Annotated in this window: 189 protein-coding genes, 1 tRNA gene and 2 pseudogenes (1 of these 192 cut by a window edge); 77 read left to right on the forward strand and 115 right to left on the reverse strand. The window is 60.7% G+C overall.

Annotated features, from left to right (window positions below):
* The coding region (locus TU73_RS07400; protein ID WP_156421191.1) for an integrase core domain-containing protein at positions 1-479 on the forward strand (479 nt) is incomplete at its 5' end.
* Between the two features lie 422 nt (positions 480-901).
* On the opposite strand, the gene TU73_RS07405 is transcribed toward TU73_RS07400, so the two are convergent.
* From TU73_RS07405 to TU73_RS07415, 3 genes are all read right to left on the reverse strand, one after another.
* Positions 902-1528: a glutathione S-transferase family protein gene (locus TU73_RS07405; protein ID WP_057011652.1), complete on the reverse strand. Its 627-nt coding sequence runs from the start codon at positions 1526-1528 to the stop codon at positions 902-904.
* Between the two features lie 66 nt (positions 1529-1594).
* Complete coding sequence (locus TU73_RS07410) at positions 1595-2290, reverse strand: tRNA (adenine(22)-N(1))-methyltransferase (protein ID WP_057011653.1); 696 nt, start codon at positions 2288-2290, stop codon at positions 1595-1597.
* A 10-nt stretch (positions 2291-2300) separates the two neighbouring features.
* Positions 2301-3014 (reverse strand): FadR/GntR family transcriptional regulator, encoded by a 714-nt coding sequence (locus tag TU73_RS07415; RefSeq protein WP_057011654.1) that lies wholly within the window; start codon positions 3012-3014, stop codon positions 2301-2303.
* Positions 3015-3350: 336 nt separating this feature from the next.
* Here TU73_RS07415 and TU73_RS07420 point away from each other — a divergent pair, with 336 nt between their 5' ends.
* The gene (locus TU73_RS07420) at positions 3351-4712 is read left to right on the forward strand and encodes an MFS transporter (protein WP_057011925.1); all 1362 of its coding nucleotides are present in this window, start codon (positions 3351-3353) and stop codon (positions 4710-4712) included.
* 20 nt (positions 4713-4732) lie between these two features.
* On the forward strand, positions 4733-6058 hold the full coding sequence (gudD, locus tag TU73_RS07425) for a glucarate dehydratase (RefSeq protein ID WP_057011655.1): 1326 nt from the start codon (positions 4733-4735) through the stop codon (positions 6056-6058).
* 196 nt (positions 6059-6254) lie between these two features.
* Here the strand turns inward: gudD and TU73_RS07430 are convergent.
* The 4 genes and pseudogenes from TU73_RS07430 to TU73_RS07445 form a co-directional block, all read right to left on the reverse strand.
* A pseudogene (locus TU73_RS07430) lies at positions 6255-7256 on the reverse strand (chitinase); the annotation flags it as partial.
* Between the two features lie 40 nt (positions 7257-7296).
* The gene (locus TU73_RS07435; protein WP_054921583.1) at positions 7297-7932 is read right to left on the reverse strand and encodes a lytic polysaccharide monooxygenase auxiliary activity family 9 protein; all 636 of its coding nucleotides are present in this window, start codon (positions 7930-7932) and stop codon (positions 7297-7299) included.
* Between the two features lie 323 nt (positions 7933-8255).
* Entirely contained in the window at positions 8256-8600 is a 345-nt protein-coding gene (locus TU73_RS07440) for an addiction module antidote protein (protein WP_231984774.1), read from the reverse strand.
* Between the two features lie 31 nt (positions 8601-8631).
* On the reverse strand, positions 8632-8934 hold the full coding sequence (locus tag TU73_RS07445; protein ID WP_057011658.1) for a type II toxin-antitoxin system RelE/ParE family toxin: 303 nt from the start codon (positions 8932-8934) through the stop codon (positions 8632-8634).
* A gap of 215 nt (positions 8935-9149) precedes the next feature.
* Between TU73_RS07445 and TU73_RS07450 the strand changes: the two genes are divergently transcribed.
* The 4 genes from TU73_RS07450 (at position 9150) to TU73_RS07465 (ending at position 13026) form a co-directional block, all read left to right on the forward strand.
* Complete coding sequence (locus TU73_RS07450; protein ID WP_057011659.1) at positions 9150-9761, forward strand: DapH/DapD/GlmU-related protein; 612 nt, start codon at positions 9150-9152, stop codon at positions 9759-9761.
* A 336-nt stretch (positions 9762-10097) separates the two neighbouring features.
* Positions 10098-10403, forward strand: a complete 306-nt coding sequence (locus TU73_RS07455) for a DUF6124 family protein (protein ID WP_057011660.1) — start codon at positions 10098-10100, stop codon at positions 10401-10403.
* A 176-nt stretch (positions 10404-10579) separates the two neighbouring features.
* The gene (locus TU73_RS07460) at positions 10580-11608 is read left to right on the forward strand and encodes an alpha/beta hydrolase family protein (RefSeq protein ID WP_057011661.1); all 1029 of its coding nucleotides are present in this window, start codon (positions 10580-10582) and stop codon (positions 11606-11608) included.
* A 23-nt stretch (positions 11609-11631) separates the two neighbouring features.
* Positions 11632-13026 carry an aminotransferase-like domain-containing protein gene (locus TU73_RS07465; protein ID WP_057011662.1) on the forward strand — a complete coding sequence of 465 codons (1395 nt, stop codon included), beginning with the start codon at positions 11632-11634 and terminating at the stop codon, positions 13024-13026.
* Here TU73_RS07465 and panB read toward each other — a convergent pair.
* Positions 13014-13829, reverse strand: a complete 816-nt coding sequence (panB, locus tag TU73_RS07470) for a 3-methyl-2-oxobutanoate hydroxymethyltransferase (protein ID WP_057011663.1) — start codon at positions 13827-13829, stop codon at positions 13014-13016. The genes TU73_RS07465 and panB overlap by 13 nt on opposite strands.
* A gap of 153 nt (positions 13830-13982) precedes the next feature.
* Between panB and TU73_RS28130 the strand changes: the two genes are divergently transcribed.
* On the forward strand, positions 13983-14153 hold the full coding sequence (locus tag TU73_RS28130; protein WP_082642558.1) for a DUF2986 domain-containing protein: 171 nt from the start codon (positions 13983-13985) through the stop codon (positions 14151-14153).
* Here the strand turns inward: TU73_RS28130 and TU73_RS07475 are convergent.
* The 5 genes from TU73_RS07475 to TU73_RS07495 all read right to left on the reverse strand — a co-directional run bounded on the left by TU73_RS07475 (position 14125) and on the right by TU73_RS07495 (position 18638).
* Entirely contained in the window at positions 14125-15120 is a 996-nt protein-coding gene (locus TU73_RS07475; protein ID WP_057011664.1) for a GlxA family transcriptional regulator, read from the reverse strand. The genes TU73_RS28130 and TU73_RS07475 overlap by 29 nt on opposite strands.
* Before the next feature lie 4 nt (positions 15121-15124).
* Positions 15125-15667, reverse strand: coding sequence for a cysteine hydrolase family protein (locus tag TU73_RS07480; protein WP_057011665.1), 543 nt, complete (start codon positions 15665-15667; stop codon positions 15125-15127).
* A gap of 90 nt (positions 15668-15757) precedes the next feature.
* The gene (locus TU73_RS07485; RefSeq protein ID WP_057011666.1) at positions 15758-16291 is read right to left on the reverse strand and encodes a GNAT family N-acetyltransferase; all 534 of its coding nucleotides are present in this window, start codon (positions 16289-16291) and stop codon (positions 15758-15760) included.
* The gene (locus TU73_RS07490; RefSeq protein WP_057011667.1) at positions 16281-17492 is read right to left on the reverse strand and encodes a YeeE/YedE family protein; all 1212 of its coding nucleotides are present in this window, start codon (positions 17490-17492) and stop codon (positions 16281-16283) included. Before TU73_RS07490 ends, TU73_RS07485 begins: the two co-directional genes overlap by 11 nt.
* A gap of 528 nt (positions 17493-18020) precedes the next feature.
* On the reverse strand, positions 18021-18638 hold the full coding sequence (locus tag TU73_RS07495; RefSeq protein WP_057011668.1) for a TetR/AcrR family transcriptional regulator: 618 nt from the start codon (positions 18636-18638) through the stop codon (positions 18021-18023).
* 134 nt (positions 18639-18772) lie between these two features.
* On the opposite strand from TU73_RS07495, the gene TU73_RS07500 reads away from it, so the two are divergent.
* The gene (locus tag TU73_RS07500) at positions 18773-19213 is read left to right on the forward strand and encodes a hotdog fold domain-containing protein (protein ID WP_057011669.1); all 441 of its coding nucleotides are present in this window, start codon (positions 18773-18775) and stop codon (positions 19211-19213) included.
* Between the two features lie 12 nt (positions 19214-19225).
* Here TU73_RS07500 and TU73_RS07505 read toward each other — a convergent pair whose 3' ends face one another.
* The gene (locus TU73_RS07505) at positions 19226-20443 is read right to left on the reverse strand and encodes an MFS transporter (protein WP_057011670.1); all 1218 of its coding nucleotides are present in this window, start codon (positions 20441-20443) and stop codon (positions 19226-19228) included.
* 121 nt (positions 20444-20564) lie between these two features.
* Here TU73_RS07505 and TU73_RS07510 point away from each other — a divergent pair, with 121 nt between their 5' ends.
* The gene (locus TU73_RS07510) at positions 20565-21221 is read left to right on the forward strand and encodes a TetR/AcrR family transcriptional regulator (RefSeq protein WP_057011671.1); all 657 of its coding nucleotides are present in this window, start codon (positions 20565-20567) and stop codon (positions 21219-21221) included.
* Between the two features lie 30 nt (positions 21222-21251).
* Here the strand turns inward: TU73_RS07510 and TU73_RS07515 are convergent, their stop codons facing one another.
* From TU73_RS07515 to TU73_RS29470, 3 genes are all read right to left on the reverse strand, one after another.
* Positions 21252-22577 (reverse strand): sensor histidine kinase, encoded by a 1326-nt coding sequence (locus TU73_RS07515; protein WP_057011672.1) that lies wholly within the window; start codon positions 22575-22577, stop codon positions 21252-21254.
* A complete protein-coding gene (locus tag TU73_RS07520; protein WP_057011673.1) occupies positions 22570-23244 on the reverse strand; it encodes a response regulator transcription factor in 675 nt (224 codons plus the stop codon). Before TU73_RS07520 ends, TU73_RS07515 begins: the two co-directional genes overlap by 8 nt.
* A 170-nt stretch (positions 23245-23414) precedes the next feature.
* Positions 23415-23537 (reverse strand): hypothetical protein, encoded by a 123-nt coding sequence (locus tag TU73_RS29470; protein ID WP_269458223.1) that lies wholly within the window; start codon positions 23535-23537, stop codon positions 23415-23417.
* On the opposite strand from TU73_RS29470, the gene TU73_RS07525 reads away from it, so the two are divergent.
* A complete protein-coding gene (locus TU73_RS07525; RefSeq protein ID WP_057011674.1) occupies positions 23536-23817 on the forward strand; it encodes a hypothetical protein in 282 nt (93 codons plus the stop codon). The two genes, TU73_RS29470 and TU73_RS07525, sit on opposite strands and share 2 nt — an antisense overlap.
* A gap of 88 nt (positions 23818-23905) precedes the next feature.
* On the opposite strand, the gene pdxR is transcribed toward TU73_RS07525, so the two are convergent.
* A complete protein-coding gene (gene pdxR, locus TU73_RS07530) occupies positions 23906-25405 on the reverse strand; it encodes a MocR-like pyridoxine biosynthesis transcription factor PdxR (protein WP_057011675.1) in 1500 nt (499 codons plus the stop codon).
* A gap of 95 nt (positions 25406-25500) precedes the next feature.
* On the opposite strand from pdxR, the gene TU73_RS07535 reads away from it, so the two are divergent.
* From TU73_RS07535 to TU73_RS07550, 4 genes are all read left to right on the forward strand, one after another.
* A complete protein-coding gene (locus tag TU73_RS07535) occupies positions 25501-26724 on the forward strand; it encodes a benzoate/H(+) symporter BenE family transporter (RefSeq protein WP_057011676.1) in 1224 nt (407 codons plus the stop codon).
* 370 nt (positions 26725-27094) lie between these two features.
* Complete coding sequence (locus TU73_RS07540; protein ID WP_057011677.1) at positions 27095-27631, forward strand: sigma-70 family RNA polymerase sigma factor; 537 nt, start codon at positions 27095-27097, stop codon at positions 27629-27631.
* The gene (locus TU73_RS07545) at positions 27628-28593 is read left to right on the forward strand and encodes a FecR domain-containing protein (protein ID WP_057011678.1); all 966 of its coding nucleotides are present in this window, start codon (positions 27628-27630) and stop codon (positions 28591-28593) included. The genes TU73_RS07540 and TU73_RS07545 overlap by 4 nt, the downstream gene beginning before the upstream one ends.
* Positions 28594-28683: 90 nt before the next feature.
* Entirely contained in the window at positions 28684-31095 is a 2412-nt protein-coding gene (locus TU73_RS07550) for a TonB-dependent siderophore receptor (protein WP_057011679.1), read from the forward strand.
* A gap of 314 nt (positions 31096-31409) precedes the next feature.
* Here TU73_RS07550 and TU73_RS07555 read toward each other — a convergent pair.
* Positions 31410-31485 (reverse strand) — tRNA-Asn (locus TU73_RS07555).
* Positions 31486-31545: 60 nt separating this feature from the next.
* On the reverse strand, positions 31546-32442 hold the full coding sequence (locus TU73_RS07560; protein WP_057011680.1) for a LysR family transcriptional regulator: 897 nt from the start codon (positions 32440-32442) through the stop codon (positions 31546-31548).
* A 100-nt stretch (positions 32443-32542) separates the two neighbouring features.
* Here TU73_RS07560 and lldD point away from each other — a divergent pair, with 100 nt between their 5' ends.
* On the forward strand, positions 32543-33673 hold the full coding sequence (gene lldD / locus TU73_RS07565) for an FMN-dependent L-lactate dehydrogenase LldD (RefSeq protein WP_057011681.1): 1131 nt from the start codon (positions 32543-32545) through the stop codon (positions 33671-33673).
* A gap of 455 nt (positions 33674-34128) precedes the next feature.
* Complete coding sequence (locus tag TU73_RS07570; RefSeq protein WP_057011682.1) at positions 34129-35055, forward strand: GGDEF domain-containing protein; 927 nt, start codon at positions 34129-34131, stop codon at positions 35053-35055.
* Positions 35056-35076: 21 nt separating this feature from the next.
* Here the strand turns inward: TU73_RS07570 and TU73_RS07575 are convergent, their stop codons facing one another.
* The 6 genes from TU73_RS07575 to TU73_RS07600 all read right to left on the reverse strand — a co-directional run bounded on the left by TU73_RS07575 (position 35077) and on the right by TU73_RS07600 (position 44881).
* Positions 35077-35856 carry an iron-containing redox enzyme family protein gene (locus TU73_RS07575; protein ID WP_414860434.1) on the reverse strand — a complete coding sequence of 260 codons (780 nt, stop codon included), beginning with the start codon at positions 35854-35856 and terminating at the stop codon, positions 35077-35079.
* Between the two features lie 77 nt (positions 35857-35933).
* Positions 35934-38396: an EAL domain-containing protein gene (locus TU73_RS07580; RefSeq protein ID WP_057011684.1), complete on the reverse strand. Its 2463-nt coding sequence runs from the start codon at positions 38394-38396 to the stop codon at positions 35934-35936.
* A gap of 71 nt (positions 38397-38467) precedes the next feature.
* Positions 38468-40270 (reverse strand): ABC transporter ATP-binding protein, encoded by a 1803-nt coding sequence (locus TU73_RS07585; protein ID WP_057011685.1) that lies wholly within the window; start codon positions 40268-40270, stop codon positions 38468-38470.
* Entirely contained in the window at positions 40263-40898 is a 636-nt protein-coding gene (locus tag TU73_RS07590; RefSeq protein WP_057011686.1) for a DsbA family protein, read from the reverse strand. Before TU73_RS07590 ends, TU73_RS07585 begins: the two co-directional genes overlap by 8 nt.
* 3 nt (positions 40899-40901) lie before the next feature.
* Entirely contained in the window at positions 40902-41843 is a 942-nt protein-coding gene (gene trhO / locus TU73_RS07595) for an oxygen-dependent tRNA uridine(34) hydroxylase TrhO (protein WP_057011687.1), read from the reverse strand.
* A 131-nt stretch (positions 41844-41974) separates the two neighbouring features.
* A complete protein-coding gene (locus TU73_RS07600; protein ID WP_082642559.1) occupies positions 41975-44881 on the reverse strand; it encodes an RHS repeat-associated core domain-containing protein in 2907 nt (968 codons plus the stop codon).
* 178 nt (positions 44882-45059) lie between these two features.
* Between TU73_RS07600 and TU73_RS07605 the strand changes: the two genes are divergently transcribed.
* The 3 genes from TU73_RS07605 to TU73_RS07615 are packed head-to-tail and all read left to right on the forward strand — an operon-like array spanning position 45060 to position 57309.
* Positions 45060-47894 (forward strand): Tc toxin subunit A, encoded by a 2835-nt coding sequence (locus TU73_RS07605; protein WP_057011689.1) that lies wholly within the window; start codon positions 45060-45062, stop codon positions 47892-47894.
* Positions 47895-47896: 2 nt separating this feature from the next.
* Complete coding sequence (locus tag TU73_RS07610; RefSeq protein WP_057011690.1) at positions 47897-52738, forward strand: Tc toxin subunit A-related protein; 4842 nt, start codon at positions 47897-47899, stop codon at positions 52736-52738.
* On the forward strand, positions 52735-57309 hold the full coding sequence (locus TU73_RS07615; protein ID WP_057011691.1) for a SpvB/TcaC N-terminal domain-containing protein: 4575 nt from the start codon (positions 52735-52737) through the stop codon (positions 57307-57309). Before TU73_RS07610 ends, TU73_RS07615 begins: the two co-directional genes overlap by 4 nt.
* A 39-nt stretch (positions 57310-57348) precedes the next feature.
* On the opposite strand, the gene TU73_RS07620 is transcribed toward TU73_RS07615, so the two are convergent.
* The 4 genes from TU73_RS07620 to TU73_RS07635 all read right to left on the reverse strand — a co-directional run bounded on the left by TU73_RS07620 (position 57349) and on the right by TU73_RS07635 (position 64193).
* Positions 57349-60336 (reverse strand): RHS repeat-associated core domain-containing protein, encoded by a 2988-nt coding sequence (locus tag TU73_RS07620; RefSeq protein WP_057011692.1) that lies wholly within the window; start codon positions 60334-60336, stop codon positions 57349-57351.
* 139 nt (positions 60337-60475) lie between these two features.
* On the reverse strand, positions 60476-63226 hold the full coding sequence (locus TU73_RS07625; RefSeq protein ID WP_082642560.1) for an RHS repeat-associated core domain-containing protein: 2751 nt from the start codon (positions 63224-63226) through the stop codon (positions 60476-60478).
* A 148-nt stretch (positions 63227-63374) separates the two neighbouring features.
* Positions 63375-63668 (reverse strand): BolA family protein, encoded by a 294-nt coding sequence (locus tag TU73_RS07630; protein ID WP_057011694.1) that lies wholly within the window; start codon positions 63666-63668, stop codon positions 63375-63377.
* A gap of 6 nt (positions 63669-63674) precedes the next feature.
* A complete protein-coding gene (locus tag TU73_RS07635) occupies positions 63675-64193 on the reverse strand; it encodes a DUF2059 domain-containing protein (RefSeq protein WP_003236690.1) in 519 nt (172 codons plus the stop codon).
* Between the two features lie 196 nt (positions 64194-64389).
* Between TU73_RS07635 and TU73_RS07640 the strand changes: the two genes are divergently transcribed.
* Positions 64390-65778: a class II fumarate hydratase gene (locus TU73_RS07640; protein WP_057011695.1), complete on the forward strand. Its 1389-nt coding sequence runs from the start codon at positions 64390-64392 to the stop codon at positions 65776-65778.
* 108 nt (positions 65779-65886) lie between these two features.
* Here the strand turns inward: TU73_RS07640 and TU73_RS07645 are convergent, their stop codons facing one another.
* From TU73_RS07645 to pap, 12 genes are all read right to left on the reverse strand, one after another.
* Positions 65887-66846 (reverse strand): DMT family transporter, encoded by a 960-nt coding sequence (locus TU73_RS07645; protein ID WP_057011696.1) that lies wholly within the window; start codon positions 66844-66846, stop codon positions 65887-65889.
* A gap of 72 nt (positions 66847-66918) precedes the next feature.
* Positions 66919-67890: a fimbrial protein gene (locus tag TU73_RS07650; RefSeq protein WP_082642561.1), complete on the reverse strand. Its 972-nt coding sequence runs from the start codon at positions 67888-67890 to the stop codon at positions 66919-66921.
* 37 nt (positions 67891-67927) lie between these two features.
* Entirely contained in the window at positions 67928-68464 is a 537-nt protein-coding gene (locus TU73_RS07655) for a fimbrial protein (protein WP_057011697.1), read from the reverse strand.
* A gap of 11 nt (positions 68465-68475) precedes the next feature.
* A complete protein-coding gene (locus TU73_RS07660; RefSeq protein ID WP_057011698.1) occupies positions 68476-68955 on the reverse strand; it encodes a fimbrial protein in 480 nt (159 codons plus the stop codon).
* Positions 68956-68980: 25 nt separating this feature from the next.
* Entirely contained in the window at positions 68981-69475 is a 495-nt protein-coding gene (locus TU73_RS07665) for a fimbrial protein (RefSeq protein ID WP_057011699.1), read from the reverse strand.
* A 10-nt stretch (positions 69476-69485) separates the two neighbouring features.
* Entirely contained in the window at positions 69486-70058 is a 573-nt protein-coding gene (locus TU73_RS07670) for a fimbrial protein (RefSeq protein ID WP_057011700.1), read from the reverse strand.
* A gap of 21 nt (positions 70059-70079) precedes the next feature.
* Positions 70080-70829, reverse strand: coding sequence for a fimbria/pilus periplasmic chaperone (locus tag TU73_RS07675; protein WP_057011701.1), 750 nt, complete (start codon positions 70827-70829; stop codon positions 70080-70082).
* Positions 70826-73441 (reverse strand): outer membrane usher protein, encoded by a 2616-nt coding sequence (locus tag TU73_RS07680; RefSeq protein ID WP_082642562.1) that lies wholly within the window; start codon positions 73439-73441, stop codon positions 70826-70828. Before TU73_RS07680 ends, TU73_RS07675 begins: the two co-directional genes overlap by 4 nt.
* A gap of 17 nt (positions 73442-73458) precedes the next feature.
* A complete protein-coding gene (locus tag TU73_RS07685) occupies positions 73459-74019 on the reverse strand; it encodes a fimbrial protein (RefSeq protein ID WP_057011703.1) in 561 nt (186 codons plus the stop codon).
* A 53-nt stretch (positions 74020-74072) separates the two neighbouring features.
* The gene (locus tag TU73_RS07690; RefSeq protein WP_057011704.1) at positions 74073-74582 is read right to left on the reverse strand and encodes a fimbrial protein; all 510 of its coding nucleotides are present in this window, start codon (positions 74580-74582) and stop codon (positions 74073-74075) included.
* A 515-nt stretch (positions 74583-75097) separates the two neighbouring features.
* On the reverse strand, positions 75098-76282 hold the full coding sequence (locus tag TU73_RS07695; RefSeq protein WP_057011705.1) for a thiolase family protein: 1185 nt from the start codon (positions 76280-76282) through the stop codon (positions 75098-75100).
* 982 nt (positions 76283-77264) lie between these two features.
* Positions 77265-78779 carry a polyphosphate:AMP phosphotransferase gene (pap, locus tag TU73_RS07700; protein WP_057011706.1) on the reverse strand — a complete coding sequence of 505 codons (1515 nt, stop codon included), beginning with the start codon at positions 78777-78779 and terminating at the stop codon, positions 77265-77267.
* Between the two features lie 141 nt (positions 78780-78920).
* Between pap and mnmC the strand changes: the two genes are divergently transcribed.
* Positions 78921-80900, forward strand: coding sequence for a bifunctional tRNA (5-methylaminomethyl-2-thiouridine)(34)-methyltransferase MnmC2/FAD-dependent 5-carboxymethylaminomethyl-2-thiouridine(34) oxidoreductase MnmC1 (mnmC, locus tag TU73_RS07705; RefSeq protein ID WP_057011707.1), 1980 nt, complete (start codon positions 78921-78923; stop codon positions 80898-80900).
* Here the strand turns inward: mnmC and TU73_RS07710 are convergent.
* Positions 80897-85735, reverse strand: coding sequence for an NEL-type E3 ubiquitin ligase domain-containing protein (locus TU73_RS07710; protein ID WP_057011708.1), 4839 nt, complete (start codon positions 85733-85735; stop codon positions 80897-80899). The two genes, mnmC and TU73_RS07710, sit on opposite strands and share 4 nt — an antisense overlap.
* Before the next feature lie 306 nt (positions 85736-86041).
* Between TU73_RS07710 and TU73_RS07715 the strand changes: the two genes are divergently transcribed.
* The 4 genes from TU73_RS07715 (at position 86042) to TU73_RS07730 (ending at position 91216) form a co-directional block, all read left to right on the forward strand.
* Positions 86042-87814: an N-acetylglutaminylglutamine amidotransferase gene (locus tag TU73_RS07715; protein ID WP_057011709.1), complete on the forward strand. Its 1773-nt coding sequence runs from the start codon at positions 86042-86044 to the stop codon at positions 87812-87814.
* A 3-nt stretch (positions 87815-87817) separates the two neighbouring features.
* Positions 87818-89563, forward strand: coding sequence for an N-acetylglutaminylglutamine synthetase (gene ngg, locus TU73_RS07720; protein WP_057011710.1), 1746 nt, complete (start codon positions 87818-87820; stop codon positions 89561-89563).
* Between the two features lie 165 nt (positions 89564-89728).
* Positions 89729-90913, forward strand: coding sequence for an osmoprotectant NAGGN system M42 family peptidase (locus TU73_RS07725; RefSeq protein WP_057011711.1), 1185 nt, complete (start codon positions 89729-89731; stop codon positions 90911-90913).
* Positions 90914-90988: 75 nt separating this feature from the next.
* Positions 90989-91216 carry a YheU family protein gene (locus tag TU73_RS07730; protein WP_003172962.1) on the forward strand — a complete coding sequence of 76 codons (228 nt, stop codon included), beginning with the start codon at positions 90989-90991 and terminating at the stop codon, positions 91214-91216.
* Between the two features lie 10 nt (positions 91217-91226).
* On the opposite strand, the gene csrA is transcribed toward TU73_RS07730, so the two are convergent.
* Both csrA and TU73_RS07740 read right to left on the reverse strand, forming a co-directional pair.
* Positions 91227-91430 (reverse strand): carbon storage regulator CsrA, encoded by a 204-nt coding sequence (gene csrA / locus TU73_RS07735; protein WP_057011712.1) that lies wholly within the window; start codon positions 91428-91430, stop codon positions 91227-91229.
* Between the two features lie 127 nt (positions 91431-91557).
* Positions 91558-92373 (reverse strand): SDR family oxidoreductase, encoded by an 816-nt coding sequence (locus TU73_RS07740; protein WP_057011713.1) that lies wholly within the window; start codon positions 92371-92373, stop codon positions 91558-91560.
* A gap of 327 nt (positions 92374-92700) precedes the next feature.
* Between TU73_RS07740 and TU73_RS28140 the strand changes: the two genes are divergently transcribed.
* Complete coding sequence (locus TU73_RS28140; RefSeq protein ID WP_015885095.1) at positions 92701-92853, forward strand: DUF3309 family protein; 153 nt, start codon at positions 92701-92703, stop codon at positions 92851-92853.
* Positions 92854-92923: 70 nt separating this feature from the next.
* Here the strand turns inward: TU73_RS28140 and TU73_RS07745 are convergent, their stop codons facing one another.
* Positions 92924-95011 carry an LTA synthase family protein gene (locus tag TU73_RS07745; protein ID WP_057011714.1) on the reverse strand — a complete coding sequence of 696 codons (2088 nt, stop codon included), beginning with the start codon at positions 95009-95011 and terminating at the stop codon, positions 92924-92926.
* A 718-nt stretch (positions 95012-95729) separates the two neighbouring features.
* Here TU73_RS07745 and TU73_RS28925 point away from each other — a divergent pair.
* From TU73_RS28925 to TU73_RS07780, 8 genes are all read left to right on the forward strand, one after another.
* Complete coding sequence (locus TU73_RS28925) at positions 95730-95906, forward strand: hypothetical protein (RefSeq protein WP_156382953.1); 177 nt, start codon at positions 95730-95732, stop codon at positions 95904-95906.
* Positions 95907-95983: 77 nt separating this feature from the next.
* A complete protein-coding gene (locus tag TU73_RS07750) occupies positions 95984-97201 on the forward strand; it encodes a YcaO-like family protein (protein WP_057011715.1) in 1218 nt (405 codons plus the stop codon).
* Positions 97182-97883 carry a TfuA-like protein gene (locus tag TU73_RS07755; RefSeq protein ID WP_057011716.1) on the forward strand — a complete coding sequence of 234 codons (702 nt, stop codon included), beginning with the start codon at positions 97182-97184 and terminating at the stop codon, positions 97881-97883. The genes TU73_RS07750 and TU73_RS07755 overlap by 20 nt, the downstream gene beginning before the upstream one ends.
* 10 nt (positions 97884-97893) lie before the next feature.
* Complete coding sequence (locus TU73_RS07760) at positions 97894-98628, forward strand: hypothetical protein (RefSeq protein WP_057011717.1); 735 nt, start codon at positions 97894-97896, stop codon at positions 98626-98628.
* Between the two features lie 3 nt (positions 98629-98631).
* Entirely contained in the window at positions 98632-98904 is a 273-nt protein-coding gene (locus TU73_RS07765) for a MoaD/ThiS family protein (RefSeq protein ID WP_057011718.1), read from the forward strand.
* Position 98905: 1 nt separating this feature from the next.
* Entirely contained in the window at positions 98906-100030 is a 1125-nt protein-coding gene (moeB, locus tag TU73_RS07770; RefSeq protein WP_082642564.1) for a HesA/MoeB/ThiF family protein, read from the forward strand.
* Between the two features lie 10 nt (positions 100031-100040).
* Positions 100041-101381, forward strand: coding sequence for an MFS transporter (locus tag TU73_RS07775; RefSeq protein WP_231984772.1), 1341 nt, complete (start codon positions 100041-100043; stop codon positions 101379-101381).
* Between the two features lie 41 nt (positions 101382-101422).
* Positions 101423-102556, forward strand: a complete 1134-nt coding sequence (locus TU73_RS07780) for a spermidine synthase (RefSeq protein ID WP_057011720.1) — start codon at positions 101423-101425, stop codon at positions 102554-102556.
* Positions 102557-102635: 79 nt separating this feature from the next.
* Here TU73_RS07780 and TU73_RS07785 read toward each other — a convergent pair whose 3' ends face one another.
* The 4 genes from TU73_RS07785 to TU73_RS07800 all read right to left on the reverse strand — a co-directional run bounded on the left by TU73_RS07785 (position 102636) and on the right by TU73_RS07800 (position 105915).
* Positions 102636-102827: a PLDc N-terminal domain-containing protein gene (locus TU73_RS07785; protein WP_003172956.1), complete on the reverse strand. Its 192-nt coding sequence runs from the start codon at positions 102825-102827 to the stop codon at positions 102636-102638.
* A 68-nt stretch (positions 102828-102895) separates the two neighbouring features.
* Positions 102896-103426 (reverse strand): hypothetical protein, encoded by a 531-nt coding sequence (locus tag TU73_RS07790; protein WP_057011721.1) that lies wholly within the window; start codon positions 103424-103426, stop codon positions 102896-102898.
* A 40-nt stretch (positions 103427-103466) separates the two neighbouring features.
* Complete coding sequence (locus tag TU73_RS07795; protein WP_057011722.1) at positions 103467-103982, reverse strand: ankyrin repeat domain-containing protein; 516 nt, start codon at positions 103980-103982, stop codon at positions 103467-103469.
* A 106-nt stretch (positions 103983-104088) separates the two neighbouring features.
* Positions 104089-105915: a long-chain-acyl-CoA synthetase gene (locus TU73_RS07800; protein ID WP_057011723.1), complete on the reverse strand. Its 1827-nt coding sequence runs from the start codon at positions 105913-105915 to the stop codon at positions 104089-104091.
* A 407-nt stretch (positions 105916-106322) separates the two neighbouring features.
* On the opposite strand from TU73_RS07800, the gene TU73_RS07805 reads away from it, so the two are divergent.
* Entirely contained in the window at positions 106323-106601 is a 279-nt protein-coding gene (locus tag TU73_RS07805; protein WP_003172952.1) for a DUF3509 domain-containing protein, read from the forward strand.
* 166 nt (positions 106602-106767) lie between these two features.
* Here the strand turns inward: TU73_RS07805 and TU73_RS07810 are convergent, their stop codons facing one another.
* From TU73_RS07810 to aroC, 5 genes are all read right to left on the reverse strand, one after another.
* Positions 106768-109611, reverse strand: a complete 2844-nt coding sequence (locus tag TU73_RS07810; RefSeq protein WP_057011724.1) for an ATP-binding cassette domain-containing protein — start codon at positions 109609-109611, stop codon at positions 106768-106770.
* Positions 109612-109896: 285 nt separating this feature from the next.
* Complete coding sequence (locus TU73_RS07815; protein WP_043047637.1) at positions 109897-110166, reverse strand: response regulator transcription factor; 270 nt, start codon at positions 110164-110166, stop codon at positions 109897-109899.
* A 211-nt stretch (positions 110167-110377) separates the two neighbouring features.
* Positions 110378-110908 (reverse strand): acireductone dioxygenase, encoded by a 531-nt coding sequence (locus TU73_RS07820; protein WP_057011725.1) that lies wholly within the window; start codon positions 110906-110908, stop codon positions 110378-110380.
* Complete coding sequence (locus TU73_RS07825; protein ID WP_057011726.1) at positions 110905-112068, reverse strand: MFS transporter; 1164 nt, start codon at positions 112066-112068, stop codon at positions 110905-110907. Before TU73_RS07825 ends, TU73_RS07820 begins: the two co-directional genes overlap by 4 nt.
* A gap of 43 nt (positions 112069-112111) precedes the next feature.
* Positions 112112-113203 carry a chorismate synthase gene (gene aroC / locus TU73_RS07830; RefSeq protein WP_046071860.1) on the reverse strand — a complete coding sequence of 364 codons (1092 nt, stop codon included), beginning with the start codon at positions 113201-113203 and terminating at the stop codon, positions 112112-112114.
* Positions 113204-113346: 143 nt separating this feature from the next.
* Between aroC and TU73_RS07835 the strand changes: the two genes are divergently transcribed.
* Both TU73_RS07835 and TU73_RS07840 read left to right on the forward strand, forming a co-directional pair.
* Positions 113347-114309 carry an alpha/beta hydrolase gene (locus TU73_RS07835; protein WP_057011727.1) on the forward strand — a complete coding sequence of 321 codons (963 nt, stop codon included), beginning with the start codon at positions 113347-113349 and terminating at the stop codon, positions 114307-114309.
* 99 nt (positions 114310-114408) lie between these two features.
* Positions 114409-115212, forward strand: coding sequence for a hypothetical protein (locus TU73_RS07840; RefSeq protein WP_057011728.1), 804 nt, complete (start codon positions 114409-114411; stop codon positions 115210-115212).
* A gap of 124 nt (positions 115213-115336) precedes the next feature.
* Here the strand turns inward: TU73_RS07840 and prmB are convergent, their stop codons facing one another.
* Positions 115337-116245: a 50S ribosomal protein L3 N(5)-glutamine methyltransferase gene (prmB, locus tag TU73_RS07845; RefSeq protein ID WP_057011729.1), complete on the reverse strand. Its 909-nt coding sequence runs from the start codon at positions 116243-116245 to the stop codon at positions 115337-115339.
* A 241-nt stretch (positions 116246-116486) separates the two neighbouring features.
* Between prmB and TU73_RS07850 the strand changes: the two genes are divergently transcribed.
* From TU73_RS07850 to TU73_RS07870, 5 genes are all read left to right on the forward strand, one after another.
* On the forward strand, positions 116487-117077 hold the full coding sequence (locus TU73_RS07850) for a cysteine hydrolase family protein (protein WP_043051836.1): 591 nt from the start codon (positions 116487-116489) through the stop codon (positions 117075-117077).
* 135 nt (positions 117078-117212) lie between these two features.
* Entirely contained in the window at positions 117213-117533 is a 321-nt protein-coding gene (locus tag TU73_RS07855; RefSeq protein WP_046071855.1) for a hypothetical protein, read from the forward strand.
* 75 nt (positions 117534-117608) lie between these two features.
* On the forward strand, positions 117609-118166 hold the full coding sequence (locus TU73_RS07860) for a Smr/MutS family protein (RefSeq protein WP_057011730.1): 558 nt from the start codon (positions 117609-117611) through the stop codon (positions 118164-118166).
* A gap of 78 nt (positions 118167-118244) precedes the next feature.
* Entirely contained in the window at positions 118245-118790 is a 546-nt protein-coding gene (gene folE / locus TU73_RS07865) for a GTP cyclohydrolase I FolE (protein WP_043051833.1), read from the forward strand.
* Positions 118791-118891: 101 nt separating this feature from the next.
* Positions 118892-119263, forward strand: a complete 372-nt coding sequence (locus TU73_RS07870) for a glutathione S-transferase N-terminal domain-containing protein (RefSeq protein ID WP_020302241.1) — start codon at positions 118892-118894, stop codon at positions 119261-119263.
* A 120-nt stretch (positions 119264-119383) separates the two neighbouring features.
* Here the strand turns inward: TU73_RS07870 and TU73_RS07875 are convergent, their stop codons facing one another.
* Genes TU73_RS07875 through TU73_RS07885 form a run of 3 tightly spaced genes read right to left on the reverse strand, consistent with a single transcriptional unit; the run spans position 119384 to position 122320 of the window.
* Positions 119384-119704, reverse strand: coding sequence for an AtuA-related protein (locus tag TU73_RS07875; protein WP_057011731.1), 321 nt, complete (start codon positions 119702-119704; stop codon positions 119384-119386).
* Positions 119701-121026, reverse strand: a complete 1326-nt coding sequence (locus TU73_RS07880; protein WP_057011732.1) for an acyclic terpene utilization AtuA family protein — start codon at positions 121024-121026, stop codon at positions 119701-119703. The genes TU73_RS07875 and TU73_RS07880 overlap by 4 nt, the downstream gene beginning before the upstream one ends.
* A gap of 1 nt (position 121027) precedes the next feature.
* Positions 121028-122320 (reverse strand): CitMHS family transporter, encoded by a 1293-nt coding sequence (locus tag TU73_RS07885; protein ID WP_057011733.1) that lies wholly within the window; start codon positions 122318-122320, stop codon positions 121028-121030.
* 125 nt (positions 122321-122445) lie between these two features.
* On the opposite strand from TU73_RS07885, the gene TU73_RS07890 reads away from it, so the two are divergent.
* Positions 122446-123342 carry a LysR family transcriptional regulator gene (locus TU73_RS07890; RefSeq protein WP_057011734.1) on the forward strand — a complete coding sequence of 299 codons (897 nt, stop codon included), beginning with the start codon at positions 122446-122448 and terminating at the stop codon, positions 123340-123342.
* 102 nt (positions 123343-123444) lie between these two features.
* Here the strand turns inward: TU73_RS07890 and TU73_RS07895 are convergent, their stop codons facing one another.
* Positions 123445-124047, reverse strand: coding sequence for a glutathione S-transferase family protein (locus TU73_RS07895; protein ID WP_057011735.1), 603 nt, complete (start codon positions 124045-124047; stop codon positions 123445-123447).
* A gap of 290 nt (positions 124048-124337) precedes the next feature.
* Between TU73_RS07895 and TU73_RS07900 the strand changes: the two genes are divergently transcribed.
* Both TU73_RS07900 and TU73_RS07905 read left to right on the forward strand, forming a co-directional pair.
* Positions 124338-125684 (forward strand): NCS2 family permease, encoded by a 1347-nt coding sequence (locus tag TU73_RS07900; protein WP_057011736.1) that lies wholly within the window; start codon positions 124338-124340, stop codon positions 125682-125684.
* Between the two features lie 65 nt (positions 125685-125749).
* A complete protein-coding gene (locus tag TU73_RS07905) occupies positions 125750-126388 on the forward strand; it encodes a LysE family translocator (protein ID WP_057011737.1) in 639 nt (212 codons plus the stop codon).
* Here TU73_RS07905 and TU73_RS07910 read toward each other — a convergent pair.
* Both TU73_RS07910 and uraH read right to left on the reverse strand, forming a co-directional pair.
* Entirely contained in the window at positions 126372-131642 is a 5271-nt protein-coding gene (locus TU73_RS07910; protein ID WP_057011738.1) for a dermonecrotic toxin domain-containing protein, read from the reverse strand. The two genes, TU73_RS07905 and TU73_RS07910, sit on opposite strands and share 17 nt — an antisense overlap.
* A 158-nt stretch (positions 131643-131800) precedes the next feature.
* Entirely contained in the window at positions 131801-132154 is a 354-nt protein-coding gene (gene uraH, locus TU73_RS07915) for a hydroxyisourate hydrolase (RefSeq protein ID WP_057011739.1), read from the reverse strand.
* Positions 132155-132582: 428 nt separating this feature from the next.
* Between uraH and puuE the strand changes: the two genes are divergently transcribed.
* From puuE to TU73_RS07950, 7 genes are all read left to right on the forward strand, one after another.
* Complete coding sequence (puuE, locus tag TU73_RS07920; RefSeq protein ID WP_057011740.1) at positions 132583-133509, forward strand: allantoinase PuuE; 927 nt, start codon at positions 132583-132585, stop codon at positions 133507-133509.
* Positions 133506-134021, forward strand: a complete 516-nt coding sequence (uraD, locus tag TU73_RS07925) for a 2-oxo-4-hydroxy-4-carboxy-5-ureidoimidazoline decarboxylase (RefSeq protein ID WP_057011741.1) — start codon at positions 133506-133508, stop codon at positions 134019-134021. The genes puuE and uraD overlap by 4 nt, the downstream gene beginning before the upstream one ends.
* Before the next feature lie 41 nt (positions 134022-134062).
* Positions 134063-135058, forward strand: a complete 996-nt coding sequence (gene alc, locus TU73_RS07930) for an allantoicase (RefSeq protein ID WP_005789952.1) — start codon at positions 134063-134065, stop codon at positions 135056-135058.
* A gap of 126 nt (positions 135059-135184) precedes the next feature.
* Positions 135185-135688, forward strand: coding sequence for an ureidoglycolate lyase (locus tag TU73_RS07935; protein ID WP_005789953.1), 504 nt, complete (start codon positions 135185-135187; stop codon positions 135686-135688).
* Between the two features lie 51 nt (positions 135689-135739).
* Positions 135740-137023, forward strand: coding sequence for a urate hydroxylase PuuD (locus tag TU73_RS07940; protein WP_057011742.1), 1284 nt, complete (start codon positions 135740-135742; stop codon positions 137021-137023).
* A 195-nt stretch (positions 137024-137218) separates the two neighbouring features.
* Positions 137219-138565 (forward strand): nucleobase:cation symporter-2 family protein, encoded by a 1347-nt coding sequence (locus TU73_RS07945; RefSeq protein WP_057011743.1) that lies wholly within the window; start codon positions 137219-137221, stop codon positions 138563-138565.
* 232 nt (positions 138566-138797) lie between these two features.
* The gene (locus TU73_RS07950) at positions 138798-139583 is read left to right on the forward strand and encodes an outer membrane protein OmpK (protein WP_043049813.1); all 786 of its coding nucleotides are present in this window, start codon (positions 138798-138800) and stop codon (positions 139581-139583) included.
* Between the two features lie 51 nt (positions 139584-139634).
* Here TU73_RS07950 and TU73_RS07955 read toward each other — a convergent pair whose 3' ends face one another.
* Complete coding sequence (locus TU73_RS07955; protein WP_057011744.1) at positions 139635-140783, reverse strand: patatin-like phospholipase family protein; 1149 nt, start codon at positions 140781-140783, stop codon at positions 139635-139637.
* Between the two features lie 30 nt (positions 140784-140813).
* Positions 140814-141749, reverse strand: a complete 936-nt coding sequence (locus tag TU73_RS07960) for a lipid A biosynthesis lauroyl acyltransferase (RefSeq protein WP_043049815.1) — start codon at positions 141747-141749, stop codon at positions 140814-140816.
* A 119-nt stretch (positions 141750-141868) separates the two neighbouring features.
* On the opposite strand from TU73_RS07960, the gene minC reads away from it, so the two are divergent.
* The 8 genes from minC to TU73_RS07995 all read left to right on the forward strand — a co-directional run bounded on the left by minC (position 141869) and on the right by TU73_RS07995 (position 150039).
* Positions 141869-142606 (forward strand): septum site-determining protein MinC, encoded by a 738-nt coding sequence (gene minC / locus TU73_RS07965; protein WP_034117002.1) that lies wholly within the window; start codon positions 141869-141871, stop codon positions 142604-142606.
* 200 nt (positions 142607-142806) lie between these two features.
* Positions 142807-143619 (forward strand): septum site-determining protein MinD, encoded by an 813-nt coding sequence (gene minD, locus TU73_RS07970; protein ID WP_057011745.1) that lies wholly within the window; start codon positions 142807-142809, stop codon positions 143617-143619.
* Between the two features lie 3 nt (positions 143620-143622).
* Positions 143623-143877, forward strand: coding sequence for a cell division topological specificity factor MinE (gene minE / locus TU73_RS07975; protein ID WP_003175252.1), 255 nt, complete (start codon positions 143623-143625; stop codon positions 143875-143877).
* 93 nt (positions 143878-143970) lie between these two features.
* Positions 143971-144606: an RluA family pseudouridine synthase gene (locus TU73_RS07980; protein ID WP_005789965.1), complete on the forward strand. Its 636-nt coding sequence runs from the start codon at positions 143971-143973 to the stop codon at positions 144604-144606.
* A gap of 174 nt (positions 144607-144780) precedes the next feature.
* Complete coding sequence (locus TU73_RS07985) at positions 144781-146070, forward strand: M18 family aminopeptidase (protein WP_005789967.1); 1290 nt, start codon at positions 144781-144783, stop codon at positions 146068-146070.
* A gap of 190 nt (positions 146071-146260) precedes the next feature.
* Positions 146261-146437, forward strand: a complete 177-nt coding sequence (locus TU73_RS29130; protein ID WP_164484829.1) for a hypothetical protein — start codon at positions 146261-146263, stop codon at positions 146435-146437.
* 72 nt (positions 146438-146509) lie between these two features.
* Positions 146510-148675, forward strand: a complete 2166-nt coding sequence (locus TU73_RS07990; protein ID WP_057011746.1) for a mechanosensitive ion channel family protein — start codon at positions 146510-146512, stop codon at positions 148673-148675.
* A gap of 17 nt (positions 148676-148692) precedes the next feature.
* The gene (locus TU73_RS07995; protein WP_057011747.1) at positions 148693-150039 is read left to right on the forward strand and encodes an amidohydrolase; all 1347 of its coding nucleotides are present in this window, start codon (positions 148693-148695) and stop codon (positions 150037-150039) included.
* Between the two features lie 69 nt (positions 150040-150108).
* Here TU73_RS07995 and TU73_RS08000 read toward each other — a convergent pair whose 3' ends face one another.
* The 5 genes from TU73_RS08000 to TU73_RS08020 form a co-directional block, all read right to left on the reverse strand.
* Positions 150109-150333 carry an MbtH family protein gene (locus TU73_RS08000; protein ID WP_056847940.1) on the reverse strand — a complete coding sequence of 75 codons (225 nt, stop codon included), beginning with the start codon at positions 150331-150333 and terminating at the stop codon, positions 150109-150111.
* Between the two features lie 82 nt (positions 150334-150415).
* Entirely contained in the window at positions 150416-151813 is a 1398-nt protein-coding gene (locus TU73_RS08005; RefSeq protein WP_057011748.1) for an aspartate aminotransferase family protein, read from the reverse strand.
* 259 nt (positions 151814-152072) lie between these two features.
* Positions 152073-152846: an N-acetylmuramoyl-L-alanine amidase gene (locus TU73_RS08010; protein WP_057011749.1), complete on the reverse strand. Its 774-nt coding sequence runs from the start codon at positions 152844-152846 to the stop codon at positions 152073-152075.
* Between the two features lie 123 nt (positions 152847-152969).
* Positions 152970-154289 carry a sensor histidine kinase gene (locus TU73_RS08015; protein ID WP_057011750.1) on the reverse strand — a complete coding sequence of 440 codons (1320 nt, stop codon included), beginning with the start codon at positions 154287-154289 and terminating at the stop codon, positions 152970-152972.
* The gene (locus TU73_RS08020) at positions 154289-154969 is read right to left on the reverse strand and encodes a response regulator (RefSeq protein WP_057011751.1); all 681 of its coding nucleotides are present in this window, start codon (positions 154967-154969) and stop codon (positions 154289-154291) included. The genes TU73_RS08015 and TU73_RS08020 overlap by 1 nt, the downstream gene beginning before the upstream one ends.
* A 177-nt stretch (positions 154970-155146) precedes the next feature.
* Here TU73_RS08020 and dsbD point away from each other — a divergent pair, with 177 nt between their 5' ends.
* From dsbD to dsbG, 3 genes are read left to right on the forward strand one after another with little or no spacing between them, the layout of a single operon-like run.
* On the forward strand, positions 155147-156874 hold the full coding sequence (dsbD, locus tag TU73_RS08025) for a protein-disulfide reductase DsbD (RefSeq protein ID WP_057011752.1): 1728 nt from the start codon (positions 155147-155149) through the stop codon (positions 156872-156874).
* A complete protein-coding gene (locus TU73_RS08030; protein ID WP_057011753.1) occupies positions 156874-157719 on the forward strand; it encodes a TlpA disulfide reductase family protein in 846 nt (281 codons plus the stop codon). The genes dsbD and TU73_RS08030 overlap by 1 nt, the downstream gene beginning before the upstream one ends.
* Positions 157695-158456 (forward strand): thiol:disulfide interchange protein DsbG, encoded by a 762-nt coding sequence (gene dsbG / locus TU73_RS08035; protein WP_056786342.1) that lies wholly within the window; start codon positions 157695-157697, stop codon positions 158454-158456. Before TU73_RS08030 ends, dsbG begins: the two co-directional genes overlap by 25 nt.
* 54 nt (positions 158457-158510) lie before the next feature.
* Here the strand turns inward: dsbG and TU73_RS08040 are convergent, their stop codons facing one another.
* On the reverse strand, positions 158511-161270 hold the full coding sequence (locus TU73_RS08040) for a hypothetical protein (RefSeq protein ID WP_057011754.1): 2760 nt from the start codon (positions 161268-161270) through the stop codon (positions 158511-158513).
* A 194-nt stretch (positions 161271-161464) separates the two neighbouring features.
* Between TU73_RS08040 and TU73_RS28150 the strand changes: the two are divergent.
* Positions 161465-161632: pseudogene (locus TU73_RS28150) on the forward strand (thiol:disulfide interchange protein DsbG); the annotation flags it as partial.
* A 97-nt stretch (positions 161633-161729) separates the two neighbouring features.
* Here the strand turns inward: TU73_RS28150 and TU73_RS08045 are convergent.
* The 3 genes from TU73_RS08045 to TU73_RS08055 form a co-directional block, all read right to left on the reverse strand.
* Entirely contained in the window at positions 161730-164429 is a 2700-nt protein-coding gene (locus TU73_RS08045) for a hypothetical protein (protein WP_057011755.1), read from the reverse strand.
* A gap of 147 nt (positions 164430-164576) precedes the next feature.
* Complete coding sequence (locus TU73_RS08050; protein ID WP_057011756.1) at positions 164577-177473, reverse strand: non-ribosomal peptide synthetase; 12897 nt, start codon at positions 177471-177473, stop codon at positions 164577-164579.
* A 66-nt stretch (positions 177474-177539) separates the two neighbouring features.
* The gene (locus TU73_RS08055) at positions 177540-178292 is read right to left on the reverse strand and encodes a thioesterase II family protein (RefSeq protein ID WP_057011757.1); all 753 of its coding nucleotides are present in this window, start codon (positions 178290-178292) and stop codon (positions 177540-177542) included.
* Positions 178293-178593: 301 nt separating this feature from the next.
* On the opposite strand from TU73_RS08055, the gene TU73_RS08060 reads away from it, so the two are divergent.
* Entirely contained in the window at positions 178594-179145 is a 552-nt protein-coding gene (locus tag TU73_RS08060; protein ID WP_043049829.1) for an RNA polymerase factor sigma-70, read from the forward strand.
* A gap of 183 nt (positions 179146-179328) precedes the next feature.
* Here TU73_RS08060 and TU73_RS08065 read toward each other — a convergent pair whose 3' ends face one another.
* Positions 179329-180117: a substrate-binding periplasmic protein gene (locus TU73_RS08065; protein WP_057011758.1), complete on the reverse strand. Its 789-nt coding sequence runs from the start codon at positions 180115-180117 to the stop codon at positions 179329-179331.
* A 93-nt stretch (positions 180118-180210) separates the two neighbouring features.
* Positions 180211-180834: a TetR/AcrR family transcriptional regulator gene (locus tag TU73_RS08070; protein WP_046071823.1), complete on the reverse strand. Its 624-nt coding sequence runs from the start codon at positions 180832-180834 to the stop codon at positions 180211-180213.
* 153 nt (positions 180835-180987) lie between these two features.
* Here TU73_RS08070 and TU73_RS08075 point away from each other — a divergent pair, with 153 nt between their 5' ends.
* The 8 genes from TU73_RS08075 (at position 180988) to ppnP (ending at position 190163) form a co-directional block, all read left to right on the forward strand.
* Positions 180988-182766, forward strand: coding sequence for an acyclic terpene utilization AtuA family protein (locus tag TU73_RS08075; RefSeq protein WP_057011759.1), 1779 nt, complete (start codon positions 180988-180990; stop codon positions 182764-182766).
* A 12-nt stretch (positions 182767-182778) separates the two neighbouring features.
* Positions 182779-183651: an SDR family oxidoreductase gene (locus TU73_RS08080; RefSeq protein ID WP_057011760.1), complete on the forward strand. Its 873-nt coding sequence runs from the start codon at positions 182779-182781 to the stop codon at positions 183649-183651.
* 3 nt (positions 183652-183654) lie between these two features.
* On the forward strand, positions 183655-185271 hold the full coding sequence (gene atuC / locus TU73_RS08085; RefSeq protein ID WP_057011761.1) for a geranyl-CoA carboxylase subunit beta: 1617 nt from the start codon (positions 183655-183657) through the stop codon (positions 185269-185271).
* A 17-nt stretch (positions 185272-185288) separates the two neighbouring features.
* A complete protein-coding gene (atuD, locus tag TU73_RS08090; RefSeq protein ID WP_057011762.1) occupies positions 185289-186446 on the forward strand; it encodes a citronellyl-CoA dehydrogenase in 1158 nt (385 codons plus the stop codon).
* Positions 186443-187204 carry an enoyl-CoA hydratase/isomerase family protein gene (locus tag TU73_RS08095; protein ID WP_057011763.1) on the forward strand — a complete coding sequence of 254 codons (762 nt, stop codon included), beginning with the start codon at positions 186443-186445 and terminating at the stop codon, positions 187202-187204. Before atuD ends, TU73_RS08095 begins: the two co-directional genes overlap by 4 nt.
* A 109-nt stretch (positions 187205-187313) precedes the next feature.
* Entirely contained in the window at positions 187314-189197 is a 1884-nt protein-coding gene (locus tag TU73_RS08100) for an acetyl/propionyl/methylcrotonyl-CoA carboxylase subunit alpha (RefSeq protein WP_057011764.1), read from the forward strand.
* 75 nt (positions 189198-189272) lie between these two features.
* Entirely contained in the window at positions 189273-189815 is a 543-nt protein-coding gene (locus tag TU73_RS08105; protein ID WP_046071816.1) for a 3'-5' exonuclease, read from the forward strand.
* 63 nt (positions 189816-189878) lie between these two features.
* On the forward strand, positions 189879-190163 hold the full coding sequence (gene ppnP, locus TU73_RS08110; protein WP_046071815.1) for a pyrimidine/purine nucleoside phosphorylase: 285 nt from the start codon (positions 189879-189881) through the stop codon (positions 190161-190163).
* A 48-nt stretch (positions 190164-190211) separates the two neighbouring features.
* Here ppnP and TU73_RS08115 read toward each other — a convergent pair whose 3' ends face one another.
* Both TU73_RS08115 and TU73_RS08120 read right to left on the reverse strand, forming a co-directional pair.
* Positions 190212-191015, reverse strand: a complete 804-nt coding sequence (locus tag TU73_RS08115; protein WP_057011765.1) for an MOSC domain-containing protein — start codon at positions 191013-191015, stop codon at positions 190212-190214.
* A gap of 38 nt (positions 191016-191053) precedes the next feature.
* Positions 191054-191989: a chemotaxis protein CheV gene (locus TU73_RS08120; RefSeq protein WP_057011766.1), complete on the reverse strand. Its 936-nt coding sequence runs from the start codon at positions 191987-191989 to the stop codon at positions 191054-191056.
* 535 nt (positions 191990-192524) lie between these two features.
* Between TU73_RS08120 and TU73_RS08125 the strand changes: the two genes are divergently transcribed.
* From TU73_RS08125 to TU73_RS08135, 3 genes are all read left to right on the forward strand, one after another.
* Positions 192525-192971, forward strand: coding sequence for a hypothetical protein (locus TU73_RS08125; protein WP_057011767.1), 447 nt, complete (start codon positions 192525-192527; stop codon positions 192969-192971).
* 253 nt (positions 192972-193224) lie between these two features.
* Positions 193225-194118 carry a sensor histidine kinase gene (locus TU73_RS08130; protein ID WP_057011768.1) on the forward strand — a complete coding sequence of 298 codons (894 nt, stop codon included), beginning with the start codon at positions 193225-193227 and terminating at the stop codon, positions 194116-194118.
* Positions 194115-194774, forward strand: coding sequence for a response regulator transcription factor (locus tag TU73_RS08135; RefSeq protein WP_057011769.1), 660 nt, complete (start codon positions 194115-194117; stop codon positions 194772-194774). The genes TU73_RS08130 and TU73_RS08135 overlap by 4 nt, the downstream gene beginning before the upstream one ends.
* On the opposite strand, the gene yegS is transcribed toward TU73_RS08135, so the two are convergent.
* The 38 genes from yegS to TU73_RS08325 all read right to left on the reverse strand — a co-directional run.
* On the reverse strand, positions 194733-195653 hold the full coding sequence (gene yegS / locus TU73_RS08140) for a lipid kinase YegS (protein WP_057011770.1): 921 nt from the start codon (positions 195651-195653) through the stop codon (positions 194733-194735). The genes TU73_RS08135 and yegS overlap by 42 nt on opposite strands.
* Positions 195654-196428: 775 nt before the next feature.
* On the reverse strand, positions 196429-196821 hold the full coding sequence (locus TU73_RS08145) for a DUF2802 domain-containing protein (RefSeq protein WP_057011771.1): 393 nt from the start codon (positions 196819-196821) through the stop codon (positions 196429-196431).
* Positions 196822-197304 (reverse strand): chemotaxis protein CheW, encoded by a 483-nt coding sequence (locus TU73_RS08150; RefSeq protein WP_005790025.1) that lies wholly within the window; start codon positions 197302-197304, stop codon positions 196822-196824. It abuts the gene before it with no gap.
* A gap of 80 nt (positions 197305-197384) precedes the next feature.
* Complete coding sequence (locus TU73_RS08155) at positions 197385-198176, reverse strand: CheW domain-containing protein (protein WP_057011772.1); 792 nt, start codon at positions 198174-198176, stop codon at positions 197385-197387.
* Positions 198176-198964 (reverse strand): ParA family protein, encoded by a 789-nt coding sequence (locus TU73_RS08160; RefSeq protein WP_057011773.1) that lies wholly within the window; start codon positions 198962-198964, stop codon positions 198176-198178. Before TU73_RS08160 ends, TU73_RS08155 begins: the two co-directional genes overlap by 1 nt.
* A gap of 51 nt (positions 198965-199015) precedes the next feature.
* Positions 199016-199903, reverse strand: coding sequence for a flagellar motor protein MotD (gene motD, locus TU73_RS08165; RefSeq protein WP_057011774.1), 888 nt, complete (start codon positions 199901-199903; stop codon positions 199016-199018).
* Between the two features lie 16 nt (positions 199904-199919).
* Entirely contained in the window at positions 199920-200660 is a 741-nt protein-coding gene (locus TU73_RS08170; protein WP_043051091.1) for a flagellar motor protein, read from the reverse strand.
* Complete coding sequence (locus tag TU73_RS08175) at positions 200660-201790, reverse strand: protein-glutamate methylesterase/protein-glutamine glutaminase (RefSeq protein ID WP_057011775.1); 1131 nt, start codon at positions 201788-201790, stop codon at positions 200660-200662. Before TU73_RS08175 ends, TU73_RS08170 begins: the two co-directional genes overlap by 1 nt.
* Before the next feature lie 48 nt (positions 201791-201838).
* The gene (locus TU73_RS08180) at positions 201839-204058 is read right to left on the reverse strand and encodes a chemotaxis protein CheA (protein ID WP_057011776.1); all 2220 of its coding nucleotides are present in this window, start codon (positions 204056-204058) and stop codon (positions 201839-201841) included.
* A gap of 11 nt (positions 204059-204069) precedes the next feature.
* Entirely contained in the window at positions 204070-204858 is a 789-nt protein-coding gene (locus TU73_RS08185) for a protein phosphatase CheZ (protein ID WP_043049702.1), read from the reverse strand.
* An 18-nt stretch (positions 204859-204876) separates the two neighbouring features.
* Positions 204877-205251 (reverse strand): chemotaxis response regulator CheY, encoded by a 375-nt coding sequence (locus tag TU73_RS08190; protein WP_005790040.1) that lies wholly within the window; start codon positions 205249-205251, stop codon positions 204877-204879.
* A gap of 166 nt (positions 205252-205417) precedes the next feature.
* On the reverse strand, positions 205418-206158 hold the full coding sequence (gene fliA, locus TU73_RS08195) for an RNA polymerase sigma factor FliA (RefSeq protein ID WP_046071802.1): 741 nt from the start codon (positions 206156-206158) through the stop codon (positions 205418-205420).
* The gene (gene fleN / locus TU73_RS08200; protein WP_003192912.1) at positions 206155-206988 is read right to left on the reverse strand and encodes a flagellar synthesis regulator FleN; all 834 of its coding nucleotides are present in this window, start codon (positions 206986-206988) and stop codon (positions 206155-206157) included. Before fleN ends, fliA begins: the two co-directional genes overlap by 4 nt.
* Before the next feature lie 105 nt (positions 206989-207093).
* On the reverse strand, positions 207094-208410 hold the full coding sequence (gene flhF, locus TU73_RS08205; RefSeq protein ID WP_057011777.1) for a flagellar biosynthesis GTPase FlhF: 1317 nt from the start codon (positions 208408-208410) through the stop codon (positions 207094-207096).
* 11 nt (positions 208411-208421) lie between these two features.
* Positions 208422-210536 (reverse strand): flagellar biosynthesis protein FlhA, encoded by a 2115-nt coding sequence (gene flhA, locus TU73_RS08210; RefSeq protein ID WP_057011778.1) that lies wholly within the window; start codon positions 210534-210536, stop codon positions 208422-208424.
* Positions 210537-211153: 617 nt separating this feature from the next.
* Positions 211154-211357, reverse strand: coding sequence for a cold-shock protein (locus TU73_RS08220; protein WP_057011928.1), 204 nt, complete (start codon positions 211355-211357; stop codon positions 211154-211156).
* 369 nt (positions 211358-211726) lie between these two features.
* Entirely contained in the window at positions 211727-211903 is a 177-nt protein-coding gene (locus TU73_RS28930) for a cold-shock protein (RefSeq protein ID WP_156421207.1), read from the reverse strand.
* 100 nt (positions 211904-212003) lie between these two features.
* Positions 212004-213140 carry a flagellar biosynthesis protein FlhB gene (gene flhB / locus TU73_RS08225; protein ID WP_057011780.1) on the reverse strand — a complete coding sequence of 379 codons (1137 nt, stop codon included), beginning with the start codon at positions 213138-213140 and terminating at the stop codon, positions 212004-212006.
* A 3-nt stretch (positions 213141-213143) separates the two neighbouring features.
* On the reverse strand, positions 213144-213929 hold the full coding sequence (gene fliR / locus TU73_RS08230; RefSeq protein ID WP_057011781.1) for a flagellar biosynthetic protein FliR: 786 nt from the start codon (positions 213927-213929) through the stop codon (positions 213144-213146).
* A gap of 4 nt (positions 213930-213933) precedes the next feature.
* Complete coding sequence (gene fliQ / locus TU73_RS08235; protein WP_003175300.1) at positions 213934-214203, reverse strand: flagellar biosynthesis protein FliQ; 270 nt, start codon at positions 214201-214203, stop codon at positions 213934-213936.
* An 18-nt stretch (positions 214204-214221) separates the two neighbouring features.
* Positions 214222-214965, reverse strand: coding sequence for a flagellar type III secretion system pore protein FliP (gene fliP / locus TU73_RS08240; protein WP_043049693.1), 744 nt, complete (start codon positions 214963-214965; stop codon positions 214222-214224).
* Entirely contained in the window at positions 214965-215402 is a 438-nt protein-coding gene (fliO, locus tag TU73_RS08245) for a flagellar biosynthetic protein FliO (protein WP_046071797.1), read from the reverse strand. Before fliO ends, fliP begins: the two co-directional genes overlap by 1 nt.
* 1 nt (position 215403) lies before the next feature.
* Positions 215404-215871 (reverse strand): flagellar motor switch protein FliN, encoded by a 468-nt coding sequence (fliN, locus tag TU73_RS08250; RefSeq protein ID WP_043049691.1) that lies wholly within the window; start codon positions 215869-215871, stop codon positions 215404-215406.
* A gap of 42 nt (positions 215872-215913) precedes the next feature.
* Complete coding sequence (fliM, locus tag TU73_RS08255) at positions 215914-216882, reverse strand: flagellar motor switch protein FliM (protein ID WP_057011782.1); 969 nt, start codon at positions 216880-216882, stop codon at positions 215914-215916.
* 9 nt (positions 216883-216891) lie between these two features.
* On the reverse strand, positions 216892-217395 hold the full coding sequence (gene fliL / locus TU73_RS08260) for a flagellar basal body-associated protein FliL (RefSeq protein WP_043049689.1): 504 nt from the start codon (positions 217393-217395) through the stop codon (positions 216892-216894).
* A gap of 210 nt (positions 217396-217605) precedes the next feature.
* Positions 217606-218913: a flagellar hook-length control protein FliK gene (locus tag TU73_RS08265; protein WP_057011783.1), complete on the reverse strand. Its 1308-nt coding sequence runs from the start codon at positions 218911-218913 to the stop codon at positions 217606-217608.
* An 83-nt stretch (positions 218914-218996) separates the two neighbouring features.
* The gene (locus TU73_RS08270; RefSeq protein ID WP_057011784.1) at positions 218997-219341 is read right to left on the reverse strand and encodes an Hpt domain-containing protein; all 345 of its coding nucleotides are present in this window, start codon (positions 219339-219341) and stop codon (positions 218997-218999) included.
* 30 nt (positions 219342-219371) lie between these two features.
* Positions 219372-221090, reverse strand: coding sequence for a fused response regulator/phosphatase (locus TU73_RS08275; RefSeq protein WP_057011785.1), 1719 nt, complete (start codon positions 221088-221090; stop codon positions 219372-219374).
* Entirely contained in the window at positions 221087-221392 is a 306-nt protein-coding gene (locus TU73_RS08280) for an STAS domain-containing protein (RefSeq protein ID WP_057011786.1), read from the reverse strand. Before TU73_RS08280 ends, TU73_RS08275 begins: the two co-directional genes overlap by 4 nt.
* A 105-nt stretch (positions 221393-221497) precedes the next feature.
* Complete coding sequence (gene fliJ, locus TU73_RS08285) at positions 221498-221947, reverse strand: flagellar export protein FliJ (protein ID WP_043049684.1); 450 nt, start codon at positions 221945-221947, stop codon at positions 221498-221500.
* Between the two features lie 3 nt (positions 221948-221950).
* Entirely contained in the window at positions 221951-223309 is a 1359-nt protein-coding gene (fliI, locus tag TU73_RS08290; RefSeq protein ID WP_043049683.1) for a flagellar protein export ATPase FliI, read from the reverse strand.
* The gene (fliH, locus tag TU73_RS08295) at positions 223299-224063 is read right to left on the reverse strand and encodes a flagellar assembly protein FliH (RefSeq protein WP_057011787.1); all 765 of its coding nucleotides are present in this window, start codon (positions 224061-224063) and stop codon (positions 223299-223301) included. The genes fliI and fliH overlap by 11 nt, the downstream gene beginning before the upstream one ends.
* Positions 224064-224073: 10 nt before the next feature.
* Positions 224074-225090, reverse strand: coding sequence for a flagellar motor switch protein FliG (gene fliG, locus TU73_RS08300; RefSeq protein ID WP_003192957.1), 1017 nt, complete (start codon positions 225088-225090; stop codon positions 224074-224076).
* On the reverse strand, positions 225083-226861 hold the full coding sequence (gene fliF, locus TU73_RS08305; RefSeq protein WP_057011788.1) for a flagellar basal-body MS-ring/collar protein FliF: 1779 nt from the start codon (positions 226859-226861) through the stop codon (positions 225083-225085). The genes fliG and fliF overlap by 8 nt, the downstream gene beginning before the upstream one ends.
* 16 nt (positions 226862-226877) lie before the next feature.
* Complete coding sequence (fliE, locus tag TU73_RS08310; protein ID WP_005790083.1) at positions 226878-227207, reverse strand: flagellar hook-basal body complex protein FliE; 330 nt, start codon at positions 227205-227207, stop codon at positions 226878-226880.
* Positions 227208-227337: 130 nt separating this feature from the next.
* A complete protein-coding gene (locus TU73_RS08315) occupies positions 227338-228714 on the reverse strand; it encodes a sigma-54-dependent transcriptional regulator (protein ID WP_057011789.1) in 1377 nt (458 codons plus the stop codon).
* Between the two features lie 7 nt (positions 228715-228721).
* Positions 228722-229933: a sensor histidine kinase gene (locus tag TU73_RS08320; protein ID WP_057011790.1), complete on the reverse strand. Its 1212-nt coding sequence runs from the start codon at positions 229931-229933 to the stop codon at positions 228722-228724.
* A gap of 110 nt (positions 229934-230043) precedes the next feature.
* Positions 230044-230686, reverse strand: partial view of a sigma-54 dependent transcriptional regulator gene (locus TU73_RS08325; RefSeq protein ID WP_057011791.1) — the final stretch only. 830 nt of this gene lie beyond the right edge of the window; the window shows 643 of its 1473 coding nt (coding positions 831-1473); its start codon lies off the right edge, out of view; it ends in the stop codon at positions 230044-230046.

Here is a 230686-nt window from a genome sequence, read left to right on the forward strand (position 1 = left end):
GCGTGATCAATGAGAAGTGCCTGCGTGAGCCCTTGGTGTTGCACTCTGATAACGGAGCGCCAATGAAATCGGTGACGCTGTTAAGCAAAATGTATGAGCTGGGCATCACGCCTTCTCGCGGTCGTCCCCGCGTGAGCAATGACAACCCGTACTCGGAATCACTGTTTAGGACACTGAAGTACTGCCCGCAATGGCCCTTGGAAGGCTTCGCCAGCTTGGACGCTGCACGGACTTGGGTGAGGGATTTTATGCGGTGGTACAACAGCGAACACCGGCACAGCCGGATCCGCTTCGTCACCCCATCAGAGCGCCATGGAGGGAAAGATCATCAGATCCTGGCACTGCGCCATGAGCTGTATGAGCGGGAGCGCCGGAAAAGACCTGAACGGTGGTCAGGGCAAACACGTAACTGGGAACCGGTAGGAACGGTGTTGCTGAATCCGGATCGGGAACAGCAGACCGAACAAAAAGCGGCATAGCAGAACGGTTGACGCGACAACTACCTTGAAAAACGCCGGGGGCAAGAGCCCTTTGGTTACTTTGGGGCTCTTTTCCAAAGTGACCCGCTGTAAAAGCGGAACCCTAAGTGGCCGTTGCCCAAATAACGGATATGTACTCAGTCTGATCCAACATCCTGGTCGGCTGTCAGGCCGCCATCGGGGGCAAGCCCCCTCCCACATTTGGTTCGCGGTGTATCAGTTAGATAGTTATAAGCTGCCAGGCAGCAAGCTCCCTTGCCAGAGGAGCAGCGGCGTACCAAAGTTGTGTAGATACCCATGCCCCGATAGCGGTGGGTCAGCAACAAAAATGCTGACTGACAGACTGCTATCGGGAGCAAGCCCCCTCCCACATTGGTTCTCTATGGACCAAAAGGTGTGTGCCACCCACCCTTCAAGCCTGGCTATTTGGCGAACGCATATTCCCCGCCCCGCTCGACCGCCTTGCGGTACGCCGGGCGCTCCTGGAGCTTTTTGACCCACGCCGCCAGGTTCGGGTACGTCTGCAATTTGCCCTGGGCCTGGGCCACTTCACCGATAAAGCTCATCTGGATATCCGCGCCGCTGAGCTCGTCACCCACCAGGTACGGGGTCTGCCCCAGCACGTCGTTCAGGTAGCCGAGGTAGTTGGCCAGTTCCGATTCGATCCGCGGATGCAGCGGTGCGCCCGCTTCACCGAGGCGGCCGACGTAGAGGTTGAGCATCAGCGGCAGCATGGCCGAGCCTTCGGCAAAATGCAGCCATTGCACATAGCTGTCGTAGGCGTCGGTGGCCGGGTCGGGTTGCAGTTGGCCGTTGCCGTGGCGGCGGATGAGGTAGTCGATGATCGCGGCGGATTCGATCAGCACACGAGAGCCGTCTTCGATCACCGGGGATTTGCCCAGGGGGTGAATGGCCTTGAGTTCAGGCGGCGCCAGGTTAGTCTTGGCGTCGCGCTGGTAGCGCTTGATGTCGTAGGGCAGGCCCAATTCTTCAAGCGCCCACAGGATACGTTGCGAGCGGGAATTGTTGAGGTGGTGAACAGTGATCATAGCGGGCAACACCTTGGGGGATTTAGGAGAAGACTACAGGGTTGCGGTGAAGTGCCGTGATGTGGCTCAGGCGAGCAACTGATCGATCCACTGCACCTGCTGCACGATCTCCTGCATTTTCTGCTCGGGCACCACCTGCCGCGCCTGTTCAAGGCTGGCCAATGTCTTGCGTTTCTCGCGCAATATACGTTGCCACTTCGCAAGGAATTCCGGGCGACGCGCCTGCATTTGCAACGGGCCGAAGTACAGCTGCTCGGCGGTATAGGTCATCGCCTCGGTGCGTTCGGCGACGATGATTTCGTAGTAGAAGCGGTTTTCCCGCAGCAACTCCTCATGGAGGATCTGGTAGCCGTTGTCCATCAACCATTGGCGCAGCGGCTGCTCGCCGCCATTGGGTTGCAGGATCAGGCGTTCGCGGCCGTTCAGGTGCGCCTTGCCGCTGTCGAGGATGTCGCGGATGGTCTCGCCACCCATGCCGCACAGGCTGATGGCGGTGATCGCGTCGGCCGACTCGATGGCCGCCAAGCCATCGGCCAGGCGCACCGTGATGTGCTGCGCCAGGCCGTTATCGTTCACGGTACGCTGGGCGGCGTGAAAGGGTGTAGCGGCCACTTCCCCCGCAACGGCCGCCGCAATGGCGCCACGACGCATCAAGGCCACCGGCAGGTAGGCGTGGTCCGAGCCGATATCGGCCAGGCGTGCGCCCGCCGGCACATGGGCTGCCACGCGCGCGAGGCGCATGGACAAGGTGTGTTGGTTCAACGGTGGTTCCTTATGATTGCCCGGAAAATCGATCCCGACTGTTGATCAAGTGCAGCACCATCGCTGCCCGTGCAGCGTCCGGGTCCTGGCGCTTGATCGCATTGTAGATCGCCTCATGCTCCAGGTTCGCCAGTTGCCCCAGCTTGGCAAAATCTGCGCCGCCACGTTCGGCGGCCTTGACCTGGGTGCGCGGGATCATCCCACTGCCCAGGTGCAGCATGATGTCGGTAAAAAACCGATTGCCGGTGGCCTCGGCGATCAGTTGGTGAAAGCGCTTGTCTTCCTCCACGCAACTGTCGTTGTTGGCCAACGAGGCTTGATAGTCATCCAGGGCCTGGCGCATGTGGGCCAGTTGCGCGTCGCTCCTGCGCAGCGCGGCCAGGGCCACGGCCTGCACTTCCAGGCCCAGGCGCAATTCGAGCATGTTGCGCACGCTGGCGACCGTGTCCACATGCAGGCGCAAGCCGGGCTGCGTGTGCTGCTCCAGCACAAAAGTGCCGATGCCGTGACGCGTCTCCACCAGCCCCGATGCCTGCAGCTTGGACAGCGCTTCGCGCACCACGGTACGGCTCACCCCGTGCTCACGCACGATGGTGGATTCAGACGGCAGCTTTTCACCCGGCTTGAGTTGCCCCAGCAGGATGCGCTGGGTCAGCGACTCGACCACGCCTTGGGCCAGGTTGGTTGAACGTCTACGCACAGGTGTTGTGCTTTCAATGGGCATTGTTACGGTCCACGGGCTTGGGCTGCAGGGAGCTTATCACTCCGGACGCAAAGGGCACCTCATTGCTGAAAAAACACTGAACTTGTATGACAACGGTACCACCCGCCCTTTTTACCAGCTGTTTCGCTCTTAAAGCCTCGCCCTACCAATCCGCTCTCACCGCAGCGTCAAAACCCATAAAATACTCAGAAATAACCAAAATACGCACCCGAGCCTAGCCCTTATAAACACAAAATCACTGACCCAAGCATTGCGATACCCAGAAAAGCACTTGTATGATGTCTGTCAACAAAACAGCTAACCCGCATAAAAACAATCAGGGGACGTTTTCAAATGGTGAGCCATTCAAGCCCAGCATCCGCCGCACCCGAATGTGATTCGGTACTCGCCCGCGCCGTAAGCAAAGTGAAGCGCCACGTGCTGCCACTGTTCGTCATCATGTTCATCCTCAACTACATCGACCGGGTCAATATCGGCTTCGTGCGTACGCACATGGAGCATGACCTGGGCATCGGCGCGGCGGCCTACGGCTTTGGTGCCGGGTTGTTCTTCATCGGCTACGCGCTGTTCGAAGTGCCGTCCAATATGCTGCTGCAAAAAGTCGGTGCACGTATCTGGCTGACCCGCATCATGTTCACCTGGGGCATCGTCGCCACGCTGATGGCGTTTATCCAGAACGAAACCCACTTCTACATCCTGCGTTTCTTGCTGGGCGTGGCGGAAGCGGGCTTTTTCCCGGGGGTGATCTACTATTTCACCCGCTGGTTGCCCGGTGTGGAGCGTGGTAAAGCCATCGCCATCTTCCTCAGTGGTTCGGCGGTGGCGTCGTTGATCTCCGGGCCGTTGTCGGGGGCGTTGCTGCAGATCGAAGGGCTGGGCCTGCACGGCTGGCAATGGATGTTCGCCATCGAGGGCCTGGCTTCGGTGGCGCTGGGGTTCTTTGTATGGTTCTGGCTCGATTCCAAGCCCCATGATGCCAAGTGGATGACCCGCGAAGAACAGGACGCCCTGGTTGACGCCATCGACCAGGAGCAGCGCGAACGCGAAGCCCTGACCACGGTGAAACCGACCATCGGCAAGCTGCTCAAGGACCGCCAGATCCTGCTGTTCTGCGCCCTGTACTTCTGCATTCAACTGACGATCTACGCCGCGACGTTCTGGCTGCCGAGCATCATCAAGAAAATGGGTGACCTGAGTGATGTGCAGGTCGGGTTCTTCAACTCGATCCCCTGGCTGATTTCGATCATCGCCATGTATGCCTTCGCCGCGCTGTCCGGCAAGTTCAAGTTCCAGCAGGCCTGGGTCGCCGCGGCGTTGCTGATCGCAGCGGCCGGGATGTTCATGTCCACCACCGGTGGGCCGATCTTCGCCTTCGTGGCGATCTGCTTTGCGGCCATCGGCTTCAAGTCCGCGTCGTCGCTGTTCTGGCCGATTCCCCAGGGCTACCTGGATGTGCGCATCGCCGCTGCCGTGATCGCACTGATCAACTCCATCGGCAACCTGGGCGGTTTTGTGGCACCGACCACCTTTGGCTTTCTGGAGCAGACCACCGGCTCAATCCAGGGCGGGCTGTATGGCCTGGCCGGCACCTCGGTGCTCGCGGCCATCCTGGTGTTTTTCGCCAAGACGTCGCCCTTTGTCGTGCAGACCTCACATAGCGCTGCACCCTCAGGCGCCGCCATCAGCAAACCCCTTTGAGCGTATATAAGGACCTTGCCATGAATACCCCTGTAGTCACCCATTTCCAGGTCATCCCGGTCGCCGGCCACGACAGCATGCTGCTGAACCTCAGCGGCGCCCACGGCCCCTACTTCACACGCAATATCGTCATCCTCAAGGACAGCAGCGGCCACACCGGCGTGGGCGAAGTGCCCGGCGGCGAACGTATTCGCCAAACCCTGGAAGACGCCCGCAGCCTGGTGATCGGCCAGCCGATCGGCCAGTACCAGCGCGTCCTCAACCAGATGCGCAGCACCTTTGCATCGAGGGATAGCGCTGGTCGCGGCCTGCAAACCTTTGACCTGCGCATCACCATTCATGCCGTTACCGCCATGGAAGCCGCGCTGCTCGACCTGCTGGGTCAGTTTCTCGAAGTGCCGGTGGCGGCCTTGCTTGGCGAAGGCCAACAACGCGACGCGGTGAAAATGCTCGGCTACCTGTTCTATGTGGGGGATCGCAACGCTACCGACCTGGCCTACCGCAACGAGGCCGACGCCGATGATGAGTGGTTCCGCCTGCGTCACGAAAAAGCCCTGACCAGCGATGCCGTGGTACGCCTGGCCGAAGCGGCCAAGGCCAAATATGGCTTCAACGATTTCAAGCTCAAGGGCGGTGTATTGAGCGGCGATGCAGAAATCGAAGTGGTCACCGCGCTGGCCGAGCGCTTTCCCGATGCGCGCATTACCCTTGATCCCAACGGTGCATGGTCGCTCAAAGAAGCCATCCGCCTGTGCCGCGACCAGCATCATGTGCTGGCCTACGCCGAAGACCCCTGCGGCGCAGAAAACGGCTACTCGGGCCGCGAAGTCATGGCTGAATTCCGCCGCGCCACGGGCCTGAAAACCGCCACCAACATGATCGCCACCGACTGGCGTGAAATGGGCCACGCCATCCAGTTGCAATCAGTGGACATCCCCCTCGCCGACCCGCACTTCTGGACAATGCAGGGCTCGGTGCGCGTCGCGCAAATGTGCAACGACTGGGGCCTGACCTGGGGCTCACATTCCAACAACCACTTCGATATTTCCCTGGCGATGTTTACCCAGGTGGCCGCCGCCGCCCCGGGTGAGATCACCGCCATCGATACCCACTGGATCTGGCAGGACGGCCAGCGCCTGACGCGCGAACCGTTGAAGATTGAAGGGGGTTACGTAAAGGTGCCGGCCAAGCCGGGCCTGGGTGTGGATATCGATATGGACGCCGTAGCCAAGGCCCATGAGCTGTACAAAGGCATGGGCCTTGGAGCGCGGGATGACAGTGTGGCGATGCAGTTCTTGATTCCGGGTTGGGGCTTTGATAACAAGCGGCCTTGCTTGGTGCGGTAAATCGGCTTTATGAACGCTCAGCGCGATTTGAGCGTGACGCAAAAAATCCGATGCCCAAATAGGCATCAGATTTTAGGTAGATCAGAAGCTTAGCTGTTTGACCTCTGGCACGTCTGCCAGAGGTCTCTTTGCGCTACTGCCGATTGGCGACCTCCAGATCCGCCGCATCCTGCTCCAGGCCAGAGAGAGCAGTGCCATTGATCATCGGGCCATAACGGCGGCTGAATTCCCAGTTGTAGGGCACGTGGTCTTTGTTGATCCCGTTGTCCCAATTCACCGACCAGGTCATCAGGCCCTTGATCGACAATCCTTTGTCGTACAAACGCTTGAATGCATGGGTTACGGCTGTTGGGTTGATCACATAACCGGTGGCAGCCGCGTCGACGTTCGCAGGCAGGCCAATGACGAACTTGTCTGCCGGGATCTTGGTAAACCCGCGCGTTCCGCTCACCAGGCTTTCGGTCAGGTAAAACAGGAAGTCCTCTTTCATCGCGTCGTTGTTCTGGGCAATCCAGGCGCCGTTGCCGTTGTTGACCTCCTGCACCCAGATACCGTCGCCACCCTGGTTGTAATACTGCGGGGCGATGAAGTCGTAATAGCCTTCCAGCGCCTGGATGTAACCGACGTATTTGCCGGCTGTGGTGAGGTACGGAAACTCCGGCGCCATGCTGATGATGAAGTGTTTGCCTTGAGCTGCGTAGTGGTCCTTGACCAATTTCAATGCGGCGGGCAGGACAGTCTTGTTGTCGGCGAAATCAATCGCGCTCTGTTCAAGATCGATATCCAGGCCATCAAAGCCATAGGTTTCCACCAGGCGGATAATTTCGTTGGCCAGTGGCTGTTCGTTGCCTTTATGCAGTTCGATGTGTGCATCGGCGCCGCCAAGGGAAATCAGCACCGCCCTGCCCTGGCTGTTCAGCACGCCCACCTGACGACGGAACTCGGCGTCCGACAGGTTGTACGGCTTGAAGGTTGGGATACCGTTGCCCTTCATGAAGGCCACGGCCACCACGTTGTAATCCTTTGGGACATCCGCCAGGCTCATATTGGCGAACTGACCACGCTGGTAGCCGTCGCTCGGGCCGGCAGGCCAGTTGTGCCAGAAGCCCATGAGGATCTTTTTGCCGGCAATGCTCGGCATCAGCGAAGCGGCATCGTTCAGTGGCGATTGCAGTGAGGTAAAGTCGATATTTGACATGTTCTAATCCTTCAGAACCTGTGGGTTTAATGGTGCGGGCTTATTTGAAGTCCACGTCGAATGCTTGATAGAAGGCGTTGCCGGTGTTGGCGACGATCCACATCAATACAATCACGTGCTGGCCCTTTTTGTTGGCCGGCAGTTTCACTTCATGATTGACCTTGGCCTTCAGTTCGCCTGCATGGCTGTAGTACGGCACCTGGGCATAGAAGTCTTCGGCAAACGGCTGGGTTTCCAGTTGTGCGCGGGTGATGCGCTGTTTCGGATCCCAGCCATCCTTGGTGATCAGCCAGCGATAGCCACGGGTGGTGTGCGGCGCGGTGTATGCCCAGGTGACTTTGAAGGTCTGGCCCGGCTCGACATTGAGCAACGGCCAGGTGAAGGCGCGGCCAAGTTTCTTGGCCATTTCCTCGTGGGTGAAGTTGATGCAGTCACGGGCATCGGTCTTGCCGCCGCTGAGAATGAAGCCATCGGCGGGTGGGGTGACGCTGTCACTGTCGGTTTGATAAGGCGCCGGGAACGGACCGGCCGTCAGTGCCGGGAAGTTCTTGCCGCCCTCCATTTCATTGACCTGCCAGGTCTCCAGCAGGCCGAGATCCACGGCGACTGCGCCACGACTGGAAGGGGATGTGACACGACCATGGCGAAGAGGTGTCTGGGTTTGTGGTTTGTTCATGTTATGACTCCATTGATTTGATTAAGAACTCTCCTTTCTTGAAGGAGAGGACCTCAACCTAACGGAGTGGCTTTTTTTTGCCACAGGCCCACTTTTCACTCATTTTCGTTTCATGAGCGCGCCGACCTGCAAATACTGGATATATAACCAGTATCATGGAGAAAACCTTACGCTGCCAGAGGTCGATTTCCTACAAGACCAGGCGCACATCAACACGCCTTCTCTCGTAAATGGCTTTATCCCGTTCGTAAGGGATGGGCGCTCTGTCGACAAAAAGGGACGTATCTATTTTCAATCAAATAAACCGTCCTGTTTTTGGTTCATCAAGTTTTGCCAATGACGACCGTTTTTTTAATTGCGGTCGCGGCAATCGGTTGCACCGTCAGTTCCACCCCTAATGCCAACATCAGCTTCTGGACCGTCTCATATCGCGTCTTTGAGCCGCCTTTCAGGGTTTTATACAGGCTCTCCCGATTCACCCCCGCCGCTTCGGCAACCTTGTTCACACCCTGGGCCTTGGCAACCTCGGCCAGCGCCTTCATAAGGACTTGCGGGTCATGGCACGCCATGCTTTGCGCAAGATAGGCACTGATGGCTTGCGGGCTATCAAGGAAGCGTGAAGCCTCATAGGCGCTGGTGCCGGATGTATCCAGCTCGAGGATCGGCATGTCCTCTGGTTTGAATGTCGACTTACTCATGTCATTGACCTCTCAGGGCATCGAGAACCTCTTTTGCCCGCTTGATTCCTCGTTTCTGGTCGGTTTTATCGCTCCCCCACAACATCAGGTAAGCGGTGATGCCCGTGCGCACAAAGTAAATCCTGTAACCGGGCCCGACAAACACACGCATTTCACTCAAGCCATCGCCTACAGGCTGGCAATCGCCAAAGTTGTTTTCTTCGGCTCGATCCAGGCGGACCAGCACAGCCGTTTTCCCCCAGACATCCTTCATACCGTCGAGCCATGTATCGAACTCAGGCGTCCTGCCGATCGTATTGGTCACAGAGTCACATGTAGCCTACTGGCTACTCCTTGTAGATGCCAGTGAATTTTTAATGGCGGCGCGCACCGCAAGAAAAAATCCTAGTCCAGCCCCCGCGCAGGCAGCCGAGCATTACTATTAGCGCTTGTGTCCCCTGCATCCAGAGCACCTGATCGGGCATCGAGCCGAGGGGCAGCGGGCTCTACCCTCCCACCCCAACATCGGAAGCGCTCTCCATGAAGCTACCTGAGATCAGTACATTCATTGCTCAATGGCCCTCCCTTGGCCTGACGCAGCCTGCCGCCTGGCGGGTGTCTCAAGACTGCGAAAACCAGGTTATGGCCTTACTGTCACGCCTGGGCACGGGCTACCGACGCCACGGAAATTGTGCCATCCACGAAAGCGCCATTGTCGAAGAAGGCGCTGTGCTGAAGGGGCCAATCATCATCGGTGAAGGCTCATTCGTAGCCGCAGGCGCCTATCTGCGTGGCGGCGTTTATCTGGGCAAAAATTGCATCGTGGGCCCAAGCTGCGAACTGAAAAGCACCTTCATGCTTGCCGCGAGCAAGCTGGCGCACTTCAATTTTGTCGGCGACTCGTTGATAGGCGAAGGCGTCAATATTGAAGCCGGGGCGATCATCGCCAATTACCGTAACGAACTGGATGGGGCGGCTATCAAGATTCGCTATGCAGACAATGTGATCGAGACAGGGGTAAACAAATTTGGTGCCTTGGTAGGCGACGGCTGCAAAATCGGCGCGAATGCCGTCATTGCTCCAGGCGCAATGTTAGAGCCAAACAGCCATGTTCCGCGCTTGGGGTTGATTGACCAGTTCGCCTACGAATAGCGACAACCTGTAGACATGTCCTACAGCGCGCTGCACCACCTTGCTCCGTTGCCTACAGTTGCGTCAGAATCCGCCGGCTTGTGCGCTTGGATGGGTGTCTCTAAGGTGGCTCGGTCGCTGACAACTCAGTGATCGGGTTTAGTAGCCCGAGTGACAACATAAAGTGCATGAGCCTCATCGATCAGATGTTCTTGTCTGTGCTTGATGGTGGCTGTGCGCAGGGCGCCCTCGGGCGCGCCGGCTTTGTGTGTTTCCCCGGTCTACTAACCTGCGTACAGCCGCCACCCTTTCGTTTAGTAGCGAAGAGGTGTTGGCCCTAAAACAGGTACAACACACATGTATAAATTCACACCTAACCCTCCAAACGATCCAAACCTCAAGCTTGATCACGCATCCCTTAACAGCCACGCCGAACCACCTCCCTCACCGCTGTTCAGCGTTGCCGACGACGCCAGCAACGAAATGCTCATCGCCAACAGCTACGAAACCTTTTCCTCGGTGACAGCGTTATTGCTTGACCTGTCGGATGAACTGACAGGCAAACAGCGCGATGTCGCGTTGGCGATTCATCAACTGAGTGAATTGGGGGTTTTGTTGGTGGACAAATTGATGGCGAGGGAAAGTGCTTCAACGGTTAGCTAGTCTTGCAGCCATCGGGTAGACCGCCGCGTCGTCATGATCGACTTCACGACGACTCGGCAGCGCCTAGGCGCCGGTCAGGCCCTCGGAGCCTGGCGGGCGCCCTTTCTCTTGGACCCTCTACCTGAACCGGCCGTTTCAGGTCATGCTGCGCCCTCCCTTTCAAGGACGAAAAAAGCATGAAAGCCCGCCTCGCCGCTCTGCTGCTGATGTGCCTGACCGCTCCCGCATTCGCCGCTGACGACCCCATCGGTTTCCAAACCACCACCCTGCCCGACACCCTTAACAACCGCCCGTTGGAAATGGCTGTGTGGTACCCCGCCGCCGCCACTGCCAAACCCAAGCTCATCGCCGACAATGTGGTGTTCATCGGCGTGCTGGCGGTTGCGGATGCGGCGCCGACGCCAGGTAAGCATCCTTTGGTGGTGCTCTCCCACGGCTACGGTGGCAATTGGGGCAAACAGGCGTGGCTGGCCAGTGCATTGGCGCAGCAGGGTTATATCGTGGCGGCGGTCAACCACCCGGGCACTACCAGCCAGGATCGCAGCGCCCAGGCCGCTGCGCAGTTATGGCAGCGGCCCAGGGATCTGAGCCGGGCCATCGATGCGCTGCTGGCGCAGCCCGAGCCATTCGGTGCGGTGGATAACGGCCGGATCGCTCTGGTGGGTCATTCCCTGGGGGGCTGGACGGTGATGGAGACGGCCGGTGCACGTTTTGATCCGGCGCTGTTTGCACGGGACTGCAGCGCCCATCCGACGCTGGTCGCCTGTACCGCCTACCGCGAGATGAACCCTGAAGGCGCTCCGAACGGGAAGGAGCAAGTGGCCGCCGATTTGAGCGACAAACGTGTCAGCGCCGTGGTGTCTTTGGACCTGGGCCTGTCGCGCGGGTTTACCGATGCGAGCCTGGCGGCGCTGCCGGTGCCCGCACTGGTGATCGCCGCCGGCGCGCCATCAGCGGATTTGCCGGCGCAAATGGAATCGGCCGACATGGCCAAGCGGCTGCCAAAAGCCTCGACGCAGTACGTGGAGATCCGCGACGCCAGCCATTTCAGTTTTATGTCCCAATGCAAACCGGGCGCGGCGGCGATCCTCGACGCCGATGTGCCCGGCGATGGCATTATTTGCCAGGACGGCGAGGATGCGCGGCCACGCCCTGTGATTCAGCAGCAGGTGATCACGTTAATCAGCGAGTTCCTGGCACGCTGAACCATTAATCCAGGACCACGGCGATGAATAGCGGCAAATCATCCACCTTCGCTTATCAGGCGGTGTACCGCTACCTCATCGAGTTGATCGAGGCCTGCCCTGCCGACGGCGCACGTAAATTGCCGTCCCTGCGCGAACTGGCCCAGCGCCTGGGCGTGTCGGTGTCGACCACCAAGTACGCCTATGCATTACTCGAAGACGAAGGGCGGATCCAGGCCAGGCCCAAGCTGGGGTATTTCATCAAGCCGAGCCCGGCTCCCGCGCTCTCCCAAAGTTCATCCCCTTTGCTCGACCAGGTCTTCGCCAACGCACGCCAACCCGGCATGCTGGCCCTGAGCAGCGACGCGCCAGCGATGCTGCTGTCGCTGGAGCAGCCTTTGTTGATGCTGGAGCGTGAACTGACCCGGCAGTACCCGCGCTCACTGGCGCCGCTGTATCTGCCAATGGGCGAGCCCGAGTTGCGCGCCGCGTTGGCCGAACGTTACAGCCGCTCCACGGAGCACTACTGGCAGGCCGACCAGGTCTATATCGGCTCGGACCTGCACAGTGTGTTGGAGGTCTCGCTCAATGCCCTGGAACTGGCCGGCACGCTCGCGCTGGTGGAGTCCCCCTGTTCGTGGGCGATCCTGCGGCAATTACAGGCGGCGAAGATCCGCGTGATCGAGATGCCGCTCGGCGCGGATGGACGTTTCGACCTGGACGCTTTGGATGCGCTGCTCAAGCGTGAGCCGATCCGTCTGGCGGTGTTGTCGTCGACGGTGAATATGCCCCAGGGCGGCGTGGTACCGCCACAGGACAAAAAGCAGATCTGCCAGTGGTTAGCCAAGCGCGATATCTGGCTGTTCGAAAACGATACCTACGGCGAGCTGTACTTTGGCCCGCAACCGGAGCGTTATCGTGACTATGCCGACCCGCAGAAACTGCTGGTGTTTTCGACCTTCGACAAAGTCATCGGCTCGGAGGCGCCCTACGGCTATGTGCTGTGTCGCAATGCCGGGGCGCCGTTGCAGCGGCTGTTTCTGGAGCGCGGTTTTCGCCTCTCGCCGATCCGCCAGAAAGCCATTGCCAGGCTGTTCACGACCCAACGTCTCGACGCTCACCTGAAGGCGTTGCGGGCACTGTTGCTGGAGCGCATGACGCAGCTCAAAGCCTTGCTGCACACCCATGGCGATGACCTATGGCGCGTGGTCGCCCCCCACGGTGGCGCAAGCTTTTGGCTGGAGGCCACACGCCCCGTGCAGATGCGCCAAGTGTTCGCGCACTTGCTAAGCCAGCGTGTCGTCATCGCCCCCGGCGAGCTGTTCAGCCAGCAAGGCGCCTGGTCTCATCACCTGCGCCTGAGCTACACACTCGACTGGAGCAAGGACATTGCCCAGGCTGTCAAGCAACTGGCCCAGGCGCTGCGTCAAAGCCCATAGCAGTGCCGGTCTTCGGGAAAACGCCCGTGGCGCACATCGTCGGCAAAACGCTCGCAGGCATCACGAATCACCGCACCGACATCCGCATATTGCTTGACGAAGCGCGGCGTCGCGCCGCCGCCCAGGCCCAGCACGTCCTCGGTAACAAGCACCTGGCCGTCACATGCCGGCGATGCACCGATACCAATCGTGGGTTTGCTTGAGTCCAGGGTGATCTGGCGCGCCACGCCCTCGGCCACGCCCTCCAGCAGCAGGCTGAAAGCACCGGCCTCCAGATTGGCGCGGGCATCTGCCGCAATCACTGCGGCGGTTTCAGGCGTAAGCCCCTGGGCCTTGAACCCACCCATCACATTGACAAACTGCGGCATCAGCCCCACATGGGCCATCACCGGAATACCCCGTGCCACCAGAAACTCGACTGTGCTCGCCAACGCCTGGTTGGCCTCCAACTTGACCGCATCGCAACCGGTACGCGCCAGCACCTGGGCACAATTGCGAAACGCCTGCTCATGGGATTCCTGGTAACTGCCAAACGGCATATCGGCGATCACACAGGCCAAACGGGTACTGTCGACCACCGCCCGGGTGTGGCCGATGATTTCTTCGAGCTGCATGCTCAAGGTCGAGGCGCGGCCATAGCCGACCATGGCGGTGGAGTCACCGATCAGGATGAAGTCGACAATCGGATCGATCAGCTTGGCGATAGCGCTGGAATACGCGGTGAGGGAGACGATTTTCTGCTGGCCCTTCATGGCAACCAGTTGGGGGATGGTGGTGCGTTTAGTGCGGGTATGGATACTCATCGGGGGCTTCCGTTTGCGCTGGATACCCGACCTGATTATTGGTAAAACCCAGCCCCGTTCAATGCACAGATGGCCGCTAAAAAGCGACCCAGGGCCCAGTCACATTTGTTGAAACTGGTATCATCCGCGCCTTTCCCTCTCAGGCACCGCGACATGAACCGCCAGAAAAAACTCCAGCAACTCTTCAAGGCCAAAGCCAAAAAGGCCAGTGCCAAGCTGGCGCCCAAAAGCAAAGATAAATACATCAGCAAGGCCGACCGTTTGAAGCTGGAGACCGAGGCCGATGAAAGCCCTGTCACGTCCCCCGAGACGCCTGCTGAATAAGGCGCACCGCTGAAGGGGTGGCCGCTTCATATTTGCCCCAGATACGCCGTAGATGCCGCGCCGAACCAAAGCCTGCGCGCTCGGCGACAGTTTCTATGGCCAGGTCAGATTCGGTCAGCAATTCGCGGGCCACGGCCAGACGCAGGCGGTGCAGGTAATCCAGCGGGCTGATTCCTACGTGCTCCTGGAACAAGCGCCCCAGGTGGCGGCTGCCGGTACAGGCCAGGGCCGCCATGCGAGTTACGGTCCAGGCCTCACAGGGCGCTGCGGCGATGGCGTCCTGCACCCGATGCACCGCCGGGTGCAGGTGATTACGCCCGGTTATCCAGGGTGACAACTGCGGGTCGCTGCCGCTGCGGCGCAGGTACACCACCATGTCCCGCGCCACGGCACAGGCCAGCCGTGGTCCGGCCAGCTCGGCAACCAGGTGCAGCATCAGGTCGATACCGGCCGTGACACCGGCGCTGCAACTGACCGGGCCATCGGTCACGTACAGGCGGTTTTCCAGCACCCGAGCCTTGGGCGCCATGGCTTGCAAAGTGGCGCACAACGAGTGGTGCGTGGTGCATTGGCGCCCATCGAGCAACCCGGCCCTGGCGGCACTCAATGCGCCGGCGCATACGCACACCAGGCGTTCCGCCGAGGGCGCGAAGACGCTTTGCAGCCATTGGGTCAGGTGGTTGCTGGCCGACTCGAAAGCTTGCTGGTGCGCCTTGTCGACCTTCATCGTGGAACCCACCAATACCACCAGAGTGCCGGGGGCCAGGGTCGGTGGCAGTGGCGCCAACCCTGTCAGTGGCAAGCCGATGGACGTGTGCAGTGACGTCACCGGACTGGCGTACTGCAAGTCGAAATCCACAGCTGCCGGATCATCGACTTGCGCGGCCAGGCGCAGCACTTCGGCAGGCCCTGCCAGGTCGAGCATCAGCACGTTTGGCAATAGCACGAACAGCACCGGCACGCTCATTGACTCACCCCGCCAGGGCCTGGGCGACCGTCACAATGCGCGCGAATCGGTCATCCAGGACCAGCTCCGTGCGTTGGCGAATCTCAGCCGGCGTGTAGACCCGGCCGCTATGCACATGGGTCATCGGGAAGGTCAGCGTCGCCTCGCTGACAAAATCCACCGTAAAGCCGCTGTCCGAAGCCTGCCGCGTGGTGGTCTCGCAGCATTGCTCGGTGCGAATGCCGCTGATGATCAGCGTGGTGACGCCCATCTCCGTCAGGCGAGCAGCCAGTGGCGTACCGGCAAAGGCACTGTGGTAGCGCTTGTGGATCACCAACTGCGGATTGATCGACAACTCGCTCAATGCCCTGACGTTGCCCGATTGCATGGAGAAATGCCCCTGGTCTTCAACATGGAAGACTTGTATCACCGGGATGCCCTGCTGAACACAACCATCAATGAGGGCCTGCTGTTTTTCCAGATAATCGGGCAGGTCATTTTCGGACCAATAGGTTGAATGCCGGAACGAATGCTGGGCGTCGATCACGATCAGGGCTTTACGGCTCATGGGTTGTCCTTGTGGCTTGTATCAGTGGCTGAACGATGCAGCCAGGGTATGGACAACACACTTCGCACGACAGACACGCGACGGACTACTTCAGGACGGATTCGGACATGCTACCGACCAGGCCATGGCGCATCGGCTACCAGGTTCGAAACCATGGGCATACTCATCCGCCAGGAGATTTTCCAGACGCTGATCGGTATAGGGCTCAAAGCCCAGGCGCCGATAGAACGGGGCATTCCACGGTACCTGCAGGAAAGTGGTCAGCGTCACCGCCTGCAGGTGCCGAGCACGTGCATGGCCCATCGCCGTTTCCATCAACTTGCGGCCCCAGCCTTGGCCTTGCAGCGGCTGGGCCACCGACACTTCATGGATATGCAAGTCGTCACCGACAGACTCTGCGCTGAGGAAGCCTTGGGGCTGGCCGTGTTCATCAACCACTACCCAACAGGTCATCAAGGCGATCCATTGCCGATGGCGCTCGACGCTGATCGGCGCGGCATCCGCCAGCCAGCCCAGCCCCTCGATTGCCCGGAACGCTTGGGCGGCAGAGCGCTCGATGGCGGGCAATAGCCCGGCATCCTCCGTGCGCGCCAAGCGAAGGTGGGCGGGCCGCTCAGCACCCACTCAAGGCCACCTGGGGCCGTTCGCCCGCAAAGAAAAACGGGCGCAGACGCACGCCTACGCTGTTGCCGATAAATGCCGCCACCAGCCACACCCAACCATGCAGGCTGCCCGAAGCGATGCCGCTGAAATAGGCGCCGATGTTGCAGCCGTAGGCCAGGCGCGAACCATAACCGAGCATCAGGCCGCCGATCACAGCCGCAATCAACGAGCGCGCCGGAATATTCAGGCTGGGCGCGAAACGCCCGGCCAGGCCAGCAGCCAGCAGCGCGCCGAGAACAATGCCGATATCCATGACGCTGGTAATGTCTTCCCATACCGGCGCGGCCAGCGCCTTGGCATTGCCCGGCATCTGCCAGAACGCCCAACTCGCCACATCCACGCCCAGCCCACTCGCCGCCTTGGCGCCCCACAGCGCGAACGCCGAGGTAATGCCCCACGGCCGCCCGGCCAGGGCCAGGGTGGCGTAGTTGAGCAATGCCAGGCCAATGGCGCCCCACACCAACGGCCAAGGCCCACGCAGGAAGCGCCTCAGGCCTTGGTGCTCGCTGTGCACGCCTTGTTCAAGCTGGCCATGGCGGCGTTTTTCCAGGCGCACCGTGACCAGCGCAATCAACGCAAACAGCGCCAGGCTCAGGACCAACGCCGGCAATACACCGAAACTCTTGACGATGGACACCGCGGGGAACGACGGCAACGCAAACCACCAATCGACATGATGGGTGGCGATCAACGAACCACAGATAAAGAACAGCAGCGTCACCAGCATGCGCGCATTGCCGCCGCCCACGGTGAACAAAGTGCCCGATGCACAGCCGCCGCCCAATTGCATGCCGATCCCGAAGATAAACGCCCCGAACACCACCGACACCCCGGCCGGCGCCACCAGCCCGGCCACCGGCTGGCCGAACAAGGTGCCCGCCCCGAGCGCCGGGAAAAACAGCACCACCGCCACCGCCAGCATCACCATCTGCGCACGCAAGCCAGCGCCACGCCGGTCATTGATAAATACGCGCCAGGCCGAGGTGAAACCGAAGGCGGCGTGGTACAGCGTCAGGCCCAGTGCGGCGCCGACAACCAGCAGCAACACCTGGCGTGCGCCGACCATGTTTTGCAGGAACAGGGCGCCCGCCACCAGGATGACAAAGGCTATCAGTGGCGCGGCAGGCTTGCGTGCAGGCGTCAGGGAAAGGGAGGTGCTCATGGGGATCTCGATTGGTTGGAAGGAGGCCAGTATAGCCCCAGACGGAATTTGATCAGGCGGTGGCATTGCCAAGAGGCTCATCGCCTGAACCTCCGCCTTCGCAGCCTCGCTGAAGCTCGACAGCTCCCACAGGGGATCGGCGGTGTAAGTGGTATATCGCTTTGCAGGGCCATCGCGACAAGCACAACCCTCGACAGCAACACCGCCCAAATGTGGGAGCTGTCGAGCCCCAGCGAGGCTGCGATGGCGGCGGCACAGGCAACCTCTTCATCGCCTGAACCACCGCCTTCGCAGCCTCGCTGAAGCTCGACAGCTCCCACAGGGGATCGGCGGTGTATGTGGATATCGCTTTGCAGGGCCATCGCGACAAGCACAACCCTCGACAGCAACACCGCCCAAATGTGGGAGCTGTCGAGCCCCAGCGAGGCTGCGATGGCGGCGGCACAGGCGACCTCTTCATCGTCTGAACCACCGCTTTCGCAGCCTCGCTGAAGCTCGACAGCTCCCACAGGGGATGAGGAGGATTGACTAACCCAGGCTGATCGACTTCCACGCTGCTTCAGCCAGCAGTTCGCGATATTCAAATGGACTTTTTTTGACCTTCGCCGACAACCACGCACGCGAGTAACTTTCCGCCGCGCCAATGATCAGCGAAGGGATCAGCTCGGCAGGCAAGTGGCTGAAATGCTCCTTGCGCCCTTCCCCGCTCATCCACTCCTTCAACTGTTGGTTACGCTGTTTATTGCGCGCAAGCAGCTCGTCCTTGAACGGGCCGCTGGAGACGGCAAAGCGGCTTTGAAACACGAACCGCGCCCAGTCCGGCTGTGCGCTCACCCATTCCACGTAGCTGTACACCAGCCCGACGACCCCTGCGTGGGCGGTATCCGCCGCTTGCAGGTAGCGATCACGCAAACTGGCCTGGTCTTGCAGCGCAGCGAAGAACAGCGCCGCCACCAAGCCCTCTTTATTGCCGAAGTGGTGATAGATAGCGCCGACGCTGGTATCACAGCGCGCACGGATGGTTTCGATATTGGTCGCTTCGATACCCGCCTCGTTAAAACACGCCAGCGCTTCACGCAGGATGGTGCGCTTGAGGTCGCTGCGCCTGCCGGGAAAGGTGCGCTCTATAAGATCGATGGAGTGCATGGGGGGGACGCCAAATAAAAACAGTTTATAGGTTGAGCGACCGCCAGAGAAAGCTTGGTTGACAGACAAGGAAATAACGGAATATTGTTCCGTTACAGAATATTATTCTGCAAGCCACTTTTGAGGATACTCCTATGAGCCAAGCCCTGAGCATGTTCAATAGCGTCGGCCCCGCCGCATTCAGCAACCTGGCCTGTCAAATGGCCCCCTACTTCAGCACGATCACGCCGCAAATCGCTGAGCTGAAGCCCAACCACGCGGTGGTGACCGTGCCGTTTCGCAAGGAAATCACCAATCACCTGGCCTCGGTGCACGCCATCGCGCTGTGCAACGCCGCTGAACTGGCCGGCGGCATGATGACGGACGCGTCGATCCCCCCTGGCGCACGCTGGATTCCCAAGGGCATGAGCGTGGAATACCTGGCCAAGGCGAAAACCGATATCCGCGCCGTTGCCGACGGCAGCGCCATCGATTGGCAGACCGCGGGGGACAAGATCGTGCCGGTAGAGATCTTCGATGCGGGCGGCATCAAGGTGTTCACCGCCCACATCACCATGAATGTGAAACTCGCTTAAGTACTCGGCCGTTCAGTGCCCCGCCACCGCAGGCCCATTGGCAGACCGCCGTCCCGGCTTGAAACCATGGGCATGCGCCGTCCAGGCGATCAGCAACGCGAGGATGATCAACACCAGCATCGCCCACGGAAACGCGGCCACGCCCCAGCGTTCCAGCAGCACCCCGCCGATCGCGCCACTGCCGGCTATCGCACTGTTCCACGCCACTACGTTCAGTGACAGCGCTACATCCGCGCCGTCACCGGCGGCATCGGCCAGGGCGGTTTGCAGCAAGGTGGCGGCGCCGCCAAAGCTCAGGCCCCATATCGCCACGCCGAGGTAGACCACTGCCGGCTGGCTGCCTAACAGGCCGAACGCCACACAGATCGCCGCAAATGTTCCCAGGCTGGCCAACACGGTTTTGCGCAGCATCGGCTCGACCAAACGCGCCGTCAGCCAGATGCCAGCCAACGCCGCAACGCCGAACACCAGCAGCACCAGGTCGACCCTCTCCGCCAAGCCAGCCCGCGCCACGAATGGCGCGATGTAGGTGTACAGAATGTTGTGGGCCAGCATCCAACTGATGACGACCGCCAGCACCGGGCGCACGCCGGGCGTGGTCAGTACCTTGCCAAGGGATACGCGCTGATGCGCAGGCTGTGGTGGGTAGTCAGGGACCTTCACCAGCACCCACACGATCAGCCCTAGCGTCAGCGCCGACATCAGGCCGAAGGTGGTACGCCAACCCACCAGGCCACCGAGCCAGGTGCCCAGCGGCACGCCCAGTGACAGCGCAATCGGCGTGCCGACCATCGCCAAGGCCAGAGCTTTGCCTTGTTGCTGGGGCGCGACCATGCGCCGCGCATAACCGGCCAGCAGGCTCCAGGCCAACCCTGCCGAAACGCCGGCAAAGAAGCGCGCCACCAGGGTCACGCCATAGTGAGACGACCACGCGGTGATGGAGTTGAACAACAAAAAACCAACGATGGTCAGCAACAGCACATTGCGCCGGCGCCAGCCACGGGTAGCGATGGTCATGGGGATCACCGCCAGCACCGAGCCCAGCGCATAGGCGGTGACCATCTGCCCGGCCATGGACGGCGAAATGCCCAAGCCAGCGCTGATCAAGGGCAACAGCCCGGCCGGCAGGGTTTCGGTGACGATGCAGATGAAACCGGTCATGGCCAGGGCGAGCAACGCGCCGATGGGCAGGCGTTCGGACGACGCCGAGAGGCTGAGAGAGGGTGTCATGGAAAACTCCTTGGCGGACTTAAATACTGATCGATACAAATGTTGCGGGACCTGGCCTCGCATTGTCAACGACTTATGTATCGACTAGTATTTATCTCATCTCCCCAAGAGGATTGCCGTCATGGCGCAAATGGGCCGCCCCCGCAGCTTCGACCGAGAACAGGCCGTTGAACAGGCCATGCACCTGTTCTGGCAGCACGGCTACGACGCCACCTCCCTTGCCCAACTCAAGACGGGCCTGGGTGGCGGGATTTCCGCACCAAGTTTCTACGCCGCGTTCGGTTCCAAGGAAGCACTGTTCGATGAGTGCGTGCAGCGCTACCTGGCAACCTACGCCCAAGTCACCGAATGCCTGTGGGATGAAAGCCTGCCGCCACGCCGGGCCGTCGAGACCGCATTGCGCCAGTCAGCGCGCATGCAATGCGACGATGCCCACCCCAAGGGCTGCATGGTGACACTGGGGGTGATGAGCGCGCCGAGCCCGGAGCATGCGCGGGTGGTGGATGCGCTGACCCAATCCCGGGCGCGAACCCGGGCGGGGATCGTCGCGTGTGTGCAGCGGGCGGTCCAGGCCGGCCAGTTGCCGGACACGCTGAATGTTGAGACGATGGCGACCGTGTTCGATTGCTTCTTGCAGGGCGTGTCGATTCAGGCGCGGGATGACACGCCCCATGAACAGATCGATGCGGCGATCAATCATCTGCTGTTGACCTGGGACATCGCGGCATCTACGGCAGCGCCCATTCCTCACGGCACGCCAGCGCTGTTGCAAAAATGACAGCCGTCAGGACGAACACCATCCCACCGTCTATTTGATGCCCCCTCCCACATTTGCAGCGCTCGGCATCACGCTGGTGAAATCGAGGATGACGGTGAACCGTTGCTGCTCGCGGATCACGGCAATCTGCCAGTTCAGCTTTGCGCACAATTGCCGCATCAACTGCAAACCAAGGCCATAGCCATAGTCGTCGGATTCCTGGCGCGGCTTGACCTCCCTGATGTGATTGGCAATCACCAGCCGAGGGTATTTGAAGCTGATATCTACTGCGCCCTCTTCCGCGTATTGCAGTGCATTGCGCAGGAAGTTGCCGATCACGATGCGGCACGCGGTAGGGGGCAGTCGGCAAGGTTCGTCGTGGATGTCGATGCTCAGCTCGATATCCCGGTTACCGATCAGGTAGCGGTGCTTCTCAATCAGTTCGCCGACCACTTCGCTCAAGTTAACGTCTTCCTCCGGCAGCGATTCGGCGTGCTCGCGACTCATCCACAGTAATGTCTCGGCGATAAGCTGCATATTCAGCACAGAGCGTTCTATACGCTGCAAGGAGGGAGGCAGGACCCCGCCGGATTGCAGGGCCAGCAGTTCTATATTGGCCTTGAGCACCGCCAGGGGCGTTCGCAGTTCATGGCTGGTGTAGCGCAACAGGCGGCCTTCTCGCTGGCTGGCGGCCTGCACTTGTTCAACACTGTTGGCCAGGGCGTCGGCCAGCCGATTGAATTCCTTGAAGTTAAAACCCGGCCGCTCGCTGGCCAGGGCATCAGGATTTTTCAGGGTGCTGGACCATTGGATCAGGCGTCCCAGCGGACGCACCAACCACCACACCAACAACGCGATGATGATCAACGCCGGCACGAATACCGCCAGGCTGATGAGCTTGATGCTTTCCAGTACCTGATCATAGTAGGCGTCGGACAGCGGCGTCTCGACCTCACCCCCAGCTTCCTTATCGTGGTCGATGTCATACATGTAGAGGGTTTTGCCGTCACCCAGGGGCTGTTCGAGAATGATATGAAACGGTGCATCGTCATCATCCGCGTAGAGATCGCCGAAGATATTCACCGCGCCGAAGGACAGGCTCGGCGGTGCATTCAGCAACTCGCGCACGTCCTTCGGCAAAGCCTCCTTGCCGATCACGCTGGTATAGAAGTAATTGTGCGGCGTCGACGTGGCCGGGTTTTGCTTGTAGTGCCTGACAAAATACTGGGCTTCCTCCTCCATCATCGCACTGGCGGTATAGAACAGGCCGCGCACCGTGAATTCAGGCAGCAGCTTGCTGTAGATCACCAACACCACGGCAATCAGCAACAGGAAGCTGCCACTGATCACCCATCTCAAACTCAGGCCGTTACGCATAAGGTTTTACCTGAATACCGACCCCAGGGAGGGTGTGGATCAAGGGCCGACTGAAAGGTTTGTCTACCGCCTTGCGCAGCCGGTGCATGTGCACTTTGAGGGTATTGCTGTCGGGCGGCTCATCGCCCCAGATTTTGCTTTCCAACCGCTCCCGGGGAACAGGCTCGGGACTGGCGCGCATCAAGTGCTCCAGCAAGGCCCAGCAGATGGGTGACAGATGCAATACCTGCCCTGCCCGGCTGACTTTGCGGGTGGTCAGGTCCATGATCAGGTCGTCCACTTGCAGACGGCTGGTCTGGCCGCTGCGCCGCAGGCTCAAGGCGCGAATCCGTGCCACCAGTTCGGCGAGTTCGAACGGCTTGACCAGATAGTCATCGGCTCCTGCGGAAAAACTGGCGAGTTTGTCCGGCAACGCGTCCAGCGAGGTCAGCATCAGGATGGGGGTCTGGATGCCTTGCTGGCGCAACCCTGCGCACACCTGCTGGCCGTCCAGTCGTGGCAGCATGATGTCCAGCAGAATGACGTCGTAGTGCTGGTTGAGCGCCAGGTTAAGCCCTGCCTGGCCATTAGTGGCGTGGTCGCAGACGATGCCGCTGATCTCCAGGTACTCGATGACGGTGATGGCCAGATCCAGGTTGTCCTCGACCAGCAGCAGATGAATATGCACGGAAAAAAACCCTCGGGCAGGTAGTGCGCAGCGGTTTGAAGGATAACGGAAGTCGGGCTGTTTCCCGCGATGTTTACCTGATGTTAACCCCGCGCTGCTTAGGCTAAGGCTCTTCTTATCCAGAGCTCGTCACCGTCATGAACCTGTATTCGATGATCAAAGGGGCGCTGTTAGCCGTGCTTTTCTTCGCGCTGATGGTGGGTATCCTTCCACAGCAAACTCAGTTGGTACGCATGGGCGGCAATGCCTGGTTTCTGGTTGGCCAGAACGTTGAGCAGACAGGGTCGTGTCATGTCGCCCGTGCGTCGTGATGAGACTGGCGCCAGCTATGCCAGCCAGTTGGTCGCCTGCGTGGTGCTGATTGTCTGCGTGGCGGTGTCGATGGGTATCTATATCGCACGCTTGAATGCGCACCTTGATGAGCTGCGCGACCTGTCCTCGGTGTATCTGCCCGACTGCCCTGACGGCCGCGGTGGTTTTATGGTCTATCCCGATGACAGGCGCAGTGGTGACCATTGCTATACCGCGCAGGAGGATGAGTCGATGGATGTCGATGAGGTGCAACGGCTATAAGGCTCGAACCTTGCGCAATGGTTCGATTACATCCTGCCTGCGGTTGGACCACCGCGCACGTTTTAGATACCCAGCACCCTGCGCGGCCCTATGGCTTGCTCAATGCAGTGGCCAGCCGCAGCATGGCGGCTTCGATTTCATGGGCGGTCAAGGATGAATACCCCAATAGCCAACCTTGTTTCTTCTCCTCGCCGGCATACAGCCGACTGAGGCCGGGCAACTGCACGCCTGCGCCGGCAGCTTGGCGGATGGTGTTTTCCTCCGACCAGCCATCGGCCAGCAGGCAGGGCATCTGCAGGCCGCCATGGGGGCACAAGGCTGTGGCAATCCCCTTCAGGTGTTTGCCGATGGCGGTGAGCATGACGGCACGGCGTGCGGCGTAAAGTTTGCGCATGGCCCGGACATGCGCGTGGTAGTGGCCGTCCTCCATGAAGCGCGCCAGGGTCAGTTGCAGGATCTGTGGCGTGTGGCCGTCCATGATGCTTCGCGCATAGGTAAAGGCGCTGACCAGCTCGACAGGCAGCACCATGTAGCCCATCCGCAACCCGGGGTAGAGGGTTTTGCTGAAGGTGCCCAGGTAGATCGTGCGCTGGCAGGGGTCCAGGCCCTGGACGCAGGCGATCGGCGGCCCGTCGTAGTGGAACTCGCTGTCATAGTCATCCTCGATGATCCACTTGCCCTGCTCGGCCGCCCAGTTGATCAGCTCCAACCGGCGCTCCAGCGTTAAGGTGGCGCCGGTGGGGTATTGATGCGAAGGCGTCACATAGACGCAATTGGCACCACTGCGGTCTGCCCGCAGCAGGTCGGTGCGGATGCCCAGCGCATCGACGTCAATGGGCACCACCTGGGTCTCGGCCGCTTCAAAGGCCTTCCTGGCGCCGTAGTAACCTGGGTTTTCCAGCAGGATGGGGTTGCCGGCGTCCACTAACAACTGGGCACACAGGTACAGAGCCTGGCGAGTGCTGCTCAATACCAGAACCTGGTTGGGTGAGCATTTGGCGCCGCGTTCGAGGTTCAGGTAGGTGGCAATCGCCTTGCGCAGAGGCTCGGCGCCTTGCGGGTCGCCATGCAGCAGGACGTTACCCCGGTAGTCCTTCATGGCCTGGCGTTGCAGGCGTTCCCATATATCGACAGGAAAGGTACGGGTTTCCGGCAGCCCTGTGGCAAAGGCCTTGACCGCCTGTTGATCGGTCACGCCACCCGTGTCGAGCATCATCCGGCCGCGCCGGCTCAAGCCCGCCCCGGACGCTGCATCGTTGCGCTGGGTTTCTTGCATTTTCATGCGCCGGCGCGCTGCCCCGCGCAACTCGGTGCCCACCGTCGCGGATACATAGCTGCCCGAACCCTCGCGCCGCACAATGAAGCCATCCCGATGCAGATGCACATAGGCGTTCTCGACCGTGTCGCGGGCAACCCCGAGTGTCTTGGCCAGCACCCGGGTCGCCGGCAACTTCAGGCCCGCGTCAAGGGCCCCCTCCAGGATCAATGCACGCAAGGCGCGCTGGATCCGCTGATGCAGATCCAGCCGCTGAAACTCGGCATCGTTGAGCCGTATCTTCAGTGTTTCGAGCTCGAAGGTTTTCGCCATGCGGTCTGCTCTATATGAATAAATTGGCCGGAATGAACGGGCCAGTTTATTCGTAGACTCTGTGCATCGCCACTTGCAAGGAGCAACGTAAATCCATGCCTTCATCAACATCCCACTCATCTGTTCGCCTCAGCGACCTCATCCCCCCGATTGTGGCCGGCTTGATCTCGGTTATCGTCAACTATGGCGGCACCTTCATTCTGGTGTTCCAGGCCGCCAAGGTCGCTGGGCTGAGCCCTGAGTTGACGGCCTCCTGGGTGTGGTCGGTGTCGATCGGCGTGGGGGTTACCGGGCTGTTTCTCAGTTGGGTTTCCCGCACACCCATCATCACCGCCTGGTCGACACCAGCGGCGGCCTTTCTGGTTGTAGCTCTATCCAGCACCCCCTATGCCGAGGCGGTGGGCGCCTACATGATCTCGGCTGCGGCCTTTGTGCTGCTTGGGTTATCCGGCTATTTCGAAAAAATCATCCGGCTCATCCCGCCGGGCGTGGCCGCCGGGTTGCTCGCCGGCATCCTGCTGCAGTTCGGCATCGGTGCTTTCGGCGGCATGAGCTTAGAGCCCATGCTGGTCGGCTTGCTGATTGTGGCTTACCTCGTGCTCAAACGCCTGAGCGCACGCTACGCGGTTGTGGGCATTCTGGCTTTGGGACTGGCGTTCTTGCTGGTTCAGGGACGGGTCGATTTGTCGGGCCTGGAACTGCAACTGGCGGCGCCTGTGTTCACCCGGCCTGAGTTCTCGCTCAATGCCCTGCTCAGTGTCGCGCTGCCGCTGTTTCTGACCACCCTGACCGGCCAGTACATGCCCGGCATGCTGGTGCTGCGCAACGATGGGTTCAACACCAGTGCCAACCCCATCGTGGGCATCACCGGGCTGGGCTCCTTGCTCATGGCGCCCTTTGGTTCCCACGCGTTCAATATCGCGGCGATCACTGCTGCCATCTGCACCGGCAAGCAAGCCCACGAAGAGCCCTCCAAGCGCTGGATCGCCGGCATTGCGGCGGGTGTTTTCTACATCCTGGTCGGAGTCTTCGGCGTGACCCTCGCGGCGCTGTTCATGGCGTTTCCGGCCACCTTCATCACCACCCTGGCCGGGCTCGCCCTTCTAGGCACTATCGGCGGCAGCCTGGCCGGCGCCATGGCCGATGCCAAGTCACGCGAAGCCTCACTGATTACCTTCCTGGCAGCGGCCGCCAACATCACGTTGTTCGGAATTGGCGGGGCGTTTTGGGGGCTGCTGATTGGGTTGGTGGCGTACGTCGTGCTTAATGGGCGGTTGCCGCGTCGGGAGCCTGCTGCCCGTGAGAACGCTGCTAGCTGATGCACGTCCAGGTTTTTGATTTCTTCCGGCCAGCTTTGGGTTGATGGGCCAAATCCAAGGCAAAAAAAAGCCTGCTTCTCTGCAGGCTTTTTTATCTGGCACGACCTAGACTCAGATTTTAGGCTAAGTAGCTGTTTAAATTGAAATTAAGCTTACTACTTAAAGTTCATACCCCTACCATTACCCTAATGAAACCCGTACCTTTTGCAAGTCAAGCGTTAGACCGCATATAACCCTCCGGCGCGCTGCGCGAACCAAGTTCATTTGAACGAAGGCATAGTTTCGATCCGAAGCACCATTCCCTCTCCCATTGTGGTGTCAACCTTCCCCTATTACTATTGGTAACAATTCCTATTCGTAAGAAATTTCGATGCCTCATCTCCCTGAGTCGGGTGCCCCACCGTATAGCGTTGCCAGCTTGTATGTAGCCCATCACGGCTGGATACAGCGCTGGCTGGCGCGAAAACTCGGCAATGTCAGTGATGCCGCCGAACTCGCTCACGATGTGTTTGTGCGCTTGTTGGGCCACCCGCGTCAGTTCGACAGCGATGTACATGCACGCGCGTACCTAAGCACGCTTTCGCGCAACGTGTGTGTGGATTTCTTTCGGCGCAAGCACGTGGAGCAAGCGTGGCTTGAGGTATTGGCGAGTCGGCCTGAGGAGTGCGCACCGTCTGAAGAACACCGCGCCTTGGTGTTTGAAGCTCTGGTGCATTTGCAGGCAATGCTCGATCGCCTGCCGGTCAAGGTGTCAGAGGCGTTTTGCCTGGCCCAGATCGAAGGTTTGAGCTATCGCGAGATTGCGCTGCGCATTGGCGTGAGCGAGCGCACCGTCACCAAATACATCGGACAGGCCATGTTCCAATGCATGGTACTGGAAGCCGAACTGGACGGAGTGCTGTTATGAGCTCCAACTCTGGCGGCCTCGACCATGCCACTTTGCAACAAGCCGCTGACTGGTTTGCCCGCCTGAGTGCGGAACCCAATGCTTTGCAATTGCATGAGGATTGGCGTCAATGGCATGCCCATAGCGAACTCAATCGCATGGCCTGGAGCTATGTCGCACGCGTTGGGCAGCGTTTTGCACCGTTGCAGGAGGATATCGCGAGGGCCAACCAGACGCTGGAAACCTTGCGCCATTCCCAGCGCTCACGTCGCCAGGTATTGCGCGGCTTGTCGATTTTCATGGGGGGCGCATTACTGGGCTGGGGAAGTTGGCAGCAGCGTTGGCTGCCAGGGAACTGGACCGCCGATTTTCGCACCAGTACCACCCCATTGGGTGAACAGCGTTTGGCCGATGGCACACGCCTTTGGCTTAACAGCGGTACGGCGCTGGATGTGAATTTCAGCGCCGATCAGCGCGAGTTGAAACTTTATAGCGGCGAAATCCTCGTCAGTACCGGCAACGACCCACGGCCGTTCGTGGTGGACACACCGCAGGGTCGTCTACGCCCAATCGGCACTCGTTTTAGCGTGCGAGAACATGATGGACGCACGTTACTCAACGTGTACGAAGGCAGCGTGCAGGTTAGCTGTGGCGACACCCATCAAACTCTCATCGTGCCAGCAGGTCAGGGTGTTAACTTCGACCGCCACAGCCTGTCCGCAACGCAACGTGCCCAGCCCGGGCGCGAAGCGTGGATGAAAGGAGTGTTAATGGCGAACGATATGCGCCTGGGAGATTTTATCGATGAGTTGGCCAGCTATCGCCATGGACATCTGGGGATTGACCCGCAGGTTGCCAACCTGCGGGTGATGGGTATCTTCCCGTTGGAGGACACCGATCAGGTATTGGCCATGCTCGAGCAGGTGCTGCCCGTGCGCATCGAGCGGCGATTTGCCTGGTGGGTCACGGTGGTTGCGCGCTGACATTTTTTCGCTTCCGTGCTTCCGGTTTTGAATTTTCATTCGAATTAGAGAAGGACAACGGCTTAATGCCTCCTTCGACCGGAACTGTTTATGCCCTCATTCCTGCGTAATACACCACAATCCTTGGCGTTGACCATCACCCTGGCCTTGGCCACACCGGCTAGCCTGAGCGTAGTGTCACTTGCGACAGCCGCCGAACGGACAAGCGCGCAGCGTTTCGATCTGCCCGCTGGCGCCCTTGCCGACCAACTCAACCAGCTTGCCGCCCAATCCGGAATCTACCTGGCGGGCAATGCCGCACTGATCGCCGGCAAAACAGGCCCGGCGCTGCACGGTAGCTACACCGTGGACCAGGCACTGCACACCTTACTGGCAGGTAGTGAGTTGACGGTGGTGCAGACCGGCGAGCGACGCTATCAGTTGCAGCCAGGCGCGGGCGGCGCACTTGAGCTGGGTGCAATATCGATTTCCGGCAAGGCGCCTGGCTCTACCACCGAAGGCACAGGCTCTTACACCACGGACTCCTCCAGCAGTTCGACGCGGCTGAATATCCCGCTCAAGGAGACGCCACAATCGATCACTGTGATCACCCAGCAACGCCTTCAGGACCAGCACCTGACCAACCTGACAGATACCCTGGAAGCTGTTTCCGGGATCACCGTCGTACGTGAAGGCCTCGGCGCCGACACCGACAGCTACTACTCGCGCGGTTTCGCCATCAACAATTATGAAATCGATGGTGTGCCCACCTCCTCGCGCCTGGACAACTACACGCAGAACACAGCCATGTACGACCGCATCGAAGTGGTCCGTGGCTCAACCGGCCTTATCAGCGGCATGGGCGACCCGTCCGCGACCATCAACATGATCCGCAAGCGCCCGACCGACGTTGCCCAGGTGAGCATTGGCGGCGAAGCCGGCAGCTGGGACCGTTATGGCGCCAGCGTCGACGTGTCCGGCCCGTTGACCGAGACCGGCAATATCCGCGGCCGCCTGGTGGTGGACTACAAGAACCAGGGCGCCTGGATCGACCGTTACAAGCAGGACAACAACCTGGTCTACGGCATCACTGAATTCGACCTGTCGGACACCCTGCTGCTGACCGTCGGCTTCAGCTACCAGACCCAGCACACCAATCAGCCACCGCGCAGCGGCTTCCCGCTCAAATACAGCGATGGCAGCCTCACCGACTTCAAGCGCTCGTTCAACACCAGCGCCGACTGGTCCTACTACGACCACGAGCAAACCACTTTCTTCACCTCCCTTGAAAAGCAGTTCGAGAACGGCTGGAGTGGCAAGGTCGAGTACAGCCGCAACGAAAACAAATACGACTCCGAAATCGTCTACCTGGCGGGGGATATCGACAAGACCACCGGCCTGGGTGCCTACGTCATGCCCAACAAGTTCAAGGGCAACCCGATCCAGAATGCGGTGGATGCTTACCTTACCGGCCCGTTCCAACTGTTTGGGCGTGAGCACGAGTTGATCACCGGCGTGACCTTGTCGCAAATCCGCAACGAAAACGCACCGGACTACGGCGGCTGGGTTCGTCCCGGCGGCAGCTACGACGGCACCATTGGCGCGATCGGTGACTGGAGCGGCAGTGTCGCCAAGCCGAACTTCGTCAACACCGGTCGCCAGGACTTCGAAGAGAACCAGTACGGGGCCTACCTGACGTCGCGTTTCCACCTCAACGATGACACGACACTGATCCTCGGTGGCCGCGTGGTCGATTGGAAACAGAATGACGAGACGCGCTACTTCTCGGGCGATGTGACGACATCCAATCGTAAGGAAACCGGGGTCACTATCCCGTATGCCGGCTTGGTCTACGACCTGAGCGACAGCTGGTCCGTATACGCCAGCTATACCAAGATCTTTAATCCGCAGTCGTTGCAGACCACCACCGGCTCCTACCTGGACCCACTCGAAGGCACCGGCTACGAAGCCGGGGTCAAGGCCGCATTCAATGAAGGCCGCCTCAACACCAGCCTGGCCCTGTTCAAGGTCGAACAGGACAACCTGGGCATTGCCGATGGCAACAACCTCACCCCGGCTGGCTGGCAAGCCTACACCACCAGCAAGGGCACCACGACCCAAGGCGTGGAATGGGAATTCAACGGCGAACTGGCCGAAGGCTGGCAAGCGGCGGGCGGCTACACCTACAGTGTCTCTACCGACCAAGATGACAAGCGCATCGCGACCCAGATCCCGCGCCACAGCTTCAAGACCTTCACCTCGTACCGCCTGACCGGCCCGCTGGACAAGCTGACCGTAGGCGGCGGCGTCAACTGGCAGAGCAGAACCGGCTTCGACCTCAGCTACTACGAGCAGAAGAGCTACGCGGTCACCAACCTGATGGCGCGCTACGACATCACCAAAAACCTGTCGGCAGCGGTCAACCTGAACAACGTGTTTGACAAGGAGTACTACTCCACCACCAGCGCAGGGGTTTACGGCGCTCCGCGAAACCTCATGACGTCGTTCAAGTACAACTTCTGATCCCCATCGACAGCAACTGGCTTTTTACGACCGGAAGCTGGGGCAGCTCATGATCTGGCCTCCTGAACACCTACGAAGAAGTGGGCGGGTGGAGGCTGCACTGGCTGACGAAACCAGCGCCGCGAATCCCTTTTACGGTGATAAACCGGAGGCGCTTTGCCTCGCGCATAACGAACTGCCCTTTCTCCCAAACTCTACCCTTAAAATGGCGGTGCCTACCGGAATCCGACAGAACGCCAAAACGAAAAAACCCGCCATAAGGCGGGTTTTTCGGGGGTTTCAGAGATTTTGAAAGCCTTCTCTGGAACCTTGTCTGGCTCCACGACCTGGACTCGAACCAGGGACCCAATGATTAACAGTCATTTGCTCTACCAACTGAGCTATCGCGGAATGCGCCGTATGTTACTGATTAAAAAGAAGAAGTCAAGCCTTCCATGACGCTCGTCGCAATTAACTCCCATGACCGTTTGAAAACGCCGGCTCCAGGGCCAAATCCAGCCAGGCCCGCGCCGCAGGCGGTAGGTGGGCACTGGCGCGCCAGGCCAGGGCGATGTGCCAGTCGGTGTGGGGTTCGTCCAGGGGGATCAAGGCGATGCCGGGATGTTGGTGCTTGTGCGCCAGCATGCGTGGCAGGAAGGCGACGCCCAGCCCGGCGGCGACCAGGTCGACGATAAAGTCGATCTGCCCGCTGCGGGCGGTGACTTTGGGGGTCACGCCCTTGCGTTCGCAGGCGCTGAGAATCTTGGCGTTAAGGGCGAAGCCGGCTTCGAACAGGATAAATGGCGAGTCCGCCAGGTCGGTGAAGTCGATGCGCTTGCGACGCGCCAACGGGTGACTGATCGGCAGCACCGCGATCAGGGGTTCGTTGCGTACCGGCTGGTAGTCGAAGCCTTCGTCTACCGGCAACAGCAGGGCCGCGAGGTCGACCTCCCCCGCCTCCAGGCACTCGCGCAGTTTTTTACTGCCGTATTCGGTCAGTTCGATGTCGATGTCCGGGTAACGGCTGCGGTAAGCGGCAAACATGGCGGCAAATAACACGCCGCACCCCACGGGCGGCAGGCCAATGCGTAGCACACCACGCTTGAGGCCGCGCAGGTCATTGATTTCAGCCACCAAGTCGTTGCGTTCGGCGAGTATCACCAGGGCGCGGCGGTAGGCAATTTCACCGGCAGCGGTAAGTTCGTTCTTATGGCCGAGGCGATTAAGCAACGGCGTGCCCAGTTCGTCCTCCAGGGTCTTGACCGCCTTGCTGACGGTGGACTGGGTCAGCGCCACCGTGTCGGCCGCCTGGGAAAAGCCGCCTTGGCGTACCACTTCGACAAACGCACGCAAGGTTCGCAGGTTCATCAGTATTCCTTTTGCGACTGGATAGCAGTGATAAAAGTTGTTTTTATCATGTCACAACTTTGCTTATGGTGTAGCACTTTGCCCTGTGGAGACACCGTAGATGATCATCTCGTCCGCTTCCGACTACCGCGCTGCAGCCAAGCGTAAGTTGCCGCGCTTTCTGTTCGACTACATCGACGGCGGCGCCTATGCCGAGCACACACTGCGCGCCAATAGTTCGGACCTGGCCGAGATCAGCCTGCGCCAGCGCATCCTGCGCAATGTCGACAACCTGAGCCTGAGCACCGAGCTGTTCGGCACTGAACTGGCGATGCCGGTGATCCTCAGCCCGGTGGGCCTGACCGGCATGTATGCGCGGCGCGGGGAAGTGCAAGCGGCCAAGGCGGCGGCCAATAAAAACATCCCTTTCTGCCTGTCGACGGTGTCGGTGTGCTCGATTGAAGAAGTGGCCGCGCAAAGCCCACAGTCGATCTGGTTCCAACTGTATGTGCTCAAGGATCGCGGCTTTATGCGCAACGCGCTGGAGCGGGCGCAGGCAGCTGGGGTAACCACGCTGGTGTTCACTGTCGACATGCCGACACCCGGCGCACGCTACCGCGATGCTCACTCAGGCATGTCCGGCCCATACGCGGCGCAACGGCGCATGTTGCAGGCGATCACCAAGCCGCAATGGGCCTTCGATGTGGGCCTGATGGGGCGCCCCCATGACCTGGGCAATATTTCCACGTATCTGGGCAAGCCCACTCACCTGGAAGATTACATCGGCTGGCTCGCCAATAACTTCGATCCGTCGATCAGCTGGAAAGACCTGGAATGGATCCGCGAGTTCTGGAAAGGTCCGATGATCATCAAGGGCATCCTCGACCCGCAGGATGCCAAGGATGCGGTGAGTTTCGGCGCCGACGGTATCGTGGTCTCCAATCATGGCGGCCGGCAACTCGACGGCGTGCTGTCCACGGCCAAGGCGTTGCCGCCGATTGCCGACGCCGTGGGCGACGACCTGACCGTGCTGGTGGACTCCGGCATTCGCTCCGGGCTCGACGTAGTGCGCATGCTCGCCCTGGGCGCCAAGGCATGCCTGCTGGGGCGTGCCGCCGCCTATGCACTGGCCGCCGAGGGCCAGCACGGGGTGGAAAACCTGCTGGATATCTTCGCCAAGGAAATGCGCGTAGCAATGACCCTGACCGGGGTCACTTCAATCGCACAGATCGATCGCAGCACCCTGGTCTAGCCCTGCCGATCGGCGATACCGCTAGCCTTAATGTATGCCTGAATTTTACTGTGATGGGAGCCGTGCTGTATTTGCGGCTCAATCCAGATTTTTTATTTCGACAAACAACCTGACCCGCAAAAAGAGTAAAACTGAGCAAGCTGTAGCAACTCCAGCTCCAACCAGCCAAATAACTGGCGCCATTGTTTGCCAGACTTTTCTGACCTTAAATACAGTCGATTGATTTATAAGGAGTTTTATTGACTCTATAAACTTGGCACGAATCTCGCTCTAATACTCTTCAAGCAGGTGAGGCGATGACAAGACGTGCGGCAGTGCCCCGGGGTTATAACCCGAGGCAAAGCGGTTTAAACTGTTTCCAATGTTTTACGGTACTGAAGGAACAGTAAGACGCTTGGCGTTCGCCACTCTCATCCAGCCTGTAAGACAGCCAAGTGCTTAGAGGCCATTCGTTTATGAAAACACCCACCCAGACCAACGCAATTGACTTTGACAGTGCCAAATTGCAGCGCCTGGGATTGGGTCAGCCTTCCCTTCGCCCACGTCGCCCTGCAACCCTCACCGAACTTCGCCAGCAATTGAGCCAGCAGCTGCAAACCAGCCTTGAGCCGGAGCGTATCCTCAGTCTGTTCTTTCGCGAAATACAGCGCCTGGTACCACTGGATGCGTTGCAATATCGCCATGCCGCCAGCGACCTGCGCCTGGAGTTCGGCCATCGTGGCCACCATTCGGTGAGCTACACCTTGAGCCACGAGGGCGAGCACTTGGGCGAACTGGTATTGCGCCGTAACCAACGCCTGATCGAAGAGGAGCTGAACCAGCTCGAGGCGCTGTTGGTAACGTTGCTTTACCCGATGCGCAACGCCCTGCTCTACCGCGCCGCCACGCGCAGCGCCCTGCGTGACCCGTTGACCGAAACCGGCAACCGCGTCGCCATGGACCAGACCCTGCAACGTGAAATCGACATGGCCAGGCGGCACCTGCACCCTCTGTCATTGCTGATGCTGGACATCGACCATTTCAAAAAAATCAATGACACCCACGGGCATGCCGCCGGCGACAGTGTGCTGCGCGCCGTGGCCGGGGCGATCAAGCACCAGTTGCGTAACGTCGACATGGTGTTCCGCTTTGGCGGGGAAGAGTTTCTGATCCTGCTGTCCAACACCGGTCGCGAGGCCGCGAGGATGGTCGGCGAGCGCCTGCGCCAGGCGGCACAAGCCCAGGACTATTGGGTGGAGGGCACGCGGATCGAATTGACGGTGAGCCTGGGTTGCTCGACGCTATTGGCGGCCGAGTCGGCTGAAAGCCTGCTGCGCCGGGCAGACAACGCGTTGTACGTGGCCAAGCGCGAAGGCCGTAACCGCTTGGCAATGGCGGGGTAAGCCCCCGCCATCGCACCTACTTCATGCCTCGCTGGCGACGCGCATTGGGCGCTCGCGAACCGCCGGCGCCTTGTCTTGGTCTTTCTGCGCGTTCTCCAGGCGCATGCAGCTTTCCAGGAACAGGTACATGTAGTCATAGCTCTTGCACACCGCCTGGCGCAGCTCTTCCTGGAGCGCCTTGCTCGGGTTGGTCCCGGCCAGGGTGCAGATGATTTCCAGGGCTTCCCACGGGTGGGCATCGTCGTACTGGGCGTGCATCTTGAGCCACTTCATCGCGCGCTTGCGATCTTCCTCAGGGAACGCGGCAGCATACACACCGGTCGAGCAGACCACGGCGGACCATTCCCCAGTCGCCCCCTCGATCGCGTAGTTGGTGGCGGCAATCGCGACGATCAACGGATCGGCCGAACTGGTGTGCCAGCACCAATGGCTCAGTGCGTGCAATTCCGGCGGTACGTCTTGCGCCTGCAGTTCTTCCAGGCTGACGCCGTGGGCACGCGCCCAGTGCACCCAATAGTCGGCATGGTTGAGTTCCACGCGGATATTGCGCATCAGCCAACGTCGTGCCATGTCCTCCCCAGGGTGGCGGGCAAACTTGGTCTTGGTCAGATTCTGCGCCATGTACAAGGCAAACTGTTCGACCACCGGCCAACCACCAATGAGGTAGTGGCGCATGGTCTGGGCGCTGAGGGCGTTGTCACGCATGCGCTGATACAGTTCGTGCTCGACAACCCGGCGCTTGCTCTCGCTACAGGCCTGGATCAATTGCTGCGCCCAGGCGGGGTAACTCGAGGCTTCCATAAGCGGGCCGGTTCTATTGAAGGTGTCGATCACTGTAGGGCTCCTTTTAAGTGTGATTGTACAGACCAGCAAATGTTTCAGCGGAAAGTGCCGGGCGCCTTGAATAACAGTGGCTGCGGTCGCGCAGGTCGACACTGCAAGCTATCAAAGGTAAACAACTGCGGGCGTTCAATCAGGTAGCCCTGAGCGTAATCCACACCGATCTCAAGCAACGCCTGTTCGATCTGGGGTGTTTCAACAAACTCGGCAATCGTGCGCTTACCCATGACGTGGCCGATGTGGTTGATCACTTCGACCATGGCGCGGTTAATCGGGTCGTCCAGCATATCCTTTACGAAACTTCCATCGATCTTCAGGAAGTCTACAGGTAAATGTTTCAAATATGCGAATGAGGACATTCCGGCGCAAAAGTCGTCGAGGGAAAAATAGCAGCCTAAGGCTTTGAGTTCATTAATAAAGCGAATCGCACTACCCAAATTGGCTATAGCACTGGTTTCAGTTATTTCAAAACAAATCATTTCTGGCGGTATGTTGTAAGTGCCGAATTTCTCACGCAAAAAACCGAGAAAATCATCATCGCCAATAGTTATGCCTGACAGATTTATCGCACACATCGCCATGGGCCGGCCCGGACGTTCATTCATGCAACGGGCGATAATCTTGAATACGTTCTCCACCACCCAGCGATCCAGGGAAGTCATCAAGCCGTAGCGTTCGGCCGCGGGGATGAAACTGTCAGGCAGGATGATTCGCCCCGCCTCATCATGCAGGCGCAGGAGAATTTCGATGTGCCCATGGCCGGCTTCGGTCTGGCCCAAAGGCGCAATTTCCTGGGCGTAGAGACAAAAGCGATCGTCTTCAAGGGCCATGTGCAGCCGCTGCACCCAGGCCATCTCCCCAAAGCGCAGGGACAGCTCGGAATCGTCGGCGTGGTAGACCTGCACGCGGTTGCGGCCCTTTTCCTTGGCCATGTAGCAGGCCATGTCCGCAGCGCGCAGCGAGGTTTCCAGGGTGGTCGGGGTTTGCGAGATATGCACCAGGCCGATACTGACGGTGGTCATGAACGGCCGGCCCTTCCACACAAAGTGCAGGTTTTGCACGGTATGACGCAAGCTCTCGGCGATCTTTTCCGCCACCGCCGGCGGGCAGTTCTCCAGCAGGATGCCGAACTCATCGCCGCCCAGGCGCGCCAACGTATCACCCTCACGCAGGTCTGATTGCAACAACGCACAGATGTGGCGGAGTAACTCGTCGCCTGCGGCATGGCCGCAGGTGTCATTGACCAGCTTGAACTGGTCGAGGTCGAGGAACATCAGCGCATGCCGCCCAGTTTGCTGGCGTGCGACGTGTTGCAGCACCTGTTCAAGGCGGAACTCGAATTCGCGACGGTTGGCCAGGCCGGTCAAGGCGTCGTGGGTCGCCTGCCAGGAAAGGTTGGCGATGTACTGGCGCTCCTGGGTCATATCGTGCAGCACCAGCACCGCACCACTGATCTTGCCGGCGCTGCGGATCGGCGCGCCGACCAGAGTGACCGAGACGGTGCTGCCGTCCAGGCGCTGGATCAGCTTGGAATGCTCGCTGCCGCCACTGAGCTGGCCCTTGATGATGTGTTCGATCAGGGTGAAGCCATCGGGCTCGGCGTTTTCATCCAGCAACTTGAACAATGCCGCCAGCGGCAAGCCCTGGGCTTGTCCCGACTTCCAGTGAGTCAACACTTCGGCCGCCGGGTTCATATAGGCAATGGCACCGTCGACGTCAGTGGTAATCACTCCATCGCCAATCGACTCCAAGGTGATCTGCGCGCGCTCCTTCTCCGCTTGCAGGGCATCGGCGAATGCATGGCGCTGGGCCAGCAACTTGTGGGTGCGCAGCAGCGCCAGGATGATCAAGCCAAGGGCGGTGGCCAGGTTGGTGATCAACAACAGCCGCAGGATCATCCGCGAACCTTCGCCCAGGGCATCGCTGAACGCCTTGGCGGCCGGTGTCACCCCCTCGTTGATGGCGATGATGCGCGTCTTCCAGCTATGCACATCATTATCCGTGACCTGATCAGTGCCGATAGCGCGGTGCATCTCCCGGGCCAGTTCATCCAGTTGTTCCAGATAACCATCGCCGACTGTCCACAGTTCAATGGCTTTTTCCAGATAACTGAAATGGCGGAAATTGAGGTACAGCCAGATCAGGCTGGGGACATCATCCGGGTGGTTGCCGCCCTTGAGGATGCCCAGGCGTGCGGCAGCCAGGTCAGGCGTGGCACTGTCCAGGGCGACACGCAACTCATGCCCGCCCTGGGGCACGGCAATGGCCTGTTGGTATTTGAGGTAAGTGGCGTTGTCGCGCCTATCGGCATACAGCGTCAGGTAGTAGATCGCGTCTTTCTGGCCCTTGGACCACAAGCTTTCGCCAGCCACATAGCCACGCACCGCAGAAAGCACGTAGAGACTGCCGCAGCCTAACAATGCCTGGAACAAGACAACGGCGATAAAGGGCCAGACAATACCCAACAACCGTGGCGTTCCGAGAGTCCGCTTTTGCTTCATGAAGTCCCTTGCACATGCACAGCTCAATACGCACGCGAAAATCCGCTTCCGATAGCACAGCCTAAGCTAAATCAACGCACTTGTTGCAAATGTCCGTACAATTTTGCATACAATCCGCCATCGGCGATCAGTTGCTGATGATCGCCGTCCTCGGCGATATGCCCGCCATCGAATACCAGCACTCGGTCAGCCTGCTTCACTGCAGACAGCCGGTGGGCGATGATCAGTGTAGTACGCCCACTGAGAAACCGCGCCAGTGCCTGGTGCAGGTTATATTCGGTGGCCGCATCCAGCGCCGAAGTGGCTTCATCCAGAATCACCACCTTAGGCTCGGCAAGCACCATGCGGGCGATGGCCAGGCGTTGCCTTTGCCCACCAGAAAAGCGCACGCCAGAGCGCCCTACCACGCTGTCCAGGCCCAGGGGCAGTGCCTTGACAGTAGCCTCCAACTGGGCGATTTCCAGTGCCTGCCAGCAGGCTTGGTCGGAACGCGTGCGGCCCATGGTCAGGTTGGCGCGTACGGTGTCATTGAACAACGCCGGGTGTTGCAGCACCACCGCGACGTTCTCGCGAATGGTTTCCAGGCCGATCTCCTGCTGGGTCGCACCGCCAAAACGAATACTGCCCGCCTGCGGCGTGTACAGCCCCAGCAACAGTTGCACCAGGGTACTTTTACCGCCGCCGCTGGCGCCGACAATCGCAACCTTCTCACCCGGTGCGATGTCCAGGTTCAATTGGTCAAGCACCAGGTCTTCGCCGTAGCCGAAGTCGAGGCCACGCACCTCGATGCCAACGGTTTGGCGCCCACTGAACGGATCTGCGCCGCCTGCATATTGCGGTTCATCGGCACGCGCCAACAGCTCGTTGATCCGCGTCAGCGCGCCACCGGCCGCATAGTAGGCGTATTGCAGGTTCAGCAGTTGTTCCACCGGGCCGATCATGAACCACAGGTAGCTGAACACGGCGAGCATCTGACCGATGGACAGGTCGGAAAACAGCACGGTCAGCATGGCCGCCGCACGAAAGATGTCGATACCGAACTGGAACAGCAAACCACTGGCACGACTGGACGCGTCGGTTTTCCATTGGGAATGGATGGCGTAGTCGCGCACTTCCTGGGCACGCTGGCCAAGGCGCCCAAGGAAAAAGCCCTGGCGATTGCCGGCGCGCACTTCCTGGATGGCATCCAGGGTTTCAGTCAGCGCCTGGGTAAAACGCGAAGTACTGTCGTTCTCGAGCTTCTTGAGGTGCTTGACGCGTTTGCCCAACTGCACCGTGGCGTAGATCACCAGCGGGTTGAACAACAGGATCAGCAGCGCCAGTTGCCAATGCATCCACACCAGGATCGCCGACGTGCCGACCAGTGTCAGCATCGCTACCAGAAAACGGCTGAGGGTTTCACCGACGAACTTGTCCAGGGTGTCCAGGTCGGTCACCAGGTGCGTGGTGACCGTTCCGCTGCCCAGGCTTTCGTACTCGCCCAGGGAGATGCGCTTGAGGCGCTCGATCAGGCGCACGCGGATGCGATAGACGATGTCCTTGGCCAAGCGCGCAAACAGGCGCGCCTGCACCACGTTGAACACCAGCGCGCCACAACGCAGGGCCAGGGTCACCAAGAGCATCAGGCCGATATAGCCGGCGGCTTTCTGCCAACCCAGGGGCAATGCGTGGTTCATCACCTTGAGCGCAGCGTCGCCATGGCCAAGCAGCACTTCGTCCACCAGCAACGGCAACAGCAGCGGGATGGGCACGCTGCACAGGGTCGCCAGTACAGCGACGCCGTTGGCGACCCACAGGGATTTCTTGTGACGCAGGGCCAGGCGGCGAATTTCGGCCCAGGTCAGGCGGTCGGCGCGTTGGGGTTGTTCATACACAGGCGGCTCGCTCCAACCAGCGGGCGAGCAATGGCGACAGTTCGGACAGCGGTTGGTAGCCGTTGGTCAGCAAGGCCAGCTGCCCATCGCGCTCGGCCAGCAAGGTAGGGAAGCCAGCGATGCCCAAATCCTGCACCCAGGTAAAATCGGCCGCCGTCGCCGCATGCTGCTCGGCGCGGTCGAAAGCGCCGGCAAACTCGATGCGTGGTATGCCCGCCTGCTCCGCCAGTTCCACCAGCACACTGGCAAGGGTCACGTCGCGGCCCTCGACATAAAATGCACGCTGGATCAGGCCCAGCAACGTCCATGCGCAATCCGGCGCCAGGCTGCGCGCCGTGACGATGGCGCGGCAGGCCGGCTCGGTGTCGTAGACAAAACCGTCGGGCAGCGCACCCTCGCGCTTGAACGGCTGGCCGGTGGCCTCGGTGACGGCCTGCCAGTGCTCCAGGATATAGCGCCGGGTAGTCGGCTCCAGCGCCGCGCCGCTGCCGGTGCGCAAGCCGCCCACCACCAGGTGCACGTCCACGCCGGCCGCCTGGGCCTGCTCAACCAGCGCCTGCGCTACCGGAGCAAAGCCCCAGCACCAGGAACACATCGGGTCCATTACATAGAGCAGGCGCGCAGACATGGCTCAGGCCTCGGAAGGGGTTTGCTTGTAGTTGTAACCAATCGGGTGCGGCATGTTGCGGGCCTTGGCCAGTTCGATCTGTTTCTGGCGGTCGATCGCGCTGCGACGGGTCTTCTCCGGCAGCTTATCCCAGCAATGGGGGCAACTGATGCCGGCCACATAATGTTCGGATGCGCGGTCTTCGATGCTCACCGGCGTGCGACAGGCATGACATTGATCGTAGTCGCCTTCGCTCAAGTCGTGGCGCACGGTCACTCGATTATCGAACACAAAGCAGTCGCCCTGCCATTTGGTTTCTTCCTGGGGCACCTCTTCGAGGTACTTGAGGATACCGCCCTTGAGGTGGTAGACCTCATCGAAGCCTTCGCTGAGCATGTAGCTCGACGCCTTCTCACAGCGGATACCGCCGGTGCAGAACATGGCGACCTTCTTGTGCTTGGCCGGGTCGAAGTTGGCTTTGATGTAGTCGGGAAATTCGCGAAAGCTGGTGGTTTTCGGATCGATTGCGCCTTCAAAGGTGCCGATTGACACTTCATAGTCGTTGCGGGTATCGATCAGCAGCACTTCGGGGTCGCTGATCAGCGCGTTCCAGTCTTTGGGGTCAACATAGGTGCCGACCTTTTTGTTCGGATCGACGCCTTCGACGCCCAGGGTCACGATCTCTTTCTTGAGCTTGACCTTGGTGCGATAGAACGGCTGGTCGTCGCAGTAGGACTCTTTGTGGTCGATGTCGAGCATGCGGGGGTCATTCTTGAGCCAGGCCATCAGGCCATCGATGCCTTCGCGGCTGCCGGAAACGGTGCCGTTGATGCCTTCTTCGGCAATCAGCAAGGTGCCCTTTATGCCGTTGTCGACCATCGCCTGCAGCAGTGGCTCGCGCAGGGCGACGTAATCTTCAAGGGTGACGAACTTGTACAGTGCCGCCACGACGATAGGTTGAGTCATGGGTAATCTCTCCAGGTGGCTACCCTCGTAAGGGGTGAACCGGATGCAAAAAGACGCCGACCAGGCGACGCGGCGCGCATTCTAGCAAAACCATGGCGCCACCGCATCGACACTCAGCCACTGATAGGTTTTCAGCGGTGTGGTTGGCGCACCCCCTCCACTCGGTACCGCTGGCCACCCTGATGGCTGAGCATCAAACGATACGCGCCGCGTCCACGAGCAGCGGCGTAGCCGTGCAAGTCAGCGGACCACAGTTGGTCTATGTGAAGATGCCAATGAACCGCGCCGAAACGCCCTTCGCGCAAGTGGCTGAGAGTAAGGGTAATACTGCGGCGCTCGCGGTCCGATAGTTGGATATCTGCAAGCCTGGCGGTATCGATCACCATCGGCGGGGCGGCGGCTCTCGCTGCCGCCGGCGCCACCAACGGCACCTGCGCCGGAGCTTGCCGAGCGCCGCGTGCGCGACGTGAACCAACCACCTGTGTGGCCCCCCCAACCTCGAACGCACTTGACCCTGCCTGCTGACCACTCGCACCAGCGGATTTAAGCCCAGGCCTTCGCAGCACGATCTCGTTATAGCCCATGCGTCTCAACTCAGGCATCGGGTTACCGCTCCCCTCCAATACGCTTTCGACCGCTCGCTGTTGGTCCATAGGTCCCACGTAGCCAAAGAGGGTCCCCTGGCTTTCATGGAGCCTAAGGAAAATGCCTCCTTCAGCAGGGCGACGCGCATAGGCGAAATTCACCAGCCGCTCTGTTTCTTCGTCACTCAACGACCTCTGCTGCGCCAAATCGATCGCCATCTCCGAAGTATCCCTGGCGAATTGCTCCTCCACTTGTTCCGCTGCACTGGCCACAGCCTCCGGCTGCATTTGCCGATAGGCACTAAGGCGGCTGGCGCCAAAGAGTACGCCTCCCACTAGAGCGCCCACTGAAGCCCCCAAACTCGCATTACCCAACAGCGCTCCCACCCCCATGCCAACCAAAACCAGAAGCAAGATAATTAAAATGCCGCCCTTTATTTGGGTATTTTCCACAGCGGCCGGCTGCAGTCCCATTGAATCAACAAACGTAATCGGGTTGTTAAACGCCATCAGATAAAGATTGAGCTGAGCACCGTCCCCTGCGGGGTCGGGGCTTATCCAGCGCTGTAACCACGGGGCGTAATAGCGAAATCCGTAGTAATACAAACCGCTGCCGTCACGCTCCTTGCCTGAATACCGGCGGGTCTTGTAGCTGCCCTCCACCGCGTTGCGCGACGCCCACCACGCCGTGCCTCCATACGGAAAATAACTCTCCTGGCTCAGTAACTCGGCCTGTTCGCCCAGTTCCAGTCCATGACTCGATTGCTGATCCTTCAGGCAAAAACGCAGGGTTTCATCAGCAGCCCCCTCATCGAGGCCCAGCTCCCATTGCAAGACCTCCACCGTGCAACACGCCACTTCAACGCGCACTACATTCAGCCGGCGCAACGGCCGATGACGCAGTTCCAGGCCTGGCAGGTAATACACACGCGCCGTTTGCCGGCTGCCGGCCACCTGCTGATGAGTGAGCTTGAGCGCACGCTGACCGTCGCCTGCATACACATAAGCCTCCTCATCCGAGGCTCCGCCCTCACGCACAATTGACGTGACCCGGGCCAACTGATTACGCACATTCCACGCCATTGGCACGCCGCGCCCCAGCTGTTGCTGATTGCCGTTGGCATCAAAGCCCTGGGCCAACTCGGTTACCGGATGCTCGTTCGACAATGCCCGATTACTGCCCGTCGCCACCTGCATGTCGCGCGTGTAGCCGACCCCACTGGACGGCACGTGGCGCAGCCGAGTCAGGTTGCCCCCTTCGTCATAGGCATAGTGCTGGGTGTAGTTGCGCCATAAACCGGTATCGGTCGAACCGAACGAAATACGCGCGGGCAGCGCCGGGCCAATAGCGGCGGCGGCACTTTCCCGGCCTGTTGCCTGGGTCAGTTGGTACAGCGAGTCGTACTCATAGCGAGATGAAGCCTGCACTTGCGTGTTGTGGTTCCATTGCGTCGGTTGCGCCTGATCCCGCAGGGCTGAAATATTTCCCACCGGGTCATAGTCGTAATTCAAATCCTGCAGCGGCGCCGCCCGCTCATTTTTGCGGTACGCCATCAGCCGGTGCATACGGCCATCCTCGGCCCGATAGTCAGCCCGGCTGCTCACACCATTGCCCAACAGGGCCGCTTGCACCTGACCGGCGGCATTGTAGTCGTAGCGTTCTATGACGGTCTTGCGCTCACCACTTTTCAAGGTGAGGTGAATGTGTTTCACCTGTCCGCCCAGCCCATAGGCAAAGTGTTGGCCGTTACCCTTGGCGTCGACCTGTTTCAAGGTGCCGCCAAGGGCATCGAACGTCCAGCGTGTGGTGTAACGCGCGCTCTCCAGCTGCTGGTTCTGATCGGCCGGGGCAGGTAACCAGTCAACCTCGCCGGGGGCCTCGCGAAACGCCCGCGTTTGCTGCAGCACCTGGCCGCTGATCCCGTACTTGTCAAACACCTGTGTGCCCGCCGGGTCGGCATGGCGTACCAGACGGCCGCTACGGTTAAGTGCGCGGTCCTCGGGGGTTGACGGCGCATACTCCAGGCGTTCGACACAGCGGGGGTGTGCCTGGTCGGCAGCTTGTTCGAACACCGCCACCGGGCGCTGCATAGCATCGTAGTCGTGGCGCTGATAAGCACCACGCCCGTCCCAGGCATGCACCAGTTGCCCGGAGGGTGCCGACAGCATCAGCCGCATGCCGGCGTCCACATCGTTACGGCGGATCAGCGTACCGGACAGGCTGTACACCGACACCTGGTTCGCCTCGGTTGAGGGTTCGCGCAATTTAAGCGCATGCAGGCGCGGGTCCCACTGCTGCTCCAGCAGGCCGCTGGCCCCATAGACCTGGCGTCTGACACGGGCCGTTGGCGCAACCTTGGGGGTGGCGCGCAGGTAAGCGACGCTGCGTACGGTCAACCCACGGGGGTCGAATGCCGCCAGCGAAGGCGTGTTTCGATGAAGTGAAGCAGACATGCTCAGATGACCTGTATTGCACAATGGTCATCACAGCCTAGGGTCCATGTCCTGGAGGAAGGTGGTATCGGCGTATGGGCGCCGCCAGTGCCTGTAAATACCTATACCTGGCCCCGTGAACCTGCGTGATAGCGTTTTTCATTGCCTGCCGGACCCATCGGCGGGCGTGAAGGAACGTATGAATATGCAAGCCGACAGCAGCTCCTTGCTCGCTCAACTGATTGATCACACAGACCCTCCCGCCCCAGGCCGGGACGATTTCAAAACCGCGCTGCAGCGCCTCAACATTCATTCGGTATTCGACATTGTGCGACTCAGCGAAAAGGCATTCGCAGAGCAACTGGCCACCTGCAACGATGACGATGCCCACGCCGTGTACCTCAAGGCCCAGAGCGCTGCTGCGCAACTGGAAAGACTGTTTCGCGAGCAGCAAGTCTCGTCGAACCACCCTTCCCCGCGCGGCAAGCGCGATGTCGTTGCCGATACCGGCGTCACCTACCAGGCTCTATTCAAGGAAAACTGGGAACAGTTCTGCGCCGGCTCGTCCATTGCGGCGGTCGATTCGCCGGTGGCCTACTTGCGCGCGCTTTATCTGTTCGCCCTGCAACTGGAACAGAATGCCAAGGGGGCAGACGCCGTCAAGCTGTCGGAGCGGCGCGCGGACCTGAAGGCGCTCATGATCGACCAACACAGCGTTGCGGGCCAGGTGCCCATGCTGTCGATCATCAATCAGACCTTGCTGCGCAATATCGCGGGCGACAACAAGAACGAGAACGACACCTACACCCTTCTGAGCAAAACCTGGTACCCATTTTCGCTGCCATATCATGTTCACCACCAGCAGTGCCGGCTGGGCTTGTCGGGCGACAAACCGATGCTGGGCGAGTTGAACTATCGCATCAGTCGCCAGTTGCCCCTGACGGGAGGGACCAACACGTATGGGCAAGTCATAACCCAGAATAATGAGGTTCAATGCCTGTTATCAGGGTTGAGCCCTGAACAACAGACAATGCTCAAAAGTGACTGGGTGACGCAGGATGCTCAAAAGTTTTACCTCAAGTACTTCAACTGGACGGATGCTAAGGAGACGCCGGAAAACATCACTGACTTTCTGCACCATACACAACTGGATGCCGACCAACTTCAAGCGCTGCTGGCACAACAGACACAAGCACCGCGCAAATCGCCTAATTGCACGCAGGACACCAACCTCACTTACGGTGCCTGTTACATCAACGGCATAACTGCTCCCACAGTCGCGATCGAACTGAAAAAAGACGTCCCCGCCAAACTGGCCAACGTGAGCCCCGAACGCTTCGACAGGCTGCAACGGATGATTCGCCTGCAGCGCTGGCTCGGCCTGCCTTTCGCACAATTGGACACGTTGCTGGTCAGCGCCATGCGCTGCGAAGGCGCCAGCAACCCCACGCTGCACATCACCCATAACACCCTTCGGGCGCTGGGGGTCTTTTGCTATCTGAACAAGCGCTACAGCGTGCAAGCCGAAGAGTTTGCCGCCTGGCTCCACCAAATGCCCGTTCATGCCTCGGGCGTGCGCGTGTCATTGTTCGATCAGGTGTTCAACCGCGCAGGTTCCGCTTTGCCGCCCCTGTATCTGGACGGCAAGGCGTTCGACGCAACCACTGCGCAACAACTCTGCGCCGGGCTGGGCCTGCAAGACACCCAGGACTCGCTGCAACTGCTGATCACCGAAAAGCCTGGAACGCGTACGATCGAGACCATCAGCGCACTCTATCGGCAAGCGCGAATTGCCCGTCTGTTCGGCTTGTCGGTCATGGAATGCCAGCAGCTGGCGCAGTTGCTCGGCAAAGCAAACGTGCTCACGCAACTGCGCAACCCAACGCTGCGTCGCAAGCCCAAAGGCGCGACTGACTTTCTCGATGTGCTCATGCATCTGGAATGGGCCAGCCGCTGGCTCAAGGAAAACGGCAACAACCTGGCACTGTTAAGGCATCAGCTATTGCTCGACCAGCAGGTCCAGGACCCAGCCATCGACCTGCTATTGAAAGAGTTCGCGGCCTATGAGCAGGCTTCTAACTCCACAAAGTTGAACCTGCTGACACTGCCTCAACAATCCACTGATGAAGAAAAGCGCTTGCCCGCCATTGACTGGGACGCTCAGGTCCATCAAGTGCTGCAACGTGCGCGCTCAACCACCAGTATTGAAACAGCGCTCGATGAAGTGTTGGCTACCATCGAAATCAGCACAGACTTAAAGCGCAAAGCCGACTTCATCAAACAAACGAGACCAAGGCTGCTGGAGTTTGTGACCACATTGCGTGACGAGCTCTGGCCGCTGTATCTGCGGCTCAAGAAAATCATCCACGCCGTCCCCCATCCGCCAGGCAATGCCAACGGGCAGCCAAAATATGACCATTACAGCAATTTCTTGCGCTTGTACGCGCCTGCGGCCCCACCCCTGCAAACTCTCAGCTATTTGATACTGCTGCTTCCTCACGCCGTCGATGTTCTGCAATTGCCCCTCAGCCGGCATGCGCTTAATCAGTTTTTGATAAACCCGCACTGGCTGGACAGTGCCTATCAAGCGTCTTCGTTACTTGAACTGACCCCACACACCCTCTACCTCATGCAGCAGTTCAAACATTGCATTGACCGCCTGGGCATGACGGAAGGGCAAATTCTCGACTACTTCAAACAAGCCAACACCCCGCCCAGTGGCACGGCACAAAACACCAGTGACGAAACGAACAAGCATCTCGCTCGACTGTGTGGCTGGAGTGCCAACGAAATAGACGTCTTCAGCAGCCAACTGAAACCTCCACGCATTACCTCCATGGATCGCCTGGACTGGCTGCTGCGCTGCCGCCAGGCCAGCACCGCAACCGGCCTGTCGGGCACGCTGCTGATTGCAGCCAGCCAACTTAAAACCGACTCGACGTTCGCTCAATGGAAGGCCGTCGGTGAAGCGCTCACCAGTGCCCATGCATCCCCCATTAACACACTGTCCTCTCCCGGCCTGCTCAAGGACTGATCATGTCTCATTCGATTGAACAACAGCTTAATGAAAACCTGCGCGACGCCATGCTCGCGTACTACCTCACCCATAAAGCGCCTGACGCCCTCAAGAAAAAAATCGTCAATACCGATGACCTTTACGCGTATTGGTTACTCGACGTGCAAGTCAGCCAGGCGGTGCCCACCAGCCCGGTCGCCTGTGCCGTTTCCAGCCTGCAGCAATACATCACCCGTATTCAATTGGGCCTGGAGCCGGGCTATGGAAATCAGGGCATGACCGCGCAACAGAGCACGTATTGGCGCGAACAGTTGCACACCTACCCGCTCTGGAATGCCAGTCAGCAATTGCGCTACCACCCGGCCAACTACCTGGACCCTACGCTACGGCGTGACAAGACCGACAGTTTTCAACAGTTGGAAAACGACCTCAGCCAATACCGAATTCAAGCGGACACCGTCGTCACGGCGGTTCAGAGTTACCTGGCCAGGTTCGAGGAAGCCGCCAACATACGCACGATCAACGGCTATATCGACGCAGACTTGGGCAACCTGTATAGCGGCACCTATTACTTCATCGGTAAATCCAGCTCCGAGAACACCTATTATTGGCGCTCTCTGGACCTGTCCAAGCGCTCCGGCGCGGTGCTTTTTCAGGGCGCCTGGTCAGACTGGAAAAAAATCAACCTGTCGGTTTCCGACGCCACCGCCGAGCGAAGTATCCGACCGGTATATTTCAATAGCCGGCTATTTCTCATTTGGGCCGAGTGCATCAAACCCACCCCGAGCAGTGCGTTTAAACCGGCGCGACGGGATTCGCAGGACAAGGAACAGCAGGCCGATTGGATCAACACCCATTACGTCAAATTCCGGCTCAATTTCTCGTATAAAAAACATGACGGCAGCTGGAGCGCGCCCCAGGCGTGCATTGAGCAATATTGTGCGACCGAAGACGTCAACGCATCGACCTCCGAGCTTCTTAAAAGCATTACGCAAACGGTGGCAATCGTCGATGCCAACAGCACGCCTGTGTTGTTTTTAAGTGTGCTCGCCACCAGCCGCCAAGACCCTAAACAGCAGGATAATTTCATCGGCAAATTTTTCCAGGCCGTGCATATCGACCAGTCGTTCAATATTACTACTGTCGCCGATGGCGGTAGCCCCGAGCGCTACAGTGTGCTGCCCGGTTCAGACGTGGATGAAGAAATAAACCGGCTTCTGGAACCCTTCGATCCGTCCCAGAAGAAGAAAGTGCAGGCCGTACTAAAGGGCGAGACGCAAAGTGCCAACGGGTATTACAGCGAATTGCTGCCTGACAGCGCCCGGCAATTTCTCACGCTCTTCGCTCACAAAAATCAGGAAAACTTGCAGTTCAAAATAGCGCCCACGTCCGAGTACATTTTCACCATAACATCGCAAAAAAACTTCGCAGACAAGGCTCATTGGAACCTTGACAGCCAACAAACAAAAATAAAAAACACCGACGATACTCAGGTTTCTTTTGATTCAAATACCCATGAACTCGTGTTCTCTTCTAGCCTCAGCGGCCGTTTCCAGCACCCGTACACCGTTAAATTAACTAAAGAGGATATAACTATCACGCTGATCACCGATGATGCGCTGGATGACCCGACAAAGACCGATCTTACACTGAGCAAGGGTTCTTCAATTACCGGCGCCTCGGCAGACCTTAAAAGTGGCTTTTACGCACTCTATTTTAGAAATTCGACCACGCATGCGGAGTTTCCCAACGCTGTACATAGTGTTAACAAGTCACTCTTCCCCCATAAGCCAGCCTCAAAAAATCCAAACAAACTCTTGCTTGACGGTAACGTCATCGATAAAAACGCCTTCGTCAGTTTATACACGAGCAAACATTTCGATTTCACCCTTACCCGTTATGGCGTTTTTTCCATGCCAGACAGCAACATACAAGCGCTACATAAACAAAATATTTCGCAGATCAGAATTGCAACAGTGGCCACGCCCCATTTACGCGCTTTTAAACACGTCATCATGAGTGAAAACTTCAAAGAATACCCACTTACCGACACCGTCGATGCCAACTCTCATCGCATCATCAACTTTCAGGACATCGCTCACGAGAGCCTCACCGGATCCAGCCCCGAATTACCTACCGGGCATCAGGTCACGGCGCGCATTCCGGTGACACAGGAGCAACTAAAGTCCGGCATCACCCTGACACATGGGGTGGTGACCCTTGAGCCTGACGAAGACGGCACGAAAATTCTGGGCTATGCATTGAACACTGCAACGGTGGAACTGAAAGCAACTGCTTCTGACTCCACGAACACCCAGCCACTGCCGCCGATGATTAAGCAGCAACTGGCGCCGACAATCAAAAGACTCGAATCGGACAAAATCGGCACCGCCGAATTCATTGACTTTTCCAACAGCTTGGCAACCCTGCCTGCCGGCATGTCCGCCACCCTGCGCATGAATACCTGCTTTGCCGCAAAGCTGGTGCAGGCAGCCAATGTCAGCCTTGAACATCTGTTCTCGTTAACGCCAGAAACATGGGAAGAACCTTCACTCACGTCCGGCGGTGAACCAGAAAAAATTGACTTCAAGGGTGCCAACGGCAAGTACTTCTGGGAGCTGTTCCTGTACGTGCCCTGGCTGATAGCCCATCGCCTGAATCAGGAGCAACAGTATGTCGAAGCGCAAACCTGGCTCAGTTATCTCTTCAACCCGGGACGAGCAGCCGATACCTCCAGCAACCGGCCTGCCTTCTGGGGGTTGGGCGAACTTGTCCGCGAAGGACGGCTGCCCGGTTACACCAGCCACGATCCCCACGAACTGGCGATAAGCACACCCGTGCATTTTCGCAAGGCGATCTACCTGTTTTATCTGGACATCCTGCTCAATCGCGGCGATGCGGACTATCGCCAGCTCACCCCGGACAGCCTGACCCAGGCCAAACTCTGGTACACCCGCGCCCAACACTTGCTTGGCCCACGCCCCAGCGTCATCACCACTGAACCGTGGGCGCAAATCACCCTTGCCAAGTTGGCAACGGACCGCTCTCAAGCCCTGGCAAAACTTGAGCAAACCAACTCGGCAATCGACATCAACCTGCCGGTCAAAGACGATGCACTGGCTTGGCTCACGGACACCGATAATCTGCGCCTGCCTTTCAACGCCGAGCTGGTGGCACGCTGGGACAAGCTCGAAAGCCGTCTGCATAATCTGCGGCACAATCTCGACATCACCGGTAAACCTTTGCGCCTGCCGCTCTACGCAGCCCCGCTGTCGCCTCTCAAACTGTTGGCCGGCCAAGGCAACGGGGCTTTCGGCGCAAGCGGCGCAGCGCCGTTCATCGACGCGCAGGTTGGCCATTATCGCTTCCAGGTCATGTTGGGCCACGCGCTCACAGCCACCGAAGCGGTGATTCAATTCGGCAATACCGTGCTGAGCCTGATTGAACGCAAGGAACAGGCGGAATATCTGGAGTTACAGCAACAACAAGCGTGGGACCTGGCCAATATCGTCGTGACCCAGCAAACCCAGGCGTTGGAGATCGACGGGAAGAACCGCCAGGCACTCGACGCAAGCCGACGCATGATCGAGTCGCGTATGCACTACTACGCACATCTGCTCAGCGAAGGCATCAGCCCCGGCGAATCCCACGCCGGCTTGCTCTACCTGATCAGTGCCGGGTTCGACACCGCCGCTTCCGCCGCCGCCGTAGGGGCAGGCCTCGCGATGGTGGCTCCGAATATCTTCGGTACCAGTGTCGGCGGCTCGCGCTGGGAAGGGCCTTTCTATGCCGCCCAAGCCTTGGCCCAAGGCGTTGCTACGGCGCTGCGTGGCGACGCCGCAGACCTGGATCGTTCCGAGCAATTCAACCGCCGGGCGCAGGAGTGGGCCCATGCCCACGATCAGGCCCGACTCGAACTGGCCCAGGTCGATGCCCAATTACAAGCCTATGCCGAGCAGGAGAAAGCCACGCGCCTGCAATTACGACTGGCCGAAACCTCCCTGGCCCAGGCCTGGTCGAACTATCAATTGCTGGCCAAGCGTTTTTCCAAGGCACAGCTGTATGACTGGCTCAATGCGCAGTTGAGCAAATTCTACTACCAGGTCTATGACCTCAGCCTCTCCCTCTGCCGCAGCGCCCAGGCGTGCTGGCAGTACGAGGTAGCAGACTATGAACGCACGTTTATCCAGCCTGGCGCCTGGAACAACAACTACCGTGGCTACCTGGCGGGTGAAGCCCTGAAGCTGTCGCTGTTGAACATGAATACGGCTTATTTGAACCAGAACGTGCGGGATCTGGAGATCGTCAAAACCATTTCCCTGCGCCACCGCCTCAACGAGTGCGAAATCTCCTCCCCCTCGACCGACACCTCCCAGACGACGCCTTCGGGTACTGAAGACAAGTGGACCCCTCATAAAAAACAGCTGGTCGACAAAGGCACGCTGTGCTTCAAATTGCCCGAAGCCCTGTTTGAAGAGGACTACCCCCGGCACCTCCTGCGACGGATCAAAGGCATCAGCGTATCGTTGCCTGCGACGCTGGGCCCCTATGAAGACATCAAGGCGATACTGACCCAGACCCGCAACGAAATCGTATTGCCCACAGGCGAGCGGCGCATGGATATGCGTGCCCATCAGCAAATCGCACTGTCCACCGGGCTGGACGACAACGGCCTGTTCACCCTCACGTTCGACAGCAACGAGCGTTACTTGCCGTTCGAATACACCGGGGCCATCTCCGACTGGACCCTGGAATTTCCCAACCCAGACCGCCAAAAAGACGTCCTGGAATCCATCAACGATATTGTCATTCACCTGCGCTACACCGCCAGGCCAGCCGCCGCCAGTGGGGGTCAGGCATGAGCGACGACACTCACAACCTGCAGATCAATGCCCCGGCCCTGCCCAAAGGCGGTGCGGCCATCCAGGGCACCGGCAAGGGCTGGGGCGATATCGGCTCCAGTGGTACGGCAAGCTTTGAGATTCCCTTGCCGATTTCTCCCGCGCGCGGCTACGCGCCGGCCCTGTCGCTGACCTACCAAAGCGGCGCCGGTAACGGCCCCTTCGGCCTGGGCTGGGGAGTACACCTGGGCGCCGTCAGCCGACGTACCTCCCATGGCGTGCCGGAGTACACGGCCCACGATGTGCTGGTGGGCCCCGATGCGCAAATCTGGCTACCGGAACGCGACGCCGAGGGGGCGCTCATCAGCCGCCGCCTCTCCTCATTCAATGATGTGCCACTGCCCGGCGCGTATACGGTTACCCGCCACTTCCCCAGGGTCGAGGGCCGCTTCGACCGTATCGAACACTGGCAATCGGCAACCGACACGGCCGGTTTCTGGTTAATACAAAGTGCCGATGGCAGTCAGCACTTTTACGGAAAAACCCCGCTGGCCCGGATTGCCGATCCGGACCACACGCACCATGTGGCGCAGTGGTTGTTGCAGGAAAGCCTGAACGCCCATGGCGAGCACATTTATTATCACTACACCAAAGAAACCGATAACACACGTTACCCCAGGGACTGCCGCGCCCGGCATTACCTGGAAAGTGTCTGCTACGGCAACTTCACGGCCAGGGAGCAGGAGCAGCTTTACCTCTGGCAGACCGAGGATAAACCTGACGTAGGTTGGCACTTTCAATTGCTCTTCGATTACGGCGAGCGCGACCTTGAACTGGATAAGCGACCGACGTTTCAGAACATCCGGAAATGGCCGACACGGCCCGACCCCTTCTCGGATTTCGCCTTCGGCTTCGAGCTACGTACCCTGCGCCGTTGCAGCCAGATCCTGATGTTTCACCACTTCCCCAACGAAGCGCAAATGGGCGCCGACCCGGTGCTGGTCAAACGCCTGCTGCTGGAATACCGTAAATCCAGCCACGTCAGCCTGTTGAGCGCGATCCATGAGCAGGCCTTCGACAACGCGGGCAACAGCGTGAGCCGGCCGCCGCTGGAGTGCGTTTATCAATCGAGCCAGCTCAAGGTCGACCCGAGCCGCTACCAGGCATTCAGTGCATTGCCCAGGCTGCATGACGGCGCTCGTTATCAACTGGTGGACCTGTATGGCGAAGGCCTGCCCGGTGTGTTGTATCGCGCCGACAAAAGTTGGTATTACCGTGAACCGCTGAGGCCGCCACACCCGCAAACCAGCGACGCGGTGAGCTACGGCGCGGCCGTGGAATTGACGCGGGTGCCGGTGGCCGACAGCAACCGGCCCATCCACCAGGCGCTGGCCGATGTGGATGGCGACGGGCGTTTGGACTGGCTGGTGGCCAGGCCCGGAATGAACGGTTTTTTCAGCCTGGACGAACAGCGCAACTGGTCAGCCTATACGCCTTTCGATGCATTTCCGTCGGAGTTCTTCCACCCCCAGGGCATGCTCGCTGACTTGATGGGGGCAGGCCGTCATGACTTTGCCATGATCGGCCCGCGCAGCGTGCGTCTGTATGAAAATCGCCGGGCATTCGGCTTCGCCCCCCCCACCGAGGTGCCGCACACGCCCGACGATGGCTTGCCGATCATTTCCGCCTCGCTCAACGAACTGGTGGCGTTCAGCGATGTACTCGCCACGGGCCAACAGCATCTGGTGCGTATCCGGCATAACGAAGTGAAATGTTGGCCGAATCTGGGTCGAGGCCGTTTTGGCAAGGGGTTTGTATTGGCCACATTGCCGTTGCGTTATCAAACGTTCAACGCGGCGCATGTGTTGCTTGTCGACCTCAATGGCGGCGGCGCGGCAGACTTGCTGTACCTGAGCGCCACTCACCTGAATATTTTCCTCAATAAAGGCGGCAACGGTTTCGAACCACAGGCGATCAAAGTCCCGTGGCCAAAGGGCGTGCAGTATGACGACAGCTGCCAGGTGAGCGTCATCGATGTGCTCGGCCTGGGCTGTCCGAGCCTGATCCTGAGCGCTGCCCACCAGACGCCCATCCACTGGCGCTACGACTTTTTCAGCCAGAAGCCCTGGCTGCTCACGCGCACCTTCAACAACATGGGCGCCCAGGCATTGCTCAAATATCGCAGCAGTGCCCAGGAATGGCTGGACGAAAAACGCGAGCTGCATGCCACGGGCCAGCCTGCGATCAGCCGCTTACCCTTCGCGCTGCTGCTGGTCAGCGAACAGATCCAGCGGGACGAAATTACCCATAACCAATTGACCCAGCGCGTGAGCTATCGCCAGGCCTATTACGACCGCGTGGACCGCGAGTTCCGTGGCTTCGGGCTGTTGCTGCAAACCGACACCGAAAGCCACAAGGACGCCCCTCTCGCACCGGGCTCCAGCGCCCCGGTGCTCAGCAAAACCTGGTTTCATACCGGTCGATTCCTGGACATGCCCACCCTCGGTCACAGCACTCACGACCCCCACGCCAAAGCCCCCGGCCGCACGCTGGTCAGCCGCTACAGGGCGACGGCTCAGGCGCTGCCACTGGATCATCATGACGACTTGATCAGCGAGCCGGCGCCGGCGCTGGCACGCGAAGTGGCCCGGGCACTCAGTGGCATGGTGCTGCGGGTCGAGGTCATGGCGGCTGACCCGGGGCAAGGCGGCGTGCCCTACTCGGTCAAACACCAGCGGTATCTGGTGCGCGAACTGGCGCCGGCCAGTGCCCATACGCCCTACGCCCGCTTGCTGCCATTAGCGCTGGAGTCGATCAGCTATCAATATGAAGGCGTGGCAGACGACCCCGTCTGCCAGCACCAGATCAACCTGCGCTGGGATGCCTATGGTTACCTGGTGCATGGCGTGACCCTGCATTATGCCCGTCGTACCAGCGCCGCCAGCGCGCCGCCCGCCGTGCTGGCGGATGTGCACCAGCAGCGCTGGTGGCGCGATACCCACGACAGCGCACAACAGTTCTTTTACCTGAGCGAAACGCTGGCGCAGCCCATTCACCTGGACGACGCCCAGCCGTGGCGCCTGGCGTTGCCCTACCGCCAACGACACAACGCCCTGGTACTCGGCAAGGCGCCGGTGCCTGGCGGGCTGGACCCTGCGCGTATCGCCTATGAGTTGTGCATCGACACTCGCGACGGACCATTAGCTGCGGGGGCTATGCGCACCCTGAGCGGCTTGTCGGTGCAGCGCTACCGCCAGGCCGGTAGCGTCGGTAAAACCCTGGAGCCCGGCGTCGCCACTGCCCAGGCATTGGTCGACTACCTGGAAACCGCCGAACTGGATGACAAGGCCCTGAGTGTTTACAACGACATACCGGCCATGCCCAACCAACCCACGGTGGACCTGGTGCAAAAGCTCAGCGACAGTGGCTATCACAGCATGGCGATGTTTTTTCTGTTCGATGGCGAGGTGCCGCCCGGGGAAAACCGACTGTGGTCGATTCGCCGCCACTTTCCCCGCTATGGCAAGCCCAGCCAGTTTTATCGGTTGAGGGCGCTGCGGGCCACCGAGGCCCACGGCGAAACGATCCTTCAATATGACAACTACTCGCTGCAAACCCTGCGGGTAAAAACACCCGACGGTTGCTTGACCAAAGCCGAATACGACTATCGACTACTGCTGCCGACAAAAATCGTCGACCCGAACGGCACTGTTCAAGAGGCGCTTTATGACGGCTTTGGGCAGTTGCTCGCCAGCAGTTTTCACGGCCAGGAACAAGGCCTCAGAGTGGGCTTCCCCGACCTGGAAAGCTACCACCCGCGCAAAAATGTAACGCCCGCAATGGCCATCGAAGAGGCGCAAAGCCTGTTGCAAGACATGGCCAGCGCGCACTGCTACACCCCGTTCAGTTGGATGGGCAGCATCGATCCGGCCCTGATCAAGCCCGAGTGGATCACCAAGCGCTATCTGCTGCCCGGCGGGCATATCCGTATGAGCGTGCGAACGCGTCTGAGCAGCGCTCGCCAACCCCTCAGCGCCAGCGAAACACAACTCAAGGCGTTGATCGACACGGCCAGCCGAACGCCGGTACATGGGCTCCTTTTGCAGGCCGACCGCTACCACGGCGATGCCGAGCGACAGGTTCGCATGACCCTGACCTGCTGGGACGGCTTCGGCCGCTCATTGCAGACCAAGCAGAAGACCGAACCCGGCCCGGCCCATGCGGTGGACAACAAGGGCAACCTGCTGGTTGACGAACTGCGGGATGAATCCGGCGCCTTGAAGAAACAGCTGCGCCAAGTGCATGCCGACCCCCGCTGGCGCGTCAGCGAGCGTGTCGAATACAACAACAAGGGCTTGGTCATACGCGTCTATCGCCCTTACTTCGCCAACAGCCACGCCTACGTCAATGATCACTCCATGCGCGAGTTGGGCCACAGCGATCAACAGTTCTACGACCCCCTCGGGCGCCCGACGCGGACACTCACCGCAGGGAGTTTCATGCGGCGTACCACCTATTGGGCCTGGTACACCGTCAATGAGGACGAAAACGACACCTATGAAGAACTGAATTCCCGCCAACCTACTGACTGACGAAGCATGGGCCGCGGCGGCGGCCCATTCATCTTCTCGTCAGCGTCGCGGGGCTGCGCGCCAGCCCGACGCCAAGGTGGTGTACCCGCGCCTGGCAAACGCTACGAAAAAGCCGCGCCATTCGGTCAGTGAAGCAATCACGCCACGGGCCGCCATGACCATCCTGCGAGTGCCCCGACTTTGCGCAGCCTGGGGCAGGCCGGTCAGCGCAACGGCCAATGCCTCGACCCCGGTCGCCGCCCAGTGCGTCCACACCTGATTGAACATTCTGCTCAGCCCGCCGTGCATCAACCCCGCAGGGTCCGGCGTTTGCACGGTCTGCCCATGGGGATCGTTCACGGCCGTCGGGTGGCCGCCACGAATCATCGTGCCCATCGCCGCATCGTAGGCTTCAATTGCGGGTGACACATTGGGTTGCATCAGCGCAGGCACGTCCCCGCCATAAACAGCGTTGGCCACGGTTGCAAGAGCATAGGCCGCCGTCGCTCCGGCGGTGCGCGTGACCCTGCCGCGCAGTGGAGTGCTGCCCCAGGAGACGCCGGTGCCGTGCCCACGCAGGACCTGCTGTGCGAGTTCCCTGGAGAGCGAGCGCACGTGCCCGCCCAACCGCTGAACCGCCACCGGGTCCCAGCTGTGCTCGGCTTGATCACCTATAGAGTCGCCATAAACGGCATACCCCAGACCCGCGACACCTGCAAAGACAGTACCTATATATGGCGCAGATTGCGTCCAGTTACCGGCGATGCCGGTGCTCATATGTGCCGTGGACACTGCATCCAGCGCCGCGACGGTAAGGCGCAGGATCTGGTTGCGCTGCGCCGTCGGCTGGACGGTGCTGAAGACCGCCAGATCCACGCCCGTCGCAATGGCATTGGCGATATAGGTGGATAACCCATCGCGAATCGCGGCCGATGAAGCCGCTTGTATCCTCGCTCGAAAAATGCGTCCCGCATGCGCGAGCCTGCGGCTGATGGAAAGCCTGCGTATTTGTTTGTCGTTGGGCGACTCCAAGGCCGGTGTGCCGGCCAACCCCTGCGCATCGACCCGGGTGACCGGGTTACCGCCAACCATGGCGTACAGATTCAAACCATCGGCATCGCCGCTCGGGTCCGGGCTGACCCAGCGGCATAACCACGGCGCGTAATACCTGAAGCCGTAGTAAGACAGCCCGCTGGCGTCGCGCTCCTTGCCCGAATAACGGATGAACCTGTAACTCGCCTCGCTGGCACTCTTCGCCGCCCACCACGCGGTGCCGCCGTAGGGGTAATAACTTTCCTGGCTGAGCAGTTGCGCCTGCTCGCCCAGTTCCAGGCTGCTGCTGCCCAAGTGGTCCGACAAACCGTAACGGATCTGCACGTCCTGACGCCCTCCCGAAGGGTGGCGATCCCACAGCAGGACGCGCACCGTGGTCGTACCGGCATCGAGGTTGAGTACATTGAGTTGCTCACCCGTTGCGCTGTCATGGCGAATTTCCAGCCCCGGCAAATAGCGCACCTCGGCGGTATGCATCACGCCACGGGCCTGGGAGACCTGGCGTTTGAGAATGCGCTGGCCCGTGGCGTCGTAGGCGTAGCGTTCTTCATCGTCGTTGCCGCCCTCGCGCCGCACCTGGGTGAAGCGCACCAGTTGATTGCGCACATCCCAACCCATCGGGTGGTCGCCTGCCAACGCTTGCAGGTTGCCGTTGCGGTCAAAACCCTGGCCCAACCCCGGTGCGGCCTTGCCATCGGCCTGCGGCAAAAAATGATTGCTGCCTGCGGCCACGCTCATCCGCCGCGTGAAGCCCGTGCCGCTGCTGGGCACATGTTGCAACTCGAGCACATTGCCGGCGGCGTCATAGCTGAACCGCTGGGTGTAGCGACGCCAAACGCTGTCGTCAGTCGAGCCAAACGTCACCCTCGCCGGTAACGCCGGGCCTGCGGTGTTGCCGGCGGTTTCGCGGCCGGTGGCCTTGGTCAGTTGCGATAACGTGTCGTACTCATAGAGGCTGGCCGAACTGATTTGGGTATTGCTGGACCATTGGGTCGGCTGGGCCAGGTCGTCGATCCGCACGACGTTGCCAACGCCGTCATAGTCGTAGCGCAGGTCTTGCAGCGCTGCGCCCGGTTGTGCGGGCAGATGGGCGGTCATTTGCCGCAAGCGCCCATCGAACTCACGGTAGTGCATGGCGCGCACAACGCCGTTGCCGGCGCGTTCGCTGATTATTTGGCCAGCTGCGTTGTAACGGCGCTGGCCCAGCACCTGCGTACGCACGCCGCCCCTGGGCGTTACGAAGATACTCGCCGGTTGGCCGTCAATACCGTAGGTGTAGTCAAAGCGATTGCCCTTGGCGTCTGTGTGATGCAGGCGTTCACCCAGCGCATTGAACCCAATGGTTGTCTGGAACCCGTCGGGCTCCAGGCGCGCCTCGCGTTGGGCATCGGGCTGCGGCCAATCCAACGCGGCACTCGCCTGGCGAAAGCGTCGGGTCTGCTGCGTGACCTCCGCGTGCAGCCCATATACCTCGTGGAACAACGAGCCGCCGCCGTCATCGTGGCGAACCATCCGGCCACAGCGGTTGCGCGCTGCCTCTTCACTCGAAGATGAAGCATAGGCAAGACGCTCGACACACAGCGCTTGCGCGTCATTGGCCGCCTGCTCGAAAACGGCGACCGGGCGCAGATATTGATCGTAGTGATGAGCCTGGTGAGCGCCCCGCCCATCCCATTCCTCCAGTAACTGCCCGGCTTCCCCCATCAGCGTCAGCCGCCAGCCGGCATCCACGCTGTCGGTGCGCAACGCTTGCCCGCCAAGGCTATAAACCGTGCGTTGATTGGGCGCAGTGTCGGGTTGTGAGCGTGACAACTGCAACAAACGTGGGTCCCATTGCTCAGTCATCAAGCCTGTACTGCCAAACACCTGGCGATGAATGCGCACCTGCGCTTGAGCCCCTGCGCTTGAGCGGTGGTAACCGATGTTACGAACAATCAACCCACGCGGGTCGATTGCGGCCAGGGACGGCGTGTTTCGATGGATGGATTCAGACATGACCTCAAGACCTTATTGCTGAATAAGTAGTCCTGAAAGCCTAGGGATGGAGGGTTTGAGAAAGGTGGTGCTGGAGGATGTTTTGTGTGTCCGGGTACTGGCATCGCCTCGACCCGCTCACGCGGGCCGAGCCGTTTGGTCAGCGTGCCACCCGCCCTGACGCCCTGGGACGGCTGGGTTTGTAGCGGCGCCACGCAGACGCGTTTGACTCCCAAGGCGCGTCGACCCGTTGTTGGTTTTGATAGAACGTGACGCGCCCTGCCAGTCGCGATCGATGCCGATAAAGCCAGCGCAGCTCGGAGGCCGTGGCAGATACCCCCTGCTTGCTGACAACGGCTTCTATGTCCAAATTGTCGAGAGCGAAATGGACCACCGCCGCACTTTGCGGGCTAGTCAAGGTTTCCAAAGCGGATTTGCTGCTTCGAATGACGATCTTTTGCTGAATGGCGAATAGGTCTGTGCCAATGTGTTGGCGAGCCGTCGCCTCGAGTGAGTACTTGCCTGCGGCAAGATCACTGACGAACCTCCTCGCGAATTGCTGGTTGCAGGTAGTTGACATACAACCTGAATACTTCAAAACAATGCCCTCGTAAAACGGCCGAACGCCGACCGAAATCTGCTCAATGAGCTCGGCCTTGAGTTCGTTAGCTGTCGCTGGATCATGTGGATCTTGCTCCAAGTCGCTGAATAGCTCCGCATTCAGGTCGCGAAATGTAGAGAAGGCGCGAACGAGAGGCCCCAGCCCGGCAGTCCAGCGCTGCACGTCCGCGCCTGAGAAATAGGCCGCCATCGTATCCCCGCGCCCGCGCAGCTTCGACCAGAAACTCCTGTAGGCATTAACCGTCGCGGACAAGCCAAAGATAATATCCCCTCGACCGGGTTGGAATTGCTCGCCAAAGGTGGTTTGCGTGCCATCGGCATCCCTGAACCCCACGGGATTGCCCCGGGCCATCGCGTACAGGTTCAAGCCGTCCACGTCGCCCATCGGGTCTGGGCTGATCCAACGCTGCAACCACGGCGCGTAATAACGCGCGCCGTAGTAGTACAGGCCCGTGGCATCGCGCTCCTTGTCGGAGTAACGGCGAACCTTGTGGTATTGCCGAGTGATATTGCTGGTTGCCCACCACGCAGTTGCGCCATAAGGATAGTAATGCTCCTGGCTCAACAAGCGAGCCTGCTCGTCCAGCTCCAACGCACAGCTCTGGAGGTGATCCTGAATGCTGAATCGCATTTGTTGGGCCTCCATCTCGCTGGGCTTGCCCGACTCCCATTGCACCACGGTGACTCGCCCACCGCCCGTATCGATGTCCAGCACATTGAAGCGCTGTTCTCTTTGCTTGTGTAGGTGCAGACCTGGAAGGTAATAGGTTGCCTGGATGTAGGGTTTTGCGCGCACTTCACGGCTGCGAACCTTGAGTGCGCGCAGGCCTTGACCGTCATACAAATAACTTTCCACATCAAGGTCACCGCTTTCACGCTGTACCTGGGTGGTGTAGGTCAATTGGTTGCGCACATTCCAGGCCGCCTGCTGGACGCCGTCGAGCAACAGCTGATTGCCATTGGCGTCGAATGCCCCATCCCATTGAACCTGCCGGCCTTGCACGGCAGGCACGGCGCGATTGGTGAGCGCCGCTACGTGCATTTCGCGGGTATAGCCTGTGCCGCTGGAGGGCAGGTGCCGAAGGCGGGTCAGATTACCCGCTTCATCATAGGCATAATGCTGGGTGTAATTGCGCCGGAGCCCCTGATCTGTCGCCCCGAACTGCACCGCTGTCGGCAACGCCCGGCCATCGGCATTGGCGCTGTTTTCCCGGCCGCTGGCCTGGACCAATTGATACAGCGTGTCGTACTGGTATCGATTGACCGCATCAATTTGGCTGTTGCTGTGCCATTGAGTCGGCTGCGCCAGGTCGCTGAGGCTGAGGATATTGCCGACCGGGTCGTACTCATATACCAACCGCTGCAGCGGCGTAGCGGCCTGCCCTTGGCGGTACACATCCAGTTGTTGCAAACGACCGTTCCGTTCGGCGTAACGGGCGACTTTGATGACGTTATTGCCCACCCGTTCGGACACGATTCGGCCACTGGCGTTGTATACCCGCTGATCCACCAATACCTGGCGTTCGCGATTCGTGAAGATCAGCACCATTTCCAGTGGCCAACCCTGTTGCCCATAGCGCCACTGTTGGCGATTGTCCTTGGCGTCAGTCTGCTCCAGCAACGCCCCCAACGCGTCGTAACGCCAGGTGGTGGTATAGGCCTGGTGCTCCGCCTGCAGGTCCTGTGCCTCATCGCTTTGTGGCCAGTCGACCAGTGCGGTATCAGGGCGAAACCGCCTGGTTTGCTTGATGACGCGTTGATCGATCGCGTACGCCTCCACCAGCACAACGCCCGCCGGGTCCGCATGACGAATCAGCCGCCCGCAGCGATTACCGACGGCCTCGGCAGGGATCGCAGACGCGTACGTCATACGCTCGACACAGCGGGGGGACGGCTCCTCTGCGGATTGCTCGAACACCGCCACAGGGCGCTGCAAGCGATCATAGTGAAACGCTTGATGGGCACCGCGCGAGTCCCAGCTGTGCAGGCGCTGTTGCGCTGCCCCGTGCAAGACCAGGCGCCAGCCGGCATCCGCACTCTGGGTACGCACGGCTTCACCGGACAGGCTGTAAAGGTTCGATTGCGCCGCCACCCCGGACGAGCCACGGGCGAACTGACGTGGCTCCCACTGCTCAAGTAAAAACCCACTGGCTCCAAACACCTGACGATTGACCCGCGGCTGTGGGGAATCCGCAAGCGTTGCGCGGTGATACTGCACCGTGCGTACGGCTAACCCGCGAGGGTCAATGGCCGTCAAGGCAGGTGTATTTCGATGAAGAGGGTTAGACATGAATTCATGACCTGTTTTGCACGAAGGTCAAAAAATCCTAGAGGTCCCGGCATTGAGAAGGGGGTATTGAAAGACAGCCTTATGTAACCAGATCCTGACAGCGCCTATCGAGGCCAGCAGGCTTGGCGCCTGCTGGCCTCAAAGGTTTTCAGTGCCCGCCGGCGCAGGTCGGCGAGGCCGGGGCTGCGTCGATCTGCGCCCATTCTTCAGGCGTGTAGGTATGCAGCGCCAACGCATGAAACTCGCTCATCAGGTCACCCAGGGTGGCGTAGACCTTCTGGTGGCGCTTGACGCGGTTAAGTCCCTCGAACTGCCGGCTGACCAGCACGGCCTTGAAGTGGGTCTGCAACCCACGGCTGTGCATGTGGCTCTCATCCAGCACACTCAAGTGGTCCGGGGCCAGGACGGCAAGCGCCGTTTCGATACGCTGTTGCATAGTCATTGCTGCTTACTTCTTCTTGGCCGGTGCGGCGGCTTTTGGCGTCAGCTCGTTGGTCATGTCTTCCAACAGCTTGTTCACCACCGGCACCGCGCTTTCCAGCTTGGCCTGGGTCATCTGGGCCGATTGCTGGGTCAGCTGCGGCATTTTTTCCAGGACTTTCTTGCCCAGTGGCGACTGGTAGAACGCCACCAGGTCCTTGAGCTCGGATTCGCTGAAGTTGGTGGTGTAGAGCTTGACCATGTCCGGTTTCAGCTTCGGCCAGCCGATGGCCTGGTCCAGGGCGGCGTTGGCCTTGGCCTGGTAGCTGTCGAGTACGGACTGTTTGGCGGCAGGCGCCTTGGTCTGCTCGAAACGCTGGGCGAACATTTGTTGCACTTGCATGTACACCGGGGTCCCCAGCTTGTCAGCATGGGCCAGGGTAAGGAAGGCTTCGGCACTGGCGTTGTGGCTGGCGGTATCGGCAAAAACCTGGCCGCTGGCGCAAACCAGAGCAACCGCGGTACAGATGGCACGAAGACGAGTCATCGAGTTTCCTTTTCTAGCAGGCGAGGTAAGACCCCAAGGGCGACCATTCTGCGCCTAAAAAACCTCGCGGCTCAACCCCACCCCTACGCAGGCCCTGGTTTTGCGGGGCGCGATGACACAAATGTGGGTTTAGGGAACCCACGGCGGCCGCCAGGGCCTAAACTGACCAATCACGACTGGATAAGGAGGGTGCCCGATGAGCCGTATCGAAACCGACAGCCTGGGAGAAGTACAGGTCCCTGATGATGCGTATTGGGGCGCGCAAACCCAACGCTCGCTGGTCAACTTCGCGATTGGCGAACAACGCATGCCGCTGGCGGTATTGCATGCCCTGGCCCTGATCAAGAAGGCCGCCGCGCGGGTCAACGACCGCAACGGCGACCTGCCCGCCGATATTGCCCGCCTGATCGAACAGGCTGCCGACGAGGTCCTGGAGGGCCAGCATGACGACCAGTTCCCGCTGGTGGTTTGGCAGACCGGCAGTGGCACCCAGAGCAACATGAACGCCAATGAAGTGATCGCCGGCCGCGCCAACGAACTGGCCGGTAACAACCGGGGCGGCAAGAACCCGGTACACCCCAACGACCACGTCAACCGTTCCCAGAGTTCCAACGACTGCTTCCCTACTGCCATGAGCATTGCCGCAGTGCAGGCGGTGCATCAGCAGTTGCTGCCGGCGATCGCGACCTTGTCCGGTGGCCTGGCGGAGCTGGCTGCACGGCATATGAAGCTGGTCAAGACCGGGCGCACCCACATGATGGACGCCACGCCGATTACCTTCGGCCAGGAACTGTCGGCGTTTATCGCCCAGCTCGATTACGCCGAACGTGCGATCCGCAGCGCCCTTCCCGCGGTGTGCGAGCTGGCTCAGGGCGGCACTGCCGTCGGCACCGGGCTCAATTCGCCCCACGGCTTTGGCGAGGCCATCGCCGCCGAGCTGGCCGCACTGTCGAGCCTGCCGTTTGTCACCGCACCAAACAAGTTCGCCGCCCTCTCCGGCCATGAGCCGCTGGTGACCTTGCACGGCGCGTTGAAAACCCTGGCCGTGGCCCTGATGAAACTCGCCAATGACCTGCGCCTGCTCGGCTCCGGCCCTCGCGCCGGGCTGGCCGAGGTCAAGTTGCCGGCCAACGAACCCGGCAGTTCGATCATGCCCGGCAAGGTCAACCCAACCCAGTGCGAAGCGCTGTCGATGCTGGCCTGCCAGGTACTGGGCAACGACGTGACCATCGGCATCGCTGCCAGCCAAGGGCACTTGCAGCTCAACGTGTACAAGCCGGTGATCATCCACAACCTGCTCGAATCGATCCGCCTGCTGGCCGATGGCTGCAACAACTTCCAGGAACACTGCATCGCCGGCCTGGAGCCTGATGCCGAACAAATGGCCGAACACCTGGAGCGCGGGCTGATGCTGGTGACCGCTCTCAACCCGCATATCGGCTACGACAAGTCTGCGCAGATCGCCAAAAAGGCCTATGCCGAAGGCCTGACACTACGGGAGGCGGCGCTGGAGCTGGGCTACCTCACCGACGCAGAGTTCGACCAGTGGGTACGCCCGGAAAACATGCTGGAAGCCGGGCACTAAAAGCCTTAAATGTGGGAGGGGGCTTGCCCCCGATGGCGGTGGGTCAGCCAGTATCCATTTATCTGAACCACTGCTATCGGGGGCAAGCCCCCTCCCACATTTGGATCTTCATACAACTGACATGCGCACGCGCCGGGCCTTGAGGCCGGCAATCAGCGACGGCGCCAACGCTACCATCGCCGAGCCCGCCACGACTACCAACGCACCGAAATACCCCAGGGCATTGATCTCTTCGGCCTGCACGAAGTTCGGCCACAACCACGCCGCCAACGCCACCGCCACAAAGGTCACCAAGGGCGTCAACGCCAGGGTCGCACTGACCCGCGAGGCTTCCCAATGGGCCAGGGCTTCGGCAAACGCGCCGTACGCCACCAGGGTATTCATGCAGCACGCCAGCAGCAGCCAGCCTTGCAACGGGCTCAGTTGCAGCGCCTCCAACGGGTGCGCCCAGGGCGTCAGCAACAGGGCACAGGAGAGGTAGATCACCATCATCACCTGCAGCGAATTCCACACCGTCAGCAACTGCTTCTGCCCCAGTGCATAGAACACCCAGATGGTGGTGGCGAGCAGGATCGTCAGCACACCGGCGGTGTAGGTGCCCATGGAGGTCAGCAGTTCCACCAGGCGTTGATTGAAGAACAAGCCAAAGCCGACAATCAGCACCACCAGCCCCACGCCCTGCCCCAGGCTGAAGCGCTCCTTGAACACAAACACACTGGCAACCATCAGAAAGATCGGCCCCATCTGCACCACCAACTGCGCCGTGCCCGGGCTGAGCATTTTCAGGCCAACCAGGTACAGCACGTAGTTGCCCACCAAGCCGCACACCGCCATGCCCACCAGCCACCCACCCTTGGGGCCGAGCACTTTACGGCTGGGCAGGCGTTGGGTGGCGGCCAGGTAAACGAACAGGCAAGTGCCCGCTACCATCAGACGAAACCAGGTGACGGTGATCGGGTCCATCACCTGCAACACCTGCTTGAGCTTGATCGGAAGAATGCCCCACAGAAACGCGGTCAGCAGGGTCAGGAAGAAACCGTAGACCCAGCGGCCGGAAGAGATATGCATGAGTGCCCCAAAAACCAGAGGTGGAGGAGCAGGCATTCTAGGGGCATGCGGTGCGCTTTGGGTATAGGTAGGTCACGGCACCCCCATTACCAGCACACCGCTGCCACTGATGGGCCCTGCCGCAGGAATGGATCCGTTGCGCCGCACCAGGGAAAAGGTCACATCGTCCCCGCCTACGCTGTTGGTAATACGGGTAAGGAACGAACCGTTCACCGGCACCGCAGACCCCGCACGCACCATGGCCGTGCCGACGTCGGCATTGGTCATCAGCAGCAGCCGGTTGTCGAACGATGAGCGGGAGCCTTTGTAGGTGATGGTGATCGGCGTACTGATTCCGCCTTGCGGACAGGAGTAGGTGAGCCTGCGATTGCTGACAACGGACGTGGTCAACGGGTCTGTGCCAATGGCGCGCTGGTGTACGTTGCCGAAGTTGATTTCGATCGGGTTGTTATTGTTGATTGTGCAGGTTGACGGGGAGACGGTGAAGTTGTTGTTGGCAATGTAGGTAACTGCCAGTCGCGACGATCCACTGCCCGTATTGTTTGTCTGGGTCATACGTAATAGTCCAAGGTTGTCGCCCATTCGAATGTCGATAGGGTTCCCTGGGTTGTTACGCATCAAAATATAGGGGGTTACATCAATCGGATAACCAACCCTGTTGTCAGGCAGGCTGGCCACCCGGATTCCGATGGGGATTGGGGAGTTTCGGTTTGTCCCATTGATTCGTAAGCCGGTGCCTTCTGAGGTGAACTTGGGTCCCGGCGTCCACGGGGTCCCGGCAGAGTTGCCTGTTGACCAGTAATCTATCCCCCAGGACGGGGTCTGGGGCCCGGGCGTGTATCGGCATTCGAGCCTCGCCCCTTCAAGAAAAATACGGTTCTGGCTGGTATCCAATACGACATTCACGGGCACCTGCAGGTTTATGTCCTGGCCTCCCCCTACAGTCACCCAGCCGCCACCATTCACCCGGCAATCAACAGCGCTTGCCGTCGTAGTAACACCGGTCAGGAGGAGAAGCACCACAGCTCCAGATAGTCGTTTCATCTTGATCTCTCGTCGCTTTGCCCTATCCACACGCTGCTTATGGATAGTCCAAGGTAAAAGTTGAGGTCACCGTGTATGCACCGTGCCCGATGGTCTGATCGCGGATGGCCGTCGGCTCGCCCTTCACATAAGCCTTGAGCTCGATCACGTTGTTGCCGTCACTCAGCACCTGTCTGTCGCTGACGTCATTCAACGGCAAGGGCTTATCGCTCAAGGTTTCGATCCCGATCCCGATGCCTGAAGCACCACTGCCGCCATCGAGCGCAAGCAGACCGGGTAGTTCGTTGTTTTCCCGGCCCCCGAACATGATGGTCACCGAGTTGCCGATGCTGGTGTCACAGTCCTCCAGGTGCAGCCGGAAACGCTTGCCCACGGAACGGGTGTTGATATAGAGGTGCTTGCTGGTCAGGTCCCAGAGCTCCAGCGTGATGGCTTCGTCGCCAGGGCGCAGGGTGCACGCCTCTTCCACCAGGTTGCCCTTGAAACTCAGGTTGTCTGCGGCGAACCCCATGGGCAGCAGGCCGACGGTGAGCAGCAGTAGCAGCCCGCCCTTTTGAAGCCTTTCATATCGCATAGACTCAACTCCTACTCGTATTCAGCCAGCAGCGTGGCAACCGCCGTGAACCGGGCCGGGGGCAGCACCGCACCGGCCTGTTTGACTGGCACCACTTCCAGTGTCGGCGGTGAAGACAGGTTGATATCCAATGGTGTATTCAGAGGGAACGGCAGGCTGTTCTGAAAAACCCGAATGCCCAACGCCGGCACGCTGGTCTGCACCGCCGCAGCGTCGAATGTCGTGGGCGTACCGTTGACGCTCAACTTCAACTCCCAGGGGAGCGTGGCCGGGCCACATCGGATGGTGTAGCCGACCCCCTGGCGGTATCTCACCCCGTCAACGCGCTTGACCCCGACATCGCCAAAATCCACTTCAATCGTGTTGCCCGCATCGATCGTGCAGGGCGGCGGCTCATTCAGCGTTCCGCTGAAGGTCAGGTTGGCCGATGCGCCACTGCAAAGGCCCAGGGAACACAGCAGGAGCAACGCGTGGGGCTGCCTGAAGATCATTGATCGTTCCTCTTAGTCTTGGCCGTCATTGGTAATCGACCACCAGTGTTGCAGTGGCATCGAATGCCCCGCCGGTCAGCTTGCTGCCCACGCGCTTGACGGGCACCGCCTGCACCACGGGAAAATTGGGATGGGTGAAATTCACGCGTGTGTTCAGCGGCCAGTCGGCACCGTTGACGAACAGCTTCACGCCCAGGTCGGCCTTGCGCGTGGCAAGCACGCGGCTGTCGAACGCGGCCCCGGTGCCCTTGAGTTCCAGGGTCAAGGCATTGCTGAACGGCGAACTGCAGGTGACGGTATAGGGCACGCCGCGACGGTAGTTAACCCCGTCCACCCGTGACGTCAGCAGGTCATTGCCAAACGGCACATCCAACGTACCGCCACTGTTGATGACACACGGCGGCGGCGCGATGATCACCGCGCGAATGGTCAGGTTGGTATCGGCCTGCGCCCCCTGGCAAGCCGCCCACAACAGGCTGCCACCGATCAGCGTGGCCCAGGGGCCGGTTGAGTGAGTCATCGTTGTGCCCTTACTCATAATTGAGCCTGAAATCCACCACGGCCCGGAAGGCCCCGCTGGTCAAAGGCGCGGAGGTGCGCGTGGGCTGGACCTTCCAGGTCTGGGTATTGCCGCCCACCGCCAGAAACAGCGGCTCGCCCCTTGAGCCCAACTGCACGTCCCGGCCCAAGGCATCGGTGAGGCGCAGGCCCATTCCGGTAATGCCTTGCACCTGGACCAGACGCGGATCGTCGGCATCGGCAGGTGCGATAAACGCCACCGACAGCACCGGTTGATAGGCGCTCCATGTCAGGTTCCCGGTGCGCTCGCTGCGGATGCTGCCGGCGGTGCGCTGGCAATCTTCGAAGCGCAATTGAAACGCCACGGATGCAGCCTGGTCACCGGGCCGCTGCAACTGGCTGGTCGAGACGGCGCCCAGGTCAACGGTTTGGTTGAGCGAGGTCATCTCCAGGGTGCACGGGCTTTCATGCAGGGTTCCAAGCACATTGAGCATCCCGCTCATACCCTCGATATCCTCGGCGTGCGCCCTGCCCACCAGCACCAGCAACAGCCCGCCCAGGACCTTCATGTTGTTCGACTTCATGACGTTCTCCGGCAGCAGGCGCTACTCATTGCGCGATGAGACCTGGCAAGTGTCGCCACTGCAGGTGAAGGCCAGCAGCGGGCGCCCGCCGTAATCATTCACGTAGGTCAGGTAGGGGGCGGTACCGAGTGCCTTGGCAGTGGGCGCCAGGGTCAGCGAGCCTTTGGGCGGCACCATCAGGGGCTCGAAGCCCGGCACGGTTTTGCCGTCCTTGCTGCTGCGCGCATCCACCAGCGTCACGTAGTAAGGCGTCGGGTTATTGACCTGGTAATGCTCGCCTTTACGGGTGAGGGTGAGCTTCTCCTGCCAGGGGTTGGACAGGTCTTGCTGGCTTGGCTCGATGGCTTGTGGCCGATAGAACAATTTGATGCGGGTCTGCAAGGCGATTTGAAGGGTGTTGGCCTTGTCGCTGCGTGGCGGAATTTCGCGCAGGTTGAAGTAGTACACCGTCTCCCGATCCTGCGGCAGCAACTTGGCTGCCGGCAGCGCCTGAACCTTCACCTGGCTTTGCTTGCCAGGCTCCAGGCGTTGCACCGGCGGCAGCACGATCAACGGCGTGGTGATTTTCTTGCCCGCTTCGTCCTCGATCCAGCCCTGGGCCAGATAAGGCAACTGGGTATTGTTGTTGGTGATGTTCACGCTGGTGGCGTCTTTGCCGCCATCGAAAATCACGCGGGTACGGTCAAGGCCGACGGCGGCGTTGGCGGTATGGCCCAGGCCGAGCGTCAACAGCGCACAAGCCAGGGGAATGAGGCGCGTATTCAGCATCATGAGGGGGTGTTCTCCGTATCGGTGGACTTGCCGATCAGCGCTTCGGGCTCGGGCAAGGATTGATCAGTGGCCAGCGTGTCGCAGGGTAAATTCAGGGCATCGGTCAAGCCGTCAGCCGGCAAAACGGCAGGCAGCGTGAGGGTGCAGCGCTCGACACCGCCCCAGCTGACGATCATCTGCTCGCCGGCGCGAATGCCGCTCAGGTAGACATGCCCGTCGTCATTCACAATTCCGGTGTCCTGCTGTTTGAGGTTCTTCACCGTCGCGCCGAAAGGCGGCGAACTGCTATCGGGCAGGCGTAGAACCGCCATGGCCTTTTCACCGGAAATCACTTCCAGCGAGCGATAGCCGATAGCCCCTTCGGTAAGCGTCAGTTGCGTCACTGACTGGGTGGCTTCGACATTGCTTGGCAAGCGCTCCAGATCCACGCTGGCCGCCGTACGCTGGTAGCTGCTGATGTCGGCGATGACCGCCTTGCCATAAGCGTTGCTGCGGGTCGGCGAGCCATAACCGCGCACCGGCACATCCGGCACGCCTGCGGTATCGACCATCAGGCGAGTGCCACCGGTGCTGTGGGTACGATGCAGCGCCGCACCGTGAGCCGTGAGCGTGCCACCGCCACGCGCCGACACGCCCAGGCTGCTGTAGCTGCCTTTTTGCGTGCTGGCGCTCACATCGATGTCAGCCTGATCGCCCACGTGGCTCAGGTAACCACCGGCTGCGTTGTTGCCGGCATTGAGCTGGTAACTGTTGCGCTCATCCAGACGATCGCTGTAGCGCGTCGAGAAGGTGTTTTTACCCGCGGCCTTATTGGCATCCATCGACAAGGTACCGGAACGGCCCAGCGGCAGGCTGACCGTCAACGCCATGCCGTTATCGCTGTAGTTGTATTCCTGACTGCGATACAGGTTCAGCGACAGGCTGAGGTTTTTCACGGTGCCGGCATTGAAGTAGCGCGACACCGACATATTCCAGCGTTGGGTGTCCGGGCGGTTCCAGTAGGTCTGCTTGTTGTAGCTGGCATAGACGGTGGCCCCAAGATCACGGAACTGTTTATTCACCGTCACCGTATACAGCGCCTTGCTCGCGCCGATCGGTTTCCACCGCTCGCCGTACTCGTCGATGCCGTTGTGCTGGTGCCGCCCGGCGAGTTCACCGTTCAAGCCGTAATGGCGAGCGTCCAGGTATTCACTCATGCTCAGGAAGTTCTTCTCGGAAAACCGGTAACCGGCAAAGGTCACTTGGCTGTCGTACTCTTCGAAGTTCTTCGAGTATTGCAGGCGGTAGGATTTACCCGAGAACGTCTCGTTCCATAGGCTTGCATGAGACTGGGTCACATCCAGCGAGACGGCGCCGAACGCCAGCAAGTCTCGCCCTGCGCCGACCGACAGCGCCCGATAGTTGTTGTCCGTGATACCGCCCCCAAACAGCGACCAACCATTGCTGATCCCCCAGGAGAATTCGCCAGTACCGAAGACATTACCGTCGGAGCCGTACTGAAGGTTGGTCGGCCGCCCGCTCGCCAACTTGTAGCGCACCTGCCCGGGGCGTGTCAGGTAGGGAACGCCTGCCGTATTGAGTTGGAAGGTGTGGACCGAACCGTCCTGCTCTTCCACTCGCACATCCAACGTACCGGTGACAGCGTCGTTAAGGTCCTGAATACGGAATGGCCCTGCGGCAACCAAGGTTTCGTACAGCACGCGTCCCTGCTGGCTGACGATCACTTTGGCGTTGGTTCTCGCCACCCCGACCACTTCCGGCGCGTAACCGCGCAAGTTGGGCGGTAACTGGCTTTCGTCCGAGTTGAGCGCGGCACCGGTAAACCGGAAACTGTCGAACAAATCCGAATACAGGTAGTTCTCACCCACCACCAGGCGCGCCTTCAGCGCGGGGACTGCACGATAAGCGTAGTAACGGCTCCACTCCAGCTTCTGCGGCCCGGCCGCCGAGCGGCGACCGTTCTCCACCCGCCCCTGCCAATCCGCTCTCAGCCGCCAGGCACCGGCGTTGGCGCCAACGGTGCCGTTGCCGCTGAGGTTAAAACGGTTGCCCTCGTTGCGCTGGTGGATCGACTGCGCCGTCATGTTGTAGTCGACCAGCAGCCCAGGCACCCCCTCATCCCAACGTGAAGGCGGGTCCCAGTTGATGGCGCTGTACTCAAGGTAGGCCTGGGGCAGGCTGATGCTCAGGGTGGAGGTGGCCAAGTCGCCACTGACCTGCGTGCCAGGCAAGTCTTGAATATCCAGGCACTCCCCGCCTCGCCATCCAGTCAGTTTGGCAACTTCGACAGCCTTGAGACCCAATTGCTCCACCAAGGTTGGCGTTAAGCAAGCCTGGCTGCCCTTGGGGTCATCATCGGGTGGATAGAACGTTACCGGTTGTTCGGAAATAGCCTGAGTATTGATCTGCACCACCATTGAGTAAGTGCCAGGCAGAATGAATCCGCTGCGCGCAAACTGCGACAAGTCAATGTTGGTGCGATCACTCAAATCAAGAACGTCGGTATTGAATTCTATATCGGCAACCGCATAGGCATTAGTTGCCAGTGACATCATCCCGCTAAAAAAAAGACATGGGCGCAGCGTATTTTTGACTTTCGACGCATTCAACATGAAAGCAACCCATCAATTCAGAAGTATTCCAACTTGAACCGCACCGCGGCACTGTGAGCCCCAACTGCCAACGGCAATCCATTACCGACCAGAAAAAACCTGTAGTTGAGTGTCATGTCACCTTCGGCCAATGGCCGCGGGTCCATCCGTTGCCCCGGAATACTTTCCTGGCCCGCAGAGTCCACGATATGCAAGGCAACCCCTTGTGAACCGCCGAACACCGCGAAGGAAAGCCCGGCCCTGTCGGTGGGGCCTTCGAACGTCACTTGCATGTGCTTCCAATCGGGCAGGCTGGCGCCCGGTCGAGACGGGTCCGGTCGGCTCAAGGTGCAATTGACCAGGCGCAACTGGAAGGGATGGTCCGCCCCGCGGGTATTGCGCAACAGCCGGCCAACCGGTTCAGGAGGCATCTCGATGGTTTGATCGATACTGGACAGTTCAAGCCCGCAGGCTGAGTCAACCACCTCTCCTCCCAGCGTGACGATCCCCTCGCCCTGCGACGCCGACTTGGCGAACGCGAAAGCACTGATGAACATCGTCAATGAAGAGGTGACAGCGAGACTTATGAATGTTTTCACCTTTATCTCCCGCCAGTTCCACCCCCGCCACACCGAGTGACGGGGGCGAGAACTTACTGATAGGCCAAGGTGAAATTGGTGACCGCGCTGAAATCGCCCGGAACGATGTCCCCGGTGGCGGCGCCTTGTACATAAGCGCCGAATTCCAACGTGTTTTCCCCTGCGCTGATGATTTGCGGGGCGGTAGGCACGCCCAACTTAACGAGGTCGCCACCGTGGGTCATCATGATGCCCATGTTGCCTGCACCACCGACCGTACCGATTGCACCTGGCACAACCGTGGAGGGTGCCGCGGTGAAGGTGGTGGTCACGGTGTTATCGGTCAGGCCCGCCAGGTCGCAACCTTCAAGCTCGATCAGCACACGACGGGCTTCGGACTTGCCTCCGGCTTGCAACTGATGCTTGGCGATCGCCCCCAGGTGAACGGTCTGGTCGACGGAATCGGGCTTGATAGAGCAAGCGCCCGAGTGAACCGACCCCAAAAACGTAACGGTTCCCTGCGATGCCTGCGCAACGGAGATCGAACCCACCAACAGACCGACAGACAACAGAGCGGCTTTCATTTTGATTTTCATGCACAGATCCCACTTAACAAATGTCATTAAAAGAGCCCTCTCACAGCTGTGCGCAAGGCTATTAACTTACGGTTATGACCCACACGCCGGGCCGAGCAACTGACTGCTTTTCCAACTATTTGTATTGCAATCTGCTACTCGTTCAACGCCAGGCAAGTTTCCGCTTCACATTTGATTAAGTAAGCCAGCCAATTCATTTAATCGCGTAGCCGAGTTACATCATGACATATGGGAAATTTATGGCATTTTGCCAAAACTTCGAAAACGACCGAAGGAAGAAGACTACATGCAATTTAATGAGAACAATTTACTGCCGGATATGTATGTAAGAACCGGATTACAAACCTAGCATTTACTTGACCTGATCAACCTATCAATCAACCGGACGGCGCGTCCGACTATAAGACGGACTTCCAGTTTGAAAGGGCCTGACTATTTATGCAGCGGGTACGCAAAGGGGGAGCAAGCTCCCCCTCGGATGTTGAACAGGCCAGGGTCAGGAACTAGCGCACGGCTTCGAACAACCCGGTGGCGCCCATGCCGCCGCCCACGCACATGGTCACAATGCCGTAGCGCAGGTTACGCCGCTGCAGCTCTCGCACCAGGTGGCCCACCTGTCGCGAGCCGGTCATGCCGAACGGATGGCCGATGGAGATCGAGCCGCCGTTGACGTTGTACCTGGCGTTGTCGATGTGCAGGCGGTCACGCGCATACAGGCACTGGGAGGCAAACGCTTCGTTGAGTTCCCACAGGTCAATGTCCGCTACCTGCAAGCCCTTGGCCTTGAGCAGCTTGGGCACCGAGAACACCGGGCCGATGCCCATCTCGTCCGGCGCGCAACCGGCGACGGTAAAGCCACGGAAAAACGCCTTGGGCTTGAGCCCCAGGGCCAGGGCTTTTTCCAGACTCATGACCAACGTCATCGAGGCGCCATCGGACAATTGCGACGAGTTGCCCGCCGTCACCGAACCGTCTTCGGCAAATACCGGTTTCAGCCCACTGAGGCTGGCCAATGTGGTATCGGGGCGGTTGCAATCGTCGCGGTCGACCACGCCATCGAGCAGCTGCACTTCGCCGGTATTTTTGTCTTCGACTTTGTACGTGACCGCCATCGGCACGATTTCATCGTTGAACAACCCGTCGGCCTGGGCCTGGGCGGTGCGTTGCTGGCTTTGCAGGGCGTACAGGTCCTGGTCTTCGCGACTGACGTCGTAGCGACGCGCGACGATTTCAGCAGTCTGGCCCATGGGGAAATAAATGCCCGGCACCTGCTCCTTGAGCAGCGGGTTGATCAGGTTGTCGGTGTTGACGCTTTTCATGGTCAGGCTGATGGACTCCACACCGCCGGCGACGATGATGTCGCTGCAGCCCGAAGCGATCTGGTTGGCGGCAATGGCAATCGCCTGCAAGCCTGACGAACAGAAACGGTTGAGGGTCATGCCCGCAGTGCCGGTGCCCAGTTGCGAGAGCACTGCCACATTGCGCCCGATATTGTAGCCCTGGGCACCTTCGTTGGAGCCGGCGCCGACGATGCAATCCTCGACCGTGGCCGGGTCGATGCCATTACGGCTCAGCAGCGCATTGACGCAATGGGCCGACATGTCATCGGGACGGGTCTGGTTGAACTTGCCACGAAAGGACTTGGCCAGGCCGGTTCGCACGCTGTCGACGATCACTACTTCACGCATGGGCTTACCTCGATCTTGTGGTTGTGGATCGAGGATAGAGCCAGGCCCGGCCGGCTGCGATGATCATTCATCCCATGGATGCAAAAGCATGGCGCCGGCACACGATCTATTTACTGTGTAGAGAACAAAATGTGGGAGCGGGCTTGCCCCCGATAACGGAGTATCGGTCACAACAACTGTGTCTGAACCTCTGCTATCGGGGCATAGGTATCTACACAACTTTGGGGCGGTGCTGGACCTGTGGCGAGGGAACTTGCTCCCGTGACGGACTGACAGCCGGCGCTGATCTAACTGACGCGCCGCGATCCAAATGTGGGAGCTGGCTTGCCTGCGATGGCGGCCTGACAGTCAACACAGTTGGACCGTGTACATATCCATTCCTGCGGTAACGGCCACTTAGGGTTCCGCCCTGACGGCGGCTCACTTTTGAAAAGCGCAAAAGTAAGCAAAACGCTCTTGCCCCACCACTCGGCACCTCGCTTAGGCTCGGTGTGCCCGTAATCCGCCAGTGATTTGGGGGGCCGCCGCCACGCGCCATCCATGGCGCGGGGCGGCTAAACCGGCATCCCTGCCGGTTTACCCCCCAAATCTCTGTCGAATTCCGGCCAGCGTGGTTTAACGGGGCGCCTAAGATCAAGATCAAAAGCCAGATCAAGATCAAGAGCGACTCGCTTCGCATCGTGGTTACCGTCGGCTGCTACAGCTTACAAAGTTGTGTAGATACCTATGGCTATCGGGGGCAAGCCCTAATGCAGATCAGTTAAGCGAACGCAATGTTCAAAGCGACGAAGATCAAATGTGGGAGCGGGCTTGCTCGCGAAAGCGGAGTGTCAGTCACTGAATCTTTAACTGAACCACCGCCATCGCAGGCAAGCCAGCTCCCACATTGGTCATGTATTGCCCACAGAATCAACGCCTGGCACAGATCCCCTGTGGGAGCGGGCAAGCCCCCTCCCACATTTGGACCAATGTTCGATCCGGGCTATTTCTTTTTCTTCTTGTCGTGCTTGTCGCTTTTAGCGAACGCGTCTTCCAACGCACGATTGATGGTGCGCAGCACCTTGACCCGCGCCCAGCGCTTGTCGTTGGCTTCCACCAGCGTCCAGGGCGCTACCTCGGTGCTGGTGCGATCAACCATGTCGCCTACCGCCGCGCGATAGTCGTCCCACTTGTCGCGGTTGCGCCAATCGTCTTCGGTGATCTTGAAGCGCTTGAACGGGATCTCCTCGCGGGCCTGGAAGCGCTCCAGCTGCGTCTCCTTGTCGATGGCCAGCCAGAACTTGACCACGATCACACCGGCATCGCGCAGTTGCTCTTCGAAGTCATTGATCTCGCCATAGGCGCGCATCCAGTCCGCCGGGGTGCAGAAGCCTTCGATACGCTCCACCAGCACGCGGCCATACCAGGAGCGATCAAACACGGTGAACATGCCGCGCGCCGGGATCTTCTGCCAGAAGCGCCATAAATATGGCTGGGCGCGCTCGTCTTCACTGGGCGCAGCAATCGGCACGATGTGGTACTGGCGCGGGTCCAGTGCCGCCGCCACACGGCGGATCGCCCCGCCCTTGCCCGCCGCGTCGTTGCCCTCGAACACACTTACCAGCGCGTGCCTGCGCATGCGCTTGTCGCGCATCAGGCCCGAGAAGCGCGCCTGTTCGGTAATCAGCTGTTCCTCGTAATCGTCCTTGTCCAGGCGCAGGGTCATGTCGAGGCTGTCGAGCAGGCTCTTGTGGTCCACCGAGGCAAGCAAAGGCGCCGGGTTCATGCCGCTGGCCTTGACCTTGGCCTGTTTCAAGGCACTTTGCAGCCCATCCAGCAGGATCTTGCCCACGGTCAGCCCACGGTAATGCGGGTCGACGCCTTCGATCACATGCCACGGCGCATAATCGCGGCTGGTGCGGCGCAGCACACGCTCGCCGAAATGCACGAATTTGTCGTAGGTCTGGGACTGCTGCCAGTCCAGCGGGCTGATGCGCCAGCTGTGCAACGGGTCGTCGGCCAGGGCCTTGAGCCGCGCCTTCATCTGTTTTTTGGACAGGTGGAACCAGAACTTGAAGATCAGTGCGCCTTCGTCGCAGAGCATCTTTTCCAGGCGTTCGGCGCCGGCAATGGCCTGGTCCAGGCGGGCGTCCTTGATCTGCCCATGCACGCGGCCCTGCAGCATCTGGCTGTACCAGTTGCCAAAGAAAATGCCCATGCGGCCCTTGGCCGGCAGTTGCCGCCAGTAGCGCCAGGCCGGTGGGCGCGCCAGTTCTTCGTCGGTCTGCTGGTCAAAGGTGCGCACCTCGATCAGGCGCGGGTCCATCCACTCATTAAGCAACTTGACGGTCTCGCCTTTGCCCGCACCTTCGATGCCGTTGATCAGAATGATCACCGGGAAGCGCTTTTGCTGCTGCAGCTCGTACTGCGCCTCCAGCAAGGCCTCGCGCAGGGCCGGCACTTCGGCGTCGTAGGTGTCTTTGTCGATGGCGTGACCGATTTCGGCGGATTCGAACATGGGCAGCTCCGTTTCAAGATGGCTCAAGACTAGCGGATTGGGCAATAACACGCGCAAGGAAATTCCACCCGCGCCTGCCATGGGTCAATTCATCGCGTGTTGATCAGCTAGAATGGCCGCCTTGTCTTTGCCGAGCCGCCCATGAACCCCATCTCCCACGCCCAGCTTGACTGGGACGACCAAGGTCGCCCGCATTCGCGGATGTTCGACGATGTGTATTTCTCCGACCAGTCAGGCCTTGCCGAAACCCGCTATGTGTTTCTTGAACAGAACCGCTTGCAGGAGCGCTTTGCCGCGCTGGGCGAAGGTGGGCGGCTGGTGATCGGCGAAACCGGCTTTGGCACGGGCTTGAATTTTCTCTGCGCCTGGCAGTTGTTCGAACAACAAGCTCCGGCCGGTGCGAGGCTGCATTTTGTCAGCGTGGAAAAATACCCACTGAGCCACGCCGACCTGCAACGCGCCCTCACCCTCTGGCCTGAGCTTGCGCCTTTGGCCGAGCAACTGCTGGCCCAGTACATCGCCATTCATCAGGGTTTCCAACGCCTGGTGCTGGGTAACGGCCGCGTGATCCTGACCCTGTTGATCGGCGATGCGCTTGAGCAACTGCCGCAGCTGGATGCACAGGTCGATGCATGGTTTCTCGATGGCTTTGCCCCGGCGAAAAACCCCGATATGTGGACCGCCGAGCTGTTCGCCGAACTGGCGCGCCTGGCGGCCCCGGGCTCGAGCATCAGCACCTTCACCAGCACCGGTTGGGTAAGGCGGTTGATCAATGCCGCCGGGTTCAAGATGAAACGCACGCCGGGCATCGGGCACAAATGGGAGATCCTGCGCGGGGAGTTTCTCGGCTGGCCGGCGCAGACACCGGCACCCGCCATCGCCAAGCCGTGGTTCGCTCGCCCGCGGCGATCGGCGGGGGAGCGCAAGGCCCTGGTGGTCGGCGGGGGCCTCGCCGGTTGCGCCACGGCCGCCAGCCTCGCGGCGCGGGGTTGGCAGGTCAGCCTGCTGGAGCGCCATGCCGGCCTGGCCCAGGAGGCTTCGGGAAACCCCCAGGGCGTGCTGTACCTCAAACTGTCGGCCCATGGCACGGCCCTGTCGCAGCTGATCGTCGCCGGGTTCGGCTACACCCGTCGCGTGCTGGAACATCTGCATCGCGGGGTGGACTGGGACGGCTGCGGCGTGCTGCAACTGGCATTCGACGCCAAAGAGGCCCAACGCCAGGCGCAGCTGAGCGCGGCCTTTGCCCCGCACTTGCTGCACCTGCTGGACCGCGAGCAGGCCCAGGCCCGCGCGGGCATTGCACTGGAACACGGCGGGCTGTTTTTCCCCGAAGGCGGTTGGGTGCACCCGCCTGCCCTGTGCGAATGGCAGGCGCGTCGAGCCGGGGTCACGGTACTGCCCCATCACGCTGTGCTGGATCTGCGCAAAATCGGTGACCAGTGGCAAGCCTGGGACGGCGAGCGCCTGCTGGCCAGTGCGCCCGTGGTGATCCTGGCCGGCGCCGCCGAGGTGCAGCGTTTCGCCGAGCTGCCGCTCAAGCGCATCCGCGGGCAGATCACATGCCTGCCACACACCGTCCGGAGCCAGGCCCTGGCGACGGTGGTGTGCGCCGAAGGTTATGTCGCCCCGCCCCGCCTGGGCGAACACACCCTGGGCGCCAGCTTCGACTTCAACAGCGATGACCTCACGCCCACGGCCGCCGAACACGCCGGCAACCTGGCCTTGCTCAAGGGTATCTCCGGGGACCTGGCCGAGCGCCTGCACGCCGATAGCCTGGCCCCCGCAACCCTTAAAGGCCGCGCCGCTTTTCGCTGCACCAGCCCGGACTACCTGCCAATCGTCGGGCCGCTGGCGGACAACGCCGCCTTTGCCCAGGCCTATGACGCACTGCGCAAGGATGCGCGCAGCGTGCCGGACACACCGTGCCCCTGGCTGGAAGGTATGTACGTCAACAGCGGCCACGGTTCTCGTGGCCTGATCACCGCACCGCTGTGCGCAGAATTGCTTGCGGCCTGGCTGGACGATGAACCCTTGCCGGTGCCGCGCAGCGTGGCCGAAGCTTGCCACCCCAGCCGCTTTGCCGTGCGCGGGCTGGTGCGCAGCAATGCCGGCAAGACCTAAGGCATGGAGCAGATGTTCAGGTCGACCTGCTTCATGGCCTCCAGGGTCAAGCGTTCCAGCTCGACCCTTTCAGCTGCCCTCTGCTCCTGCTGAATGATACCGGACTGCTCGAAGTGGCTTTTATCGTCCAGCGCCGGGCCTTGCATCAAGGCCTCCATGCGCTGGTGGTACGGCTCGATCAATGCCTCGAAATGCGCCTTGTGCGCACTTTTGAGGTAGTTCTCCCAGAAGGGTAACTCCACCAGGTAATCCAGCAACTGCGGTGAAAGCTCGGCGGTATTGACCATCGCCTCAGCTTCATTCAAGTCTTGTGCGGTGACCTTGCTTTCTTCATTAAAAATCATGTGTCTGGGTTGCCCCAGCAGCTTCAAGCGTTCAGCCAGGCCGATTCGAAATGCCAGCCCCACCTCCAATTCATCAGCCTCGGGGTGGTCGACCTTGAAAGCGCGCGCCAGCCGCTCCAGTTGTTTGAGGCGAAACAGCATGCGGGCCAGGTTCAACAGCTCGGCGGGAGTCAATGTGCCGTCCGTTGCATGCAACTGCGCCTGGCGGATGTGCACCAGCACCTCCATATCGCTGAACAGGTCAGCAGTGACGTCCTCGCAATTGCGACGCTCACCGGCGCGCTCGAAGATATCGTCACGCAACGAGGTGTCTGCTCCGATAGCGTCAAGCACGCGCCAGACGCGGTCATTCAGATCCTGGCGCACAAGGGCGCTATCGGCGGTACCGGCGAGTTCGGCCAACAACGTGAATAAGCCATCGGAGCGTGGTTCATTCTTGAGCCCGAGCCAGATACGCTCCTTCTCGCTGAAGCGACCCTCCCGGCTATCCGGCAGCCAGAACTCGCGAGCATTCTGTTCAGTCAAGCGCACGCTCTGGTCATCCAGGTAACCCATGCCGATGCCATGAGCATCGCGATATTCCTTCAGCCGCTTCACGCTGGTGTCTCCCAGCGGGTTGCCGCTCAAGTTGACGACCCGGGCGTAGCTCCTCGGCGCCTCGAACAACCATTCGGGCAACACTTTGATATCGTTATCGCTCACATCAAGGCTTTCCAGAAAAGGCAGGCGTGAAACACCCTTGGGGAATTCCTTGAGCCGGCAATTGCGCAAACGCAATTCGGTCAGTACGCGCAGTTGGCTGAAGTCGGGCGAGTCAACCAATGCGTTGTTGTTCAACGTCAGCATTTGCAGGCTGCGCATTCCCGCAAGCTTGGCGCGTGAATAGTCATCCAGTTTCAGCGCATTGTCGGTCATGCGCAGGTATTCCAATTGGGGCATCAGCGACAGCACCTCAGGCAACCGCGTGATCTTGTTATAGGACAGATCGAGGGATTTCAGTTGTTTGAAATGTTTGAGGAAGTAGGCGACGCGGTCATCCAGTTCGAGGTTTTCCAAGGACAGCGAGCGTATATGGGGGAACTCGACAGGCCCCGGCAGCGTTGGCAGGGGTTCGTGCAGCATGCCATCGAGCGACAACCCCGGAACCTCCCTCTTCAAGTAGTCCTTCAGCTTGCTCATGTATTGCCAACCGTGTTCGATGGCCCTGGCCACCTGTTTTCGGCTCATGCGAAAATCCCAGCGTTCGGCCGCTGACAGGGTGGGCGGTGCCGGCGCCTTGCGCCAGGTTTTCAAGGCGCCATGCAGTGCGTTCAGTTGTTGCTGCAAGGCTTCGACCGCTTTGGCGCGACTGAGGTGATCCTCGCCCAACCTCTCCAGCAGGGTGGCGAGTTGGGTATCGTCGAGCAATGGGTAGAGCTTGCGCATCTTGCGCATCAGTCTTGAATCCGCCGACGGCGGCGCGGGCGGCGCCGCCTGGATGCACGGCACGACCCGGTCCTCCTCGACAGGGGCCAACTCGCCACGCATATACGCTGCGATGCGCCGCTGCAAACTCTGGGAGTTGACGCGCAGGCGGCCGTACAACCTTTGCGACGAAAAGTCACTTATCAGGTCCTGACTGGCTCGGTATGGCTGGGGCAAAGCATCCAGCAGCGCCTGGTAAAAACCGAACGTGCCTTGCGCACGGTCCGCCAGGGAGCGCCCCTGCGCGTCGAAGGCCTCAAACCCTTCGCGGGTCTCGACCACGACGCGTTGCATGGCCGCCTGCGGATCGCCTATATCGGCGAGCACCACACCGTCCAGGCTGTGTTGGCGCAGTTGCAGACGTAAGTCCTGCGGCCAACCCGGCAGATGCTGCAGCACGCCCATGGCGATGCGGCGGGTCGACGCCATCGTCTGCTCGGGCAGATACAGGCCGGTCAGCGCGCGGTCTCGTTCCATGAGCCTCAACGCCTTGCGCGCCTGTTCGGCAACGGGCAGCGGTACCCGTCCGGTGTTGCGCAGTTGGCTGCGTCGGGCAGCCGGGGTTTCGATCAGCAGTTGCCAACCCGCACGATTGGAGAGCCCGGGCTCGAGGCCTTTGAGCGCTTGCAGGCGGTTATCGGTCGCGCCTTCCTGGTCGAGAAAGAGTTTTTGCGTGAGTGGCTGATAGTGCTGCTTGAGGGTGGCGAGCAATCGGCGCTCCAGCACGGGCTTGGCCTTATCGCGCGCGACCGCTTCGCCCAGCAGCGTAGTGCGCTCCTCATCATTCAGGGCTTCGAGCAGGGTCTGCATGACCCGGCCTGCGCGCAGTTCACGCCGAGGCATATGAATACTCAGGTCTTCATAGTCGAAGGGAGCGACATCCGGGTAGCTTGCCAACACGTCTCCTGCATCATCCAGCACCTCGAAAAATCGACCTGCGGGCCACCCCGACATCATCGGCAGCGCCAGCAATTGCATACGGGCGGTGTCGGCGGCAGGCGATTCTCCACGCTCCAACTGACGCACCAGGCCGTTGAGTTTGTGATGTTGCTTGAAACGCACGACGCAGTCCTGGAAGCGCTGGGGCAGCAGCTCGTTCTCCATCGCCAGGCTGCGGGCCTGTGAGGTCGTCATGTCGGTGATAGCAGCGATCGCCGCCGTGTCTTCGTGGCTCATTTGCTCCAGGCCGGGATCGATCCGGGTGAGGATGTAACGCAGGTCATGCCATTGTTCGGGATGCTCGAACACATGCTGCCACCCCCCGCGACCGTTATGGATCAGCGGCGGTCGGTAAGCGTTTGCACGCAGCGGATGGTTGATGCGCCATTGGCCCAGTGCAGCATCGAACCCGATCGAATAAACCGCATCATCGATCTTGATCCACGACTTGCCTTGGGCCTGGAGTACGTTTCTGCCGTTGGCGGCCCAGAGCGCATCGTCGCCCAAGTGCTGGCGGTAAGGGGCCAGTCGCGGTCGCCAGAGCCCCGGTCGCTGGTCGCTGCGGGTGATGGCCTCGACCTGATCGAAAAATCCGCTGGAGGTTGCGCCAGCCTTGAAGCCCGCGATTACTCGTTTGCCGCCTTCGAACGCCAACATGGCCGCCACGTTTTCGCCAATATGGATCAGGTGCTTCAAGGCCTCGGTATTATCGTCATGCAACCAATCCTCGACCCCGTCGAACACCTCGCCCAGCAACTCGCCGATGGCCACGCCCAGCATCAGTTGACCCACGACTGGCACAACGAACGCGGCGGCATTGAGCATGTCCATGCCCAATTCCAGGTAGAACTTCCAGCGCTGCTCGTCAGCCTCTGCGTCAGCCTGTGCCGTCGGTACCGCCAGGGCCTGCGCATCGCGCTGAAGCTTGCCGGTACAGGCATTGAAAAAGAACCCGGTAAACCCGGTGGTGACCAGAGTGGGCTCCATTGGCCCCAGCTGCTTGTCCTCATCGAAACGCCGGAAAAAATCCAAGCGGTCGTATTCGTCCAGATAGACCTCGAAAAAAGTTCGGTAAGTCGGCTCTTGCAGCCTGGCGGTCAGGTATTGCTTGAAATCATCCAGGGATTTGTATTCATACCAGGGCCGGTTCGGTTCGTTAGGCATGTAGATCAGCAAAGACCCGCCTTCGAGATTGTCAGGGTCAGGCCCTTCGTCGCACACCACCAACACGCTCCACAGGCATGCGCCATCGATCTTCAGGCCTTGCCAGATCAAGGGTTTTTCCTCAGGCGCCAACGTAACCCGTTCAGTCGCGGGGCGATCCGCCTCGATCAACTTGAGCAGGCGCTCGCCCGCCGAGTCGCTCAGGTGCTGATTGGCGCATGCGATATGCAGGCTCACCTGCATGTCATAACGTTTGGCAAACCCGATCTGAACGGCTGGGCGGTTTATTCTGACACCGTCGTCGTTGGTCAGGTCCGGGGGGAACGCCAGCGCAAATACGTCTCTGAGATGTTCCTGATAGGCCAAGCCGAGGTCCAGTTCGCGACAATACTGAACGAACTGCTCAGCCGTCAGGCCTGGCACCGGCTGTCCTGTTGCGGCAGAGCGAACCACACTCGCGGCCAACTGGGCACCGCCGCGTGCACGGTCGACGTCGAAGTTCTGCATGGCCGCCTGCACCAGGCTTTGCTTGTCCCAGGTGAAGGTTTCAATCAGGTCACCGCCTAAATCAGCACCGACGCCGCTCAAGGTGCGTCGGCGCAACTCCAGTTGGTCCCGCTCAACATCGACGTCCTCCACCCCCTTGCTGAGTAAAAAGGTATAGAGCCGTTCGATGCAGAACTCATCCAGTGGCCGCACGCTGTCCAGCAACGCCTTGAGCGAGCGACGTGGCAGCTCACCGTACTCATGCGCTTGCTTGAGTGCCGCCCGCCTTTGCGGCGCGGCCCTTACCCACCACGGCGGCAAGGTTTTGTACAAGACCCGGGCTTTATCCAGGTCACCGGTGCCCTCCAGCAACACCGCCAGCAGTTCATCTTCCGTGACAACATCGGTGAATTCACTTAAATCGTTTTTTTGCGTCATGGTCAGCGTTCCTGTTCGCTGCGGGTAATCGACAACCCTAAGCGCCAGGGCGGAAAAAATGCATTCGAATAGCGCAACGATTCGCCGGGGAATTGAGCATTAATTTGCTTGAATCCTGACGTTATATAACGCCCTTTGCGCCCAGGCCGCGCCGCGCCTGGGGGAGGCCGGGCGGCATCAAGGCCATCTGCCTTATAACGGATTGTTCTAAAACTCCCACAAATGCCCCGTGTCAGTTTCTGGGTACGCGCCCATTCGGGCGTATTGAGTGTTGACCTCCCCAACGGAAAAACCGGTAAGGAATTTATGTGTGGACTAGCTGGCGAGTTACGCTTTGATCATCAACCTGCCGACCTGGCAGCGGTAGAACGCATCACCCATCACCTCGCTCCCCGAGGCCCCGACGCCTGGGGTTTTCACGCCCAAGGGCCGATTGCCCTGGGCCATCGCCGGCTGAAGATCATGGACTTGTCGGACGGCTCCGCCCAACCCATGGTCGACGCCCAACTGGGAATGTCCCTGGCTTTCAATGGCGCGATCTACAACTTCCCTGAATTGCGCCAGGAGCTGGAAGCGCTCGGTTACGCCTTCTACTCCGGCGGCGACACCGAAGTGTTGCTCAAGGGCTACCACGCCTGGGGCGAAGCGCTTCTGCCAAAGCTCAACGGCATGTTCGCGTTCGCCATCTGGGAGCGCGATGCCCAGCGGTTGTTCATCGCCCGCGACCGTCTCGGCGTAAAGCCTTTGTACCTGTCGCGCACCGGCCAGCGCCTGCGCTTTGCCTCGGCCTTGCCGGCCCTGCTCAAGGGCGGCGATATCAACCCGATCCTCGATCCGGTGGCCCTCAATCACTACCTGAATTTCCATGCCGTGGTGCCAGCACCGCGCACGTTGTTAGCGGGCATTGAAAAACTGCCGCCGGCGAGCTGGATGCGTATCGACGCCAGCGGCAAGACCGAGCAGAAAACCTGGTGGACTCTGCCCTACGGCCCCCATGAGGACGAAAAACACCTGACCCTGGAAGACTGGACCGACCGCGTGCTCGACAGCACCCGCGAAGCCGTCGCGATCCGCCAACGCGCGGCCGTCGATGTCGGCGTGCTGCTCTCCGGTGGTGTCGATTCGAGCATGCTCGTCGGCCTGCTGCGCGAAGTGGGCGTCGACGATTTGTCGACCTTCTCCATCGGCTTTGAAGACGCCGGCGGCGAGCGCGGCGACGAGTTCCAGTATTCGGACCTGATCGCCAAGCATTACGGCACCCGTCACCACCAGTTGCGCATCGCCGAAAGCGAAATCATCGAGCAATTGCCGGCGGCGTTCCGCGCCATGAGCGAGCCGATGGTCAGCCATGACTGCATCGCCTTCTACCTGCTGTCGCGGGAAGTGGCCAAGCATTGCAAGGTGGTGCAGAGCGGCCAGGGCGCCGACGAGTTGTTCGCCGGTTACCACTGGTACCCGCAGGTGGACGGCGCCAGCGATCCCTATTCGGCTTACCGCGACGCGTTTTTCGACCGCAGCTACGAGGACTACGCCGCCACCGTCGCGCCGAAATGGTTGACCGCCAACGACGCCGCCGGCGACTTTGTGCGCGAACATTTTGCCATGCCGGGCGCCGACGCCGCCGTGGACAAGGCCCTGCGCCTGGACAGCACGGTGATGCTGGTGGACGACCCGGTCAAACGCGTCGACAACATGACCATGGCCTGGGGCCTGGAAGCGCGTACGCCGTTTCTCGACTACCGCCTGGTGGAGCTGTCGGCCCGCGTGCCGGGTAAGTTCAAGTTGCCCGATGGCGGCAAGCAGGTGCTCAAGGAGGCCGCGCGCCGGGTGATCCCCAGCGAAGTGATCGACCGCAAGAAAGGTTACTTCCCGGTGCCGGGCCTCAAGCATTTGCAAGGCGACACCCTGAACTGGGTGCGCGAGTTGCTGCTGGACCCGAGCCAGGACCGTGGCCTGTTCAACCCCGCCATGCTCGACCGCCTGCTGACGGACCCACAAGGCCAACTGACCCCGTTGCGCGGCTCCAAGCTGTGGCAACTGGCGGCGCTGAACCTGTGGCTCAGCGAACAAGGAATCTGATCGATGAAACCGAATGCCGCGGCGTACAGCCAACGCTTGCTCAAGGGCCAGGCGCCGACCTACGAGCGCCTGCAAGCGCGCCTGGCCGAAGATGGCAGCCCACTGGCCGCCGAACCGATTGCCGTGCATTGCGGCTGGGGGCGGTTGCTGATCGGCCATACCTTCCCGGACCCGGCCAGCCTGGCCCAGGAACTGCTCAATGAGCAGCCCGGCGAGCGCGACATTGCGCTCTATGTGGCAGCGCCCCAGCAGATCCTCGGGATAGACCCTCAGCAGTTGTTCCTGGATCCGTCCGACACCCTGCGCTTGTGGTTCAGCGACTATCGCCCGGCAACCCGGGTGTTTCGCGGCTTTCGCATTCGCAGGGTGCAAAGCGACGCCGATTGGCAGGCCGTCAACCAACTGTATCAAGGCCGCGGCATGTTGCCCGTCGATGCCGAGCGCCTGACCCCGCGCCACCAAGGCGGCCCGGTGTACTGGCTGGCCGAGGATGAAGACACTGGGGCGGTGATCGGCAGCGTGATGGGTCTCAATCACCATAAAGCCTTCCAGGATCCGGAAAACGGTTGCAGCCTGTGGTGCCTGGCCGTGGATCCACAATGCACACGGCCCGGGGTCGGTGAAGTGCTGGTGCGCCACCTGGTGGAGCACTTCATGAGCCGTGGCTTGAGCTACCTGGACCTGTCGGTGCTGCACAATAACCGCCAGGCCAAGAGCCTGTATGCCAAGCTTGGCTTCCGGGCATTGACCACCTTTGCGATCAAACGCAAGAACGGTATCAACCAGCCGCTGTTCCTCGGCCCCGGGCCGCAGGCGGAGTTCAATCCCTATGCGCGGATCATCGTCGAGGAAGCCCATCGGCGTGGCATTGATGTGCAGGTCGACGATGCCGACGCGGGCCTGTTCACCCTCAGCCATGGCGGGCGTCGCGTACGTTGCCGTGAATCCCTGAGCGACCTGACCAGCGCCATCAGCATGACCCTGTGCCAGGACAAGAGCCTGACCCACAAGGTGCTCAAGGCCGCCGGCCTGCAACTGCCCTCCCAGCAACTGGCGGGCAGTGCCGACGACAACTTGGAGTTCCTCGATGAGCACCAGCGCATCGTGGTCAAGCCGCTGGACGGCGAGCAAGGCCAGGGCGTGGCGGTAGACCTGCAAACCATTGAGGAGGTGCAGCAAGCCATCGAAGCGGCACGCCAGTTCGACAGTCGCGTGTTGCTGGAAAGCTTCCACGAGGGCCTGGACCTGCGCGTCCTGGTGATCGGTTTTGAAGTGGTCGCCGCCGCGATTCGCCGCCCTGCCGAAGTGATCGGTGACGGCCAGCATTCCATCCGCGCCTTGATCGAAGCCCAAAGCCGACGCCGCCAGGCTGCCACCGATGGTGAGAGCAAAATCCCCGTGGATGCGGAAACCGAGCGCACCCTCAAAGCCGCAGGTTATGGCTACGACAGTATCCTGCCCCAGGGCGTGCAACTAGCCGTGCGACGTACCGCCAATCTGCATACCGGTGGTTGCCTGGAAGATGTTACGGCGATCCTGCACCCAACGCTGGTGGACGCCGCCGTGCGTGCTGCCCGCGCCCTGGACATCCCCATGGTCGGCCTGGACCTGATGGTGCCGGCCGCCGACCAGCCGGAGTATGTGTTTATCGAAGCCAATGAACGGGCCGGGCTGGCCAACCACGAACCGCAGCCTACCGCAGAGAAGTTTGTGGATTTGTTGTTTCCGCACAGTCAGCCGGCGACTTAAGTGATGTGTCGCCTGTACCGGCGCCTTCGCGAGCAAGCCCGCTCCCACAGTTGAATGCATTTTAAATGTGGGAGCGGGCTTGCTCGCGAAGAGGCCGGCACAGGCAACGAATCTCTCAACCCTTTCATCGAAACCATCGATGCCCCCAACTCATCAGGAGTTTCCATGACCCGAACCATTCCCGAACCCGATCTGGCCTACCTGCAAAAAGTGCTGCTGGAAATGCTCGCCATCCCCAGCCCCACCGGCTTCACCGACACCATCGTGCGCTACGTCGCCGAACGCCTGGAAGAACTCGGCATCCCGTTTGAGATGACCCGGCGCGGCACCATTCGCGCCACCCTCAAGGGCCAGAAAAACAGCCCGGACCGGGCTGTCTCCGCGCACCTGGACACTATCGGCGCCGCCGTGCGGGCGATCAAGGACAACGGCCGCCTGACCCTGGCGCCGGTCGGCTGCTGGTCAAGCCGCTTTGCCGAAGGCAGCCGTGTCAGCCTGTTCACCGATAACGGCGTGATTCGCGGCAGCGTGTTGCCATTGATGGCCTCCGGGCACGCGTTCAATACCGCCGTGGATGAAATGCCGGTGAGCTGGGACCACGTGGAGCTGCGCCTGGACGCCTACTGTGCCACCCGCGCCGACTGCGACTCCCTGGGCATCAGCATCGGTGACTATGTGGCCTTCGACCCGCTGCCGGAGTTCACCGAGAGTGGGCATATCAGTGCTCGCCATCTGGATGACAAGGCCGGTGTCGCCGCCCTGCTTGCCGCGCTCAAGGCGATCATCGACAGTGGCGAGCCGCTGCTGATCGACTGCCACCCGCTGTTCACCATCACCGAGGAAACCGGCAGTGGCGCGGCGGCCGCCCTGCCCTGGGATGTCAGTGAGTTTGTCGGCATCGACATCGCCCCGGTCGCTCCCGGCCAACACTCCAGCGAACATGCGGTGAGCGTGGCGATGCAGGATTCCGGCGGGCCGTATGACTATCACCTGTCGCGGCACTTGCTGCGCCTGGCGGCTGATAACGACCTGCCGGTGCGCCGCGATCTGTTCCGTTATTACTTCAGCGATGCGCACTCGGCGGTCACTGCCGGTCATGACATCCGCACCGCCCTGCTGGCCTTCGGTTGCGATGCTACCCATGGCTACGAACGCACCCATATCGATAGCCTGGCCGCGCTGAGTCGCTTGTTGGGCGCCTATATCCTCAGCCCACCGGTGTTCGCCAGCGATGCGCAGCCGGCCCAGGGCTCCCTCGACCGGTTCAGTCACCAGATTGAGCATGAAACGCAAATGGAGAGCGACACCCGCGTACCGTCGGTGGACAGCCTTGTAGGTCAGAAGTCCTGACCCTGGCACCACCAGATACTGGCAACAAAGGTCCCGGCGCAGTAGCATCGCCGGGATTCTACCCCCGAGGCTTGTATGCTGATTCCCCACGATGCACTTGAAGTCGACACCCTGACCCGCCTCATCGAAGACTTCGTCACCCGCGACGGCACCGATAACGGCGACGACACGCCCCTGGAAACCCGCGTGCTGCGTGTGCGCCAGGCGCTGACCAAGGGCCAGGCACTGATCGTCTTCGACCCCGAAAGCGAGCAATGCCAACTGATGCTCAAGCACGATGTGCCCAAGCATCTGTTCGACTGAACACCTGCGCCTAAAAATTAGGGACCGGCACAGGATGGCTGGCGGGCCCCTGGCGTTTGAGAATCTTCTGGTACACCTCGGCGCGGTGCACTTTGACGTCCTGTGGCGCGTCGATGCCGAATTTCACGTGGGTACCGTTGACTTCAAGGATATGCACGACGATGTCATCGCCGATGGAGATGGCTTCGCCTAGGGTGCGGCTCAAGACCAGCATGGCGGTTGTCCTTTTCGAGTGACAGGACCTTGACCATGCGCCCTTGAAAATGGACCGGCAATGGCTTGCGATCAAATCAGGCGCTGCCTACATAAGCAGGTAATTTCCCTGACAGACCTCGCCCGGATCAGCCTTTAACGGCTTGGGCCTTGGCGCGCATTTTGTCAGCCATCACTGTCATCTCGTCATACAGCAACTGCGGGTTTTTCTGTTTCAGCGCCCAGGCCATGCGCCCTTGCTCATGGGGCAGGATCATGAATTCACCTTCGGCCACGCGCTGGTAGATGTAATCGGCGATATCCGTCGCGGTGATGGGCGAGCTCTCGAGCAATTTGCCCACCTGTGCCTTCATGGCCGGGGTTGGCCCCCGAAAGGAGTCAAGCAGGTTGGTCTGGAAAAACGATGGGCACACCACATGCACACCGACTTCCTGCTGCTTGAGCTCCACCAGCAGGCTTTCTGACAACGCCACCACGCCGGCCTTGGCCACGTTGTAGTTGCTCATGGCCGGGCCCTGCATCAGCGCGGCCATTGACGCAATGTTGATGATCCGGCCCTTGCTCTTTTCCAGCAACGGCAGGAACGCCTTGCAGCCCTTGACCACGCCCATCAGGTTGATTGCGATCTGCCAGTCCCAGTCCTCCAGGGACAGTTCGGCAAAGAACCCGCCTGAGGCCACGCCGGCATTGTTGACGATTACATCGATGCCACCCAGCTTCACCTCGCACGCCTGGGCCAGCGCGGTGAGCTGGCTGTAGTCACGCACGTCACAGCGCTGGGTAAACCCATCACCGCCCGCCTCGCGGACCAGCCTGAGGGTTTCCTGCAAACCGGTATCGCTGACATCCGACAAGGCTAACTGCCAGCCCTCACGGGCCCAGCGCAGAGCGATTTCACGACCCAGGCCGGACCCGGCGCCAGTGATCATCATGCGGTTTTGCATAGGAAGTAGCCTTGTGGTTCACGAAAGAAGTGACCGGCAGTGTAGCGAAGGTTTTTCCTGCCCCCACGCACCATCAAAGTGATGAATGCCCCAGGCAAACCGCGGGCTCGGTCAGATGCCTGCGCATAGCCTAAGTTCAAAAAACTTCAACTACTAAGATGGATTTGCGTACACGTTAAAAGAAATAAACGACTGAGCAAAAAGCTTTAAAAAAACACTGAATTTTTTGTGAAGTGAAAGAGTCGGAGTTAGTAAGGCGCCCGTAATCAGATAGACGGGGGTATCGTAAATAACTGGTCTTTACCCAAGACCTATAAGGAAAAAACCATGAGCCTCATTCTGATCATTATCCTGATCCTCCTGCTGGTGGGTGGCCTGCCGGTGTTCCCGCACTCGCGTAACTGGGGCTACGGCCCATCGGGTATCCTCGGTGTGGTATTGGTAGTCCTGCTGGTACTGCTGTTGCTTGGCCGGATATAAACGCCACGCCAGCCGTTTAAGAAACAAAAAAAGAGGCCTTCTAGAAGGCCTCTTTTTTATTGCCGGTCAGTTAGTCCGGCTTACCATCCACGACACCCGCGGTGTTATCCAGCAGGCTCTTGGTTGCGGTTTGCAGGAACGACTCAAGTTTCTGCTTGAGTGCAGCCTCGTCCGGCGATTGCGGGATCACCTTGCCGGTCGGCTCGGCGCCCAGTGTGTATTCCCACAACTTGGGTGGCATTTCCTTGGGCAATACCAGCACACGGTCACCGGTGAGCAAGGCGACGGTCTGGTCGCTGCCCGACGGCTTGATCACGCCGAAGCCCTTGTCGCCTTCCGGTAGGTTAAGCAGGTCACGACCCCAGCACTGGTGCAGGGTATCGCCGCCCAGGCGGCCCATGATGGTCGGCACGATGTCGATCTGGGTGCCCACCGTGTGATCACGCTCGCCGAACTTCTCCTGCATACCCGGCGCGATCATCAGCATCGGTACGTTGAAGCGGCCCAGGTCCATCTCGGTGATCTGCTGTTCGTTGCCGAAGCCGTGGTCACCCACGATCACAAACAGGGTCTCCTTGAAGTACGGCTCCTTGCGGGCCTTTTCAAAGAACTGGCCCAAGGCCCAGTCGGAGTAGCGCATGGCCGTCAAGTGCTCGTTGAGGCTGCCACGATCGGTGACTTTTTCAACCGGCAATGGCGTCGGCAATGCGTACGGCGTGTGGTTGGACAAGGTCTGCAGCAGCGCATAGAACGGCTTGCCACCTTCACGGGCTTTCAATTCTTCCAGGCCACGGTTGAACATGTCCTGGTCGGACACGCCCCAGGTCGGGTCGGAGAACACCGGGTCTACGAAGTCATTACGGCCAATGAAGTTGGTCATGCCCTGGTTGCTGAAGAAGCCCGACTGGTTGTCCCAGGCGAAATCGCCGTTGTAGACATACACATCGTCGAAATCACGGGCGCTGAGCAACTGCGGCAGGCCTGACAGCTTGTGGCTGCCTTCCGGGGTCTGCATCAGGTATTCGAAACCCGGCAGGTTCGGGAAGCAGGCCATGGTGGCGAACATCCCCTGGTGGGTGTGGGTGCCGTTGGAGAAGAAGCGGTCGAACAACAAGCCTTCCTTGGTCAGCTTGTCGAAGTACGGGGTAATATTGCCCGGACGTCCCAATGCACCCACCGAGTGACCGGCGAAGCTTTCCATCAGGATCACTACGACGTTCTTGATCGGCAGGGTCTTCTCGGCCGGTGGCGTGAAGTCACGGCGCACGGCGGCGGTGTCGGTATCCACCAGTTTTTCCTGCGGCAACACCAGCATGTCACGCACGGTCTGGGTGGCCAGGGGCTGTTCCAGGGTGGCTTTCCAAATGTTGGCGCGGTCTTCGCCAAACCGCGCCTTGGCCGCCGCGATCAGTGACAGGGTGCCGTTGAGGCCCAGCTGGTTGGCGAAGTTGGAATCGGTGGTGTAGACGTCCCCCCAACGCAACGGCGGGCCCTGGCGCAGAGTGCCGCGGATGGCGACCACGGCGACCAGCAGGCAGACCACGAACACCGCAATGCGGCTGTACCACGGGGCCACCTGGCGCGTGCTGATGGTGCCGCCACTGAACGGACCACGCGGGCGCGTTGCGCGGTCGGCGCCCTTGAAGGCCATGCTCAAAATCAGCGTGCCCACGGCCCAGGCCAGCAGGTAACGCACCACCGGGAACCCGTACCAGAGCATGCTCATCACGGTTTTCGGGTCTTCCTTCACATACTGGAAGACCAGGCCGTTGAGGCGCTGGTGGAATTCGCGGTAGAAGTCCATCTCCATCAGCCCCAGGAACAAGGCGATGCTCGACGCAACGGTCAGCCACAAGCGGAAGAACCCGCGCGCCGCCATGGCCCGCACACTGAACAGCGCCAACAACAGCGGAATCAGCAGGTACATGACCAGGCGGATGTCCAGGCGCAGGCCGTTGGCGAACGCTTCCAGGAACGTCGAGGCCGGCGTATCCAGGATCATCTCGCGGTTGTAGACCAGCAACGCCAGGCGCAGCAGGGAGAACATCACCATCATGACCAGTGCGCACAGCAGCGTGTAAGCCAGATGGGATTTGACGGTCGGTTGCAGCAGGCGATTTGCAGCTCGCTGCTGATTCAGGGCGTCCGGGTTTGCCATGTCGTTTTAGGACCCATTGGAAGTTTAAGTTGCGAAATAAGGCAGTGGCGTCCGTCCCTCGCCCAGGCTGGCTGGGGTAGGCGGTTAACGCGGCGGCACAAATGGTGCCCGATCAAGGCCGGCAAGGCTATTAATTACTGAACGTGCAATGTGGCTGGGTCTTTAGAAGCCCCAGGAATAGAGCCTTGCCAGGCGAATAAAGCCGGCGAATTGTCTTGGATGGAATGTGAAAATTCTGTGCAGCGAATATCTCGATACACAAAATACGAATTGCCCGGTCATTCTTCGTCCACACAGCTGAAAAAATTATCGGTACGGGTGGCGCATCGCAGATGCCATTCTTACGCCATCACTTTTGCGCGGTGTGCGCGCCAATTGCACCGGTAATTTGCCGAAGGCAGTCGTCCCCATTATGGGGGTCATGAAGCCGACTGAACATGCGCCCAATCACCGAAGCCAAGTCATACACCAAACTATGCATCGCTGTTGCGCCCTACGGCGCAAACCTGCTGCTGCATTAGACTTCGGCTCCTTTTGCATCAAATGCAGACGCGCATATCAGCCCATATTTTCAATTAACTATTCAGTCCTTTCATCGCAAAAAGGCAGAATTGAAAATAATTGTATTGTCTTGACACCCGCTCTCCCGCCTGCAAGTTTCATAGCCGTTGCGCAACACACATCCTTAAAACGCAATGCTATGGATAGGAAAAACAAAATGGACGCTCTCGTTAACAATGCAACCTTTGAACTGGAACTGGATTCGGAAACAGCGGAGAAGTTTTCCGTCATTCTGAACGATGAAAGCCTGATGCATGCTGGCTTTGTTGCACACCAGTCGAACAACAACGTGTTGACGCTGGCCCTGGCTGAAGAAGTGAAAATCGCAGCCTGAAAAAACGGGAGGGAAGTCATTCCCTCCCGTTTCCAGTGTGTGCTTGTATAACTTTCATCACGCCAAGGTAACAACTTATGCAAAGGCTTAGTTCGAGCCTTCGTCGTCGCAGTGCCGAAGAAACATTAACCATCATCACCAACGACCTAGCCCCACGCCTGGGCATTACTCGGGTAACCGACACAACCTGGCTGGACCGTATCGGTATCCCAGTGTTTGCCAGTATTCGACCCGATGCCCTCAAGGGCTCGCTGTGCGTCAATGCAGGCAAAGGCCTCAGGCCAGCCGAAGCCAAGATAGGCGCGTACATGGAGGCTATCGAATTCAGCCTTGCGCAATACAATACAGCCCAACTGACATTGGTGCAGACCACTCCCCGGCAACTCATCGACAGCCATGAGGGCCGCATAGCGTTCAATCAGTTCTGCATGCTGTATGGCTTCTCTGCCAATGCCGACGCGCTCATCATGGCCATCGAAGTCGAAGACGTATTGCGCGGGAAAAAGGTCCTTGCACCCGCCGAACTGGTGTTCATTCCCTACCCCGAGAACCCAGGGCAACAACTCTTTGGGGAAAGCTCCAGTGGCCTGGCCTCCGGCAACGACTTAGTGGAAGCCTCGGTGCATGCGGTGTGCGAACTGATGGAGCGCGATGTCCAGGCCTTCAATCACCTGCGTGACCGTTCCTGCCTCGTCCATCTGGACCAGTACAGCGCAGAGATCGCTGCCCTGATCAGCAAGGTCAATGACGCGGGCCTGAGCCTGTCGGTCCGCTACACCGAGAACTGCTTTGGACTGGCCTACTTCCAGGCGTTCATCATGGAAGAGTCCCCCCAGGCCCCTATCTCCGTGGCGACTGGCTCAGGGCTGCATCCGATCAAGGAAATCGCCTTGATCCGGGCAATCTGCGAAGCGGCCCAAAGCCGTCTGAGTCACATCCATGGTGGCCGGGACGACATCATTGAGCGGGTCAAATACTTCGAGAAGAAAGGCCGCTCCGTGGAGCTTGAGGCGATCTCACGCTTGCGTAACGTGGCGACCTCCCGTGAACAGATGATCGATTACTCCGCCATCGACTGCCAGGAAGCCGCGATCCCCACCATCGAATCGGCCTGGACATTGCTTATCGAGCGGTTACAGGCAATCGGCCTGAGTAGCGTGCTGAGGGTTGTGCTTAGCAAGGCCACGGACGACATCACGGTGGTCAGAATCATGATTCCGGGGCTTGAAGCCTTTGAACCCGGGTTGAAAAGGGTCGGTCCGAGGTTACTTACGTATGTCAAACAAAGCGCTTGAACCCTGCAAGCTATTTGCGGGCCCTTCCTTGCAAGGCATCGATAGCCGACTGCTGTGCAGCGACGACCTGGTGGTATGCCCGCCCGTCAAACGCGGCGACATAGAACGCCTGGTCGCGCAATCGCCGCCTTCGGACCTTGCGATTGTCGATGGCGTGTTCCATGCACACCCTGCAGTCGGGCATGCCGAGATCCTGACGGCCCTGAACGCCGGTTGGCGCATTTGGGGCCTGTCTTCCATGGGAGCCATCCGCGCCTGTGAAATGGACAGGTTGGGAATGACCGGCTTTGGCGAAGTCTATCGGCAATTCGCCAGCGACCCGGACATGTCCGACGACGAAGTGACATTGGTGCACCAGGCACAAGCACCTTACCTTTCGCTCAGCGAGCCGCTTATCCATATCCGGCAGTTTTTGAAGCACTGGACGGCGGAGCAAATCATCACGCCCGCCCACGCGCAGCAAACCCTGCACTACCTGAAAAACATGTGGTACGGACATCGCACGCTCAGTTGTCTGAAAGACGCCTTGATGGCACTGCCTGTCGCGGAACCCACCATAGACAGTGCCCTGGCCAACTTTTCGGCCTACAGAATAAAAAGTCTGGACTTGATCGATTTTCTCAAACTGAAACCATGGACGAGGACGGTAAAACAGAATGTCGCCATCAGAGATATTGTGTGAAATAAACGGCTTGCCGTTTGTAAATCCACACTTCAACAGCACCAAACTTCTAACCCTCGTCGCCGTTGTACGCAGGAATATCGCGGGCAGCGAGTTACCGTTAGCCACTTATCTGCAGCCTGATTTTGCCACCACCCTGTACCACCAGCACGTCGAAGGCGCGCCTGAGTTTCCACCCCATCAAGCGCTGGGTAACGCCGAGCGGTTCATGCTGGCCGAAGCCAGGAGCAACCTTAAAGCCTTGCTGCCGCACTGGAGCAAACTGTTCGATCTGCCAGTGAATATCTATAAGTTGCTGACGCATCAGGTCAGCCTGACCAATCCGGTGCTGCCGCAACAGATGTTCCTGGGCGAAGACGCGTTTACCAGCATCACCGATCTTGAGGAACTGCTCGTGCATGAGCTGTCGCATATCTGGTGCAGCATGATCGCCGAGATTTACGACTTCCAGCTCAAGGACAGCGCGAACGACTACGTGCTGCCATCGGGCACCGGCGGCAAGAACCCTCGAGGTGTCCTGCTGGCTTGCCTGTTTGCGGTCAGCGCCGTGAACTATCACCAGCGCCTGGTGGCGAGCGGCTCCGGGCGGGCGCGCCCCGAACGGCTGGATTTTCTGCATCAGTATTTCCTGCAGAGCCTGGCCACGCTCCAGGCATCCGCCGAACTGTCTGAAATCGGCAAGCTGATCACCTCCAGGCTGGATACATTCTCCAGTGAACTGACCACTGACAACGCTCAAGGATGACCCATGGCAGTCGTACACTTTCCCCGGCAGTTCATGCTTTACACCGACCAACATAAAACCCACGAGGCCGAGGGTTTGTGTGTCAATGATGTACTGGGCAACCTGACCGCGCGGTTTCCCGCGTTGATTGGCCCGGTGTTCTCCGAGGACCTTCACCCACTGCCGTTCGTGGGCTTGTTCGTCAACGGCATGCCGGTAATGAGTGCGCAAGACCGCGGGCGCCCCCTGGACAGTAATGCGCAGTTGATTTTGATCAACGCCGTGGCAGGTGGCTGACATGCAGTGCGATCTGAAGACGGACACCTCCCGTTATGCCCGCCAGATAATCCTCAGTGAAGTCGGTGCCCAAGGCCAGCAACGCCTCAAAGACAGCAAGGTGCTGGTGGTCGGCGCCGGCGGACTGGGCTGCCCGGTGCTCTTGTACCTGGCGGGCGCCGGGGTCGGCACGCTCGGCATCGTTGATAACGACATCGTCGACCTGAGCAACCTGCATCGACAGATTCTCTATGGGGTGGCCGATGTGGGCGAACTGAAAGTGTCGGCCGCCAAGCGGCGCGTCAACCAGTTGAACCCGGACATCGTCGTCGATACCTTTGCCACCACGCTGAACCCGGACAATGTGCTGTCGCTGCTGGCGAGCTACGACATCATCGTCGACGCCACGGATAACTTCGACACCAAATACCTGATCAGCGATGCCTGTGTCGCCGGTGAGAAACCGATGGTCTATGCCTCGATCAGTCAATTCGAAGGCCAGGTGTCGGTATTTAATCACTACCACCAAGCCACCCAGGAGCGGGGGCCCTGCTTTCGCGATCTGTTCGAAACCCCACCGCCTCCACACTTGACGCAAAACTGCGCGCAAGCCGGCGTGCTGGGTGTCATACCTGGCCTGCTCGGCTGCTTTCAAGCCAACGAAGTGCTCAAGCTCATCCTCCAGGCCGGGGAGCCATTGAGCGGCAAATTGTTGTCCATCGACTGCCTGGACAACACCTTCCACCTGTTGAGCGTCCATAAAAACCGGAACCGCCTTCCCGCACCCGCACTGGGGGCTTCCACCACGCCTGCATGGCGTGACAGTGACTGGCTGTCGCCCGACAAATTGCATGATTGGCTCAAGTCACAAGCGCCCTTGCAACTGGTCGACGTACGCGACAGCCATGAACACCTGCACGCTTCGCTGGGCGGCCGCTTGATTCCGCTCAAAGACATACTCGATCGCCGGCAAGAACTGGATACCACCCGCCGTATCGTCTTCTATTGCAAATCCGGGGTCAGGAGCAAGGCCGCCCTGCTGGCGGTTCGCAGCATCCACCCGCAGGCGGACCTCTTCAGTCTTGAGGGTGGCATCGAGCGCTACCTGACGGCTTATCCTGACAACGCCACGCTGGTCGCGCCGTGAAAGCCGCTGATTGCGCAGTTATCCCCTCCGGTTCAAAGGTCCCTCAATGAGTGCAGATTCTTCAGGCATCACCTGGGGTTTTCCCGGCATCGACCGGCGTCTGCTGAAAGTGCAATTCAGCTTTTTGCTGATGGTGCTGGGGGGCCGCTGCAATCAACTGGCGGTAGCCTGGTGGGCGTTACAGGAAACCGGGTCTGCACTTTATTTTGCCAATATGATTGCCTGCTCCATCGCAGCCGAGGTATTAGCCAAACCCCTGCTGGGGTGGCTGGGAGACAAGTACAACAAGATCCTGATCATCAAGCTGGCTTCCTGGCTCAGTTTGCTGACCGCCTTGTTGATGGTGGTACTGTCCGCCACGGGGTCTTTCAACCCCTGGACGGTGGGCGCGCTGATGATGGTCAGCAGCGCGATCGTCGGCGTACGTGACCCGCTCCAGGCGTCGATCATTCCTTTATTTGCGCACGACGATAAAGTCTCCCTGGCCTTTCGCACCAAAAGCGTGATGTCGTCCTTTTCGATCCTGCTGGGGCCCGTCATGGCCAGTGGGTTGATCTATGGGTTCGGGATTACATTTGCGTTAGCCGCCGATTTTGTTGCGATTCTCTTCGCGGGGGCGCTGATAGCGACCATACCTAACCCCGTCGGTGCCATCAGCCACAGCGACAGTGCCCCGGCCGCCAGCGGCTGGCACATGATCTACTCCGGCTTCAAGGTGGTATATGGCGTGAAGGTTGAGTTCTACCTGGCCATTGTCGCGATGCTGATCAACTTTGCCTTGTTTCCATTTTTCACCATCCTGCTGCCACTCTACGTAAAAGACGTCATCCACTATCCAGTCACTTACATCGGTCTTCTGGACTCATGTTTCGGGCTGGGAATTCTTGCAGGCAGCTACAAAATCATCGGCTGGTTATCCGATCGCCTCCCCCGCGACCTATGTGTATCCGCAGGTTTTGCGTTACTGGGGTTAAACCTGGTGGTGGTCGGCACCGTGTCTTCGTCGTTGCTGGTGCCGGCGGCCTTTTTCTGCGGCGGCGTCGGCCTGATGCTGATCAACATCCCCACCTCGGCCGTGAGGTTACTGGCAACCCCCAAGCTCCATCGCAACCGGATCTTTGCCACGGTGTCGTTTCTCTCTGCCGCGGCCAGCCCCTTGGGCAGTTTCGCGATGACCGGCCTGATCGCCCATCTGGGCGTCGCGCTAACCATCACCCTGCTGGGCCTCATGGTGCTGGTGTTGTCGTTGCTGGTGTTTCTGGTACCCGACTTCAAAACGTTCATGCGCACCCAGGACACGCAACTGAGCGATGCCTACCTGGACAAATACCCGGCAGCGTTCGCGCGCTGACGCGCCTCGTCATCACCCACCACTTGCAAATGGAGTTGCCTTTGACCACGCCAGACCTCAAGGACCGGCCTGAACCCGCTCGCCATGAACAGATCTTCTGCGGCCAATATTATGACGACATGGCTTGCATCGGCTTCCTGGGCGACCCGTCGAAAGCGGGCATCTCGGTGTTGATGCTGGGGCTTTCGGATGGCGTGGCGCTGGCGCCGATCGCAGCCAGTACCCGGGTGACCCGCCTGGTGGCCGTCGACCTGGACGAGACCGCCGCCGTGCGAAGCCTGGAAAACCGCAACCGACTGGCAGCACATCTGCGCTTTGACACTGTGGTCGACGATGCCGCGCACTTCCTGGGCGCGACTTCCGACCGGTTCGATGTGATCATTGTCGATCTCTACACCGAGGAGGGTTACGCCCCGATCGTGTTTGACCAGGGGTTTCACCAACGGCTCAAAAGCCGCCTGAACCCTCGCGGTCATGTGGTATTCAACGGTTTTGGCGTGCCCATGAACCTTGAGCCGTTAATGGGTTCTACGCCGCAGGCCTGGTTGGCTAAGCGCCTGAATGACAGCTGGGGCGACATTCACCACCTGCCCCACCGACGCAATGCGACGTTCATCATCGGCCCACCGCCCTCCACCACTGCAGTCGTGGAGTCGTTGTGTGTCAGTGACCGGCTGTTCATGGACCTCATGGGCCTTCGCCTGCGCTACCTGACACCCACGGTTATCCAAGACATGCCGGATGTACCGCCAGCACTGGATTTCGCAGGGATTGATCGGGAGGTGCATAAACGTTGGGTGGGTGCGTTACCGGCGTTGTCCGCGCTGCTCGCGCCACCGTGGGTGCTGGGCAAACCGGGCGATCTGCTTGAACTGCTGGATCACCCGCAGGCTTGCCTGGCACTGCAAGAGCGCCTGCTGGAAGATCCATCATCACTGCGCACCACCCTGGCATTGCTGATCGCAGGTGAAGCCAACTTCTCTGATCGCGATATGTCATGGTTGCCGGACTGGGTCATCGCAACCCTGGACAATAGCGTCGAGGCACGCCCTCGAGACTGGCTGGAGGGGCTGCTTCCTTACGCCTATGGCGTCATTACCCACAGGACCCGCGGGTATGCGAACAAGGTGGAGGGCTTTCGCAGAGCGCTGTCCCGATTGTCACAGGCAGCCTGACTGCGAGCAACGCGGCCGCGCCTGCGGTGCATCGTACGCACCGTAGACTCAGCCCCGCTGCGCCGCCTCTACGGCGGCTTCAGATCCGCACGTTACCGCGTGGCCCGGCAATCGCCCAGATGATCAGGCCCAGTACCGGCAACAACAGGATCAACAAGATCCACAGCACCTTGGCGCCCGTGCTCGCGCCGCTTTTGAACACGTTGATGATCGCCCAGATATCCAGCGCGAGGATGATCAGGCCAATCAGGCCATTAAAAGTGGAACCCATGGTGTCGCTCCTAAGTGAGGGCATGCCCTTGTAGGATAGCCAGGCCTGGCGGGGGTTCCGTTTTATTTTCAGACGTGTACGGCAATCTTCAAGGCTTCCAGGGACGGCTCGGCCTTGATGCCGACTTCGGCGCACAGCTCCAGCACCCGTGGCAGGTCGTTGCCAAATACCAGTACCGCCTGGATCTCGTCGTCCAGCAACTGGCTGAAGTTCATCAGCACATAACCGCCGTCTTCAGGGCTCAGGGCACTCATCTGGATCTGGATACGATTCAGCGCAGTCAGGTCCTCGGTCTTGGCCAATTGCTTGGGCTTGAGGTTGAACGCCACGCCCGGGCCGAACGACGCGACGATCTGGGCAAACAGGTCGGCATAGGTATCGGCCTGGAACAACACCGTGTCCGGCAAGCTACCGACCACCACCCATTCACCCAGCGGGATCGGGAAGCTGTCGTCGTAGTTGATATCCGGGTTGGCCGCCAGGAACGCCGCCGGGTCCGCGTAGGCCTTGGCCGCTTCTTCGGCGATACGCACGACCTCATCGTCGCCCATGACGCCGGCGCTGATTTTGCTGATGAGTTCGACGAGGGCGGTTTTCATGGGCGATCCTATGGCAGGCGGGTTTTGGAGGGCGCGTAGCCTACACCAGTTTCTCCAACTGCGCCGCCGTATCCGCCGCGCCCATGGTCTTTGCCGCGGCCAGCGCAGTGGCACCCTGTGCATCGGTGGCCTTGGGGTTTGCGCCCTTGCTGAGCAGGTAATCCACCATTTCAACGCGATTGAACATCGCCGCCATCATCAAGGCCGTACGCCCGTCCGACGACGCCGCCTCAACCGGCGTGCCGCCGTCGATCAGCGCCTGGACCACCGGCAGGTTGCCTTTGAACGCCGCGCCGGCAATCGGCAACTGGTTCTTGTCGTTGGCGATCAAGGGGTCGGCCTGGTGTTCCAGCAGTACTTTTACTGCCTCGGGGTGACCGTGGTAGGCCGCGAGCATCAATAAGGTATCGCCATTGTGATTACGAAAGTTGGCCGGCAAGCCCTTGGCCAACAACGCCGCGAGCATGGCGGCGTCACCGCGGCGGGCCACGTCGAAGACCTGCTCGGCAAACTCGGCAGCTTCGTCTTCGGTCATTTGTTTGGGCTGGTCTGACATGGGGGCTCCTTGCTGAGGCGGCTTATGTAACTGAATAAGGCGCTCAGTGTCGCGAGGGAGTTCCCCAGTGTCATGGCTTTTTTGTCAAAAGCCGTCATAGCCAGAATCAATAACGGAAGTGTCCGCCCTGAATCTGTGCCAGCAACTGCCCGGTGACGGGCACGTAGCTGTCCGTACCTGGCAACCAGGCGTAGACCGGATCATTGCCGACCTTGTCCGGGTCGAACGCCTGCTCCTTGAGCTTCACTTTCTGGTACTTGAAGGTGCCGGTGGTTTCCATCTTTACCTTGATACGTAGAAACAGCGGCACCGCATAATGCGGCAACTGCCCGTGGGCGAATTGCAACAATTGGCGCATGTCCAGGGCGGCCAGGGATTCACTGGGGGTGATGGCGACCATGCCTGCACGACCATTGGTGTTTTCGATCTCAACACCGTAGGCCACCACCTCGGCGATTTGCGGGTGTTGCAGCAGGACGTTTTCCACTTCGGTGGTCGAGACGTTTTCGCCCTTCCAGCGATAGGTATCGCCCAGGCGATCGACAAATTGCGCGTGGCCGAAACCGATGCTGCGCACCAGGTCGCCGGTGTTGAAATAGCGGTCGCCTTTTTCGAATACGTCGGTCAGTACCACCTTGCGGTTCTTTTCCGGGTCGGTGTAGCCGTCGAAGGGCGACTTTTCATCAATGCGCGCCAATAACAGGCCCTGCCCGCCGGTGGGCACCTTGTCCATGAACCCATTGTTGCCGCGCAGCGGTTCGCCGGTGTCATGGGCGTAATCCACCAGCGCCCAATGCTGCAGGCAAAAGCCGATGGTGTTGTCAAAGTTCAGCACGTTGGTAAAGCCGATATTGCCGTCGCTGGCGGCATACAGTTCGCAGATATGCTCGACCCCATAACGCTGCTTGAACTGCGCCCACACACCAGGACGCAGGCCGTTGCCGACCATCTTGGTCACCTGGTTATCGCGGTCTTGCGCACTCGCGGGCTGGTCGAGCAAATACCGGCACAGCTCGCCGACATAGCCCAGGGTGGTCGCCTTGAACTTGCGCGCATCGTCCCAGAACTGGCTGGCACTGAATTTGCGCCGAATGGCAAAGCCCGACGCGCCGATAATCGCCGCCCCCCAGCACACGCACAAGCCGGTGGCATGGTACAGCGGCAAAGTGCAATAGAGGACGTCCTGCGGCCCCATGTCCAGGGCGATACTGCCGAAGCTCACGGCGGTTTTGGTCCAGCGCCCGTGCTTCATGATGCCGGCCTTGGGCAAGCCGGTGGTGCCGGAGGTGTAGATATAGAAGCAGGGATCGTGGAAGAACACCTGCGCGGAACTCGCCGGGTTGTCCACCGGACTATCGGCACTGGCGGCCATCAGGTCGATATAGCCGTCGGGCACCCTGCTGCCGGGCTGATCGGCCACGAACCAGGTGCGCCCGGCCGGGATCTGAACTTGATCGCGCACTGCTGCGTAAGGACTCAGCAATTCGGCACCGACCACAATGGCAACCGGATTGACCAGGGTCAGGCTGTGCACCAGCGCCGCCTGGGTTTGCGAGGTGTTGAGCATGGCGCAGATGCCCCCCAGCTTGGCCACGGCCAACACGCTCAACAGCAACTCGGGGCGGTTCTCGATAAACAGCGCTACCACGTCACCCTTGCGGATGCCTTGGGCCTGCAGGTAGTGGGCGATGCGATTGGCATGCTGGTTGGCGTCGCGATAGCTGATCGCGCTGTCAGCGTAAAGCAAGGCAGCGCCGTCAGGATTGCGCACGACGGCTTGCTCGAAATGCCAGCCCAAGCCGCAGGGTTGCCTGGGGTCAGTGACATTGGCAGCGCGCATGCCGCGAACCACTCGCGGCAGCGCTCGAACGATAGCAGGCACCTTGCGCAGCATCATGCTCCAGGTGATTAGGTCGTTTTGCGGATGACTCATGGCGGAACGTCCCTTTTCTTATTCTTGGTCTGATCGAGAACCTTCGACGGCCCCATAGGAATTCGCCGAATGGCTCGCAGGAAAATACGTCAGCCATTCTTTGGCTGTACACGCAGGATTTGAAAAGTTTTGTATCCCAGGCAACGGTGGCCATTGGCGATGGAATTTTCTGGGAAAAATCGTGGTCAATAGTGTGGAGGGCCAACGGCCCTGCGTGAAATATGCTCGACCCGATAGCGCAAAATGCAGGATGCACGATGGGCCTTCATGCAAAATGCACGAAAATGAAAACTGCAAAAATTTATAACTAACTGATTTATAACGTTTTTTTAAGACAGGCAATACTGGCACAATCACTGCACCTATCACTCCATGCTTGCCAACTTGAGCCAACGGAGCTGATAGACATGAGCCTGATCCAAGATAAATTCGCTTCAGTATTCTCCAACTACGACGTCACCACCCAACCACGTCCAGACGGCGGCATCCTGTTGACCCTGCGCAACAGCGAAGGTAAGCAGGTCAAGCGTTCGATCTCCTACCAGCAGCTGCACACCGCCGATCAACTGACCTGGGTAATCAGCGCCATTCGCCGCGACCTGGCCGAACAAGCCAGTGAGCTGCCACAGATTTCGATGCTGCAAAGCCAGAACCGCTTTGCGCTGCCGACTTACCATTCGGCTTAAGCGGCAGGGTCGAGTCCTGAATAGGTTTACGCCTGGTTCACCCCAACGCCCGATGCATTTATCGGGCGTTTTTTATTCGGTCACGCAGCCCTCTTAGTGTTCCCCCAGTCTAGCCAAATGCCTCTAACGTCTAAGAACCCCCCGGTCGCCCAAGTACAGAATCGGCTCATCCATGAGTCTTTCCTCGCTCCGGGTAATCAACTACCAGCTCGCCGAGCTCTATGTCATGTTCCAGTCGGCAACGATGATCCACCAGCACCAAGGTGTTGCCGCTACGCTCGACGTAACGGTGTAACGCTTGCACACGCTCGGCCAATTGCTCAGCGCGCAACGCGATGAACGGCTCATCCAGTAACAACAAATGGTGGCGGTCCTCCGGTAACGCGCTCAGCCAGGTATCCAGCCAGTCGCTTGCCCCGGGCTCACCGCCGAGCAGCACCAGGGAATTGCTGTCCAGGTAATAGCAGGTTGATGTCATGGCCTGCACCATGCCCGCCTCTTCGATGATCACGTCGGTGATACCGGCCACACCCTTGAGGTAATCGCTCTTGCCAGAACCGGAGTACCCCGATAGCGAATACAACCGGCCTCGTTCCAGGCTCAGGGCACGATAGGCACGTTGAGCAATAAAGGGCGCAATGCTCAGGCTCTGCTCGGCAATCGCCACGGCCACCGAGCTTTTGGGCCGGGCAAAATGCTGCAGGCGCTCCACCGACACCGACTGCGATTTGAAACCCGTGATGGCCAAAAATACATTGGCCAGATCGGAACGCACCAGCAGCAAAGCCGTGACCGCGAGCACAAAAGCCGAATCGCTGGTCCGGTAGAGGCTGCCCATCAGGACCACCAGGATAATCACTAGATCGCTGAGCAAAGTGCAACTGGCCGCCGTGACGGTGCGAGTGATAACACTGCGCATACGGGTGGTGTAGAAATGCCTGAGCCCCTCGGCTATCGTCCCACGCTGAGTGAGCGCTAGCCAATCACCCAGGCGTTCGAAACCCACGCCACCGGCCCGGGAAATGGAAAACGTCACATGGGCCGAGCGCAGTAGAGAGTCGAATCCCTTAACGCTTTCCACCCGGGCCCGATATAGCTCTTTTATGGAAAGCCGGTACAGTACCGCCAGCAAGCCGCTGAACAGCAGCGCCACAGCGATGCCGAACAGGCCGACCCCCATCCACAAGGCCCCGCCATTGCACAACAACAGCGCGATAATCCAGGCAATGTCGTGGGCATACCAGGCGATGCGTTCGAATGTCGTGGTGACGTCGCGAGAGACCACCTGCAGCCCATCGGCCAAGCCGGTGATCCGGATGTCTCGCAGGCCATCGGTGAACAAGCGGGAAAAGCGGCTGCGCAACAGATTCTCGATAAACAGCCCGGCAGCGATTCCTGCCCCTACCCCGGCCACGGCATACAACAGAACCTGCCAAGGCGATAAACCTGCCTCTGGCAGCGTCAGGTTGGCCGCATAGCTCATCATCAGCGCCGGCACCAACAACATCAGCACACCCCAGCCACAATACTTGAACAGATCGCCGAGACTGAAGCGGTCCAGTGCCCGGTAGCCGACCGGCACCGTCGAAGCCGTCCGCTCACCAACCTCCGCGGGCGAGCCTTTGCGCTGCGCTATCGCGCTTGCTGCCGATGGGCTGAAGCTTACCCAGGACAGGCGCTCCAAGGCGCCCTTCACTGCCAGCGCGGCCGCAGCGTCCAACGTGCAGAGGTCGTGGTCGATACTTAGGATTCCGTCCTGGGCACGGGCCAGAAACACCCCGCGCAACAGTTGCAGGCGCAGGCGCTGCCCGGCGGAGAGATTGCTCCCGTCCAGCTCGATGGGCAACTGCAGGACCTGCTGTGGGTCCGGCCCCAGCTCGGGTACCAGCCGGAAAGCGCCCAGCAACGCGTGCAGGTCCTCGCGCTGGCTTTCCAGCGGGCCAGGAATCAGTTCGACCAGCTTCGCGGGCCAGACCGGCCAGTCGGCATCGAACTCGATCACGCTGCGGGCCTGATCGGCGGCGGGTCGCAGCACCGAATGCCCGGAGGAATTCTGATACAGGCCATTGAGTGCTTCCAGGGAGCGGCCGACAGCCTTGTAACTCACATAGGAACGGGGCAGCGCTAGCACCGCCGCCAGCAACGGAATGCTCAGCCAGAAAATCGCCCCGTCCCAGACCGGGGCCGATTCCGAGGAGCCCACCAGCCCCAGCAACACAAAGGGAATCAAGCGGCCGAAACCGATGATGTAGCTGTCGGCACCGCGCAACAGCGTATCCACGTTACGCAGGCAGCGTTCGCCCGCCAGTGTCCGCTCGATGCTCTGCAAGGCCGTCCGGTCAGCGAACTGCTTGAGCCACGGGCCTTCACGCAACCATGCCGAACACTGTTCGATACGCTGCGCCGCCATATCCATGATCCGCTGGTAGTTGCGGTCCGAGAGCCAGGACAGCAGATAGGAAAGCGGCAGGAACACACCGATCACCGCAACCGCCCAGAACCCTGCCGTGCCAAAGACCAGCAACGCCAGCAGGATTGAAAGCAGCAGGAAAACCGGAATAGCCAACAGGTTAACGCTAGCACCGACGCCATCGAGAATGACGCTGAAATCCCGCGAAACCACCCGTTCCAGCACCGACACCTCTACCTGGGTCTGCATCTTGCGCGCCAGAAGGCGCTCGAACTCGCGGCATAACCTCAGGGAGATGTAGCGTTCCAGATTGAGCTCGCTCACCATCAGCAAAAAACCGCTGATGGCCAAGAACGCCAGGAGCGCGGTGTCTGTCAGTACGATATCGGCACTGCCTTGGGCCACCACCAAGGTGCTCAGCTTGTAGATGAACAACAGCGGCACGTTGTATTGCAACAACGACACCAATACATAAGCGCCGACCGCCCAGGGCGCAAGGTTGAAGGCCAGGCCGAAAAAGCCGTCGGCGAAAGCTCGCTCTTCGGAGCGAGCGAACGGCTGATAGCGCAGCACCGGCGTAAACCAGTATATCCAATTCACGACAGCGCCTCCTCGCAGTACACCCGACCAGGCTCCAGGGCCTGCACACGCAGCAGGCAGTCTTGGATTTTCTGCAGATCGTAATAGTGGGCGGGAATTTTCCGACATGCACAGTAACGGGCCACCCATTCCTCCAGTGAGTCTCCAAGTCGAGGATGCGCACGCCATCCACGGTAACGAGCAGATGTTCCGACTTGCAGTCACAGGAAATACAAGACACCCGATGCGGTGTCTCGGGCGTTTCGAGGCTGAAATAGGTGTAAACCTATTTCAGGACTGGACACTTCAACACAAGCCCTGGCGGGAGGCTTCGTTCATCGCCTGCACACGGTTGGTGACATCCAGCTTGCCGTAGATATTGCGCAGATGGAATTTCACTGTGGCTTCGGAGGTGGCGCGAATCTGGCTGATCTCCCAGACGGTCTTGCCCTCTGAGGCCCACCGCAGGATTTCCAGCTCCGTCGGCGTCAGGGGCTTGCCAGACAAGCTCAGGCGTTTCCTGACAGCCGTGGGTACGATCACCAACGGGCGATATGTCTGCTCTGGGCCATTCATTGCTCTCTCCTTTGATATCTGCTGATGCGCTGCCACCTTTCGGATTCTTCTTATTGACAGATGGCATAAACATTGACGCGGAACAGAGAGTTACATAACGAATGGAGTCAAAGCGTAAAGCACAGAATAAACAGCTTCGCCCTACAACTAATTAGGTTTCTTCCCACAGCAAATTCCAACTTGCCTGGGTTGAATATTCAATTTTTTATGCTTAGTCGTCCAATTCCGGAAAACGAACAGCTATGTCGTCGCCGGTGAGTTTGGGTACCCGGCCTTGGACGGTGTCGAACAAGCGCAGCGTTACACAGTGCGGGTTCTCGCCCATATCGAACCAGTGGGGTAAACCCGCCGGGATGATCAGCAGGTCATGTTTCTCACAGCGCACGCCGTAGACATAATCGTCTATATGGAGAGTGAACAGCCCCTGGCCGGCGACGAAGAAGCATACGTGATCTTCACTGTAGGTTCGTTCAGCCAGGCCCTGGGTGCGCAGCTCATCCTTCTGTGGATGGTCATTCTCTACGCGAATCACTTCCACGGCGGCGTAGCCGAGGGCATCGATCTGCGCCCGGTAAGCCTCGATCATTTCAGCCTCACTGGCGCCCTTCTCGACAGCGCTGGGCTGCCAGCGCTCAAAGCGCACGCCGTGTTCGGCCAGGGTCGACTGGATATCATCGACATGGGTGAGCACCTTGTTCGGGGTATCCGCAGTGGCGATGGGGTAGACGGCTACATAACTCATTGCATGGCTCCTTGGTTCGGCTCTTGCAATCGAAGGCCAATGATAATGGCGGCGGCCAGGGCCGCGGCGCTGGCGATACTGAACGTCAGGGTCGGCCCCAACAGGTTCCAGCTATAGCCGGAATACAGGGCACCGAGGGCGCCGCCCGTGCCGGCCAATGCCGCATACAGCGCCTGGCCCTGGCCTTGCTGGCGGTCACCGAAACTGCGTTGCACAAAGGCAATTGCCGCCGCGTGAAAGCTGCCGAACGTGGCGGCATGCAGCAGCTGCGCCAGGAGCAGCACCCAGAAAAGCTCGGCGAATGAACCCAGCAGCAGCCAGCGCAGCGCCGCCAGCAGAAAACTTGCCAATAGCACCCGACGCACGGAAAAACGCGCAAGGATGCGGCTCATGGCCAGGAACATCAGCACCTCCGCCACCACCCCCAGCGCCCACAACAGGCCGATCACACCACGGCTGTAGCCCAAGTGTTCCAGATGCAGGGTGAGGAAGGTGTAGTACGGCCCATGGCTCATTTGCATCAGCGCCACGCAGGCATAAAACGCCAGCACCCCGGGACTGCGCAATTGCTTGAGGAAACCGTCTCCGGCCAGGCGCTTGCCGTGACTGGTGGGCTGCGCGTTCGGCACCCACAGGCTGGCACCAATGATGCCGGCCATGATCACCACGACCACCACCGGGTAGATATCCAGGCTCAGCCAGTCGAACAGACGCCCCATGATCACCACGGTGAGGATAAAACCAATCGAGCCCCACAGGCGGACCTGGCTGTAACGCGAGGTCTGCTTGTGCAGGTGGGCCAGGGTGATGACTTCAAACTGCGGCAGCACCGCATGCCAGAAGAATGCGTGCAGGGCCATGACCATCGCCAGCCAGGCGTAGGTCTTGCTGACGAAGATCAGGCAGAAACTGGCCAGGGTGCACACCGCGCCAAACCGCACGATGACCAGGCGCCGGCCAGTGTAGTCGCCGATCCAGCCCCACAGGTTCGGCGCCACGCAGCGCATCAGCATGGGGATGGCCACCAGCTCGCCGATGCGCGCACTGGAGAACCCCAGGTGATCGAAGTACAGCGCCAGGAACGGCGCCGTCGCTCCCAGCAGGGCGAAGTAGAACAGGTAGAAGCTGGAGAGGCGCCAGTACGGGAGCGGCGGGGTCATTTCAAGGGGGGCTGCGAGCAAGCTCGCACCTCGCCACAGAACGTCACAGCTGGCCCAGTACCGGCGTACTCACGCGCACATCGGCATTTTGCCCACGGTTGCGCAGCAGATGGTCCATCAGCACGATGGCCATCATGGCCTCGGCAATCGGCGTGGCGCGGATGCCGACGCACGGGTCGTGGCGGCCCTTGGTGATCACGTCCACCGGGTTGCCGTGTACATCGATCGAACGACCCGGCGTGGTAATGCTCGAGGTCGCCTTGAGCGCCAGGTGCGCCACGATCGGCTGGCCGGAGGAAATACCGCCGAGGATGCCGCCCGCGTTATTGCTGAGGAACCCTTCCGGGGTCAGCTCATCGCGGTGTTCGGTGCCGCGTTGGGCGATGCAGGCAAAACCGGCGCCGATTTCCACGCCCTTCACCGCATTGATGCTCATCAGTGCATGGGCCAGCTCGGCGTCGAGGCGGTCGAAGATCGGCTCGCCCAGGCCCGGCTTCACCCCTTCGGCCACCACGGTGATCTTGGCGCCGACGGAGTCCTGGTCGCGGCGCAACTGGTCCATGTAGGCTTCCAGCTCCGGCACCTTGTCCGGATCGGGGCAGAAGAAAGCATTGTCTTGCACGCTGTCCCAGCTCTTGAACGGGATTTCAATCGGGCCCAGCTGGCTCATGTAGCCACGGATGACGATGCCCTGGGTGGCCAGGTATTTCTTGGCGATTGCACCGGCAGCCACGCGCATCGCAGTTTCCCGCGCCGAGCTGCGGCCACCGCCACGGTAGTCGCGCTCGCCGTATTTGTGATGGTAGGTGTAATCCGCGTGGGACGGGCGGAACAGGTCTTTGATCGCCGAGTAGTCCTTGGACTTCTGGTCGGTGTTGCGAATCAACAGTCCAATGGCGCAGCCGGTGGTGCGGCCCTCGAAAACCCCGGAGAGGATTTCGACTTCGTCCGGTTCCTGGCGCTGGGTGGTGTGGCGGCTGGTGCCGGGCTTGCGGCGGTCCAGGTCGCGCTGCAGGTCTTCCAGGCTCAGCTCCAGGCCAGGCGGGCAGCCGTCGACAATGGCGACCAACGCCGGGCCATGGCTTTCGCCCGCGGTGGTGACAGTGAACAATTTGCCGAAGGTATTGCCGGACATGCAGGGCGCTCCGTGAAATCAGTTGAATCAAGTCAACCGTAATAACTTAAGACGGCCAGTATACGCAGGCTAACCGACTAGTTCATCCTCGAAACCTTACCGGTAGACGTTGGTCCAACCGGCACCTCTCTGATGATGGCGCGATGATGCTGCGAGTTTTACTGTTCACCCTCACCCTGTTGACCACTGTGGCACAGGCCGCTTCCCCTGTCGTACTGCAACGCCCGATCAGCCTGGACACCGGCAGCGGCGAGCTATTTGGCTCGTTGCTGTTACCCCAGTCCGACAAACCGGTGCCGGTGGTGCTGATCATCGCCGGCTCCGGCCCCACCGACCGCAATGGCAACAGCGCCGACGGCGCCCGTAACGACAGCCTCAAGCGCCTGGCCTGGGTGCTCGCCCGGCATAACATCGCCAGCGTGCGCTACGACAAGCGCGGCGTGGCCGCGAGCCTGGCGGCCACCCCGGATGAGCGCAACCTGACGCTCGACGCCTACGTGTCCGACGCAGTGGCCTGGGGCAGGTTGCTCAAGGCCGACCCGCGCATGGGCCCGCTGATCGTGTTGGGCCATAGCGAAGGCGCCCTGGTGGCCGCACTCGCTGCACCGCAACTGGCGCCGACCGGGGTCATTTCCTTGTCCGGCAGCGCCCGCCCGGTGGACCAGGTGATTCGCCAGCAACTGGCCGATCACTTACCCCCTGCCCTGTTGCTGCGCAGCAATCAAATCCTTGATCACCTCAAGGCCGGCCAGGTGGATGCCGATGTGCCGCGTCCATTGGAGGGCATTTTCCGGCCGAGCGTGCAGCCTTACCTGATCAGCCTGTTTCGCGCCGACCCGTCGGCCGCCTTCGCCAAGCTGAGCATGCCGGCGTTGATCATCCAGGGCACCAACGACATCCAGGTCGGTGTAGCGGATGCCCGGCAACTGAAAAAGGCCAAGCCCGACGCGCAGTTGACGGTGATCGAAGGCATGAACCACGTGATGCGCATCGTGCCCAACAACGTGAAGCAGCAACTGGCGTCTTATAACGATCCGAAACTGCCCCTCGCCGCTGAGCTGGGCCAGCGCATCGTTGGCTTTATCGACGGACTTCAACCCCGTTAAGCGACTATTGGCCTCCAGTCCTGGGAAAAACGGCCGATAAGCCCTGGGTCGACAGTAAAAAGACTGTCGGCTCGCCGGGCTTGGACAGGATCGCGCCGCATGACAACCACCGAAGCAACACCCGAATCGACTGCCGACACCCCGGCTGGGCCCGAGGCCGTCGTGGCGCCGGCCCTGCCGTGGGCGGACGTCCACGCCGAACATTTCAAGATGCTGCGCCTGGCGCCCCTGGCCACCGACCGCGCCACCGGCGCCCGGCCGTTGCGCTTCGTGCAGTTCGGCTATGCCGAGCGCCATGACAAACATCACAGCTTGCTGCGCATGGTCATTCAGCTGCCAGGCCAACGGGTGCGCCGCGAGCAGAATCACTTGGATATCTGGGTCGATCACGATAAACACCGCGTGCACTTTGGCCCAGGCAACAGCTTGGAAATCGAACCGGTCAACCGTGGTCTCGGCCGCTTCCTGGTCGCCCAGGCAGCCGCATGGGCAAAAAAGAAGTGGTCACACTACCGCGTCGATGGCGTGGACCTGGCCAACAAGGACGCCCTCAACGAAGCCACGCGCCTGCGTCGCGATCATTTCCTGCGTATCCAGGGCTTTGATGTGGCTTATGCCGATGTGCAGCACCTCAAAGGCAATGTACAGCCGGGCAAGGTCAGCGGCGTGCTCGACAGCTGGAACACCGAGAAGGTGCAGTTCGTGGAGATCCTCGAAGCCGCGCAGATGTTGCAGCAGGCCGAGCAGAACCTGTTGGAACAGGAGGTGAAGCTGCGCAAGGAGGAGGAAAAAGTCATCAAGTTCAAGCGTGAAGACAGCGGGCTGCGCTTTACCATTACCTGCCTGGTGGCGTTTACGGTGTTTCAGGCGGGCTTGTTGATCTGGATTGCCACACACCGTTAACAGGCTGAAATACGCTCCAATGTGGAGCTGGCTTGCCTGCGAAGGTATCGACTCGGTGATTCAGGCTCACCGAGTCGATACCTTCGCAGGCAAGCCAGCTCCCACATTGGCCCATTTTTTTCAGTTAGACCCGGGCGGCAAATACTGCCTGATGCGCACGGCACTGTTCAGCCGTGAGCATGAACACCCCATGCCCGCCACGCTTGAAGTCCAGCCAGGCGAAGTCCACTTCCGGGTACAGTGCCTCAACATGCACCTGGCTGTTGCCCACTTCGACAATCAGCAACCCCTTCTCGGTCAGGTGGTCCGCCGCTTCGGCGAGCATCCGGCGCACCAGGTTCAGGCCGTCGTCACCGCAGGCCAGGCCCAATTCCGGCTCGTGCTGGTACTCATCTGGCATGTCGGCGAAATCTTCGGCATCCACGTAGGGCGGGTTGGACACGATCAGGTCGAAACGCTGGCCAGGCAGGCCGTCGAAACCATCGCCCTGTACGGTGTAGACGCGCTCGTCGACGCCGTGGCGCTCGATATTCTGATTTGCCACTTCCAGGGCTTCGAAAGACAAGTCACCCAGCACCACTTCGGCGTCCTGGAACTCGTAGGCACAGGCAATGCCAATGCAACCAGAGCCAGTGCACAGGTCGAGGATGCGTGCCGGCGGCTGGGCCAGCCATGGCTCGAAGCGGTGTTCAATCAGTTCGCCAATCGGTGAGCGCGGAATCAACACGCGCTCATCGACGATAAACGACAGGCCGCAGAACCACGCCTCTTTCAACAGGTAGGCCGTCGGCACACGCTCATGGATACGGCGATGCAGCAAGCGCTGCACATGGGAGATTTCCTCTTCTTCCAGGTTGCAATCCAGGTAGCTGTCGGCAATTTCCCAGGGCAGGTGCAAGGCGCCGAGCACCAATTGCCGGGCTTCGTCCCAGGCGTTGTCGGTACCATGGCCGAAAAACAGGTCTTCCCCGTGGAAACGGCTGACAGCCCAACGGATGTGGTCGCGCAAGGTGCGCAGGCGGGAAGTGATCACGGGGGCAGACTCCTGGAAAAAACGACTGGCGATTCTAACAGCCTTCACCTGTACCGACGATGTACGAAAACCCCGGCGCCGTACGTCGGATTTCATCCAATTGGCCCGCTTTGTGTTAAACAGGCCCACCTCTTGACATGGCTGCACGCCAGCAACGGCGTACCTTACGATAGTAGCGATTCACAGAAGCGCTCAGCCAGTGGACAATGTCGCAAAAGCCCCATTCACAGGAGCCCCCAGAATGTCCGTTCCAAAGACGATGTTTCAACTCAGCGGTCGCGGTTACGCAGCAGCCAACCTCAATCATGCGACCCTTGTGATCATCGACGCCCAGAAGGAATACCTCAGCGGCCCGCTCGCCCTTTCGGGCATGGACGCGGCTGTCGAGCATATCAAGCAACTGTCGGCGGCGGCACGCAACGCCGGGCGCCCGATCGTGCATGTGCGCCACCTGGGCACCGTCGGCGGCCTGTTCGACCCCCAGGGCGAGCGCGGCGAGTTCATTCCGGGCCTGGAGCCTGAGGGTGACGAAACCATTATCGGCAAGCTGCTGCCCAGCGCCTTCCACGGCACCGGCCTGGAAAAACACCTGCAAGACCTTGGCTCTCTGGATCTGATCGTCTGCGGCTTCATGAGCCACTCCAGTGTCAGTACCACCGTGCGTGCGGCCAAGAACCTGGGCTTTCGCTGCACCCTCGTGGAAGACGCCTGCGCCACCCGCGACCTGCCTTACAAGGGCGGTATCCTGAGTGCCGAGCACGTACAGCAGACTGAAATGGCGATCATGGCCGACAACTTCGCCACCCTCGCCTTGACCAAAGACCTGATCTAAGCACTTCTCCAAGAGCGGCGTATTGACTGCGCCGCTCATCCGCAAAGCCCTCTCATTTGGCGCTTTTACCTCGAACACTGGAACAACCTGTGTATCTTCCGGTCGAAGGGCCGATACCCTGGAGGAAAGGTCGGAATGAAGATATCCGATGGTTTTGATGCTCGTCGCTTGCGCCCCAAGGGCCCGAGCAACTGGCGTCTGCGCCTGGTAGCCGGCATTGCCGCGTTGCTGGCCATAGTAGGCGTGTTGTTGGCGGGTGCTGGTGGTGCCGGCCTGTTTGGGCATTCACCGGCACTGGGCGAACTGAATGCCAGCCCGGGCGGCTCGGCGATCCTGTTAGTGATTGGCCTGCTCGTAATATGGCTGGGTGTATGGCTGTGGCGCCGCAGCCGTCGGCGGATGCGCCAGCCGTTGTCGTTGAATATCGCCTCGCACCTGATGAAAAAGCACGACTGATGGCGCTTGGATAGCATTTGCTGCGCCCTGGCCGCCGCGATTTAGGTAAACTGCCCGCCCTTCGCGGAGGCTGACATGCAAGACGACGATTTTTCCCTGTTCAAGAACGAGCTGCGCGGCGTCAAGCCGATCAAGCACGACCGCGCCGACACCGGCAAACCCAAGACTGACCGGGCGCAGATCGCCAAGCTGCGCCAGGCCGCGACCGTGCGCACCGATGCCACCACGGTGGATGGCCTGTCGGACCAGTTCGTGATCGACGTCGGCCCCGAAGATGAACTGATGTGGGCTCGCGACGGCGTGCAGGAAAGCCAGATACGCAAGCTCAAGGCCGGCCAGATCCCGTTCGAAGGCAGCCTCGACCTGCACGGCATGACCGTGGAAAAAGCCCGGGAAACCCTGTGGGCCTTCCTCGCCGAAGCGACCAAATTCGAAATCCGCTGCGTGCGCGTCACCCACGGCAAGGCCGTGCGGTTGGACGGCAAGCGGCCGATGATCAAGAGTCACGTCAATACCTGGCTGCGTCAGCATGCCCAGGTGCTCGGCTTTACCTCCTGCCAGCCCCGCCATGGCGGGGCCGGCGCGGTGTATGTGATGCTCAAGCGCACCATGCTCGAGGGGCGCGACGAGTAACAAGTGCCGTCGTCAGGCTTGCAGCGATGTGTCCGCCACCGTAACCTTGCACTTTGCGAAAATCCCACAGGTAGTTTCATGTCCCTGGAACAGAATTACACAGAGATTCTCGGCCAACTCGGCGAGGACGTCTCCCGCGAGGGCCTGCTCGACACGCCAAAGCGTGCCGCCAAGGCGATGCAGTATCTCTGCCGCGGTTATGCACAGACCCTCGAAGAAGTCACCAACGGTGCCTTGTTCAGCTCTGACAACAGCGAAATGGTGCTGGTCAAGGACATCGAGCTGTACTCGTTGTGCGAACACCATCTGCTGCCGTTTATCGGCAAGGCTCATGTTGCCTACATCCCAAGCGGCAAAGTGCTGGGCCTGTCGAAGGTCGCACGGATTGTCGACATGTATGCGCGCCGCCTGCAGATTCAGGAAAACCTCAGCCGCCAGATCGCCGATGCCGTACTGGAAGTGACTGGCGCCCTCGGCGTGGCCGTGGTGATCGAGGCCAAGCACATGTGCATGATGATGCGCGGTGTAGAGAAACAGAATTCGTCGATGATCACGTCGGTGATGCTCGGTGAATTCCGCGACAACGCGGCTACCCGCAGCGAATTCCTCAGCCTGATCAAGTAACCGGCCAGGCAGGAAAAAACCGGCGTTCATCGCCGGTTTTTTTTCGCCAGCAGAAATCAGGTAAGCTGCGCCCCCTCAGTCATGGGCAAGAGGTTTCAGCCATGTTCGTCAAAGCACTTCGAGTGGGCCTCGGCCACGTCATCATCGCGGGCGACTTTCTTACCCGCCCACGTAAAAAGCAACGCCCTGCCGAGCAACAGGCCAAGGTCAATGCTGCGGCCAAGGACCTGACCCTGTATCAGTTCCACGCCTGCCCGTTCTGCGTGAAGACCCGCCGTACCCTGCACCGCTTGAATGTGCCGGTGGCCTTGAAGGATGCGAAGAACAACGAACAGGACCGCCAGACCCTGCTGGAGCAAGGTGGCAAGATCAAGGTGCCGTGCCTGCGCATCGAAGAAAACGGCCAGACCACCTGGATGTACGACTCCAAGGTGATCATCGACTACCTGGACAAGCGCTTCGCTGCGATCTGAAGCACGCGGCGATCAATGTGGGAGCTGGCTTGCCTGCGATGCGGGCACTGCGGCGCAGCAGATGTACCGAGGTGATGCAATCGCAGGCAAGCCAGCTCCCACATTTGCGCTGCGGTGCTATTAAGTCGGTATTATCAGGTCCAGATCCAGCAGTGCCGAGCCCAGGCACTTGCCGTGGGCATCCAGCGCCAGCGAGCGGGTCACGCCGCCGCGCAGGATGCCCGGCAACACGAAGTTCAGCGCCTGCACGTTCGGCAATTCGTAACGACGAACCGGGGCCGCCATCGGTTCGAGCAAATCCTTGAAAAATGCCGTGACGCGCTCAGCCGTCAGCTGTTCACACAGCAACGGATAATCCTCGGCGCGATAGGCAATGATCGAGATGTTCGACGTGTCGCCCTTATCCCCGGTGCGGGAATGGGCCAGCCTGTGCAGTTTCATTCTTCAATCCTCGGTTTGACCGCTTCGCGGGGCAACAGCAACGACGCCACCGCCACCACCTGGCGCACGCTCTTGCTCGCCCCACCGCCGCCGGCCGGGCCGTTGGTGTAGAGGGTCTCCACTTCATTGCCGATCCGCACGGCGTCGCTGCGCTCGTCACAACGGGCGGCAACCCGCAGGCGCACTTCCCAAGGCTCGACGCTGCTGCGAGGGCCGTGCAATGAATCCATGCCGATCAACTCGGCACGCAAATCCTGCATGTTTACCCCGATCAACGCGAGACGCTTGAGCACCACTCCCCGCGCCAACTCGGCCCGTGCGACAGCGCCGGGACCACCGTAGGACATCTGCCCTTCACCAATCCAACCGTCCAGATAACCGACGCTGACCTTCAGTTGTTCAGGCCGGGCACGCCCACTGGCTCCCTGGGCACGCACCCGGTCCACGCTCTCCTCGACAAATCCCACCTGGGAAAAGTCGGCCGTCACGTCCGGGGTCAAATAGGCTGCCGGGTCGTGAACTTCATAGATCAGTTGTTCGGCACAGGTTGCGCGGCTGACCCGCCCACCGGAGCCTGCCACCTTGGTGATCAACGCGTTGCCGTCGGCGTCGATCTCGGCCAGGGGAAAGCCCAGGCGCGCCAAGTCCTCCACATCCTTGAAGCCGGGATCGGCGAAATAGCCGCCACTGACCTGCCCCGCACACTCAAGCAAATGCCCGACCAACGTGCCCCGGCCCAGTCGTTGCCAATCGTCGAAGGCCCAGCCGAACTCAAACATCTGCGGCGCCAGGAACAGCGAAGGGTCGGCCACACGCCCGGTGATCACCACATCAGCGTCGACGCGCAGGGCCTCAAGAATGCCGTCCACACCCAGGTAGGCATTCGCGGAAATCAGCCGCTCGCCGAGGGAACCGACGGTCTGGCCGTTATCCAGCAACTGCTCGCCAGGCAAGGCATGCAGTACATCATCGCCCAACACGGCCACCACCTTGAGGCCAAGGCCGAGTTCGGCGGCAATACGCCGTACTTCAATGGCAGCCGCCAGCGGGTTGGCCGCGCCCATATTGGTGATCACGCGCAAGCGGCGACGCCCTGCAAGCCGTCCGACAAAGGGCAAGACACGGCGCATACGCTCAGCGAGCAGCGGGTCATAACCGCCCTGCGGGTCGCTGATACGCACCTGTTGCGCCAGGGCGATGGTACGTTCGGCCAGACACTCGAAGACCAGGTAATCCAGGTCGCCATGTTCGGCCAGTTCCACGGCGGGCTCTATACGGTCGCCGGAGTAGCCGGCGCCAGACCCGATACGCAATGCGTTCATCTCAAATCACTCCCAGGAGCAATGCCGTCAGGGTCATCAACACCGACGCGGCAAACAGGAAAGGGATGGTGAAGCGCTGGTGATCGGCCAGTTCGATCTTGCACAGGCCCACCAGCAGGAAGGTCGCGGGGGTCAGCGGGCTGACCGGGAAACCAGTGGTGTGCACGCCCAGCAACGAGGCCTGGGCCACTTGCAGTGGGTCGACGCCCAAGGCCTTGCCGACTTCGGCGATCACCGGCATCACGCCGAAATAGTAGGAATCGGGGTCAAACAACATGCTCAGGGGCATGGACAAAAAGCCCACCACTGCCGGGATCAACTTGCCGTGACCCGCCGGAATCTGCGCCACCGCCACTTCGGCGATGGCCTTGAGCATGCCGGTGCCTTGCATGATGCCGGTGAACACCCCGGCGGCGAGCAGGATACTGGCCATCGTCAGCGCGGTTTTCGCATGGGCGTCGATGCGTGCACGCTGGGCGTCGACGTTGGGGTAATTGATACACAGCGCAATCACGGTGCCGAGCATGAACATCACCACCGGGTCGACCCAACCGGCGATCATCACCACCATCACCAGCACGGTCAAAATCAGGTTGAGCCAGAACAGTCGAGGGCGGCGCAGCTTGATATCTTCATCACTGAGCACTCGTTGCGGCACCGCATCCACCGTGGAACCCGCGCCCAGGCCCAGGCGTTTTTCTTCACGATGGCCCAGCCACCAGGCACAGGCGAAGACAAAGATCAGCCCGACGATCTGCACCGGGATCAGCGGCTGGAACAGGTCGGCCACCGGCACATGCAGCGCCGCCGACGAGCGCAGCACCGGGCCGGTCCAGGGCAGAAAGTTGACCCCGGCCGCCATCGCACACACGCAGGCGAGGATGCGTTTATCAATGCCCAGCCGCGTATACAGCGGCAGCATCGCTGGCACCGTCACCAGAAAAGTCACCGCGCCGGAGCCGTCCAGGTGCACCAACAACGCCAGGGTCGCCGTACCCACCACAATCCGTGTAGGACGCGTCCCGACCGTGCGCAGGATGCGATCAATAATGGGATCGAGCATGCCCGCATCGGTCATGATCCCGAAAAACAGGATCGCGAACACAAACATGCCAACCACAGGGGCAACGTTCTTGATACCGGTAATGATGAAGGCGCTGGTTTGCAGGCCGAAGCCACCGACCAGCGCAGCGATGATCGGCAAAGCGATCAACGCCACCAGAGGCGAGAGGCGCTTGCTCATGACGGCGGCGAGCAGGCACAGGATGGTGATGACACCCAGGGTTGCGAGCATGGGTTACTCCAGAGCGGCCTTGTTGGCCGGTTATTGTTTTGCCTGGAGTATTGGAATCAGGCTAGGCTTTGTAAATTGGAATATTCAGCCACCAGCATTCGAAAAAACAAAATGAAGCGGCGCTTATGAAAAACAGCATCCAGCACATTCAAGCCTTCCTCGCTGTCGCCCGCACGGGCAGCTTCACCAAGGCGGCCAACGAGTTGCATCTGTCGCCGTCGGCTCTCACCGTTCAGGTACAGCAACTGGAAGACTGGCTCGGCGTCGCCCTGCTCGACCGCAGCCCGCGCCACGTGAGCATTACCGCCGCTGGCCAGGATGCGCGCGCGCCCATGGAAAAATTGCTGCTGGACCTGGACAACATCGTCACCGGCTCCCGCGACCTCGCCGCCTTGCGCCGTGGCGTGGTGACCATCGCCGCCCTGCCTTCGGTATGCGCCGGCGCCCTGCCCCCGGCCTTGCGCCTGTTTCGCGAACGCTTCGCTGGCATCGAAGTACGCCTGCATGACCTGGTGGCCCATCGCATTCATGCCCAGGTCCGCAATGGCGAGGTGGATTTCGGCATTGGTGTACGTGCACGCTTGAGTCATGGCCTGGAATTTGTGCCGGTGCTGAATGACCGCTTGTGTGCGTTTGTGCCGTCGGGCCATGCGCTCGCCCGCCACCGTCAATTGACCCTGGAGCAACTGGCAGACCAGCCCATCATCCTGACCGGACGCGACAGCAGTGTGCGCGAGCAAGTCGATACGCTGTTCGATGAGACACGGCTGACGCTGAACGCCGGCATGGAGGCCAACTACATGTCGACCGTATTGGCCCTGGTGCGCCAGGGGCTGGGCGTCAGTGTGTTGCCGGAGTCAGCGGCGGACAGCCTGGAAGGTTTGAAGCGGATCAGCATTGATCATCCCGGGGTGAATCGAGAGATCGGGTTGATCAGCCGCAGCGGGATGGGCTTGAGTCCGGCGGCGCAGCGCTGCTTTGAACTGCTCAACAAAGCATTACCTAGCACGCCGTCGCGCTGAATGTGGGAGCTGGCTTGCCTGCGATGCAGACACCTCGGTTTATCCGTGGCACTGGGGTGATGCTATCGCAGGCAAGCCAGCTCCCACATTGGATCGAGTGAATCAGTCGAGCATCGGCACATACCGAGGATGACTGACCACCCGCTGCAACCACGCCTGCACCGCCGGATACGGCGCCAGGTCAAAACCGCCTTCATGGGCCACATGGGTGTAGGCATACAACGCAATATCGGCAATGGAAAATTGCTCGCCCACTAAATAAGGCGTGGCCTGAAGTTGACGCTCCATCACCCTCAAGGCCTTGTAACCGCCTTTGTGGGTGGTCTTGTATTCTTCCAGCCGATCCTCGGGCATGTTCAGATAAAACTGAATGAACCGCGCCACCGCAATGTAGGGCTCGTGACTGTATTGCTCGAAGAATTGCCACTGCAGGACTTGCGTGCGCAGGCGCGGTTCGGTCGGCAGGAACTCGCTACCATCGGCGAGGAAATTGAGGATCGCGTTGGACTCCCACAGGCAGGTGCCATCTTCGAGCTCCAATACCGGGACCTTGCCATTGGGGTTCTTGGCCAGGAACGCCGGGGTCTGGGTATCGCCCTTGAGGATATCGATATCGACCCATTCATAGGGGATGCCCAACAGATTGAGCATCAATTTGACCTTGTAGCAATTGCCCGACTTGTAATCGCCATAAACCTTGTACATGGGGCTCCCCTTTTCGCCGCGCTGACCGAATGCTTGCGCCCACAAGGTGCGGGTATCGAGGGCTTGTTTCAAGGCGTCGCGCAGAATAAATCCCCTGGCGCCGGCCTTTCATCCTTTTTCGCCCGGATAATCGAAAACATTATTTGCTTTATTTGTATACAAAAGCATAATTCGCTTCGCGCGAGTTCCTGACCTTTTGGTCAACAAACCCGCCAGTACCTCAAAGCGCTGTTGCCCACTCATGTGACCGGCGCGGGAAATAACAATAAAACGATTGAGGAGTACTCGCTGTGGATAGCCGCAAAACCGAAGCCCCTACGTTGGACCTGGCCGCGCCCCGAGGCGGTTGGCTGGAACGCCTGTTCAAACTGCGCTTGCATGGCACCACAGTGAAGACCGAGCTGATCGCCGGCCTTACCACCTTTATCACCATGGCCTACATCATCTTCGTCAACCCCAACATCATGGCCGATGCCGGTATCGATCACGGTGCAGCCTTTGTCGCCACCTGCATCGCCGCGGCGCTGGGTTGCCTGCTGATGGGCCTGTATGCCAACTGGCCAGTGGGCCTGGCGCCAGGCATGGGCTTGAACGCGTTTTTCACCTACACCGTGGTCGGCACCATGGGCTACACCTGGGAAACCGCCCTCGGCGCGGTGTTTATTTCCGGTGTGCTGTTCATGATCCTGACGCTGTCGCGCATCCGCGAATGGCTGCTCAACAGTATCCCGGTCAGCCTGCGCCACGCCATGGGCGCCGGCGTGGGCTTGTTCCTTGGGGTGATCGGCTTGAAAACCGCCGGTATCATCGTCGACAGCCCGGCCACGCTGATAAAACTCGGCTCCCTGCACGAGCCGGCACCGCTGCTGGCGGCCGTGTGTTTCCTGCTGATTGCCATCCTCAGCTATCACCGCGTATTCGGCGCCATCCTGATCAGCATCATCGCTGTGACCCTGGCCGGGTGGGGCCTGGGCCTGGTGCACTACAACGGCATTCTCGCCACCCCACCGAGCCTGGCACCGACCTGGATGGCAATGGACGTGATGGGTGTGTTCAATGTGAGCATGATCAGCGTGGTATTTGCCTTTCTTTTTGTACACATGTTCGACACTGCCGGTACACTGATGGGCGTTGCGCAACGCGCAGGCTTAGTGAATGCCGATGGCAGGATCGACAACCTGTCCCGCGCATTGAAAGCTGACAGTGCATCCAGCGTGTTCGGTGCCATGGTCGGTGTACCTCCGGTGACCAGCTACGTAGAAAGCGCCGCCGGTGTGGCTGCTGGCGGCCGCACGGGTTTGACCGCGGTGACCGTGGGCGTGCTGTTCGTGGCGGCGATGTTTTTCGCGCCGCTGGCCGGCATGATCCCGGCCTATGCCACGGCCGGCGCGCTGATTTATGTAGCGATGCTGATGATGGCGAGCATGGCCCATATCAACTGGGATGAGGCCACCGACAGCATTCCGGCAATCGTCACCGCGATCATGATGCCACTGACGTTTTCGGTCGCCGACGGGATCGCCCTGGGCTTTATCACCTATGTGGCGTTGAAGGCCGGCACCGGTAAGTACCGCGAGATTTCCATCAGCCTGTGGGTGCTGTGCGCGATCTTTATCGCCAAGTTCATCTTCCTGTAGTTCGGGAACGGCTGAAAAACCGCCTCACCTTCGGGTGGGGCTTTTGCACGAATGGAGGAACGTCAATGACCTTGGAAACCTGGCTGCTGTTCAGTGGCGCTGCGCTGGTGGTGATCTTGATTCCCGGCCCGCTGTCCCTGCTGATGATCAGCAACAGCCTCAACTACGGCCTGCGCCGCTCCTACCCTGCGTTTCTCGGCGGCGTGTTCGCCTCGATCTGCCTGTTGAGCGCTTCGGCCCTGGGCCTGGGCGCGCTGCTGCTGGCCTCCGAGCAGTTGTTCAGCACCTTGAAAATCCTTGGCGCGCTGTACCTGTTCTATCTCGCCTGGCAGAGCTGGCAGCAATCGCGCCTGCCGGCCCACGCTGCGCAAGTGCCGCAAACACCGGCCGTGCCGCGCTTTCGCGCCTTGTTTGGCCGTGCGTTTGTACTGGGGGCAAGCAACCCCAAGGACATTCTGTTTTTCGCCGCCTTCCTGCCGCAATTTCTCACCAGCCAGCAACCGTTTTTACCGCAATTGCTGATCATGATCGCCACCTGGACGGTGCTCGACCTGCTGTGCAAACTGGCCTACGGCCTGGGCGCCCATGGCGCGGCAAGGTATTTGCGCAGCGGTGCGGGGCAGAGCTGGTTCAACCGTATCAGCGCAGCACTGTTTGGCGGCGCCGGGGCTGCGGCACTTATCAACGTCAGGGGCCCACTTTGATGAAGTAAACGGTTGGGTCGAGCTTACCTAAAGTAGCCCATTGGATGCCGGCGACAATCCGCTCCAAGCGCTGTTCTTGCATGGCCCGGCCCACCTGCCTTAATAATTCAGAGTCGGGGTGTGCCTTGATGGCTACCCGAATCCACTTGTCCGTAAGCTTGTTTCTGAGTTCCATTCGCCCCGTCTCAAGCCATTGGTAAGCCACGTAGTACACTTGGTTCGAACGGGGATGAGTCACAACTGATTCGTCACTGAATTCCCCGATGGGTCGTCCCGGACGCAGTACAGACAAGTCATCAACTCTGAAACCTTGCTGCTCCAGCACAGTTCTGACTGCGGCACGCTCTGCTGCAAGGCGGGGTAGCCTGACTGGCGTCGCGTCAAATTGCAGACGCGGTTCCAATGGATCGCGCAGCATGAAATCAACCCGCGTATAGCCAGGCGCCTTGCCTTCATAACCGACATATACATAGGCTTTGCGCCTGTCATTAACCCGCAACATCCGTAGAAAATCGTCCGTCTGGCCGCGCTTGACCGGGCTTGGAGCCAGCCATTTATCCAGCGTCGCGCGGACTTTCAGCAGGTGGTTGGCATTGGTGGTGGTGGAGGGGTCTGCCATTTCAATCAGCCGCAATACCGCAAACCTTCGGCTGTTGCCGGTCATTGAGGGGAAGGCAAGGCTCATATCAACGTCCAGCGAGTGCTCGAACAAACGCGCGTGCACCTGCCATTCACCCGCAGGCGTGCGCGACACCGGAATGGGCTGTTCTTCCAATGCCAGGCGTGTCCAGCGTTCAATGTCCATGAAAGGCGCTGAAACCCTGGGTTCATCCCGGGTGATAAAGGTTATATCCGTCAATGGGTCCTGCTGCCCTCGGGGGAGCACACGATAATAACTGTTCCTCGGGTCCTTCAGCTGTTCATACCGGGCGCCTATCCTGACGACTGAGCGGGAAACGTCTCCGGTCGGTGAAGTAATAAGAAATACCCCGGATTCAGGGGATGCCCATCGATCCGTGGCGTGAATTTGCGCACGCCAGTTCACCCAATCGGTGGCCGTCGTAGAGGAGTTGCGAATCCGGCTGATCATGGCCTGATGAAAATCCGTCAACTGCCAATTCGGCGCTGCCGCCGGCGTGGCCACAGGCCACGGGTTACGCATCGCAGAGCTCGGACCGGCCACCGGCTCAGGTGCGTCGGCACCGAGTAGCCATTCCTTGGGTTGATGGATATGCAGTATCAACTCGTCCTGCCCTGGAGTTTCGGTGTTTTTAAGGCGAAACAACGACTCATCGGCGCGCCGGTAAACCGGGTAGTGGTGCGTTTCGTCGGCCACGAACGACTCGCCATTCTTCACATAGATACCTTCCTCCCCCGGCCCCTTCAATGCCACAGCGCCATCGGGTATGCCCTTGATCTTGTAGGGCTCCAGGGCTTTGACTTGAGCTACCGCAGACGGTGTCGAGCGAGAAACGGCGCCAGCCCTCATGCGCAAGCGGTGTACCCGCCCCAAAGCAGCGCGCAAGGGCCGTGCTACCCGAGCGGCGGTACTGCCTAGTTTCTTGGGCCCAGGTACGAAGTTCAGTAACAGATCAATTGCCAAAAATTCGCTCATGAAGGCTACATCCACAGCGTCAAGCGGATCGCCAAAGCGATGATAACGCCGCGCCACAACCAGCAGCTCGTAGAAGTCATTGAACATGCCGAACAACGGCGAGAAAAAGCCCACCAGCGCACGGTTGCGGGTATCGCTCTGCCCATCCAGGCGCTGACGTCGGTAGGCCTCCAGCGCCTTGCCGGAATGGCTGGCAGCCTGGGTCTGGCGCTGCAGCTCAAGCACGCCGGCTTGATATAACAGGGCCTGGGCGTCGCTGTGCGAGGTGGCGACCAATGTCAGCCAGTTCTGCGGATCACTGGCAATCTGCTCATGGGTTTGTTGCTCGATTTGATCAAGCAATGCCGTCGGTTCCAGGTGCCTGACAGCAAATGAGCGGACAAACTCTACCCCGCGCCAGATCCACCCTCCCGCTAAATAAACTCGCACGCCTCCCAGTAAATCGAACGCCATAGCCGGCACATCGACCTCGGCCGGATGATGGATGATGGCCTCGAATGCCCAGCCGGGTGCAACCTGGTGCGCCAGCGCACGGGCGTTGGCAGGCACGGCGCCGATACGGTTCAATTCAGCCTGGGCCTGTTGCAGGCAGCTGTACTCGGTGAGGATCAACGCTTGCGGTGCCCTGGGCCAGTAAACCACGCAGAGTTCGGTACGCTTGTCCTGCACCACCACTATTCCCGCGATATAGCGATCATGTTGCATCGTGTGGCCCACTAGATGCACCACATGCAATCGCACCTCATGCTGGTTTTTCAGCAGGTCCTGCTGTGTCCGGGCTGCCATCGCGGTCTTGAACAGGCTTTGCGCATTGGCCGTCAACCCCTGCTGAACCGCCGAAAAAAGATGAAGATCTACGCCGGCTTGCAAGGTGCGTTTCAATAATGCGCGAATGCGTCCTTGACTGAGCCGGTGAGTGGGGTTGGTACGTGGATAGAACGTTCGGTTGATCAACGCATCGTACTCGCCGCCAATATCCAGCGAAGACACTAGCTCGATCAGATAAGCGTCATTGAGCTGTTGCCTCCACTGCGCTTGCAAAAAACGCCCGCGGTTCAATCGCCATTGTGTCCAGGGCGCCAAGGGGTCCAGGTTGTACAGCGCCAGTTGCAGCAAACTGAACGTCGTCCGCGTGGCGGTCGGGGTCAATATTATTTTACGATCACCCACGGTACACCTGCTGGTCCACCCGCAATAACTGCCTTGAACATCGTCGGGCATATCGATCAAGGGCTGATCGATGTCAAACAGTGGCGAGATACCGTCCTTACTCAAACGCTCGGTCAAGGCGCGACGAGCGAATGCTTCCAGGCTGGGCAGCCACTGCTCGAGGCGAGACTTGAAGGCGAAGGCACTGCTCAGATAGAGCCCCTGCAAACGCTTGAAGTGCCGGCGCTTGGCGCGCGTTAACTGCGCCAAATAGGCCGGCAGGTTTTTCGCTTCTGCCGCCGTCTTGCGCACCAGTTCAATATTGGCCTGTGCCTGCATCAATGCGCTATTGACGGGTACCCTCAACTGTTCTTTGAGCTCAACCAGCAACAGCGCACGGCTAAGGGTAGGATCCTTGACTTCACTGAACACACGCGTGATGTCCTCGGTACTTTTGTACAGACGATCACAGGTTCCCAGCACTTTCTTGAGCGACGCCAGCGCCGGCTTGCCTTTTACAGGGACGTAGCGCACAGCCAAGGTTTGACGCACCGCATGCATGCGTAAGTCGCGACGCTTGTCGCGCTCGACACCGTGCCATAGCACCGAGTCATCCCAGCCGCCAAGGCTCGCCTTGAGGCGCTGAGTCAAGGCCTCCAGCCCGGAAAAACCCAGTACGCCCCCCTCTGCCCCAAAGGCGTACAGCACCACCGGATGCCTGCGCGCAGGCACCCGCACCGCTGGCGCCGTCGTCACCACCCATATGTTATGCAGCGTGTAGAAGGCGTCGGGCTCGCTCCCCACCGCGATGGACAACACCTGGATTTCACTGTCTGGGCGCTTGGTTGGCAGAGGCTGATCCACCACTTCGATAATCAGGTCGCGATGTGCCGTGCTCAGCAGTTTGAGCCGGTGTTGCAACTGGGCCTCACAGCGCAGGGCTGCGGTTTGGGCGTTGATGAACAACGAAGCGCGGCGCAGCGTGCCATTACCACCGGGACGCTCGGCCCAAAAATCCACGTCGAGCAGTCGTTGTTGCTCTGTTTGTATCAACCCATCCAGCGTCTGCGCATAGCCCTGTTGCTGGCTTATCAGCGACAGCAACTCCAGGTATTGCGGCGTATCCGTAATCAGGTCCTGCGAGTCGAGCAACGCGAGCAAGCCTTTTTCGTATCGCTTGATCTGCTGCTCTCTCGTGCGCTGGGCCAAGTCAGGAGCCGTACTGGCAAAGATGATTTCTGTGGACCGTCGACGCTGGTCCCATTCAAGCAACTCCTCACGCAGGGGGCCGAGTCGCGCGCTACCGACCAATTGCTTGCGTACACCTTCCACCTGGGCGAGAAGCTGTACGGCATCCAGCCGCTGCGGTCGAGGCCGTGCTTTGGAAAAAACGTGCTCGTAATTGATCATCACGGTACACGCCAATTCATTTTCCCACTGCCCGTCCAGCAGCGCCTGCGCACCCAGCGCCAACGCATCCCCCATGACCTCCAAGCCGCGAGTGATACCGGAGGCCGATGATAAATCCCCGGGGCGACACAACGTATCGCGACGACGCAATGGTAAGCACTGCCAAAGCTCGTTGAACCGCGACCTGTTCAGTTCAAGCAGGCCGCATTGAATGGCGAAGAACGACGGATACTCATAGAAATTGCGCCCCTCCCCCGGCAGGTAAACAACGTGAGGCACAGCACTGGGATCGCCCTCGCGATAAAAATGCAAGGCGGCGGGGATCGCGGTCGCAGGTGTACCGGGCCATAGCAATTGGCCCACGCGTACGCTGGCCCAGCCGCCGCCGGCACGCTGACGAGCCTCGACAGTCGGCGCATCGATCACGGCTTGAACCATGGCTATTCCCGCACTCGAAAGCTCGTCCAGTTGCCGCGCCATGTAGGCTCGATCAGCGAACAGCCGCTTGTACAGCTCAATCCAGCGCTCCCGCCGCGTGAGCCAGGACCCTTGCACCAGGCTGTCCCAATAGCCGCTCTGCGCACTGGCCAACCGCTCGAAAAGCCTCAACTCGATCACTCGCCGCAGTGCTTGCAGCGGTGTATAGGGCAACCGGCTATCCGGCTCGCCCTTGACGCTCAAAGTAGTGAATAAATTGACGTTGACCGGCACCGAGGGCAACACCAGCAATTGCAGCGCACGGTCAGTCAAGCTGTCGATTTTTTCCGGCTGGTCTGCCAGCTTCGGTTGGGTAAACAACAGGTTGTTCGGGTCGATTTCAAACGCTTTGCGCAATTGCGCGCGAATGACTTTCAAGACTCTGGGTGACCGCGCTATCAAGCGGCTGAGTGCTTGTGCCGACTCGCTGGACCGAACGTCGACAAGGCAGATCTGATTGATCAGGCGGCTGGGCTGGGTGTAAGTGTTGATCCGCCCTCCGAGTTGTTTACGAATGGCCTGCAATGCGGCTTCGGCGGCAACCTCGGCATCGAGGGGATCGGGCGAATGGCTGGCGGGTTGCAGTACATCGGGCATGGTCATGGCGTTTCCTTCATTTATGAGGAAAACAGCCAGCCTAAGTACTGCGCAGGGCCTGCGGGCGTTAGATAGTTGAACGCATGACCCGGCAAAAAAAAGCCCGCAGTGTGCACGGGCGAAACCAACGAAGAGCATTTGGGGGTGTGAAGCGAGGTGACGACTCAGCTACCGCGATAAGTGGAGTAGCTGTAAGGCGAAATCAGCAGGGGCACATGGTAATGGTCCTGTTCGGCACTGATACCAAAGCGCAGTACCACCACGTCCAGAAAGGCCGGCTCGGGCAACTGCACGCCACGGGCACGGTAGTAGTCACCGGCGCTGAATTGCAGTTGGTAAACGCCGCTACGGTAATCGTCGCCTTGCAGCAGCGGTGCGTCGCAACGGCCGTCGCTGTTGGTGGCGGCGGTGGCAACCAGTTCCAGCTGCGCGCCCTCGACGCGGTACAGCTCAACCTTGATAGCGCTGCCGGGGCAGCCGTGCGCGGCGTCCAAAACGTGTGTGGTCAAACGTCCCATGGCGTCTATGCGCCTCCCGAAGTCAGTAAAAAGAGAACCTGCACTCTTTCAGAACAGTGAAAAAGCCGGCGATATCCGATTAAGACACTTTCCAATAAAATTGTACACAATAAATTCCACAGTGCTTCACCCCCCTGTGGGAGCGAGCTTGTTCGCGAAAAACGCCAACGATAACGCGGGCTTTCAGCATGAAAAGTGGCGCACTCAGGTTTTTCGCGAGCAAGCTCGCTCCTACAGTGGTTTTTTCATCTTAATCTGACCGCTCAGGCAAGTTTCTTGCAGGTAGACCGTTCAGAAAAAATGCAGAAATGCAGGCTTACAAAGTTCACGATAAGTTGTATACAATCACTCATCGCTGTGACGCCACCCAGTCATTCCGCTGCCCGGCCGCCACACATTTGCTACCACGAACAAGAAGGAAGACTGCAGTGAGCGCTGACTACCCACGCGACCTGATCGGTTACGGCAGTAACCCTCCTCACCCCCACTGGCCGGGCAAGGCACGCATTGCGCTGTCGTTCGTACTCAACTACGAAGAAGGCGGCGAGCGCAACATTTTGCACGGTGACAAAGAGTCGGAAGCCTTTCTTTCGGAAATGGTCTCGGCCCAGCCGTTGCAAGGCGAGCGCAATATGAGCATGGAGTCGCTGTACGAATACGGCAGCCGTGCCGGTGTGTGGCGCATCCTCAAGTTGTTTAAAGAATTCGACATCCCGCTGACTATCTTCGCCGTGGCCATGGCCGCCCAGCGCCACCCGGATGTAATCCGCGCCATGGTCGCCGCCGGCCACGAGATTTGCAGCCACGGCTACCGCTGGATCGACTACCAGTACATGGACGAGGCCCAGGAGCGCGAGCACATGCTCGAAGCCATCCGCATCCTCACCGAACTCACCGGCGAACGCCCGCTGGGTTGGTACACCGGCCGCACCGGCCCCAACACCCGCCGCCTGGTGATGGAGGAAGGTGGCTTCCTGTACGACTGCGACACCTACGACGACGACCTGCCCTACTGGGAACCCAACAACCCCACCGGCAAGCCACACCTGGTGATCCCCTACACTCTGGACACCAACGACATGCGCTTTACCCAGGTGCAGGGCTTCAACAAGGGCGATGACTTTTTCGAATACCTCAAGGACGCCTTCGACGTGCTGTATGCCGAAGGTGCCGAGGCGCCGAAGATGCTTTCGATCGGCCTGCATTGCCGCCTGATTGGCCGCCCGGCACGCCTGGCCTCGCTCAAGCGCTTTATTGAATACGTCAAAGGCCATGACCAGGTGTGGTTCACTCGCCGCGTGGACATCGCCCGTCACTGGCACCAAACCCACCCATTCCCGGGAGCGGCGAAATGACTGCGTTCCAAACCCTGAAACCTTCGACCTTGAGCCGCGACGCCTTCGTCCAGGCCTTTGCCGATATCTACGAACACTCGCCATGGGTGGCCGAAAAGGCCTTCGACTTGGGCCAGGACGCGTCGATCGACCAGATCGAAACCCTGCACCAGCGCATGAGCGATATCCTGTTGAGTGCTGATCACGCCTCGCAACTGGCGCTGATCAATGCTCACCCGGACCTGGCCGGTAAAGCCGCCGTCCAGGGCCAACTGACCCAAGCCAGCACCGATGAACAAGCGGGCGCGGGTATTCACCAATGCACGGCCGAAGAGTTTTCTCGCTTCACCGAGCTGAATGAGGCCTACAAAGCCAAGTTCAAGTTTCCCTTCATCATGGCGGTAAAAGGCAGCAACCGGCACCAGATCCTCGCCGCGTTCGAAACGCGCATCCATAACTCGGTGGACACCGAGTTCAAGTGCGCGCTGGACGAGATCAACAAGATCGCGTTGTTCCGTTTACTGACCCTCTAGCAGTCCATCCCCAGCCACTCTATTTAAGGCAGACAAGAAGAATGAAAGCTTACGCCGTACCTTTCGAAAAGTTCGTCAACCTGGCCGACGCCCGCCTGGGCACCAAGATCATCTCGGTAACCGATGACTGGTTCGCTGACGCCAACCGCCTGTTCCAGCCGACCCCGGCCGTATGGAAGGAGGGCGTTTTCGATGATAACGGCAAGTGGATGGACGGCTGGGAGTCACGCCGCAAGCGCTTCGAAGGCTACGACAGCGCAGTGATCCGCCTGGGCGTGCCGGGTTCGATCAAAGGCGTGGACATCGACACTTCATTCTTCACCGGCAACTTCCCGCCGTCGGCCTCCCTGGAAGCCTGTTTCCTGGCCTCGGGTGAGCCGGATGCCAATACCCAGTGGGTGGAAGTGCTGTCGGCCGTCGAGCTGCAAGGCAACAGCCACCATTATCACGAGATCAACAACGACCAGGCGTTCAGCCACCTGCGCTTCAACATCTACCCGGATGGTGGCGTCGCCCGTCTGCGTGTGTATGGCGTGCCGTTCCGCGACTGGTCTTCGGTGGGCGACAACGAACAGGTCGACCTGGCTGCCGCGCTCAATGGCGGCCGTGCCCTGGCCTGCTCCGACGAACACTTCGGCCGCATGAGCAACATCCTCAACCCGGGCCGTGGCATCAACATGGGCGACGGCTGGGAAACCGCACGCCGTCGTACACCCGGCAATGACTGGGTGATCGTCGCCCTCGGCCACCCGGGCGAGATCGAGAAGATCATCGTCGACACCCTGCACTTCAAGGGCAACTACCCGGACACCTGCTCGATCCAGGGCGCGTTCGTAAAAGGCGGCACCGACAGCCAGATCGAAACCCAATCGTTGTTCTGGCGCGAACTGTTGCCGGCGCAGAAACTGGAGATGCATGCCGAACACACCTTCGCCGAGCAGATCAAGGCGCTGGGGCCGATCACCCATATCCGCCTGAATGTGTTCCCGGATGGCGGTGTGAGTCGCCTGCGCGTTTTGGGCAAAGTGTCGAAATAAGCGGTGATGCCATCGCAGGCAAGCCAGCTCCCACTTTTGAATGTATTCGCAGATCAAAATGTGGGAGCGGGCTTGCCCGCGACAGCAATAGACCAAACAACACAGCATTCGGATAAGAAGACAGCCATGCGCACACTGATGATCGAACCCCTGACCAAAGAAGCCTTCGCCCCTTTCGGAGACGTTATCGAAACCGACGGCAGCGATCACTTCATGATCAACAACGGGTCGACCATGCGCTTTCACAAGTTGGCAACGGTCGAAACAGCACAGCCTGAAGACCACGCCATCATCAGCATCTTCCGCGCCGACGCGCAGGACATGCCGCTGACCGTGTGCATGCTGGAGAGACACCCGCTGGGCAGCCAGGCTTTTATTCCGCTGCTCGGCAACCCCTTTCTGATCGTGGTCGCGCCACTTGGCGATGCACCTGTATCAGGCTTGGTCCGCGCCTTCGTCACCAACGGCAGGCAGGGCATCAATTACCATCGCGGCGTCTGGCACCACCCGGTGCTGACGATCGAAAAGCGGGATGACTTCCTGGTGGTTGATCGCAGTGGCACAGGCAATAACTGCGATGAGCATTTTTTCAAAGAGGATGAGCGGTTGATCCTCGCCCCCCACCAATAAGAGAAGGCCGGATCACCCGACAACAAGGGTGACAGGCGAGAGGTAAAGACTGTGGAAGCACATTTGATGGAATGGCTGAACCTGAGCGTGCGCTGGGTTCACATGATCACTGGCGTCGCCTGGATCGGCGCTTCGTTCTACTTTGTCTGGCTGGAAAACAACCTCAATCGCGTCAACCCCAAGAACGGCCTGGCCGGTGACTTGTGGGCGATCCACGGTGGCGGTATCTACCACCTGGAAAAATACAAACTGGCCCCGCCAACCATGCCGGACAACCTGCACTGGTTCAAATGGGAAGCCTATTTCACCTGGATGTCGGGCGTCGCGCTGCTGTGCGTGGTGTTCTACTGGAACCCGACGCTGTACCTGCTCGCCCCCGGCAGCAGCCTCAGCGGCACCGAAGGCGTGTTGCTGGGTATCGGCTCGTTGTTCGCCGGCTGGTTCATCTACTCCTTCCTCTGCGACTCGGCCCTGGGCAAGCGCCCTGCCCTGCTCGGCTTGATCCTGTTCGTGCTGTTGATTGCGGCGGCCTACGGCTTCAGCAAGGTATTCAGCGGCCGCGGTGCCTACCTGCACGTGGGCGCGGTGATCGGCACGATCATGGTGGGTAACGTGTTCCGCATCATCATGCCGGCCCAGCGCGCGCTGGTGGCAGCCATCGCCGAGAACCGCACGCCCGACCCGGCGCTGCCGGCCAAGGGCCTGCTGCGTTCGCGGCACAACAACTATTTCACCTTGCCGGTGCTGTTCATCATGATCAGCAACCACTTCCCGAGCACCTATGGCAGCCAATACAACTGGCTGATCCTGGCCGGGATCGCGGTGGCGGCAGTGTTGGTACGGCACTACTTCAATACCCGGCACAACAGCCAGAAGTATGCGTGGACCTTGCCGGTAGGCGCGTTGGCGATGATCAGCCTGGCGTATGTGACCGGGCCCAAGCCGGCTCCGGAAGTGGCCAAGGCACCTGCAGCGATCGAGTACCAGCCGCTGCCGGAAACGGCATTGGGCGGTGGTTTGAAGCCCGCAGCGCCTGCCGCGCCAGCCGCTGAACCGGCACCGGCCCAGGCCACCACGGACTTCGGCCAGGTGCACCACGTGATTGAACAGCGCTGCACTGTGTGCCACTCGGCCAAGCCGACCAGCCCGCTGTTCAGCACCGCGCCGGCTGGGGTGATGTTTGACACGCCGGCACAGATCCAGCAGCAGGCGGCGCGCATTCAAGCCCAGGCCGTGGCCAGCCAGATCATGCCGTTGGGCAACATCACCCAGATGACCCAGCAGGAAAGAGACCTGATCGGCACCTGGATCAACCAGGGAGCCCGCACCAACTGACTGTTTCACACCGTTCCCATGTGGGAGCTGGCTTGCCTGCGATGGCGGTGTGTCAGTCACCGAAAGCGTTGGTGATCTGCCGCTATCGCAGGCAAGCCAGCTCCCACAAGGGAGATTAGTGATGGCTTGAAGATTAAGTTTCATCCGGCAATTGAATGCCAAACAACACAAAAATAAAAAGATCCGAGGTGTTGCATGTCCCAGTTAGAAACGCAGACTCCTGCCGCGCCCGCCATGGTGCGGCTGCCCCTCTTGCAACTGATTCTGGTGGGCCTGCAACACGTCTTGCTGATGTACGGCGGCGCCGTCGCCGTGCCCCTGATCATCGGCCAGGCCGCGGGCTTGAGCCGTGAAGAAATCGCCTTCCTGATCAACGCCGACCTGCTGGTAGCCGGGATCGCCACCCTGGTGCAATCGTTCGGCATCGGCCCTGTGGGCATCCGCATGCCGGTGATGATGGGCGCCAGTTTCGCCGCCGTCGGCAGCATGGTCGCCATGGCCGGCATGCCCGGTATCGGCTTGCAGGGCATCTTCGGCGCGACCATCGCCGCCGGGTTCTTCGGCATGCTTATCGCGCCGTTCATGTCCAAGGTCGTACGCTTTTTCCCGCCGTTGGTGACCGGTACCGTGATCACCGCCATCGGCCTCTCGCTGTTTCCCGTGGCCGTGAACTGGGCCGGGGGCGGCAGTGCCGCCGCCACGTTCGGCTCACCGATCTACCTGGCGATTGCCGCCCTGGTACTGGCCACCATCCTGCTGATCAACCGCTTCATGCGCGGCTTCTGGGTCAACATCTCGGTGTTGATCGGCATGGCGCTGGGCTACGGCTTGTGCGGCCTGCTCGGCATGGTCGACCTCAGCGGCCTGGCCCTGGCACCGTGGGTGCAGCTGGTAACGCCGCTGCACTTTGGCATGCCCAGGTTCGAGCTGGCGCCGATCCTGTCGATGTGCCTGGTGGTGGTGATCATTTTTGTCGAGTCCACCGGCATGTTCCTCGCCCTGGGCAAGATCACCGACCAGGAGGTCACACCGAAGATGCTGCGTCGCGGCTTGCTGTGTGATGCCGGCGCGTCGTTCTTTGCCGGTTTCTTCAACACCTTCACCCACTCCTCCTTCGCGCAGAATATCGGCCTGGTGCAGATGACCGGCGTGCGCTGCCGTTCGGTCACCATCATGGCCGGCGCTTTCTTGATTGTGCTGAGCCTGCTGCCCAAAGCCGCTTACCTGGTGGCGTCGATCCCGCCGGCGGTACTCGGTGGCGCGGCGATTGCCATGTTCGGCATGGTAGCGGCGACCGGGATCAAGATCCTGCAGGAAGCCGACATTGCCGATCGCCGTAACCAATTGCTGGTAGCGGTGAGCATTGGCATGGGCCTGATCCCCGTGGTACGCCCGGAGTTCTTCGCGCAGTTGCCGCTATGGATGAGCCCGATTACCCATAGCGGCATCGCTATGGCCACCCTCAGCGCGTTGTCGCTGAACATACTGTTCAACATCCTGGGCGGCGCTGAGCGCGTTGCCGTTGAGCACGTCCACACCTGAAGCATGCTCCATTGTCGTCCTGGGCGCGCTGTAACGGCGCACTTGAGCCCGGACGTGGGAGCCAGTATTCTCCGCGCCCGCTTGAATCGACGGTTTTTAACCGCCTTGGCGCGGCTTTTGCTGTAAGCATAAAAGCTGACCAAACAGATGATTTTTTCAGCGAATCCAAAGGCGCCACATCAGAGCGCCAGATTAGAAAAAACATAAAAAACTTTAACTCGGGAGCAACCGAATGAAACCTATGTTCAAGGGCCTGGTGCTGGCAGGATCCCTGCTGGCCGCCGGCCAAGCCGGAGCCGGCGACTTGTTGCAGTGGCAGAACAACAGCCTGACTTACCTGTGGGGCAAGAGCTTTACCGTCAACCCGCAGATTCAGCAAACCGTCACCTTCGAACATGCCGACGCATGGAAGTATGGCGATAACTTCTTCTTCCTCGACCGTATCTTTTACAACGGCAAGGAAGACGGCAATGTTGGCCCCAATACTTACTACGGCGAGTTCAGCCCACGGTTGTCATTCGGCAAGATTTTCGACAAGGACCTGTCGTTCGGCCCGATCAAGGATGTGTTGCTGGCTTTCACCTACGAGTTCGGCGAAGGCGATAACGAATCCTACTTGCTCGGTCCTGCCATCGACTTGAACATTCCTGGCTTCGACTACTTCCAGCTGAACTTCTACCAGCGCCAGACCGAAGGCAACCGCCCGGGTGACGGTGTCTGGCAGATCACCCCGGTGTGGTCCTACACCATTCCCGTGGGCAACTCCGATGTGTTGATCGACGGTTTCATGGACTGGGTGGTGGATAACGACAAGAACGCCCGTGGTACTTATCACGCCAACCTGCACTTCAACCCGCAGGTCAAATACGACCTGGGCAAGGCGCTGCATTGGGGCGACAAGCAGTTGTATGTGGGTTTTGAATACGACTACTGGAAGAACAAATACGGGATCGAGGATTCGGGCGCGTTCAAGACGACCCAGGATACGGCGAGCTTCCTGGTCAAGTACCACTTCTAAAGGTTGATCGCGGTCCCCTGTGGGAGCTGGCTTGCCTGCTCCCACATTCAGTCAGTCCGGCGTCAGGCCCAGGAACCGAGTGATTTCTTCGCGCTTGGCCAGCGCATCCTTGCGCCCCAACTCGATCAACTCACTGCAATATCCCGCCTCGAACAGCAAGTAACTCAACACCCCCGCCCCGCTGGTCTTGGTCGCCCCCGGCCCACGCAAAAATACACGCAACGCCGCCGGCAACTCCTGGCGATGTCGCGCCGCGATTTCATCGATAGGCTGGCTGGGCGCAATCACCAGCACGTCCACCGGCGCCAGGCCCTGCACCGCGGCGTCGACAGGGACAACCCGACTAAACTGGTTCAAGCGCTCCAGCAGTTCGATATCGCTTTCCAGGCTGTCGATGAAGGTGCTGTTGAGCATATGCCCGCCGATTTGCGCCAGGGTCGGTTGCTGGCCGGTGTAGGTGCGTTGCATCGAAGGTTCATTGCCCCGTGGGTTGCCGCTCACGCCGACCACCAACACGCGGCTGGCGCCCAGGTGCAGGGCCGGGCTGATCGGCGCCGACTGGCGCACCGCGCCATCGCCGAAGTACTCCTGATCAAGCTTGACCGGCGCAAACAACAGCGGAATCGCCGAACTCGCCAACAGGTGCTCCACCGTCAGTTGGGTGGGCACGCCGATCCGTCGATGGCGCAACCATGCATCGATGGTGCCGCCGCCTTGATAGAAGGTCACCGCTTGCCCGGATTCATAACCGAAGGCCGTGACCGCCACCGCCTGCAAATGCTTGCAGCGAATGGCCTCGTCGATGCCGTCCAGGTTCAGGCGTTCTTGCAACAATTCGCGCAGCGGCGAGCTGTTGAGCAGTGCCACTGGTACCTGTGCGCCCAGGCCCAACAGGCTGTGGATGAGGAAACGACTGGCCTGGCGTATCACCCCCGGCCAATCGCTGCGCAGCACTTGATGACTGCGAAAGCCCTGCCAGAACGCCGTCAATCGTTGGATAGCCGCACGGAAATCGGTGGCCCCGCTGGCCAGGCTCACCGCATTGATCGCACCAGCCGACGTGCCGACAATCACCGGAAAAGGATTCGGCGCCCCTGGCGGCAGCAACTCGGCAATCGCCGCCAATACCCCCACCTGATACGCCGCTCGCGCCCCGCCGCCAGAAAGAATCAAGCCTGTGACCGGTTCAACTGGGCGCATTGCGTCACTCCATGTAGGAAAAGCCAGCGCTTATCGGCGGCGTTTTTCGTACAGCTTGGGTTCACCCGCCGGTCTGCTCTTGAAGCGGCGGTGGGTCCACAGGTATTGCTCGGGGCATTCGCGCACCGAGGCTTCGACCCATTGGTTGATGCGCAGGCAGTCGATCTCATCGGTTTCACCCGGAAAATCGGTCAGCGGCGGATGGATCACCAGGCGGTAACCGCTGCCATCAGCCAGGCGCTCCTGGGTGAACGGCACCACCAGCGCCTTGCCCAGGCGTGCGAACTTGCTGGTAGCAGTGACAGTGGCCGCCTGGATGCCGAACAGCGGCACGAAGATGCTTTGCTTGGCGCCATAGTCCTGGTCCGGCGCGTACCAGATGGCGCGACCGGCGCGCAGCAGCTTGAGCATGCCGCGCACGTCGTCGCGCTCCACGGCCAGGGAATCGAGGTTGTGGCGTTCGCGGCCACGGCGCTGGATAAAGTCGAACAGCGGGTTGCCGTGCTCGCGGTACATGCCATCGATGGTGTGTTTCTGCCCGAGCAGCGCCGCGCCGATTTCCAGGGTGGTGAAATGCAAGGCCATCAGGATCACCCCCTTGCCTTCCAACTGCGCCTGCTTGAGATGCTCCAACCCTTCGACATGGGCCAGGCGCGCCAGGCGCGGCTTGGGCCACCACCAGCTCATGGCCATCTCAAAGAAGGCGATGCCGGTGGAGGCGAAATTTTCCTTGAGCAGGCGTTTGCGTTCCTTGGCGGACTTTTCCGGGAAGCACAGCTCAAGGTTGCGCGCCGCGATACGGCGGCGATCGCCGGCCACGCGGTACATGCCCGCGCCCAGCAGGCGACCAATGGTCAACAGCGCCCGGTACGGTAACTGGGTGACCAGCCACAGCAGGCCGAGCCCCAGCCACAGCAGCCAAAAACGTGGGTGAAGAAATACAGCTCGAAAACGCGGGCGATCCATTACAGATTCCGGTAAAGACAAGGGCCGCGCATTCTACAACGGTTCGACTCGGCTTGCGGCGGGTGAGTGTTCTCGTTATAAGTCTCGACACTTTTCGTGACAAGCCGCTTTCGCCGACCATGAGCCAAACCGAACCGCTAGACCAAGATCCCGTGTTCCAGCTGAAAGGCAGCATGCTCGCCATTACCGTGCTGGAACTGGCCCGCAACGACCTCGATGCCCTGGACCGCCAACTGGCCGCCAAGGTCGCCCTGGCGCCAAACTTTTTCAACAATGCCCCGCTGGTGCTGGCCCTGGACAAACTCCCGGCCGGCCAAGGGGCGATTGATCTGCCCGGGCTGATGCGCGTATGCCGCTCCCATGGCTTGCGTACCCTGGCGATTCGCGCCAGCCGTATCGAAGACATTGCCGCAGCCATCGCCATTGAACTGCCAGTACTGCCACCGTCCGGCGCCCGTGAGCGTCCGCTCGAACCATTGGTCGGTGAAGAGAAGAAAAAACCGGAAAAACCGCCCGAGCCTGCGATCAAGCCGACAAAGATCATCACCTCGCCCGTACGCGGCGGGCAGCAGATTTACGCCCAGGGTGGCGACCTCGTGGTGATCTCCTCGGTCAGCCCGGGGGCGGAACTTCTTGCCGATGGCAACATCCATGTATACGGCCCGATGCGCGGACGCGCCCTCGCCGGCATCAAGGGTGATACCAAGGCCCGTATTTTTTGCCAGCAGTTGACCGCTGAGCTAGTGTCCATCGCAGGCCAGTACAAGGTTTCAGAAGATTTGCGCCGCGATCCGCTGTGGGGGGCTTCGGTGCAGGTCAACCTGTCGGGCGATGTGTTGAACATCATCCGTCTTTAACGGATACTGCCGCATTTTCCAAGCATCTCTAGACTCTGATAGCAAAGCGAAACCGGCAAGACTTGTGTAGGACTATTTGGAAGTTGGTGTTTCCCCATGGAAACTCCTTCTTTTTCCTGCAAAGGCTGTCCGCCTGCAGCGAGTTCCAAGAGATGTTTTTCAGGGACTGAAAAGTCCTTTTTCCTTAGGGGTGAAACACCTTGGCCAAGATTCTCGTGGTTACATCCGGCAAGGGTGGTGTGGGTAAGACCACCACCAGCGCCGCTATCGGTACCGGCCTCGCTCTGCGCGGCCACAAGACAGTCATCGTCGACTTCGACGTCGGTTTGCGTAACCTCGACCTGATCATGGGCTGCGAACGCCGCGTGGTGTACGACTTCGTCAACGTAGTCAACGGCGAAGCCAACCTGCAACAGGCCCTGATCAAGGATAAGCGCCTTGAAAACCTGTACGTGCTGGCCGCCAGCCAGACCCGTGACAAGGATGCGCTGACCAAGGAAGGCGTGGGCAAAGTCCTCGCCGAGCTGAAAGAAACCTTCGAATACGTGGTATGCGATTCCCCGGCGGGTATCGAGACCGGCGCCCACCTGGCAATGTACTTCGCCGATGAAGCCATCGTGGTGACCAACCCGGAAGTCTCCTCGGTACGTGACTCGGACCGCATGCTCGGCCTCTTGGCCAGCAAGTCCAAGCGCGCCGAAGACGGCCAGGACCCGATCAAGGAACACCTGCTGCTCACCCGCTACAACCCTGAGCGCGTCAGCAATGGCGAAATGCTCGGCGTTGAAGACGTGAAGGAAATCCTCGCCGTGACCCTGCTGGGCGTAATCCCGGAATCCCAGGCCGTGCTGAAGGCATCCAACCAGGGCGTGCCAGTGATTCTCGACGACCAGAGTGACGCCGGCCAGGCGTACAGCGATGCCGTGGATCGCTTGCTGGGCAAGACCGTGGAACACCGCTTCCTCGATGTCAAGAAGAAGGGATTCTTCGAGCGTATCTTTGGAGGCAACTAAACAATGAAATTTCTCGACTTCTTTCGCGCCAACAAAAAGCCAAGTACCGCGTCGGTAGCGAAAGAGCGTCTACAGATCATCGTGGCGCACGAACGCGGCCAACGCAGCACCCCGGACTACCTGCCAGCCTTGCAGAAGGAACTGGTCGAGGTGATCCGCAAGTACGTCAATATCGGTAACGATGACGTGCATGTCGCTCTGGAAAATGACGGCAGTTGCTCGATTCTGGAACTCAATATCACCCTGCCCGATCGTTGATCGAAAGGGCGGTCGCCACGGCGGCTCGTTCACCTTGATCCTTCGGGAACCGGGTGGGCGAGCCGCCGTTGGCGTTTGTTACGAGGCTGTTTAATGCCGCTGTCCAATATTCATATCCTGCATCAGGACGATGCCGTCCTGGTGGTGAACAAGCCGACCCTGCTGCTTTCGGTGCCGGGTCGCGCCGATGACAACAAGGATTGCCTGATTACCCGCCTGCAGGAAAACGGTTACCCCGAAGCCCGTATCGTCCATCGGCTTGACTGGGAAACCTCGGGGATCATCCTGCTGGCCCGGGATGCCGACACCCACCGCGAACTGTCCCGCCAGTTTCACGACCGCGAAACAGAAAAAGCCTACACCGCCCTGGCCTGGGGCCAGCCGGAACTGGACAGCGGCAGCATCGACCTGCCCCTGCGCTACGACCCGCCGACCAAGCCACGGCATGTGGTGGACCACGAGTTCGGCAAGCACGCCCTGACCTTCTGGAAAGTGCTGGAGCGTTGTGGCGACTGGTGCCGCGTGGAACTGACGCCGATCACTGGGCGTTCACATCAGTTGCGTGTGCATATGCTGTCCATCGGGCATCCGTTGCTGGGTGATGGCTTGTATGCCCATGAGCAAGCGTTGGCTGCCTGGCCCCGGCTGTGCCTGCATGCAAGCATGCTCAGCTTCACCCATCCGCAAAGCGGCGAGCGCCTGCGCTTCGAGTGCCCTGCCCCGTTCTAGAATTGGCAATACAATCAACACTGTGGGAGGGGGCTTGCCCCCGATGGCGGAGTGTCAGCCACTGTATTTGCTCACTGACACACCGCAATCGGGGGCAAGCCCCCTCCCACATTTGTTCTGTGCACTTCTGGCCATCGAACGGTAAACTCCGCGCACTGCTGTCTGGAGCTATTTATGCGCGAAGCGTTGAATCAAGGCCTGATCGACTTCCTCAAGGCCTCCCCTACTCCTTTTCATGCCACTGCCGCCCTCGCCCAGCGCCTGGAAGCAGCCGGTTACCAGCGTCTCGACGAGCGCGACACCTGGGCTACCGAGGCCAACGGGCGCTACTACGTGACCCGCAACGACTCCTCGATCATCGCCTTCAAGCTCGGCCGTCACTCGCCGCTGCAGGGCGGTATCCGCCTGGTCGGCGCCCACACCGACAGCCCATGCCTGCGGGTCAAGCCCCAGCCTGAGCTGCAACGCCAGGGTTTCTGGCAACTGGGCGTGGAAGTCTACGGCGGCGCGCTCCTGGCGCCCTGGTTCGACCGCGACCTGTCCCTGGCCGGCCGCGTCACCTTCCGCCGTGACGGCAAGGTCGAAAGCCAGCTGATCGACTTCAAGCTGCCCATCGCGATCATTCCCAACCTGGCCATTCACCTCAACCGTGAAGCCAACCAAGGCTGGGCGATCAATGCCCAGACCGAGCTGCCGCCGATCCTCGCGCAATTTGCCGGCGACGAACGCGTGGACTTCCGTGCCGTTCTCACCGAGCAGTTGGCCCGCGAGCACGGGTTGAACGCCGATGTGGTGCTCGACTACGAGCTGAGTTTCTACGACACCCAAAGTGCCGCGGTCATCGGTCTCAATGGCGACTTCATCGCCGGTGCGCGCCTGGACAACCTGCTGTCGTGCTACGCCGGTCTGCAAGCCTTGCTGACCAGCGAGACCGACGAAACCTGCGTGCTGGTGTGCAACGACCACGAAGAAGTCGGCTCCTGCTCGGCCTGCGGCGCCGATGGCCCGATGCTGGAACAGACCCTACGCCGCCTGCTGCCCGAAGGTGATGAGTTCGTACGCACCATTCAGAAATCCCTGCTGGTATCGGCCGACAATGCCCACGGCGTACACCCCAACTACGCCGAGAAGCATGACGCCAACCACGGCCCGAAACTCAACGCCGGCCCGGTGATCAAGGTCAACAGCAACCAGCGCTACGCCACCAACAGCGAAACCGCCGGGTTCTTCCGCCACTTGTGCATGGCCGAGGAAGTGCCGGTACAGAGTTTTGTAGTACGCAGCGACATGGGTTGCGGCTCGACGATTGGGCCTATTACCGCCAGCCACCTGGGCGTGCGTACCGTGGATATCGGCTTGCCGACCTTTGCCATGCACTCCATCCGCGAACTGTGCGGCAGCCATGACCTGGCGCATTTGGTCAAAGTGCTGGGTGCGTTCTACGCCAGTCGCGACTTGCCCTGAGACCGAGGCGCGCCCATCGCGGGCAAGCCCCCTCCCACATTTGATCTGTGAATGCATTTCAGTGTGGGAGCGGGCTTGCCCGCGATGGGTATCGAAACAGACATAAAGCTATCTGACTCACATCAACTGCACTTCTGATAATCCGGCCTAGACTTGTCAAAACTCCCAGTCCGACAAGGCCACCTTCTCCATGATCTCAATGTCCTCCTTCCACGCCATGCTGATCCCCATCGTGATCGGCATGATCATGCTCGCGGTTGGCTTCAACTTTCGCGACAAGCCCCTCGGCGTGTTCGGCATGTGGATCGGCATGCTGTTGATCCTGGGCACCGTGGTCTACAAGATCCTTGCCAAACTGGCGGAATGATAAATGCGCTCGCATTGGGCATAGCGGCCTCGTACACTCGGTCAATTCGTCGTTTTCAAGGTTGACCGCCTCGTGTTCTCCCGTTTGTTTGCCCTGCCCTGCTACCTGCTGATTGCCCTGCTCACACTGCTACCAGTGACGCCCGCCCAAGCCGTAGGCTTGCCCGGCATGCTGGGCGGCTCCAGCAAGACCCAACCCCAGGCCGAAGTGCCGCTGGGGCAGTCGCTGGACGAGGTGATCAAGACCCTGGAGAACGATCAGCAGCGCACCCAATTGCTGAGCGACCTGAAGAAGCTGCGCGCCGCCACGCAAAAGGCCCAGCCCGCCGCCGAACAAGGCGTGCTCGGGTTGATCGGCAGTACGCTGTCGGGCTTTGAGCAGCAGTTTTCCGGCGCCGACAGCCCGCTGGGGCGCTGGTCCAATGAAGTCGACCTGGCCAAGGATGAACTGGGCGCGCTGATGCTGCCGGCCAACGAGTGGCTGCCGATCATCTTCGGCTTTGCCGTGATCCTGGCGGTGTGGAGCCTGCTGGCCGCCGCGCTGATCTGGCTCAGCCACCGGGTACGCGAGCGCTTCGGCTTGCCCGAGGAGTTGCCACAACACCCGCGCACCTGGGACATGCTGCGCTTTGCCCTGCGCAAGCTCGGGCCCTGGCTGATCGCCCTGGTGATCACGGTTTACCTCAGCTACGCCCTGCCCTCATCCCTGGGTAAATCCCTGGCGATGGTGCTGGCCTATGCCTTGGTGATCGGCACCTGTTTCTCGGCGATCTGCGTGATTGCCTTCTCCGTGCTCGACGGCCCACACCGCCACCGCGCCCTGTATATCCTGCGTCACCAGGCTTTTCGTCCGTTGTGGTGGATCGGCAGTTTTGCCGCCTTCGGTGAAGCCCTGAGCGACCCGCGCCTGGTCGAGGCGCTCGGCCAACACCTGGCCCACACCGCCGCGACTGTGGCCAATGTGATGGCGGCGCTGTCCACGGGTGTATTTATCCTGCGTTTCCGCCGGCCGATCGCACACCTGATCCGCAACCAGCCGCTGTCGCGCCGCCTGACCCGTCGCGCCCTCACCGACACCCTGTCGATCATCGGCACCTTCTGGTACATCCCGGCCTTGCTGTTGGTGGGTATCTCGCTGTTCGCTACCTTCCTGTCGGCCGGCGACACCAGCACCGCCCTGCGCCAGTCGCTGCTGTGCACGGTGCTGCTGGTGTTGTGCATGGTGATCAACGGTTTGGTGCGCCGTCACGCCCTCAAGCCGCAACGCGGGCACAAGCGCCATGCGCTGTACTCCGAGCGCCTCAAAGGCTTTGTCTACACCCTGGTGCACCTGGTGGTTTGGCTGGTGTTTATCGAGTTGGGGCTGCGGGTGTGGGGCCTGTCGATGATTCGCTTTACCGAAGGTGACGGCCATGAAATAGCCGTGAAGCTGTTCGGCCTCGGTGGCACCTTGCTGTTTGCCTGGCTGATCTGGATCCTCAGCGACACCGCGATCCACCACGCCCTGACCCGCTCTCGCAAAGGCCTGGCCAACGCGCGTGCGCAAACCATGATGCCGCTGATCCGCAACGTGCTGTTCGTGACCATCTTCATCATCGCCGCCATCGTGGCCCTGGCGAACATGGGCATGAACGTCACGCCACTGCTGGCCGGTGCGGGCGTGATCGGTATCGCCATCGGCTTTGGTGCGCAGTCGCTGGTAGCCGACTTGATCACCGGCTTGTTCATCATCATCGAAGACTCCCTGGCCATCGACGACTACGTAGACGTCGGCGGCCACCTCGGCACGGTGGAAGGCCTGACCATCCGCACCGTGCGCCTGCGCGATATCGACGGCATCGTGCACACCATCCCGTTCAGCGAAATCAAGAGCATCAAGAACTATTCCCGGGAGTTCGGCTATGCGATCTTCCGGGTGGCGATCCCCTACAACATGGAGATCGACGACGCGATCAAGCTGATGCGCGATGTCGGGCATGCCATGCGCAACGACCCGCTGCAACGCCGTAATATCTGGTCGCCGCTGGAGATCCAGGGTGTGGAAAGCTTCGAGTCCGGCAGCGCGATCCTGCGCGCACGCTTCAAGACCGCGCCGATCAAGCAGTGGGAAGTGTCGCGGGCGTTCAACCTGTCGCTCAAGCGCCACCTGGATGAAGCCGGGCTCGACCTGGCGACGCCGCGCTTGAGTGTGCAGGTGGTCACCGCCGGCACGGTGCAGGAGAAAGAACCACAACAATAAAGAAGGAGAGGTTTTGTATGCGTTTGAACGGTTTGACACATCAATGGGTGTTCGGCTTGCTCTGCGGGGTGGCCAGCAGCGCAGTGATTGCCGCCAGCAGTGGTCAGGATAGCGCCCGGGAGGAAATTGCCGCCCAGGCGAAGATCCTTGAACCGAGCCTGCTCGAAACCCGCCGCGATATCCACGCCCATCCGGAGTTGGGCAACGCCGAAACGCGCACCGCCGAGCTGGTCGCCAAACAGCTGCGCGAACTGGGCCTTGAGGTCAAGACGGGCGTGGCGCGCACCGGCGTCGTCGCCGTCTTGAAAGGCGCCCTGCCCGGCCCGACCGTGGCCCTGCGCGCCGACATGGATGCGCTGCCGGTCAAGGAAGTCGCCGACCTGCCCTTCGCCTCCAAGGCCAAGGGCACCTACCTGGGCAAGGAAGTCGACGTTATGCACGCCTGCGGCCACGACGCCCACACCGCGATCCTGCTGAGCACTGCGAAAATTCTTACCGGCATGCGCGAGCGTTTGCCCGGCACCGTGGTGTTCTATTTCCAACCGGCCGAAGAAGGCCCCAGCGACTTCAGCCCCGACGGCAAGAACACCTGGGGCGCGAAGATGATGGTGCAGGAAGGTGTGATGAAAGCGCCGAAGCCGGATGCGGTGTTCGGCCTGCATGTGTGGGCCGGCGTACCGGCCGGGCAGATCGCCTATCGCCCGGGCCCGACCCTGGCCAGCTCCGACGACCTGCGCATCAAGATCCTCGGCAAACAGACCCATGCGGGGCAACCCTGGAACGGCATCGACCCGATCACCGTCGGCGCACAAACCATTGTCGGTTTGCAGACCGTGGTCAGTCGCCGCACGAATATTTCGTCATCGCCCTCGGTGGTGAGCATCGGCACCATCAACGGTGGCACCCGCTATAACATCATCCCCGAGTCGCTGGAGATGACCGGCACCATCCGCTCCTATGACTACGGCATTCGCCAGAAGCTGCATGCGGATGTGCGCCAGACCGTAGAGAAAATTGCCGAAAGCGGCGGCGCCAAGGCCGAGGTGACGATCATCGAGAAGTATGACCCCACCATCAACAATCCGGCGCTGACCGAGAAAATGCTGCCGAGCCTGCGTTGGGCAGCCCGGGATGATGTGGTGCAAGGCCCGTTGGTAGGAGGCGCCGAAGACTTCTCGTTTTATGCCAAGGAGGCGCCGGGATTGTTCGTGTTCCTGGGGGTGACCCCGAGGGACCAGGACATGAGCAAGGCGGCGCCGAATCACAACCCGGGGTTCTTTGTGGATGAGTCGGCGTTGGTGGTGGGGGTGAGGACGCTGGCGTCGCTGGCCACGGATTACCTGTACACCAACGCACCGCAGTAGTGCTTCTTAATGTGGGAGGGGGCAAGTCGAATCGCCGCACCGCCCCTCCCACATTTGAACCGAGGTGAATCAGTTGGCCAGCGCGGCGCTGTCCATCTTCTGGCGCAGGCTCAACGGGCGCATATCGGTCCATACTTCCTCGATATAGGCCAGGCACTCTTTCTTCATGCCGCTCTTGCCTACGGTGCGCCAGCCTTCGGGCACGGCCTTGTAGTCGGGCCAGATCGAATACTGTTCTTCGTGGTTGACCACTACCTGAAACAGGATGTCATCGCGGTCAAATACTGAGGTCATTGCTGTTCTCCGTCGCTCAAAGGCTGGCTGCGCACCACGCGCAGCACTGATATCTGTAGAAACGTATCAAGGGCCTGGAAAATTAGACGCTGGCAACCGCCGCCGCCAAGGCGCGCCCGAAGATCTCGGCCACCTGGTCGATTTCGCCAGCGGTAATCACCAACGGTGGCAGGAAGCGCACCACGCTGCCATGGCGCCCGCCCAGTTCCAGGATCAGGCCGCGCTTGAGGCATTCGCGCTGCACCAGCGGCGCCAACTGGCGATGCACCGGTGGGTGGCCCTGGGCATCCGGCGTGCCCGTCGGGTCCACCAACTCCACCCCCAGCATCAACCCGCGGCCACGGATATCCCCCAAGTGCGGGAAGTCGCGCTGCAAGATGCGCAGGTGTTCTTCCAGGCGCTCGCCCATGGCCGCCGCATGGCCCGCCAGGTCGTGTTCCCTGAGATAACGCATGACCGCCGAACCCGCCGCCATCGCCATCTGGTTGCCCCGGAACGTTCCGGCATGGGCGCCCGGCAGCCAAGTGTCGAGCCAGTCGCGATACACCACCACGGCCAACGGCAGGCTGCCGCCAATGGCCTTGGACATGACCACCACGTCCGGGATGATGCCGGCGTGTTCGAAGGCAAACATCTTGCCGGTGCGCCCAAACCCACTCTGGATTTCATCGACGATCAGCGCCACACCGGCCTGCTCGGTGATACGTCGCAGCCCGCGCAACCAATCGAGGTCTGCGGGAATCACGCCGCCCTCGCCCTGCACCACCTCAACAATCACCGCCGCCGGCAGCAATACGCCCGCCTCCGGATCGTTGAGCAGGTTTTCCAGGTAATGCAGGTTGACCTGCACACCTTGCGCGCCGCCCAAGCCGAACGGGCAACGGTAGTCATACGGGAATGGCAGGAATTGCACACCATTGCCGAGCAACGCGCCCAGGGGCTTTTTCGGCCCCAGGCTGCCCATCAGGCTCAAGGCGCCCTGGCTCATGCCGTGATAGCCGCCCTGGAACGACAGTACAGTGCTGCGCCCAGTGGCGGTGCGCACCAGCTTCAATGCGGCTTCCACCGCATCGGTGCCAGTGGGGCCGCAGAACTGGATCTTCGCTTCCCGCGCCAATTCAGAGGGCAGCAAACCGAACAGGTCCTGCACGAACTGATCCTTGACCGGCGTGGTCAGGTCAAGGGTGTGCAGCGGCAGCTCGTCGCTCAGCACTTGCCGGATGGCCTGGATCACCACCGGGTGGTTATGCCCCAGCGCCAGCGTTCCAGCACCGGCCAGGCAATCGATGAAGCGACGCCCCTCGACGTCCTCCACGTAAATACCTTTGGCGCGCTTGAGTGCCAGGGGGATGCGCCGCGGGTAGCTGCGGGCGTTGGACTCCTGCTGGCGCTGACGGGCCAGCAGCGGGTTTTCGTCGAACTGATAGAGCGTTTCCGCAGGCGCCGCGGCGTCTTCGGTACGGCTGGTAGCGACTGACATCTCTGGATCCCTCAATACGCGGGTGATGGTGACCAAACTGCCGATCCGTTGGCGTCTGGCCCAAGGGCATGCGCACGGATTTCCTGTTCTGGAGACGCTTCAGATGCACGGGGATTTAGGAGGTTGGTCGGATATTTACCGATTGTGGGGAGATTAAAATGTGGGAGCGGGCTTGCTCGCGAAGGCAGTGTGTCAGTCGCGCATCTGTTACTGCACTACCGCTTTCGCAGGCAAGCCGGCTCCCACATTTGAACAGCGCTCAGCTCCGAAGCCCGCGGTATTTTTCATTGAGCGCATAAAGAATCGCGCAGGTCTGCGCATCCAGGAACCCACAATAATCCCGTGGCCGAAAATGCATCTGGAATGCCCGGGTGCGCTGCTCAAAGGCCACGCGGTTCTGCGCGGGCTTGTAGCCATAACGCTGAAACGCCCGCTCCACTTCGACCTCCGGCGGCAAGCCGACACAAAAGCGGCGCTGGTACATCGCCCGGGTCGACTCATCAAACCAGGCCCCGATACCGGCTTCATGCAGCGCACGCCAGGGCAGTCGAGGCCCCGGGTCGCTCTTGCGCCAGTAGGCCACGTCCGAATGCCCGAGCCAGTCAGTGGGGCCCACCTGCGGATAGCGCTCCAGCAGGTCGCGAAGCAATTCAATCAGTAGGTCAATCTGTGCCGGTGCGTACTCCGGAAAGGTAAAGACCCCCGCTTCATCCCGCGCCAGGTTGACGATTTCAATGCCCACCGAGCGGCTGTTGAGGTCGGCCTTCCCCGCCCAATAGCTCACGCCTGCGTGCCAGGCGCGCTGGTCCTCGTCCACCAGGCGGAACACGCGCAACTCTTCATAACCGGCAGCGCGGTAGCTGGGTTCAGCGGGGTCGGGCAGCAGATAGTGGGCGCTGACGCCATCTTGGGTGAGGGTGCGTAGCGAGGAAGCAAAGGGCGCAGCGGTGTAGTGCACAATCACCTGCTGCACGGATTCGCCGCGGCGGTCGTTGAAATCCCTGGCGGGGAAACTGGTGTCGATCACCAACATAAGAACGGTCCTTTTCAATTCAGGCCGACTCATTCGGCCCGTTCAAGCGCAAAAAAATTACCGCCATCCTGACGGCTTGAGTCTCAGGCGGGCGGTAATTATTTGCCACGTGAAAAGGGCAGCTCAGCGCCGCAACGGCATGCCCAGGTCGACCCGCATACCGTCGGGCTGGCTGTCGAAGTGCAACGAGCAGGAGCAGCGCTGCACAATCGCCTGGACGATCGCCAAGCCCAGGCCACAGCCTTCGCTGTTGCCGTTACGCCAGAAACGCTGGGTGAGGTATTGCAGGTCTTCGCTGGAGATCTGCTTGCCATGGTCTCGCACGCGGAAAATCACTTGGTCAACACTGCTGGACACGCTCAACTCCACCCGGGTATCGGCCGGAGTGTGGCGCAAGGCGTTGTCCAGCAAGTTGCGCAAGGCCGCGACAGCCAGGCCCACGGGCATCTCCACCGGGCTGGCGGCAAGGTCGTGGGCCAGGAACAGGTCGATGCGACGATTGTCGCCAGCGTTGGCATCCTGGATCGCCAACCTGGCGACTTCCTCGGCACTGGATTGCAGGCCGTCGTCAAACGACAGGCTGCCCTCCACCCGCGCCAACAGCAATAACTGCTCCAGGGTGCGATGCAAGCGATCGGCGCCCTCCTCGGCGTGCGCCAGGGACTGGTCGCGGGCCGCGCCCTCGGTCATGCGCGCCACTTGCAGGTGGGTCTTGATCGCCGTCAGCGGGCTGCGCAGCTCATGGGCGGCGTCACCGGTGAGGCGGCGCTCGCGCTCAATGGTCTTGGCGATGCGTTGCAGCAGTTGGTTCTGGGTGTCGAGCAACGGCTTGAGTTCGCTGGGCAATGGATGGATCTGCAGCGGTTCGAGAGAATCGGCACTGCGGCGCATCAAGGCGTCACGCATGCGGTTGAGCGGCACCAGGCTTTGACCGATACCCAGCCACAACAGGCACAGGCACCCCAGCAAGGCCACGCCGACGGGCACCGAGGCGGCGAGCAGGATCGACAGGTTCAGCGCCTCGCGCTCCACCTGGCGGTCGGCGGTGGTGATCAGCAAGTCACCCCGGGACAAGGTGAAACTGCGCCAGCCCACGCCATCGATCATCTGGTCGCGAAAACCGCTTCTGCGCGACTCCAGCCCTTCCTCCGGCGTGGTGTGGCTGCGCGCCAGGATCTCGCCGCGCAGGGAGCTGACCTGGCACGCCATGCCTCCCGGCACATTCAGCTGTTCGGTGCGCAGATGCGTAGCGGCGCTGACACTGGCCAGGCCCGGCATCTGCTCGGTCAGCCCCGCAACCATGCGCGCCGAGGCCACCAGGCGCTGGTCGAGGGAAAACATCATCTGGTTGCGCAAGTCGTTGAGCATCCAGGCGGCCGCCAGCACCCAGATCAGCACAAAAGCAGCGCCCAGCTTGAACGTCAGGCGCAGGCGCAGGCTCATCACTTGCTGTTCTCTCCAGCATCCGCCGGGCCCAGGCGGTAGCCGAGGCCGCGCACGGTCTCGACGATGCCGTTGCCCAATTTGCGCCGCAGGTGATGGATATGCACATTGAGCGCATTGCTTTCCAGTTCGTCGCTGAACCCATAGACGCTGTCCTTGAGTTGCTCGCTGGACAGCACGCGGCCCTTGTTGTGCAGCAACGCCTGCAACAGCGCCTGTTCGCGACGGGACAGGTCCACCGGCTGGCCACCCAGGAAGGTTTCACGGCTGCTGGGGTCGTAGGCCAGGCGCCCATGTTCGATCAGGTTGACGCTGCGCCCCGCCACCCGGCGCAACAAGGTTTGCAGGCGGGCGGCGAGTTCACGCAAGTCAAAGGGCTTGAGCAGGTAGTCATCGGCACCGGCTTGCAGGCCATCGACGCGGTTGGTCACCGAGTCCCGCGCCGTGAGGATCAGCACCGGGATCTCCAGGCCCTGGCTGCGCTGTTGTTGCAGCAGCTTGAGGCCGTCTTCGTCCGGCAGGCCGAGGTCGAGCACCATGATGTCGAAGGCTGCCGCCTTGAGCATCGCCCGCGCAGCGGCGGCCGTGGCCACGCGCTCCACGGTAAAACCCTGGGCGGTGAGGCCGGCCACGATGCCGCTGGCAATCAGTTCGTCGTCTTCACAGACCAGTACGTGCATGCTGAGCCCTTCGTAAAAGATGCGGGTGATTAGAAAAGGCACGGATTAAGCGCGCATTATGCCGCCAAAGTTCACAACATCGGATTATCCCTACACTCTAGAATAGCCCCCGGTTAATCATCGGTTAATCAACGCCACACATTGTGTGCCTCACTTGCATCGAACTAAGGCTTGACCATGCGGCATCTGTTTACCTTTCTGCTGGTGTTGTTCGCGGGATTCGCCCAGGCAGCGCCGGGCAGCCCCTTCGAAACCAAACCCGACTTCCTCCCGGTGGGCAAAGCCTTCGCCTTTACCTCCGAACGTCTTGAAAGCGGCGAAACCCAGCTGTTTTGGCAAATTGCCGACGGTTACTACCTGTACCAGCAGCGCATGAAGTTCGACGGCCTGGCCGAACAACCCGTGCTGCCCCAGGGTGAAGCCCATAGCGACGAGTTCTTCGGCGAGCAGCAAGTGTATCGTCAGGGCCTGGAAGTGAAGATCCCGGCCGGCACCACCGGCCAGGTCAAGCTGGGCTGGCAGGGCTGTGCCGATGCCGGCCTGTGCTATCCGCCGCAGTCGATCACCGTGGACCTGGGCGGCAACCCGGCCGTCGCCGCGACCGCGCAAGCCCAGGACCAAAGCCTGGCCAGCGGCCTGCAGCAGCGCAGCCTGGGATGGAGCCTGCTGGTGTTCTTCGGCCTGGGCCTGCTGTTGGCGTTTGCGCCCTGCTCGTTGCCGATGCTGCCGATCCTTGCCGGCCTGGTGGTGGGCAGTGGCGCCAGCCCGCGCCGTGGCTTTGCCTTGGCTGGCAGCTACGTGGTGTGCATGGCGCTGGTGTACGCCGCCCTGGGGGTAATGGCCGCGTTGCTCGGCGCCAACCTCGCGGCGCTGCTGCAAACGCCGTGGATCCTCGGCAGCTTTGCGGCGTTGTTCGTGTTGCTCGCCCTGCCGATGTTCGGCTTCTTTGAACTGCAACTGCCCGCCTTCCTGCGCGACCGCCTCGATAACGTCAGCCGCCAACAAAGCGGTGGCAGCCTGGTGGGTGCCGGTGTGCTCGGCGCATTGTCCGGCATGCTGGTGGGGCCGTGCATGACCGCGCCCCTGGCCGGCGCCCTGTTGTATATCGCCCAGAGCGGCAACGCGCTGCACGGTGGCCTGATCCTGTTTGCCATGGGCATCGGTATCGGCATCCCGCTGTTGCTGCTGGTCACCGTGGGCAATCGCTTCCTGCCCAAGCCCGGCACCTGGATGAACGTGCTCAAGGGCATCTTCGGCTTCCTGTTCCTGGGCACCGCCGTACTGATGATTCGCCCGGTGGTCGGCGACAGCCTGTGGATCGGCCTGTGGGGCGCCTTAGCGCTGGTGATGGCTTACTGTGGCTGGACGCTGGCTCGTGAATCCGGCCTGGGGGCCAAGGTGTTCGGCGCCGGTTCCGTGGTGCTGGGCCTGTGGGGCGCGGTGCTGGTGGTGGGGGCGGCCGGTGGCAGCGATGAGCTGTGGCAACCGTTGAAGGTCTACAGCGGCTCGCGGGTCGTCGGTGCACCCAGCGCTCACGATGCCTTCACCACGGTAAGCGACCCGACTGTACTGCAAAGCCAACTCGACAGCGCCAAGGCCCAGGGCCAGTGGGTGCTGCTGGACTACTACGCCGATTGGTGCGTGTCGTGCAAGATCATGGAAAAACAGGTGTTCGGCAAACCCGAAGTGATGGACGCGCTCAAAGACGTGCGCCTGTTGCGCCTGGACGTCACCGCCGACAACGCCGCCAGCCGCGAGCTGCTGGGCCGCTACAAAGTGCCAGGGCCACCGAGCTTCGTGTGGATCGGCCCGGACGGTAAAGAACGCCGCGCCCAACGCATCACCGGCGAAGTAGACGCCGCCGCCTTCCTGCAACGCTGGGCCCAGACGCGGGACGCTCTCTGATGCTGACCCTCACCATCGGCACCTTCGCCATCGCCCTGAATCACCTGCTGCTGATCAGCGCGCTGATTCTCGCCACCCTGGTGGGCTGGCGCGTGGCCAAGCGCGGCGGCGAAAACCCGGAGTCGGTGCTGTTCAGCCTGTTCCTGCTGGGCCTGCTCGCCGCCCGCGTCAGTTTTGTGCTGATGTATTGGAGTTATTACAGCAACGACTGGGTGGAGATGGTCGACCTGCGTGACGGCGGCTTTCTCGCCTGGCCCGGGATTATCGTGCTGATCCTCGGCGCGCTGGCGTACGGCTGGCGTCGCCCGCCCCTGCGCAAGCCCCTCAGCGCCGGGGTGATCACCGGCCTGTTGTTCTGGGGCATGACCAGCCTGTCCCTCAGCGTCTACGAAAAAGGCACGCGTCTGCCGGACATCACCCTGCGCAATGCCAATGGCGAGGTGGTGCAACTGGCGGACTACCAGGGCGGCCCGCTGGTGATCAACCTGTGGGCCACCTGGTGCCCGCCGTGCCGACGCGAAATGCCCGTGCTGGAAAACGCCCAACGCATGCGCCCCGACGTGACCTTCCTGTTCGTCAACCAGGCCGAAAGCATGCAAAGCGTCAGCACCTACCTGGCCACCCAAGGCCTGAACCTGGACAACGTGCTGTTCGACGCCAGCGGCCGCCTCGGCCAGGCTGTGGGTTCCATGGCGCTGCCGACCACGTTGTTCTACCAAGCCGATGGGCGCCTGATCAACAGCCACCTGGGCGAACTCTCCGAAGCCAGCCTGGCCCGCGCCATGGAACCCTTCGACAACACCCAGACAAGGAAACCGACATGCCTCGCCTCCGCCACCTGCTGACCCTGCTGCCTTTGACGCTAGCCGCTGCGCTGGCCCAGGCCGAAGACCTGCCGGCCCCAATCAAACAGATCGAAGCCAAGGGCGCCAAGATCATCGGCAAGTTCGATGCGCCCAGCGGCCTCACTGGCTACGCCGCCCAGTACCAGAACCGGGGCATGGCCCTGTACCTGACCGCCGACGGCAAGCACGTGATCGCCGGCAACCTGTACGACGCCCAGGGCAATGACCTGAGCACCGCGCCCCTGGAAAAACTGGTGTACGCGCCGATGGCCAAGGAAGTCTGGGCCAAGATGGAAAACAGCAGCTGGATCCAGGACGGCGACAAAAACGCCCCGCGCACCGTCTACCTGTTCAGCGACCCCAACTGCCCGTACTGCAACATGTTCTGGGAACAGGCCCGCCCGTGGGTGAAGGCCGGCAAAGTACAGTTGCGCCACATCATGGTGGGCATCATCCGCGAAGACAGCCCAGGCAAATCCGCCGCCCTGCTTGCCGCCAAAGACCCGCAAAAAGCCCTGCAAGAACACGAGGCCGCCGGCAAAGGCAGCAAGCTCAAGGCGCTGGAAAAGATCCCGGCCGAGGTCGAGGCCAAGCTCGATGCGAATATGAAGTTGATGGATGAGCTGGAGCTGTCGGCGACGCCGGCGATTTTCTATCTGGATGACAAGGGGGGGTTGCAGCAGCAGCAAGGGGCGCCTTCGCCGGATAAGTTGGTGAAAATTCTGGGACCAAAATAGGTTACAAAAAGGCCTCCTGAATCGGGGGCCTTTTTTTGACTCGGCAATGACTGATCAAACCGCCTTCACGGTGATACCTGTTACGTCGTAGTCATTTATCGGGCCGATGCCCATTTCCATATTATCCAGCGAAAGTCTCAAGGAACTTGAACTGGCCTTGAAGGTGCCTTTAAGCAGTTGCCAGGCAGTCCCCGGCCGCGTTACCTGAGTAATATCGACTCCTTGAACGACCAGTACCAACGCAGGCTTCCTACCGTTACCTTGCGCATAACTATCACGGACCCAGGCACTGAATTCGTACCATTTCCCGACTTCCAGTCCTATGAATTTTTTGAACATCTTTTCGCGCTGTGTGGCGGGGTCAGTCGTATCGGTGTATCCCCAGTCTTCCCGATAATATCCATTCGTAAAGTCCGGAGGCACTTGACCTTGCTTCAGCCGCAAATCTCTCGAATCGGTGGCACCCAGGCCTTTTTCCCAGTTATTCCAGTCTTTTCCGGCAGGGTTGAAATCCGTGTAGTCGTAAAACGACTTATTAAACTCCAAGTGCAGGAGGGGAAACTCAATCGCGTTGGTTTCAAGGTCACCAATCTCTGCCGTGCACTTGAACACCACATCCAACGCGGTTCTATCACGCAGCTTTTCCAATTCCTGGCGCTTGATCACCCGCAATAGCCCGTCGACCATATCACTTGTGGTAATCGGCTCGTTGCGCATCACCCTAATAGTGTATGGGGAGCCATTTTCCTGCGTGCCCCGACATTCCAGCCATCCGACCTGACCTACCAGGATGAACCACCATTTTTCCACGATGATATGAACATCCCCTGTAAAGCCCCTCAGGTACAAAATACCACCCTGGGTTGCCGGTGGCGTAGCCTCTGGCACAACGGGTGTCGGCAACCGGGTCGGCACACTGATCTTCAACGCAAGCGTCCTCGACGGCGCCAGCTTACAAGCACTGGTCACCGTGTAACTGATCGGGATCGTTTTACCCGCACCCTGGATCACCGCTTCACGCGGGACCGCGAAATCGACGTAACCAGGATCGCTGTTACCCCGCTTTGGTTCCAACGGCAGGCTCGTACCGTCAGCCCTGACCCACTTGAGGTCGATCATCTGATTGGGGCCGATCCGCTCATACGCCACTCGCACCGTCACACCGTCCCGGCCATTCCAGATGGTCAGTTGATCATCTACCGCCTCACACACCCTTGGAGGGAGCAGTATCAAAGCTTCCTGCTCGATGCTGAAAATCCGGACAGGGAACTCGATGGCAGTCTCCAGCGCACACTGGCCATCGAAGCTCGCCGCAAAATGCAATTCAAACTCACTGCAATCCGCCAGCTTTTGCAACTGGGTCCTGGAAATCGGCGTATCGACTCCACCAGCCAGCCACTGCGCCGTAAGCGGCTCATTGGTCAGCACGTCGAGCCGGTAGGGGCTGCCATCTTCCAGCGTACCGGTCACCCACATCCAGCAACATTGTTGCTCTTGCGCATAATCCCAAACAGGCACCACCCCCGTCGCGTTATCGCTGAAGGTGTTGAGGTCCAGGGTATTCCCCGTTGCCTGTTCAATGCCTGGTCTGGTCAGTTGTGGCGCAAGTACTTTGATTAAGCGATCAGGTGATTGTGGTTTTGAATCCACCAAGTTGGGAAATTGGACGGTATAGCTCAGCGTCATCGACTTATTAAAGAAATAGGCAATCACACCCCGGGGTAACTTGATGGACGCCGGGTCCCCATCGTTCTGAATGTCCACACAGCCAAGTGACTTCGACCCATAGCCGGGCCCGCTTACAGAGAAGCAGATCTGATCACCTGCATAGGTGTCCAGCTGCGGCGCGTCAACATCTCCCCCATTTTTGGTGAGTGCCGGATTAAGGCGCCATTGATCATCGAAAAACGCAGATTGCCGCAAATGGGGCGGCTGCAAGTTTGCCAGGCCTTGATCCCCAATAAATTGAGCGGTACGACGATATTGGATATCAAGAGCATTCGCTGGGAGAAAGGTCTTCTCATCCGGATTTTCAGTGTCCTTTGGCGGTTCGGCCGCCAAGCCACTGGTAATCCAGCCAGTGTGGCAAGTGATCGCTTCCTCGATTGGCTTTTGACGCGCTAGCCAACCACGAGGAATGGAAAACTCAAGTTTGCCTGCTTTTATATCTTCGAGCGTTAATGCATAACCATAAACCACGAGATAGGAAGCGGGTTTTCTATTGAATTGGGTCGTAATGACACTGCAGTAAATTTTATCTCCTTCTTGGGCAAGATAGGGAATCGGTATATCAACCTTTCCGTCCCCTACGTAATCGTGCATGTCGTAGATTACTGTGTTTTGGACTATCTTTTCATGTCGCAACTTAGACGCTAACGCTTCGCTATGTTCTTCAGGGTAAAAGTTCACCGTTACGTACTTGCCCAGTGAAACAGCTGGTTTGCCGCCTACCGTTCCCTCGTAGGATATGACCAGGGTGAACCTCATCGACCTGGTCAGGTATTGCAGAGGTATCGGAATCTCTCTGGCGCCCGACACGCCGCTAGAGTCAACAATAGGTTCAAATTTTATTTCTGGTTCCTCTTCTATTTTGAACATTACGGTAATGGCCGATCTGTCCATGCGTGAATCGACAGTCAGATATGAGCCTTTCTTCATAGCTTCCGTACTAATCGTCCCGTACTGCTCACTTGAGATGATTGGCGCAGCAACTTCCAGCGCTTGCGGCTGTGCTGTAATTGATTCAAGGCTTTGTGGCGTCAACGCGTTATCGGTACTAGATGGGCTTTCAGGAGTGGGTGTTTGCTTGGCCATTTTCAGAACTCCGTGTGAAGGTATGTATCCTTGAACCGCCCAGTCCGGCCAAGGAGCTCCCTCAAGTGAGTCCTATTTTTTTGCCCCCGCCTACTGTCAGAATTGACAGTTCTCTCTTAAAAAACGGCGCTACCCGACCAACGGGTAGCGCCCATTCGTACCTTAAAGCCCCTCCAACTCCGCCATCGGCCTAGATCCCGGCCGAGGTCGAGGCCAAACTTGATGCGAATATGAAGTTGATGGATGAGCTGGAGCTGTCGGCGACGCCGGCGATTTTTTATCTGGATGACAAGGGTGGGTTGCAGCAGCAGCAAGGGGCGCCGTCGCCGGAGAAGTTGGGAAAGATCCTCGGACCGAAGTAGTATCAACACCCAATTCAGTGAGATAGGGTCGGCTGCCAGCCTGTCGTAAATAAAAGTGCCCCTATGCAGATAGAAGCACTTATGAATGCTCCAGCCCTTAGTAATACAACTCGAAATTATCCAAATACGAGTGTTGTTGGTTAGTCACACTTATCTTGATTATCTCTTGCCCATCAGGCGCACTGAAATCAACCCAGCTATTTACCGGCAACCCCGAGCGAGTCCCGAGGGGCTGCCCAGCCCCATTATAGAAGGTGAAGTGGCCGTAATAAGCATTGCGTGTGAAGGAAAACTTGACACGTGTGTAGCCGCGATTGAGGTATATATCAACCGTCTGAGTGGGCATCGGCCCTTCATTAGGCGCAGCGCAGTTCAACACAAGGGCATTTCCTGAAGTCATTCCTGCAACCTGCGGGTTCGCTGCATGAATACCGAGTGTGCCTGTCCGCGCACTCATATACATAGTCGGGGTGCGTATGAAAGTTCCTGCCGGGTACTGATAGGGCAGTACTGTCCTGAAGTCTTCTGTCACCTTTGTGATCACACGCACGACCAGCACTCGCGATGGACAGATCACATTCTCATTCGAACTACCGTCCGTCGCCACGCTGAATGTGAAGGTCAGGTGGGTGTTGTCTTTTAGCTTATCCAACTCGGAACGCAGTACAGGGTTTGCCACCCCTTCAGCCACTTCATTGGTCGTAATGGTTCTATCGGCATATATAACGAACGTATACGGATTGTCGTTTTTATCCGTTCCGGTTGCCCGCAACCAACACTTCTGCCCTGCGCGCAAGAACCACATAGTGTCTTCGTGGGAATTGGCATTCCCGGCAAATACCCTAGTGTCCAAGACCGCATTTTGAGTCCTTGGCGGCGTCGCCTCCAGCACGTTTGGCGTCTCCAACCGCGTAGGCAGGCTGATGTTCAAGTTCAGCGGCGGTGAAGTCTGCACTTTACAAGCGGTCGTCACGGTATAAGTAATTGGCACCGTTCTGCCCATACTCTCTATCACCGCTTCCGCCGGCAACGAGAAGACAACAGGCCCCGCCGTACTACCGGGCTTGGACGCCAGCGGCCAACGACTACCATCAGCCCTCTGCCAGCAGACACTGATGCAGTGTTTGGCGTTAATACGCACGTAATCCACTTCGACCTGCACGCCGTCACGACCATTCCAGGCGGTCAGGTCGGCGCCTACGGCTTCGGTTACTTTGGGCTCAAGCAGTACCAGGGGTTCCTGTTCGATTTTGAGGGCTTGCGTTGGGAACTCAAAGGCGCTTGGCCGATCATTCGCACCACAAAAGCTTGCCGCGAAATGCAGGTTGAAGGTGCTGCAATCGGCCAGTTTTTGCAGGTCGGCCCTGAGAATAGGTACATCGACTCCGTGGACTTTCCAGTCATCCGTGACGGGTACCCCCGACAGAATCTCGAACCGATAGGCACTGCCGTTTTCATACTCTCCCGTGACCCACATCCAACAAGCTGCCGAGCAATCAGCATAGGCCCACACCGGCACTGTCGCCGTGGCGCCTCCCGAAAACGTGCCAAGGTCCAGCGTAGCGTGCGTTGCCTCCTCTATGTTCGAATGGGGAAATTGGGGCACCAAGACGCTGACAGCCCGTTGAGGTGATGACTGTGCCGGTTCACTATCTTTATTCTCCCTGTTGGGAAAATCCACGGTATAACTCAGCGCCATCGACTCATTGAAGAAACACGCAATATCACAGGCTGGCAGTTTTACCGATGCCTGTTCTCCGTCGTGCTCAATCGTTACACAGCCTAGCGACTTCTTCTCGCCGTCGGGGCCGCTCACATAGAAACAGATCTCGTCCTCGGCATAGCTGTCCAAGCCGCAGACTTCAACATCGCCCCCCGCTTTGGTGAGGTCCGGGTTAAGGCACCAGCCATCGTTGTACAGTACCGACTGGCGCAGATGCGGAGGCGGCAGGTTTTCAAGACCATGATCCACGACCAATGCGGCAGTGCGCCGATTCTGGATTTCGAGGGCATTTCTTGGCAGTCGCGTTTCCAGATGGGGCGCCACCTCAGCCGGAGGCTCGGCCTCCAGGCCGCTGGTGATCCAGGCACATTGGAGGGTGAGCGCTCGCCACTGCTTGCGCCGTGCCAACCAACCACGGCTAATTGAGAAGCGCAGCACATGGCCCTCGACCGCATCCTCAGCAGTCAACTCATAGCCATACACTACGGTGTAGAAAACATGGCGAGCAGCATCTTGCTCAGTGGCAACGGTGCAGTAGAGCTTGTCACCCTGTTTGGCAAGCGGCGGCACAGGTACCAGCACCGTCTCGTCGCCGGTGTGATCGCGCATGTCATAGGTCGGCGTGTTATGCAGGATTTTTTCGTCAAGCAAGCTGGGCGCGAGTTCTTCATAGCCCGTTGCGGGATAGAACGATATACCTATTTGCTTCTCCAGCGATACGGCCGTCTGCCCCTGGGATTTGCCCCTGTAGACGATGTAAAGCGTGAACCCCATTGAGCTCGTCAAATAATCCAATGGGATAGCAATTTTCCTCGCTCCAGGCACATTGCTCGAATCGACGATATCTTCAAATTCCAGGGTTTCCCATATCTCTTCAGAATTCTCTTTCTTCCTCTGCGCACGAAACTCAACGGTGATAGGTGAACTGTCCATACGCGAGTCAACAGTCAGTTCGGTTCCCGGTATTCGGGACGGTACAATCGTTCCGTCTACTTCGCTGGAAATCACTGCTGCGTCCATCTCCACAGCCATGGGTACTGAAAGACTTTCAGGCGACGAAATTTTCTTAGCCATACAAGGAACTCCTATTCCAAGGGAAGTGCCCCCAACTTTCTCCACGCTGCAGGGCTCTTCCAAGTGAGCGCTTCTGGCGTTCTTTTGCCTACTGTCAGATTTGACAGTTCTGCTGGAAAATCTCGGCATTTCAGATCAGCGGCTGCCTCACAAACCCTCCAGCTCCGCCATCAAATCACTCAGCCGATCCGCCTTTTCCGCGCTGATCTCACTGGCCGCCAACCCCTCGATATACTCAGCCAGCTCCGCCACTGTGCTGCACTCGAACATCGCCCGCAGCGGCACATCGCGCTGCAAGGTCTTCTGTACCCGTGAAGCAATCTGCGTGGCCAGCAGCGAGTGCCCGCCCAGTTCGAAGAAGTTGTCCTGCACCCCAACCCGCTCCACTTTCAGCACTTCGGCCCAGATAGCCGCCAACGTGGTTTCCAGTTCAGTGCGAGGCGCCACATAGTCCTGGCTGTGCAACTGGCCAATCTCCAGGGCCGGCAGGGCCTTGCGGTCGAGTTTGCCGTTGGCATTCAGGGGCAGGCGTTCAAGCCATAGCCAATGCAGCGGCACCATGTATTCGGGCAGTTCGGCACGCAGGCGTTGCTTGATGCGCTCCAGCTGTTCGCTCGGGTCGAGCGTGGCGTCGGCGACCACCAGGTAACCGACCAGGTGCTTGCCGTTGACCCCCTCTTGCACACCCACCGCCGCATCACGCACGTGCGGTTGCTCATGCAGACGCGCTTCGATTTCCCCCAGCTCGATGCGATAGCCGCGAATCTTCACCTGATGGTCGATACGCCCGACGTATTCCAGCACGCCATCGCTGCGTCGACGCGCCAGGTCGCCGGTGCGGTAGAGACGTTCGCCCGGCGCGCCAAATGGGTTGGGCACAAAGGCCTGGGCAGTGCGCAGCGGATCGCTGACGTAGCCGCGGCCGACACCGGTGCCGGCAACGCACAATTCACCGACCGCGCCTTGGGGCACCAATTCCAGTGCGCCATCGAGCAGGTACAAACGGTTGTTGTCGGTCGGCGTACCAATCGGCAGGTAGGTGCCTCGGGTCGAGGCCAGATCGACGCGGAAGAACGCCACGTCATCCGAGCACTCCGCCGGGCCGTAGGCATTGACCAAACCTATATCCGGATAGCGCAACAGCCACTGATGGGCCAACTCCGGCGGCATGGCCTCCCCGGTCGGCAACATCCAGCGCAGGCCGTCGAGGCTGATACGCTCCTGGGCCAGCATGCCCTGGATCAGCGATGGCACACTCTCCAGCACGGTGATGCCCTGTGCTTGAACGTGGGCCAGCAGCCCTTGCGGATCATGGGCAATGGCAGGCGGCACGATGTCCACCCGCGCACCAAACAGTGGCGCGGCGAGGAACTGCCAGACGGAAATGTCGAAGCTTTGCGACGCGGTCTGGGCGATCACATCGGTGTCGCTCAGACTCAGGTACGGCACCTTGCTCAACTGGTTATTGAGCATGCCGCGCTGTTCGACCATCACGCCCTTGGGCAAGCCAGTGGAACCCGAGGTGTAGATCACGTAGGCAAGGTTGTCCGGGCCACTGTAGACACCTGGGTTTTCGCCACGGGCGGGAATTTCTTCCCACACCAGCAACTGGCAATCAACACCTTCGAGCAACTCGATGGCCTGCTCGCGGCACGCCTCGGTACAGACCAGCAACGGCGTGCGGCTCAGGTCAATGATGCGGCTCAAACGCTGGCTTGGCAGGCCCGGATCCAGCGGCAAATAGCCGGCACCGGCCTTGAAGCTGCCGATGATCATGCCGAGCAAGTCCAACCCACGTTCAGCCAGCAACGCCACCGGTTGGTCCACGCAGACTCCCGCCGCAATCAGCGCATGGCCGAGGCCATTGCTGCGGCGATTCAGATCCTCGTAGCTCCATTGCTGGTCAAGACAACTGGCGGCGATACGCTGCGGATGCTGCGCGACCTGCTCCTCGAACAACTCGATGTAGCTGCGTTCCAGCGGGTAGGCATGTGCGCTCTGGTTGCAGCCGTCCACCAGGAATTCACGCTCCTGCTCGCCAATCAGCGACAACTCGGCCATGTCGCCATGGAAGCCCTGCACCAGCGCCAGCAACAGGCGCTTGAACTCAGCGAGCATGCCTTGCACGGTGCTTTCGTCGAAATAACGCTTGTCGTAGGACAGGTGCAAACCGAGGTCATCCCCCGGATAGCACACGGCGGTCAGCGGGAAGTTGGTGTGGGTGCGACCGGAATCCGAGGTGGCGTTCAGGCTTTGCGCGCGATCGAGCACCGAGACTTCCACCGGCGCGTTCTCGAACACAAACAGGCTGTCGAACAGCGGCTGGCCCTTGGGCAATTCGCTGTGCTCCTGGATAGTCACCAGCGGCAGGTATTCGTACTCGCGCAATTGCATATTGCTGTCGAGCAAGGCGCTCAACCACTGGCGCACGCTGCACGTCTGGCCGTCCTCGGGCAGTTTCACCCGCAGCGCGATACTGTTGATAAACAGCCCCACGGTGCGCTGCATCTCGGGCATGTCCACCGGGCGCCCGGCCACGGTGACGCCGAACAACACATCGCGATCGCCACTCAAACGCCGCAGCACCAGGGCCCACGCTGCCTGGGCGAAGGTGTTGACGGTGAGCTGATGCGCCTGGGCCAGTTCGCGCAGCTGCGCACCGTCGCGGGCATCCAGGCGGGTGTAGCAGTCGCCCACCACCATGCCGCCGCTGCCACCAGCATGTTCGCGCAGGAACGGGCGGTCGCTCGGGATCGGCGTGGTGCGCTCGAAGCCTTGCAAGTTTTGCTGCCACCACTGGCGCGCCTCGTTGAGGTTCTGGCGTTGCAGCCAGGCAATGTAGTCGCGATAGCGCGGCGGCGTCGCCAGTTGCGCGTCGCGGCCTTCGCCCAGGGCCGTGTAGATATCGAAGAAGTCATTCATCAGCAGCGAACGGCACCAGGCATCGATGAGGATGTGGTGGTTGCTCATCATGAACCAGTAGCGCGCCTCGCCCACGCGGATCAGGCGCAGGTGGAACGGGGCCTGGTTGAGCAGATCGAATCCGGCTTCGCGCTCGGCCTTGAGCAAGGCTTGCAGACGCGGCTCCTGCTCATCCTGCGGGTCGGCGCTCCAGTCCAGGTATTCAATCGGCGTGCTGCCGGGCTTGTGGATCACTTGCAGCATGTCTTCGCCGACGTTCCAGCAGAACGAGGCGCGCAAGGCTTCGTGGCGGGCGATCACCGCTTGCCAGGCCTGGGCAAAACGCTCGGGGTCCAGGGCGCTGTTGATACGGTAGCGGTCCTGCATGTAATACAGCCCGGTGCCCGGCTCCAGCAGGGTGTGCAGCAGCAGGCCCTCTTGCATCGGGGTCAGCGGGTAGACATCTTCGATGGCGCTGGCTGGCACCGGCAAGGCATCCAGTTGCGCCTGGGTCAGGTGGGCCAGGGGGAAGTCGGACGGCGTGAGGCCACCCGCATCGTCCTGCAGGCAATGAGCGATCAGGCTGTGCAATTCGGCCAGGTAAGCCTCGGCCAGATCGCCCACCACCTGTTGATCATGCCGCTCACGGCTGAAGGTCCAACGCAACACCAGCTCACCGCCATACACCTGGCCATCGACGCTCAACTCATTGGGCAACGGCGCATCCGGATCATGGGCCAGGCCAGCGGATTCCTCCAGCGGGTGGAACAATGCATCGGTACCAAAGCTCTGGTCGAACTGGCCCAGGTAGTTGAAGGTGAGCTGCGCGCTCGGCAATGCGGCCATGTTCTGTTTGCACAGGTCATCGGCCAGGTAGCGCAGCACGCCATAGCCCAAGCCTTTGTGCGGCAGGGCGCGCAGTTGCTCCTTGATCGCCTTGATCGAGTCGCCCTGCCCGGCCTGCGGTGTCAGGCGCAACGGATAGGCACTGGTGAACCAGCCAACGCTGCGGGTCAGGTCGATGTCATCGAACAAGGCCTCGCGACCATGGCCTTCCAGCTGGATCAATGCCGAGTCGTGCCCGCTCCAGCGGCACAGCACGCGGGCCAGGGCGGTCAGCAGCAGGTCGTTGACCTGGGTGCGATAGGCACTCGGTGCCTGTTGCAGCAACTGGCGGGTGCGTTCGGCGTCCAGGCGCACGCTGACTGTTTCGGCATCGCAATTGCGTAATGTTCCATGCGGGCGCTGCACCGGCAAGGCCGCGGCCGGGCCGGCCAACTGCGCCTGCCATACGCTCAACTCTTCGCGCAGGGATTCACTCTGGGTATAGGCCTGCAAGCGCGCCGCCCAATCGCGCAACGCGCTGGTCTTGGCCGGCAGGCTGACGGACTGGCCTTCGCTGAGTTGGCGATAGACGTTTTGCAGGTCTTCCAGCAACACACGCCAGGACACCCCATCCACCACCAGGTGATGGATCGCGATCAGCAAGCGTTGCTGGCCCTGCGGCCCGTCCACCAGCAGGGCACGCAACAGCGGCCCGTGCTCCAGGTCGAGGCTACGCTGGGTGTCCGTGAACAGTGCGGTGCACTGTTGCATATCACCCACCTGAGCCTGCATCAGCACGCCGCCTTCCGGCACGGCCAGGTGTTCGGCGTGCCATTGCGCGCCGCGCCGGGTGAAACTCAGGCGCAGGGCGTCGTGGTGTTCCAACACCGCCAGCAGCGCTTGCTCCAGGCGATGGGGGTCGAGCAGTTGCAGGGGCTTGAGCACCAACGCCTGGTTCCAGTGCTGGCGTGCCGGGATGTCAGTGTCGAAGAACCAGTGCTGGATCGGCGTAAGTCCGGAGCTGCCGGTCAATGCACCTTGCTCGGCGGTGACCTGCTCCGAACGGGTGGCGACGGCAGCCAGGGTCTGTACGGTCTGGTGCTGGAACAGGTCGCGGGGGCTGAAATGAATGCCGGCCTGGCGTGCACGGCTGACCACCTGAATCGACAGGATCGAGTCACCGCCCAGCTCAAAGAAGTTATCGTCGAGGCCGACTTGCTGCACGTTCAACACCGCGCACCAGATCGCTGCCAGGGTGCTTTCAAGCGCATTGCGTGGTGCCACGTAATGTTGGCGATTGGCCTCCTGATCCGGCTCAGGCAAGGCGCGGCGGTCGAGCTTGCCGTTGGCGGTCAGCGGCATGCTGTCCAGCACGATCAAATGCGCCGGCACCATATAATCCGGCAGTTGCGCCTTGAGGTGCGCCTTCAGCGCTTCGCGCAGCGCACCGTGTTCGGCATCGCTGACCAGGTAGGCCACCAGCTGTTTGCCACTCGGCGCATCCAGCGCCAGCACCACCGCCTCGCGCACGGCGGGATGTTCCAGCAGGCGCGTTTCGATCTCGCCCAGCTCGATGCGGAAACCGCGGATCTTCACCTGATGGTCGATGCGTCCCAGGTATTCCACCAGGCCATCGGCGCGTTGGCGCACCAGGTCGCCGGTGCGGTACAGACGCCCGCCACTGGCGGCAAACGGATCGGCGACAAAGCGCTCCGCCGTCATTCCCGGACGGCGGTGATAACCCTGGGCCAGGCCGGCGCCGCCGATATACAACTCACCACTGGCGCCTTGGGGCACCAGCGCCAGGTCGGCGTCGAGAATGTAGGCCACGCGCTCACCGATGATGCTGCCAATCGGCACGCTGCCGGCGCCCTCCTCCACCTGCTGCGGCGCCAGGCTGGCCAAGGGCATCACCACAGTTTCGGTCGGGCCATAGGCGTTGAAAAACACCTCGGGCGTGAACGCTGCCCGGATGCGCTGCAAATGCTCCCCGGTCAATGCCTCGCCACCGGTGATGCACATGCGCACCGGCAAGGTCTGCTGCTGGGTCGCCAGCCACTGGGCCAACTGGCTGCCGTAGCTGGGGGTGAAGCCGAGGATATTGATACGATGGGTGCGAATCAGTGCGCAGATCTCTTCGGCATCCCACTGCCCCTGGGCGCGCAGCACCACCTGTGCACCACTGAGCAGCGGCACCAGCAAACGCTCGGTGGCGGCGTCGAAGTTGATTGAATAGAAGTGCAGTTCGCAGTCATCGGCACGCATGCCAAACCGCTGGATCACCGCCTGGCAATGCATGGCGATTTCACCGTGGGACACCACCACGCCTTTGGGCTTGCCGGTGGAGCCCGAGGTGTAGATCAGGTACGCCTGGTGCTGCGGCAGGCTCACAAACGGCAGTGCATCAGCGGGATAATTGGCCAGCACCGGCAGGTCATCTTCCAGGCACCAGCACGCCACCGTTGCCGGCAATTCGCCGAGGGCTTCGAACATCGCCGCATCACTGAGCAGCAGGCCGATGCCGCTGTCCTCGATCATGTAGTGCAGGCGGTCCAGCGGGTATTCCGGATCCAGTGGCACGTAGGCGCCACCGGCCTTTAGGATCGCCAGCAGGCCAATGACCATTTCCAGCGAGCGCGGCAGCGCCAGGCCGACACGCACCTGCGGGCCCACGCCGCGTTCGCGCAGCATCCACGCCAGGCGGTTGGCGCGGGCGTCCAGTTCAGCGTAACTCAGGGTCACCCCGGCAAAGGTCAGCGCTGGCGCATCGGATCGCTGGCTGGCCTGCTGACTGAACAACTGATGGATGCACTGGTCGAGGCGATGTTCGCCCTTCTCCACCCCCAGGCTGTCTTGCAAGGCGCGCTGTTCATCTGCGCTCAGCAACGGCAATTCGCTCAGACGCTGCTGCGGGTTGGCGATCAAGGCTTGCAACAGGTTGCGCCAATGCTCGGCCATGCGCGCAATGCGCGGCTCATCGAACAAGTCGGTGCTGTAGGTCAGGCAGCAACCCAGGCGATGGTCGAGGTCGGTGACTTCCAGGTTGAGGTCGAACTTGGTCGCCCGCGCATCGTTGGCCAGGTACTCGACGCTCATGCCCGCCAGTTGGCGGCGCTGCTGGAACTCCCAGCGCTGCACGTTGCACATCACCTGGAACAACGGGTTGTACGCCGCGCTGCGCGGCGGTTGCAGGGCTTCGACCAGATGGTCGAACGGCAGGTCCTGATGGGACTGGCCCTCGATCACGGTGTGACGCACCTGCTCGAACAGCTCGGCGACACTCATCTGCCCATTGAGCTGGCAACGCAGCACCTGGGTATTGAGGAACGCGCCGATCAGCCCTTCGCTTTCCGGGCGAATGCGGTTCGCCACCGGGGCGCCGATGCGCAGGTCGGTCTGGCCGCTGTAGCGGTAGAGCAACACGGCCAGGGTCGCGGTCATGGTCATGAACAGGGTCAGGCCGCGCTCGGCATTGAAGGCGCGTACACGGGCGGCCAACGCATCACTCAGGTCGAAGCGGTACAGCTCGCCTTGATGGCTTTGCACCGCTGGCCGTGGGCGGTCGCCGGGCAGCTCCAGCAACGGGTGTTCAGTGCCCAGTTGCGCGGTCCAGTAATCCAGCTGACGTTGGCGCTCGCCAGACTCCAGCCACTGGCGCTGCCAGACGCTGTAGTCGAGGTACTGCACCGGCAGCGGCACCAGCGGCGAGTCGCGTTCGTCGATAAAGGCTTCGTACAAGGCGCTGAGTTCACGAGCAAAGATGTCCATGGCCCAGCCTTCGGTGACGATATGGTGCAGGGTCAGCACCAGGTAGTGTTCCTGCCCGCCGGACTTGACCAGGCAGGCCCGCAACAGCGGCCCGGTTTCCAGGTTGAACGGCGTGTGGGCTTCTTGATCCGCCAGCTGCCGCAAGCGCTGTTGGCGCTCGGTTTCGTCCAGCGCTGAGAAGTCCTGCCAGTCCATGCGTACAGCGGTCTGCGGCGAAACCTTCTGGTATGCCACGCCGTCGACGCTCGGGAAGGTGGTGCGCAGGGTTTCATGGCGCATGATCAACGCCTGCAACGCTGCCTCGAAACGCTGTACATCCAGCACGCCGCGCAGGCGCGCCATGCCGCCGACGTTGTAGGCCGGGCTGTCGGGCTCCATCTGCCAGAGGAACCACATGCGCTGTTGGGAATAGGACAACGGCACCGGCGCGCTGCGGTCGACCTTGGCGATTGCCGTCTGTCGGTTGCGTTGGCCGGCGGCCTGGATCAACTCCACCTGCTCGACAAAGGCGCCCAATTCGCTGGCTTCGAACAGGGTGCGCAACGGCAGCTCGACGTCACACGCCTGGCGGGTGCGCGAGATGATTTGCGTGGCCAGCAACGAGTGCCCGCCTAAGGCGAAGAAGTCATCGCCCAGGCCGATACGTGGCAGGCCAAGCACTTCGCGCCAGATTGCGGCGATTTGCAGCTGCAACGCTGTGTGCGGTTCGACGTGCTCGCGGGTCTGCCAGGCCGGCTCCGGCAAGGCGCGGCGGTCAAGCTTGCCGCTCGGGCTCAGCGGCATGGCGTCCAGGCGCATCAGCAGCGCCGGCACCATGTACTCCGGCAACTGGGCGGCCAGGGTGGTCCTGACTTGCTGTTCGTCCAGTTCGTTGTGGGCAGTGTAGTAACCGATCAACTGCGCATCGCGTACCAGCACCACGGCTTGGGCAATGCCATCGAGGGCCAGCAGGCGCGCTTGAATTTCTTCCGGCTCCACACGGAAACCACGCAGTTTGACCTGCTGATCCAGACGCCCGAGGTATTCAAGTACGCCATCGGCACTCCAGCGCGCACGGTCACCCGTGCGATACAGACGTGCGCCGGCCGCACCCAAGGGGTCTGCGACAAAGCGTTCAGCGGTCAGCCCGGCGCGGCCAAGGTAACCACGCGCCAGGCCGATGCCGCCGATGCACAACTCACCCGGCACACCGGCCGGCAACGGGTTGAGCTGCTCGTCGAGCACACGGCAGATTACATTGCCCAAGGGCCGGCCAATCGGCGATCGCTCGCCATCCGCCGCGGCGCAATGCCAATGGGTGACGTTGATCGCAGTCTCGGTCGGGCCATAACGGTTATGCAATTGCACCGCAGGCAGCTGGGCCAGCACGCGATTACGCAACTCGGCGGGCAAGGCTTCGCCACCGGAGAACAGGCGGCGCAGGCTGGTACATTCGGCCACCAACGGCTCGTCGATAAACACCTGCAACAGCGGCGGCACGAAGTGCAGCGTGGTCACGCCATGTTCCTGCACCAACTGCGCGATGCGGTGCGTGTCGCGATGCTCACCCGGCCCCGCCAGCACCAGGCGGCAACCGCTGATCAACGGCCAGAAGCACTCCCACACCGACACGTCGAAACTGATCGGCGCCTTTTGCATCAGCACGTCGGTTTCATTCAGTTGGTAAGTGGCCTGCATCCACTGCAAACGTTCGGCCAGCGCGCCATGGGTGTTGCCCACGCCCTTGGGTTGGCCGGTGGAACCGGAGGTATAGATCACGTAGGCAAGGTTGTCGCCGTGCAGGTGCAGGCCCGGTGCCTGGGTTGGCCAGCGGTCGAGGTGCAGGCTGTCCATGGCGATCACGCACACGCCTTCGGCGCTGGGCAGTTGCGCCAGCAAGGCGGTCTGGGTGAGCAGCAACTGCACGCCGCTGTCCTTGAGCATGTAGGCCAGGCGCTCGGCGGGATAATCCGGGTCCAGCGGCACATAGGCGCCACCGGCCTTGATGATCGCCAGCAGGCCGACCAGCAGTTGCGGCGAACGCTCGGCGGCGATGGCCACGCACACGTCCGGGCCGACGCCTTTGTCGCGCAAGTAATGGGCCAGACGATTGGCCTGGGTGTGCAGCTGGGCGAAGGTCAGGCTGCCATCCTGCCAGACCACTGCGGTGGCGTCCGAGACCTGTTGGTTGAGCAGCTCGGGCAACCATTGCCGGGCCGGCTCACAAGGTGCTGCGCTCCAGGCGTGTTGCTCGTCGGCCAGCATCAACGGCACGTCGCCGAGAGCTTGCTGGGGTTGCGCGCACACGGCTTGCAGCAGGTGAATGAAATGCTCGGCCAAGCGCTGGATGGTCGCGGCCTCGAACAGCTCGTCGGCGTAGTCGAACGACAGGCTCAAGCGCCCGTTGCGGTCTTCTTCGCTGTGCAATTGCAGGTCGAACTTGGCTTCGCGGCTGTGCCATGGCAGTTCATCGGCGAGCAGGCCCGGCAGGCGCCGCAAGGCGCCGAGGTCACGTTGCTGGTGGTTGAACATCACCTGGAACAGGCCCTGTTCGCGGGCCTGGGGGAAGGCTTCCAGCAGTTGTTCGAAAGGCAGGTCCTGATGGGCCAGGGCGGCCATTGCCGTCTCGCGGGTGGTCGCCAACAGTTGATTGAACGGCAGGCGCCCATCCAGTTCGGCACGCAGCACCAGGGTGTTGATAAAGAACCCGATCAGGCCCTGGGTTTCCTGGCGCGGGCGGTTGGCATTGGGCACGCCGATACGGATATCGCGCTGCCCGCTGTAGCGATAAAGCAAGGTCTGGAACGCCGCCAACAACAGCATGAACGGCGTCGACTCGTGGGCCTGGGCGGTCTGGCGAATCGCGGCGCTGAGGCGCGCATCCAGGCGCACGCTATGGCGCGAAGCACTGTGCCGATGGAGCGCGGAACGCGGGTGATCGGTGGCCAGGTCCAAGGCGGGATGCTCTTCACCCAACTGCGTTTTCCAATACGCCAGTTGTCGCTGGCCCTCGCCTTCGGCCAACCATTGGCGCTGCCAGCTGCCGTAGTCGGCGTAGTGCAAGGTCAACGGTGGCAGGTCCAGGTTCTGGCCTTGGACGGCAGCGGCGTACAGGCGCGAGAACTCATCGATGAGGATATTCAGCGACCAACCATCAGCGATGATGTGGTGCAGCGTCACCAGCAGTTGGTGGTCTTCATCGTCCAGGCGCACCAGGGTGACCCACAGCAGCGGGCCTTTTTCCAGGTCGAACTGGGTACGCGCCTCGTCTTCGCGGATCTGTTGCGCACGGGCGTCGCGCTCGGCGTAGGGCAGGTCGCTGAGGTCGATGACTTGCAGTGCGAAATCCACCTGCGGTTCTACACGCTGGAAGGCTTGCCCATCACGTTCGTAAAAACGCGTACGCAGCGCTTCGTGGCGCTGGATCAAGTGCTGGAAGCTTGTGCGCAGCGCATCTTCATCCAGTTCGCCACGCAGGTGCAAGGCACCGGGAATGGTGTAGGCGCTGCTGTGTGGGTCCAGTTGCCAGGTGATCCACAGACGGTTCTGGGCCAGGGATTGGGGCAGGTCTTCGTGGCGCGACAGCGCATGGATCGCGCCCTGGGCAACGCCGCCGTCCTGTTGCAGTTGCGCCACGCCGGCGGCAAACGCCGACAACGTCGGGGCTTCGAACAGCAGGCGCAGGTTCAGCTCCAGGCCCAGGGTTTCGCGCAGGCGGGCGACCACCTGGGTGGCGGTGATGGAGTTGCCACCGAGCAGGAAGAAGTGATCGTCGGCGGCCACGCTGTCCAGTTGCAATTGCTCACACCAGATCGCCGCGATCTGGTTGTGCAGGTCAGACTCCAGCGCCACCTCGCTTGCCTGCGTTGGCAAGCCGGGGAATTGCGCGTAGCTGTCGAGGCTGCCATCGGCATGGCGAATCGCGCACGCCGAGCGTTGCACCTTGCCGCTGGAGGTCTTTGGCAACGCACCGGGATTGAGCAGCACCACCACGCTCGGGGCTTCTTGATAAGCCTCGGCCACGGCTTGGCGGATCGCCTTGATCAGCGCTTCGGGTGGCAGGATTTTTTGCACACTGCGGCTGATTTCCGCCGCAATGCCGATACCTTCCACGCCCTGGTCATTCACCGCAAAGGCAGCAACCCGGCCCTTGCGCACCACCTCCACTTCGCGCTCGATGGTCTGTTCGATGTCCTGGGGGTAGAGGTTGTGACCACGCACGATCAGCAGGTCTTTGAGGCGCCCGGTGATGTACACCTCGCCGTCGCGGATGAACCCCAGGTCACCGGTACGCAGCCAGGTGCGGCCGGCGTGCTCGACGAAGGTTCTGGCGCTGGCTTCGGGGTTGCGCCAGTAGCCGTGGGCGATGCTCGGGCCCGTGGCCCAGAGTTCACCGACGCAGTTGTCGGCAAGCTCCGTGAGCGTGTGAGGATCGGCGATCAGCACAGCGTGGTCCGGCTGGCTGGTGCCGCAACTCATGATCGCACTGCCCTGCCCGGGTTCGGCGCGGTTGGCGGCCAGGGCCTGTTCGTCCATGCGCAGCGCGGGGATGCCGCGGCCACGGATGCCGCCGGCGACAAACAGGGTCGCTTCGGCCAGGCCGTAGGAGGCAAAGAAACTGTTCGAGGTGAAACCACAGCGGGCGAATTTTTCCGCGAAGCGTTCCAGGGTATCGAGACGAATCGGTTCGGAGCCGGAATAGGCCACGCGCCAGCGACTCAAGTCCAGGCGCTCCAGGGCCGATTCACTGACCCGTTCGCTGCACAGGCGGTAGGCGAAATCCGGACCGCCGCTGATGGTGCCGCCGTATTCGCTGATCGCCTCCAGCCAACGCAATGGGCGGCCAAGGAAGTAGGCCGGCGACATCAACACGCAGGGCACGCCGCTGAAAATGGGTTGCAGCAGGCCGCCGATCAGGCCCATGTCGTGGTACAGCGGCAGCCAGCTGACAATCACGTCATCGGGGTTGAGGTCGATGCCGAAACCACGGCGGATCAATACTTCGTTGGCGACCAGGTTGCCGTGGCTGACCTGCACGCCCTTGGGCAAGGCGGTAGAGCCGGAGGTGTATTGCAGGAAGGCGATGTCGTCAGCTTGCAGCTCGGGCTCGAACCAACGCTCGGCCTGCTGTGCATCCAGGCTGTCCACGCTCAATACTGGCGGTGCGTTTTCGATCTGCGCCAGGCCTTCCCGGAGGCTGGCAATGGTCAATAGCAGGCACGGCTCGGCGTCCTGGATGATCGACAGCAAACGCTCCTGGTGATGACGGCGCGTGGACTCCGGCGGATAAGCCGGCACCGCGATCACTCCGGCGTACAGGCACCCAAAGAACGCCGCGACGTAGTCCGGGCCGCTGGGGAACAACAGCACCGCACGCTCGCCCGGGCCGGCCTTGGCTTGCAAGGCGGCGGCGATGGTGCGGGCGCGCAGGTCCAGATCACGGTAGCTGAGCACCACGCTCTGCCCGGCCGACTCGGCCAGGAAGCGCAGAGCCACCTGGTCCGGTGTCTGCGCAGCACGGCGTTGAAGGGACTGGACCAAAGTGCGGGGAAGTTCGAAGGCGTCCATCATGGGGTTCCTGCCTGAAATCGGCTTACGGGAAATTCGGCTTACTTGAAAATCAACAGTGGCGAGCGATCAGACCGCGAGCCGCTGCCGCGCCGCGTCGATGCGCCAGCGCGCCAGGTGTTCCTCGGCATAGCGGCGCATGCAACGCAGCACGGCGCTTTCGTGCTGCACGAGGAAGAAGTGGTGGCCGTCAAACATGTCCAGGGAAAAACCGCTGGCGGTGTCGAGCTGCCAGTCGAGCAACTGGTCGGCGCGCACGCTGTCCTGCTTGCCGCCGAACACATGGATCGGCAGGCCCAGGGGCTTGCGCTCGCCATAGGTGAAGCTGCCGCACAACAGGAAGTCAGCGCGCAGGATCGGCAGCATCAACTGCATCAACTCGGGGTTGGCCAGGGCCTCTTCGGCGGTGCCCTGCAATTGGCGCAAGCGGGCGATCAGTTCGGCATCGTTTTTTTCGACGGCGTATTCACTGACATCGCGTCGCGCCGGCCCGGCGGTGCCGGAAGCGAACAGCGCCAGGGGCGCCGGCACATCGCGCGCACTCAAGGCATGGGCCAGTTCGAAGGCCAGCAACCCGCCAAGGCTGTGGCCAAACAGGGCATAGGGGCCGTCGAGTTCATCGCTGATTTCCTCGGCCAACTGCGCCGCCAGGGCCTTGATATCGCGCTGCAACGGCTCGTCCATGCGCAGGCCGCGCCCGGGCAATTCCAGCGGGCACACCTGCAGCCAATCCGGCAGGGCGCGACGCCAGCGAGCGTAGACCGAGGCACTGGCGCCTGAATGAGGCAGGCAAAACAGGCGCAGCCGGGGTGGCGCACTCATGAGGCGAGGACTCCAAACTGCAACATGCCGAATGCACGATAAAAACCCATCTGGTCCTCCTGCGGGTACTGATCCTTGGCCGTTGTACTAACAGGCCTGTCACCCAGAAGAACGGACGGCAGAGGCAAATAATTAGTCGTCGGGGACGAGCGAGACGTGGTTCACACCTTCTACAAAGGCATAAGATTAGTTCGCCTTCTCATTTGACAATCATTATCATTAAGCATAATTTGTTGCCCGATGTGTAGGAGGCCTCAGCAGGGACGCCCTCCCCTAACCTAATAGCAGCAAGGTGATTTCCATGACGGAACAAGTATCCACAGGCAGGTGCGATTCACCCCTTCTCCAGGCGTTTGTCGACAATCGGCTCATGCTGGTGAAGATCGCGGCACGTATCACCGGTTGCCGCTCCCGCGCCGAAGATGTGGTTCAAGACGCCTACTTCCGACTGCAGTCTGCGCCGACGATCACTTCATCGTTCAAGGCCCAGCTGAGCTACCTGTTCCAGATCGTGCGCAACCTGGCCATCGATCACTACCGCAAGCAGGCCCTGGAGCTCAAGTACTCCGGGACGGAAGAGGAAGGCTTGAATGTGGTTATTCACGGCGCTTCACCGGAAACCTCCCACATCAATTTCAACACCCTGGAAAACATCGCCGACGCCTTGACGCAACTGCCCCAGCGCACCCGCTACGCGTTCGAGATGTACCGCCTGCATGGCGTGCCGCAGAAGGACATTGCCAAGGAACTCGGGGTTTCGCCGACGTTGGTGAACTTCATGATTCGCGATGCGTTGGTGCATTGCCGCAAGGTGTCGGGCAGTCATAGCGATACGTTTGCGCGCAGGGTTTGAACGCGGCGCAAACAAACGTGGAAGGAGCGGCGCGGGGATTCGACCGGTCTCTGATAATAGATGCCGAACGCGATCAATGTGGGAGGGGCTGGCTCGCGAAGACGTTAGCCCAACAAACATTGATGTTGGCTGACCCACCGCTATCGGGAGCAAGCCCCCTCCCACATTTCGCCCCCAGAGATCTCAGGGCAGCGGTGTTACATCAATTCGATACGGCTCAAAGATCTTCAGCATCTGGCCATTGTCCCGCAGGCCCTTGAGCAACGCCGAAAACGCCTCCCCCGTGATCGGTGCCTTTGGCCGCAGCAACGCGTAATGGTGATACACCTGGTCAATGCGCTCCGACACCAGGAACTGCCTGGCCATGCTCGCGTTGCGCACCATGAAATCACTCAGGTAGGAACGGGTGATCAGCGCGATATCCGCACGCCCACGCGCCACCATCAGCAAGTTGCTGTCATGGGAATAGGTCAACGTGGCGTTGAAGCGTTCGGCCATGTTTTTGGGGTCGGGGTTGAAGTTGGCGAAGGCGTAGTGATAGCCGCTGAATACCGCCAGGCGTTTGCCGGTGAGATCGGCGAAGTAACTCTGGTCACGCCCGGCCTGGCGTTGGGCGACGAAGATTTCTGCGTCTTCCAGGCCCATGTCGACGCTGGTATGGGCAATCTCCTGCCAGCCCCACAACGGGTTTTCGAAGACCGCCATATCGACCCGACCTTGCTCGAAGTCGCGAAAACGCCGGGGGATAGAGGTGGGTACCAGTACAAACTGATAGTCGGTTTGCTCAGCGTTCAGCGCCTCGAGCAATTGCGGCAGCAAACCGGTGTCTGCCCCTTGCTCGGGACGCACGGTGTAGGGCGGAAAGTGCGCCGCACCGACCCTCACCAATTGCGCAGCGCTCGCCTGCGTCCACGCGGCGCTGCCCAGTGCCCATAATGTAAGTCCTGCAGCCAGCCGCCATGGCGAAAACATCGAGGCACACACCGTTGAATTCTTTGATGGCGATAAGCTAGGCGTTTTTATCTGGGGAGACAACTTTAGCCATCAAATTTAATAACTTGCGCCTCAGTCTGACTTAAGCACCATCAGCAACGCCTCTTCAGCCAATTGCTCAAGGGTCAGGCTGCCCTGGGCGCGGAACCAGGTGGTGGTCCAGGACAGCGCGCCGGTGAGGAAGCGCCGGGTGATGAACACATCGCCCTTGATGTAGCCAGCGGCCTTGGCCTCACCCAATACCTGCAGCCAGATCTGTTCGTACACGTCGCGCAGGGCCAGCACCTGGGCCTGACCTTCGGCCGACAGCGAGCGCCATTCGTAGACCAGCACCGCCATGGCCTCGCCACTGCCGCCCATGATCGACTGCAACTCGCAGCGAATCAGCGCCAGCACACGCTCGCGCACGTTATTCGCCTCCTCCAGCGAAGCACGCATCATCGCGGTGTTGTAATGGATGGTTTCCTCCATCACTGCCCGCAGGATCTCATCCTTGCTCTTGAAATGATGAAAGATGCTGCCCGACTGGATGCCTACGGCGCTGGCCAAATCCCGCACGGTCGTGCGTTCAAAGCCCTTGTTGCGGAACAGGTGAGCTGCGGTTTGCAGCAGTTTGCCCCGCGCACTTTCCGGATCAGTTAATTGGCCACCGTCGACCATGGTGCGCATCACCCCCAAGGCTTTGTGCTCATCCACGCTACTCTCCTTCACTTCAACTGACGTCTTGGGCGGCAATTTAGGCCGTGGCTGCCACCCAAGCAAGCGCTTGGGTAAAACTTGTTTCGACAGTTTACAAACCAAGCGCTTGCTTGGTAGTCTCGACGCCAGCCATTGGAGCAGGGACTTCTCATGAGCAAGACGGTTCGTATCGGCTGCGCCAGCGCCTTCTGGGGTGACACCTGCACTGCCGCCGCCCAGTTGGTGCACGGCGGCGCCTTGGATTACCTGGTATTCGACTACTTGGCCGAGGTCACGATGTCGATCCTGGCCGGTGCGCGCATGAAAGACCCCAAGGCCGGCTACGCAACAGATTTTGTCGAGGTGCTCACGCCCTTGCTGGCGGATATCCAGCGGCAGGGCATCCGGGTAATCAGCAATGCCGGCGGCATCAACCCCCGGGCGTGCGCCGCCGCCCTGCAAGCGGCTTGCGACCAGGCTGGCATCGGCCTGAAAATCGCCGTGTTGCTCGGCGATGATCTGCACCCCCAACTCAAACACCTGCCCACGGTCACCGACATGTTCAGCGGTGCCTCACTGCCACCCGTGTGTGTGTCCGCCAACGCCTATCTCGGCGCGCCAGGCATTGCCCAGGCCCTGGGGTTGGGCGCCGATATCGTTATCACCGGCCGGGTGGTCGACAGTGCAGTGGTCAGCGCAGCACTGGTGCACGAATTCAACTGGTCGTGGCAAGACTACGATCACCTCGCCCAGGCCGCCCTGGCCGGGCATATCATCGAATGCGGCGCCCAGTGCACCGGCGGCAACTTCACCGACTGGCGCGACGTGCCCGACTATGAGCACATCGGTTTCCCCATCGTCGAAGTCAGCGCCGACGGCCACTTCACCGTGAACAAGGTCGAGGGCAGCGGCGGGCTGATCAGCGAACTCAGCGTGGCCGAACAACTGCTGTATGAAATCGGTGACCCGCGGGCCTATGTGCTGCCGGATGTGATCTGCGATTTCAGCCAGGTCAAATTGCAGCAACAAGGCAAACACGCTGTACGCCTGCACGGCGCCAAGGGGCTGCCACCCACCGACCAGTACAAGGTCAGCGCCACCTACCCCGATGGCTTTCGCTGTACCGCCAGTTGCCTGCTTGCAGGTATTGACGCGGTAGCCAAGGCCGAGCGGGTCAGCCAGGCAATCATCAACAAGACCTCGGAACTGTTCAGCCAGCGCGGCTGGGCGCCCTACACCGACGTCAACATCGAACTGCTCGGCAGTGAAGCCACCTACGGCGCCCATGCCCGGCGTGACGATTGCCGTGAGGTGGTGGTCAAGCTCGCCGTACGGCACCCGAGCAAGCAGGCGCTGGTGCTGTTCGCCCGTGAGATCGCCCAGGCGGCCACCGGCATGGCGCCGGGCCTGACCGGCATTGTCGGCGGGCGGCCGACGGTGTATCCGCTGATCCGGCTGTTTTCGTTCCTGATCGACAAGTCGTGCTGCGAAGTGGTCATCGACTACCAAGGCCAACGCCATGCCGTTGAGCTGCCCGCCTCTACGCCCCTGCTCACGCCGGCTGCGCCCATCGAGCCGGCCAAACCCCAGGGCCGCGCCGACGCCAGTGTGCCGCTGGTGAAACTCGCCGTGGCACGCTCCGGTGACAAGGGCAACCACAGCAATATCGGCGTGATCGCCCGCCACCCCGACTACCTGCCGTGGATCGCCGAAACGCTGACCCCGGAGGTGATCGTCGACTGGATGGACCATGTGCTCGATCCGATCTGTGGCCGTGTCGAACGTTGGTATTTGCCCGGCAGCCACAGCCTGAATTTCCTGCTGGAAAATGCCTTGGGCGGTGGCGGCATCGCCAGCCTGCGCATCGACCCGCAAGGCAAAGCCTTCGCCCAGCAGTTGCTGGAAATCCCCATCGCCGTGCCGCAGCACATTGCCGATCAACTCAGCTAAAGGACCATCGCCGTGGCCTTCAACTCGATCTTCAAAGCCGGCCTGTTCCAGGGGCAAACCGTGATTGTCACCGGTGGCGGCAGTGGCATTGGCCGCTGCACCGCCCATGAACTGGCGGCCCTTGGCGCCCGTGTCATCCTGGTGGGGCGCAAGCCGGAAAAGCTGCAGAAGGTCGCGGCGGAAATTGCCGAAGACGGCGGCATCGCCCATTGGCTGGCCTGTGATATCCGTGATGAAGAGGCGGTAAAGACGTTGGTCGCCCAGGTCATCCACGATCACGGCCCGATCCATGGCTTGGTTAATAATGCGGGTGGCCAATATCCGTCGCCCCTGGCCGCGATCAATCAAAAAGGCTTTGAAACCGTACTGCGCACCAACCTGGTGGGCGGTTTCCTGATGGCGCGGGAAGTGTTCAACCAATCAATGAGCCAACACGGCGGCGCCATCGTCAACATGCTCGCCGACATGTGGGGCGGCATGCCCGGCATGGGCCACTCCGGCGCGGCGCGCTCGGGCATGGACAACCTCACCAAGACCGCCGCGTTTGAATGGGGTTATGCCGGGGTGCGTGTGAATGCCGTGGCCCCCGGTTGGATCGCCTCCAGCGGCATGGACACCTATGAAGGCGCGTTCAAGGCGGTGATCCCTACCTTGCGCGAGTATGTGCCGCTCAAGCGCATCGGCACCGAGTCGGAAGTCAGCGCCGCCATCGTGTTTCTGCTCAGCCCGGCCGCGGCCTTCGTCAGCGGCAGCACCCTGCGCATCGACGGCGCCGCCAGCCTGGGCAGCCGGGCGTGGCCGCTGCACAAGGCGCAGGCGCCGAGTGAGCCGTTCAACGGTTTTCACCGTGCCTACCTGCCGGATGTACTCAAGGCGGAGCAATAGAGCATGCCGGTGATTGAGACCTTGATTGATGCCCACAGCCCGCAGTTCGCGCAAAACCGCGAAGCCATGCTCGCCGCCATCGCCCAGTTGCGCCAACTGGAACACACCCTGCTTGCCAAGGCCCAGGAAGCCAAGCCCAAGTTCGACAAGCGCGGCCAACTGCTGCCCCGTGAGCGCCTCAACCTGCTGCTCGACCCCGGCGCGCCGTTTCTTGAACTGGCAAGCCTTGCCGGCTACAAACTCCATGACGATAAAGACGGCAGTGCGGCGGGTGGCGGGTTGATCGCCGGTATCGGCTATGTCAGCGGCGTGCGTATGCTGGTGGTGGCCAACAACAGCGCGATCAAAGGCGGCACCATTTCCCCCTCCGGGCTGAAGAAATCCCTGCGCCTGCAACAGATCGCCATGGAAAACAAACTGCCGGTGGTAACCCTCGCCGAAAGCGGCGGCGCCAACCTCAACTATGCCGCCGAGATTTTCGTCGAAGGCGCGCGCAGCTTTGCCAATCAGGCACGGATGTCGGCCATGGGCCTGCCGCAGATCACCGTGGTGCATGGCTCGGCTACCGCAGGCGGCGCCTACCAGCCGGGGTTGTCGGATTACGTGGTGGTGGTGCGCGGCAAGGCCAAGCTGTTCCTCGCCGGGCCACCGTTGCTCAAGGCCGCGACCGGCGAAGTCGCCAGCGAGGAGGCACTGGGCGGCGCCGAGATGCACGCGCAAACCGCCGGCACTGCTGAGTACCTGGCGGAAAACGATGCCGACGGCGTGCGCATCGTGCGTGAAATTGTCGGCTTGCTGGCGTGGAATCAGCGTCTGCCCCTCGCGCCCAAACGTGCCTACGCAGAGCCGCTATATCCCATTGAAGAGTTGCTGGGGCTGATCCCCGATGACCCGAAAAAACCCTACGACGTGCGCGAGATCCTCGCACGCCTGGCGGACGGCTCGCACTTTCTTGAATTCAAGGGCGAGTTCGACGCCCACACCGTCTGCGGCCACCTGCAGATCCAGGGACGCGCCGTCGGCGTGATCGGCAACAACGGCCCCATCACACCCAAGGGCGCGAGCAAGGCCGCGCAATTTATCCAGCTGTGCGACCAGAGCCGCACGCCGCTGCTGTTCCTGCACAACACCACCGGTTTCATGGTCGGCACCGAGTCTGAACAGCAAGGGGTGATCAAGCACGGCGCGAAGATGATCCAGGCGGTGGCCAATGCCCGTGTGCCTAAACTCACCATCGTGGTCGGTGGCTCCTACGGAGCGGGCAACTACGCGATGTGCGGCCGCGGCCTGGACCCACGTTTTATCTTCGCCTGGCCCAACAGCCGCACGGCGGTGATGGGCGGCGCGCAGGCCGGCAAGGTGCTGCGCATCGTCACCGAAGCCAAGCAGTTGAAGGACGGCTTGGTGCCCGATCCCAAGGTACTGGACATGCTCGAACAGGTCACCGCGCAGAAGCTCGACAGCCAATCCACCGCACTCTACGGCAGCGCCAGCCTGTGGGACGACGGGCTGATCGATCCACGGGATACCCGTACCTTGCTCGGGTTTCTATTGGATATCTGTGATGAAGCCGAACGGCGGCAACTGCAACCGAACAGCTTTGGCGTGGCGCGTTTCTAACCAGGAGAACAATAAAAATGATCTTCACCCAGGAGCACCAGGAACTGCGCCGCACCGTGCACGCCTTCGTCGACCGCGAGATCAACCCCTATGTGGATGAATGGGAAAAAGCCGGGCGTTTTCCTATCCATGAAATCTTCCGCAAGGCCGGCGACCTCGGTCTGCTGGGCATTTCCAAGCCGGAGCAGTTCGGCGGCATGGGCCTGGACTACAGCTACTCCATCGTCGCCGCCGAAGCATTCGGCAGCATCCACTGCGGCGGCATCCCCATGTCCATCGGCGTGCAGACCGACATGTGCACCCCGGCCCTGGCCCGTTTCGGTTCCGACGAACTGCGTGACGAATTCCTGCGCCCGGCCATCAGCGGCGAACAGGTCGGCTGCATCGGTGTTTCGGAAACCGGCGCCGGCTCCGACGTGGCCGGGCTCAAGACCCATGCGCGCAAGGACGGCGGCGACTACGTGATCAACGGCAGCAAGATGTGGATCACCAACTCGCCCAGCGCCGACTTTATCTGCCTGCTGGCCAACACCTCCGATGACAAGCCGCACATCAACAAATCCCTGATCATGGTGCCGATGAACACCCCGGGCATCAGCGTCAGCCCGCCCCTGGAAAAGCTCGGCATGCACAGCTCCGAGACCGCCCAGGTGTTCTTCGACGGCGTGCGCGTGCCGCAGCGCAACCGCATCGGCCAGGAAGGCGCGGGCTTCATGATGCAGATGCTGCAATTCCAGGAAGAACGCCTGTTTGGCGCGGCCAATATGATCAAGGGCCTGGAGTACTGCATCGACAGCACCATCGCGTACTGCAAGGAACGCCAGACCTTCGGCAAGGCGTTGATCGACAACCAGGTGATCCATTTTCGCCTGGCCGAACTTGCGACCGAAATCGAATGCCTGCGCGCCTTGGTCTACCAGGCCACCGAGCAATACATCAAGGGTCAGGACGTCACCCGCCTGGCGTCCATGGCCAAGCTCAAGGCCGGGCGCCTGGGCCGCGAGGTCAGCGACAGCTGCCTGCAATATTGGGGCGGCATGGGCTTCATGTGGGACAACCCGGTGGCCCGCGCCTATCGCGACGTGCGCCTGGTGTCGATTGGCGGCGGCGCCGACGAAATCATGCTGGGCATCATCTGCAAACTGATGGGCACCCTGCCCGGTAAAAAGCCATGAACACTTTGCTGCTCGAAGCCCATAGCGGCGTGCTGCATATCACCCTCAACCGGCCCGAATGTCGCAATGCGATGAGCCTTGAAATGGTCAATGAGCTGCGTGCGGTACTGGCGCAGTTGGACGGCCAGGTGCGCGCCGTGGTGATCAGCGGCGCGGGCGGGCATTTTTGCGCGGGGGCCGATGTGAAGGATCTGGTCGGCGCGGGGGATGAACTGCAAGCGTTGAACCGGGCATTTGGCACCTTGCTGCAAGAGGTAGAGGCGCTGCCGCAGGCGGTGATTGTATTGTTGCAAGGCGCGGTGCTGGGCGGCGGCTTTGGCTTGGCGTGTGTGAGTGATATTGCGATCGCCGACCACCAGGCCCAGTTCGGCTTGCCCGAGACCCGCCTGGGGTTGCTGCCGGCGCAGATTGCGCCGTTTGTGGTCAAGCGCATCGGCTTGACCCAGGCACGGCGGCTGGCGCTGACGGCGGCGCGGTTTGATGGGATTGAGGCTGGCCGTTTGGGCGTGGTGCATTTTGTCGAGCACGATGCCCAGGCACTGGCGCAGCGGCTGGATGAAGTGCTGGGTCAGGTATTGCAGTGCGCGCCGGGGGCCAATGCGCGAACCAAATCCCTGTTGCTGGCAAGCGTGGATGAGCCGCTTGATGCAGTACTGGACCGGGGGGCGCAGTGGTTTGCCGAGGCGGTGAGGAGTGAAGAAGGGGTTGAGGGGACGCAGGCGTTTATGCAGAAGCGAAAGCCGAGTTGGTCTCGATGACGCCATCGCAGGCAAGCCAGCTCCCACAGAGGAACCCGTTTCAAATGTGGGAGCTGGCTTGCCTGCGAAGAGGCCCCAACACACGCCACATTCATCAAGGGATAACCCAATGCCCGCATTCACCAAGATCCTGATCGCCAACCGCGGCGAAATCGCCTGCCGCATCCAACGCACCGCCCAGGCTCTGGGCTATCGCACCGTGGCCGTCTACAGCGACGCAGATACCGATGCCCTGCACGTACAGATGGCCGACGAAGCCGTACACATCGGCCCGGCTCCCGTACACCAGTCCTACCTGAACACAGAGGCCATCCTCGCCGCCGCCCAACTGACCGGCGCCGACGCCATTCACCCCGGCTACGGCTTCCTCTCGGAAAATCCCGACTTCGCCCGTGCCTGCCAGCAGGCCACTCTCACCTTCATCGGCCCCAGCGCCGAGGCGATCGAACTGATGGGCAGCAAACGCCTATCCAAACTCACCATGCTCGACGCCGGCGTACCCTGCATCGCCGGCTACCAAGGCAGTGCCCAGGACGATGCCACCCTGCAACAGGAAGCCGAACGCATCGGCTTCCCGCTGATGATCAAGGCCAGCGCCGGTGGCGGTGGACGTGGCATGCGTCTGGTGTACCAGCGCGAACAGCTGCTGGAGCAACTGCGCACCGCACGCTCGGAAGCCATGAATGCGTTCGGCAGCGACGAACTGATCCTCGAACAGGCGCTGATCGACCCGCGCCACGTGGAAGTGCAACTGTTCGGCGACAGCCATGGCAACCTGATCTACCTCGGCGAGCGCGACTGTTCGATCCAGCGCCGCCATCAGAAAGTCATTGAAGAAGCACCCTGCCCCGTGATGACGCCCGATCTGCGCCAGGCCATGGGCGAAGCCGCGCTCAAAGCCGGGCGGGCGGTGAACTATGTGGGTGCCGGCACCGTGGAATTTTTGCTTGATCGCAACGGCCAGTTCTATTTCCTGGAAATGAACACGCGCCTGCAAGTCGAACATCCCGTCACTGAGATGATCACCGGCCTCGACCTGGTGGACTGGCAGTTGCAGATCGCCGCCGGCCAACCGCTGCCACTCACCCAATCACAGGTGACCCTGACCGGCCACGCCATGGAAGTGCGCCTGTACGCCGAAGACCCGGCCCAGGGCTTCCTGCCGCAAACCGGCGACGTGCTGCGCTGGGAACCCGCGCCTGGCGTGCGTATCGACCATGGCTTGCATGAAGGCCAAACCATCAGCCCGTTCTACGACCCGATGCTGGGCAAGATCATCGCCCACGGCGCCAGCCGCGAAGAAGCCCGGCGAAAACTGCTGCGGGCCGTGGAAGACACCCTGTTGCTGGGCGTAGCGACCAACCAGCGCTTGCTCATCGACCTGCTCAAGCACCCGAACTTTATTAACGGCGACTTCAGCACAGGCTTGATCGCTGAACACTTCAGCGTCATCCCACAGCAGACGGCGACCGCTGAACAGCTCTCGCTGGCCGCCGCGCTGTTCTATCAACACAGCGCCAACCAGCACACCCAAACACTTGCGCGCTGGCGCAATACGGCGAGTGTCTCCGTAACGTACCGCCTGGAGGCCAACGGCCAACTCCACAGCGTCAGCGTTGACGACCTGCGACTCACTACCGACGGCCGCCACGCCAGCCTGGTCATCAACGGTATCCGCCGCCACATCGCCTATCACCTGGACGGCAACCGGCTATGGCTACCAGGGCTGACCGTCACCGACCGCACCCAGCAAGTCGCCAGCCGCCAGGCCGGCGCCAGCAGCGGCACGGTCCAGGCGCCCATGGACGGCGCCATCGTCGATATACGGGTATGCGTCGGTGAGACCGTCAGCAAAGGCCAACTGTTGCTGGTGCTCGAAGCGATGAAAATGGAGCACCCGTTGAAGGCCGGTATCGATGGCACGGTCAAGCAGATGCGCGTCGTGACGGGCGATCAGGTGCGCAACCGTCAGGTTTTGCTGGAGATCGAATAACGGCCCTGGGCGGAACTACAGGGCCGGGCTACGCTCTATCCCCATCAGGAAGGGACGAGTACGGGAACCTGCACCATGCCTCATTGGCTGATTATTGACCTTGAAGCCACAACGGATGACGGCGGCTGGCCCGTGACGGAGATGGAAGTCATCGAGATTGGCGCCAGCCTGGTCAACCGCCAGGGCCGCGAACTGGATCACTTCCAGCGCTTTGTGCGGCCACTGCGACGGCCATTGCTGACGCCCTTTTGCCGCAAACTGACCCACATCACCCAGGCCAATATCGACGCAGCCGCACCGATCACCGAGGTGTGGCCGCTGTTCGAGCGCTGGCTGGGCCAGCATCAGGCACGCCTGGAAGGCTGGGCCAGCTGGGGGGATTACGATCGCGTGCAGCTTGAGCTGGAATGGCAACGCCATGACCTGGCCAGCGCCCTGGGCCAAACGCCCCATGTGAACCTCAAGCAACGCTTCGCCAAGGCCCGGCGCCTGGACAAGCCGCTGGGGCTCAACGGCGCCCTGCAACTGGCGGGGATGCAGTTCCATGGCCAGCAGCATCGCGCGTTGGAAGATGCACGCAATACCGCACGCCTGTTGCCGTTGATTTTGCCGGTCTAGGCAGCTCCCACAGGCTTGGGCATACTGGCCGGCCTTTCCAGACCCTTTTCCGAGGATTCACCCATGTTCAAAGTCAACGAGTACTTCGACGGCACCGTCAAGTCGATCGCTTTCGGCACCGCAGAAGGGCCGGCGACCATCGGCGTGATGGCCCCGGGTGAATACGAATTCGGCACCGCCCAGCGTGAAATCATGCACGTGGTTTCCGGCGCCCTGACCGTCAAGCTGCCCGACAGCAGCGAGTGGGAAACCTTCGCCGCCGGCAGCCAGTTCAACGTACCGGCCAACAGCAAGTTCCAGTTGAAGGTTGCCGTGGACACCGCTTACCTGTGTGAATACCGCGGCTAAGCATCACCGGCAAACAACAATGCCCGCCTCCAGCGAGACGGGCATTTTTTATTCCAGCACCGTCACCGGCATGCCGACTTCCAGGCGCCCGATGCCGTCGTTGACCAGGTTCTGGCCAAACATCGCACCCTTCTCGGTCTTGCGATAGGTCTCCAGCGTCGCGAAAGGCTCACGGTCGGGGCTGCGCTCGCCGGTCTGCGGGTCAATGGTGGTGAGGATGCAGCGCGAGCACGGCTTGACCACCCGAAACTCCACGTCGCCGATGCGCAAGCGTTTCCAGCCATCTTCGGCAAAGGCCTCGGCGCCCTCGATCACCAGGTTGGGACGAAAGCGCAGCATTTCCATCGGCCGGCCGATATGCGCACACAGGTCGTCCAGAGAAGCCTGGCCGATCAACAGCAAGGGGTAACCGTCAGCGAACCCCACCTGATCGTGATCCTGGCCATAACCGGAGTCGGTAGAACGCGCACGCTCCAGGGGCATATGCACCAGGCGCGTGGGTTTGCCGATGAACGCACTGACCCAGGCCGCCGCTGCATCGCCCGCATCCGGTACGCGCAGGGTGTCGCGCCAGATGGTGACACCGCGTAAGTCCTCGTCGCCGGGCAAAGCCACCTCCAGCGGCGCATGACCGGGCGTACTGAGGGTCAGGCCGCCCATACTGTTCCACAGCGCCGACAGTTGGCTCATCTTCGCCACGGCCCGTTGCGTCAGGAACCGCCCGCTGGCCTCGTCCACCAGCATCCAGCGTCGATCCCCCTGCAACCCGAGTTTATCCAGGCCGATCTGCTGCAAGGGTTCGCCCTTGCCGGACTTCAACGGGTAACGGTACAACGCACTGAGACGAAGCATGGGCCTGCATTCCTAGGACACAAAGTGTCATCCTAACCTCAGGCAGGCACTTCGTCCAACATCAGTCGTTGGCGCACCACATCTACCAGCTTGTCCGGCTGGAATTTGGAAAGGAAGTTGTCACAACCAACCTTCTTCACCATCGAGTCGTTGAAGCTGCCCGACAGTGAGGTGTGCAGCACCACGTAGAGCCCACGCAGGCGCGGGTCATTGCGGATTTCGGTGGTGAGGCGGTAGCCGTCCATCTCGGGCATTTCGGCATCGGTGAAGATCATCAGCAGCTTGTCGGTCATCACCTGGCCCGTGTCAGCCCAGGCCTTGAGCATGTTCAGGGCCTTGAGGCCGTCACTGGCGATGTGCATCTTCACGCCCAACTGGCCGAGGGTGTCACGCAACTGCGACAGGGCCACGTTGGAGTCGTCCACCAGCAGCACTTCGCGGCCACGGGCACGCTCCAGGAGCGGGTCTTCGAGTTTTTCCCGGGAGACCTTGGCGTTGTAGGGCACGATCTCGGCGAGGACTTTCTCCACGTCGATGATCTCCACCAACTGGTCATCGACCTTGCTGATGGCGGTGAGGTAATGCTGGCGCCCGGCGCTGGTGGGCGGCGGCAGGATGGCTTCCCAGTTCATGTTGACGATGCGGTCGACGCCGCCGACCAGGAAGGCCTGCACCGAACGGTTGTATTCGGTGACGATGATGGTGCTGTTGGGCCCCGGCACCAGAGGGCGCATGCCGATGGCCTGGGACAGGTCGATCACCGGCAAGGTCTGGCCACGCAGGTTGACCACCCCGCACACGAAGGGGTGGCGCTGGGGCATCAGGGTCAGCTTGGGCAGCTGCAGCACTTCCTGCACCTTGAACACGTTGATGGCGAACAACTGCCGCCCAGCCAGGCGGAACATGAGAATCTCCAGGCGATTCTCACCCACCAATTGCGTGCGTTGATCTACCGTGTCGAGAATGCCGGCCATTGAAAGCTCCTGGTGTACATGCAGGTGTGCGCTGAAGGGTGTGCGGTTCGTATAGACGGTTATCGGCGGCAAGCACCAAACCTTGACCCTGCTAAAATGCCATGCAAACACATTGATGTCACACTGACATCATGCTTTACTGCATTCACCTCACAACGAGCCCGCACGACACTCGAATCGGCGCGCGGTTCCACCTCGTAAGGGATTCCCCTATGCGCAATCAGGCCCAACCTGATATTCGCGATATCTAATAGCCATTAATGTGACGCCATTCTCATTGCATGAATGGAGTCAGGCTTTTGTTTGCCATCCCCAGCCCTTGGCCCATGGGCCTTTCAGGCACTCACGTATCGGCAACTGAAGTCGTGTCACCCCTCACACCCGGGGCTACATACGACTTTCGTGAGCATTTCAATAAACATCCTACTGGAATATCGGAAGCGGCCTACAAGTCCAAGTCGTGTTTCAGCGCTAGTTTTAAGCCATTCACCCGGTGCGACATCTCATCACCCGATCTTTTGTTAGGGAGACTTGCATGATGAACGACGGTAAGGAGTGGCAACTTGCATTTCCCGAGTTCCTGCACGAGGCTGAAAAGCTGTTGAACAAGTCAGAAGAGTGCTTGAGCCACCTGCATTTGATTCCAAACGACAGTGACGCCGTCGAGTGCATGAAAGTCAGCTTGAGCAAGCTCGCCGAGCGCGCGGACTGCCTGGCCTTGCAGGCGATCAGCGAGTTCTCCCGGAAAATTCAATACCTGATCGCCAATGCCGTGAGCCCCGTGCAATTGCATGATCAGGCGCTGGATGCCTTGCACGACTGCCTGACGCTGCTGGCCTGGCAACTGGAATTTATCGACCCCCGCACGGGCATACTGAGCCTGGATGACGGTGAGCAAAGGTCATTGATTGAGGCGGCTACCCTGCAGATTCCGCAAAAAAATCAAAACTACTCTGCGCAGCATGAGGTACGCCTGCAGTAAATATCAATTAGCCATCAACGCGATTGTTATACAAACCAACTTCGTTAATACAACTTTCCACTTTGGGATGACCGCCCAGAGTATTCGTGTGGGTCATACACCAATCAGGCGACCAACGGTAAGAGCGGTGGTACTATGCCCCGCTCGAAATGTTTTAACTTCACCCTGTTTAAAAAACGATTCGGCTGCGCATTCCAAACAGAGCCCGGTCAACCGGCCTCCCCGCAGTGAACCCTCATTGGCTCCATCCGCTATGTACGCCAGCCTCAAGTCACTTATCGCCAGGTCCGTGTTCCGCAGCGATGCCCGCCGCCTCATCCTTGCCCTGTGCCTGTGCTCTCTGTTGGCCAGCCTGTGGGCATACCTGCAAGGCGCGCCGCTGCCATTATTGATTCTGCTGCTCAACCTGGTCACCTTGGCAATGGTGGGCCTGCACCAGTGGTGCTCGCGCAAAGCCATCAAGTTCCAGCCCCAGGAACTGGCCGACCGCCTGCTGCAGGTCCAGGAAAACGAACGCCACCGTCTCAGCCGTGAACTGCACGACGACATTGGCCAACTGCTGACCGCCGCCAAACTGCAAGGCGAATGGCTGCAACGTCGCCTGCCCCAAGACCTGCAAAACCATTGCTCGGTGCTGTGCAACACGCTCAACGAAACCCTGGCTAAGGTGCGCGACGTGTCCGCGATCCTCAACCCTCGCCAGCTGGCAAGCCTGGGCCTGGAAGCCAGCCTGCGCGCGCACCTGCTCAAGACCTTGGAGAACACCCAGGTATGCTGGAGCCTGGAGTGCCAGCAACGACTGACCGGCATCCCCGAGGAAATGGCCGTGGCGGCCTTTCGCATCACCCAGGAAGCCGTCACCAACATGCTTCGCCATGCCCAGGCGCACAATCTGTTGGTGCGCCTGCAACGCCTGCCCGAAGGCCTGTCACTGGTAATCTGCGATGACGGCCTGGGTTTCTCGCCTGCCACCGACCCCGGTCGGGAGGGCCAACGGGGCATGGCCGGCATGACGGAGCGGGCCGATCAGCTGGGGGGCACCCTGACCGTCAGCAGCCAGCCAGGCAAAGGCACACGCATCAACGCACTTTTCCCCTGGGCGCCCCGCGCCCTCAAACGGGCCAGCCCCCCTAAGGTTCTCGAGTGACCTGCACCTTACTCCTGGTCGATGACCACGCGCTGATTCGCGCCGGCGTGCGTGCACTGATCCTGGATCTCCCCGGCTACAGCGTAATCGGCGAGGCCAGCGATGGTGCGCAATTGCTGGAGCAATTCAGTGCCCTGCAGCCGAACATCGTGTTGCTCGACCTGTCGATGAAACACACCGGCGGCCTGGATGCCTTGCAGCAACTCAAAAGCGCCTACCCCACGTGCAAGGTGCTGATCCTGTCGATGCACACCGATCCCGAGCTGATCATGCGTGCGCTGGAGGCTGGCGCCCACGGCTACCTGCTCAAGGACACCACCGCCAACGAGCTGGAGCACGCCCTGCTGGCCCTGCGTAACAACGAACGCTACCTGAGCCCCGCCATCGCCCACACGGTGATCAACCAGGCGCTGATCCGCAGCCAGGGCCCGAACGCCCCCGTCGCCCACAGCCATAACCTGACGGCGCGACAACTGGAGATCCTGCGCCTGATCGTCCGCGGCAAGTCCACCCGGGAAATCGCCCACGGCCTGGGCCTGAGCATCAAGACCGTGGAAGCCCATCGCTCGCAGATCATGAAGCGCCTGCAGATTTTCGACGTGGCGGGCCTGGTGCTATTCGCCGTGCGCGAGCAGATCATCAGCCTGGACGACTAACGGCGACCCCTGCGGCAGGTGCACGCGCAGGGCCTTGGGCAATGCCTCGAAATGCAGGTCATCGCCTTCCAGCGGCTCCCCATCGAGGTTGATATACAGGCCTTGCGCGACCTTGATATTGACCCATGGCAGGCGTGCGCGAACGAACATGGTGTCCAGGCCCCAGCCATTGTTCATCAATTCACGCAGGGTGCCGACCACTTCCTGGGGGGCCGGCAGGATACTGACGTCGAGCAATCCATCATCGGCCAATGCGCCGGGGCACAGGACATGCCCGCCACCGGCCTGACGACCGTTGCCGATGCCCAGCGCGAGCAGCTCGCCCTTCCAGTGAAAATCCGGGCCTTCCAGCTCCCCGTAGGCGGCCTTCAATTCACTGAAGCGCGACAAACCGGTGAACAGGTAGGCGGCACCGCCGAGGACTTTCTTCAGGTCTTCGGACGTGTTGGCCGTGACCTGGCTGCCGAAACCGCCGGTGGCCATGTTCAGGAAGATCTGCCCGCCCACCTGGCCAAGGTCGATAGCCCTGGGCTGAACGTCAAGCAAGGCCAATGCGCCAGCCGGTTCCAACGGCACGCCGGCGGCCTTGGCGAAGTCATTGGCGGTGCCCAGGGGCATCAGTACCAGGCTGGCATCGGTCTTGGCCAACGCCATGGCCTCGGCCACATCGCGCAGGGTGCCGTCGCCGCCACCGGCGATGATATGGGTATACCCGCCATCCAGTGCTTCGTTGACCAGGCGCTGGGCATCCCCGCCTTCCCAGGTCACTCGCACCGCCAGTTCCCAACCCTGCTTGCGCCTCGCCAGCACGGCGGCACGCACGTCCTCGTTCAGGGCTTGTTTGCCATGGAGGATCAACAGGGCTTTGGGGGTGGTCATTTGGGGGTATCTCCTGGGTCAAGGTGCTTGAAGGATGTTGACCCTTGGGGAACAGGAAAAGTCTGTGGTTGGAGAAAATTGATTGAAGTACACAGATCAAAAAGTGGGGGCTGGCTTGCCTGCGATGGCGGCGGTTCAATCGACAAAGATGTCGAAGGTGCCGCCCAAAGGTAACCACGATGCGAAGCGTGCCGCTCTTGATCTTGCTCTTGATCTGCTTTTGATCTCAGGCGCCCCGTTAAACCACGCTGGCCGGAATTCGACAGGGATTTGGGGGGTAAACCGGCAGGGATGCCGGTTTAGCCGCCCCGCGCCATGGATGGCGCGTGGCGGCGGCCCCCCAAATCCATGGCGAATTACGGGCACACCGAGCCTAAGCGAGGTGCCGAGTGGTGGAGCAAGAGCCCTTTGGTTACTTTGGGGCTCTTTTCCAAAGTGACCCGCTGTAAAAGCGGAACCAATAGCAGCCATTACCGCAGGAACGGATATGTACGCGGTCTGACCCGAGATCCTGGTCGGCTTTAAGGCCGTCTTCGCAGGCAAGCCAGCTCCCACATTTGGATCGCGGTGCGTCAGCTCGATCAGCGTCGGCTATCAGGCCGCCATCGCAGGCAAGCCAGCTCCCACATTTGGATCGCGGTGCGTCAGCTCGATCAGCGTCGGCTATCAGGCCGCCATCGCAGGCAAGCCAGCTCCCACATTTGGACTGCGGGGTGCCAGGTAGATAGAGGTGGGCCGCCAGGCCGCTATCGGGGCAAGCAAGCCCAGCCCCCCATCAGCTCTTGTGCAACTTACTCATCAACTGCGCCTCAGCCTGGGTCAACCCGCAGGACTGCGTCAGCTCATCCACGGTCGCGCCCATGCCCACCAGCTTGGCGGCCTGGGCGAACGACAGGTTCGAAGGATCGCGCTGCTCCAACTGCACCAACTTATCCGGCAATGGCGCAAGAATCGCGCGCAGTTCATGCACTTCATCCCCGACCCGCACGGCACTTTGCTGGAAGTGGTCGACCCGCTTGACCAGTTCCAGGATGCGCCGGTCGCGCACCACATCGCGTTCAGCCTGTTGCAGGGCCAACTCCCGTTGCTGGCGTACATAGCGCAGCAAAAACGCCAAGGTCCCGGCCCACAACAGGGCCAGGACAATCACCGCTGCCTCAAGGAACAATCAGATGCTCTCCAGTTCCGACCATTCTTCTTCGCTCATCATCTTGTCCAGCTCAACCAGAATCAACAGCTCGTTGTTCTTGTTGCACACGCCCTGGATGAACTTGGCCGATTCTTCGTTACCGACGTTCGGTGCGGTTTCCACTTCCGACTGGCGCAGGTAGACCACTTCGGCCACGCTGTCGACCATGATCCCGACCACCTGCTTGTCGGCTTCGATAATCACAATGCGCGTGTTATCGCTGACTTCGACCGTGTCCAGGCCAAAGCGCTGGCGGGTGTCGATCACGGTCACCACATTGCCGCGCAGGTTGATGATGCCCAGCACATAGCTTGGCGCACCCGGCACTGGCGCGATTTCGGTGTAGCGCAGCACTTCCTGCACACGCATGACGTTGATGCCGTAGGTTTCGTTGTCCAGTTTGAAGGTAACCCATTGCAGGATCGGATCATCCAAACCTTGTGCGGACGCTGACTTGTTCATCTCTCTGACCCCTTCAAGTGCCGTTCGACACGGCGTATAGGCTGCTCTGACCGCACTCGCGCACGGACCTTATTGTTCAATCAACTGCGTTTGTTCTGTGGCATCGCCTTGACTGCCCCGCTGGCGATCAACTCGGCCAGTTCGGCGACATCCAGCAAGGCGCACATGTGTTCGATCACGGTGCCCGCCAACCATGGCCGCTGGCCGCGATGGCTGCGCCATTTGATTTCATTCGGGTCCAGGCGCAACGAGCGGCTGACTTGATGCACCGCCAGCCCCCACTCGTAACCCTGCACCGAGATCACGTATTGCAAACCCTGGCGGAAGTCGTCGCGGTAGCGGTCGGGCATGACCCAGCGCGCGGTATCCAGCACCTTGAGGTTGCCGGCCTGGCTGGGCAGGATGCCGAGGAACCACTCCGGCTGGCCGAACAGCGGCGTCAGCTCGTGGCCTTCCAACGAATAGATCGAGCCCAGGCACACCAGCGGCACCGCCAGGGTCAACCCGGCGACGTCGAACAGCAGGCACTCGAACGGCTCGGCAGCCCATGAAGGGCGGCCATCGCCGGTCACGGGCGGCGGCGTGATGCTCGGCGGCAAATGCACGTCAACCAATGGCTCGACCACCATGGGCGCGACCGGGTCTGGCGTGACCGGCACCACCACAGGCGCAGCCTCGGCAAGTGCATCGCGGGCCTGCTCCTCGAGCACCGCCAGCTGGAATTCATCCAGCGTGCCGGGGGGTTCGACAGCAGGCTCCAGCACCAGGATCGGTTCCGGCAGCTCTTCCTCAGTCGCGTCCTGCAGCAAGGCATCCAAGTAGGTTTGCAGTGCCAGTTGCGGCCGGGTCTTGAGGTCGACGGGTCGGTTCATCACGCCACCTGCGCCACAAGCTGCTGCGACAGCAGATGCTTGAGCAACGCACGGTACGCCAGCACGCCACGGCTCTTGCCATCGAACTGCGACGGCGTGAGCCCGGCGCGGCTGGCGTCACGCAGGCGTGTGTCCACGGGGATATAGCCATTCCAGATGGTTTGCGGGTAGGCATCACGCAATACCCGCAGGGTGCCGAGGGACGCCTGGGTACGACGGTCGAACAACGTGGGCACAATGCTGAACGGCAGCGCCTGCTTGCGCGAGCGGTTGATCATCGCCAGGGTGCTGACCATGCGTTCCAGGCCCTTGACTGCCAGGTGTTCGGTCTGCACCGGAATCACCAGTTGCTGGCTGGCCGCCAAGGCGTTGACCATCAGCACACCAAGCAACGGCGGGCTGTCGATGATCGCGTAGTCGAACTCCTGCCACAGCTGCGCCAGGGTCTTGGCGATTACCAGGCCCAGGCCACTCTGCCCCGGCGACTGGCGCTCGAGGGTGGCCAGGGCGGTGCTCGAGGGCAACAGCGAAATGCTGTCGTTGCTGGTGGGCAGCAACAGTTGCCCAGGCAAATCCGCCGCCACGCTGCCCTTGTGCAGGAACAGGTCATAGCAGCTGTGTTCCAGCGCATCCGGGTCATAGCCGAAATAGCTGGTCATGGAACCGTGGGGGTCCAGGTCGACCACGACCACACGCTTGCCCGCCTCGGCCAGCAAGCCGGCTAAGGCGATGGAAGTGGTGGTCTTGCCGACCCCACCCTTTTGATTGGCAACTGCCCAGACTCTCATTCGGTTGGTTCCTCCCGGTGGGCATAGGCGCGACCGAGACATTGCATAAGGTTATTGAGCCGGTGACGGAGAATTGACGTTACTCGATCTGACCGGCGACTTGACTACGGGCGGTGCAGTTTGTGTGCCAGCACGCTTCAACGCCGCATCCGGGGTTGCATTGGCGGTGCCGGTGCCGGTCAGGCTGCGGCGTACATCCAGGTTGCGCGACACCACCAGCACGACCCGGCGATTGCGTGCACGGCCTTCCACCGTGGCGTTATTGGCCACCGGCTGGAATTCACCATAGCCCACCGAAGCCAGGCGCTGGGGGTTGACCCCCTGCATGGCCAGCATGCGCACGATGCTCGCCGCTCGGGCGGATGACAACTCCCAGTTGGTCGGGTATTGCGCGGTGCTGATGGGGAAATTGTCGGTGAAGCCTTCCACGTGGATCGGGTTTTCGAACGGTTTGAGGATCAACGCCACCTTATCGATGATGGTGAACGCCTGGTCGCTCGGCAGCGCATCGGCGCTGGCGAACAACAGGCTGGAGTTCAGCTCGATCTCCACCCACAGCTCGTTGCCGCGTACGGTCATCTGGTTGGAGCTGATCAGGTCGCCAAACGCGGCACTGATATCGTCGGCGATGCTTTTCAGCGGGTCGCTGGTGCCACCGACGCCGGCGGCGGTTTCATCGCTGTCGTTGACCAGCGGCTTGGCCGGGGTGACGGTCTTGGGCCGCTCGTCGCCAATGGGAATCGGCTTGAGGGCACGTTCGGTATCGTTGAACACGCCCACCAGCGCCTGGGAAATGATCTTGTATTTGCCTTCGTTGACCGACGAGATGGAGTACATCACCACAAAAAACGCGAAAAGCAAGGTGATGAAGTCCGCGTAGGACACCAGCCAGCGTTCATGGTTGACGTGTTCCTCGGGCTCGCGACGGCGACGGCTCACTGGCAGCTCCTTCCCATCAATCCATGAAGCCCTGGAGCTTCAATTCGATGGAGCGCGGGTTCTCGCCCTCGGCGATCGACAGGATGCCTTCAAGCAGCATCTCGCGATAACGCGACTGGCGCATGGCAATCGACTTGAGCTTGCTGGCCACCGGCAGCAGCACCAGATTGGCACTGGCCACGCCGTAGATGGTAGCGACAAACGCCACGGCGATGCCGCTGCCCAGCTGCGAGGGGTCGGCCAGGTTGCCCATCACGTGGATCAGGCCCATCACCGCACCGATGATACCGATGGTCGGCGCGTAGCCGCCCATGCTTTCAAAGACTTTGGCGGCGTTGATATCACGGCTTTCCTGGGTGTAGAAATCCACCTCGAGAATGCTGCGGATCGCTTCCGGCTCGGCGCCGTCCACCAGCAATTGCAGGCCTTTGCGGGCGTAGTTGTCGGGCTCGGCATCGGCCACGCCTTCCAGGCCCAGCAGGCCTTCCTTGCGTGCGGTGAGGCTCCAATTGACCACGCGGTCGATGCCGCCTGGCAGGTCGACCCGTGGCGGGAAAATGATCCACACCAGAATCTGCATGGCACGCTTGAACGAGCTCAGCGGCGACTGCAACAACGCCGCGCCCACGGTGCCGCCGATCACGATCAGCGCCGCCGGGCCATTGGCCAAGGCGCCAAGGTGGCCGCCTTCCAGGTAGTTGCCGCCAATGATCGCGACAAACGCCATGGTAATGCCGATCAGGCTCAAGACATCCATCAGAGGCAGGCCTCCACCAGATGCTTGCCGATGTCATCCAGGCTATAGACCGCGTCGGCCAGGTCAGCCTTGACGATGGCCATCGGCATCCCATAAATCACGCAACTGGCCTCGTCCTGGGCCCAGATGGTACTCCCACCCTGCTTGAGCAGGCGTGCGCCTTCACGGCCGTCGGCGCCCATGCCGGTAAGCACCACCGCCAGAACTTTGTCACCGTAGGACTTGGCCGCCGAACCAAAGGTGATATCCACGCACGGCTTGTAGTTCAGGCGCTCGTCGCCCGGCAGGATCTTGATGGCGCCACGGCCATCCACCATCATCTGCTTGCCACCCGGGGCCAGCAGCGCCAGGCCAGGGCGCAGAATGTCGCCATCCTCGGCTTCCTTGACGGTGATGCGGCACAATTTGTCCAGGCGCTCGGCGAATGCCTTGGTGAACGCGGCGGGCATGTGCTGCACCAGTACGATTGGCGCCGGGAAGTTGGCCGGCAATTGCGTCAATACCCGCTGCAAGGCCACCGGGCCGCCGGTGGAGGTGCCGATGGCGACCAGCTTGTAAGCCTTGCGCTTGGGCGCTGGCGAATGAGCACTCGGTGCCGCTGCGGTACGTACCGGCGCCACCGCAGGCCGAGCCACGGGCGCAGGCGCCGGGCGTGCAAACGACGAACTCGGCGCAGGCGCTGCGGGCGCAGGTGCCGCTGCCGGCGCAGGTGCGCTGAACAGGCTGCGACGGTTACTGCGGGAAATGCTGTGCACCTTCTCGCACAGCATCTGCTTGACCTTCTCGGGGTTGCGCGAGATGTCCTCGAAATTCTTCGGCAGGAAGTCCACCGCGCCGGCGTCCAGTGCGTCGAGGGTCACTCGCGCGCCTTCGTGAGTCAGCGAGGAAAACATCAATACCGGGGTGGGGCAGCGCTGCATGATATGACGTACGGCCGTGATGCCATCCATCATCGGCATCTCGTAGTCCATGGTAATCACGTCCGGCTTCAAGGCGATGGCTTGATCGATCGCCTCTTTGCCGTTGGTGGCCGTGCCGACCACCTGGATCGTTGGATCGGCGGAAAGAATTTCCGAGACGCGGCGGCGGAAGAAACCCGAATCGTCCACCACCAGGACCTTGACTGCCATAAACACTCCGTTAGGCGGGGCGGGCATGACCGCCCTGCCCCACCAGAATCAAATACGCCGTGCGGCGTAACGCTTGAGCATGCTCGGAACATCGAGAATCAGCGCAATGCGACCGTCACCGGTGATGGTGGCGCCCGACATGCCCGGGGTTCCCTGCAGCATCTTGCCCAAAGGCTTGATCACCACTTCTTCCTGGCCCACCAGCTGGTCGACCACAAAGCCGATGCGCTGGGTGCCCACGGACAGAATCACCACATGGCCTTCGCGCTGTTCTTCATGGGCAGCCGAAGCCACCAGCCAGCGCTTGAGGTAGAACAGCGGCAACGCCTTGTCGCGCACGATCACCACTTCCTGGCCGTCCACCACGTTGGTGCGCGACAGGTCGAGGTGGAAGATCTCGTTGACGTTGACCAGCGGGAAGGCGAACGCCTGGTTGCCCAGCATCACCATCAGGGTCGGCATGATCGCCAGGGTCAACGGCACCTTGATGACGATCTTGGAGCCTTGGCCCTTGGTCGAGTAGATATTGATCGAGCCGTTGAGCTGGCTGATCTTGGTCTTCACCACGTCCATGCCCACGCCACGGCCGGACACGTCGGAGATCTCGGTCTTGGTCGAGAAGCCTGGGGCGAAGATCAGGTTGTAGCACTCGGTGTCGGTCAGGCGGTCGGCGGCGTCCTTGTCCATCACGCCGCGCTTGACGGCGATGCCCCGCAGGATGTTCGGGTCCATGCCTTTGCCATCATCGGTGATCGACAGCAGGATATGGTCGCCTTCCTGCTCCGCCGCCAGGATCACTTTGCCGTTGCGGGACTTGCCCGAGGCTTCGCGTTCTTCCGGGGTTTCGATGCCATGGTCGACGGCGTTGCGCACCAAGTGGACCAGCGGGTCGGCCAGGGCCTCGACCAGGTTCTTGTCGAGGTCGGTTTCTTCGCCCACCAGCTCCAGGTTGATTTCTTTCTTGAGCTGGCGCGCCAGGTCGCGGACCAGGCGCGGGAAACGGCCGAAGACTTTCTTGATCGGCTGCATCCGCGTTTTCATCACGGCGGTCTGCAAGTCAGCGGTGACCACATCGAGGTTCGATACGGCCTTCTGCATGGCTTCGTCGCCGCTGTTCAGGCCCAGGCGCACCAGGCGGTTACGCACCAGCACCAGTTCGCCGACCATGTTCATGATGTCGTCCAGGCGTGCGGTATCCACGCGCACGGTGGTTTCGGCTTCACTGGCGGGCTTTTCCGCCGCCGCCGGCGCCGCTGCACGCGCAGGTGCCGGGGCAGCCGCTGGGGCTGGGGCTGGCTTGGCGACCGGCGTGGCAGCTTTGGCGGCAACCGGTGCGGCGGCGACCGCAGCTGCGGCAGCCGGGGCCACCTCGGTGAACTTGCCTTTGCCGTGCAACTCGTCCAGCAAGGCTTCGAACTCGTGATCGGAGATCAGTCCGTCGCCGGCCGGTGCGGCGCTGCTGGCCGCTGGAGCCGCTGGAGCCGCTGGAGCTGCGGCGGCAGTGGCGGCGGCAGTGGCGGCGACTTCCGGCAGGGCGTCGGCTACAAACGTGCCTTTGCCATGCAGCTGGTCGAGCAGTGCCTCGAATTCATCGTCGGTAATGTCGGTGCTGGCGTTGGCTGCCGGTGCTTCTGGCGCAGCGGGCGCCACGGCATCGGCTGCGAACTGGCCTTTGCCATGCAACTGGTCGAGCAGGGATTCAAATTCTGCGTCGGTAATATCTTCGCTGGTCGGCGTGGCCACAGGCGCAGCCGGGGCTTCGGCTTCGGCCTTGACCGCATTGAGCGAATCGAGCAGCTGTTCGAACTCGCTGTCGGTCACGTCCGCCTCGGCTTGCACCACAGGTTCCGGCTCAGCTTGTGCTACCGGCGCAGCCGCAGCCGGTTCAGCCAGGCGCGCCAGGGCCGCCAGCAGTTCCGGAGTGGCCGCCGTGATCGGCGCACGTTCGCGCACTTCGCTGAACATGCCGTTGACCGCATCCAGTGCTTCTAGAATCACGTCCATCAGTTCCGAGTCGACCTGCCGCTCACCCTTGCGCAGGATGTCGAACACGTTCTCGGCGATGTGACAGCACTCCACCAGCTCATGGAGCTGGAGGAAGCCGGCGCCCCCTTTTACAGTGTGAAAACCGCGAAAAATTGCATTGAGCAGGTTCGCATCATCCGGTCGGCTTTCCAGCTCGACCAGTTGCTCGGACAGTTGCTCTAGAATTTCGCCGGCCTCTACAAGGAAATCCTGAAGGATTTCTTCATCGGCGCCGAAGCTCATGGGTGTGCTCCTTAGAAGCCTAAACTGGATAACAGGTCATCTACGTCATCCTGACCTGACATAACGTCTTCACGTTTATCGGCATGAATCTGCGGACCTTCACCCTTGGCGAGATGTTTTTGTGGATCTTTTTCCGAGAGGATCGCTTCACGGTCATGCTCGATGCCGGCAAAACGGTCGACCTGGCCGGCCATCAGCACCAATTTGAGCAGGTTGCTTTCCACTTCGGTGACCAATTGGGTCACGCGCTTGATCACCTGGCCGGTGAGGTCCTGGTAATCCTGGGCCAGCAGGATGTCGTTGAGGTTGCTGGCCACCGTGCGGTTTTCCTGTTCGCTGCGCGACAGGAAACCCTCGACCCGACGGGCCAATTCACGAAACTCTTCAGCCCCCACTTCACGGCGCATGAAGCGGCCCCAGTCAACGCTCAAGGCCTGGGCTTCGCTGGCCATGCCGTTGACCAGCGGCGTGGCGTTTTCCACCAGGTCCATGGTGCGGTTGGCCGCCGCCTCGGTCAGCCTGACCACATAGGACAGGCGTTCGGTGGCGTCGGTGATTTGCGAAATCTCTTCGGCCTGGGGCATGCGCGGGTCAATCTGGAAATTGACGATCGCACTGTGCAGCTCGCGTGTGAGCTTGCCCACTTCCTGGTACAGGCCGCGATCACGGGTCTGGTTAAGCTCATGGATCAACTGCACCGCATCGGCGAACTGGCCTTTTTCCAGACTGTCGACCAAGCGGTGTGCATGTTTTTTCAGGGTCGACTCGAAGTCGGCCTGCGATGATTCGTTATGCTCCATAGCTCCCCCGTGGCAGCATCAATGACCGATGCGTTCGAAGATTTTTTCAATCTTCTCTTTCAAGGCCAGTGCAGTGAATGGCTTGACCACGTAGCCGTTGACCCCGGCTTGGGCGGCTTCGATGATCTGTTCACGCTTGGCTTCAGCGGTCACCATCAACACAGGCAGGCTGCGCAGTTTTTCATCGGCACGTACATGGCGCAGCAGATCGATACCGGTCATACCCGGCATGTTCCAGTCGGTTACCAGAAAATCGATGCTCCCGCTGTTGAGGATCGGAATCGCCGTGATGCCATCATCCGCCTCGACCGTGTTGGTGAACCCAAGGTCACGCAACAGGTTTTTTATGATCCGCCGCATCGTTGAGAAGTCATCAACGATGAGGATTTTCATGTTCTTGTCCAATTCGACCTCCAAGCAGTCTTAAACGCGCCCAGCACCTGGACGCGCCATTTCAATCAACAGGCGTTACACAAAAAGGACTGCCCAGGGCACCACGGCACGAGCCCGCGAACCTTGCGGCTTCGCGGTAGCGTCTGCAGTGTCCCCACACTGCCTGTCAGCGCGCGCGCCACTCTCCCAATCGCCCCCGCAAGCGGGCCGCGCACTGGCTATGCAACTGGCTGACACGCGATTCGCTGACCCCCAGCACCTCGCCAATTTCCTTGAGGTTCAGCTCTTCGTCGTAGTACAGCGCCAGTACCAGGCGCTCACGCTCCGGCAAATTGGCAATCGCGTCCGCCAACGCGCTCTGGAAACGTTCGTCTTCCAGGTCGCGGGACGGTTCGAGATGTGCACTCGCGCCGTCCTCGTGCAGCCCTTCGTGTTCGCCGTCCTGCAACAGGTCGTCGAAACTGAACAGGCGGCTGCCCAAGGTATCGTTCAAAATCCCGTAATAATCGTCGAGACTCAATTGGAGTTCGGCCGCAACTTCATGATCTTTAGCGTCACGACCGGTTTTTGCTTCAATTGCACGAATTGCATCACTGACCATGCGCGTATTGCGGTGTACCGAACGCGGCGCCCAATCCCCTTTACGCACTTCATCGAGCATCGCGCCACGGATGCGAATGCCCGCATACGTCTCGAAACTCGCACCCTTGCTCGCGTCGTATTTGGTCGACACTTCGAGCAGGCCGATCATGCCGGCCTGGATCAAGTCCTCGACCTGCACACTGGCCGGCAGGCGCGCCAACAGGTGATAGGCAATGCGCTTGACCAGGGGCGCGTAACGCTCGATCAATTCGCCCTGGCTGTCACGTGCCGACTTTTTGTAAAGGTTGTAGCCGCTGGATGTCATAGCACCGGTCCTGCGCTCGTCTGATGCACCAAACGCTCGACGAAAAATTCCAGATGCCCCCGGGGGTTGGCGGGCAATGGCCAGGTATCGACCTTCTGGGCAATGGCCTTGAACGCCAGTGCGCACTTGGAACGAGGGAACGCTTCATAGACCGCACGCTGCTTTTGCACGGCCTTGCGCACACACTCGTCATAGGGAACTGCGCCTACGTATTGTAAAGCCACATCGAGGAAGCGGTCCGTGACCTTGGTCAACTTGGCGAACAGGTTGCGCCCTTCCTGCGGGCTTTGGGCCATGTTGGCCAGCACGCGGAAGCGGTTCATGCCGTAGTCACGGTTAAGCAGTTTGATCAACGCGTAGGCATCGGTGATCGAAGTGGGTTCGTCGCACACCACCAGCAGCACTTCTTGCGCTGCGCGCACGAAGCTGACCACCGACTCGCCAATCCCGGCGGCGGTGTCGATCACCAGCACGTCGAGGTTGTCGCCGATATCGCTGAACGCCTGGATCAGCCCGGCATGCTGCGCGGGGCTCAGGTGCACCATGCTCTGGGTGCCCGAGGCCGCCGGCACGATGCGGATGCCACCGGGGCCCTGGAGCAGCACATCGCGCAGCTCACAGCGGCCCTCGATCACATCGGCAAGGGTATGTTTGGGTGTCAGCCCCAGCAGAACGTCCACGTTCGCCAAGCCCAGGTCAGCATCCAGCAGCATGACGCGACGGCCAAGCTCTGCCAGGGCCAGGGACAAATTCACTGACACGTTAGTTTTGCCGACGCCACCTTTGCCGCCGGTCACCGCGATCACCTGTACGGGATGCATGCTGCCCATTTTATTTCTTTACCTTGTCTTGCTTAGACGCAGGCTACATGGCTTGGCCGCGTGAATCGCTTGCAGGCCATCGATGTAGGTACATTTCACGGTGTTCATCCTGCCTTAACCGACCCGTTTAGCCGGGTGGTGGTAAAGGTCGGCGAACATATCGGCCATCGCTTCCTCGCTAGGCTCTTCTTGCATTTGCACACTCACGGCACGGCTGACCAACTGATGACGGCGCGGCAGATGCAGATCATCCGGGATCCGCGGCCCGTCGGTCAGGTAGGCGACCGGTAATTCATGGCTGATGGCCAGGCTCAACACTTCGCCCAGGCTCGCCGTTTCATCGAGCTTGGTGAGGATGCAACCGGCCAGGCCGCAACGCTTGTAACTGTGGTAAGCAGCGGTAAGAACCTGTTTCTGGCTGGTGGTTGCAAGCACCAGGTAATTTTTCGACTTGATGCCACGCCCGGCCAGGCTTTCGAGCTGCATGCGCAGCGCCGGGTCGCTGGCTTGCAGGCCGGCGGTATCGATCAGCACCACGCGCTTGCGCAGCAGCGGGTCGAGGGCATTGGCCAGGGACTGGCCCGGGTCGACGTGGGTCACCGGCACATTGAGGATGCGCCCCAGGGTCTTGAGCTGCTCCTGGGCGCCGATGCGGTAGCTGTCCATGCTCACCAGGGCGATATTCTGTGCGCCGTACTTGAGCACATACCGGGCGGCCAGCTTGGCCAGGGTGGTGGTCTTGCCCATGCCGGCGGGGCCGACCATGGCAATCACACCGCCCTCTTCCAGAGGTTCGATTTCCGGCGTAGCGATCATGCGTGCCAAGTGCGCCAGCAGCATGCGCCAGGCCTGGCGGGGTTCTTGGACTTCGGCGGTCAAGGCCAGCAAATCGCGGGACAACGGGCCGGACAGGCCGATACGTTGCAGGCGACGCCAGAGGTTGGCCTGTTGCGGCTTGCTGCCTTGCAGTTGCGTCCAGGCCAGCGAGCCCAGCTGCACTTCGAGCAATTCGCGCAGGCCGTTGAGTTCAAAGCGCATCGAATCGAACACACGTTGGTCGACAGCGGCGGCCGGAGCTGGCGCAGCTGGGCGCGGCGGCTCGACGAACGTCGGTTCTACCAGCGGCTCGGCGGCGGTCAATGGCAGGCCGGCGAACAATTGGCGATTGGTGCTGGCGTCGCTGTCGCCACGCATGCTCAGTTCAGCCTGGGCCGACACAATGCGCGAGGCCGTCTTGCGCAGCTCGTCTTCGAGTTCCATGTTCGGCACACGCGGGGCCAGGGCCTGGGGCGTGTAATCCAGCGCAGCGGTCAGCTCGACACCGCCGGCAATCCGACGGTTACCGATAATCGCGGCGTCGGCGCCCAGCTCATCACGGACCAGTTTCATGGCCTGACGCATATCGGCGGCGAAAAAACGCTTAACTTGCATAACCCACTACCTCAGCCATTGGGCCCTACTGTCGCGACGATAGTCACTTGCTTATTGTCAGGAATTTCCTGGTAAGCCAACACGTGCAAATTCGGTACAGCCAGGCGTCCAAACCGCGACAACATCGCCCGAACCGGGCCGGCCACCAAAAGAATGACCGGGTTGCCCTGCATTTCCTGGCGCTGCGCGGCGTCGATCAACGAACGCTGCAGCTTTTCAGCCATGCTTGGCTCCAGCAAAACACCTTCTTCCTGGCCCTGACCGGCCTTCTGAATACTATTGAGCAATATTTGTTCCAACCTTGGCTCCAAGGTGATAACAGGCAGCTCGGACTCAATGCCTACAATGCTTTGCACGATTGCACGGGACAATCCGACGCGCACCGCCGCCACCAGCGCGGCAGTATCTTGACTCTTGGCGGCATTATTGGCGATGGCCTCGGCAATGCTGCGAATGTCGCGCACCGGCACCTGTTCGGCCAGCAGCGCCTGCAACACCTTGAGCAATTGCGACAGCGTCAGCACGCCCGGCACCAGCTCTTCGGCCAGTTTCGGCGACGACTTGGCCAGCAAGCCCATCAGTTGCTGGACTTCCTCGTGGCCAATCAGCTCGTGGGAGTGTTTGTAAAGGATCTGGTTCAGGTGAGTAGCGACCACGGTGCTGGCGTCGACCACGGTGTAACCCAGGGACTGCGCCTGGCTGCGCTGGCTGACTTCGATCCACACCGCTTCCAGGCCAAAAGCCGGATCTTTGGCGGTGATGCCGTTGAGGGTACCGAACACCTGGCCGGGGTTGATCGCCAGTTCGCGGTCCGGGTAGATCTCGGCTTCGGCCAGGATCACGCCCATCAGGGTCAAGCGGTAGGCGCTGGGGGCCAGGTCGAGGTTGTCGCGGATATGCACGGTGGGCATCAAAAAGCCCAGGTCCTGGGACAGCTTCTTGCGCACGCCCTTGATCCGGGCCAGCAATTGCCCGCCCTGGTTGCGGTCCACCAGCGGGATCAGACGGTAGCCGACTTCCAGGCCGATCATGTCGATCGGGGTCACGTCGTCCCAGCCCAACTCCTTGGTTTCCTGGGTGCGGGCCGGGGATGGCAGCAGTTCCTGCTGACGTGCAACCTCCTGCAGGGCCTGGACCTTGACCTGGTTCTGTTTTTTCCAGAACAGGTAGGCACCGCCACCGGCCAAGGCGGCCATGGTCAGGAACGACACGTGGGGCATGCCCGGCACGATGCCCATGATCGCCATGATGCCCGCCGCCACGGCCAAGGCCTTGGGCGAAGCGAACATCTGCCGGCTGATCTGCTTGCCCATGTCTTCGGAGCCCGAAGCACGGGTCACCATGATGGCCGCCGCTGTGGATAACAACAGTGATGGCAATTGCGCCACTAAACCGTCACCGATGGTCAGCAAGGCGTAGACCTTGCCGGCATCGCCGAAGGTCATGCCGTGCTGGAAGATACCGACCGCCATGCCGCCGATCAGGTTAATAAACAGAATCAACAGGCCGGCAATGGCGTCACCGCGCACAAACTTGCTCGCACCGTCCATGGAGCCGTAGAACTCGGCCTCCTGGGCCACCTCCAGGCGGCGGGTCTTGGCCTGGTTCTGGTCGATCAGGCCGGCGTTGAGGTCGGCGTCGATGGCCATCTGCTTGCCGGGCATCGCATCGAGGGTAAAGCGTGCGCTCACCTCGGAAATCCGCCCGGCGCCCTTGGTCACCACCACGAAGTTGATGATCATCAGGATCGCGAACACCACGATACCGACCACGTAGTTACCGCCGATCACCACCTCACCGAAGGCCTGGATCACCTTACCGGCGGCGGCGTGGCCGTCCTGACCGTGGAGCATCACCACCCGCGTCGACGCCACGTTCAGCGCCAGGCGCAGCAGGGTCGCAATCAGCAGGATGGTGGGGAATACCGCGAAATCCAGCGGTCGCAGGGCGTACACGCAAACCAGCAGGACCACGACGGACAGGGCAATGTTGAAAGTGAAGAACACATCGAGCAGGAACGGCGGCATCGGCAACATCATCATTGCCAGCATCACCAGCAACAACAACGGCACACCCAGATTGCCCCGCGACAGATCAGTCAGGGTACCACGGGCCGTGTTGAGCATTTGAGAGCGATCTACCACCGGTATTCCTCGTGTCCTTGAAGCAAAGTTTTGACGCTGGAAGGCGACTTGAAGGCGGGGTTGCAAGAAGCCTTCCAACTTTTGCTTGAAGGGAATACCGGTGGTTATTTCTATTGGGGGGTTAACGACTAGGCTCGACTGATACGGCTGATACGGCCATCGCTATCGACGTCGTAATTCACCCTCTCCCCCACTTGGAGATCATGTAGCCTTGCGGCCTCAATCTCCGCTCTATACGCGGTCAACGACTCTCCACCTCCTTCCGGCTGAATTTGCGCATAGAGCTGCTGTTTATCGAACACGAGAACGGTGCCTCTTGCCATGATAACTCTCCTTGACTCATTCACGTTGCCGCACCCCTTGTGTGGCAACACACCACAATCAAAGCGCAGAATCGTCGGGCGAACTACTGTCAATATTGACAGGTAGCTGGTGGTTTCTGACGAATGGTGTAGGCATGACAGCAATCGGCTGAGCTTACTGGAGTGAGGACCAGATCAAATGTGGGCGGGACTTGCTCCTGATAGCGGTGCATCAGTTAACTATTCAGGGCCTGACACACTGCCATCGGGGCCAAGCCCCCTCCCACATTTGAGCCTTTAAAGAGGCCGTATATTCTCGGCCTGCTGACCTTTTTGTCCTTGTGTTATATCAAATTCCACTTTTTGGTTTTCTTCCAGACTTTTGAATCCACTCGACGCAATCGCCGAGTAATGGGCAAAAACATCCGGCCCCCCATCATCCGGGGTAATAAACCCAAAGCCCTTCTCCGCGTTAAACCACTTCACAGTACCCGTTGCCATTGCCTTTCTCCTTACACCTATAGACCCGCCTTGGCTGCTCGCGCTGATGGGAAGCGCATATACGCCCAAGGGTTTATTGATCATCTGAAACGTTATCTGCTCACCAATCGACAGTGCAGCCCAATGCCAATCGCTCCAATCGACGAATACGCATTCTTCCTCATCATCCAACGCAATCAACCACTCTCCGCGGGTCAACTCATAGGATTTGACAGTACCTGTAGCCAGCTTCAATACCGCTCTCCCCTGCATCCGGTTTACTACATGCGCGAAGTGCTTGATCTGTACTAAACAACGGCACGGGCCCTTTGGCTACTGTCAAAGTTGACAGGTAGACGCGAGCGGACGATGGGGGCTAGAACCGTCGGATCATGTATCCAGTGGTTTTTTCCGTTTGCGGGGTTTTCGTCGCTTGGGCGCGGCTGGCGGGATTTCAGCGTTCTTAGCGCCTTTTGACTCAACAGCAACCTCATTGCCATCACGGTCTCGGGCAATAAAGCCAATGCCCTTGACCGCATCGAACCATCTGACCGTGCCCTTATCCATCTGCGCCTCCCGAGGCGCACATGGCTGCGCGCCTCATCGCTGTATCAAACAGTGAAGGCGGCGTCATGGCTACTGTCAAAGTTGACAGGTCAGAGAGGCATCAAGTGTCGCGACGTAAATCCGGCGGGATCGGCAGGTCTTTGAGCGGATCGGGGCGCTTGCCCTTGCCGGCGCGGTATTGGCGGATTTGATAGACATACGCCAACACCTGCGCCACCGCCAGGTACAACCCGGCAGGAATTTCCTGGTCGAGGTCGGTGGAGTAGAAGATCGACCGCGCCAGCGCCGGGGATTCCAGCAGGAGGATGTCGTTGGCCACGGCGATTTCACGGATTTTCAGCGCGGTAAAGTCGCTGCCCTTGGCCAGCAACATCGGCGCGCCGCCCTTCTCGGGGTCGTACTTGAGGGCCACGGCGTAGTGAGTCGGGTTGGTGATGATTACGTCGGCGTCGGGCACCGAGGCCATCATCTTGCGCTGGGACATTTCCCGCTGCAGTTGGCGGATGCGTTGCTTGACCTCGGGGCGGCCTTCCTGGTCCTTGTGTTCGTCGCGCACTTCCTGCTTGGTCATCAGCAGTTTCTTGTGGCTTTCCCACAGCTGGATCGGCGCATCCACCGCGGCGATGAGGATCAGCCCCAGGGCCATCCACAAGGAACTCCAGCCCACCACTTGCACGCTGTGGATGATCGCTGACTCGAGTGGCTCATGGGCGATGCGCTGCAAGTCATCGATGTCGGACGACAGTACGGCCAGGGCCACGAACAGAATCAGGATGAATTTGGCCAGGGCCTTGAGCAGCTCCACCAGGGCCTTGGCGGAAAACATGCGCTTGAGCCCGGCGCCGGGGTTCATGCGGCTGAACTTGGGCGCCATGCTGCCGGCGGCGAACAACCAGCCGCCGAGCGCCACCGGGCCGATCAGCGCGGCGAGCAACAGGGTGATCAGGATCGGTTGCACCGCCAGGATCGCGATCTGGCCCGAATGCAGCAGGTACTGGCCCATGGCGCCGGGGCTGAGCAGCACCTCACGGGGCAGGCTGAAGTTGTGCTTCATCAGCTCCATCAGGTCCAGCGCCAGGCCGCCGCCGTAGATCAGCAAGGCACCGGCGCCGGCCATCATGGTGGCGAAGGTATTGAGCTCTTTGGAGCGTGCAATCTCGCCCTTTTCCCTGGAGTCCTTTTTACGTTTCTCCGTGGGGTCTTCTGTCTTGTCCTGACCACTCTCGCTCTCGGCCATGGCTCAGCGCGCCCGTGCCAGATCACGTAGGAACTGCAAGGCGTCGGTGGCCAGCGGTTGATACTGATTGAGAATGTCAGCCAGGCCGATCCAGAAAATCCCCATGCCCAACACCAGGGTCAAGGGGAAACCGATCGAAAAGATGTTCAGTTGCGGCGCCGCACGGGTCATCACGCCGAACGCAATGTTGACCACCAATAGCGCGGTGATCGCCGGCAGCACCAGCAGCAGCGAGGCGCCCAGCACCCAGCTGAGGCGTCCCACCAGCTCCCAGAAATGATTGACTACCAGCCCCGAGCCCACCGGCAAGGTGGTGAAGCTCTCGGTGAGCACTTCGAATGCCACCAGATGGCCGTTCATGGCCAGGAACAGCAAGGTCACCAGCATGGTCAGGAATTGCCCGATCACCGCCACCGACACACCGTTGGTGGGGTCGACCATCGAGGCGAAGCCCATGCCCATCTGGATCGAGATGATCTGCCCGGCGATCACGAACGCCTGGAAGAACAGTTGCAGGGAGAACCCCAGCAGCGCGCCGATCAGGATCTGCTCGGCAATCAGCAGCAAGGCACTGAGGTCCAGGGCGTTGACCGGCGGCATCGGCGGCAGGCCAGGGACGATCACCACTGTGATCGCCACGGCGAAATACAGGCGCACACGCTGCGGCACCAGGGTGGTACCGAACACCGGCATGCTCATCAGCACCGCCGCCACGCGAAACAGCGGCAGAATGAACGAAGCCACCCAGGTGCTGATCTGGGTGTCGGTGAGGGCCAGCAACGACTGCATCAGGTCAGCCGATCAGCTGCGGAATACTGCCGTACAGCTGCAGGATGTATTCCATAAAGGTTTGCACCAGCCACGGGCCGGCGACGATCAGGGTGACCAGCATCACCAGCAGGCGCGGCAGGAAGCTCAGGGTCTGTTCGTTGATCTGGGTCGCGGCCTGGAACATTGCCACCAACAGGCCGACCAACAGGCTCGGCACCACCAGCACGGCGACCATCATGGTGGTCAGCCACAGCGCTTCACGGAACAGGTCGACGGCGACTTCTGGGGTCATGCTGCTTCACCTAACAAATCACACGCCTCCGAAACTGCCGGCCAGGGTGCCGATAATCAGCGCCCAGCCGTCCACCAGCACAAACAACATGATCTTGAACGGCAGCGAGATGATCAACGGCGACAGCATCATCATACCCATGGCCATCAGCACGCTCGCCACCACCAGGTCGATGATCAGGAACGGGATAAAGATCATGAAACCGATCTGGAACGCAGTCTTCAATTCAGACGTGACGAACGCCGGCACCAGGATGGTCAGCGGCGCCTGGTCCGGGGTGGCGATGTCGGTGCGTTTGGACAGGCGCATGAACAGCTCAAGGTCGCTGGAGCGGGTTTGCGACAGCATGAAGTCCTTGATCGGGCCCTGGGCCTTGTCGATGGCGTCCTGGGCGTTGAGCTTTTCCGCGAGGTAAGGTTGCAGGGCTTGCTGGTTCACCTTGTCGAACACCGGCGCCATGATGAACAGCGTCAGGAACAAGGCCATGCCGGTGAGGATCTGGTTCGACGGCGTCTGCTGCAGGCCCAGGGCCTGACGCAGGATCGAGAAGACGATGATGATCCGCGTGAAGCTGGTCATCAGCATGACAAACGCCGGGATAAAGCTCAGCGCGGTCATGATCAGCAGGATCTGCAGGCTGACCGAATACTCCTGGGCACCGGCCGCGTTGGTGCCCAGGGTGATCGCCGGGATCGACAACGGGTCGGCCCCCAGGGCCATCGGCGCGGCCAGCAACAGCATGAGCGTCAAGAAAACGCGCATTACTTCTTATCCTTCTGATCCTTGCCCAGCAACTCCATCAGGCGCTGGGCGAATTCTGGCGTGGCCGGCTGGGACTGATCCACGTTCACCGGTGTCTTGAGTACATGCAGCGGGGTGATGCGGCCGGGAGTGATGCCGAGCAGGATCTGCTCCTCACCGACCTGCACCAGCACCAGGCGATCCCGTGGGCCGAGGGCGCGCGAGCCGACCAGCTCGATGACCTGGGCATTGCCCGGGCCGATGCCCTGCACGCGGCGCATCAGCCAGGCCAGCACGAATATCAAGCCGACCACCAGCAACAGGCCCAGCACCAGCTGGGTCAATTGCCCGCCGACGCCGCTGCCGACAACCGGCGCCGCAGCCGCCTGGGCAACCGGCTCCGCCGCCAGGGCGCTCAATGGCAGCGCCAGCAACAGTCCCGCCATCGAATACTTCATCTCAGCGCAACTTCTTGATGCGTTCGCTCGGGCTGATCACGTCCGTCAGGCGAATGCCGAACTTCTCGTTGACCACCACCACCTCGCCGTGGGCGATCAGGGTGCCGTTGACCAGCACGTCCAGAGGCTCACCGGCCAGGCGGTCCAGCTCGATCACCGAGCCCTGGTTGAGTTGCAGCAGGTTGCGGATGTTGATTTCGGTGCTGCCCACTTCCATGGAGATCGATACCGGGATGTCGAGGATCACATCCAGGTTCGGTCCATCGAGGGTCACCGGCTCGTTGTTCTTCGGCACGCTGCCGAATTCTTCCATCGCCAGGCGATTGCCAGCCGGTGCGGTGGCGGCGTCGGCGGCCAGCAGCGCGTCGATGTCGTCCTGGCCGACATCGCCGGTTTCTTCCAGGGCCGCAGCCCACTCGTCAGCCAGGGCCTGGTCTTCGGCGGAAGTGTTTTCGTGTTCGGTAGCCATTACATGTCCTCGGCGAAGCAAACATTCATAAATAGGGGTGCATCAGCGGCGGGTGATCGGCTCGACTACCTGCAGCGCCAGGTTGCCCTTGTGGGAACCGAGCTTGACCTTGAACGACGGCACGCCGTTGGCGCGCATGATCAGTTCTTCCGGCAACTCGACGGGGATGATGTCCCCAGGCTGCATGTGCAAAATATCCCGCAGGCGCAACTGGCGACGAGCCACGGTGGCGCTCAGGGGCACGTCGACGTCCAGCAGGTCTTCGCGCAGGGCCTTGACCCAGCGCTCGTCCTGGTCGTCGAGGTCGGACTGGAAGCCGGCGTCGAGCATCTCGCGCACCGGTTCGATCATCGAGTACGGCATGGTCACGTGCAGGTCACCGCCACCGCCATCGAGCTCGATGTGGAAGGTCGACACCACAATCGCCTCGCTGGGGCCGACGATGTTGGCCATGGCCGGGTTCACTTCCGAGTTGATGTACTCGAAGTTGACTTCCATGATCGCCTGCCAGGCTTCCTTCAAGTCGATGAAGGCCTGCTCCAGCACCATGCGCACCACCCGCAGTTCCGTGGGGGTGAACTCACGCCCTTCGATCTTGGCGTGACGGCCGTCGCCACCGAAGAAGTTGTCCACCAGCTTGAACACCAGCTTGGCGTCGAGGATGAACAGCGCGGTGCCGCGCAGCGGCTTGATCTTGACCAGGTTGAGGCTGGTGGGCACGTACAGCGAGTGCACGTATTCACCGAACTTCATCACCTGCACGCCGCCCACCGCCACGTCCGCCGAGCGGCGCAACATGTTGAACATGCTGATGCGGGTATAGCGGGCAAAGCGTTCGTTGATCATTTCCAGGGTCGGCATGCGTCCACGGACGATGCGATCCTGGCTGGTCAGGTCGTAACTTTTGACGCTGCCGGGTTCGGCAGACATTTCGGTCTGTACCAGACCATCGTCCACGCCGTGCAACAGCGCGTCGATTTCATCCTGGGACAGCAGGTCCTGCACGGCCATGTCGTGATCCTACTGCAATACGAAGTTAGTGAAGAGCGCCTGCTCGACCACGACTTTGCCGAGTTCTTTCTGGGCCACTTCCTGCACGCTGGCAGTGACCTTCTGACGCAGCATTTCCTGGCCGACCGGAGTGGCGAGGCTGTCGAAGGCCTGCCCGGAAAACAGCATCACCAGATTGTTACGGATCACCGGCATATGCACCTTGAGGGCATCCAGGTCCGCCTGGTTGCGCGCCAGCAAGGTAATGCTCACCTGCAGGTAGCGCTGACGACCGTTGACGTTGTAATTGGCAACAAACGCCGGAAGCATCTGTTCGAAGATTGCCGGTTGCTTGACGTTAGTGGCGGTTTCAGCGGCGGGCACCGGCTTGCTTGCACTGCTGTGCATGATGTACCAGGTGCCGCCAATCGAGGCACCGATGGCCAGGAGCAGGCCCAGCACAATCAACAGGATCAGCTTAAGCTTGCCTTTGCCTGCTGCGGGGGGAGTTGCTGCGTCGTCGCTCTTCGCCATGCCAATAATCCGTCACTATTCGGGGATTCATAGATCTACGGGAAGGCAAGAGCAAGTGTTATGCCAGAGTTGTCTTAGGCGAAGACAACCGAAATCAAATGTGGGAGCTGGCTTGCCTGCGATGGCGGTGGGTCAGTTCACATGTGTATCACTGATACACCGCCATCGCAGGCAAGCCAGCTCCCACACTGACCAGGTTTGGACAGGAAGTCAGGCGTAGTAGTCGACAGCGCTGGAGCCGATCACGCTCTGGCTCACGGGCGCTGCCACCTCGACCACGTCCACAGGGCCACCGGCGTCACCGCTGTCAGCACTCCTGCCGCTGCCACTGATGCCCCGCGCCTGGGCCTGCTGTTGCTGCTGCTCCTGGCCCCGTGACTGGTCGGACACGTTCACATCCACCTGCCCCATCCCCTGCTGGGCAAACATCTCACGCAAGCGCCCGGACTGGCTTTCCAGGGCTTCACGCACCACCGCATGGCCGCTCATGAAGCTGACCTGGGCCTGCTGGTCCGCCGTCATGTTGACCTTGATATCCAGGCGCCCCAGCTCGGCCGGCTGCAACTGGATCTCCGCCGACTTGAGGTTGGCGCTGGAGAGGTACATCACGCGGTTGACCACTTCTTCGGTCCAGCCGCTCTGGTGCATGGCCAGCGGCGCATTGGTGACCGGCGGCAAGGCATTCGCGGTTTTCGGCGTGGCGGCCTGGGTCAGCGCGGCCAGGCGATTGGCGAAATCATCCACGCGGGTGTCGCTGTTGGCGTTCTTGAGGTCCTTGAGGCCGTCATCGATCAACCCGCTGAAAGCATTGTCGCCACCCTGGTCGGTGCTGTCCTTGGTGGCTTGCTGGTCGACCATAGTAGCCAGGCCGGCGGCAAAGCTCTGCGCGGCGGTCGGTTGGTCCTGGATCGCCGTTTTCTGCGCCGCCTGGCTGCTGGCCGACACGTGACCGCCCTGCTCCATCGCCAGGCGCACGGCCGGCATCGCATCTAGGGGGTCAGCCTCCGGGTCGAAGGCCGTTGGCTTGGCTTCATCGGTCACGGCGACGGGCAGGGCCGCGTCCTCGGCGGCCACGGCGGGTGCCGAGGCTTGCACGGGCACAGGCACCGGCGTCACTGCAGCGATCACCGCCGGATCGACCACAGGGTCAACCGGGGGCTGTTGCGCCTGGGACGGGTCGGTGGCTTTGTCGCCGTCGCTGCCAGCGCTGTCGTCGGCCTTGGCGGGCGGCTTGGCAGGCAAGGAATTGCCGCTATCGGCAACCGCTGGTTTGCTGGCGGCAGGCGTGTCGCTGTCGGCAGCCGGTTTGGCGTTGGTATCAGCCGGCTTGTCACGTGTGACTTTGCCTGGGCTGTCGCCGGCCTTCGGCGCCGGCTTGGGACCTTGGTTGGCAAACACTTGAGCAAAGCCAGCGCCCTTGTCACGCGGGGCCGCAACCGCTGCCGCCGGGGTGGCGACAGGCGCTTGAGGCTTGGCCGCGGGGGCCGCCTGTAGAAGCGAATTGGGAGCGACTGGCATAAGTAAGGGTCTCCACTGCATGAAGGTCGGGGATGCAGCCCATGGAGATAGAGCAAGAGTCGGGCCAGGTTTAGCGCGACGATTCAGAAACTGAAGCGTTGGCGCTCCGACTCATACAGCGGCCGGACCAACGCGAACTCATGATCGATCTGGTCAACCAATTCGCCCAGATCCGATGATGGCTTGACGGACTCAGTCTCCAGCCGCTGACACAACTGCGCCAGCCGCACCGCCCCAAGATTGCCACTGCTGCCCTTGAAACTGTGCGCAATCCGCCCCAATGCCTTGGCATCGTCGCGCGCCTTGCGCAGCGCTTCGATGCGCTTTTGCGAGTCGTCGAGGAAGGTGTCGAGCAGTTTGGGATACTCACCCTCCATGACGTCCTGCAAACCCGACAACACGTCCGGGTCCAAATGAATATCAGCCACTTGCTCGCTCCTTGATCAAGAATCGGCGGATTATGCCAGAGCCTCCCAACAAAATTCCACGCAGACACTGCGCCCGCCATCAGACCAGCCTACGGCGCTGCTCAATTGACGCACCAGACTCAAGCCCCGGCCAGACAGACGGTCGGCGTCCACCGGCCGCGCCAATTCCTTCTCTATGTCAAAACCCGACCCGCTGTCTTCAACCCGCAAGGTCATAGTGCCGCCCTGGTCGGTCGGCGACACCTGTACATGCACGCGCACATAGCCACTATTCAAATGCGCCAGCCGCTCATTGCGCTGGCGATAATACTGCGCAAAACCCTGCGCATCGCGCTTGAGCGCTGAATCCAGGCCCAGCACGCCATGCTCCAGGGCATTGGAATACAACTCGGCCATCACGCTGTAGAGCGCCCCGCCCTGCTCGCGCAGGCCGTGGACCTCCAGCAGCAGTTGCAGCAAGTACGGCAGCGGGTTGTAGTTTTTGAGAGTCTGGGCGCGAAACTCGAAACTCACTGACCAGTCCAGCGGGCTCGACTGGCCGCTGTCGGCATACATCGGCTCCGCCACACGCAGCGGCGGAGCGGACAGCAAGGTGATCTCGACCATGCTCACATCGTCCCGCGCCTGGCCGCGAAATGCTGCCAGGGCCTGTTCGATATCCTCGAACAGGCGGTCGGGCTCGCGGTTGGCGGCGAACACCTGTTGCAAGCGGGCGGCACCAAACAGCTGGTCGTTGGCGTCAGCGGTATCCAGCACGCCATCGGAGAGCAGGAACACCCGGTCGCCCAAGGCCATGGGCCAGACCTCGGTGCTGTCATCGAACGCTTCCGCCGACAACACCCCCAAGGGCAGATGTCGCGATATCAACGGCGTGCGCCGGCCCGTGGCGACTTCATGCACATAGCCTTCGGGCATGCCGCCGTTCCACACCTCCACCGCACGCCGCTGGGCGCTCAGGCACAGCAAGGTGGCACAGCAGAACATGTCCACCGGCAGGATACGCTTGAGCTTGGCGTTCATCTCTCGCAACGTCTGGGTCAGGCCATAACCCTTGGCGGTCATGCCATAGAACACCTCGGCCAGGGGCATGGCGCCGATGGCAGCCGGCAGCCCATGGCCGGTGAAGTCGCCGAGCAACACATGCATGTCACCGGACGGTGTGTAGGCCGCCAGCAGCAAGTCACCGTTGAACAGCGCATAGGGCGATTGCAGGTAGCGGATATTCGGTGCGGCGTTGATACAACCGGAATGGGCAACCTTGTCGAACACCGCCTTGGCCGCCCGCTGCTCATGCAGCAGGTGTTCGTGGTGCCTGGCGATCAGGTCACGCTGTTGCAGGACCGTGGCCTGCAGGCGCCGCAGGCGGTCCATGGCGTTGATCTTCGCCGCCAGGATCAGTGGGTTGTAGGGTTTGGGCAGGAAGTCGTCGCCACCGGCATCCAGGCATTGGGCCAGGGCTTCGCTTTCACGCAATGAGGTGAGGAAGATGACCGGCACCAGCGCCTCCCCCGCCAGTTGCTTGATCTGCCGGGCGGCTTCGAAGCCATCCATCACCGGCATCAGCGCGTCCATCAACACCAGCTGCGGGCGCTCGTGGGCAAAGATCTCGACCGCCTCGACACCATTACTGGCAGTCAACACCTGGTGGCCCTGGCGACGAATGATGGTCGACAGCAACAGACGGTCGGCGGCGCTGTCTTCGGCGATCAGGATGGTCAGCGCCTCAAGGACCGGGGCCAGGGCGCTCAACTGATGTCGAACAGCTTGTCGAAGTTGGAGATGGCGAGGATCTTGCGCACATCGGAGTTGCTGTTGAGCACCTGGACCTCGGCCTCATCTCCGCCGGCGTGATCGCGTAGCAGCAGGAGCATGCCCAAGGCAGAGCTGTCCATATAGGTGGTCTCCTTGAGATCGACAATATAGATCTCGGGCACCTTATAGAAACGTTCGTAGGACTCACGAAACTGCTGGTGGCTGCCGAAATCGAATCGGCCCTTGATTGCGATCGTCAACTTCTTCCCATCCAGGGACACTTCTGACTCGATTGACATGTGACTGCTTCCTTGTCGTTGGCACTAGACACAAGGTGTAGCAGCTGAAGGGCATCTGAGCAACACGGTGGATCAACTGTGGAGCTGGCTTGCCTGCTCCCACACTTAGAACTGTTCGTGGCGGGGCAGGCGCTGGGACAATTCATCGAGCAGCTTTTGCTCGCGTTTGTCTTCGATGGCCCGGGCCTCGTCGATATAGCGCTGCACCAGCTTGCGCAATCCTTCCACACGGGCGAACGCCGCTTGCCAGGCCTCGCGGGCCTTGTCGAGGTTGTTCTGGTGCCAGGCCAGGCTCTGGCGCTGTTGGCCGACAGCCGTCTCAAGCTGGTTGAGAAAGCCCTGGTAACCCATCAGCCACTGGCCCGACACGCCCTTGCTGCCGCGTTCGATCCACTGTTGCTGGTATTCGACGCGAAAGCGCTCCAGGTCGCCCAGCTTGCTCTCCGCCAGGCGCACCTGACCCTGGAAATAACCCAGGCGCTGCACGGCGGCTTTTTCGGCCTTCTCGGCCATGTCCACCACCGGGGCCAGGCGGGCGGCGCGGCTGTTGGCCATGGCTTAGCCGCCCGGCGCGGGGGCGAAGATGGACTGCAGATGCGCCTGGCTTTCGGCCATGCTGATCTTGTCGTTGAGGCCCTGGCGCAGGTAGGTCACCAATTGCGGTTGCAAGGCGATGGCCAGGTCGGTGTCGCGGTCGCCACCGGCCACATAGGCACCGACGCTGATCAGGTCGCGGCTCTGCTGGTAGCGCGACCACAGCTGCTTGAACTGCTGGGCACGGGCCATATGCTCGGGCGTGACCACCGACGGCATGACCCGGCTGATGGACGCTTCGATGTCGATGGCCGGGTAGTGCCCCTCTTCCGCCAACCGCCGCGACAGCACGATATGCCCGTCGAGCACGCCCCGGGCGGAGTCAGCAATCGGGTCCTGCTGGTCGTCGCCTTCGGACAATACCGTATAGAACGCCGTGATCGAGCCACCGCCGGCCTCGGCATTACCGGCGCGTTCCACCAGTTTGGGCAACTTGGCGAATACCGACGGTGGGTAACCCTTGGTGGCCGGCGGTTCGCCGATGGCCAGGGCGATTTCCCGCTGGGCCTGGGCGAAACGCGTCAGCGAGTCCATCAGCAACAGGACATTTTTGCCCTTGTCGCGAAAATATTCAGCGATGCGGGTGCAGTACATGGCGGCGCGCAGGCGCATCAGCGGCGCATCGTCCGCAGGCGAGGCCACTACCACCGAACGCTTGAGCCCCTCTTCACCGAGGCTGTGCTCGATGAACTCCTTGACCTCACGCCCGCGCTCACCGATCAAGCCCACCACAATGATGTCGGCCTCGGTAAAGCGCGTCATCATGCCCAGCAACACCGACTTACCCACGCCGGTACCGGCGAACAGGCCCAGGCGCTGGCCGCGACCGACCGTCAATAAACCGTTGATGCTGCGAATGCCCACGTCGAGCGGCACGCTGATGGGGTTGCGCTTGAGCGGGTTGATGGTGGGCCCGTCCATGGGCACCCAGTCTTCGGCTTTCATGCCGCCCTTGCCATCCAGCGCGCGCCCGGCGCCGTCGAGCACGCGGCCGAGCATGCCCATGCCCATAGGCAGGCGGCCGGTATCGGCCAGCGGCACCACGCGGGCGCCGGGGGCGATGCCGGCGAGGCTGCCCACCGGCATGAGGAAAATCTTGCTGCCGGAAAAGCCCATTACTTCGGCTTCGACCTGCACCGGGTGGTAACTGTCGTCGTTGATCACCATGCAACGACTGCCCATGGCGGCGCGCAGCCCTTCGGCTTCGAGGGTCAGGCCGACCATGCGCAACAGGCGCCCTTCGAGAATCGGCTGACCGGGCAACTCGGTCGCCTCGGCGTAGCTGCCCAGGCGCTTGGCGAAACTGGTGCGATCAAGGCGCATCGGAGGCGTCCAGGTCAACGCTCAAGTCCGGCTCTGCCGGGTGCAGGGCTTGCTCATGCAGTTGGTCCAGCAATTTGGCCATGATCTGGCTGATGCGGGTTTCCACCGTGGCATCGATACGGCTGTGTTCGGTCTCGACGCGGCAACCACCGGGCAGCAACGCGGCATCCTCGACGATGCGCCAGGTTTCTTCATGGCGCTCGCGCAGGGCTTTGACCTGCTCGAAATCCTGCGGATTGATGTACAACCGCACATTGCCGACACCCAGGGGCAGCAGCTTGAGGGCTTCGCGCATCACGCTTTCGATCTGGCTGGAATCCAGCACCAGCTCGCGCTGGATCACCTGGCGGGTGATGTGCTGCACCAGGCCGACCATGGATTTTTCCAGTTGCGTGTCCTGTTCGGCAATCGGGTCGAACAGGTTGGCCATCAGGCGTTCCAGGCTGGCCACTTGGGTAGCCAGCGCCGCCTCGGCTTCCTGGCGGACCTTGAGGGTGGTGCTGCGAAAACCGTCTTTTTCACCCGCGGCAAAGCCTTCGTTGTAGGCCTCCTGGCGGATAGCCTCCAACTCGTCGAGGGTCAGTGGCTGGACTTCATCCAGCGGCACTTCTTCCATTTCCGCCGGCGCTTGCTCAACCGGTTCAGGCTCAGGCTGCGGCACATGGGGATCGAAGCTGGGCAGCGACCAGATGTCGAACCCACCGACATCCCGCGCGCGAATCAGATCGCTGGGCGTCTCATTTTTGTTCGACATGGGAGGCGCCTTAGATCATTTCTTCGCCGCCCTTCCCGCCGAGAACGATTTCTCCGGCTTCGGCCATACGGCGGGCAATGGTGAGGATTTCCTTCTGGGCGGTTTCCACGTCGCTGACGCGCACCGGGCCTTTGGCTTCCAGGTCGTCGCGCAACAGTTCCGAGGCCCGCTTGGACATGTTTTTGAAAATCTTCTCCTTGACGTTTTCGTCCGAACCCTTGAGGGCCAGCACCAGCACATCGGAGGACACTTCGCGCAGCAGCGCCTGGATGCCACGGTCGTCGACATCGGCAAGGTTGTTGAACACGAACATCAGGTCTTCGATCTGGCCGGACAGGGTGTCGTCGATCTCGCGGATCGAGTCCATCAACTGGCCTTCGACCGAGCTGTCGAGGAAGTTCATGATGTCGGCCGCGCGCTTGATGCCACCCAGGGTGGTGCGCGAGGCATTCGAGTTACCCGAGAATTGCTTCTCGAGAATCGTGTTGAGTTCTTTCAGCGCCGCCGGCTGCACGGTGTTCAGCGACGACACGCGCAGGATGATGTCCAGGCGCACTTTATGGTCGAAGTGGCCGAGCACCTCACCGGCCTGGTCCGGGTCCAGGTAGGCCACCACAATCGCCTGGATCTGCGGGTGCTCGTAGCGGATCACGTCAGCCACCGCACGCGGCTCCATCCATTTGAGGCTGTCCAGGCCACTGGTGTTGCCACCCAGCAGGATGCGGTCGATCAGGCCGTTGGCCTTGTCTTCGCCCAGGGCCGAGGTAAGCATCTTGCGAATGTAGCTGTCGGAGCCGACGCCCAGGCTGGTCTGGTCGCCGACGATCTCGACGAACTCACTCATCACCTGCTCGACTTGCTCGCGGTGCACATTGCGCATCTGCGCCATGGCCACGCCGACACGCTGGACCTCTTTAGGGCCCATGTGGCGCAGCACTTGGGCAGCATCGGTTTCACCCAGGGACAGCAGCAGGACTGCGGCTTTGTCGACCCGGGAGAGCTTGGCCACAGCGGCTCGATCATTCATCTGCGTTAATCCACTCTTTCACGACCTGGGCCACACGGCCCGGGTCTTCTGCCACCAGACTCTTGATTGCGTTCAACTGAGCGTCATAGCCTTCGCTCGGGCTTGGCAACAGGATGCTTTGCGGGCCGCCGAGGCTGACGCGGTCGTTGCCCAGTTCGCCGTCCAGGCCGCCCATGCCACCCAACTCGACGTCGCCACCAGCAAAAGGCGCGAGTTGTTTCTTGCCCCCGCCGGTGATGTTGTTGAGCACCGGGCGCAGCACGCCGAATACCAGCACCAGGATGAACAACACCCCCAGCACTTGCTTGACGATGTCCCAGAACCACGGCTGGGTGTAGAACGCAGGGTCGGCGATCACTTCACTGCGTTCGGCGGAGAACGGCATGTTGATCACGCTGACGCTGTCACCACGGCTGGCGTCGAAACCGACGGCGTCCTGCACCAGGCGCGTGAAGCGCGCCAATTCGTCGGCGGTCCAGGGTGCACGGGTGACGGCACCGTCAGCGGCGTTGACCTTGACCTGGTCATCGACCACTACCGACACCGACAGGCGATTGATCTTGCCCTGTTGCTGCTTGGTGTGGCTGATGGAACGGTCGAGCTCGAAGTTCTTGGTGGACTGGTTACGCTTGTCCGCCGGGTATGGCGCAAGCATCGGCTGGCCGGTAGCCGGGTCCATGATCTGCTGGCCGTTGGCATCCAGCAGCGGCTGGCCGGGCTGGATCGCGCCAGCAGTGGCAGCGGCGCCACCGGTGGTCTGCGGTGCCGAGGCGGCCGACGGTGGCTGATTGCTCAAGGCCCCCGGCACACCTTGCGGGCCATTGGCGGCGGTACGCTGCTCGCTGGTGGACTGCTCGCTGCGCAGCGCCGGCTGGTCAGGGTTGAACTGCTCGGAGGTGGACTCAACGGCGCTGAAGTCCACGTCGGCAGACACTTCCGCCTTGTAGCGGTCGTTGCCCAGCACCGGTTGCAGGATGTTGTGCACGCGCTGGGTGAGCATGCTTTCCATGCGGCGGCTGTAATCGAATTGCTTGCCGGCCTGGGTCAGCGCGGAGTTTTCCGCCATGTCGGAGAGCAGGTTGCCCTTCTGGTCGACCACGGTGATTTGCGACTTGCTCAATTCGGGGACGCTGGTGGCCACCAGGTTGACGATCGCCAGCACCTGGCCAGGCTCCAGGGAGCGGCCGGAGAACAGTTCGACCAGTACCGAGGCGCTGGGCTTGCGTTCGTCACGCACGAACACCGAGCTTTTCGGAATCGCCAGGTGCACACGGGCACCCTTGACGTTATTCAGGCTGGAGATGGTGCGCGCCAGTTCGCCTTCCAGGCCACGACGGTAGCGGGTGGCTTCCATGAACTGGCTGGTCCCCAGGCCCTGGTCCTTGTCGAGGATTTCAAAACCGATATTGCTGTCGGACGGCGTCACCCCAGCGGCGGCCAGTTTCATCCGTGCGCGGGCTACGTCATCGGCCTTGACCAGCAAGGCACCGGAGTTGGGCTCCACGGTGTAGGCGATGTCGGCGGCGGCGAGGGTTTCCATGATCTGCTTGGAATCCATGCCCGCCAGGCTGCCGTACAACGGGCGGTAATCGGGTTGCTGCGACCACAGCACCACGGCAAAACCAATCGCCACGCTGGCTGCCAGGCCGACCATCAGGCCCACCTGACGCAGCATGGTCATTTCCGAGAGGTTTTCCAGGAACGACAGGCCAAACAGCGGCGGTTTGCCGTCTGTCTTGGCGGGGAGGTTGTCGGAGACTGCTTCTGCCATGACTTAAATCTCGTCCTTAAACCGGCATCTGCATGATGTCTTGGTAAGCCTGAACCAGCTTGTTACGCACTTGAGTCAGGGCCTGGAAAGACACACTGGCCTTCTGCGAGGCGACCATCACATCGGTGAGGTCCACGCCGCTTTTACCGATCTCGAACGCAGTGGCCAGCTGGCTGGACGCCTGCTGGGTATCACTGACTTTATTGATTGCCTGGCCGAGCATGTCGGCAAAACTGCTTTGGCCCAATTCCGGTGCTGGCGCGACGGATTTCGGCTGAGCCATGGCGTCCATTTGCATGGCGCGCATATCCAACATCAACCGATTGAACTCAATACCCTGGCTCATGAACTTCTCTCTCCGACAACCCGCATTTTTTTGACGCTACGCCGCTCTTACAGGGGAGGTAGCAACAAGGGTGCCAGGTCCGTGGCGGCTCGTAAGAAAAGGCGACAAACCATGTCAGCCGAAGCATTTTTCAGGTGGCGAAAAGGTAGGCTTCCACGTCCATTCCGGCGTCGCGCATCTGCGCCAGCTTGTAGCGCAGGGTGCGCGGGCTGATGCCCAGGCGCTCGGCCGCTTCTTTGCGGCGGCCACGCTCGGCGCGCAGGGTGTCGATGATCATCTGGAATTCGCGACGGCGCAGGTCATCGCCCAGGGCACCGGCTGATTCCGCCTCGGCAACCACCGGCGTCGGCGCCAGGCTCGGCAACGGCGCCGCGCCATTACCCATGGCCAGGCAGAAGTCCTGGGGCTGGATCAGGCCGCCCTGTTGCAAAATCAGCGCGCGCTGGATCGCGTTGTCCAGTTCGCGCACGTTACCCGGCCACGGGTAGCTGACCAGGCAGGCCTGGGCCTCCGCCGACAGCCGCGCCTGGGCGTGCTTCATTTTTTTGACGTGGTTGTTCAGCAGGCGCTCGGCCAGCGGAAGAATGTCCGCCGGGCGCTCGCGCAATGGGCGCCAGGCCAGAGGAAACACCGAAAGCCGATAGAACAAGTCTTCACGGAAGCGCCCCGCCGCTACCTCGCCGGCCAGGTCGCGGTTAGTGGTGGCGACCACGCGGATATCCAGCTGGATCGGCTTGCGTGCGCCCACGCGCTCCACTTCGCGCTCCTGCAACACGCGCAGTAACTTGGCCTGCAGGCCCAGAGGCATTTCCGAGATTTCGTCGAGCAGGATGGTGCCGCCGTCGGCCTGTTCGAATTTGCCGGCCTGGGCCGCGATGGCGCCGGTGAACGAGCCCTTTTCATGGCCGAACAAGGTGGCCTCAAGCATGTTGTCAGGGATCGCCGCGCAGTTGATCGCAATGAAGGGTTGCTTGGCACGGCTGGATTGCTGGTGAATGTAACGCGCCAGCACTTCTTTACCGGTGCCGGACTCGCCGGAAATCAGCACGGTGGAATCACTGCGCGCTACCCGCGCCGCCAATTCCAGCAATTGCGCGCTGGCCGGTTCAAAGGCAATCGGCCCATCGCCCTCGCCCGCCGAAATCACGCCCAGGGCATGTCTGGCCACCAGCTCGATCAACGCCTTGGGTTCGAACGGCTTGACCAGGTAATCCGCCGCGCCCTGGCGCATGGCGTCCACCGCCCGCTCGACGGCACCGTGGGCGGTCATCAGCAGCACCGGCAGCTGCGGCTGGCGTGCGCGCAGCAGGCCGAGCAACTGGTGACCGTCCATGCCGGGCATGTTGACGTCGCTGACCACCAGGCTGAAGGTTTCCTGCTCGACTGCCTCCAAGGCTTCCTCGGCAGAGCCGACCGCACGGTAGTCATGGCCCGCCAACAGCAGCGTGTCAGCCAATGCTTCACGCAGGGCGCGATCGTCTTCCACCAATAAAACCTTGATAGCCATAATTCTTTTACTCCGCGCTTGCCGCGCTGGAAAACAGCGGCAAGGTCATCAATGCACAGGTGCCGCGCCCCAGGCGCGAATGCAGCTGCAATTGTCCCTGATGGGCCCGGGCCACCGCCTTGACCACGGTCAGGCCCAGGCCAGTACCGTTGGTCTTGGTGGTAAAAAACGGTTCGCCCAGGCGTTGCAACACCTGCGGCTCGATGCCGCTGCCGCTGTCGCTGATACACAGGCGCAGGGTTTGTTCACGGGTATAGAGGTGCACTTTCAGGCGTGCGCCCGGGCCGCTGGCCTGGGTGGCATTTTCGATCAGGTTGAGCAGCGCACCGACCAGGGTGTCGCGGTTGCACAGCAACTCGCCCTGGTGGCTGTCACACTGCCAACGCAGATTGGCGTCCTGGACATGGGTGGCCGCCGCCGCTTGCAGGGACTGCATCAGGCCGGCAGGCGTGACGCGGTCGGTCAGCGGCAATTCGCCGCGGGCAAACACCAGCATGTCGCGCACCTGGTGCTCCAATTCATGCAGGCGCTCCTTGAGGCGCCCGGCAAAGCGTTGGTGGGTGGCGGCCGGCAATTGCTCATCAGTCAAATGACTGGCGTAGATCAACGCCGCCGACAACGGCGTGCGGATCTGATGGGCCAAGGACGCGACCATCCGCCCCAGCGACGACAAGCGTTCATGGCGGGCCAACTGGTCTTGCAGGTGACGGGTTTCTGTCAGGTCGTTGAGCAGCACCAATTGGCCGGGCTCGGCGTCCAGGGAGCGGGTGGCGATAGAGAGGCGACGCCCGTCCTTGAGGGAGACTTCATGGCCGTCGTCTTCACGCGGCGCAAAGCAGCGGGTGATGACTTCACGCCACAGCTCGCCTTCCAGCGGCAGGCCGAGCAGGTCGCAGGCGGCCGGGTTGGCTTCGCGCACGCGGCCCTGGTCGTCAATGACGATCACGCCACCGGGCAGCAGGTCCAGCAGGTTTTGCAGACGGTTGGCCAGGCGCTCCTTCTCGGCCAGCTCTTGCATGCGCTGGGCGCTGACCACCGCCAGTTCGCCTTTAAGCTCGGACACCCGGGCTTCGAGCAGACTGTAGGAGTCGGTCAGTTGGCTCGACATCTGGCTGAACTGTGAGAACGCTTGCTCCAGGCCCTGGCGGGCCGGCGGTTCTACAGGCGAAACCAGCCCCTGGATGGCAGGGGCCGAAGCTAGTTGGGCGGCGTGGGGCATGATGCTCTCTCGCTTGGCTGACCGTCAGTTAAACGGAACGTTGCGAGGGTTGTAGCAATACCCGTGCCGAAAAAAATCTACCTATAAATCAGTGAGTTGAAAAACAGGCGTCAATCCTCCGCCTGTTCATCGCCTTCTTTGCGGCTCATACCGTACTTGCGCATCTTCTCCACCAGGGTGGTTCGACGGATACGCAAACGCTCAGCGGCGCGGGCGACGATGCCATGGGCGTCGTCCAGGGCCTGTTGGATCAGCCCCTGTTCCAGGTTGCCGAGGTAGTCTTTCAGGTCCAGGCCCTCGGGCGGCAACAGCGCGGTGGCACCGAAGTCCGGAGTATGGCCGTTGATCGCCACGCGCTCTTCCATGTCACTGCGCAGGCTGTCCAGTTGCTCGTCTTCATCGTCGACGTAGCGGAATTTCTTCGGCAACTCGACCACGCCGATCACACCATAGGGGTGCATGATCGCCATGCGCTCCACCAGGTTGGCCAGCTCGCGGACGTTGCCCGGCCAACCGTGGCGGCACAGGGACATGATCGCGGCGGAGTTGAAGCGAATCGAACCGCGCTTCTCATGCTCCATGCGCGAGATCAGCTCGTTCATCAGCAACGGGATGTCTTCCACGCGCTCACGCAGCGGGGCCATCTCGATAGGGAATACGTTGAGGCGGTAGTACAGGTCTTCGCGGAAGCTGCCGACCTCGATCATGCTTTCGAGGTTTTTGTGGGTGGCGGCAATGATGCGCACGTCGACA

This window comes from Pseudomonas libanensis (genome assembly GCF_001439685.1).
GTDB classification, from domain to species: domain Bacteria; phylum Pseudomonadota; class Gammaproteobacteria; order Pseudomonadales; family Pseudomonadaceae; genus Aquipseudomonas; species Aquipseudomonas libanensis.

Coding starts and splice junctions, on each gene's coding strand:
- TU73_RS07405 (WP_057011652.1), bottom strand. CDS start 1,528: ATGATCACTGTTCACCACCTCAACAATTCCCGCTCGCAACGTATCCTG.
- TU73_RS07415 (WP_057011654.1), bottom strand. CDS start 3,014: ATGCCCATTGAAAGCACAACACCTGTGCGTAGACGTTCAACCAACCTG.
- gudD (WP_057011655.1), top strand. CDS start 4,733: ATGAATACCCCTGTAGTCACCCATTTCCAGGTCATCCCGGTCGCCGGC.
- TU73_RS07435 (WP_054921583.1), bottom strand. CDS start 7,932: ATGAACAAACCACAAACCCAGACACCTCTTCGCCATGGTCGTGTCACA.
- TU73_RS07440 (WP_231984774.1), bottom strand. CDS start 8,600: ATGCCGATCCTCGAGCTGGATACATCCGGCACCAGCGCCTATGAGGCT.
- TU73_RS07450 (WP_057011659.1), top strand. CDS start 9,150: ATGAAGCTACCTGAGATCAGTACATTCATTGCTCAATGGCCCTCCCTT.
- TU73_RS07455 (WP_057011660.1), top strand. CDS start 10,098: ATGTATAAATTCACACCTAACCCTCCAAACGATCCAAACCTCAAGCTT.
- TU73_RS07460 (WP_057011661.1), top strand. CDS start 10,580: ATGAAAGCCCGCCTCGCCGCTCTGCTGCTGATGTGCCTGACCGCTCCC.
- TU73_RS07465 (WP_057011662.1), top strand. CDS start 11,632: ATGAATAGCGGCAAATCATCCACCTTCGCTTATCAGGCGGTGTACCGC.
- panB (WP_057011663.1), bottom strand. CDS start 13,829: ATGAGTATCCATACCCGCACTAAACGCACCACCATCCCCCAACTGGTT.
- TU73_RS28130 (WP_082642558.1), top strand. CDS start 13,983: ATGAACCGCCAGAAAAAACTCCAGCAACTCTTCAAGGCCAAAGCCAAA.
- TU73_RS07475 (WP_057011664.1), bottom strand. CDS start 15,120: ATGAGCGTGCCGGTGCTGTTCGTGCTATTGCCAAACGTGCTGATGCTC.
- TU73_RS07480 (WP_057011665.1), bottom strand. CDS start 15,667: ATGAGCCGTAAAGCCCTGATCGTGATCGACGCCCAGCATTCGTTCCGG.
- TU73_RS07490 (WP_057011667.1), bottom strand. CDS start 17,492: ATGAGCACCTCCCTTTCCCTGACGCCTGCACGCAAGCCTGCCGCGCCA.
- TU73_RS07495 (WP_057011668.1), bottom strand. CDS start 18,638: ATGCACTCCATCGATCTTATAGAGCGCACCTTTCCCGGCAGGCGCAGC.
- TU73_RS07500 (WP_057011669.1), top strand. CDS start 18,773: ATGAGCCAAGCCCTGAGCATGTTCAATAGCGTCGGCCCCGCCGCATTC.
- TU73_RS07505 (WP_057011670.1), bottom strand. CDS start 20,443: ATGACACCCTCTCTCAGCCTCTCGGCGTCGTCCGAACGCCTGCCCATC.
- TU73_RS07510 (WP_057011671.1), top strand. CDS start 20,565: ATGGCGCAAATGGGCCGCCCCCGCAGCTTCGACCGAGAACAGGCCGTT.
- TU73_RS07515 (WP_057011672.1), bottom strand. CDS start 22,577: ATGCGTAACGGCCTGAGTTTGAGATGGGTGATCAGTGGCAGCTTCCTG.
- TU73_RS07525 (WP_057011674.1), top strand. CDS start 23,536: ATGTCGCCCGTGCGTCGTGATGAGACTGGCGCCAGCTATGCCAGCCAG.
- TU73_RS29470 (WP_269458223.1), bottom strand. CDS start 23,537: ATGACACGACCCTGTCTGCTCAACGTTCTGGCCAACCAGAAACCAGGC.
- pdxR (WP_057011675.1), bottom strand. CDS start 25,405: ATGGCGAAAACCTTCGAGCTCGAAACACTGAAGATACGGCTCAACGAT.
- TU73_RS07535 (WP_057011676.1), top strand. CDS start 25,501: ATGCCTTCATCAACATCCCACTCATCTGTTCGCCTCAGCGACCTCATC.
- TU73_RS07540 (WP_057011677.1), top strand. CDS start 27,095: ATGCCTCATCTCCCTGAGTCGGGTGCCCCACCGTATAGCGTTGCCAGC.
- TU73_RS07545 (WP_057011678.1), top strand. CDS start 27,628: ATGAGCTCCAACTCTGGCGGCCTCGACCATGCCACTTTGCAACAAGCC.
- TU73_RS07550 (WP_057011679.1), top strand. CDS start 28,684: ATGCCCTCATTCCTGCGTAATACACCACAATCCTTGGCGTTGACCATC.
- TU73_RS07560 (WP_057011680.1), bottom strand. CDS start 32,442: ATGAACCTGCGAACCTTGCGTGCGTTTGTCGAAGTGGTACGCCAAGGC.
- lldD (WP_057011681.1), top strand. CDS start 32,543: ATGATCATCTCGTCCGCTTCCGACTACCGCGCTGCAGCCAAGCGTAAG.
- TU73_RS07570 (WP_057011682.1), top strand. CDS start 34,129: ATGAAAACACCCACCCAGACCAACGCAATTGACTTTGACAGTGCCAAA.
- TU73_RS07575 (WP_414860434.1), bottom strand. CDS start 35,856: ATGGAAGCCTCGAGTTACCCCGCCTGGGCGCAGCAATTGATCCAGGCC.
- TU73_RS07580 (WP_057011684.1), bottom strand. CDS start 38,396: ATGAAGCAAAAGCGGACTCTCGGAACGCCACGGTTGTTGGGTATTGTC.
- TU73_RS07590 (WP_057011686.1), bottom strand. CDS start 40,898: ATGTCTGCGCGCCTGCTCTATGTAATGGACCCGATGTGTTCCTGGTGC.
- trhO (WP_057011687.1), bottom strand. CDS start 41,843: ATGACTCAACCTATCGTCGTGGCGGCACTGTACAAGTTCGTCACCCTT.
- TU73_RS07600 (WP_082642559.1), bottom strand. CDS start 44,881: ATGTCTGCTTCACTTCATCGAAACACGCCTTCGCTGGCGGCATTCGAC.
- TU73_RS07605 (WP_057011689.1), top strand. CDS start 45,060: ATGAATATGCAAGCCGACAGCAGCTCCTTGCTCGCTCAACTGATTGAT.
- TU73_RS07610 (WP_057011690.1), top strand. CDS start 47,897: ATGTCTCATTCGATTGAACAACAGCTTAATGAAAACCTGCGCGACGCC.
- TU73_RS07615 (WP_057011691.1), top strand. CDS start 52,735: ATGAGCGACGACACTCACAACCTGCAGATCAATGCCCCGGCCCTGCCC.
- TU73_RS07620 (WP_057011692.1), bottom strand. CDS start 60,336: ATGTCTGAATCCATCCATCGAAACACGCCGTCCCTGGCCGCAATCGAC.
- TU73_RS07625 (WP_082642560.1), bottom strand. CDS start 63,226: ATGTCTAACCCTCTTCATCGAAATACACCTGCCTTGACGGCCATTGAC.
- TU73_RS07630 (WP_057011694.1), bottom strand. CDS start 63,668: ATGACTATGCAACAGCGTATCGAAACGGCGCTTGCCGTCCTGGCCCCG.
- TU73_RS07635 (WP_003236690.1), bottom strand. CDS start 64,193: ATGACTCGTCTTCGTGCCATCTGTACCGCGGTTGCTCTGGTTTGCGCC.
- TU73_RS07640 (WP_057011695.1), top strand. CDS start 64,390: ATGAGCCGTATCGAAACCGACAGCCTGGGAGAAGTACAGGTCCCTGAT.
- TU73_RS07645 (WP_057011696.1), bottom strand. CDS start 66,846: ATGCATATCTCTTCCGGCCGCTGGGTCTACGGTTTCTTCCTGACCCTG.
- TU73_RS07650 (WP_082642561.1), bottom strand. CDS start 67,890: ATGAAACGACTATCTGGAGCTGTGGTGCTTCTCCTCCTGACCGGTGTT.
- TU73_RS07655 (WP_057011697.1), bottom strand. CDS start 68,464: ATGCGATATGAAAGGCTTCAAAAGGGCGGGCTGCTACTGCTGCTCACC.
- TU73_RS07660 (WP_057011698.1), bottom strand. CDS start 68,955: ATGATCTTCAGGCAGCCCCACGCGTTGCTCCTGCTGTGTTCCCTGGGC.
- TU73_RS07665 (WP_057011699.1), bottom strand. CDS start 69,475: ATGACTCACTCAACCGGCCCCTGGGCCACGCTGATCGGTGGCAGCCTG.
- TU73_RS07670 (WP_057011700.1), bottom strand. CDS start 70,058: ATGAAGTCGAACAACATGAAGGTCCTGGGCGGGCTGTTGCTGGTGCTG.
- TU73_RS07675 (WP_057011701.1), bottom strand. CDS start 70,829: ATGATGCTGAATACGCGCCTCATTCCCCTGGCTTGTGCGCTGTTGACG.
- TU73_RS07680 (WP_082642562.1), bottom strand. CDS start 73,441: ATGTTGAATGCGTCGAAAGTCAAAAATACGCTGCGCCCATGTCTTTTT.
- TU73_RS07690 (WP_057011704.1), bottom strand. CDS start 74,582: ATGAAAGCCGCTCTGTTGTCTGTCGGTCTGTTGGTGGGTTCGATCTCC.
- TU73_RS07695 (WP_057011705.1), bottom strand. CDS start 76,282: ATGCGTGAAGTAGTGATCGTCGACAGCGTGCGAACCGGCCTGGCCAAG.
- pap (WP_057011706.1), bottom strand. CDS start 78,779: ATGTTCGAATCCGCCGAAATCGGTCACGCCATCGACAAAGACACCTAC.
- mnmC (WP_057011707.1), top strand. CDS start 78,921: ATGAACCCCATCTCCCACGCCCAGCTTGACTGGGACGACCAAGGTCGC.
- TU73_RS07710 (WP_057011708.1), bottom strand. CDS start 85,735: ATGACGCAAAAAAACGATTTAAGTGAATTCACCGATGTTGTCACGGAA.
- TU73_RS07715 (WP_057011709.1), top strand. CDS start 86,042: ATGTGTGGACTAGCTGGCGAGTTACGCTTTGATCATCAACCTGCCGAC.
- ngg (WP_057011710.1), top strand. CDS start 87,818: ATGAAACCGAATGCCGCGGCGTACAGCCAACGCTTGCTCAAGGGCCAG.
- TU73_RS07725 (WP_057011711.1), top strand. CDS start 89,729: ATGACCCGAACCATTCCCGAACCCGATCTGGCCTACCTGCAAAAAGTG.
- TU73_RS07730 (WP_003172962.1), top strand. CDS start 90,989: ATGCTGATTCCCCACGATGCACTTGAAGTCGACACCCTGACCCGCCTC.
- csrA (WP_057011712.1), bottom strand. CDS start 91,430: ATGCTGGTCTTGAGCCGCACCCTAGGCGAAGCCATCTCCATCGGCGAT.
- TU73_RS07740 (WP_057011713.1), bottom strand. CDS start 92,373: ATGCAAAACCGCATGATGATCACTGGCGCCGGGTCCGGCCTGGGTCGT.
- TU73_RS28140 (WP_015885095.1), top strand. CDS start 92,701: ATGAGCCTCATTCTGATCATTATCCTGATCCTCCTGCTGGTGGGTGGC.
- TU73_RS07745 (WP_057011714.1), bottom strand. CDS start 95,011: ATGGCAAACCCGGACGCCCTGAATCAGCAGCGAGCTGCAAATCGCCTG.
- TU73_RS28925 (WP_156382953.1), top strand. CDS start 95,730: ATGGACGCTCTCGTTAACAATGCAACCTTTGAACTGGAACTGGATTCG.
- TU73_RS07750 (WP_057011715.1), top strand. CDS start 95,984: ATGCAAAGGCTTAGTTCGAGCCTTCGTCGTCGCAGTGCCGAAGAAACA.
- TU73_RS07755 (WP_057011716.1), top strand. CDS start 97,182: ATGTCAAACAAAGCGCTTGAACCCTGCAAGCTATTTGCGGGCCCTTCC.
- TU73_RS07765 (WP_057011718.1), top strand. CDS start 98,632: ATGGCAGTCGTACACTTTCCCCGGCAGTTCATGCTTTACACCGACCAA.
- moeB (WP_082642564.1), top strand. CDS start 98,906: ATGCAGTGCGATCTGAAGACGGACACCTCCCGTTATGCCCGCCAGATA.
- TU73_RS07785 (WP_003172956.1), bottom strand. CDS start 102,827: ATGGGTTCCACTTTTAATGGCCTGATTGGCCTGATCATCCTCGCGCTG.
- TU73_RS07790 (WP_057011721.1), bottom strand. CDS start 103,426: ATGAAAACCGCCCTCGTCGAACTCATCAGCAAAATCAGCGCCGGCGTC.
- TU73_RS07795 (WP_057011722.1), bottom strand. CDS start 103,982: ATGTCAGACCAGCCCAAACAAATGACCGAAGACGAAGCTGCCGAGTTT.
- TU73_RS07800 (WP_057011723.1), bottom strand. CDS start 105,915: ATGAGTCATCCGCAAAACGACCTAATCACCTGGAGCATGATGCTGCGC.
- TU73_RS07805 (WP_003172952.1), top strand. CDS start 106,323: ATGAGCCTGATCCAAGATAAATTCGCTTCAGTATTCTCCAACTACGAC.
- TU73_RS07815 (WP_043047637.1), bottom strand. CDS start 110,166: ATGAATGGCCCAGAGCAGACATATCGCCCGTTGGTGATCGTACCCACG.
- TU73_RS07820 (WP_057011725.1), bottom strand. CDS start 110,908: ATGAGTTATGTAGCCGTCTACCCCATCGCCACTGCGGATACCCCGAAC.
- TU73_RS07825 (WP_057011726.1), bottom strand. CDS start 112,068: ATGACCCCGCCGCTCCCGTACTGGCGCCTCTCCAGCTTCTACCTGTTC.
- aroC (WP_046071860.1), bottom strand. CDS start 113,203: ATGTCCGGCAATACCTTCGGCAAATTGTTCACTGTCACCACCGCGGGC.
- TU73_RS07835 (WP_057011727.1), top strand. CDS start 113,347: ATGATGCTGCGAGTTTTACTGTTCACCCTCACCCTGTTGACCACTGTG.
- TU73_RS07840 (WP_057011728.1), top strand. CDS start 114,409: ATGACAACCACCGAAGCAACACCCGAATCGACTGCCGACACCCCGGCT.
- TU73_RS07850 (WP_043051836.1), top strand. CDS start 116,487: ATGTCCGTTCCAAAGACGATGTTTCAACTCAGCGGTCGCGGTTACGCA.
- TU73_RS07855 (WP_046071855.1), top strand. CDS start 117,213: ATGAAGATATCCGATGGTTTTGATGCTCGTCGCTTGCGCCCCAAGGGC.
- TU73_RS07860 (WP_057011730.1), top strand. CDS start 117,609: ATGCAAGACGACGATTTTTCCCTGTTCAAGAACGAGCTGCGCGGCGTC.
- folE (WP_043051833.1), top strand. CDS start 118,245: ATGTCCCTGGAACAGAATTACACAGAGATTCTCGGCCAACTCGGCGAG.
- TU73_RS07870 (WP_020302241.1), top strand. CDS start 118,892: ATGTTCGTCAAAGCACTTCGAGTGGGCCTCGGCCACGTCATCATCGCG.
- TU73_RS07875 (WP_057011731.1), bottom strand. CDS start 119,704: ATGAAACTGCACAGGCTGGCCCATTCCCGCACCGGGGATAAGGGCGAC.
- TU73_RS07880 (WP_057011732.1), bottom strand. CDS start 121,026: ATGAACGCATTGCGTATCGGGTCTGGCGCCGGCTACTCCGGCGACCGT.
- TU73_RS07885 (WP_057011733.1), bottom strand. CDS start 122,320: ATGCTCGCAACCCTGGGTGTCATCACCATCCTGTGCCTGCTCGCCGCC.
- TU73_RS07890 (WP_057011734.1), top strand. CDS start 122,446: ATGAAAAACAGCATCCAGCACATTCAAGCCTTCCTCGCTGTCGCCCGC.
- TU73_RS07895 (WP_057011735.1), bottom strand. CDS start 124,047: ATGTACAAGGTTTATGGCGATTACAAGTCGGGCAATTGCTACAAGGTC.
- TU73_RS07905 (WP_057011737.1), top strand. CDS start 125,750: ATGACCTTGGAAACCTGGCTGCTGTTCAGTGGCGCTGCGCTGGTGGTG.
- TU73_RS07910 (WP_057011738.1), bottom strand. CDS start 131,642: ATGACCATGCCCGATGTACTGCAACCCGCCAGCCATTCGCCCGATCCC.
- uraH (WP_057011739.1), bottom strand. CDS start 132,154: ATGGGACGTTTGACCACACACGTTTTGGACGCCGCGCACGGCTGCCCC.
- uraD (WP_057011741.1), top strand. CDS start 133,506: ATGACTGCGTTCCAAACCCTGAAACCTTCGACCTTGAGCCGCGACGCC.
- alc (WP_005789952.1), top strand. CDS start 134,063: ATGAAAGCTTACGCCGTACCTTTCGAAAAGTTCGTCAACCTGGCCGAC.
- TU73_RS07935 (WP_005789953.1), top strand. CDS start 135,185: ATGCGCACACTGATGATCGAACCCCTGACCAAAGAAGCCTTCGCCCCT.
- TU73_RS07945 (WP_057011743.1), top strand. CDS start 137,219: ATGTCCCAGTTAGAAACGCAGACTCCTGCCGCGCCCGCCATGGTGCGG.
- TU73_RS07950 (WP_043049813.1), top strand. CDS start 138,798: ATGAAACCTATGTTCAAGGGCCTGGTGCTGGCAGGATCCCTGCTGGCC.
- TU73_RS07955 (WP_057011744.1), bottom strand. CDS start 140,783: ATGCGCCCAGTTGAACCGGTCACAGGCTTGATTCTTTCTGGCGGCGGG.
- TU73_RS07960 (WP_043049815.1), bottom strand. CDS start 141,749: ATGGATCGCCCGCGTTTTCGAGCTGTATTTCTTCACCCACGTTTTTGG.
- minC (WP_034117002.1), top strand. CDS start 141,869: ATGAGCCAAACCGAACCGCTAGACCAAGATCCCGTGTTCCAGCTGAAA.
- minE (WP_003175252.1), top strand. CDS start 143,623: ATGAAATTTCTCGACTTCTTTCGCGCCAACAAAAAGCCAAGTACCGCG.
- TU73_RS07980 (WP_005789965.1), top strand. CDS start 143,971: ATGCCGCTGTCCAATATTCATATCCTGCATCAGGACGATGCCGTCCTG.
- TU73_RS07985 (WP_005789967.1), top strand. CDS start 144,781: ATGCGCGAAGCGTTGAATCAAGGCCTGATCGACTTCCTCAAGGCCTCC.
- TU73_RS29130 (WP_164484829.1), top strand. CDS start 146,261: ATGATCTCAATGTCCTCCTTCCACGCCATGCTGATCCCCATCGTGATC.
- TU73_RS07995 (WP_057011747.1), top strand. CDS start 148,693: ATGCGTTTGAACGGTTTGACACATCAATGGGTGTTCGGCTTGCTCTGC.
- TU73_RS08000 (WP_056847940.1), bottom strand. CDS start 150,333: ATGACCTCAGTATTTGACCGCGATGACATCCTGTTTCAGGTAGTGGTC.
- TU73_RS08005 (WP_057011748.1), bottom strand. CDS start 151,813: ATGTCAGTCGCTACCAGCCGTACCGAAGACGCCGCGGCGCCTGCGGAA.
- TU73_RS08010 (WP_057011749.1), bottom strand. CDS start 152,846: ATGTTGGTGATCGACACCAGTTTCCCCGCCAGGGATTTCAACGACCGC.
- TU73_RS08015 (WP_057011750.1), bottom strand. CDS start 154,289: ATGAGCCTGCGCCTGCGCCTGACGTTCAAGCTGGGCGCTGCTTTTGTG.
- TU73_RS08020 (WP_057011751.1), bottom strand. CDS start 154,969: ATGCACGTACTGGTCTGTGAAGACGACGAACTGATTGCCAGCGGCATC.
- dsbD (WP_057011752.1), top strand. CDS start 155,147: ATGCGGCATCTGTTTACCTTTCTGCTGGTGTTGTTCGCGGGATTCGCC.
- TU73_RS08030 (WP_057011753.1), top strand. CDS start 156,874: ATGCTGACCCTCACCATCGGCACCTTCGCCATCGCCCTGAATCACCTG.
- dsbG (WP_056786342.1), top strand. CDS start 157,695: ATGCCTCGCCTCCGCCACCTGCTGACCCTGCTGCCTTTGACGCTAGCC.
- TU73_RS08040 (WP_057011754.1), bottom strand. CDS start 161,270: ATGGCCAAGCAAACACCCACTCCTGAAAGCCCATCTAGTACCGATAAC.
- TU73_RS08045 (WP_057011755.1), bottom strand. CDS start 164,429: ATGGCTAAGAAAATTTCGTCGCCTGAAAGTCTTTCAGTACCCATGGCT.
- TU73_RS08050 (WP_057011756.1), bottom strand. CDS start 177,473: ATGATGGACGCCTTCGAACTTCCCCGCACTTTGGTCCAGTCCCTTCAA.
- TU73_RS08055 (WP_057011757.1), bottom strand. CDS start 178,292: ATGAGTGCGCCACCCCGGCTGCGCCTGTTTTGCCTGCCTCATTCAGGC.
- TU73_RS08060 (WP_043049829.1), top strand. CDS start 178,594: ATGACGGAACAAGTATCCACAGGCAGGTGCGATTCACCCCTTCTCCAG.
- TU73_RS08065 (WP_057011758.1), bottom strand. CDS start 180,117: ATGTTTTCGCCATGGCGGCTGGCTGCAGGACTTACATTATGGGCACTG.
- TU73_RS08075 (WP_057011759.1), top strand. CDS start 180,988: ATGAGCAAGACGGTTCGTATCGGCTGCGCCAGCGCCTTCTGGGGTGAC.
- atuC (WP_057011761.1), top strand. CDS start 183,655: ATGCCGGTGATTGAGACCTTGATTGATGCCCACAGCCCGCAGTTCGCG.
- atuD (WP_057011762.1), top strand. CDS start 185,289: ATGATCTTCACCCAGGAGCACCAGGAACTGCGCCGCACCGTGCACGCC.
- TU73_RS08095 (WP_057011763.1), top strand. CDS start 186,443: ATGAACACTTTGCTGCTCGAAGCCCATAGCGGCGTGCTGCATATCACC.
- TU73_RS08100 (WP_057011764.1), top strand. CDS start 187,314: ATGCCCGCATTCACCAAGATCCTGATCGCCAACCGCGGCGAAATCGCC.
- TU73_RS08105 (WP_046071816.1), top strand. CDS start 189,273: ATGCCTCATTGGCTGATTATTGACCTTGAAGCCACAACGGATGACGGC.
- ppnP (WP_046071815.1), top strand. CDS start 189,879: ATGTTCAAAGTCAACGAGTACTTCGACGGCACCGTCAAGTCGATCGCT.
- TU73_RS08115 (WP_057011765.1), bottom strand. CDS start 191,015: ATGCTTCGTCTCAGTGCGTTGTACCGTTACCCGTTGAAGTCCGGCAAG.
- TU73_RS08120 (WP_057011766.1), bottom strand. CDS start 191,989: ATGGCCGGCATTCTCGACACGGTAGATCAACGCACGCAATTGGTGGGT.
- TU73_RS08125 (WP_057011767.1), top strand. CDS start 192,525: ATGATGAACGACGGTAAGGAGTGGCAACTTGCATTTCCCGAGTTCCTG.
- TU73_RS08130 (WP_057011768.1), top strand. CDS start 193,225: ATGTACGCCAGCCTCAAGTCACTTATCGCCAGGTCCGTGTTCCGCAGC.
- yegS (WP_057011770.1), bottom strand. CDS start 195,653: ATGACCACCCCCAAAGCCCTGTTGATCCTCCATGGCAAACAAGCCCTG.
- TU73_RS08150 (WP_005790025.1), bottom strand. CDS start 197,304: ATGAACAAGTCAGCGTCCGCACAAGGTTTGGATGATCCGATCCTGCAA.
- TU73_RS08155 (WP_057011772.1), bottom strand. CDS start 198,176: ATGAACCGACCCGTCGACCTCAAGACCCGGCCGCAACTGGCACTGCAA.
- TU73_RS08160 (WP_057011773.1), bottom strand. CDS start 198,964: ATGAGAGTCTGGGCAGTTGCCAATCAAAAGGGTGGGGTCGGCAAGACC.
- TU73_RS08170 (WP_043051091.1), bottom strand. CDS start 200,660: ATGGATGTCTTGAGCCTGATCGGCATTACCATGGCGTTTGTCGCGATC.
- TU73_RS08175 (WP_057011775.1), bottom strand. CDS start 201,790: ATGGCAGTCAAGGTCCTGGTGGTGGACGATTCGGGTTTCTTCCGCCGC.
- TU73_RS08180 (WP_057011776.1), bottom strand. CDS start 204,058: ATGAGCTTCGGCGCCGATGAAGAAATCCTTCAGGATTTCCTTGTAGAG.
- TU73_RS08185 (WP_043049702.1), bottom strand. CDS start 204,858: ATGGAGCATAACGAATCATCGCAGGCCGACTTCGAGTCGACCCTGAAA.
- TU73_RS08190 (WP_005790040.1), bottom strand. CDS start 205,251: ATGAAAATCCTCATCGTTGATGACTTCTCAACGATGCGGCGGATCATA.
- fliA (WP_046071802.1), bottom strand. CDS start 206,158: ATGACATCCAGCGGCTACAACCTTTACAAAAAGTCGGCACGTGACAGC.
- fleN (WP_003192912.1), bottom strand. CDS start 206,988: ATGGGCAGCATGCATCCCGTACAGGTGATCGCGGTGACCGGCGGCAAA.
- flhF (WP_057011777.1), bottom strand. CDS start 208,410: ATGCAAGTTAAGCGTTTTTTCGCCGCCGATATGCGTCAGGCCATGAAA.
- flhA (WP_057011778.1), bottom strand. CDS start 210,536: ATGCTCAACACGGCCCGTGGTACCCTGACTGATCTGTCGCGGGGCAAT.
- TU73_RS08220 (WP_057011928.1), bottom strand. CDS start 211,357: ATGGCAACGGGTACTGTGAAGTGGTTTAACGCGGAGAAGGGCTTTGGG.
- TU73_RS28930 (WP_156421207.1), bottom strand. CDS start 211,903: ATGGATAAGGGCACGGTCAGATGGTTCGATGCGGTCAAGGGCATTGGC.
- flhB (WP_057011780.1), bottom strand. CDS start 213,140: ATGGCCGAGAGCGAGAGTGGTCAGGACAAGACAGAAGACCCCACGGAG.
- fliR (WP_057011781.1), bottom strand. CDS start 213,929: ATGCAGTCGTTGCTGGCCCTCACCGACACCCAGATCAGCACCTGGGTG.
- fliQ (WP_003175300.1), bottom strand. CDS start 214,203: ATGACCCCAGAAGTCGCCGTCGACCTGTTCCGTGAAGCGCTGTGGCTG.
- fliP (WP_043049693.1), bottom strand. CDS start 214,965: ATGCGCGTTTTCTTGACGCTCATGCTGTTGCTGGCCGCGCCGATGGCC.
- fliO (WP_046071797.1), bottom strand. CDS start 215,402: ATGAAGTATTCGATGGCGGGACTGTTGCTGGCGCTGCCATTGAGCGCC.
- fliN (WP_043049691.1), bottom strand. CDS start 215,871: ATGGCTACCGAACACGAAAACACTTCCGCCGAAGACCAGGCCCTGGCT.
- fliM (WP_057011782.1), bottom strand. CDS start 216,882: ATGGCCGTGCAGGACCTGCTGTCCCAGGATGAAATCGACGCGCTGTTG.
- fliL (WP_043049689.1), bottom strand. CDS start 217,395: ATGGCGAAGAGCGACGACGCAGCAACTCCCCCCGCAGCAGGCAAAGGC.
- TU73_RS08265 (WP_057011783.1), bottom strand. CDS start 218,913: ATGCCAGTCGCTCCCAATTCGCTTCTACAGGCGGCCCCCGCGGCCAAG.
- TU73_RS08280 (WP_057011786.1), bottom strand. CDS start 221,392: ATGTCAATCGAGTCAGAAGTGTCCCTGGATGGGAAGAAGTTGACGATC.
- fliJ (WP_043049684.1), bottom strand. CDS start 221,947: ATGGCCAACAGCCGCGCCGCCCGCCTGGCCCCGGTGGTGGACATGGCC.
- fliI (WP_043049683.1), bottom strand. CDS start 223,309: ATGCGCCTTGATCGCACCAGTTTCGCCAAGCGCCTGGGCAGCTACGCC.
- fliH (WP_057011787.1), bottom strand. CDS start 224,063: ATGTCGAACAAAAATGAGACGCCCAGCGATCTGATTCGCGCGCGGGAT.
- fliG (WP_003192957.1), bottom strand. CDS start 225,090: ATGAATGATCGAGCCGCTGTGGCCAAGCTCTCCCGGGTCGACAAAGCC.
- fliF (WP_057011788.1), bottom strand. CDS start 226,861: ATGGCAGAAGCAGTCTCCGACAACCTCCCCGCCAAGACAGACGGCAAA.
- fliE (WP_005790083.1), bottom strand. CDS start 227,207: ATGAGCCAGGGTATTGAGTTCAATCGGTTGATGTTGGATATGCGCGCC.
- TU73_RS08315 (WP_057011789.1), bottom strand. CDS start 228,714: ATGGCTATCAAGGTTTTATTGGTGGAAGACGATCGCGCCCTGCGTGAA.
- TU73_RS08320 (WP_057011790.1), bottom strand. CDS start 229,933: ATGCCCCACGCCGCCCAACTAGCTTCGGCCCCTGCCATCCAGGGGCTG.